This window comes from Massilia sp. CF038, assembly GCF_900129765.1.
Lineage (GTDB): Bacteria > Pseudomonadota > Gammaproteobacteria > Burkholderiales > Burkholderiaceae_D > Telluria_A.
In genome coordinates, this window is record NZ_FQWU01000001.1 from 1,306,705 (window position 1) to 1,537,390 (window position 230,686).

The following is a 230,686-nucleotide window of genomic DNA, read 5'->3' on the forward strand; positions in this document are numbered from 1 at the left end:
ATTCTTTCGCAATCTTCTGCCCGCGCGCTGCACCTGGCAGCCCAGGGCATGCTGCAGCCGCGCCGGCGCAAGGCCGCCAAGGTTGACGTGCTGGAGGCGATCGTCCGTATGGGCGTGCTGCAGATCGATACGATCAGCGTGGTGGCGCGTAGCCCGTACCTGGTGTTATGGAGCCGCCTGGGCGACTACGACCAGGACTGGCTGGGCGAGCATCTGGCCGAAGGCGCGTTGTTCGAATACTGGGCCCACGAAGCCTGTTTCGTGCCGATTGATGATTACCGCCTGCTGCGCCACCGCATGCTCGACCCCAGCGCCATGGGCTGGAAGTACTCGGCCACCTGGATGCGCGAGCGTGCCGCCGAGGTCCAGGCCGTGCTGGCGCATATCCGCCAGCACGGGCCCACCCGTTCGTCCGACTTTGAGCGCACCGACGGGCAAAGCGGCGGCTGGTGGGAGTGGAAGCCCGAAAAGCGTTCGCTGGAAGTGCTGTTTACCTCGGGTGCTCTGATGATCGCGAAGCGTCATAATTTTCAGCGTATCTACGATCTGGCCGAGCGCGTGCACCCCAGCTGGGACGATACCCAGCTGCCGCCAATGGAGGAAACCCGGCGCCATCTGGCCCTGAAAGCGGTGCGCGCCATGGGCCTGGCCAGGGCTGGCTGGGTGCCCGACTATTACCGCACGCGGCGCCCGCATGCGGATCTGGAGGCGCTGGTGGCCGATGGCAGCTTGCTGCGCGCGCGCGTGCAGGGCTGGGACGACGCCGTCTACATCCACGCCGAGCACCAGGCGCTGGCCGAACAGGCCGCCGCCGGCGCGCTGACGCCCACCCTGACGTCGCTGCTGTCGCCGTTCGACCCGATTGTGTGGGACCGGCGCCGCGCGCTGGAACTGTTCAACTTCGATTACCGGCTTGAATGCTACACGCCGGCCCCCAAGCGCCGTTACGGCTATTTTGTGCTACCCATTTTGCGCCGCGGTGTGCTGGTGGGCCGGGTCGACGCCAAGGCGCACCGGCGCGAAGGCGTGTTTGAACTTAAATTGATCGAACTGGAAGCGGGCGTGCGCCTGAGCGAGCGCCTGGTGGCCGACATTGCCCTGGCGGTGCGCCGCTGCGCCAACTGGCATGGCTGCGCGCAGGTGCTGGTCACGCGCGCCGTGCCCGAGTCCCTGGAGGGCTGGCTGGTGGCCGCGCTGGGGCAGGGCGACGCGGAGCAGGCCGCGTGACGCTGGCAGCGGCGCCGCGCGCCGTCGTCGATGCCGCCGGTCAGCCCGTGCTGGGCAAGTTCGCCGGCCTGGCCGGCCAGTTCGACTGGCCAGCCCTGGCGCCGCCGTGGCAGCGCAGTGCTTGGTGGCGCCGCTTTCATCACAAGCGTTGGCACTATGCGGCGCTGGCCTGTGACGAGGTGTTCTGCGCCGTTGCCATCGTCGACCTGGGCTGGACCAGCACCGCCTTTGCTTACGCATTCGAGCGGCCCACGCGCAGCCTGATCGCCAGCTTTGCGCAAGATGGTTTGCCGGGCATGGGCGCGCGCGTGGCCGACCATGCGGCCGGCGAGAGCCGGTTTCGCTTTGGCGCAAGCCGGATCGCCCTGCGCACCGACAGCGCCGGCGTGTATGCGCTGACGCTGCGCTGCAAGGAATTCGAAATCGATGCCAGTTTTGGCGGGCCTGCGCCCCAGTTGCTGGCCGTTGGGACGGTATCGGGCGGCTCGGTGCATGCAACCCAGAAGTCGGGCGGCATGGCCCTTACAGGTGCGCTGCGGGTCGGCAGCCGCCAGATCGCGCTTGACGGCGGGGTCGCCAGCGTCGATTACTCCAACGGTCTGCTGGCCCGCGAGACCGACTGGCGCTGGGCCTGTGGACACAGTCTGGCGCTGGGCTTCAATTTGCAGGCCGGGTACTTTGGCGCGCACGAGAATGCCCTGTGGCTGGACGGCCAGTTGCATGCACTGGGGCCGGCGCGTTTCGAGTTCGATGCACGCGACCCCATGGCGCCCTGGCAGCTCGAGACCGAGGATGGCTTGCTCTCGCTCTTGTTTACGCCGGAAGGCATGCGCCACCAGGACAAGAACCTGATCGTGGCTGCCAGCCATTATGTGCAGCCGATCGGGACCTTCAGCGGCTGGGTGCGCGCCCGTCCCGGCGCCGCGAAAGTGCCTGTCAGTGGCTTGCCGGGAGTGACCGAGGATCACCGCTCGCGCTGGTAAAAATACGGTAGTCTTCCCTCAAGGCTTGCGATAGATCAAACTGGGGTTGTCGGCCTTCTTTACACTAGTCTCTCCGGGTTCATGAAAAAGTTCATAAAGAACAACACCAAACCCGACCATAAAATGACGACTCCGGCCAGGCCCATCCCGCATTGCAGTGCGGGAGGCGTTTGCGCATGCGGGGCACTTTCTGAGGAGAGAGTATGTTAACGGCGACATATACCCTGGTTGCACTGTCTGTCGAGCAAGCCAAGGTTCGGGTGAGTCTGCAATCTCTACAACAACTACTTCAAACCAACTTCATTCACCAGAGCACGCTGACCGCAGGCCAGGTCAATTACGCGTGCGACATCGTCAAACGCCTGTACGAGAGCTGCCACTGGCGCAAGCTCGACATGTTTCTCATCCCCGCCATCCGTCACGCCACCAGCGAGGCCGCCACGCTGCTGCAAGACCTCGACGAACTGGGCCGTGCCGCTGCCGATGCCGTGGGCGTGCTGGCCATCAAGCTGGGCGCCACCGCGGTCGACACGGCCAGCAAGGTGGCGCAGTTCTGCAGTACCGTTGAAGCCTTCTGCAGCGCCACCTTGCGCCGGCTTGAGCTCGAAGAACAACAATTGTTTCCCGTCGCGCGCTCGGTCATTTCCGGCGAAGCCTGGTTTTCAATCGCCAACCAGATGCTCGCGCACGACGCCTACGTGCAGGAATCGCGGCCCGCGCGCGCCTCGGAACCCTACACCGAAGAACCGTACGAGCAGGCCCGCCGGCAAAGGGTGGCAGCGAACCTGGTCAATTGACAGGTAGCGCCGTGTAATACCGGCGGAATCGGCATCTGCGGCGATCGGGCGGCCAGCGCGGGAAAGCGCGCCAGGCTGCCCGTTCTTGCTATGATGGCGGTTTTGAATCGTTGGTGGCGCGTCATGTTCGAATTCCTCTTCAAACGACCGGGTGACAAACCCGCCGACTCCCCGGCAGGACAGACTGCGCCGGCAGATGGCGGCAAGCCAGCTTCCCCAACAGCGGCAGCGCGCGAGCAGCAGGCGCAGCAGGTGGCCGGCCTGCGTGGCGACGAGGCTGGCGCTGCCGACTTCATCCTGCAATGCGATTTTTCCGAACTGCGCCTGGCGGCGGCCGAATTCGTGCACAGCCGGGCCCAGCTCGAACGGGTGCATGCCGGCGTGCGCAATACCGACCGCCGTGTCGCCAAGCTGATGCAGGCGCGGCTGGACGCCATCCGTCACCACGAGGCCGAACTCGAACGCGGCCAGGCCTGCATCGCCCAGGCCGAAACCCTGCTGCGCGACGAGCGTCTGACGCCGAACCTGGTGGCCGATCTGGACCACGCCTGGGCCGTCATCAAGGCACCGGAACTGGCGTCCCAGTTCGAGGCGCTGCGCGCCCAATTGGGCCAGCGGCTCGAAGCGCAGGTGGTGCTGCAGCGCGCCATGATCGACCGGCTGGGGCAGATTCGCGCCCTGGCTGGCAGCGCCTTGCCAGCGGCCGACATCGCCGCCCAGCTGCGCCAGATCGACCAGGAACAGCAGCAAGCCCTGGCCGCGCCCGAACACAGCTCGCTGCCGCGCAGCCTGACCAACGAAGTGGCCAACGAAATGACGCGCGTGTCAGCCTCGCTGGCCGACCTGGAACTGGGCCAGGCTGCCATTGCGCGGCGCGACGCCCTGCTGGCCGAGTGGCAGGGCGTTGCCCCCGAGTCGCTCAATGCCGACCTGCTGAACAAGGCATGGCGCCAGTTGCCGCCTGTGCCCGAGCCGGCGGCGGCCCAGCTGCGCCAGCGCTTCGATGAACTGCTGGCCACCTTGCCGGCCACGGTCGACAAGCCTGCCGCGCCCAAGTCGCGTAGCCATGCAAGCGCACAGGCGCCTGACCAGAGCTTCCTCGACAAGGTCGACGCCATGGAGGCGGCATTGCAGCACGGGTCGCTGGGCGCAGCTGCGGAGCTGGACAAGGAACTCAAGGACAGCAAGGGCGTGCGTCTGGCGCCGGCGCTGGCCGAGCGCCTGGCCCACGCCCGCGCGGAACTCAAGCGCCTGTCGGACTGGGCGCGCTGGGGCGGCAATGTCTCGCGCGAAGAGCTGATCAAGGCGGTAGAACAGCTCAGCACCCAAAGCCTGGCCATGAGCGAACTGGCCAAGAAGGTCGGCAGCATGCGCGAGCGCTGGAAAGCGCTCGACACTTTGTCCGGTGCCGCCCCCAAGAGCCTGTGGGAGCGGTTTGATGCCGCCTGCAGCGCCGCGTATGCCCCGGCCGCAGCCCACTTCAAGCATCTGGCCGAAGAACGCCACGCCAATGCCGCCAAGGCCGAGGTGCTGATCGCCCAGGCCGTGGCCGAAGGCGCCACTTTGGGCGAGGGCGCGGTGGACTGGAAGCAGATGGCCACCAAGGTGCAAGGCTTGCGTCTGGCCTGGAGTCACCTGGGCGCGATTGACCGCAAAGATAAAAAACGCCTGGACCAGGCCTTTACCGATGCCCTGAACGTGCTGCAGGCGCCGCTGGAACAGCAGCGCAAGGGCGAGGTCTCGGTGCGTGAAGACCTGATCGCCAAGGTGGCCGCGCTCAACCCGGGCGACCGCCACACGCTCGATACACTCAAGTCGCTGCAGGAGCAATGGCAGGAACATGCACGTGCCTTGCCGCTGGAACGCAAGTCCGAGCAGGCGCTGTGGCAGCGCTTCCGCGCGGCCTGCGACGCCGTCTTCGCCAAGCGCAAGGAGAGCGCGCACGCGGCAGACGCGGAGCGGCGCGCGCACCAGCACGCGAAAGAAGCGCTGTGCGAACGCCTCGAACAAGCTGCTGCAGCGGCCGACGCCAGCTCCGCCGGCAAGCTGCTGCGCGAAGCGGCCGCCGAATGGCATGCCATCGGCCCCGTCCCGCGTGCCAACGAGGCGCGCGTCGACAAACGCTATCAAAGCGCCGTCGCAGCGCTGCAGCACCACCTCGATACCGCCAAGCGCGATGCTAGCCGCGCCCAGGCCACGGCCTTGCGCGACAAGCTGCACCTGTGCCGGACACTCGAAGCGCAACTGGCCGACGCCTCGGCCGATCCGGCCGCCACCGACTGGAACGGGCGCTGGGCCGCGCTGCCTGCTGTCGGTAGCGATTACGACAAGGCGCTGCATGCGCGCCTGCTGGCAGGCCAGACTGCCATTACAGGCGATCGCCAGGCCTACGCCGCCAAGCTCGAATCGAACCGCGCCGCGTTGATGCACGAAGTGCTGCGTCTCGAAATTGGCGCCGGCATCGACAGCGGCAGCGAGTTTGCGCGCGAGCGTCTCAAACTGCAGGTGGAAACGCTGCAGTCTTCGCTCAAGTCGGGCCAGAAGCCGGCCGGTGCGGCCACCCAGTTCCTGCATCTGTGCGCCTTGCCGGCGCTGGCCGACCAGCGTACCACCAGCCGCATCGAGCACCTGTTTGCACGCGTGACGAAAGACGGCAAATGAGCGTGGTACGGGTCCAGAGCGCCGACTTCGACCTGAACGCCGAACTGGCCGCCTTGCGCGGGCAGGATGCGCGCATTGGCGCCGTGGTCAGCTTTGTTGGCACCGTGCGCGACATGAACGATGGCGCCAGCGTGGCGGCCATGGAGCTGGAACACTACCCGGGCATGACGGAGCAGTCGATCGAGCAGATCGTCGCGCAGGCGCGCACGCGCTGGCCGCTGTTTGGGGCGCTGGTGGTACACCGCGTCGGCCCCCTGGCGCCACTGGACCAGATCGTGCTGGTGGCATGCAGTGCGGCGCACCGCGGCGAAGCTTTCGCGGCCTGCGAGTTCATCATCGATTACCTCAAGACCGAGGCCCCGTTCTGGAAGAAGGAACAAACGCCCGAGGGTGCGCGCTGGGTTGATGCCCGCGTCAGCGACGATCAGGCCTTGCGCAAGTGGGCGGCCCAATGAATTTTGTGGCAGTGGGCCTGGGCGCGGCGCTCGGTGCCTGGCTGCGCTGGGGCCTGGCCTTGTGGCTAGGCGGTGCCCACGCCAAGCTGCAGGCAGGCACGCTGGCGGCCAATCTGGGCGGCGGCTACCTGATCGGGATCGCGCTCGGCTTCTTTGCCAGTTACCCGCATCTGTCGCCCGAATGGCGGCTGTTTGCCATCACCGGGTTTCTGGGTGGGCTGACCACGTTCTCGACGTTTTCGGGCGAGTCGATGGTGCTGCTCCAGCGTGGTGAATATGGCTGGGCGCTGGCGCATTCGGCGCTGCATTTAATCGGTTCAGTTTCCTGTTGTATCGCCGGCTATGCCAGCTGGCGCGCTTTGTCGACGTAAGTCATTTATCTCTGAAGGAGAATCGCATGTCCAAACAACTGTCGCCGCGGCCTACCGCAGCATTCGTCGGCGCGTCCTGGCTGGCCTTGATCGTGGGCGGGGCGACCTTTCTGATCGGTCTGTGGAACGCCCAGATGCAGCTTAACGAGCGGGGTTACTATTTCACGCTGCTGTTGTACGGTCTGTTTTCCGCAGTGTCTCTGCAAAAATCGGTGCGCGACCGGCTGGAAGGCATCAAGGTCACCGGGATTTATTACGGCATGTGCTGGTTCTCGCTGCTGATGGCGGTGCTGCTGCTGACGGTGGGCCTGTTCAACGCCACCATCGCCCCGAGTGAAAAAGGCTTCTTCGCCATGTCATTCTTGCTGAGCCTGTTTGCAGCGGTGGCGGTGCAGAAGAACGTACGTGACATTGCCCAGGCAGATGATGTGGGCGGCAGTTTCGTCAAGGATTGATTTCCCGTCCCGCGCCAGCGGGTACAGCTCAGAATGGCGCCGCTTGGCGCCATTTTCTTTTATATTCTGCCAACAGGCGTCGTTCTTGAAAAAGCGCCAACCATCCCAATCTTGCTTGTAACTTAGAAATTACTCTTTTTGGGAGCTTTACCATGCGCCAAGACAAAATCACCACCAAACTGCAGGAAGCGCTGTCGGATGCGCAAAGCCTGGCAGTCGGTGGCGACAATCAATACATCGAGCCGGTCCATTTGCTGCTGGCCTTGCTCAACCAGGACGATGCCGGCGCCCGCTCGCTGCTGCAGCGGGCCGGTGTGAACGTCGGCGGCCTGACCACCAATCTGAAAAATGCACTTGAACGCCTGCCCAAGGTATCGGGCACGGGCGGCGAAACGCAGGTCAGCCGTGAACTGATGAACGTGCTCAATCTGGCCGACCGCGAAGCGCAAAAACGCAGCGACCAGTTCATCTCCAGCGAAATGGTGCTGCTCGCGCTCACCGACGACAAGTCCGAGGCCGGCAAGCTGGCGCGCGAGCATGGCTTGTCGCGCAAGGCGCTGGAAGCGGCCATTCAGGCGGTGCGCGGTGGCGAATCGGTCAACTCAGCCGAATCCGAAGGCCAGCGCGAGGCGCTTAAAAAATACACGCTGGACCTGACCGAGCGCGCCCGCATGGGCAAGCTTGATCCGGTGATCGGGCGTGACGATGAAATCCGCCGCGCGATCCAGGTGCTGCAGCGCCGTACCAAGAACAACCCGGTCCTCATTGGCGAGCCAGGCGTGGGCAAGACCGCGATTGTGGAAGGCCTGGCGCAGCGCATCGTCAATAATGAAGTGCCTGATTCGCTCAAGGGCAAGCGCGTGCTGTCGCTGGACATGGCCGCGCTGGTGGCAGGCGCCAAATTCCGCGGCGAGTTCGAGGAACGCCTCAAGTCGGTGCTGAAGGAGCTGGCCCAGGATGAAGGCCAGACCATCGTGTTCATCGACGAGATGCACACCATGGTCGGCGCCGGCAAGGCCGACGGCGCCATGGACGCAGGGAACATGCTCAAGCCAGCCCTGGCGCGCGGCGAGCTGCATTGCGTCGGCGCGACCACCCTGGACGAGTACCGCAAGTACATCGAGAAGGATGCAGCGCTGGAGCGGCGCTTCCAGAAAATTCTGGTGGACGAACCCAGCGTGGAGGCGACCATTGCCATCCTGCGCGGGCTGCAAGACAAATACGAACTCCATCACAAGGTGGAAATCACCGACGCTGCCATCATTGCTGCGGCCGAACTGTCGCACCGCTACATTACCGACCGCTTCCTGCCGGACAAGGCCATTGATCTGATCGACGAAGCCGCCTCCAAGATCAAGATCGAGATCGACTCCAAGCCCGAGGTCATGGACAAGCTGGAACGCCGCATCATTCAGCTGAAAATTGAAAAGGAAGCCGTCAAGAAGGAGAAGGACGAAGCCTCGCGCCGCCGCCTGGACCTGATCGACGAGGAAATAGCGCGCCTGGAACGCGAGTACAACGACTTCGAGGAAGTGCTCAAGTCCGAAAAAGCGATGGTGCAGGGGACCACCCACATCAAGGAAGAAATCGAGCGCATTCGCCACGAGATGGAGGAAGCGACCCGCGCTAGCAACTGGCAGAAAGTATCGGAGCTGCAGTACGGCCGCCTGCCCGAGCTGGAAGCGCAGCTTAAAAGCGCCGAGTCTGACGCCGCGCGCCAGGAAAACGCGGCTCAGCCGAAATTGCTGCGCACCCAGGTGGGCGCCGAAGAAATCGCCGAAGTGGTGTCGCGCGCAACCGGCATTCCCGTCTCGCGCATGATGCAGGGTGAGCGTGACAAGCTGCTGCACATCGAGGAAAAGCTGCACGAACGTGTGGTGGGGCAGGACGAGGCGATCGTCGCCGTGGCCGATGCCATCCGCCGTTCGCGCGCCGGTTTGTCGGATCCGAACCGGCCGTATGGTTCATTCATGTTCCTGGGGCCCACCGGCGTCGGCAAGACAGAGCTGTGCAAGGCGCTGGCCAACTTCCTGTTCGATACCGAGGAATCGATGATCCGCATCGACATGAGTGAATTCATGGAGAAGCACTCGGTCGCGCGCCTGATCGGGGCGCCGCCGGGTTACGTGGGCTACGACGAAGGTGGTTACCTCACCGAAGCGGTGCGCCGGAAGCCTTACAGCGTGATTTTGCTCGACGAAGTGGAAAAGGCCCACAGCGATGTGTTCAACGTGCTGCTGCAGGTGCTTGACGATGGCCGCATGACGGACGGGCAGGGGCGCACGGTCGACTTCAAGAATACCGTGATCGTCATGACCTCGAACCTGGGTTCACACAAGATCCAGTCGATGGACAGTGACGATCCGGGCGTGGTCAAGCTGGCCGTGATGGCCGAGGTACGGTCGCATTTCCGGCCCGAGTTCATCAACCGCATCGACGAGATTGTGGTGTTCCATGCGCTCGACGAGAAGAACATCGGCGCCATCGCCAAGATCCAGCTGCAGCATCTGGAGCAGCGCCTGGCCAAGATGGAAATGACGCTCGACATCAACGACGCGGCGCTGCAGAAGATTGCCGAGGCTGGCTACGATCCCGTGTATGGCGCGCGTCCGCTCAAGCGCGCGATTCAGCAGCAGATTGAGAATCCGCTGTCGAAGTTGATCCTCGCGGGCAAGTTCGGACCGAAGGACACCATCCCGGTACGGGTTGAGCATGGCAATCTGGTGTTTGAGACCAAGGCGGGGGCGGTGGAACTCGACAAGGTTTGAGCGTGCTATGGGTCCCCGCCTTCGCGAGGACGATGTGCTGAGTAGCCACACATCGTCCTCGCGCAGGCGGGGACCCATTCCAAGCGTCTGACTACGGCAATGCCCGCATAGCGCTAACGCTCGTCAGCGCGGCTCCCCCAACACCCTGCTCAAATCCGGTATCCGCGGCCCCACCTCCTGAATCGCCGCCGCCAGCCTTTCCCGCGTCACCCCAAACGCCTTGGTCCAGTACACCAGTTCAGCCTCCACCAGCACATTGATACGGTCATAGTCCTGCGGACCCGGTTCCAGTACGCTTTCCGACACAGTATTCTCCCAGCAGCAAAAACCACAGCCTCGCACGACATGCATGTTGGGTCGGTTCGCTGACGCACCCTGTCCGTGCGCGTGCAAATCCGCATAGAATTGTCATTCCCTTATCCTCGCGGAAGCCACCATGACCTTTGCCACCACCGACCTGTGCGACGACCACCCCCAATTGCTTGACGACGGCCGCCTCGCCATTCTCCCTCCCGGGTACAAGCACTACGGCCGCCAGGTCACGTTTTCCGGCCGCGTCACCACCTTGAAGGTATTTGAAGACAACGCACTGGTCCGCTCGACGCTGGAAGCGCCTGGCAATGGCAATGTACTGGTCATCGATGGCGGCGCCAGCATGCGGCGCGCGCTGGTGGGCGGCCAACTGGCGCTGCTGGCCCAGGACAATGGCTGGGCCGGCATTGTGGTCGACGGCTGTGTGCGCGACAGCGATGAAATCAATGCTTGCGAGATCGGCGTGCGTGCCCTTGGCGTGCACCCACAAAAAAGCGCCAAGAAGGGCGTGGGCGAGCGCAACATACGCGTCGCCATTGGCGGTGTGTTCGTGCAGCCGGGCGATTGGCTGTATGCCGATGCGGACGGTGTTTTGATCGCCCAGCAAAAACTGGCTTGAGCGGCGGTCTTTTTCATCAGGCGCAGTCGCCTTTTCACATTATGGGAATGGGCTTGGGCGAACCCATGTATTAGCCTCCCATTTGGAGAAATTCTCTCCCGTATGGCGAAAAATAACGCTCAAGCCTTTGATTTTAATTAAGATATTTTTACTTATGTATCTTATATAAGACCATTGTTGCGTTGCGCAGTTGGGCCTATGATTTAGCCAGGGGATTCACTATCTCAATCAGCAATCACAGGAGACCATCATGGCCACGCGCGAGCAGCAAGCAGCAGTCCTGCAGCAAGACTGGGACACCAATCCACGTTGGAGAGGTGTTGTCCGCAACTACAGCGCCGCCGACGTGGTGCGATTGCGCGGCTCGCTGGCCATTGAACACACGCTGGCCAAGCGCGGTGCCGACAAGCTATGGCATTTGCTCAATAACGAGCCTTACGTCAATGCTCTGGGCGCAATGACGGGCAATCAAGCCATGCAGCAGGTCAAAGCCGGCTTGAAAGCAATTTATCTCTCGGGCTGGCAGGTTGCGGGAGATGCGAATGTGGCCGGCGAAATGTATCCCGACCAGTCGCTGTACCCCGCCAACTCGGTGCCGCTCGTAGTGCGCCGCATCAACAATACCTTCCAGCGCGCTGACCAGATTCAATGGGCCGAAGGCAGGGACGACATTGATTACTTTGCCCCCATCGTGGCCGATGCCGAAGCCGGTTTCGGCGGCGTCCTCAATGCCTATGAATTGATGAAGTCCATGATTGATGCGGGCGCGGCGGGCGTGCACTTTGAAGACCAGCTGGCATCGGTGAAGAAATGCGGCCACATGGGTGGCAAGGTGCTGGTTCCGACGCGCGAAGCAGTGGAAAAGCTGACCGCGGCGCGCCTGGCAGCCGATGTGATGGGCACCCCGACCCTGGTCATTGCCCGCACTGACGCCGAAGCGGCCGACTTGCTGACTTCCGATGTGGACGAGAACGACCGCCCGTTTTGCACGGGCGAACGCACCGTGGAGGGCTTCTACAAGGTGCATCCCGGCATCGAACAAGCGATTGCCCGGGCCGTGGCCTACGCGCCGTTTGCCGATCTGGTCTGGTGCGAAACCGGCAAACCGGACCTCGCGTTTGCCAAACGCTTTGCCGAAGCCGTCCACGCCAAGTTCCCCGGCAAAATGCTCGCTTACAACTGCTCGCCGTCGTTTAACTGGAAAAAGAACCTGGATGACGCCACCATCGCTAAATTCCAGAAGGAATTGGGGGCCATGGGTTACAAATTCCAATTTATTACCCTGGCCGGCTTCCACGCCTTGAATTACGGCATGTTCAACCTGGCCCATGGCTATGCGCGGCGCCAGATGTCCGCCTTCGTGGAACTCCAGGAAGCCGAATTTGCCGCTGCCAGCAAAGGATTCACAGCCGTCAAGCACCAGCGTGAAGTTGGTACGGGCTACTTCGATTCGGTCACCCAGACCATTCAGCAGCATCAAAGTTCAACCACAGCACTCCATGGTTCGACCGAAGATGCGCAATTCTTCGACGAGAAGAAGGTTGCGTAAATAGTATTTACGTTATCCCCTGAAAGCCGTGCCGGCCATAAGCCAGGCACGGCTTTTTTACGTCCGTTCCGCGGAACTAGTGGATAATGATGGTTATAACGCTGTCATCACCTTATTTCATTGGAATTCCCTTATGTTGAGCTATCGCCACGCCTTTCACGCGGGCAATCACGCCGACGTCCTCAAGCATTTCGTGCAAATTCAGTTGCTCGAGTACATGAACCAGAAGGACACGGCCTACACTTATATCGATACCCACTCCGGCGCCGGCGTGTATGCGCTCGATGGCGGTTATGCCTCCAAAAACGCCGAATACGAGACCGGTATCGGTCCCCTGTGGGAGCGTAAGGACTTGCCCAAGGGTCTGGAGCAGTACCTGGCCCTGGTCAAGGAAATGAATCCGAGTGGCAAGATGCGTTATTACCCCGGCTCGCCTTACGTGGCCGACAAGGTGGCGCGCGAGCAAGACCGTCTGCGTCTGTTCGAACTGCACCCGGCCGACAGCAAGATTTTGGCGGACAACTTCCGCAAGGTGGAAGCGCACGCGGCCGAGCAGGGCCAGCGCGCCAGCACGCGCGGCCGTCGTGTTCTGATCGAGCGTGGCGATGGCTTTCATGCGCTGAAAACCTTGCTGCCGCCGCCATCGCGGCGCGCGCTGGTGCTGATCGACCCACCGTACGAGGACAAGCAGGATTACCGCAAGGTGCGCGACGCGCTCGATGAAGCGCTGGGCCGTTTCCCGGCTGGCATGTATGCAGTCTGGTATCCGGTGCTTCAGCGCATGGAATCGCGCCAGTTTGCCGACAAGCTCAAGCGCTTGCCAGCGAAGGAGTGGCTTAACGTCACCCTGACCATCACCACCCCTGGGCCGGATGGCTTTGGCTTGCACAGCAGCGGCATGTTCATTCTCAATCCGCCATACACGCTGGAACCGCTGCTGCGCCAGGTCATGCCGTATCTGGTCCAGGTGCTGGGCAAGGATGCGGGCGCGACCTTCGTGATTGAAAAAGGTACCCAGGTCACCGGCGCAGCTGGCGCGCGCGCTGTCAATGGTGCGCCGCGTATGCCGGTCGGTAATGCCCGCCGTGCCAGCCCCACCTCGGGTACCGGCAGCTTGCGTCTGCCAGGCCAGGCACCGGCCGGTACGCCAGCCGCGGCAGGTCCGCGCCCCGCAGCAGGCACGAGCGGACGCAGTGCGCGGCCAGGTACCACGCGCGCAGCCGGCACCGGCAAGACCGGTCCACGCCGTCCTTGATCATGCATTTACCGAATAGTTACAGCACGTTTCAGGATCGTTTTTCATGCTCACAGAAGTAGTTAGCGAAGTCACGCTGCCGACTGACGACTTTTTCCTTGCCCGTCAACCGATTCTGGGACGCAACCAGCGACTGGTTGCCTATGAGCTCTTGTTCCGTAGCGCAGACGCACCCGAGGCCAATGTGGTCGATCACGCCGCCGCCACAGCCGCGGTGATTTCGCACGCCTCGCAACTGGGCATGCAGCGCGTGGTGGGCGAGCGCCTGGCCTTCGTGAACGTGGACGATATCGTCCTGATGAGCGACTTCGTGCGTTTTCTTCCGCATGACAAGGTGATTCTGGAAATCCTGGAAACCGTCAACGCCACGCCCGAGCTGATTGCCCGCGTGACCGAACTCAAGTCGTTTGGCTTCAAGTTCGCGCTGGACGATGTGGTGGCCCAATCGGAGGACGTGCGCAGGCTCACTTCCCTGGTCGATATCATCAAGATCGATGTGCAGGCAGTGCAGCCCGGTGCGTTGGCGCCGCTGGTGGCGTCGTTCCACGGCCTGGGCAAAAAGCTGCTGGCTGAAAAAGTTGAGACCGTGGACGAATTCGACACCTGCATGGCACTGGGTTTCGAGTATTTCCAGGGCTATTACTTTGCCCGTCCGGCTATCCTGAGCGGCAAGAAAATTGCCCCTTCCGAGCTGGTTATTCTGAACCTGCTGCAATTGCTGCGCAGCGAAGCGGACAACCGCGAGATTGCCATGTCGGTCAAGCGCGATCCGCTCATCAGCCTGAACCTGCTGCGCCTGGTCAACACACCAGCAGCAGGCGCGCGCCGTCACATCGATTCGCTATCCGAAGCGCTGGTGGTGCTGGGGCGCGACCAGTTGCAGCGCTGGCTGCAGATTTTGCTGTATGCCACACCGGGCGTCCAGGTCGAGTTCAATTCGCCGCTGCTGCAAATGGCCACCACGCGCGGCAAGCTGATGGAATTGATGGCGCGCCGCATGCAGAACATGCAGGGGCCGTGCGCCGAGGCCGGCTTCACGGTTGGCATCATGTCGCTGATGGATGCGCTGTTCTCGATGTCGATGGCCGACATTCTCGACAGCGTGGCGGTGGCGCCCGAGGTCAAGGCCGCGCTGCTCGAGCGCGAAGGTCATCTGGGCGAGATGCTCAGGATCGTCGAACTGGTCGAAAACCCGAAGCGCGGCGCACAGCTGGGCAAGTCGCTGAAAGCGATTGGCCTGTCGGTCAAGGAAATGCGCGAGATCGAACTGGAAGCCTTTAGCTGGGTCAACGAAATGGCCCAGGAAGTCGCATGAACATCCACGACGACCATCACGTTGACAAGTGGGAGCAAATCATCCGCCTGGTGTGCGGCGCGTTCCTGGGTCTGGTCGTCGCATTGGTATTCATGTTGCGCGCCGGGCCGTTTCACCCGTTCATGGCAACGCTGATCGTGCTGGGCACGGCGCTGGGCTGCGCGCTGGGCGCGCTGTATGGCGGCGATCGCTTCTGGTACCTCGTGTTCCGCCGCCGCTAAGGCCTCAACCCTGAGCCAGCAGTAAAAACACGGTCGGCTTCTTGTGGAAGTCCGGCGCCTTGCCCGAGGCCAGCTGCGCCTTCCATCTTGCCCCGTTCTGGGTGCGGATGGTTTCACTGGGCAAGCTCAAATCGGTCGCCACGCAAATCAGCGTACCCGGCTGACAGGCGCCCACCAGTGCTTCGAGCATGGCGCCGTTGCGGTAGGGCGTCTCAATCAACAGCTGGGTTTGCTTTTCGGTGCGCGAACGGGCTTCCAGCTCCTTGATGCGCTTGCTGCGCTGGACCGCGTCCGTGGGCAGGTAACCATTGAAGGCAAAGCTCTGCCCGTTCAGGCCGCTTGCCATGACGGCCAGCAGCAGCGAGGAGGGTCCCACCAGCGGCCGGACCGGAATGCCATGCTGGTGCGCCAGGCGGACCAGGTCGGCGCCGGGGTCGGCCACCGCCGGCACGCCTGCTTCCGATACCAGGCCGGCGTCGCGTCCGGCCAGCAAGGGTTCGAGCAAGCCCTGCAGTGCCTGGGCGGGGGTATTCACGTTCAGCTCCGCAATCTCGATTTCCTGCAGCGGGCGCGCCAGCGGATGGCCGATCGCGATCAGCTTCAGAAAGCCGCGCGCGGTCTTGGCATTTTCGGCAACAAAGTAATCAAGCTGGGCCGTAATGGCTTGCACTTGCTCGGGGATGATGTGCGACAAGGCGCCAGGAACGGCGTCGGTGCTGCCCAAGGTATTGGGAATCAGATAAAGGGTACCGGGCATAAACTCTTATGAATGAAAGAAATTGAAACCTGCCTGGCGCAGCATGCTGGTCAGGGCAATCAGGGGCAGGCCGGTCAAGGCAGTAGGGTCGGTGCTGTCGATTTGTTCAAGGATGGCAATACCCAAGCCTTCGTTCTTGGCGCTGCCAGCGCAATCGTAGGGTTGCTCGATGCGCAAGTAGGCGTCCAGTTCGGCATCGGGCAGGTCGCGAAAGGTCACGAAGGTCTGGATATTTTCCAATTGCACCGTGGGCGGGCTGGTGCGGCTATCCCACAAGCATAGTGCCGTGTGAAAGATGACGCGCCGCCCGCGCATGGTTTGCAGCTGGGCCAGGGCATTGGCATGGTTGCCTGGTTTGCCGATCTGGGCGCCATCGAGCGTGGCAACCTGGTCCGACCCGATCACCACGCTGCCAGAGGCACGCGCAGCCACGGCGCCCGCCTTGGCCTGGGCCAGGCGCAGGGCGGTGGCGTCCGGGGTTTCCGCGGGCAGGGGACGTTCGTCGAGGTCGGGCACCATCACCTCGAACGGCAATTGCAGCCGGCCCAGCAGGTCGCGGCGGTAGCTGGAGCTTGATGCAAGAATCAGACGCGGGGGCGGGGAAGTTGGTATCATTGCGGCCCTGAGATGAAAAAACACCGTAAGTCTTTGACTCCACAGCGATAAGCCTGTTATTATCGCAGGTTTTCCGGGGAAAATTCCTGAAATGAGTGCTTTTGTCATCGACGCTTTTGAATTTTGTCGAAGCAACGGCCATCGCGAGGGCGTCACGCCTGTCGCTGAAATGAGCCGGTTAAACAAGGATTGTGCAGACCATTCGGGCGAGATCGCCTGGAGCGTCGACGGCACGACCAGCAAGCAGGGCTATCCGCAAATCACGCTGTCGGTCTCCGGCACCGTGCAACTGGTGTGCCAGCGTTGCCTGACTCCGTATGCTTTTGAAATGGATTCGTCCACCGTGCTGATGCTTGGCAAGGATGACGAACACGCCGACGAGATCGAAGAGATTCTCGACGACGAAAGCATTGACGTGATTGTCGGCAGCCGCAACTGCGACATCCGCGACCTGATCGAGGACGAGGCGCTGCTGGCCTTGCCGCAAGTACCGAAGCATGAGGTTTGCCCGGACAACAAATTGTTGGACGTGCTCAAGAGCGAGAAGCCATCGCCTTTTGCGGTTTTGAAAAAGTAATACCGAATTTGCAGTACGAAAAGAACGTGTCAAACGCGTGCAGTAGTCGAGTATGGCATCGAGCAGTGAAGGTAAGACAGCGTTATACATGTCGGTAAGAAGTATTTGCCGCTGGGATACTCGATTCGCATCTATTTGCCAGTCGAATGTGTTAGAATTTTAGAACTTATGTATTAGGAGTCATCATGGCAGTTCAGCAGAATAAGAAGTCCCCATCCAAGCGCGGTATGCACCGCTCGCACGACTTCCTGGTCGCGCCGCAACTGGGTATCGAGCCAACCACCGGTGAAACGCATCTGCGTCACCACATCAGCCCGAACGGTTTCTACCGTGGTCGTAAAGTACTCAAGACCAAGAACGACGAGTAATCGACGTCTTGCATTGAGTAAGATGAAAGCGGTGCAACGTAATCGACTGCGTCGCGCCGCTTTTTCTTTGTTACCGGCTGCAATTCAACTTTGCACACCGTCATTTCGCATGTCGCAGACTGTGGCTGGCCTTCGCCCGCACGCAGCGCGCATCCTGCCGCCCCGCATCTTGTTCGAGTCGCGGTAAGAATCCCACCAAATGACAATTAAAATATCCATCGACTGCATGGGCGGCGATCACGGCCCCTCAGTTACCATTCCTGCGGCAATTGCTTTTGCCAATCGCGTGCCCGAAGCCGAGTTGATCCTCGTCGGTCTCGAAAACGATTTGCTCGCCGAACTTAAGAAATGCAAGGCCGATCAGCATCCGCGCCTGTCCATCGTGCACGCGTCCGAGACCGTGGCCATGGATGACCCGATCGAAGTCGCCTTGCGGCGTAAAAAAGATTCCTCGATGCGCGTGGCAATCGAGCTGGTCAAGGATGGCAAGGCCCAGGCCTGCGTTTCCGCCGGCAACACCGGCGCCCTGATGGCTGTCTCGCGCTACGTGCTCAAGACCATGGCCGGGGTTGACCGTCCCGCCATCTGTTCCATTTTGCCCAACCAGAACGACGGCCCCACCTACATGCTGGACTTGGGCGCGAACGTCGATTGCGAACCGCATCACCTGCACCAGTTCGCCATCATGGGTTCGGTGCTGGTGTCTGCCATGGAAGGCAAGGAGCGTCCCACCATCGGCCTGCTGAACGTGGGCACCGAAGAAATCAAGGGCAATGAAGTGGTCAAGGCCACCGGCGAACTGCTGCGTGCCGACCACGAAGCGGGCGTGCTCAATTTCTACGGCAACGTGGAAGGCAACGATATCTTCAAGGGCACCACCGACATCATCGTGTGCGACGGCTTTGTCGGCAACGTGACGCTGAAGGCCGTCGAAGGCCTGGGCCGCTTCGTCAAGAGCGCCCTGACCGCCGAATTCAAGCGCACCCCGCTGACCATGCTGGGCGCCTTGATTTCCCGCAGCGCTTTCAAGAACTTCTCGAATCGCTTCAACCCATCGCGTTACAACGGCGCCAGCCTGCTTGGTTTGCGCGGGCTCGTGTTCAAGAGCCATGGCGGGGCCGATTCGTACTCCTTCGAGTGGGCGATCAAACGCGCCTTCGATGCCGCTAAATACAATGTGCAAGAGCATCTTTCGAGCAAGATTGCCGAGTTGATGCCGCGCACGCCTGACCCGGAAGTGACAGGCTCACCAACTTAGTAGGACGGTTCGCAATGACTTTGTACAGCAAAATTATCGGCACCGGCAGCTATCTGCCCAAACAGCGTGTGACCAATGACGATCTGACGGCGCAGCTGGCAGCAAAGGGCATCGAAACTTCGGACGAGTGGATCGTCTCGCGCAGCGGGATCGAAGCGCGCCATTACGCGGCGCTGGACGAGCAATCGTCCGACCTGGCCGTGGCCGCCGGCAAGAAGGCGCTCGAGATGGCTGGCCTGCAAGCCGATCAGATCGACCTGGTGATCGTGGCCAGCTCCACGCCCGACTTCCACGGCAGCTTCCCCAGCACCGCCTGCATCGTCCAGCGCAAGCTGGGCATGCACAACAACAGCGCCGCCTTTGACGTGCAAGCCGTGTGCAGCGGCTTCGTGTATGCCGTCTCGGTGGCCGACGCCTTCATCAAGGCGGGCGCCCACAAGAACGTGATGGTGATTGGCGCCGAAGTCTTTTCCCGCATCCTCAATTTTGAAGACCGCACCACCTGCGTGCTGTTTGGCGATGGCGCCGGCGCCATCATCCTGAGCGCCTCCGACGAGCCGGGCATTCTGGCCACCAAGCTGCATGCCGATGGCCGGCATGCCGATATTCTGTCGATTCCGGGCAACCTGGCCGGTGGCGCGATTGCCGGCAGCGGCTTCCTGTACATGGATGGCCCGGCGGTGTTCAAGCTGGCTGTTTCGGTCCTGGAGCAGGTTGCCAATGAGGCGCTGGAACATGCTGGCATGCAGGCATCCGACATCGACTGGCTGATTCCGCACCAGGCCAATATCCGCATCATGAAAAGCACGGCCAAGAAACTCGACCTGCCGATGGAAAAGATGGTGGTCACGGTCGATCAGCACGGCAATACCTCGGCGGCATCGATTCCGCTGGCGCTGGACATCGCCGTGCGCGACGGCCGCGTCAAGAAGGGCGACAACGTCATGATGGAAGGCGTGGGCGGCGGCTTTACCTGGGGCGCCGTGCTCGTCCGCATGTAAACGACAAAGTTGAAAAGAAATAGAACAAGGAGACTTGCATGAATCAGTTCGCATTTGTATTTCCCGGTCAGGGCTCGCAAGCCATCGGCATGCTCAACGGCTTCGCTGGCAACGCCGTGGTCGAGCAGACCATTGCCGAAGCCAACGAGGCACTCGGCTTTGACCTGGGTAAATTGATTGCCGAAGGTCCCAAGGAGGACATGGACCTGACCACCAACACCCAGCCCATCATGCTGACCGCGTCGGTGGCGGTGTACCGGGCCTGGATTGCAGCCGGCGGCCCGCTGCCACCGGTGGTTGCCGGTCACAGCGTGGGCGAGTATTCGGCCCTGGTCGCTGCCGGTGTGATCGCCTTCAAGGATGCGGTGCCGCTGGTGCGTTTTCGCGCCAAGGTGATGCAGGAAGCCGTGCCGGTTGGCATGGGCGGCATGGCCGTCATCCTGGGTCTGGCGGCCGACGATGTGCGCGCGCTGTGCCTGGAAGCAGCAAGCGCCGAGCCGGGCAGTGTGGTCGAGGCAGTCAACTTCAATGAACCCACCCAGATTGTGATTGCCGGCCACACTGCCGCGGTCGAGCGCGCCTGCGAACTGGCCAAGGCCAAAGGCGCCAAGCGCGCCATGAAGCTGGCGGTATCGGCGCCGTTCCATTCCTCGCTGCTCAAGCCAGCCTCGGACCGCTTGCAGGAATACCTGCAGGGCGTGAGTTTCCATGCGCCTCAGATCGACTTGATCAACAATGTCGATGTGGCTATCCTGAACGATCCGGCTGCCATCAAGGATGCCCTGGTGCGCCAGGCTGCCGGTGCGGTGCGCTGGGTCGAAACCATGCAAAAGCTCGCCGAAGGCGGCACCACCCAGATCATCGAAAGTGCGCCCAGCAAGGTATTGATCGGCATGGCCAAGCGGATTGACCCGCGTCTCGCAGGCGAAGCACTGGTTGACCAGGCTGCGCTCGATCGCGTATTGAGCACGCTCAATCAGGCTTGAACCGCGCGCCACTTGATTGGCGTAGCATCTGAACGTTTGAACAAAAGGACTGCAATGAATCTCGAAAAACAAGTCGCCCTCGTGACCGGCGCCTCGCGCGGTATTGGCAAGGCCATCGCGCTGGAACTGGCGCGCCAGGGTGCGCAAGTGGTCGGCACCGCCACCACCGAAGCAGGCGCTGCCGCCATCAGTGGCTATCTGGCCGAGTTTGGCGGCAAGGGCCTGGTGCTCAATGTCACCGACGGCGCCGCTTGCGTCGCTTGTGTCGAGGAAGTGCAGAAAACCTTTGGCGGCCTGGCCATTCTGGTCAATAACGCCGGCATCACCCAGGACCAGCTGGCCATGCGCATGAAGGACGAGGAATGGGACAACGTCATCGCCACCAATCTGTCGGCCGTGGGCAAACTCTCGCGCGCCGTCCTGCGCGGTATGATGAAGGCCAAGCATGGGCGTATCATTAACATTACTTCGGTGGTGGGGGCGTCCGGCAATCCTGGCCAAATGAATTACGCTGCGGCAAAAGCGGGCGTGGCCGGCATGACGCGCGCGCTGGCCCGGGAAATCGGCAGCCGCAATATCACCGTCAATTGCGTGGCGCCAGGCTTCATTGACACTGACATGACCAAATCCCTGGGCGACGAGCAGCACGCCGCCTTGCTGACGCAAATTCCGCTGGCCCGCCTTGGCGCGCCCGAAGATATTGCCTACGCGGTTGCTTTCCTGGCCGGTCCGCAGGCAGCCTACATCACAGGCACCGAACTGCATGTGAATGGCGGCATGTACATGAATTAAGTTTCGTTGGCCCTAAACAGCTTTTGTGCGCGCCAGGAAGCGAAAATAGGGTCAAATATCACCTGTTAGCAGCACGTTCGGTGGAATTTGCATCACACGCTGAAAATAGTTTTTCAACGCGCAAACCTGCTAAAATGCGCGCACTTTCCGTAACACACACAATGGAGCCATAACATGTCGGATATCGAACAACGCGTTAAAAAAATCGTCGCTGAGCAACTGGGTGTTGCAGAAGTCGACATCAAAATCGAATCCTCGTTCGTTGACGACCTCGGCGCAGATTCCCTCGACACCGTCGAACTGGTGATGGCACTGGAAGACGAATTCGAAATGGAAATCCCGGACGAACAGGCAGAAAAAATCACGACCGTGAAACAGGCAATCGACTACGCGACCGCGCACGTCAAGGCCTAAGTTTTTACAGTTTTCGGGAGAATCGCTTGAGCCGTTCACGCAACCGTCGTGTCGTCATCACCGGTCTCGGCGCTGTTTCACCAATTGGCAATACGATTGCCGAGACGTGGAGCGCCGCCCTGGCCGGCAAGTCGGGCATCGCCAACATCACCAAATTCGACGCTGAGCCGTTCTCGACCCGTTTCGCGGGCGAGGTCAAAGGCTTCAACATCGAAGACTACATCTCGGGCAAAGAAGCGCGCCACATGGATACCTTTATCCATTTTGGCATGGCTGCCGGGATCCAGGCCCTGCAGGACTCGGGTCTGGTGGTGACCGAAGAAAATGCCGACCGGATTGGCGTCATCGTGGGATCGGGCATTGGCGGCTTGCCGCTGATCGAAGAAACCAAAGAGGACTACAGCAAGCGCGGCCCGCGCCGCATTTCGCCGTTCTTCGTGCCTGCCTCGATCATTAACATGATCTCGGGTAATTTGTCGATCAAGTACGGCTTGCGTGGACCGAATCTGGCCATCGTCACGGCCTGCACCACCGGCCTGCACAGCATTGGCGCGGCCGGCCGCCTGATCGAATACGGCGACGCGGACGTGATGATTGCCGGCGGTGCCGAAGCGACCATCTCGCCACTCGGCCTGGGCGGTTTTGCCTCGGCCCGCGCGCTGTCGTCGCGCAACGATGATCCGGCCACCGCCTCCCGTCCCTGGGACCGCGACCGCGACGGCTTCGTGCTGGGCGAGGGCGCTGGTGTCATGGTGCTGGAAGAGTACGAGCATGCCAAGGCGCGCGGCGCCAGGATCTATGCCGAGCTGCTCGGTTTCGGCATGAGTGCCGACGCTTACCACATGACCTCGCCAGTGGAAGATGGCAGTGGCGCCAGCCGCTGCATGCTGTCGGCGCTGAACAATGCCGGCGTCAATCTGGAACAGGTCGACTACGTCAATGCGCACGGCACCTCGACCCCGCTGGGCGATCTGGCCGAAGTGCAGGGCATCAAGAAGACCTTCGGTGAGCATGCGAAAAAGCTGGTGGTCAATTCGACCAAGTCGATGACCGGTCACCTGCTCGGTGGCGCCGGCGGCCTGGAAGCGGTGTTTACCGTGCTGGCGATGCACCATCAGGTGTCGCCACCGACGATCAACATCTTCAACCAGGACCCTGCCTGCGATCTGGATTTCTGTGCCAACACGGCACGTGACATGAAGATCGACGTGGCAGTCAAGAATTCGTTCGGCTTCGGCGGAACGAATGGCACCCTGATTTTCGGCAAAGCCTGATCCTGCCGCTAGCAGAGTGAACCAAAGGCGCCCGCTTCTGTCTTAGGAAGTGGGCGCCAATCGAGCGCTGGCCTCCCTGCCAGTGCCGCATTGCCGGATGCATGCATCTGCGCGCCCGTAGCCCATTTCATTCCCTATGTCCATCGCGGTGTCCGCCGTGCTCAAGCCGTCGCGCCTGTTGCGTCTGCTGATCACTTCCTACGCTGCCTGCTGCCTGGCCGCCGCCTTCCTGCTGGCCGGTCCGCAGGCGGCGCGCTTTCACCTGCCCGGCGTCAGCGCAGCCTTGTGTCTGCTGGCCGCGTGGCGCTCTGTGCGCGGCAAACACCCAACCGCGAGCCGGATTGATATATCTGGACCCGGCGCGATTCGCCTGTTGGTACAACACGGTATGGCCGGCGCGCCTGTCCTGCACACACTGGCCGCTTGCACCGTGTGGCCGGCATTGCTGGTGCTGGTCCTGCGCAATGCCGAGCAGGGCGGCTTGACGGTGGTGCTGGTGTTGCGCGACAGCGTGGCGCCTGCGCAGTTTCGCCAGCTTGCCGTTGCCATCAGAACGATTGCCCTGCGGGATGAATAATTTAAGAAATACAAAATATTTTGAACTTATTGCAAGGGGCCAACTCCAAGAACTATGGATGCCCTGCGCTGCAGCCAAGAGGGCAGGTCAGTGACAACAGAACGCGAGTGTGATCAATTGCTGGTCGAACGCGTCCAGGCTGGCGAGCGCCAGGCCTTCGACCTGTTGGTCGGAAAATACCAGCGCCGTTTGATGCGCCTGGTATCGCGCCTGGTGCACGATCCGGCCGAAGCCGAGGACGTGGTGCAAGAAACATTTATCAAGGCATACCGGGCCTTGCGTCATTTCCGGGGTGATTCGGCGTTTTATACCTGGCTGTACAGGATAGGAATTAATACAGCAAAGAATTTTCTCGTCACACAGGGCCGGCGTGCCCCGACTTCCACCGAAGCCGATGCAGAGCGCGCCGAAGCGTTTGACGATGCGGACAGCTTGCGTGACATAAACACCCCGGAGTCGGTGTTGGCCAGCAAGCAGATCGCCTTTACGGTCAATGCCGCGATGGAAGCGCTGCCGCTGGAACTGCGGACGGCGATTGTCCTGCGCGAAATTGAAGGTTTGAGCTACGAAGAAATATCTGAAGTCATGGCCTGCCCCATTGGCACGGTGCGCAGCCGGATTTTCCGGGCGCGCGAGGTCATTGCCGAGAAGTTGAGACCCTTGCTCGACTTACCGGTTGACAAGCGACGTTAGGTGTAGCGATGATCGTAACACTCGGTTAAATTTGGCCCTCCACCTGCGCTGATGGAACACCCGATGGACACACACAAAAAGATTCGCGAACACATTTCCACCCTCAGCGACGGCGAGCTCTCCAGCGCCGACCTCGAGCTGGCGCTGGCGGCCCTGCAATCAGCGGACGGCCAGCAGGCATGGAACACCTACCACCGCATCGGCGACGTCCTGCGCGCCCAGGCCACAGCCGAGCTGTCCGACGGCTTTGCCGAACGCCTGGCGGCGCGCCTGGCGAGCGAGGCGCCACCGTTGCGGCGCGCGGCCCGCGCGGCAGCGGCAGCGGCACCCGACAAGCGCCGCCTCGATGCTGGTGATGCAGCCGGCATGGCGGCGGCACCGCGCAGCGCCAGCGGGGCCGATGAGGGCAGTGTCGAGGCCCTGGCCGTCACGGCTGCCAAGCCGGCCATTGTGTCGGTCTCCTGATTGCATTGACCAAGGTAAAAAACATGGGGGCGGCACCGCGTCTTGCCAATATGGCTTACCATAAGCGCAAGACCAACTTCCGGATCCCCTGACATGACTTTTCGCTTAGGCCGTACGTTCTTTTGCTCGATGGTGCTGGCCAGTGCCGGTCTGCTTGCACTGCAGGCGCCGCTGCATGCCGCGCCCGTGGCCACGCCGCTGGTGACCGGTCTGCCGGACTTTACCGACGTCATCGACAAAGTCGGCCCCGGCGTGGTCAATATCCGTACCAGCGCCAAGGCCAAGCCCACGCCGGGCGGCCCCACCGAAGAGCAGATCCAGGAATTCTTTCAGCGCCGTTTCGGCATTCCACTGCCGCAAGCCCCACGCGGGCGCCGCGGCCAGCCCCAGGACGAAGAGGTCCAGCGCGGCGTGGGCTCCGGCTTCATTATTTCCAACGACGGCTATGTGCTGACCAATGCCCATGTGGTGGAAGGGGCCGATGAAGTGCTGGTCACCCTGACCGACCGGCGCGAATTCAAGGCCAAGGTACTGGGCGCCGACGCGCGCTCGGACGTGGCGCTGCTCAAGGTGGAGGCCAGCAATCTGCCCCACCTGCAGATTGGCGACTCCGACAAGATCCGGGTGGGCGAGTGGGTGATCGCCATCGGCTCGCCCTTCAACCTCGAGAACACCGTCACGGCCGGCATCATTTCCGCCAAGGCGCGCGACACGGGCGACCTGCTGCCCATGATCCAGAGCGATGTGGCCGTCAATCCCGGCAACTCCGGCGGCCCCCTGATCAATATGTACGGCAAGGTCATTGGCATCAATTCGCAGATTGCCACCTTGTCGGGCGGCTATAACGGCATTTCCTTCGCGGTGCCCATCGACGAAGCCATGCGCGTGTCCGAGCAGCTCAAGCAGAGCGGCAAGGTGACACGGGGCCGGATCGGCGTGCAGATTCTCGAAATCGGCAAGGACCTGGCCGAATCGCTGGGCCTGGGCCAGGCGCGCGGACTGGAAGTGGTGCGGGTCGAGGCGGGCGGTCCGGCCGACAAGGCTGGCATCAAGGTGGGCGACATCATCCTCAAGTTCAATGGCAAGGCCATCGAAAAAAATGGCGATCTGCAGCGCCTGGTGGGCAGTCTGCCGATAGGCAGCACTGGCACGGTCACGCTGTGGCGCCGCGGCGCCCAGCAAGACCTGGCTGTCAAGGTCAGCGACCTTGACGGGCAAGCCAAGGGCAAGGACAAGTCCGACGCGCCCAAGGCGCCCAAGCCGGAACAGGCGGCCAATGCCATCGGCCTGAAGGTCAGCGATCTGACCGAAGCGCAGCGCGAGGAGCTCGGCGTCAAGGGCGGGGTGCTGGTTGAGGCCAGCGAGGGCGCGGCCGCACGGGCTGGCTTGCAGGAAGGCGATGTGATCTTGCAGCTGAACACGGCCGAGGTGAAGGATGCCAAGCAGTTCAATGCCCTGATCAGCCGCCTGGAAGCGAGCAAAACGGTCGCGCTCCTGGTGCGCCGTGACGAGACCACGCGCTATGTCGTGATTCGTCCACGCAAGTAAGTTCCACCTGGCAGCCGGGACACGCCCGGCTGCCAGCTCGTTCACCCGACCATGCCACCGATGCACTTTACCCTCTATTCGCGCAGCTACTGCCATCTGTGCGACGACATGCTGGCCGCCTTGCTGGCCTTGCAAACTGCCACCTTGCGCTTCACTGTCGACGTGGTCGACGTGGATGCCGATCCCGCTCTGGTGGCGCGCTTCGATGAACTGGTGCCAGTCCTGTTTGGCGACCTGGGCCAGCCCGAGCTGTGCCACTATTTCCTCGACGAAGGGGCCGTGCGGGCCTACGTGGGTACGCAGCCTGTGTCTAATTAGCAATGTTTTGGCCGGATTCCGCATAAACCGGGCTTTCTACCCCGAAATCCGGTAAAATGCGGGGTCGGAAAAGCTTCTGTTTTATTCACGCAGTTTCTCCTTCTTGATAAGGCGCTCGCCTGGGGATTGGATGCCCCCCTTGGAGCGCTTTTTTCGTATGGCCCGCGCCTTGCCGCGGAGCCGGGCCCGGCCCGAATGTCGTCCCTCCACCTTGGTTTTGAATTGCTTTAATGAACAACATACGTAATTTCTCCATCATCGCCCACATCGATCACGGTAAATCGACACTGGCCGACCGTATCATCCAGATTTGCGGCGGCCTGTCCGACCGCGACATGGAAGCGCAGGTGCTCGACTCGATGGACCTGGAAAAGGAACGCGGCATTACGATCAAGGCCCAGACGGCGGCATTGCACTACAAGGCGCGCGATGGCCAGGTGTACAACCTGAACCTGATCGACACCCCGGGCCACGTCGACTTCAGCTATGAAGTGTCGCGTTCGCTGTCCGCCTGCGAAGGCGCGCTGCTGGTGGTCGACGCCTCGCAAGGGGTGGAAGCGCAGACCGTGGCCAACTGCTACACCGCGCTTGATCTGGGCGTGGAAGTGGTGCCGGTACTGAACAAGATCGACTTGCCGCACGCCGATCCGGCCAACGCCATTGCCGAAATCGAAGACGTGATCGGGATCGATGCGACCGACGCCGTCAAGTGCTCGGCCAAGAGCGGCCTGGGTGTGGAAGACGTGCTGGAGTCGCTCATTGCCAAGGTGCCACCGCCGAAGGGCGATCCGGACGCGCCGCTGCAGGCGCTGATTGTCGACTCCTGGTTCGACAATTACGTGGGCGTGGTCATGCTGGTGCGCGTGATCAACGGCACCCTCAAGCCCAAAGAAAAAATCATGCTCATGGCCACCGAATCGACCCAGCTGGTCGAATCGGTGGGCGTGTTCAGCCCGAAATCGCAGTCGCTGCCGCAAATTTCCGCCGGCCAGGTGGGCTTTGTGATTGCCGGCATCAAGGAACTCAAGGCCGCCAAGGTGGGCGACACTGTCACCCACGCCCTCAAGCCTGCTGCAGCGCCGCTGCCGGGCTTCAAGGAAGTGCAGCCGCAAGTGTTTGCCGGCCTGTTCCCGACTGACTCGCACCAGTACGATGCGCTGCGCGATTCGCTGGAAAAATTGAAACTGAACGACGCGGCCCTGATGTACGAGCCGGAAGTGTCGCAGGCGCTGGGCTTTGGCTTCCGCTGCGGCTTCCTTGGCCTGCTGCACATGGAAATCGTGCAGGAGCGCCTGGAGCGCGAATTCGACATGGACCTGATCACCACCGCGCCGACCGTGGTGTACGAAGTGATCATGCGCGACGGCTCCATGGTGCGGGTGGATAATCCGTCCAAGATGCCCGACCCGTCCAAGATCGAGGAAGTGCGCGAACCCATCGTCAACGTCAACCTGTACATGCCGCAAGAGTATGTCGGTTCCGTCATTACCCTGTGTATTGGCAAGCGCGGCGTGCAGATGGACATGAGTTACCACGGACGCCAGGTCAAGCTGGTGTACGAAATGCCAATGGCCGAGATCGTGCTCGACTTCTTCGACAAGCTCAAGTCCACTTCGCGCGGGTATGCCTCGATGGATTACGAGTTCAAGGAAAACCGTGCCTCGGATGTGGTCAAGGTCGACATGCTGATCAACAGCGAAAAAGTCGATGCGCTGGCCATCATCGTGCACCGTGCCAACAGCCAGTATCGCGGGCGCCAGGTGGCGGCCAAGATGCGTGAACTGATCCCGCGCCAGATGTTCGATGTGGCCATTCAGGCCGCCATTGGCGCGACCGTGATTTCGCGTGAAAACGTGAAAGCCTTGCGCAAGAACGTGCTGGCCAAGTGCTATGGCGGCGACATCAGCCGTAAAAAGAAACTGCTGGAAAAGCAAAAAGCCGGCAAAAAGCGCATGAAACAAGTGGGCTCGGTCGAGATCCCCCAAGAAGCATTCCTGGCAATCTTACAAGTGGACGATAAATAACCGTGCAAGCAATCTTAAGCAACTTTGCCCTGATTCTGTTTGTCCTGATGGTCCTGACCGGGATCATCTGGTGTCTCGACGTGTTTGTGCTGGCCAAGCAGCGGCGCCGCCTGGCCGACAGCGCGCTGGCCGAATTTGACCAGCGCAGCGCGCGCCTGGTCGCTGACGGCGTCAAGCCGGACAGCAATGTGCATGCGCGCAGCGAGCTCGAGCAGCGCATCCTGCGCCAGCCGGTGTGGATCGAGTATTCGGGCAGCTTCTTCCCCGTCATTGCCCTGGTCTTCATCTTGCGCTCCTTCCTGTACGAGCCATTCAAGATTCCGACCTCATCGATGGTGCCGACCCTGCTGGTAGGCGACCTGATCCTGGTGAATAAATACACCTATGGCATTCGTTTGCCGATTCTCAACGAGAAAATCATTGAGGTGAACGATCCCAAGCGGGGCGACGTGATGGTCTTCAAATATCCAAAAGATATGAGCCAGGATTACATCAAGCGCGTGATCGGGGTGCCAGGTGATAAAATCGTGTATGAAAACAAACGCCTGACGGTCAATGGGAATGTCATTACGTACACACCAATGGATGACTACCTGGACGATGAAGGGGGCTTTTCCTATCACAAGCAATTTGTGGAAAACTTGCCAGAGAAGAAACACCGGATCCTGAACTGGGATGAGCGGCCCATCTTCAACCGCGCATCGGTGGAAAATTTCCCTGGCCACGAGGCGTGCACTTTCTTAGAAGAAAAATTTACCTGTACCGTACCTGCGGGCAATTACTTTATGATGGGGGATAACCGGGACAACAGTCAGGACAGCCGCTATTGGGGATTCGTTCCCGATAAGAATATCGTCGGCAAGGCATTCTTTGTCTGGATGAACCTGGGGAACCCCAAGCGTATTGGTGGCATTGACTAAGACCTAAAGGACATACTATGTACAGCACCAAACCAGTTTCTCTGCAGTCCCAGCGCGGCATCACGATTACCGGCCTGGTGGTCAGCCTGGGCCTGATTCTCTTCGTCGGCCTGTTCGCCATGAAGGTATTCCCGTATGTCCTGGAATACCGCGCAGCGAAAAATGCGATCCAGAGCGTCAAGCATAGCGACGGCACCCCGCAAGTGCAGCGTTACGCCTTTGACAAAACGGCCGACATCAACGGCATCAAGTCGATCAGCGGCAGCGACATCATCATTTACAAGGTCAATGGACAGACGGAAGCGGCGTTCGACTACGAAACCAAGATCGACCTGTTTACCAATGTCTACCTGGGCGTGCGCTGGATGGCCACGACCGACCCAAGCGGCAAAATGCCAGCCCCGAAAACGCCCGAACAACCCTGACAGGCTGTGCAGCCCGCAACCACGACAATGAATCTTCAGTTATTGCAGTCTCGCTTAGGTTACACGTTCCAGGATGCTGGCCTGTTGCAGCAAGCCTTGACGCACCGTAGCCACAGCAGTCTGCACAACGAGCGCCTGGAGTTTTTGGGCGATTCGATTCTGAACTGTGTGGTGGCATCGGTGCTGTACGAACGGTTTGCCGCCATTGACGAGGGCGACCTGTCGCGGCTGCGCGCCAACCTGGTCAAGCAGCAATCCCTGTACGAAATCGCCCAGAAACTGGAACTGTCGCAGTTTTTGCGTCTGGGCGAAGGCGAGCTCAAATCCGGGGGCTTCCGGCGCCCGTCGATTCTGGCGGACACGCTGGAAGCCTTGCTGGGCGCAATCTTTCTTGACGCGGGCTTCAATGCCGCGCGCGACGTGATCCGCGCCTTCTACATTCCCATCCTTGACTCGGTTGACCCGCGCACACTGGGCAAGGATGCCAAGACGCTGCTGCAGGAATTTTTGCAGAGCAAAAAAATCTCGCTGCCGACCTACAACGTGGTGGCCACCCATGGCGCCGCGCACAGCCAGGAATTCGAGATCGAATGCCTGGTGCCCAAGCTGGGCATCCAGGTCTACGGCCGCGGCGGCAGCCGCCGTGCCGGCGAACAGGCTGCGGCCAAGCTGGCCCTTGAGGTCGCCCAGCAGGCGCTGGTCAAGACACCGGGCGCCAGCCGCAAGACCAAGCCGCGCGCGGCCCAGCTCAAGCTGGCCGGCATCGCCACCATCCAGAGTGACGGCGATGGCGAAGGCGAGGGCGCCGTCGCGCTTGCCGCGCCGGTCGCCGCAAGCAAGCCGGCCGACACCAAGGCCCCCAAACAAACGCAACCTGAAACGAAGTCCGCATGAATACCGCCACCACCCAAGACCCTTTCCGCTGTGGCTACATCGCCATCGTCGGCCGCCCCAACGTGGGCAAGTCGACCCTGATGAACCAGCTGATCGGCGCCAAGGTGTCGATTACGTCGCGTAAGGCACAGACCACGCGCCACCGCATCACCGGCATTCAAACCCTGGACGACGCCCAGTTCATTTACGTGGACACGCCGGGATTTCAGACGCGCCATTCGAATGCACTGAACAAGACGCTCAACAAGACCGTCACAAATACCCTCATTTCTGCCGATGTGATCTTGTTTCTGGTCGAGGCCGGTACCTTCGGTCCGGCCGACCAGCAAGTGGTCGATCTGCTGCCCAGCGACGTGCCGGTGGTACTGGTCATCAACAAATCAGACCGCGTGAAAGACAAGGCGGCGCTGATGCCGTTCGCGCAAGAAGTGTCGAGCAAGCATAACTTCGCAGCGATCGTGCCGGTGTCAGCCAAGCTGCGCTTCCAGCTTGACGCCCTGCAAGGCGAGATCAAGCGCTTCCTGCCGGAAAACGAGGCCGTGTTTGGTCCGGACGACATTACCGACCGCAGCGAAAAATTCCTGGCCTCGGAAATCGTGCGCGAGAAACTGTTCCGCCTGGTGGGCGACGAACTGCCCTATACCAGCACGGTGCTGATCGAGCAATTCGAGCAGGAAGGCGATCTGCGCCGCATTTTCGCGGCCATTCTGGTCGAGCGCGATACCCACAAGTCCATGGTCATCGGCAACAAGGGGGCACGTTTGAAAGAAGTGTCGACCCAGTCGCGGCTGGACATGGAAAAGCTGTTTGGCGGCCCCGTGTACCTGGAAATCTGGGTCAAGGTCAAGTCCGGCTGGGCTGACAACGAAGCCGGCCTGCGCGCCTACGGCTACGAGTAAGCGCGGCAGGAGAGCGCCGAGCGCATGAGCAAGCTCGAAGCAGACCCGGCCTCTGCGGCGCCTGTCGCGCCGCCGCCCCGGCGCCCCCGCGCGCCGCAACGTGCCAACGGCCCCACGGGCCGCGTGACGGGCCAGCCCGCCTTCGTGCTGCACAGCTACCCCTACAAGGAAACCAGCCTGATCGTGGACATGTTCACGCGCGATCACGGCCGCGTTGGCCTGGTGGCCAAGGGCGCCAAGCGGCCCCATTCGCAGCTGCGCGGCGTGCTGCAAACCTTCCAGCCCCTGCAGGCGTCGTGGAGCGGCAAAGCCGAACTGCGCACCATGATCGACGCGGAATGGGTGGGTGGCATGCTGCCACTGGAAAAGACTGCGCTACTGTGCGGCTTTTACCTCAACGAGTTGCTGGTCAAGCTGCTGGCGCGCGACGATCCCCATCCCGCCTTGTTTGACCATTACGTCTCGACCCTGAACCAGCTGGCCCACCAGGAACCGGCCCCCATCGTCTTGAGAAAATTCGAACGGGCCTTACTTAAGGAAACAGGGGTGGCGGCCGACCTGACGCGCTGCACCAGCACACGTGCGCCGGTCGACCCCAATGTGGACTACGTGGTCGATCCGGAACGCGGCCCGCGCCTGGTCCGCGCTGCCGACCAGTGGCCCGTGGTCAGTGGCAAAACATTGCAGGATGTCGAGCGCGAAGATTACGCCGACCCTGCCACCGTCGCCCAGAGCAAGCAGCTGATGCGTTTTCTGCTGGCCCACCAACTCGGCGGCGCGCCGCTGAACACGCGCCAGATCCTGATCGACCTGATGCAGTTATAAACGAAAGAATCGCCCCATGAGCTTCCTGCAACCGAACGGCCCTGTCATTGACCTGGGCGTTAACATCGACCACGTGGCGACCTTGCGCAATGCGCGCGGCACCGTGTACCCGGACCCGATTCGCGCCGCGCTGCTGGCCGAGCAGGCCGGCGCCGATGTGATTACCCTGCACCTGCGCGAAGACCGGCGCCACATCAAGGATGCCGACGTGCTGGCGCTGCGTCCGCAACTGATGACGCGCATGAACCTGGAAGCGGCCGTGACTCAGGAGATGATCGACTTCGCCTGCGCGGTCAAACCGCAGGACGTGTGCCTGGTGCCCGAGCGGCGCGAGGAAGTCACCACCGAAGGCGGCCTGGACGTGATCCGCTACTACAAGGAAGTGGAAAAGGCCGTGCGCCAGCTGCAGGCCGAAGGCATCCGCGTGAGCCTGTTCATCGACGCCGATGAAGCCCAGATTGGGGCCGCGGCCGACGTGGGTGCACCCGTGATCGAACTGCATACGGGCCGCTACGCCGAGGCCGAAGGCGCCGCGCTGGCGCAAGAACTGAAACGGATCCGGGCCGGCGCCCGCTTTGGCGTGGGACGCGGCATGAAGGTCAATGCCGGCCACGGTCTGCACTACACCAATGTGCAGGCAGTGGCGGCCATCGCCGACATCGGCGAGCTCAATATCGGCCACGCCATTGTGGCGCACGCCGTGTTTGCCGGCTTCGAAAACGCCGTGCGCGAAATGAAGGCCATCATGGTGGCGGCACGCCTGGGCGCGCGCCCATGATTTATGGGATCGGCACCGATATCGTGCAGATCTCGCGGATTCAGGCGGCGCTGGCGCGCAGCGGCGAGCGCTTTGCCGCCAAAATCCTCGGGCCCGATGAACTGTGTACGTTCAAGGAGCGGCGTGCGCTCAACGAGGCGCGCGCCATGCGCTATCTGGCCACGCGCTTCTCGGCCAAAGAAGCGTTTTCCAAAGCGATCGGCCTGGGGCTGCGCCTGCCCATGCGCTGGCACAGCGCGCAGACCTTGAATGCGCCCAGCGGTCAGCCGCAGATCGTGTGCAGCGGTGCGCTGGACGCGTTCATGCGCGACAATAAACTCAGTGCGCAGGTAAGCATCAGCGATGAAGCTGACTATGGCGTTGCCTTCGTGATTGTGACGCAAGAGGTATAAGGGTATGAGCGAAGGGACAGACAGCAACGCAGAACTCGTCAGCGCCGGGGCCAGTGCGGATGCCCGTGCCCAGGTGCTGGCCACCGTGGCCAAGCTGCCCGGTCTGCCGGGCGTGTACCGCTATTTCGACGCGCAGGACGCGCTGCTGTACGTGGGCAAGGCGCGCGACTTGAAAAAGCGCGTGTCGAGCTACTTCCAGAAGAATTTATCCAGCCCGCGCATCGCCATGATGGTCGAACGCATCGCGCGCCTGGAGACCACGGTCACGCACAGCGAGGCCGAAGCGCTGATCCTGGAAAGTAACCTGATCAAGACGCTCAAGCCGCGTTTCAACATCCTGTTCCGCGACGATAAATCGTATCCCTATCTGAAGATCACGGGCCAGGACGTGCCGCGCATGGCGTACTACCGGGGCGCGGTCGATAAAAAAAGCCAGTACTTCGGCCCTTTCCCCAGCGCCTGGGCGGTCAAGGAATCGATCCAGATCCTGCAAAAAGTATTCATGCTGCGCACCTGCGAAGACAGCGTGTTTTCCAACCGCACCCGGCCCTGTCTGCTGCACCAGATCGGGCGCTGCAGCGCACCTTGCGTGGACCTGGTCAGCAAAGAAGACTACAAGGTCGACGTGGACAACGCGGCCAAGTTCCTGCGCGGACGCCAGAGCGAAGTGATGGCCGACCTGGAAGCGAAAATGCACGCCTACGCGGGCGAGCTCAAATTCGAGCAGGCTGCGGCGGTGCGCAACCAGATCCAGTCGCTCTCGCGCGTGCTGCACCAGCAAAGCATGGACACCGGTGGCGACGCCGATGTCGACATCATTGCCGTGGTGGTGCAGGGCGGGCGTGCCTGCGTCAACCTGGCCATGGTGCGCGGCGGGCGCCACCTGGGCGACCGCGCCTATTTCCCAACCCAGGTCAGCGACGCCCAGGTGTTTGCCGAGGCATCCATCGAGGTGGAAGTGCTGGCCGCCTTCCTGGCGCAGCATTACAGCGAAAAGTTCGTGCCCGGCACCCTGATTCTGAATATCGAATTCGACCAGCCAGCCCTGATGCTGGCACTGACCGAGCAGTGCGGGCACCGCATCAACCTGATCTTCCAGCCGCAGGGGCAGCGCCGCCAGTGGCTGGAAATGGCGCTCAAGGGCGCCGAAATCTCGCTGGCGCGCCTGCTGTCCGAACAAGGCTCGCAGCAGTCGCGCACGCGCGCCCTGGCCGAGGCCTTGTCGATCGAATCGGAAGACCTGGACACGCTGCGCGTGGAATGCTTCGACATCAGCCACACCCAGGGCGAAGCGACGCAAGCGTCGTGCGTGGTGTTCCATCACCACGCCATGCAGAACGGCGAATACCGGCGCTACAACATCAACGGCATCACGCCGGGCGACGATTACGCCGCCATGCGCCAGGTGCTGATGCGCCGCTACGAGAAAGTCGCCGGCGGCGATGGCGTCATGCCCGACGTGGTGCTGATCGACGGCGGCAAAGGCCAGATTGAAATGGCGCGCCAGGTGTTTGCCGAACTCGGTCTCGATATCAGCCTGATCGTGGGCGTGGCCAAAGGGGAGGGGCGCCGGGTCGGGCTCGAGACGCTGCTGTTTGTCGACGGCCGCCCGGCCCAGGAGCTGGGCAAGGAGTCGGCCGCGCTGATGCTGGTGGCACTGATTCGCGACGAGGCACACCGCTTTGCCATTACCGGCATGCGCGCCAAACGGGCCAAGACGCGCCAGACCTCGCGCCTGGAAGAGATCGAAGGTATCGGCGCCAAGCGCCGGCAAAAGCTGCTGGCCCGCTTTGGCGGCTTGCGCGGCGTGGTCGACGCCAGTGTGGAAGACTTGATGTCGGTGGAAGGCATCTCCACCGCGCTGGCCGAAGAGATCTACCGCCAGCTGCATTAACTCTGGCGAACTGGTGCAATATGCATTAGCAAGGTAGACTAGCGGCGCATGTATCCATAACGCTTAACCAAGTCCGCGCCTTTATGCCTTTTAATATCCCGATTCTTCTGACCTGGTTGCGTGTTGCCCTGATTCCCCTGGTGGTGGGCGTGTACTACCTGCCGATCCACTGGCTGCCGCGGCATGACCAGGACCTGGCCGCCACGATTGTGTTTGTGGTCGCCGCCATCACCGACTGGTTCGATGGCTTTCTGGCGCGGCGCTGGAATCAGACCTCTGCCTTTGGCGCGTTTCTCGATCCCGTTGCCGACAAGCTGATGGTCGCTGGCGCGCTGCTGGTGCTGGTGCATTTGCAGCGGGTCGACTACTTCATCGCGTTCATCATCATTGGGCGCGAGATCACCATCTCCGCGCTGCGCGAATGGATGGCCCAGATCGGCGCTTCGCGTTCGGTGGCGGTCAGCTCGATCGGCAAAATCAAGACGGCGGCGCAAATGAGCGCCATCCCCATGCTGCTGTTCGATAACTGGCTGTTTGGCGTGTTCCACACGCGCCGTTTGGGCGACTACCTGATGATTCTGGCAGCCGTGTTGACGGTATGGTCCATGTTTTATTACATGCGCCTGGCCTGGCCGCTGATCAAAGAGAAGGCCGGCGATACTTTGTGAAATTGTCAGGGCCCCTTACCTTGACAAGCCGCTCAGATCGTCTATAATGCCTGCCTGTTGTGACGACGCGGGAGTAGCTCAGTTGGTAGAGCGCAACCTTGCCAAGGTTGAGGTCGAGAGTTCGAGACTCTTCTCCCGCTCCAGAAATTTGGAGCATGTCGTAGGTTATCCTTGGAATGCTGGTCGGTTTCTGCGATAATCGTTGTCTTGCAAAATGCGGGAGTAGCTCAGTTGGTAGAGCGCAACCTTGCCAAGGTTGAGGTCGAGAGTTCGAGACTCTTCTCCCGCTCCAGATTATCTGGGCAGGCAAAAGTGGTAAAAATGTAAGGCTCCAATGCGGGAGTAGCTCAGTTGGTAGAGCGCAACCTTGCCAAGGTTGAGGTCGAGAGTTCGAGACTCTTCTCCCGCTCCAGAATTCAAAAGGGAAGCCTGGCTTCCTTTTTTTTACTCCGCAAGGAGTAGCGCAAGTCCTCTGGCGAGGTAGCAAAGAGGTTATGCAGCGGCCTGCAAAGCCGTTTAGACGGGTTCGATTCCCGTCCTCGCCTCCAGAATAAAAATAGCCCACCGATGCGTGGGCTATTTTTTTGTCTGTAGGGGTTTCAATTTGCTGCTGCCATTCGGGCTGAAGTACGATTGCCGGGACTGACCCCGGTGTTGTTCGGGCTGAAGTACGATTGCCGGGACTGACCCCGGTGTTGCGTTCGGGCTGAAGTACGATTGCCGGGACTGACCCCGGTGTTGCGCAAAGGCGAATTTGGACTCGCAGACTATGTATGGTACGCCGGGTTGAATCCAACGCAGCAATTTGTTGGTAGTTATCGCATCGACATCCTCCCTGTAAGGGATGAGCAGATCAGGTTCGAGCTCAGCAACAATTCGAGCATGAAGTCATTCCTTTATGGGATTGGTCCTGCTTGGGAGCGTGGGACGGCAGCGCCGTTCGGGAACATGCGGCAGACCTATTCTTTGACCGAAGAGGTGAAGCGATGAAACGGTTGATGATACTGGTGGTCCTAGTGGCGGCCGTGACGGGGTGCTCGAAGCAACCTATCACCCCGGTCGGCACGTATTTGCTTGATACCGCAGGGAAGTCAATCACGCTGGCGGTTCAAGGTGATGGTAACTATTCCCTGAAAGTCAGCGAGCCGGGTAGGCAGACCAACGAAATTCGAGGGCATTGGCAAGACGAAGACGGGACAGGAAGTTCGATTTCTTTCTCTGGAATCATTTGGGAAGGAACCGATCCGCGAGCAGGGAATGGCTTCTGGAAAGCGACAATTGAAGGGCCATCGCAAAAGATCTGTCTCGATGGCGAAGGGATAGTCTGTTTTGCGCGAAGTAAATAGCGCCCAGAACGCGCTTGCCGGTACGGGCCATTTCTTGGGTTACGAAACGGATCTGTCATGGAGTTGCCGAGTTCCGTGCCATGGCAGGATGTCTTGCGCGATTTATGAGAACGCCGTGGCATAGCGTGAACCGCACTGCGTGCCCGAATATGGAAGTACAGGGTCTGTGCTGCCGAGTCGAAACAGGCCCGGACATGAAGAGGCGGCCTCTCCAGCAAAAATTTGGCGCTTTTCGCTAGTGAATTTCGAACTCTTACAGAAAATTTCACCGAGTCAGTGAATTCACAGAAAACTGCAATGTCAGCGACTACCCTTGCAAAACTTGCGTACATATTAGTTGCCATAACGCTATTGGGAAACGCTACTAGTAATTAGAGGCTGGAAGCCGCATGAGTAAAATGAGAACCAAGCTCCGCTTGTGGCCGATCGCTGCCGATTGTATTCGAAGGAGCAGGCGCCTCGAAGATTTTATCGACCGTAACCTGCTGATTTTTCTGACAGCACAACGGCTAGCCCAGCCGTTGTGTAGTCACCGCTGTTGCCGGCGTGCTATCTCCATAGGCGGCGCGAACGAACATCTACTTTTGATGTAGGACGTTCTTTTATTGAAGTTATTCGCGAGAGTAAAATGGATTTTGCGAAGTTGAGTTTTGAATTGCACTCCAAGATATGCATGGTCCTTGGGCGACAAGTTCTCGAGTCAGAGAGCAGTGAAGTTGCATCATTCGAAAATTTTTCAGAGAATGATATTAAAGAATTTCGCATGCTAGGTAGAATTAGTGCAGTGTTGGCGATCTCGTTTATTCGTTTTAGATTGGCCCCAAAGTTCGATTTAAATACGGTTACATCCTATTACGCAACCGTCGTCCAGCAACGGTTTTCCTTGAACGAGTGGCGAGCGATGGATTAGGGCACCTCGCAGGTATGTGCGGAGTCATGGGCGCACACCTTCAAGCGTCATCCAGCCGCCGGGTAGGCGACCGCGTCATAATGAATTTATATGGTTTAAGAAGTGTTGTAGCTGCGCGTGGGTAGGCGCATGGGTAAAGGAGTCAATTTTTGTGTCATTCGTCGGGGGGCTAGGCGGAGACGGTCCCCGCCAAACGATTGGTGGAAGCTGTTTTTGACCGAGCTCAAGAGGCTGAAAGTGTGGTGATCGCCTAACTAGATGATTCAAGAGGAGGGGAAACGGCCTGCAAAGCCGTTTAGACGGGTTCGGTTCCCGTCCTCGCCTCCAGAATAAAAATAGCCCACCGATGCATGGGCTATTTTTTTGTCTGTAGCGGTTCAATTTGCCACCGCTCCCATCCGCAATACCTACGCAAATTCCAGACCCAAGGTCTGGCTGTGAGTGAGGTAATAATCGGAGTCAAAATGAAACGGGAAAACGCTGAGTATTTAACAAAGGCTTTTTTGCAGATAAGCGCGGATTTAAATGCGATTACCTACGACTACAGAGAAGATTGCGGTGAAGCAGACCCGGAATATCTAAAGTTCAGGAAAAGTGTTGGTCAAGTACTCGGTACCTTTTACATGGATATTATGATGCGCGTCTTCAAGGATTTCCCGGATTTGGAGCCGGAAGAGCTGCGAGACTGTGACGAGGACGGTGCAGATAGTGAAGACCAGGAGCGAGCTCGTGGTGGGCTTAGTGTCGACGGGCCCAAGGAAATTGATCTGTAACCAGCGCGCAAGGACCACGCATTGGGATACGCACGCCATGTTTGAGCATGTCAAACTTCTGTTTGCCTTGCTGCTTGCCAGCGGCATATTCAGCCAGGCGCACGCTGCCAACGAGGCTCTGGTCGATACCGCCCGCCTCTGGAGCACCGTGAAATATACCCATCCCGCGCTGGCCGATGGCCGGATCGATTGGGATCAGGCCTTGGTCGATGCCATGCCAGCGCTGGCGGGTGCCGACGATCTGCCAGCCTCGACGGCGGCAGTGGCCCGGCTCATGGCGCCACTGGGCGATGCTTCCTTGCGCATCCATGCAGCCGAAGTCCCGGCGCTGCTGAACTGGCCGGCAGGCAGGCCCGATGTGGAATGGTTGCCTGGGGCTGTCGCGCTGCTGCATTTGCATGGGGGGCAGCCGATCGAGCTGGCCCGCTTTGACAAGCTGGGCAGTGCCCGCAAACTCATTCTCGACTTGCGTCCTGCCACCGGCGCGCGCCACAGAGGGTGGGAGCGTTCGCTGCAGGCCCTTTTGTCGCGCTTCATTGATCAAACGGTGGAACTGCCGGCACTGCGCTACCGCCTGGCTTCCGGACCGCGCCCCAGCATCGAAGGCTGGGAGGGTTTGCCTGGCGCGTTCATCACGACCGAGGCGGACCTGCTGGTGCCGATCGCCGGCAGCAAGGCATGTCCGATGGTGGTAATTGTCAACGACAGCGAGCCGGTGCCGAAAGCCATTTTGGCCCTGCAACGGGCGGGACGGGCGCAGATCGTCGCGGAAGGGGCGACCCACATTCGCAGCGGCCCGCTGCAAACGGTGCACATGGGTGGCATGACCGTGGAGTTCAGTGCGGGCGAGCTGGTGTCGCGCGCCGGACGCGTGCGGGTTGCCGCCGATGTCGTGCTGGCACAGGATCGTGGTGTCGGTGCCGCCAGTGGACCGGTGCGGGCAGCGCTGCGTCTGTTGGGCAGCAAGCGGCGCGCCGCTGGCACTGTCAAGAACGAGGCCGCGGCGTTTCCAGTGCGTCGCGACGAACCGGAATATCGCGATATGGCCTATCCTGCCCTGGCCTGGCGGAGGCTGGCAGCGATCAAGCTGTGGGCCGTGATGGATCGGCATTTTCCAGCCAAGCGGTGGATGAGTACGTCTTGGGACGAGGCGCTGGCCACCTGCCTTGAGCGCATGGAAGACGTGCGCGATGCACATGAGTACGGGCGGGCGCTGGAAGACATGGCCGCCAAACTCGACGATAGTCACGTGGGCGTCTACAGCCGGGCACTGAACCTGGGCCGGGGCAAGGGCATCCTGGGTGTGCGCATTGACCATGTCGAGGGCCGCTTTGTGGTTACGGGCTTTGCCGACACGGCGTTAGCGTCTACCGGCACTGTGCATATCGGCGACGAAGTGATGGCAATTGACGGCGAACAATTTGGCGAGCGCGTCTCGCGCCTGGCGCCCCGGATCGCCGCCTCTACGGCGGCAGGCAAGATCCGCAAGACCATCGCACGAGTGCTTCTCGGCCCGATTGATGGCATCGTTTCGCTTGACCTGGCAGGCGCGGATGGTCAAGTGCGGCGACTCACGCTGCGCCGCGGCGCGGCCATGGACGAGGGTCCGCTGCGCACCGCAAGGCCGAGTGTCGAAGTCCTGGATGGCAATGTTGGGTACGTCGACCTGGATCGGCTGATGCCGTCGGAGGTTGACGCCATGTTCGAGACGATCAAGAACACGCGGGCCGTGATCTTTGACATGCGTGGCTATCCTCACGGTGTGGCCCATGCAATCGCGCCGCGCCTGAATGTCCTCGCGGCGGCCACAGGCGCCGTCAGTTTCCAGAATCTCGTGACGGCAATGCCGCTTGGCAAAGGCGTTCAGCTGGCGTTCCCATCTGTATTTGAACCGGCCACGGCACCGCTCTACCGGGGAAAAGTGATCATGCTGATCGACGAACGTACCCAGAGCCAGGCTGAGGACCTGGCTTTGGACTTGGAGGCGGTAGCGCCCATCACATTTGTTGGGACACCGAGCGCAGGGGCCGATGGTGACCTGCGGCAAATTGCCCTGCCTGGCTGGGTGTATGTCTCGTTTTCCGGTTACGAAGTCACCCATGCAGATGGCGCCCAATTGCAGCGTGTCGGCGTGACGCCCCATGTACATGTCGCACCGACCCTGGACGGTATCCGGGCCGGGCGTGACGAAGTGCTGGAGCGGGCGCATGCGATGGGGGAGCAAGCCCGATAGGCGTGACACAAGAATAGCCCACCGATGCGTGGACTATTTTTTTGTGTAGGGTTTCAATTTGTTCCTGCCGTTTGAGCTGAAGGACGATTGCCGGGACTGACCCCGGCATTTTGACCCCGGCATTGTTGAGCTGAAGGACGATTGCCGGGACTGACCCCGGCATTGTTTGCATACTTGCGGAGATGCTTTTTAGGGGAACTGATATGCGAACTAGTCGTCCAGAATGTGCGATCGTGGTCCATGGCGGTGCGGGTGCGGGAAGTGGTTTAAATGATGGTTGTATTGTCGCGGCAGATGCGGCGCGTTGCGACCTGAATGAGGGCGGTGCTGCGTTGAGCGCTGCCGTGGCAGCGGTGGTATCGATGGAAAACGATGGCCGCTTCAATGCAGGCACGGGCGCGGCGCTTGGGCTTGATGGCAAGACGATTGAAATGGACGCGTGCGTGATGGATACGCAGGGCCGCCTCGGTGCGGTGACCTTGCTGCGCGGCGTGAAAAATCCTGTTTTGGTGGCTCGGCAAATTGCAGATACACCACATTGCCTCATTGGTGGGGAAGGTGCGGTACGTTTCGCGCGCGCAATGGGGCATGCGCCATATGACAAGGTCAGCGAGCATGCCCGTCAACAATACCGCGAGATGATGGCAAAGCTGGAAAGTGACGACGCTGCCATGCCCGGTGTAGCAAATGGCGACTTTCTTAAATTCTGGAATTACGCCGATGCGCCAAGGTTTCGTATTCCATCAGCAACCGATACGGTAGGCGCGGTGGTCCGCGACCATGACGGTGGGTTCGCCGTGGCGGGTTCCACAGGCGGCTCCGCGCCCTCATTGCTGGGCCGTGTTGGTGACACTCCACTGGTGGGATGTGGCTTTTACGCAGGCACGTTTGGTGCGGTTGCCGCGACTGGTGTGGGTGAGTATATGATCCGCACTCTACTGGCCGTCCGGGTGTATCACTGGATCAGCGAAGGCGTCAGCGTGGCCGAAGCCCTCGCCCGCGGCATTGCGCTTTTCCCCGCTGATGTTCCAGTCGGATTGATTGCCGTTTCTGCGACCGAGGCCGGGGCATGTGCCAACGCGGACATGCCTCACGCGATCGTCCGTGGCACTGCTGGGTAATTGCATGACTAGTGAGCGAGCAAGCACCCGCCCGTGAATTCATCACGTCGTCCGGCAATTCCTGAATTGCGGGACTCCATTTTCGCTTTCCTCTCTGGTAGCGCAACTTTGCAACCAAGATTCAACAAGTGATGTGACAAATTGTGTTGAAATTCTCCTTCACTACGCTGTCGTGTATTCAGACCGATAGGAAGGACTATTTGCTTGATGGATTCAAAAATTGCTTCGGATGAACGGCTGCACTTCCGCGATCGCCTTCAGGCCGCGTTGCGTGCAGCGAAGGTTCCCGTCAGAGCGTCCACGGTGGCGCAGGAATTCAACTTGCGTGCTGACGGTGCTACGGTCACAACGCATGCCGTACGTAAGTGGCTGGGGGGCGATGCGATTCCCACGCATGAGCGATTAGTGATCCTGGCAAGCTGGCTTGGCGTACATGCCTCATGGCTATTGTATGGCGATGCCGAAAATTCTGATTTCACGGAAAAACAGCCTGTGCCCTCGCTTCGCACGCAAGAGCTGCTCTTGTTGCGCGACTTTAACCATCTGTCACCGATCGGTCAGACGGTCCTGCGTGAAGTGCTCGACATTCTCATGAAAAACCTGTCATCGGATACTGTCTCTCAGGACACTAAGCGACGCGGCAAAAAACCCTGAAGAGATTTTGCGCAGCTGCAATACTACGCACCCGTGTATGCAATCTTCCTGGAGCAAAGGTGGAACATGAAAACGCGAACAAATATGGCACAGGCTCACAGCGTCGAATCTGGAATACAAATGTGCGCGGTGGAAGGGCGCGCGGCAGCGGAAAAGTACTTACTGCATCTCGCCGTTCCTGATCATGTGATTCTTCGGGTGCTTGATACGGCGGCGTTTCGCAGAAAGCCAAGCAGCCCTGCGACCAAAAAAGAGCCCCGATTTCTCGCAAGATGAGCAAATGCATGTCCGTGATTAGTACAGACTGGTCGAGGTAGTCGCGTCAGCCATCAGACCCGCGGCGTCATACCTGGGTAACGTTGGACCGCGCAGCCGCCCGGGCGATTTCAAAGGATGGCCGCATGCTCAAGTAGGCGCGCGGCAGTCACAGGCATTTACTGGTGTTGTTCAGATTCGAGCGCGGCGGACACTTTGTGCTTAGCGAATCCAGCGCCGCACCAGCGGGCCGATCGAGCCACCTTGCGCCAAAATCGAAAACACCACCACCGCGTAGGTCAGCGTGACAATGGTTTGGCGCTCGGGCGAGGCCGGGATCGACGGCGCCAGCGCCCCCGAAACTGATTTACTGCTCAGAGTTATGGTCGACGAGGATGCGCTGTCCACAGGTGAGGTGTCTGCCGCTCCCCCAGCGGTCTGAATCTGCAGCGAGAAACGAATTTGACACTTCGGACACTGTATCCATCCCGGCATGTACGGCGCGGCTGCTCTCTTGCCACTCCGGGTTGGCCGCCGTCCCCGCGTTCTTGAACTCCATGTATCCGTACGTTCCGTCGATTCGACAGAACACGACGACTCGATCGCACTCGTCAACGCTGACTACTTCGTGGTGTATTTTCGTCTCGACAGGTCGATTGTTTAAAGTCATGTGCTGCATCGCACGCGCCAATTTAATCACGACAAAATCGAAACTGCAAAAAAGCGGCGGCGCGATCATTTGACAGCGTGCCCGATAGGACAAGCATCAAGCCTGGCAACTACTGCAGTTTCGCATGGGAAAACTTCGCCTCGTGTCGCGATTGACATGGAACACAACATGCAACATACTAAAATGGAAGCGCTTCCAACAAAAACATAACGGAGATAAAACGATGGTCAGCATGCGGAACAAATATTGCACTAGCAGCTGGGCCGCGCCATTCGCCAGCACCGCGCGAGGTGCGCTGCTGGGCGGTCTGATGGCAACGGCACTATTGGGCGGTTGTGGCGGCGGCAGTCCATCGGGCACTACCCCCGGCCCGGCACCGTCTCCCACGCCCACTCCCACTCCAACTCCCGCTCCAAGCCCGCCCATGTTGAAGTCCGATGGCACAAAGTGGGTTGACGCCGACGGAAAGCAAGTTCTGCTGAAGGGCACCAACCTCGGGAACTGGCTGGTGCAAGAGTTCTGGATGATGGGCCAGGGCGGCAACGGTGTGACCGACCAGTGCACGCTGGAGGCAAAACTGACCGAGCGCTTCGGCTATGAGGAGAAGGAGCGCCTGATCAAACTGTTCCGCGACAGCTGGATGAGCGGGCGCGACTGGGATCAGCTGAAGGCCTTTGGCTTCAACGTGGTGCGCTTGCCCATCTTGTGGAGCGTCATCGAGGACGAGAAGAAGCCAAAGACCTTGCGCGCGGATGCCTGGAAATACATCGACTGGAGTATCGCCGAAGCAAAAAAGCGCGGCATCTACGTCATTCTCGATCTGCACGGCGCCGCAGGCGGACAAACGCCAAACGATCACACAGGATGCGCCGGGCAAAACAAATACTGGACTGATGCGGACGCCCAGGAACGTACGCGCTGGCTGTGGCAACAGATTGCAACCAGGTACAAGGATGAACCGGTGGTCGCGGCCTACGACCCGCTCAACGAGCCGTGGGGTTCGACGCCCGACGCCATGGCCACGCGCGTCGAGGAGCTGTACAAAGTCATTCGGGCCATTGATCCTAAGCACATCGTCCTGCTGCCCAGCCACTATGGCAGCATTGATGCTTACGGCAATCCGACCGACAAGGGGTTCACCAACGTTGCCTTCGAGCTGCATCCGTATCCCGGCTTGTTCGGCGACCGGCCTGGCGACACTCCCTACATGGTACACCGCGACTGGCTGCTGTGCGGACAGACCGGCGCAGCGGGCGTGTGCGCGTACAACAAGCAGCTGAGCGACCTGAAAATTCCCTTGCTCATGGGCGAGTTTCAGCCCTGGCAAGGCGCTGGCGTGGAACTGGGTGGACAAATCGGCAGGGCAACCTACGACACGTTTGCCAGCTACGGTTGGGCATCGACCTCGTGGTCGTACAAAGTGGTCAGCCCAGCAGGCGGGACGGGCAATGGCACGTGGGGAATGGTGACCAATGCGGTGAATGCCAACTTTGACACGGGCGTCGGCCTGGTCGCCAAGGCCAGCACATGGGACTGCGCCGGCTGGGATGCCAGCTTTGCTAACGCCTGCGCGAAAAACGTCACTACCATCAAGGTCGGCGGTAGCGGTCCCAAAACGTACTACTTCATCATCAAGAGCGGCGCCCTGGACGGAAGCGACCCTGATGTGAGCTTCGACAAGATCAGCATCATCGACACCGCTACCAGCGCCGAGGTCATCAAGAATGGCGATTTTGGCTCAAATACCGATTGGACGACACTTGCTATCGATGGCACTCTTTCCCTGAACTTCAACGACAAGACTGCTGGAAAGAGCCCGGCAGGTAGTGATGGTACTGTCCTGCGCATCGCTCGTCCCGCCGGCATCACTGGCGCTATCAATGGTGGCGTTTATCAAGCGATTACGCTGCAAGGCGGCAAAACATACACCTTGAGCGGCGTCTTCAAGGACAACGGCAGCACCAATACCTGGGCCGAGATGTATCTGCTCGACAAGCCACCGCTCCCAGGCAAAGACGTCATCGACATGAACGGCAAAGTGGACTTCACCACCGCAACGGTGGCCGAAATCGAGACGCTGTTCAAGAGCTATGCAACCCAGCCCTACGAAGCGCACCCGGGCTTGGTCAAATGGTTGATCAGCCCAACCGCTCCCGAGGTCTTCAATCTGCCGGCGCGACCTGCCGGTTTGAAGCTGACAGAAGGGGTGGGAGGCAATGTGCTCGCTTGGAACGCCGTACCGGAGGCGAAGGTCATCGGCTACAACGTCTATCGAAGCACCACCATGGGAGGCAACTACGTAAAATTGGCCGACAAGGTTGTTGCGGCCACGTTTACGGATACGACTGCTGCGGTTGACGCCACTTACTTCTACGTTGTGACGGCTGTCGCAGCTGCCAATGAGAGCTTCTACAGTGACGTTGCGAGCACGACCATCAAGTCCGTCGCGGTGCCGGCGACGCTTCAGGCCGAAGCCTTTACCGCCATGAGCGGCATCCAGACGGAGACCTGCAGCGATACTGGTGGCGGCTTGAACCTAGGCCACTTTGATGCTGACGACTACGTTGAATACAAGATCAGTATTGCGACTGCTGGCAACTTCACCATCGACTACCGTGTTGCGAGCGCCAACGGCAGTGCTGGCTTCGAGGTCTGGGTGGATGGTGTGAAAGCTGTCGGTGCGATGGCTGTGCCCAACACGGGTGGCTGGCAGACCTGGGTCACGCAGACCAGTGTTCCCGTCGCCCTGACTACCGGCGAGCACACACTGCGTCTGAAGTCCGTCGGCAAGGAGTGGAATCTGAACTGGCTGAAGGTGAGTGCCCAATAATAATGGCAAAACCGTCCGGGTGCGGCGAGGCGTAGCAGCGGGACGTCAAACTGCTGTGGCTGCTACAACGCCATGCACCGGACGGTACGATGGATTCATTCACGCGAGCCTGCTAACGTTCGCGAATGGTCGCTTGTACGCCTTCGTGCAGCCCCCAGTCGGATTTTTTTGCATCGTCGCGCACTTTCAGATTCCGTCCATTCTAGAGCTTAGTACTACGGTGTTGTCGTGTTCAATTTTACATACAACATCACCAAATGTAGTTTTTGCCGGTAGGAATATGATCCACGCTCCTTTCTCTTTATCAATTACCTTACTACGCACCCAGTGCGTATCGAGGTGATGATTTTCCGCGAGCGATGGAAGGGCTATCACAAGCGTACCCGGCTTGGCGTCGCCGCAGAATCCACGCACGCTCCTCACATCCCACCACGACCAGACGGCGAACGAGCCAATTAGCACGAAGATCACTAATAAAAATTTCAGAAGTTCTTTCAGGTCTTTCATACTATCCAGATAGTGCGACGGTCGTTGAAATGGCGCATTGTGATCGCGATGCTCTCCTATTCGCGCAACTGGATGCTCCCCAAAACACCATGAGCAGAAGTCACCTAGCTTACGTCGGCTTCCTGTCGACTTCCGCCGACTCTCGCCAATCGGCTCACCGAGTTCTGCAAACCCAAGGTGCTAATCCGTGTACCTGTTTTGCCCGATCCAAAAATGAACGACGGCTAGGGCATTTGCTGCGTGGTCGCCCCAATGTATGGTGAACGATTCTTGCCATTGAGAGGCGGCCGCCGCACGGTCACCTGCATCGAACAAGAATAGACCCTTCTTTAGATCGCGCCAAATGTCGGCGAGATCATCTGCAAGATCCCCAAGTGCGGACTCCGCGGCGGGAACTTCCAAAGGATTACAAATCGTTCCGTAGTATCCAACGGGTAGCTGACCGAAACGTTTGAAGGTGACCGTCCAATCGTTCCGTGTGAGCGTACTGTCCACCCATTCGCATTCGCACTCGGGCAAATTCGCTGCCATGGCGTAGAGCGTCGAGAGGTGCCGCCTTGCGAGCAACATTTCGGACTTCGCGGTCGTTGCTGACGCAGCCAACTCAGCCCAATCGCAGAAGCCGCGTACTGCGATAGCGAAATCATCTATAGATGTCATATTTTGCGCGTCACTTTTTCTAGTAAGTACAAGGTCGACTCGTTATAACATGTCGGCTCGTGGCCGCTGTTGGCCCGATGACTGCCGATTGTCGTTGACAGCATGACGGCGCTAGCCGGCGGTTGACGCCCCAAAGCCAACGTTCGGCACATCCAGAAAAACGCACAAATGCGATAGTCCACTATGCTTGTGGCGCCCAGAAACCGCGGACAAACGGACTAAATTGGAGTGCATTCTTGGCGTCGACACCGATGCGTGCCATAACGTCGACAAAGGTAGTCTCAACTGTTTGTGAATTAGAGTCGTCGATCGGACCGAATTGTTTGCCGTCTTGAACGCCGAGGGCATAGACCGAGTCAATGTTTCCCCACGTGTCATAAGCCAGATATAGCCAAGACTTCGCTTGCGCAATTCCAGTCGCAGCGGCGAGGGCGTTAATTTCATCTGCAGAAGGCGTCATTCCTACTAAAGAGGGAAGTCTGATGCCCACCCCGACAAAAGGCGTCGTGATTCGCCGGATAAGGGACTCAGCTGGGAGCGCTGAAGAATTGATGATCTCGCCATCTGATGGGGCGAGGAATCCAGCAAATTGATACGCCATTTACGTTCTCTTTCTGTAGGTGCTTCTGGCAGAGCACGGACATCAGAAATGATTCCGGTGCCATTATTTCTTAAATGCCCGTGTTAACGAGACTTCGTCCGCGATTCCCAAGAAGGGCGCGTTTGTAGTCCATAGAGTCGGTTGGGGGACAGTTCAGTTTGCGCCTTAACGGGGTCGTTCGCACGATCTCAAACGTCAAACCAAAATACCATCCGGGCTTTGTAACAGCGACTCTCAATGAGTTCCATCATGGCTACTGTAGCGTGCACCTCGATGTTTAGCGTCTCTATCTCACTATGCCTGACGCACGCAAGGAATGCCAAGCCGGGTACGCAACGTAGCCATGCATGTGCGGAAAAGGAAGTGCAAGAGCAGCGCGCGGACATGATGTCCGGTGGCGTGAAAAAACCAGCCTCGCTTGTTCGAATAAGTTACCTGGCTTTCGCGGATTTCTATATCGTGTAGTCTCGCCATTCGGGTCTGCGCACCTTTAACCAAATGCAGGCTATTGTACTTGACGAAGTCGGGTGCTTTCCGCTCGCCGAAGTTCTTTTGCAACCGCAAGAACCCATCAATCAGCAAAGGGAGTAGAGCTTGATCCAGCTTGACAGCCACATTGTTTCGGATATCGCCGCGCTTGAAGGGATTTACGGCAAGCCTGCTGCGGCATCGATAAAAAAAGAAGTGGCATACATTCATCCACACTATCGAAAATTCATCGAGGCGGCGCCGTTTGCCCTGCTGGCGACAAGCGGATCGGACGGTCTCGATGTGTCGCCCCGAGGTGACCCCGCCGGCTTTGTCCGGGTCCACGACGAATTGACCTTGCTGCTTCCCGATCGTCGCGGGAACAATCGCATGGATAGCTTGCGCAATGTCCTGCACGATCCCCGGGTCTCGCTGATCTTTTTGATACCAGGGATTGGAGAAACCTTGCGCGTCAACGGTACTGCATCAATTCACGTCGACCCAGGTTTGCTTTCAACTTTCATTATCGATGGCAAATTGCCGCTTTCCGTATTGGTCGTGAAAGTCAACGCGGTGTTTTTCCAGTGCTCGCGTGCGATACTTCGTTCCCATCTGTGGGACCTATCCAAGCACCGGCATCGTGGGGATGTGCCGAGCCCGGGAACAATCTTGGGGGATTTGAGCAGTGGCGAAATTGATGGTCAAAAATATGATGCCGATTTGCCCGGGCGTTTATCAACCACGCTTTATTGATCCCGATAGCGTTCAGAGCGATACCAGCTCACGCAGCCAAAGTTTTGTCTTTCGCAAACTGCGTAGGCGTGCATCCGACGTGCCGCGAGAAGGCGACACTGAACGTGCTCGTCGAACCGTATCCCACCCGCTCCGCAATTTCAGCAACACCCGCGGAATGTCGCCGAAGTAGATCTTTTGCGAGCGCCATCCGCCAACTGAGAAGGTATGCCATCGGCGTCACCCCAACCATGCGTTGGAACCGCGTGAAGAATGTTGAGCGCGATAGCGCCGCTTCCTTAGCCAGATCCACCACGGTCCAGGCGCGTGTCGGGTCCTTGTGCAGCGCGCGTATTGCAGCGGACAAGCGAATATCGGCCAGACCGCGCACCAAACCTGGCGACGCTGCCGTCCCCGATGTCGACCGCAAAGCCTCGATGAGCAGGACCTCCAACAGGTGCGCGAGTACAACCTCACGCGCTGGCCGTTGTTCCAGCGACTCGTCGTTCAACAGTCGGACAAGGAGTGCCAGCCGAGGTTCACCTCGAACATGAACAAGCGCTGGAAGTAAGGAGACCAGCAGTCCACCGTCGGGCGAGCCGAAACTGCAGTGACCGGCCAGAATGCGCAGGTCCGTCGGACCGTCTTGCGTCCCTATGCGGAACAAGCCCTGTCCCAATGCGACTGGCGCTGATTGGATTTCGCTTGCAGGCGGGACAAGACTCGACATGGACACGCCAAAAGCTGCCGGGATCAGGGCAAAGTCGCCCGCCTGGAGCACGATGGGGTCATGCCCGTCAAGGGCGAGGCGACAGCCGCCTTCCAGCACAACGCAGTAGAAGGGCTGTCCGGCATCGGACCGGCGGCTCTGCCATTGGCCTGCGCCCACGATGTGTTTCGAAAAGCGGGCAGTTGGCTGGAGTAGCGCAACCACCTCGGCAAGCGGATCAGTCAATCTGGACTCTCGCTAAAAATAAGTGGACTGAGCAGTGTAGCAAGTAGTGGCAAGGCGGTCTATCGTCATAGCTTGTTCAACTTCACGAATCGCTCATTATGAAAACCATCCTGATTACTGGCAGTTCCTCTGGCTTCGGTCTTGAGACAGCACGCTACTTCCTCGAGCGCGACTGGCGCGTGCTTGCCACCATGCGCACGCCGCAATTGGACCTCCTTCCGCCATCCCGGAACTTGCAAGTACTCCAGCTTGATGTGACTGACTTGCAAAGTGTGCACCGCGCAATCGAAGCGGCGGGTCCAATCGATGTGGTGGTCAATAATGCAGGATTCGGGGCGCCGTCGCCCTTCGAGTTGACCAGTATGGAGGCGGTGCGTGCACTTTTCGAGACCAACACCTTCGGAACCATGGCAGTGACGCAAGCCGTGTTGCCCCAAATGCGTGAGCGCCAGTCAGGCGTGATTATTAACGTGACGTCAAGCGTGACCTACAAGCCACTGCCTTTGGTTGGGGTTTATCGCGCTGCCAAGGCTGCCGTGAACGCATTTTCGGAGTCGCTCGCCAGTGAGGTGGCGCAATTCGGGATCCGTGTGCACATGGTGTTGCCCGGCTCGTCGGGCGAAACACGGTTTCGTGAGACCGCACGCACGCGGCTTCAGGGAATGGATAACGCGATCTACGGCGACTATATGAAGCGCACGATCGCAAGGATGGCGGAATCGACTGGTCCGGGTACGCAGTCTAAAGATGTTGCGGAAGCGGTGTGGCGGGCGGCAAACGATGACTCGGCGCCGCTGCGGATACCAGCGGGCGCGGATGCCCTGCAATGGGCGTCGGAAGCAGGCTGAGCAGTGTCGGGGAACTGGTATAGTTGCTTCAGCCGCTATCCCAAGGGCGAACTCATCACTATGGAGACGGGGATATCATGAAAAATGCCATCATTACGGCGCTGCTCACCGCTACATTGCTACCAGCCATTTCGGCCGTGGCCGCCAGTCCTGCCGACGCTGCCATCGCCATGGTGGAGAAGGGCGCTGCCTACTTGTCAAAGAATGGAAAAGACGCGCTGGTCAAGGAAGTCAATAACAAAAATCCCGAGTTCGTGACCGACACCACCTATCTGACCGTGCGGGCGCTGGACGGCACGCAACTGGCGCATCCGACTAACCCCAAGCTGGTCGGTAAAAACATGGTGGTACTGCCGGACGCCGATGGCAAGCTGTTCCGCAAGGAGATCATCGACCGCGCCAAGAGCGAGGGCAAGGGCTGGGTCGACTACCGCTATAACAACCCGACCAAGAACGAAATTGAAAAGAAGTCGACCTACTTCGTCAAGCAAGGCGACGTGATCCTGGAAGCGGGCATCTACAAGGGGAAATAGACGGTGCGTGATGGGGGAGCATGTGTCAAGCGACGTATTGCTCCCTTTAATTTGCTGCGATCCGGCCCGGCTATTTCTATATTATTATTCGCCCACATCAACAACGTCTGGCCGCTGGCCGGCATCGTACATGCTCACAGCGACCCCATCCGGTGAACTGACCTGCACGCACTGGCCAACAAGTGACTGCAAGATATTCCACACGCGCTTCGACCCGGCGCACTTTTCCCTGCTCCAGTTCGGTAATGCAGGCATCGACTTACCACCAAAAATCGCCACCGCCGTCCCCAAGCGGCAGGCTGAATTTTTCCATGGACGCTTGTGCGCGCAGGCTGCCTTGCGCGACGCCGGGGTGGCGCAAGGGCAAGTCGGCGTTGGCGCCCAGCGCGAGCCACTCTGGCCGCAGGGCATTGCGGGCAGCATTACCCATCACGGCGCCATGGCTGCAGCCGTTGTCCTTCCCGCAGCGCGCTGGGCCGGGGTGGGCATGGATGTGGAAACGGTTGGTTCGGGCCAGCAGTCGGCGGCGCTGCAAGAAACCATCATCATGCCGCGCGAACGCCTTGTGCTCGCCGCTCACGACAGCGCAATGGGCATGGACACGCTGCTGACCCTGGCGTTCTCAGCCAAGGAAAGCTTTTACAAAGGTATCTATGGACTGGTTGGCCGTGTACTGGACTTTGACGTGATCTCGCTGATCGGCATTGAAGCGTCCACCGGCACACTCTGGTTTGAAGTGATGGAAGCGCTCGGCGGACTCTACCAGCCTGGTTACCGCTTCCAGGTGGCGTTTGCCGCCGAGGCGGGGCAAGTGATGACCCTCTTTCGCAGGGCCGCTTAAAAGTTTTGGTTAAAGCCGACAATGAGGCTGCTGGTCGCGTCACCGTTCTCCACAGCCTCACTGAACGACAGCGCCGATGCCTGGCCATTTTTCAGCCGGGCCACACTAGCGTACGCTGCCACCGTCCTTGACAGGTTGTAGACATAGGCCACGCCCATCACAGTAGCCGTGTTGCCCACAACCGGCTTGCGCGACGTTTTCGCATAGTTCAACAGCACCTTGCTGTTGGGCGCAAACTGGTAGCCCATGCCCACGCTGTACTCGACCGTGCGCGCGCCGCTCTGCTTGAAATCGAGGTTTTGCAAGGCGGCAGTAAGCCGCACCTTACCGTTGTCGTAATTAAATCCAGTCAACAGAACGTCAACGTCGGGGTTGGCCAGCGAAAAGCGCTGATCGCGAATCGCTGTCACGCCGACCCGCAAGCCTTTTCTCAGCTCGTAGGTGCCGGACAAAAACACTTGCTCGCCCTCGGGGAAACGCGCTGGATTGTCGTCGCGCTTGGCCACCATCAGCTGCAGGTTCAGTGCATTGTCCGGCATGAACCAGCCTTGCACCGACACCGCCTTCGGAATACTCGAATAGCGCTGGCTGGCCTGGAAGATCGCGTAGGGCGTTCCCCAGAAGGCCGTGCCGAACACGTCGAATTCGTAGCCCATTTGCAGCATGTGCGGGGAAAATTGCCGCCCCAGCGACAGGCGCAGGTTCTTGCGCTGGATGGCCACGCTGGCGACCCGGTTGAACAGATTGTTGGGATCCATGCGCTCGCCCGTATCGGGCAGCAAACCAGCGCCCAGGGTGGTCAGGACGCGGGTCTCGTCGTCGATACGCTCTTCCGCGCGGATCACAAGCCGCGACACGGTTTCGCCGCTGCTATCGAGCTTGGTAACGGACTTGCCGGGCACGCGCGTGTGGTCCACATACAGGTCGACGGCGCCGCTGACCGTCACCGATGCCAGCGCTGGTGCAGCGCAGGCGGCGTACAAACAGGCGCCTCTGGCCAGCGCGCCTAGCATGCCGCCTCCGCCGTCACTGATACGTGCGTGGCCAGATCGGCTTGCAGCGCTTCGAGCCAGAGGTCGTCGCCTGCGGGACCAAGCAGGAAGTGGCCCGCCTCCAGGCTACGCGAGAAAAACTGGCCGCTTTCCCGGCACCATGGCGCAGCATCAGCAGCGGAAATGGCCGGGTCGGCGCTGCCATGGTAGAGATAAATCGGGCAGCGCAACGGCGCTTGCCGGGCCGCTTGCAGATAAGTTTCGCTGGCGCGCAGATCGGCACGAATCACGGGCAGGAACAAGTCCAGAAATTCCTCATTCATGTTCGCTTCCAGACCATCGATCTGGCGCAGCTTGTCCAGCAGATGCTGCTGATCCATGGCGTGCCAGTTCAACACCGGCGCGGCCGTGGTGGGCGCGCGCTGGCTGGCCACGAACAGCGCCTCGACCTGGTGGCCGGCCGCCTCCAGCCGCGCGGCCAGATCGTAGGCCAGCAGCGCGCCGTAACTCAGGCCGGCGATTGCAATCCGCGTGCCTGCCAGTGCGCCAGCGAGCTGCTGCATCACTTCGTCGGTGACCGCGCTGACCTGCTCGTGCGGCAAATCCAGCAGACGGCCTTCACGGCCTGGCAGGATGGGTAACACCACCTTTACCTGGTCGGGCAGGCTGGCGCGCCAGCTGCGATAGCGCCCCATGCCGCCGCCGGCGTGGGGAAAACATATTAAGGACAACGCGGTTGAATCAAGCACTTCGGGATACCTCGATCAAAATTGGAAAAGTACACGCTGCTGGCGTTGTTAGCGGGCCGGGCCCATCCAGCTCATCAGTTCGTCGAGCGCCTGGTAGAAACCGGCAATCTCGGCTGCGTCGTTGTACAGATACGCCGACACGCGCAGCGTCTCGCCGCCGGCCAGTTTGCTCACCAGCGGCTGCGCACACAGGTGGCCGCTGCGCACCATGTAGCCGTACGAGTCGCTCATCATCCTGGCCACTTCGCCGGCCACAATGCCATCGGCCAGGCGCAAGGTGGCAATGCCAATGCGCGCGTCGGTGCTGTGCGGGCCGATCAGACGCAGGTAATCGCGTTCCAGCGCCCCCTGCACCAGTGCGACGCAGTTATCCTGTTCGATGCGGTGGCGCTCCGGCGTATCGGTCGCGCGCAGGTAGCCGATCGCCGCCGCGCAGCCGATGACCGAGGCGATGGCAGGGGTGCCGGCCTCGAATTTGTGCGGTATGCGCCGCTCGACGCTGCCCTCCAGATCGACCCAGTCCACCATGCCGCCGCCAACTGCGAGCGGGCGCAAACCCGCCAGATGCGCGCTACGGCCGAACAGACAGCCAACACCGGTCGGCCCCAGCATTTTGTGCGGTGAAAATGCCATGAAGTCGACGTCCAGCGCAGACACGTCAATACGCTGGTGCGGCAGCGACTGCGCCGCGTCGAGCACGATGACTGCATCGCAGCAGGCGCGCACTTCGGCGATCAGCTCCTGTACCGGGTGGATGGCGCCCGTCACGTTCGAACAGTGCGTCAGGGCCACCACCCTGGGCCGGTCGCGCAGCAGCTGGCGGAAGTGGGCGCGGTCGATTCGCCCTTGCTCGTCCACCTGCGTCAGCGCCAGCCGGCCGGCGCGGCGCCACGGCAGAATCTGCGAATGGTGCGCATCGAAGCAGCCCACAATGTAGGCATCCGGATTGAGCGTCAGGCCGCTGGCGACCAGGTTCAGTGCTTCGGTCGTGTTGCGAGTGAAGACCACTTCGTTGGCGGCCGCCCCGATGTAGGCGGCAATTGCCACGCGCGCAGCCTCGTACGCGTCTGAAGCATCTTCCGACAGGCGGTGCTTGCCGCGATGGATATTGGCGCCGTTGAAGGCGTAGTAGTTGGTGACCGCATCGATCACGGCCTGCGGTTTGAGCGTGGTAGCGCCGTTATCGAGGTAGACGATGCGCTGGCCGTCAATGTCGCGGGCCAGTGCGGGAAAATCTTTGCGGAAGGGGTTCATGCGCGCGTCTCCGCTGAAATATGCGACGTCACGGGCTGGAATTTGCCGCTGCGTTCGCAGGCGATGTAGTTGACTGCCTGTACCTGCAGTGGATTGGGGGCGAGCAGTGCAGTCACGCGTTCCACCATGGCTGCCAGATCTCCGGCCTGCAGCTGCTCGTTGGCGATGTAGCGCAGATTGCAGGCGCCGCTCTTGTCCTGTTCCAGCTTCCAGACATCAATACCTGGGGCGTCGCCCACTGCCGCATCCACCGCGCCGGGCGTGACGATGCGCCCGTCAGCCAGTTCGATCAGGTGTGTCGCGCGCCCTTCGATGCGTACCAGCGGCAAATCGCTGCCGCAGCTGCATTTGCCAGGCAAAGGCGTGAACATGTCGCCGGTGGCGTAGCGGATGCGCGGCACCAGCGCGTCGTCAATGGTGGTGACGATCAGCTGCCCGGCCTGGCCGGGCGCGACGGGATCACCGGCTGCATCGATGAACTCGACGTGAAAGTCGACGTCATTGATATGCCGCTGGCCATGATGGCATTCAAAGCCCAGGTAGCCGATTTCGGACATGCCGATCATGTCACCAATGGGGAAATCGGCGCCCAGGAAGGCTTCGATCTGGCGCCGCGCCACGCGGGTCATGAGCGTGTAGCCGGACACCAGGTGCAGCTTGCGCGGCGAGGCGATGCGGCGGCCCAGCTGCTGTGCGCGCCGGATCAGAAACGCGAAATGGGTCGGGTCCACCACCAGCAAGTCGGGTTCGTGCGCGGCGATTTCGTCCAGGGCCTTGATCACTTGCCACTCTGGGGTGGCCAAGACGTCATGCGCCACGGCCAGCACCAGGGTGCCGTCGGGCAGGGTGCGCTCCTCCATGGTCGAAAAGCCGGTCGCGCATTCAACGTCCGAGCAGTTGGGCGGCGCAAAGCGGCAGGTCTTGGGACGGCTGCCTGGGCGCCACAGCGTATCGAAGCGGCGGTTCACGCCCAGCGCGGTGGCCTGGCGGCGCGACAGGTCGAACGACAGGATCGCACTGTTCAGGCGTTCGCCCGAGGTCCCCGAACTTTGAAAGCGCATCACGTGCGGCGAATTGAGTGTGTAGCCGCGCGCCAGCACGCCGGCCGGGAAATTGCGCCGGTAGTGGGGCTTGGAAGTGGGCGGAATGCGCCGGAAATCGTCCAGGCTGCGGATCTCGTCCACGGCAATGCCGCTCGCTTCCATGTGCTTGCGGAAGAAGACGGTGTGTTCAAACGCGTAGGTGATTTCCTCGCGTACTGCTTCAAATTGCGCGTTATTCATGTCATTGCTACCAGAATCGAGCGCGGGCCGGTGTAAGGGCGGCGGCCGTGCGCAAATTGTTCGTTGTCGACGACGACCACGTCGCCGGCCTGCCAGGGCGTCGCGATCTCCTCGGCCTTGTAGGCGGCGCGGATGTCCGCCAGCTCGTGCGCCGTGAACGGCGTGCCGTCGCCATGCATGGCGTTGCGCGGCAGCTCGTCCTCGGCGAAGTCGGCCCGCAGTTCCTGCTCCACCTCGTGCGGCAGGGAACTGACGTGGAACAGGTGGCCCTGATTGAACCAGACCCGCTCCCCGGTGGCCTGGCACAACAGGCTGGCCTGCACCACATGGCGCGTACGCAATCGTTCGCCGCCCAGCCATTCAGCGGCAATGCCGTGCGCTTTGCAGTAGGCATCGACCTGGCTGCGGTCGCTGGTCTGGAAGACTTCTTGCCAGCTCAGGTCCAGACCCAGTCCGAAATTGCGCACGTACATGACGCCGTCGCGCTCGAAGCGTTCCCGCACGTCCGGCGCAATGCGTGCATACACGCGCGCGCTGTCGGCCAGTGGCGTTTCGCCGCCCGTGACCGAAGGCTGCACGCAGGCCAGGAACAGCAGCGCCGGCCAGGCGTCGGTGTACGACATCTCGTTGTGCATCGGGATGGTCTGGTCGGCCGGGTATTCGGTGGAGGTGAACACGCGCCCGCTTACCTGGGTGCGTGGCGTGGAGCGGTTGTCGTACTCGCGCAGCGCGCCCGCATGCAGCGTGGCCAGCTCGCCCAGCCCTGCGGCATCGAGCGCGCCAAAGCCGCGCAGCAGCACCGCGCCGCGCTCCTTGAGGAGGCGGCCCAGCAAGCCATCGGCACGGCGCAGCCAGTCGCGCGCGTCCATCCCGGGAATGGTTGGCGTGCACAAGGCGATGCGTGAGCCCTCCTGCAGTGCGCTCACGCGCACCAGCTCCCCGCTGCCAACGGCGATGGCCTGGCGCCGTCCGGCAAACGGGGTGGCGCGTGGGGCGGCGACCGAATCGGCGCTCATGCTTGCCCCGCTTTCGCAGCCACGCGCGCGTCAATCAGCTCGGCCAGTTCCGACACGACGGAGCGCTCGAACAGGCTACGCAGCTTCAGATCAATCTGGAAGGCTTTGCGCAGGCGCGCGATCAGCTGCGTCGCCAGCAGCGAGTGTCCGCCGATATCAAAGAAATCATCCTCGGCGCCCACCCGCTTGAGCAGCAGCAGCTCGGCGATGATGCCGGCAAGCGCCGTTTCGGTCGGGGTGCGCGGTTCCACATATGGCTGGCCGCTGTCGCCGACGGCACCGGGTTCGGGCAGCATGGCGGCGTCAATTTTGCCTGCGCTGGTCAGCGGGAAGCGGTCGAGCGCGACAAAATGCGTGGGAATCATGAAGTCCGGCAGATGCTCGGACATGAAGCTGCGCAGCCAGTCTGCATTGCCGCGCGAGCCTTCCGCGTCCACCAGGTAGCCAACGATGTGGGTGGCGCTGCTTTCGCCAGCTTCAATGGCCAGACTGGCGCTCACGCGCGGATGCAGGCGCATCACCGCTTCAATCTCGCCCAGTTCCACACGGAAGCCGCGCACCTTGACCTGGCGGTCGATCCGGCCCAGGAATTCGATGCTGCCATCGGGCAGATGACGCACCCGGTCGCCCGAGCGGTACATGCGCGCACCGGCTGTCTGACTGAACGGATCGGCGAAGAAGCGCTCGGCCTGGCCTTCGCGCTGACTCAGGTAGCCATTGGCCACGGTGGCGCCGCCAATCCACAGTTCACCGGGCACGCCGTAGGGCAGTGGGCGCTGCTGCGGGTCGAGCACATAGGCACGCGCATGGCGCATCGGCCGGCCCAGCGGCACGGTTGACGCCAGCGCCGCCAGGGCGTTCGAACTGGTTTGGCCGCACAGCACGCCCACCGTGGTTTCGGTAGGGCCGTAGTGATTGAAAATCTGGCACTGCCCCGTAAAGCTCTGGAACAGGTTGAACCATCCCCAGCTGAAAGGCTCGCCACCCAGCACCAGGCGCTGGCGCGGCAGGATCTGCTCCGGTGCATCGGCCACGGCAAACACGGACGCCAGGTGCGACGGCGTGATCTTCATCAGGTCGTAACTGGCCTGCGCCAGTTCCGCGGCCAGGGTCTGGGCATCGGCCGCCACGTCCGGCGCGATCACCAGCAGTTCGCCGCCACTGGTCAGGGCAGGGAACAGGGCGGTATTGCCCAGGTCCGTGGCCAGGCTGCCCAGGGCTACCGCATCAATGGCGCCACTCAGGCCCAGTCGCTCGGTGACGTTGTCCAGATAGGCGGCCAGCTGACCGTGGCCCACCACCACGCCTTTTGGCACACCCGTGGAACCGGAGGTGAACAGCACGTACGCTGGGCTGTGGGCCAGCGTCTGCACGCGCGGCGCCGATTCGCTGCGCGTGGCGCACACGCTCAGTGCCGCGTCCAGCACGACCGCATCGACGCCGTCAGGCAGGTCGGATGCCAGCGTGACCACATGGCGCAGTGCTGCTTCGGTGAAAATCTGCGCCTGACGCTTGGCAGGCAAGGCCGGGTCGACCGGCACGTACGCGGCGCCCGCCTTGGCAATGGCCAGCATCGCGACGATGGCAAGATCCGAGCGTTCCAGATGCAGACCGACCAGCGTGCCGGCGCCCACACCGCGCGCGCCCAATTCATGGGCCAGACGGTTGGCCGACTGGTCCAGCTCCCGGTACGTCCAGCGGCGCGTGTTGAAGCGCACAGCACAAGTCTGCGGCGCGCGTGTGGCCACCTGTTCCACCAGCTGGTGCCAGTGCACCTTGGGTGCGTCCGCACCTGGCGTCGGGTTGGTGGCGGCGATCAGCGCCAGACCCGCGGCGTGCGGCAGCATGGCCAGCGTGCCCAGGGCCTGTGCGCTGTCGGCGGCGAACGCGGTCAGCGCAGCCTGCAGGCAGGTCATGAGCGCTTCAGGGCCGCCATCGGCCATGCCTGCGGCCTGGTAGCGCAGTGTCAGATGCAGGGCATCGCCACATGCCACCGCCGTCAGGGCAACCTTGCCGCTGCCGCCAGCGGGCGCTGTTTGCAAAGCTGACAGCGTCAGTGCACCACCGGTCTGCGCCAAGGCCTGCTCAATGAACGCAAAGCCGGGCAACTGGCGCGCACCGGGCGGCAGCGGTTTAACCAGCGCTTCGTCGGTCTGTTCGAGCACGTCCAGCTCCAGATCGATCATGCGCAGCAGTTCGCGCAAGGTGGTAGTGTCGCCCAGCGCAGCGATGGCGGGCATCGCTTGCTCAAACGCGCCAATCGCGTGCTGCAGCTCTTCGAACGGGCGGCGTGTTACAACCGTTTCGATGGCGACGCGTTCAGGCCGGCCGCAGGCATGCCACAGGGCGGCGTTCCATGCGGCCAGCACGACGCTGCGCAGGCTGCCTTGCTCGCGCAGGCGCGGCGTCAGCGCCGCAGGCACGGTCCAGTCCAGCGTGTGCGTGTGCAGGTCGGCGCTGTTCAATTCGAGCGGCAAATGCAGGGCAGGCAGTTCGGCCAGCTGGGTGTCGCGCTCGGCCATCAGCTCTTTCTGGCGCGCGCTTGGGGCACTTTGCTCCGACTGCCATTGTGCAAAGTCGGCATACTGCACGATGTCGTCGCGCTGCCATGGCTGGTCGGCCAGGCGCGAAGCGTAGGCCTGCTGCAGGTCGCGCAGCAGCACCGGCACCGAGACGGTGTCCACGCTCATGCGCGCGGCCGACAAGATCAGCGTGTGGCGCCCGTCGTGCGCGAACAGGGCAACCCGCAGCGGCGCGTCCGCGCCCACGTCGGTGGCGCGTTCGCGTTCGGTCTGCATCCAGGCGGCGGCTGCATCGGCATCGCCGTTCTGCATGTCGATGGCCAGCGCCTGTGGCTCTTCGATCACCATCAGCAAGCTGCCGTTTTCGCCCAATACTGGGCGGTACACGGTGCGCAGGCTTTCATGGGCCTTGATCAGGTCGAACAGGGCGTGACCCAGCAGTACCCGATCGACACTGCCGTCGATGTGCGCAGCCGCCACGGTGCGCGTTGACGCGCCCGCGCGCACCTGGACCAGCAGGCGTTCCTGCTGGCGTGAGAGCCGGAAGCCATCCCATGCTTTCGGCATTACATCTGTTCCATATCGATCCACAGCGGACCCTCCATAAATTTATTCCAGGTTGCACATGCTTCGGGGCCGAGATACTCAGCGGCGAGTTTCCAGAAGCTGCCGTACTCCGCCGGCAGGTTCAATTGCGAGTGGCCGACCTGCGCCGGCAAGTGGGCTAGTACGTCGCCCAGCTTCAGGCGCAGCAGGTCTTCAAATTCGTCGCGCTCCATCGCGATGGGCGCGCCGGTGCGGCGATCCTTCATTTCCGGGTTGCCCTTGGGGCGCATCAGGTTGCGCAAGCTCTTGCCCATCGACGCGTAATTCATCACCGAGAAGTTGAAGATCATCTGTTCGATGCTTGGTCCGACGATGGCCCGCACTTCGATCCGTTTGGCCTCGGGGATAGCCTCGACGTCATCGTTGTGCAAACCCTCGGTGCCGTACACACCGTGAAACAGGCCCGCCAGGCACACGTCAGGCGCGGCCTGCATGTCCTGCAATATCTCGCTGACCCGGATCATGTGTTCGAGCAGCGTCTGGTCCTGGTGCGCCACTTTGTGGGTACCAAGACGGAGCAGATCGCTCCGGTACTTTTCTGTATCAAGCATTCAGGTTTCCTTGGTTGTGGATGGGGATCGGGTGCTTTTGCGCAGCGCGGCGACGCGGGCCAGACCGCCGCCCGCACGCTGGGCCGGCGGCGGCGCGCTGGCCTGGGTCGTCGCGCCCAGCCAGGCGCTCAGGCCGCGCACGGTGGTGTGGCGGAACAGGTCGACCAGCGGCAGCTTGCGCTGTGCCAGCGATTCAAGCGCGCGGTGGGTGGCGATCAGGCGTGCCGAGTCGCCGCCGACGTCGAAGAAGTTGTCGTCCGGGCCGATGTCCTGCCGTCCCAGCACTTCCTGCCACACCGCCAGCACGCGTTTATCCATCAGCGTGATGGGCGCGGCGCTGGTGCTGACCGCTTCGCTCTGGAATTGCGGCTCTGGCAGGCGCGCGCGGTCCACTTTGCCGCTGCTGTTCAAGGGCAGGGCGGCCAGCGGCACAATCGCGCGCGGCAGCATGTATTCAGGCAGGCGGGCGCGCAGCGCCGCCGCCAGGCGCCGCGCCAGGCCTGGCTCGTCCGGTGTGTCCGTCACCACGTAGGCACACAGCCAGCGCGCCTGCCGCTCGCCGCGGATGGCAACGTGAGCAGCGCGCACCCCAACCTGCGCCGCCAGCGCCGTTTCAATCTCGCTGGTCTCGATGCGGTAGCCGCGGATCTTGACCTGGTTGTCCAGACGGCCCAGGAACTCCATGCTGCCATCGGCGAAATAGCGCGCGCGGTCGCCCGTGCGGTACAGCCGTTGACCGGGCGCGCCGAACGGATCGGCAATGAAACGCTGCGCAGTCAGAGCAGGGTCGCCATAGTAGCCATCGGCCAGTACGTCGCCACCGATGTACAGGTCACCAGCCACGCCGACCGGTACTGGTTCCAGCCGGTGGTCCAGGATGTGGTAGCGCGCATTCTGGATCGGGCGGCCGTAGGGAATGCTGGTCTGGCCCGGCTGCACCTGTTCCACCGGGTGCCAGTTGGACCAGATTACCGCTTCGGTCGCGCCGCCCAGGGCCACCACCTCGGCATCGGCGCAGGCGCGGATGCGGTCGGGCAGGGTCACGGGCACCCAGTCCCCGGACAGGAACACCAGCCGCAAGGCCCTGGCACGCTGCCCTTCCAGATACGGGACACATTGGTCCAGCGCGATCGGTGCGGAATCCCAGAACGTGACATCCTCCTCGACCAGGATGCGCGCCAGCGCCTGCGGGTCGCGCACACTGGCCCGCCCGGCGATGCGAATCGTGCCGCCGGCCGCAAGCATGCCAAACATGTCGTACACCGACAGATCGAACGAGACCGAGGTGACAAACAGCAGGCAGTCACCCGGGCCGACCCGGTGGGTTCGGTTGACCCAGTCAATCAGGTTGTGGGCAGGACGGTGGCGCACGGCCACCGCCTTCGGCGTTCCAGTCGAACCGGAGGTGAAGATGATGTACGCCAGCCGCTCAACATCGTCCGCCGGCAACGCACGCTGCGCATGCGGGGCCACCGGCGCGTCAGCCTGGATGGTCGTCAATACGGTATGGGCGGCCAGCGCCCGCGCGCGTTCTGCGAACACGGCGTCGGATACCAGCAAGCGCGCACCGGCCACGTCAAGCATGGCCTGGTGCCGCAGCAGCGGGCTGTCCGGATCGAGCGGCACGTAGACGCAGCCGGCCATCATGATCCCCAGCAGGCTGGCAACCAGGTACGGCTGGCGGTCGCACAGCACGGCCACCCGATTGCCTGGGCGGGCGCCGGCTGCGAGAACGCACTGCGCCATCAGTGCGGCCTGCGCTGCCAGTTCGGCATAGCTCAGCTCACCGGCATCGGTACGAATCGCTACCGCATCCGGCTGGCGCTGCGCGCGCTCGAGGAACATGCCGTGCAGCGTATTAACGCGTGCGTGCGTGACGGCAGTCGCATTCCAGTCATCCAGGATGGTGCGCCGCTCTGTTGGCGTCAGCAGCGGCAGCATGCCGACGGTTAGCCCGGGATCGGCCAGGGCAGCGCGCGCCAGCGTCATCCAGCCTTCGCCAATGCGCCGTGCGCTGGTGCGGTCGAAGCGCTCGCCATCGTACTCGACGACCAGTCGGATGCCATCGTCCGACAGTCGGAAGAACATGCTCAGGTCAAAGCGCGATGCCGGCAGCTCGATGTCGACCGGCTCGCCGTGCGCACTGCCCAGCGTCAGCGCACCCGCTTCCTGCAGAACCGACAGCATCACGTTCGCCACAATGCCGCCATGGCCCATGCGTAGACAGGCGTTGGCACCGACCACGCGGTCAATCGGGGCGCGACTGTGTGCCTGGGCGGCCAGCGCGCGTTCGCGGGCATGGCGCAGCAGTGTCGCAATATCGGACTGCAGATTGACTTGACCGCGCATCAGCACCGTATTGACGAAGCAGCCAATCGCGTCGCTCAGGCCGGGGTGGGGACGGTCGGTCACGGGCACCGCCACGCAGATGTCGTCTTGCCCGCACAGGCGTGCCAGATAGGCCCAGCTCAGAGCCAGCAGCGCGTGGAATGGCGTGACGGCATGCTCTGCGCACACCGCGGTCAGGCGCGCGCGCATGCCAGCGTCGGCACTGACGATCACCTGGCCGCCTTGTCCGCGCGGCTGCGTGGCAGGGGCGCGGTCGGCAGGCAGGGCCAATGGCTGCGGCGGATCGGAAAACTCGGCGGCCCACCAGCGCTGGTCGACTGCCACAGCGGCGCCGTGTTCCGCGCCGTGCAGCCAGCCTGCCGCATCGATGCTGCTGGTCCCGGGCGGCAGCGACTCGCCCCGGTAGGCCGCGGTGACAGCGGCCTGAATCAGTTCGGCCGAGCCATCGGCGGCAATATGATGGGTCACAATCACCAGCAGAGAAGCGCCGCCCGCAACGTTGATGGCCAGGGCGCGCAGCGGTATTTCCCGCTCGAGCTGGAACGGGCGCGCGGCGAACGCGGCGGCCTCGCGGTGTGCGTCTTCTTCGCCATTGAGCGCCAGCGTCTGCAGCACCGTGTCAGGCGCGGCCACCACCTGCTGCGCGATCCCGGCCGGCACCGGCACGCACACCGTGCGCAGCGCAGTGGCATTGCGCAGCACCGCGCACAGGGCCTGGTCGAGCTGGCGCCAGTCGGGCGCTTCGGCAAAGCGCCAGGCATAGGCGATGTTGTAGCGGCAGCCGCCAGGCTGGAGCGACTCCAGCGTCCAGTAGCGTTGCTGGGCCGGCGTGGCGGGCGCCGGTCCGCGCTGGTCCTGACGGTGCTGCAGTGCGGCCGTCCTGGCCGCCGACGGCAGCAGCGCTGCTTGCGCGGCGAGGGTGGGATGGCGCAGCAGCGCCACTGCATCGACCTGGGCGCCGCAGGTGTCGGCAATGCGGCGCGCCAGACGCACCGCCAGGATCGAATGGCCGCCCAGGGCAAAGAAGCTATCCTCAGGATGGACCGGACGCACGCCCAGCAGCTCCTGCCACAGCGCTGCCAGCATCGCCTGTTCGGTGCTCAGCTCTGCGCTCCGCGCATGCGCATGCGACTGGCGCGCCAGCGCACGGATGGCATTGCGGTCAGTCTTGCCGTTCGGTAGCAGCGGCATCTGCGCAAGGATGTGCCAGTCAGTCGGCACCATGTAAGCTGGCAGACGCGACGCCGACCACGCTGCCAGTGCGGCGGCGTTGACGTCGGCGCTGGCTTCGATGGCGCAGCGCAGATACGGCCCGGTCAAGTCGCTGTCCATGCCCACCACGGCAGCTGCTGCCACCGCCGAATGGGCGCGCAGCGTCATCTCAATCTCACCCAGTTCGATGCGAAAGCCGCGCAGCTTGATCTGGTCGTCGCGCCGGCCCAGGAACTCGATACGGCCGTCGGCAAGCTGGCGGCCAAAGTCGCCGGTGCGGTACATCGCCCGTCCCGGGTACTGCGGGTCGGGCAGGAACACGCTGGCACTCAATGCAGCGCGATTCCAGTAGCCGCGGGTCACGCCCGGGCCGCCGACATGGATCTCGCCTTCCTCACCCGGAATCACCGGGGCGCCGCTGGCGTCCAGCAGATACAGGTGACGGCCCAGCAAAGGGCGGCCAACGGTCATGCGCTGTTCATCCGGCGGCACCACGCAGCCGGTCGAGTATGTGGTGTCTTCCGACGGCCCATACAGGTTGTAGACGCGGCAGTCGGGCAGCACGGCATAGATCTGGCGCACCAGATCCAGCGGCAGCGGCTCGCCCGCCAGATTGATCACCTTCAGCTGTTCTGGCAACGCTTGCTGCGCAAGCAGCTCGCGCAGCACCGAAGGCACCGTATTGAGCAGCGTGGCCGCATGGCGGCCAGCGCTGGTGGCAAACGCAAGACCGTTGTCGATGATGTCGATTGTGCCGCCCATCGTCAGGGGGGCAAAAATTTCAAATACCGACAGATCAAAGGTGATGGACGTGGCAGCGACCACACGCGACAGCTCATGCTCGCTGTATTCCGCATGTGCCCACGCCAGCATGCAGTTGACGTTGCGATGCTCGATCATTACCCCCTTCGGCCGTCCGGTGGAGCCGGAGGTGAAGATGACATAGGCCAGGCCGGCCACATTACTCATCTCCGGACCGTCCTCGGTGCTGTAGCCGGCCAGTTCAGCCTCCAGCGCATCGAGACACAATGGGACCGCGTGCCGTAAATCGATCTGCGCGGCCAGCGCCGTGGTCGTAATCACAAAGGGTGCGGCGATATCGTCGAGAATGAAGTTGATGCGCTCGGCCGGGTGCGCCGGATCGAGCGGCACATAGGCGCCGCCTGCCGCCATGACACCCAGCAGGGCCGCTGGCAGATCGATGGTGCGCGGCAGCAGAACGCCGACGGGCGTTTCGCCGCGCACACCCCGCTCGCGCAGCAGGCGTGCCAGGGCATTCACGCGCCTGGCCAGTTCGGCGTAGTTGAGGGCCTGTTCGCCGCAGCGCACGGCCACCCGGGCCGGTGTGCGCTCGGCCTGCTGGAACACGCGGCGGTGCAGGCAAGCCTGTACGATGTCGCTTTCATATGGCATGTTGATCATCCTTGTTTGACTGCCACGCGCCGGGAACGCACCGCGTTCCAGGCCGGCTTGGCCGGGGCGGCATCTTTGCCGTCCCATCGGTTTTCGAGAGTGCGATTGAGCGCGTGCAGCGTGAGATCGGGCTGCGCCGCCACCAGGGTCACCAACTGGACCAGGCAATCGGCCAGGCGCGCAATGGTGGCGCTGGAGAACAGACCGGTGCGGAAGTCAATCCCGCCTTCCATTGCCCCATCCTTGACCACCAGCGAAAGCTTGATGTCATGCACCGACAGCAGGAAATTCGCTTCCAGCAGTTCCGCCTCGATGCCCGGCAGATCCCAGTCGGGCAGCGGGACGTCGTGCAGCACAAACCAGGAGCGGAACAGCGGGGCCGACTCGCCCGTGCGGCGCTGCGGATTGACAGCTTCCACCACCTGGTCGAACGGCACATCCTGATGCGCATAGGCTTCGATGGCGGTGTCACGCACCTGGCTGAGAACCGCGCTGAAGCTCGGGTCGCCCTGGAAGCCGGTGCGGATCGCCAGGCTGTTGACCAGGAAGCCGACCGTGTCAGCCAGCTGCGGGTAGGCGCGGTGCCCGGCCGGCACACCGACAATGATGTCGTCCTGCCGGCACCACCATTGCAGCAGGACGGTCCATGCCGCCAGATAGCCCATGAATACGCTGGCGCCTTGCGTGTTGCAGACCTGGCGGAAGCGCGCGGCGGTGCCGGCATCAATGGCGAACGGTACGCGCTCGCCGCTGATCTCGTCGTCCTCGCTGATTTCGCCCTCGGTTGGCAATGCCAGGACGGGCAATGGCGTGGCAAGCTGGCGCCACCAGTATTCGAGCTGGCCCCTGAACTTGCCGGACGCCGTCTGCGACTGCTCCCACAGCGCCACGTCGGCATAGCGCACCTGCAGCGGCGGCAGTGCCAGCTGGTTGCCGCCGCGGTAAAGCGCACCGACTTCGCGCACCATGATCGCGGTCGACCAGCCGTCCCAGACAATGTGATGAACGGCCACGATCAGCGTGTGTTCGCGCGGGCCGAAACGCAGCAGCCGCACGCGCAGATGGGGCCCCTGGTCCAGCATGAACGGCGTGTTTGCTTCAAAATCGATCGCGTGGCGGGCTGCCTCGCGTGTGTCGTCGGCATCCATGGTCACCAGCTGGAAGTCAATCGGTACACTGCCGTTGCGCACCTGGCAGGGCGTCGTTCCCTCGTCGCGGAATGCCATCGACAGGGCATCGTGACGCTGGGCGAAGGTGGCGAAGGCCTTCTGCAGGGCAGCGGCATCGAGCTCGCCGCGCAGATGGAAGGGCTCGACGATGTTGTAGGTACTGTTTTGCGGCACCATCTGATGATGGAACCACAAGCGGGCCTGGGCTGCCATCATCGGCACCAGCGCGTCCGTGCTGGTGCTCGGACCGGGGCCGGGCAGTGCGGCCAGTGCGCTTTTGCCCCGGCTGTCGTCAATGGCCACGGCCAGTGCCCGCACGTTCGGCGCCAGGAACACGTCGCGCAGCGGGAAGCCCGGCTGCAAGCTGGTGCGAATGCGCGTGACCAGTTCCGTCAGCTGGCGCGAGTCGCCGCCGGTTTCAAAGAAGGTGTCGGTGACGCCAAAGTCGGTATGACCCAGAATCCCGCCCCATAACGCATGCAGCGCTTGCTCGGTGGGGGTTGCGGCCAGCTGGCGTGCAGGCGTGACGCGGCAGTCGTTGGCGGCTGGCAGACGCGCGCGGTCGATCTTGCCATTGGCCGACAACGGCAGTTCGGGCAGCACCAGGATCACTGACGGCACCATGTAGGCCGGCAGCTTGGCCGCCAGTTGCGAGCGGATGGCATCGCCTTCCAGGTCCTTGCCCGGGACAGGGCAGGCATACGCCACCAGGCGGCGTGCACCGTTTTGATCGGGCGCCATTTGCACCGCGCAGCTGGCCACGTCGGCCAGATCGCACGCGACCTTTTCGATTTCGCCAATCTCCACGCGGAAGCCGTTGATCTTGACCTGTGAGTCCTGGCGGCCCAGGAACTCGATCTGGCCATCGGCGCGCCAGCGGCCCATGTCACCCGTGCGGTACAAGCGGCCCTGGCCAGACGGATGCGGCACGAAGCGGTGTGCCGTTTCGTCGGCATTGCCGACGTAGCCGTCCGCCAGCCCGATCCCGCCGATGTACAGTTCACCGGCCACCATATCGGGCCGGGGACGCAGATGCGCGTCGAGCACGTCGAAGGTCTGGTTGGCCAGCGCGCTGCCGTAGGGGATGCTGCGCCAGCCCGGGTCTACCTCGTCAATGACATAGCTGATTGACCAGATCGACGCCTCTGTTGCACCGCCCAGGCTCACCCGCAGCGCACCAGGTGCCACGCGGGCAATGCGCGCGGGCAGCGTGAGCGGAATCCAGTCGCCGCTCATCATCACGACGCGCAAACCGGCCAGCACCGGCGCGCGGGTCAGTTCAACCTGCGACACCAGCAGATCCATTAATGCCGGTACCGAGTTCCACACACTCACGCCTTCCTGGCGCACCAGCTGCTCCCAGCATGCAGGATCGCCCGCCTGGGCTGCGGGCGGCAGCACCAGCGCGGCGCCGGCGGCGAAGGTGCCGAAGATGTCGTACACCGACAGGTCGAAGGACAGCGATGAAATGCCAAATATGCGGTCCCGCGCGGTGACGGCAAAGCGGTTGTTGATGTCCTCGACCGTATTGGCTGCGGCCCGGTGCCGCGTCATCACCCCCTTGGGCACGCCGGTGGTGCCGGACGTGAAAATGATGTATGCCATGGCGTCAGGGTCGACAGCCGGATCGGTCCAGCTGTCTGCGATGGCACCGGGCTGCAGAGCACTGCGATCGAGCGGCAGCGCCTTGCAGTCATCAGGCCACATCAGTTCGGCGGTCAGTTCAGGTGAGGTGACGGCGTGTGCGGCATGCGCAATGCCGAACAAGGTATGCGCGCGTTCGCGCGGCAGCGCAGGATCGACCGGCACGTAGCACATGCCGGCGCGTAGAATGCCCAGCACGGCCACCACCTGTTCCCAGCCCTTGGGCAGGACCACGGCAATGCGGTCGCCAGCCTGTGCCCCTTGCGCCGTCAATGAGGCCGCCACCCAGCGCGCGCCCATGTCCAGCTCGGCATAGTGCAGGCGCACGCCGTCGGCCACCAGGGCCAGCGCGTCTGGTGTGGCCTTGGCCTGGCGCGCAAAGCCTGCATGCAGCAGCACTTCGTCGTGCACACGCCCGGTCTGGTTGGCTGCCTTGCGTGCGCTGCCGATCTGGCGGGCCGCGCGTTGATCACGCCAGGATGTTGACGACCAGGCTTCGGGTTCGCTGGCCAGTCGTTCCAGCAAGCCAATGTACTCGGCAAACATCGCGTCCAGCATGGCAGGATCGAACAGCGCCTGGATCGAGTCCCAGTTGATCATCAGGTCCTGCCCGTCTTCATACAGCTGGCAGTCGAGCCACACTTGCGGGGTCTGTGAAATCCCTTCCACCAGACGGCCCAGCGTACCGACCACCGAACGGTTGGCGGCGGTGGGGAAAATCAGGCTGGTAAAGACATATGGCATGGCCGGCTGCGTGCCACGGCTGGCAGCAATCGCGCGCAGCAGCTTCACACCTGAAAACTGCAGGGCCGCGATATCGTCCCACAAGCGCTGCTGAACGGCCTTGGCGCGCTGCTCGAACGGCAGGTCTGCGCTGCAGTCGACTTCCAGCAGCAGCACCGAGGTGAAGTCGCCCATGACTTCGCCGATCTCTTCGTGCACTGGCAAGCGGCTGAAGGCGGGCAGATTCAGGCAGAAACGCGGGCTTTCGCTCCACGCGGCCAGTGTGTCGGCATAGGCGGCGCACAGCAGGATCGATGGCGTGGTGCCACTGTCGGCGGCGCGCTGGCGCAGGCGCTTCCAGAGGTCCGCGCCAATGCGCGCTTCACGCCGCACAAAGTGAACGTCGGTGAGCGTGTCGGGCGCGCACAATAGGGGTAGGGAAGGCGCATTCGGGAAGTCGTCCGCGCGCGCCAGCCAGTAGTCACGCGCGCGCTGGAACGAGGGGCCGGATTCGAGTGCGATCTCGGCCAGCACGTAGTCGCGGAACGAGACCGGCAACGGCGCGGGATCGTAGTCCGGCTCCAGGTAGCGGCGCTCGAGCTCATGCCAAAAGATCGTGATGCTCCATGCATCGGTGATCAAGAGGTCGAAGCTGATGTGCAGGCGCGCCTGATTGTCGGCCAGCTGCGAGACGCTCACCTCAAACAATGGCCAGCGCTCGCAATCCATGACCTGGTGCGATTTGGTCTGGCGCAGTGCGGCCAGGCGCTGCTCGGCTTGTTCGCTGGCGAGATTGGTGAAGTCGTTGACGGCAATGACGTAGTCGGGCACCTGGGGCAGGATGCGCTGCATGCCTTCCGGCGTAATCACGGCGCGCATCATGGGGTGGCGCGCGATGAGGCCGCGCAGGGCTTTCTGCAGCCGTGCCACGTCCAGCGCCGGGCAATCGAATTCTTCGTAGGCGTGCGCCGCCACCAGGTTGCCGCCGGTGGCGGTATTGCGGCCTACCCAGTAGGCGTGCTGGATGTCGGTCAGCGGGAACGGCTCGAAGGCCTGCTCCCGATGGTGCACAAGTGCCGCTGCAATCGCTGCCTGGCCGGCTTGTTCGGCCGCATCGGCCGCCGCGCTGTGCTGGCCAGGGCCGGCTGCGTCAAGCGCCGCCATCAGCTGGGCGATGGTCGGATGCGACAGGATCATGCGCGGCTGCAGCGAAATGCCGACGCCGCGCGCCTGATGCGCAATCTGGATACTGAGGATGGAATCGCCACCGAGCGCGAAGAAGTTGTCGTTCATGCTCACGGCGTCGACCCCGAGTGCATCGCACCACAGGCGTGCCAGACGCTGGTCCGTGCTCAGCGCCTGGTCCGGCGCCGTGTCAGCCTGCGTCTGGTCTTCGCCCGCGCGCATCTCGACGGCGACGCCCGGTTCGATCCAGTGACGTTTGCGCTCGAACGGATAGGCCGGCAAGGCCACGCGGCGCCCGACAGCGGGAACGCCCGCATCCAGATCCGTGCCGAGGCACCAGAGTTGCGCGCGTACGCGGGCAGCATGCAGTGATGCGTCGAGCGCGACATCTTTCGCGGCCATCAGCGGCACCTGGGCGATATCGGCGCGGCCGCTGGCGATGTCACGCACAGCTGCCGACAACGAACGCCCTGGTCCACATTCAAGGAAGATATGGGCGCCGCTGTCGGCGATGTTGCGCACGCCGTCGGCAAAGCGCACCGTCCCGCGCAGGGAGTCGGCCCAGTATGCGGGCGACGTCGCCTGTTCAGCGCTGATCCATTCGCCCGTGAGGCAGGAGATGAACGGAATCTGCGGTACACGCAGCTGCGCCCGGCCGGCTTCGGCCTGGAAGTCGGGACAGCAGGGCGCCATCATGGCCGAATGGAAGGCGTGCGACGTGGCCAGTGGCTGACACTCGATGCCGCGCGCCGTCAGGCGTGCCTGTACGTCGGCGATCGCGTCATCCGGGCCTGAGAGCACGCAGACCTGCGGCCGATTGATTGCGGCCAGCGCGACTGCATCGCCCAGTTCAGATGCAATATCGGCAAATAAGGCATTCACCGCCAGCATGCTGCCCTTGTCCATTGACTGCATCAGGCGACCGCGCGCGGCGACGAGGCGCAACGCGTCGTCCAGATCCAGAACCGAAGCCAGGCAAGCAGCCACATACTCGCCGATGCTATGGCCGATCATGGCGTCCGGCTGCAGACCCCACGCCATCCATTGGCATGCCAGTGCGTATTCGACCACGAACAAGGCGGGCTGCGTCAGGCGGGTTTCCGCCAGCAGGGCCTGGGCGCGCGGGTAGTCTTCGGCAGTGTCTGGATACAGCAAGGCCAGCAAATCGAGGTCCAGCAACGGGCGCAGAATATCGCAGCAGTGACGTACCTGAGCCGCGTACACGCTGCCCGCCACGTAGTACTCCGCGCCCATGCCAGGATACTGGGTACCCTGACCCGGGAACATGAAGACCGTGCGGGCATGGCTGATGGCGGCCCCGCGCGCCATGTCCGCCGCGCCGCCGTGCTGCAGCAGATGCGCGGCGTGCTCGGTGGACGACGCGACCACGGCCAGGCGCTGGGCGAAATCGCGCCGGCCATGGCGCAGCGTGAAGGCCACGTCGTCCAGCCGCAACTGCGGGGTGCTTGCCAGATGCTCGCCCAGGCGACGGGCGCTTTCCTTGACCGCCGTAGCGTTGAGGGCGGACATGCGCAGCATGAATGGGCCGGCGGGCGCTTCCCGGTTGTCGTCCTGGGCCGGCGCTTCTTCCAGCACGGCGTGCACATTCGAGCCACCGATGCCGAACGAGCTGACGGCAGCGCGTCGCGGCGCCGGGCCGCGTGCCCAATCGATGGCGCGGTTGGCGGGCATGAACCCGGCGCCGCTGAAATCGATGGCCGGATGCGGTGCGTCAAAGTGCAGGGTGGGCGGGATGGTTTCGTGGTGCAAGGCCAGCGCCGCCTTGATCAGGCCAGCCACGCCGGCCGCCGCATCAAGGTGGCCGATATTCGCCTTGACCGCGCCCAGCACGCGCGGCGCAGCGCCGACCGGTGCGCCAAACGCTTGCGCCAGCGCCGCCACTTCGACCGGGTCGCCAAGGGCGGTGCCGGTCCCGTGGGCCTCGACATAGCTCACGCTGTCGGGCGCTGCATTGGCCACTTCCAGGGCGCCGCGGATGACCGCAGCCTGACCGTCGATGCTGGGCGCAGCGTAGCCAACTTTCGCGGCGCCGTCGTTGTTGGTGGCGCTGCCGCGGATGACAGCATAGATGGCGTCGCCATCGGCCTGCGCGTCGGCCAGGCGTTTTAGCACGACGATGCCGGCACCATTGCCGCGTACCGTGCCGCCGGCCTGCGCGCTGAACGGGCGGCAGTGGCCGTCGGGCGAGAGGATGCCGCCTTGCTGGTGCACATAACCCTGGTCCTGCGGGAATTCGAACGAGACGCCACCGGCCAGCGCCATGTCGCACTCGCCGGCAAACAGTGCCATGCCCGCCACGTGCACCGCCAGCAGCGAGGTGGAGCAGGCCGATTGCACCACCATGCTTGGGCCGCGCAAATCGAGCTTGTACGAGATACGGCTGGCCAGATAATCCTTCTCGTTCCCGATCAGGATTTGCAGCGGTGTCGCTTCGGCGCGCACCTTCGGATTGGTCAGCACATTGTTGAGCAGGTATGTATTCGGACCGCAACCCATGTAGACACCCACATTTTGCCCCTGCACGGCGGCGTGGCCGGCGTGTTCAAGCGCTTCGTACGCGCATTCCAGCAGCACGCGATGCTGCGGGTCGGTCAGCGCGGCTTCGCGCGGCGACATGCCGAAGAACGGCGCATCGAAACAGTCTGCCTGATCAAGCAGGAAGGCTGCCGGCACATGGTGGCTCATGCCGTCCGATGGGGGGGCGCTCACCGGCCTGTCGAGCCAGGACACCGCCTCATGCCCGCGCAGGATGTTTTCCCAAAAGGCCGCGGCATTCTGCGCCCCGGGAACGCGGCAGGAGAAGCCGATCACGGCGATATCGATGCCGCCGCTGGCGGCGTTGTCGTCGTAGGAGGTCATGGCAATGCTCTCATCAGTGTCAGGTTGTTCAAATCAGCGGCGTGGCGCAGTGACCAGCGCGACAACGGCGCCAAAGCAGCACAGCGCCACAATGGCGGTCAGGGGAACCGGCGAGCCGTCGGACAGACGCGCTTCAAGCTGGATCATGGCGGCCGTCAGGGCGCTGCTGAGGAACATCAGCATGCCCGATGCCTTGCCTTGCATGCCGGGGATCGCGCTCACGGCGCCCGACTGCACCGTCGGCCCGGTAAAACCGACCACAAAACTGACCACGGCGGCGGGCAGCACGATCGCCGCCACGGTCCAGACGCCGCCCAGCGCCAGGCCCAGCGCCGCTGCACTGGCCACGCACGCCAGCAGCGCCGCCTTGACGACTGCGGGAAAGGCGTCGTCCGGCAGGCGTGCCGACGCGTACGCACCCAGCGCGAACATCAGCGCGCCGAGGATGTAGATCACGCCGATCACGAAGGAAGTCAGCTTGTACTGCGTGGCCAGCAGCAGCGGCGCGGCGGCCAGAAACACGGTGTTGGCCGCCATGAACAGGGCATTGTTGGCGGTGAAGCCGAGGTAGGCGCGCGAGCGCAGCAACTGTCCGCAACCGGCAAACAGACCGTCGCCGTGCGCGCTGTTCGCGGTGTGCGCTTTGCGCGTTTCAGGCAAGTAGCGCAGCGACAGCAGCAGCGTCATGGCGGCCAGCACTGCAGTGGCGACAAAGTTGCCGCGCCAGCCGACCGCATCGCTGATCGCGCCGCCGACTGGCGTCGCCAGCATTGGTGCGATCATCATGGCCGCGACCAGGCGCGACATCACGCGCGCAATCTCCGAACCATGGTAGACGTCGACCACGATGGCCCGGCTGACCACAATGCCGGCCGCGCCGCCAGCTGATTGCAGCACACGCGCCAGCAGCAGCACTTCCATGCTGGGGGCGAACGCGCCAAGCAGGCTGCCGAACGTCAGAAGCGACATGCCGATCAGGATGGTGGGCCGGCGCCCGAACTTGTCGGCCAGCCCGCCGTAGGTGAGCGCTGCCAGCGCAAAGCTGAGCGTGGCCAGCGAGACCGTCAACGCCAGTACGCTCGAACTGGCATGAAAGTCCGCGCTCAAGCCGGGCAGGGCAGGCAGGAAAATCTGAAAGGCGACCGGGCCGATCGCGAACAGGGTCGTCAACAGGGCCACATGCACGGCCGGCGACGGCGCTTCGTGGTCGTAGGCGGGCGCGCTGCCCAGCGTGTTTGATTTGCTCATTTCCATGTTGGTCTGCATCCGGCGCAGGCTAGCGCCAGACTGTCTCCTGGTGGGTTGGGGGAAGTAGGGTCGGAACAGCAGCTTGCTATGCGGTCAGGGCCTGATCCATGTCGAGCGCGGGATGCTGGCCGGCGAAGCCGACCACGCGTGCCGGCACGCCGACCACGGTGGAATGCGCGGGCACCGGGTGCAGCACCACGCTGCCCGCTCCCACCTTGGCCCCAGCGCCCACCTCGATGTTGCCGAGGATTTTTACGCCGGCGCACAACAGGGCGCCCTTTCGGACCTTGGGGTGGCGGTCGCCGCGCTCCTTGCCGGTGCCGCCCAGCGTGACCTCCTGGAGGATCGAAACGTCATCCTCGACCACGCTGGTTTCGCCGATCACCACGCCATTCGCGTGATCGAGAAAAATGCCGCGGCCCAGGCGGGCAGCCGGGTGGATATCGACGTTGTAGACCATGGAGCAGCGCGCCTGCAGCAGCAAGGCGGACGCGTTCTGCTGGTGCAGCCACAAGGCGTGCCCAACACGGTGCGCCTGCAGGGCAGCAAATCCTTTGCGGAAAAAGAACACCTCAAGATACCCTTGGCAAGCAGGGTCACGTGTGTAGAAGGCGTCGAGATCGGCGGCTGCCGCGTCGCCGATCCACGGCGATGCGTACAAAACATTTTGCAACATGGCGGCCATCGACTGTCCGTCACGCATATCGCTGAACAGTTGGTGTGAAAGCAAGGCCGACAAGGCGCCCGTGAAACCGTCCGCTGACCCAAGGATTGCGCGCAGATGGGTGTGGACGGCGCCTTCGTTTTCTTTCAATGCATCGATTTCTTGTTCAATACGCAACCAAACCTTGCGCTGCACACTGCGCATGTCGCCCCTGGAGGGGGCCGTTTCGCTATGGTCCATCACAATCTCATCCCGGTTTTGGCGCAGCCAAAGCAACGTCTTCGCGTTGTCAAAGCTACAAATTTGTGACATCTTCGCGTGTCCTGTTGCACGCTTTATAGGCACAGATCCTAGCCGCGGATTAAATATTGGTCAATGTCTAATATTGTCAACGTTGTAAGCATGCATCGGTTATCGCATAACAATATGCATTTTTCGCATAAGAAATAATGGATGCTGTTTACCTAAAATTGACCGATATTGGATGTTTAATGATGGAAATTGCGAATAGCGATGACGGTATTTACGCGACGTTGCACCCGAGTTCGACACAATTTGAGATCAATATGCTAACGGAATATATTGCAAAAAACTAAGTTATAGTTATTGCAGGAAAAATAATTTCAGCATTTGGAGCGAAATATCTAGCTCCCCCAAGTTTGGGGGTGGACAAATAAAAAATATAATTTAACAAAACTGTTGGATTCGCAGCAGTGTCGAGAAATTGTGGTGGAAGCAAAATGGATTTTGGATAGGGGAAAATAGCGCCTTCATCAGCGCGCGTAGCTTAAGGTCACCCACGTCATGGGTTGCCTGACTGGCATTGACGAGAGTTTGGGTAGGCAGCGGCCCAGGAGACAGGGCTGGGCCTGCCGCAGGCCTTAGGGTTCCCAAGGCAATTGAACTGAACTTAGCGCTTGCGCACCGTGGCAGTCCAAGGATTTCAGTCGAAATTGTGCCGACGCGCAGGTGCGGCACTCGCCACCGGCAGGGCGCTGCCCACACCGGTTGCGCCCGCGCCCCGGCGCCTCCCGCGTGCAAGCGCTGCTACCAACGATGACTGGGAAGCCTCCTGGTCTTGCCTTGCGTGCGGCCTGGATTCACTAGACCGGGTCCAGTTCGCGCACATAGGCATCGGTGGTGATGAGCGCCGGGTTCGCGTCAGCGCTGTGCGTCCCTGGCACGTTCTCCATGCCGCCGATTAGCCAGCGCGAACGGTATGGAACGAGTGCGCGCAGCTGGTTGCCGCGCAAGCCAGACGGCATCGGGATGCGCGTCTGCGTGCCCTTTGCCGTATCCAGACGGAGGAACAAGGGCGCGCTCGTTTCGGAAACGCTTTCGCCATCCGGGTTCTGCGTATAAGCAGTCGCCCCGGCCAGCAGAAACGTATCGGCACTCAGAGGTAGCACATCGAAGAGCACGTCGCCACGGTCAACGTCAACAACTTGGACAGCCAATTGCCGCGAACCTGGGTCGATTCGCGCCAGGTAGCCATCCCATCCGTCGCCACCAGGGGCGCGCGTAGTGCGCACGCGCCCAGCCAGAAGAACCGTATTGGCCGACCACTTGATCGCGTGCAGCTCCGATTTGTCACGGTGATCAATTGCCATGGACTGGGCGCGCTTGCCCTGTTCGTCGAACACGGTCAGCAAGACGCCGTGGATCAGCCCCGCAGGCATGGTCTCCTTAAAATAGTCCGTGTGCGCCGGAAGGAGGTCTGCCCGGTCGCTGAGCAGTACGGCAACGGCCATGCGTCCGGGTGCATCCATCGCCATGTGAATCTGCCAGTGGTTATCCACCCCACCGAAAGGATCAAAGCTGCCGCTGGTCGGGCGCACGCCGTCCAGGTAGATTCCTGGTTCAACCAGTTGACGCCAGCGCTTGGTGAACTGGCCATTGGCGTAGTCGAAGCGGTAGGCCACGACGCTGTTGCTGCCCGAGCGAAGCGCGATGCCAACCCCGCTTCCCGCGGCAGCAATACGGGCGGCATCCAGCGTTTTCAACGGCGACATTGCGGAGCGATCACGAATTTCATCGGGCCGCCCGTAATACGGATCGAGGGTTACCTCCGGATCGACGAAATTTTGCATGGTCAGGGGCGCACCGCTGCTGCTCAGCCGCACCAGCATGATGGCCGTTCCGTTGGCGAGGATGGCGGAGATTTCCCGGCTCGGGTGCAGGGAGAAATCGACCAGCGTCCAGCCCGACGGTGGCCGCCACGAGGTCGGATTGATTCCAGCATGATCGGCAATCTGAAGCTGTCGATCCATCACAACAAAGTCCATGAAGCCATGCGGTTTTTCAGTCATGGCGACCCAGCTATTGTCTTGCGCCTGGATCTTCACCATCGACTGTCCTGCATAGGACAGTGACAGCTTCGGTGGGGGCGCCGGCGCAGGCGGTGGCGGCGGCGGACTGCCCGAGCCGCCGCCACATGCCGCAAGCCAGACGCACAGAAGGACGGTCGCCAGGCGCGCCGGGAGTGCAGTCGAGAAAATGCGTTGAAAATTTGAACCAGCGGATAAAGTCATATCATCGTTTCCTGATGGTTTTCGAACAGACGCGTTGTACGGAGCCGGCAATTATCTGAGAATTTTTCGTTTGTTGCTTGCCGACATACGTCAGCATTTTTCACTTTGGACAGAATAAATGCTGTCGCACAGGCCGGTTCTGTCGTTCGTTTCATTCGGCGACATGCCCAGAGAGGGGCCTGCGGGCGACGCATTTTCGCGCTGGCGAAAAGCGCTTTTCGGGATTTTGTGTTTGCGAAACGATGGGCAGTGCCGACAATGGCGCGATCGCTCTCGGCGACCTGGTCATGTGTACCGGATCAGACTTCCCACTCTTAACGAAAGCACTTCATGCGTCCATTTCATTTCGCCAGCATCGTCCTGCTCTGGTTCTTCTTGCCGGCGCAGTTTGCCTGGGCGGGTACGGCAGACGAGCATTTTTTGCTCAGTTCGGTCCACGTCGAGCGGCTTCACTCTGTCAACGCTGCCTTGAGTCAGATCGATTTCGATGACGGCCCAGAACCGGATCAGAAGGGGAGGAAAAATGGGAAGTTGCCGGTAGAAGCATATATCCGTTCGATTGAGGGCAAGCCTCAGGTGCTGAAGGCCATCAGCCGGGCCGGCCTGACGCCGCGCGAGTTCGGACTTGCCTCGTATGCCTTGCTGCATGCTGCATTGCTGCTTCACGTCGAACGCAACAGCGATCAGCGCACCCGCAGCACCCTGCTGGATGGGCTGACAAAGGAGCAAAAGGCCAATGTGACGCTGTTGCGCCGGCTCGGCCCGTCTGCCTATTAGGAATGGGCATACATATCTGGCCCCGCCCATCGCCTCGCAACAATCTTCCAGGAGACTTGATTGATTTCACTATTGACGACGATGGCCATTTTCTCCCTGTCCATGTCTGCCTCGCCCGGTCCGGTTAACATGGCCATCGTCTCGGCCGGCGCTCATCATGGTGTCCGCAACACGATGCCCTTTGTGAGCGGCGCGGTGATCGGATTCACCTTACTGCTTGTTGCGGTGGGCGTGTCCTTGCACGCGCTGTCCGATGTGTTCTCGGCGGCGATGCCCTTTCTGAGTTTGCTTGGGGGCGTTTTTATTGTGCGTACGGGCTGGAGCATCATGACAGCCGACGCCAGCCTTGGCGCAGTTCGCAATCCGGTGCCGACGTTTTTTCAGGGCTGGCTGCTGCAGTGGACCAACCCGAAAGCATGGATCGCCTGCGCATCCGGCGCGGCACTGTTTTCAGATCCGCACTCGGCCGTTCCTTTCATGCTGTTTGTGGTGATCTACTTCGCCGTGTGCTTTTTGTCGCTGGCCGCCTGGGCAGTTCTGGGGCAGCGCGTATCGTACGTGCTGACCAGCGAGCGACGCGTCAAGCTGTTCAACAGTGTGATGGGGATACTGCTGGTCGGGTGCGCGTTCTATCTGGTCGTTCCCCAGCTGGATGCGCTTTACAAGCTCTCGTCCAGCAGTTGGTGGTGAACATGATTGATGAGCAGATAGGCGAGGCTGGACGCTGACATATTGGCAGGCCACACCGCATGCACCGTCAGCGGTGTGAGTGTCCAGCCGGGCAGGATCTCGACGATGTCGCCGCGCGACAATGCTTGCGCTGCGCGGAAGGTTGGCGGGGCCGACAGGCCCACGCCACACAGGCTGAGCTGATAGGCCGCCTCCACGTTATTGACGCACACGCGGGGCAGATAGCGAATCGTGCATGTGTCGCCATTGGCGTGCGTGAAGGTTCGCAGACTGGGCATCATCGACAAACCAATCCACGGCAAGGTTGCAGCCTGGTCCGGGTGGCGCAGCGAACCTTTGCCCTCGAGCAGCGCGGGGCTGGCCACCACGGTCCGCGCGAACTGAAACACCGGCTTGGCCTTCAAGGTGCTGTCAGGCAGTTCACCGATGCGGAAGGCGACGTCATAGCCGTCACCAACAATGTCCTCGCGCGTGTCGCTGAACGTCATGTCCAATGTGGCCGCCTCGAACTTCTGGGAAAACGCGGCCAGCGCTTGCATGAAGGGGCGACATCCGGACAGGACGGCTGGCACGGCAACGCGCAGCGTTTGGGCGGTTGATACCGTCCGCTGTTTGAATTCCAGCATGCCCTTTTCATACAGTTCGAGCATGGCGCTGGCAGTGGCAAGCAGGCTCGCACCCTCGCTGGTCAAGGTCATGCGGCGCGTGTTGCGATAGAAAAGCGCCGTGTTCAGATTGGCCTCCAGCCGGCTCAAATGGGCGCTGACAGTCGAAACGGACAGATCGAGCGCATTCGCCGCCGCCGTCAGGGAGCCTTGCTCTGCCACTTTGGCAAAGATGATGAGGTAACGGATGTCGTCAATCATTGCAGCACGGGCAGGGGGCAATCAGTCTGTCAAAAAAACATGATACCCCAAGGTCAACGCGGCCGGTTGCAGTCACGACATCAGCGACAGCACGCAGCTTAACTGGCCGGTTTCGACTCCCCCCGTTGGCGCGATTGCCATCGCCAGGTATCAGCGCACATCTGCGCAACGTCACGCGTGGCCCGCCATCCCAGTTCTTGTTCCGATAGCGATGGGTCGGCATAGCATTCCGCAATATCGCCTGGCCGGCGCGGCGCCAGCGTATAGGGTATGGGCTTGCCGCTCGCTTGTTCAAAGGCCCGAATCATTTCAAGCACGCTCGACCCGCGTCCGGTACCAAGGTTATACGTATGCAAACCGGCATGTTCTTCCAGGCGCTTCAAGGTGCGGACGTGCCCCTCGGCCAGATCAACGACGTGAATGTAATCGCGCACGCCGGTGCCATCGACCGTGGGGTAGTCGGCCCCGTAGACCGAGAGTTTTTCACGCCGCCCCTCCGCCACCTGGGCAATGTAGGGCATCAAGTTATTCGGAATGCCGCTCGGCTCTTCCCCGATCAAGCCGCTTTCATGCGCGCCGACTGGGTTGAAATAACGCAGCAGGGCAATGCGCCAGCCTGGGTCGGATGCGAACAGGTCGCGCATGATCTCTTCGATCATCAGCTTGCTGCGGCCGTAAGGATTGGTGGCGCCCAGCGGGAATGCTTCCGTGATGGGCACCGTGTGCGGATCGCCGTACACGGTTGCCGATGAGCTGAACACCATGGTCTTGACGCCGTTTTGGTGCATGGCCGAGAGCAGAGAGACCGTCCCCGACACATTGTTATCGTAGTAGCGCAAGGGCTCGGCCACCGATTCGCCGACCGCTTTCAGGCCGGCAAAGTGCATCACCGCGCCGATCTCGAATTTTTCGAACACGGTATCGAGCGCATGCGTGTCCCGAATGTCGCCCTCGATGAACTGGAGCTCGTTGCCGGTAATCGCCGCCACGCGCTCGCGCACATCGAGCTGGCTGTTTGACAGGTTGTCGAGAACGACAGGCGTGTAGCCTGCCTCCACGAGGGCGATACAGGTGTGCGAGCCAATATAGCCCAAGCCGCCGGTAACCAGAATTTGCATGCTTTCTCCTGTGTGGAATAGACCTTAGCCCAGCGGATTGACGACAAAGGCCGGCATCGCGCTTTTTTCCTTCTCGCTTGCAAGGAACTGGTCCGCTGTGAGCAAGGCTTCATGGATCGTCACATCCATGTCCAGATACCGATAGGTGCCGAGCCGGCCTACAAAGGTGACGTTGGTTTCCTGTTTGGCGATATTGATGTAGCGCTCCAGCTGCTCCTTGTCGCGCGCCATTCGGATCGGGTAGTAGGGGATGTCATTTTCTTCGCACTGGCGGCTGTATTCAGCGTAACAGACCGTGTTTTCATGCTGCTCCCACGGCGAGAAATGCTTGTGTTCCGTGATGCGCGTGTATTCCTCGCCGTCGTCACAGTAGTTGATCACCGCATTGCCCTGGTAGTCGCCCTGGGCCCGGAACATCTTGAAGTCCAGGGTACGGTACGGCAGCCGGCCCAGCGAGTGGTTGAACCAGGCGTCGATCGGGCCACTGTAGAACACGTGGGCGTAGTCTGCTTTGGAGGCCGGTTCAAAACGCGTATTCAAGTGCAGTGTGATGCCTGGCACGTCGAGTATTTTTTCCACCAGCGCCGTGTAGCCATCTTCCGGCATGCCCTGGTATTTATGGTTGAAGTAGTTGTCGTCGTAATTGAAGCGGACTGGCAAGCGTTTCAGGATGCTCGCAGGCAGCTCACTGGGGTCAAGTCCCCACTGCTTGATCGTGTACGTCTTGAAAAACGCTTCATACAGCTCGCGGCCGACGAAGCGCAGGGCCTGGTCTTCGAAGGTGGCGGGATTCTCAATAGTTTTGTCACCCAGTGCGGCGAGGAATTCCTGCGCCTCGGCCGGGCGCATGGTCTTGCCAAAAAACTGGTTGATGGTCAGCAGATTGATGGGCAAGGTGAACACCTGGCCCTTGGTGATGGCCTTGACGCGATTGACAAAGGGCTTGAAGTTGCTGAAGCGATTCACGAAGGCCCAGGCCCGCTCATTGTCTGTATGAAAGATGTGTGGTCCGTAGACGTGAACCATCACGCCGGTTTCCGGGTCGCGCTGGGAATGGCAATTGCCCGCAACGTGAGGGCGGGCGTCGAAGACGTCGAGTTCATAGCCAGCTTGTGCGAGCTGGTTGGCAATAACGGCGCCGGAGAACCCGGCACCGACGATGGCGATTTTCTTTTTCATATGGAGATCCGAACTGGTAGTCAATACATTGGTGGTGAGCGCCGGCGCTTGGAAGCGCAGCGCTCGTCATTAAATGGCCAGGCAGGCGTGGCCTGTTACGGACCGCCGCCATGCTGGTCGCCCGGCAGACGTGCTGCGCAAGAGAAAACGTACTTCGATTGCGTTGCGTACGTTTGGCCTGGGCGCAAAATCGTGCTCGGAAACTGCGGCTGATTGGGCGAGTCGGGGAAATGTTGCGGCTCAAGACAGAGTCCACTGCGGTGGCCGTAGCGGCGTCGCTTGCCACCAAGTGCCCCATCGAGAAAGTTTCCACTGTAAAACTGAACCCCGGGCTCCTGGGTGAAAAGTTCCAGTACCCGGCCGGATGTGGGCTCATGGAGGGTGGCAGCACAAACGAGCTCGTCCGCACCATGGCGCGTCAGGACGAAGTTGTGATCGTAGCCTTGCCCGTTCTTGAGCTGCGCATGTTCCTGGCCAATTCCTTCCCCGATGGAACGGGCCGTGCGGAAGTCGAACGGGGTTCCATCCACCGGCATGGCTATGCCAAGCGGAATCGATTCAGCATCGATGGCGGTAACAAAGTGTGCGTTGATGCGCAACTGGTGCGACAGGATATCGGGCGCACCGGACAAATTGAAGTAGGAGTGCTGCGTCAAATTGATGGGCGTGGGCGCGTCCGTGACCGCACTGAAGCCAAACAGGAGCTCGTTCTCGTCGTTCAGCTCGTAGGTCGCGCGAACCTCTACTGTACCCGGGTAACCCTGCTCCATGTTTTTGCTGCGATAGGTCAGGGCCACGCCCCGGCTGCCTTCGGACGCGAACGGCTCACCCTTCCAGAGGACCTTGTTGAACCCGATGGGCCCGCCGTGCAAATGGTGGGCGCCATCGTTGGGCGCAAGCGCGACGCTGCGGCCGTCCAGACTGAAGCGCGACTGGCAGATGCGGTTCGCGTAGCGTCCGACCAGCGCGCCGAAGTAAGCCGCGTCTTGTTCGTATTGCGCCAAATTGTCATAGCCGAGCACGATGTCGCCCAGTTCCCCGGCGCGGTCGGGCGTATGAATTTCGGTGATGATGCCGCCGAAATCAATCAGCTTGACGACCAGCCCGCTCCGATTGCGCAAGGTGTAGCGGGTCACCTCCCGCCCGTCGGACAGGGCGCCGAACAATTCAGTCTGAATGGGCAAGACGGCTGGCATGCGTGGATTACTTGCCGACAGCCGTGGTCAGTGCGTCGGCATCGGTATGCTTGGCAATGATCTTGTCCATGGCCATGGTGGGCGCATATCCCACGCCACTGGCGGCCGCGCGCGCTTTGCTGGCGGGCACTGCCGATTTTGCCGCCTGACCTTGCTTGATCAGCTGGAACATGCGCTCGGCAGTGCTTTGCCACGAGGTGGCCTTGACGACCGCGCGCATCTGCTCGCGCATGCTGGCCTGACGCTGCGCAGGCATGGCAAGTGACGCTTCGCATGCGTTGACGAACTCCTCAGGCGTGTGGGCAATACTGACGATATGGCCGTAAGGCTTGGTGACGTCAGTGATGTCGGTACTGACGATGGGCAATTCCGCCGCCATGTATTCCAGCACTTTGGTGGGGCTGATAAATTTGGTTGACTCATTGAGTGCGAACGGCATCAGACACACCTGCCATGCGGCCAGGTAGGCAGGCAATTCCTCGTACTTTGCCTGGCCCATGTAGTGAATGTTGGGGTTGGTTGGAAGACTGGCCGGATCGATTTTTACGACCGGGCCCACCATTACCAGCTGCCAGTCCGGACGTGCATTGGCAACGGCGGCCAGCAGATCAACGTCAAAGCGCTCATCAATCACCCCGTAGTAGCCAAGGCGCGGTTGCGCAAGCGATTGTTGCGAGGGATGCCCCTGGGTGCGGTCAAGCGCCTTGGAGAAATGAGCGACATCGACGCTGCTGGGGAAGCAATGGGTATTGGCGTGGCGCGCGCGCTTGGCTTGATACAGGCTGGGTCCGCCAGTGAAGGCGATGTCGGCCGTCTTGAGCAAGGCGCTCTCACGCTCCAGCAATTGTTGAGGCGCGTTTTTGAATGCGGACAATTCATCCATGCAGTCGTAGACGACCAGACTCGGCTGGAACAATTGCAGCAAGGGCAGCGCCATCGGCGTATAGAACCACACGACCGGCTTGGTCGCAGCCGGCACCAGGTCGGCCAGCAGCGGCGTCAGGGCAGCAAACTGTTCGTCATGAAAGCCGTGCGCGTGCACCGCTGTATGCGGCTGGATCACGGTCAGGTTCGGACAGGGATCATAGGTTTTCAGGAAACTCTCACCGTCGTGGAAGATCGGCTCTTCCACCACCAGGATGCGGTAGAACTGTGCCAGTCGCGATAGCAGATGCTGGGGACGCTGATACACAAAGTCCCAGCGCAGGTGACAGAACACCACCATGATGGGCAGGGCGTTGAAATTACTTGCGATAGCATTGCGCGCGGTTTGTTGTAGTTCTTGATTCATGATTTTTCCTTAGGTTATGTTGCGCGTTGCCGCGTTGATTTCTTCGAGGGAGACCTTGGGCGTGCGGTCCGCCTTCAGCAAGCCATTGGCTTCCTGGAAGGTGTCAGCGAACTGGGTGTAGCAAAATCCACTGAACAGCACAGTTGTATTCGCCACCTGCAGCAAGCGCCGGTAGTGGTCGATGAATGCGCTCTGGGAGTCCGCGCGCGAATAGCCCCAGGTGCCCGCTTCCTGGTCGCCGCTGGCGTCATAGGCAATGCCGCCAAACTCCGTGAGCACGATGGGCTGGCCCCGATGGGGAAAGCCATCGAGCGTCAGAATGCGGCCGGCCGGGCGGCGCTGGTCGAACAGGGTGCGTTGCGGCTCCGTGGTTTCGTAGCGCGAGCGCAGCTTCTCGGGATCGGCATCGTAGTCGTGGATGCCCAGAATGTCGGTGGCGGACGCTTCCCAGCCATCGTTGCCAATCACTGGCCGCGTGCTGTCGAGCGTTTTGGTCAGGTGGTACAGCGCTTCGACGGCATTGCGGTGCGCCTGGGTCGAGGTCAGGTTCGGCACGCCCCAGGACTCGTTGAATGGCACCCACACGATGATGCAGGGATGGCTGTAATCGCGGTCAATGGCTTCGGTCCATTCGCGCACGATGCGCGTGATTGCTTTCGGACTGAAACGGTACGCCGATGGCATTTCTTCCCATACCAGCAGGCCCAGCTTGTCAGCCCAGTACAGGTAGCGCGGATCCTCGATTTTCTGATGCTTGCGCACGCCGTTGAAACCCATGGCCTTGGCCAGTTCGACGTCCTTGCGCAAGGCTTCGTCGGACGGCGCCGACATCAGGGTATCGGGCCAGTAGCCCTGGTCCAGCACCAGGCGCAAAGGGTAGGGGCGGCCGTTGAGCATGAAGCGGTCACGCGTAATGGCAACCGAGCGCAGCGCCGTATAGGAGCGCACCGTGTCCAGCACCCGGCCCTGGTGGCGCAAGGTCAGTTCGGCGGTCAGCAGGGTGGGGCGTTCCGGGCTCCATAGCAACTCGTTGCGCGAATCGTCAATGCCCGGGTCGGACAGGGAAATCTTGCGGTTCGCCTCGTGGCCGATCAGCTTGTAGTGGTCGTCGGCCAGCAAACTTTCGCCATGCCAGATCTTGACTTCGACAAACAGGTCGTCCTTGATCTCGCCTGCCGCAAAAATCTCGCAGCCGATCTCGAATACTTCGAAAATCGGCGTCCATTTCAGCTTCTGGATATAGGTGGCCGCCACCCGTTCGACCCACACCGTCTGCCAGATGCCGGTGGTACGTGGGTACCAGATGGAATGCGGGTCGCGCAGCCAGTCCTGCTTGCCGCGCGGCTTGGCCAGGTCATGCGGATCGTCGAGCGCGTGCACCACGATGGTTTGCGGGCCCTGCGCATTGAGTGTATTCGAGATATCGGCCGAAAACGGGGTGTGACCACCTTCGTGCTCTGCCACCAGGTGGCCGTTCACCCAGACCCTGGCCGCGTAGTCGACCGCACCGAGGTGCAGGATCACGCTGCCGTCGCCAGGTGCCACATCGAACTGGCGCCGGTACCAGCAGGCCCGGTGGAACCCCTGGTCGCCAACGCCGCTGGCCGATGATTCGGGCGCAAACGGCACGGTGATGGTGCGGTCCCAGACAATGTCGTCTTCCGGCGTGCGGTAGCGCAGTTCATCGTCAAAGGCGAAATCCCATTGACCGTTGAGGCATTGCCAGTTGTCGCGCACCAGTTGTGGGCGAGGATATTCGAATTGACTCACGTGTTGGCCCCTGTCTGTTCTGTTTGCGGCATCAGCAGGCGTCCCCTGCGGCCGTCAGTGTTGTATTTCGAAAGGACGGACGCGCCTGCGGCTGCTGCAGACCCGCTTTCGCACAAGGCGACGCAGGCGCCGCCAAATCCAGCGCCGGTAAGGCGCGCCCCCAGTACGCCCGGCGCTTCGCGCATGAGCTGGGACAAGACGTCCAGTTCGGGGATGGATACTTCATAGTCGTCGCGCAGGCTGGCGTGCGATTCGTTCATCAATTGGCCAAACTCGGCGCCGCTGCAGCCCGCAGCGGCACGCGCCGTGCGCGCGTTTTCAAAGTAGACATGGCGGGCGCGGCGGCGATACGGCTCGTCGACCTGGTTTAGCAGGTCGGCATGGTGCAGCTCGCGCAGTGACGCCAGGCCCATGGCCCTGGCTGCAGTCTCGCACTCGGCCCGGCGCTCGTTGTACTTGGAAGCGGCCAGGGTGCGCGCCACGCCACTGTCGATCACCAGCACTTCGCAATCGGACGGCAGTGACAGCACCTGGCTTTCCAGTGAATGCGTGTCCAGAAACAGCATGTGCGATGCGTCGCACAGGCTGGACGCCATTTGATCCATGATGCCGCACTGCACCCCGGCGTACACGATCTCGGCCTTTTGCGCCAGCCTGGCAATGTCGATGTCGTTAAGCGGCAGCTTGAGCAGGGTGCGCAGCGCGCGCAGCGTGGCCACTTCCAGCGCAGCGCTGGAAGACAGCCCGGCGCCCACCGGCACTGTGGAGCGCACGTAAATGCGCAGTGGCGGCACCGTGTGGCCGCTTTGCTCCAGCATGCGAATGCAGCCTTCGATATACCGGCCAAATCCGGATGCAAGCCGGCCGCGCTGGCCCAGCACCACGGTGTCGTCCAGGTCTTCCGAGTGGAAATGGAAAGCGTCGTCTCGGCTGGGCGCCACGGCCACGTGCGTGCGCATGGGCGTGGCGATGGGCAGCACGAAGCCGTCGTTGTAATCGGTATGCTCGCCCAGCAGGTTGACGCGGCCTGGCGCGGAGGCCTCTACCGGGGTGCATGAATCAAAAAATTTCTCGAAGTTCATGTTGGTTGATCCAGATCGATTGCGACCATCTGTAGCTCTTTTGCCTTTTCTTCAGGTAGCACGTCCATGGCAAACATGCCGGCGCCGATCTCCGTACCCGCCAGATACTTCAGGCGGTCGCGGGTACGGTAGGGTGGGTAGAACTGGGCGTGCAACTGGGTTTCCGGATGGGGCAGGCCATCGGTCGGGGCCTGGTACCACGCCATCAGGTAAGGGAAGGGGCGCTGCCACAGATGCTCATACTTGAGCAGAACCGCCTGCACTGCCAGCGCCAATCCGGCGCGCTGGGCGTCGCTCAGTGCCGCAAAACTAGCCGCCGGGGTGATCGGCATGACCCACACCTCGTAGGGGTAGCGCGCGCACGCAGGGACAAATGCGACGGCGTGCTCGTTGCTGTAGACCACACGGCGCCCATCCTCCAGTTCGGTGCGCGCCATGTCGCACAGCAGGCTGCTGCCATGTTCGGCGAAATAGCGTGCTTCGTTCTGGAGCATGCGCTCTGGCACGGGTGGGACGAAAGGGTAGGCGTAGATCTGGCCATGCGGGTGGTGCAGGGTGACGCCTACTTCGGCGCCGCGATTTTCAAACGGCAGCACATAACGAATCGCGCCGGTTTCGGCGGCGCGGCGCGTGCGGTCAGCCCACACCTGCAGCAAAAGGTCAATGCGCGCCGCCCCCAGACTGTGCAGCGCGGCCGTGGGTTGCTGGGTGAAGACGACCACTTCGCAGTGGCCGGTGGCCGGCGCAGTATCGATGTGCATTGCAGCAGGCTCGGTCGAGGCGAGCGAGAGTGAAGGAAAACGGTTATCGAACACGGCAACTTCATAATCGCCTTCCGGCAATTCGGTCGGATTGGCTGGATCCGTCGTCACGGCCAGAGGATTGTATTCAGGCGGTGGCAGGAAGGGCCGGTTCTGCCGGAACGACGCATAGGCCACCCACTCGCCGCGCAAGGGGTGCCAGCGCAGGTGCGGGTTGGGATTGGTCGGCTGACTGTCGGGACTGGGGGCGCTGGCTGGTGCGCTGATGGGACGCTGGCTATACAGCGTCAGCTTGCGTCCGTCAGGTTTGGAAAGATCCACGCTATACATAAAAATCGACTCGACATATTTGGTTACATATGCAAAATCGTAGCATCGAATGGATGAGGAAATCGTATCGTGCATGTCGGATATCTGCCGAGATGCGGATAGGACATTGCCTACATTATCTCCATACGATATATGGCTTAGTTCCTTAAGTCATCATGAGATTCCAGAGGCAAACTCGCGCTGCGACCGTGGCAAAATGTGTAAAATCCACCAAGAAATTTTCGACGGAGAGAGTCTATTTATGGATAGAAAGCGTAGCGGGGACGAGGGGGCATCAATCGCATTGTGGGGCGGTCTGGAGTGCACTATTAATCGTGTCGGTGACCGCTTCCATTCCCAGGCCGATCTGAATGGACACGCACAGCGCGCGGAAGATATCGAATGCTTTGCTGCGCTGGGCATTTCCGCGATTCGCTATCCAGTGCTGTGGGAACAAATCGCGCCTGCGGGCATCGAGGCTGCCGACTGGGATGTGACCGACCTGCGCTTGCAGGCGCTGCGCGATCATCAGGTCACGCCCATCCTCGGGCTGGTGCACCATGGCAGCGGTCCGCAGCACACGAATTTAACCGATCCGGCGTTTGCCACCGGCCTAGCCGAATTTGCAGCTGCGGTGGCACGCCGCTATCCCTGGGCTGAGTATTACACGGTGGTCAACGAACCGCTGACCACGGCACGGTTTGCTTGCCTGTACGGGTTTTGGTATCCCCATGCGCGCAGCGATGCGCTGTTTCTGCGCGCGCTACTGGTGCAAAGCAAGGCAACCATCTTGGCCATGCGCGAAATCCGCGCGGTCAATCCATCCGCCAAACTGGTTCAGACGGATGACCTGGGCAAAACCTACGGTACCCGGGCCATGCATGCGACGGTCGAGTTTTATAACGAGCGGCGCTGGCTTGGCTGGGATCTGCTGTGCGGCAGAGTCGACCCATCACACGCGTTGTGGTCTTACTTCATGAAAAACGGCGTCAGTCCCTCCGAGCTTGCCTGGTTCCAGGAGAACGCCTGCCCGCCGGACATTATTGGCGTCAATTATTATGTGACCAGCGAACGCTGGCTTGATCACCGGGTGGACAATTATCCGCCCCAGTTTCGGGGCATGGCAGGCGCGACGCCATGCGCCGACATCGAAGCGGCGCGTGCGCTGGCGGTGCCGTCTGCGGGCATTGGTCCTTTGCTCGACGAAGTGTGGTCGCGCTACGGCATTCCGATCGCGGTCACCGAAGTGCACATCGATGCCACGCGCGAGGACCAGCTGCGCTGGCTGCACGAGATATGGGCAGCATGTGAACATGCCCAGCGAAGAGGGGTGGACCTGCGCGCCGTGACGGTATGGTCACTGCTTGGTGCATTTGACTGGAACAGCCTGGTCACGTTACAGAATGGCTACTACGAACCTGGTCCGTTTGACTTGCGCGGCGGTGTGCCCCGGCCGACCGCGCTCGCCGGCATGATGCGGGACTTGGCCAAGGGCGTGGTGCCCGGCGATCCGGTGTTGCACAGCAAGGGCTGGTGGCGCAGGCCGGAACGCTTCCTGTGCGCGCCTGTGGCCACCTCTGACGCGGTTGCCTCCATTAGCGCGGACTGTCATGTGGTATCGGGCAAGGCGCCGGCGCCCATCCTTATCTCTGGGGCGTCCGGCACGCTGGGGCGCGCGTTTGCCCGCATCTGCCAGTTGCGTCACTTGCCGTATCGGGTACTCTGCCGCGACGAAATGGATATCGCCGACCAGTCGTCTGTGGAAGCGGCAATTGCGCGTTACCAGCCATGGGCGCTGATCAACGCCAGCGGCTATGTGCGGGTCGACGATGCCGAAACTGACGTGGAACGCTGCTTGCGTGAAAACGTGGACGGCCCCGCTGTTTTGGCTGACGCATGCGCGCGCCACGGCGTGCATTTCACCACGTTCTCCAGCGATCTGGTGTTTGACGGTGAGCAGGGAGCGCCCTATGTCGAGTCAGACGCGACCGGCCCGCTGAATGTGTACGGGAAAAGCAAGGCGATGGCCGAACAAGCTGTCATGGAACGGCACGCTGGTGCGCTTATCGTGCGTACCAGCGCCTTTTTTGGACCGTGGGATCAACATAACTTTGTTGCGCATGCGCTTGCCGCGTTGAAGGCTGGCGCGCCGTTTTCCGCGGCTAGCGACGTGATTGTCTCTCCCACCTATGTGCCCGATCTGGTGCATTGCTGTCTGGATTTGGTGATTGATAAAGAGAGCGGCATCTGGCATCTGACCAACGGCAGCGCAGTCACCTGGAGCGGTTTCGCAAGACAGGCAGCCCGGTTGGCAGGAATCAGTGCCGACAGCTTGCAGGAACAGTGTTCGTCCGAGACGGAGCTGCCCGCCCAGCGGCCACGCTACAGTGTGCTGGGAAGCCAGCGCGGGGTGCTGCTTCCCTCGCTGGAGAACGCGTTGATGCGCTTTTTGGCGGAGCGCGAGTGCGATGACAGTGCAGCGTTGGAATTGCCTGCGACAGTAGAACGGTAGGCAAGCCTGCGCACTGGCAGTGGGCGCCTCCGCCTCCATCGTCCTCGCGCAGGCGGGGACCCATACCACGCAAGCAGAACCTCAGCGCGAGCGTGCCATGGGTCCCCGCCTTCGCGAGGACGATGTTTTTAAGTCTCCTGTTCAGGGACAGAGTTGGATCGCGCCACAGTAAGAGTAGGAGGCCATCTCGATCACTTTGCGATGGACCGCAGAATCAGTCCAGCTACATCGTCCTCGCGCAGGCGGGGACCCATACCACGCAAGCAGTACCTTACCGCAAGCATGCCATGGGTCCCCGCCTGCGCGAGGACGATGTTGTTAGGTCTCCTAGCTGGATCGAGCTCCAGTGCAGCCTGGAACACTACCTCGGTCACTTTGCGATGGACCGCAGAATCAGTTCAGCTACATCGTCCTCGCGCAGGCGGGGACCCAATCCACGCAAGCAGTACCTTAGCGCAAGCGTGCCATGGGTCCCCGCCTGCGCGAGGACGATGTTGTTAGGTCTCCTAGCTGGATCGAGCTCCAGTGCAGCCTGGAAGACAACCTCGGTCACTTTGCAATGGACCGCAGAATCAGTTCAGCTACATCGTCCTCGCGCAGGCGGGGACCCATACCACGCAAGCAGTACCTCAGCGCAAGCGTGCCATGGGTCCCCGCCTCCGCGAGGACGATGTTTTGTTAGGTCTCCTAGCTGGATCGAACTCCAGGCCAGCCTGGAAGACCACCTCGATCACTTTGCGATGGACCGCAGAATCAGTTCAGCCTACATCGTCCTCGCGCAGGCGGGGACCCATACCATGCAAGCAGTACCTCAGCGCGAGCATGCCATGGGTCCCCGCCTGCGCGAGGACGATGTTGTTAGGTCTCCTAGCTGGATCGAGCTCAAGGCCAGCCTGGAAGACCACCTCGATCACTTTGCGATGGACCGCAGAATCAGTTCAGCTACATCGTCCTCGCGCAGGCGGGGACCCATACCACGCAAGCAGTACCTTACCGCGAGCATCCCATGGGTCCCCGCCTGCGCGAGGACGATGTTTTGTTAGGTCTCCTAGCTGGATCGAGCTCCAGTGCAGCCTGGAAGACCACCTCGGTCACTTTGCACTCTGCTCACGCTGCTGGTACTGCCCCACCAGATGCCCCTGCGCCAGGACGTGTCCGCGCATGGCGGCGAGCAACTGTGCCTTGTCGGCGCCAAACGGCACATCCAGCAGGCGATCCAGCGCGAATACCTGGAAGTAATAGCGGTGCGGTGCGTCGCCGACCGGCGGCCGCGGTCCGTAATAAGCAATGGATCCGCGGCTGTTTCTTCCTTGCAGCACGCCAGGTGGCTCGGTCAGCCGCGGCTGCTCTTGCAAGCCTTCCGGCAACGCAGTCACGTCCCTGGGAATGTTCCAGGCCAGCCAGTGCACGAAGGGCGTAATGGGTTTGGCGTCCGGGTCTTCGGCAATCACGACGTAGGACTTGGCGCCCTCCACTTTGTTCCATTGCAGCGGTGGCGAAACGCCGTCAGCGTATTCGCTCGTGCGCTTGGGAATTTGGCCGTCGGCCGGAAACGCGGAAGAGGTGACGGCTATTGCCTGACGGGCAGCGTTATCCGGGCGATCTTTAGCCAGCGGCCCGCCGTTTCCTGCCGCAGCCTGCGCTTGCATTGGTCCTGCAGGCGCCGGTCCCAATGCGGCGCGCCCCTTCGCCTCGTTGCCACTGTAGGCAATGCGATAGAGCACGCCGTTGGCGTCGTCGCTCATCAAAAGTGCGCCGTCCTTTGCTTGCGCCAGCCCGACTGGCCGGGCGAAGTGCGTGCGCCCACCGTCGGTAAGAAAGCCGGTGACGAATGGCTCGAATCGCTGCGGCTTGCCATCATTAAAGTGAATGCGCACCAGTTCGTACCCGGAAGGCTTGCTGCGATTCCATGACCCGCGCATGGTCGCGAATGCGTCGCCTTGAAATTGTTGCGGAAAGCCCGTGCCCGTGTAGAACACGAGCTGCATTGGCGCCGCATGCGCCGTGTAACCCAGCGCCATCGCCACGCTTTGCGCCTTCCATTCGGCCTTGCTGATTTCGCCCGGTGGCGTTGTCTGTGGATTGATTTCACCTGCACCGAATACATGCGGCCAGCCGTATTGCTTGCCCAGCTCGAGCTTGTTGAGCTCTTCAGCCTGCACGTCATCGCCGAAGGTGTCGAGACCGTGATCGAGCCCCCACAATTCGCCTGTCACAGGATGCCAGTCAATCCCAATGGTGTTGCGCAGACCGCTGGCAAAGATGGTCCGGCTTTTTCCATCCGGGGAGGCGCGCAGAACTGTTGCATTCTCGGGATTGCTTTCGTTGCAGCCATTGCAGGTGGAGCCCACCGTGATATACAGCATGCCGTCGGGTCCGAAGGCCATTGTGCGGTTGGGATGCTGGCCGGAGTCCGGCAGATCGTCGATGATCATGCTCTGTGGCCCAAGGCGGCCATCGGCCAGAATATCGCTGACGAACACTTCCTTCACGGTGGCCAGGTACATTTTATTGTCCTTGATGGCAAGACCGTGCAAGCCAGCCCGGTTCGCGACGGTGACTGGCGGGCCGTCGGCTTTGCCATCCTGATTGGCATCTTGCAGCAGGATGACGTCGCCCTGATCGCGCCGGCTCACATACACGGTGCCGTTTGGCGCCACGGCAACCATGCGGGCGTTTTTCAGATCCTTGGCGAACACCGTGATCTGAAAACCGGCCGCTACACGCAGCGACTTGATGCGGGCATCGCTTGCAGGCACTTTGTCAGGCTTGACCACCGCGCTCTTGCTCCAGGTTTGGGTGCCATCGCCTTGCTGCGCGAATGCGCCGGATGCCGCGAGGGCGAGGGTCAGAGCCGTCATTTTTTTGAGAGATGTCATGTGGGCCTCGTCGATGAAGAGAGATGGGACCGATCCGGTCAGATGCCACAATTTTGAGCCGCAGCACCGGCCACCTCTGTGCGGGAACGAACCGCCAGTCAAACTCGGCGCTACCGAGTGCCCGCCACGAAGTCATTCACGTAAGTCAGCGGCACCCAGCGGTAGCCCGCGCCTTCAGCACGCAGTCTGCCTACGCCGGGAAACGCGATGTGATCGGCGGCGATGACGTATTTTTCGCGCGCAGCCTCGGCGAAGGCGCGCTTGCGCTGCTCGGCAGCGGCTGTGGCATCGATGTCGAAAACGATTGTGACCGCCGGGTCCGGCACCTGGACTTCTGCAACGTGCAGCAAGTCTCCCCAGAACAATAGTTTTTCGCCTTCACTTTCCAGCGCGTAAAGGCTGTGGCCGGGTGTATGGCCAGGGGCAGGCACGGAGCGGATGCCGGGAAACAAGGTCACCGCCCCACTAAAAGGCTGGATCTGGCCGGCATCGAGATACGGTTTCACCTTGCTGACGGCGTGATCGAAATTTTTTTGCGCCGCGGCGCTGGCCCTGGCGCGCTTGGCCGGGTCGAGCCAGTAGGCTATTTCGCGCTGTTCCAGATGCAGGGTGGCGTTGGGGTAGACCATGCGGGTGCCATCCATCAAGCCGCCGGTATGGTCGGTGTGAATATGGGTGATGAGGATGTCCGTGATCTGTTCTGGTTCAAAACCTGCGGCGCGCAACGCTGCGGGCAGCTTGTCGAGGGTCGGTCCGTACAGTTCGCCGGTGCCGGCATCGACCAGAATCAGGCGGCCGGCCGCCTCGATCAGATAGGCATTGACCGAAATGTTCACCAGCGCACTCTGAAAGTTTTCCGCAAGCCGGGCCGCGACCTGGCCTGGCCGCACGTTGGTCAGCAGGGCCTGCGGCGACAGCGGCAAGGTCCCGTCCGACAACGCCGTGACCCGCACCTTGCCAATCTTGAAGTGATAAAAACCGGCCTGCGCCTTGTCCATGCGTACTGGCGCCGGCGCGGGCGCGTCTGCTGCTTGACCGGGCATGGCCACGCCAAGCGTTGCCAGTAGCAGGAGGGAAGGGAGGAACTTAGTTTTCATGTTGGGCCTTTGATTCTGAGTTGGAGTGGGACAAGTCTATTCTCATCAGATCAAGCGATATAGTCGTGCTATATTGAATTGCCCTCTCTATTTCGTTGATAATATGATTGACAATGTGCTGGATTTGGCTGTGTTTGCCCGGGTCGTCAGTGCCGGCAGCATGAGTGCGGCGGCGCGCGAACTCGACCTGTCGCTGGCCGTCGTCAGCAAGCGCATCGCGCTGCTGGAAGAGCGCGTGGGCGTGCGCCTGATTCACCGCACCACGCGGCGTCAGTCACTGACCCAGGAAGGGCAGCAATTTCATGCCCATTGCGTGCAGATCCTGGCTCGTGTGAGCGAAGCCGAAGCGGCCATGACGCACAGCCGCACCGAGGTGGCCGGGCTGCTTCGACTGAGCGCACCGCGCGCTTTCGGGCGTCACCATCTGGCACCGCTGGTCGCCGCTTTTCGTGAGGCGCATCCCGCAGTCAGTGTGGAAATGATTCTTGATGATGAGGTGGTCGACATCGTCGACGCGGGCATCGACGTGGCGCTGCGCTTTGGCGCGCTGGAAGACTCGACCATGATTGCGCGCTACATTGGCCCCAATTACCGCCTGCTGACCGCGTCGCCCGACTACGTGCGGCGCCATGGCGCACCCGCCAGCCTCGAGCAGTTGCAGGAGCATGCCTGCATCGTCTACAGCGCCCGTGCGCCCCGGCATTGGTTATTCCAGCATGAGGGCAAAGCGCATGAAGCGAGGATCAAGCCCGTGTTCATATGCAACGATGGCGATGCAGCCCAGGAACTGGCGCTGGCGGGAGCGGGCATCCTCTATCGCTCGATCTTTGACGTTGCCGACGCACTCGCGTCCGGCAAACTGGTGAAGCTGCTAGCGCACTACACAACGCCCACCGAACCGCTGCATCTCGTTTATCCTCACGCGCTGCATCTGGCGCCGCGCGTACGCGCATTTGCCGATTTTGCGGTGGTACGATTACGTACTATCTGGACTTGGTAAGCCGACCCAGCTACTTTTCCTTGCCTACTGCGATTCCATGCGAACCGGGGAATAGGAGTTGGTGTGAGACAATTGTTCAATTGAACCCTGGCATCGCGATGCTGCCTGCCCGATCGAAGCATATTCGGGCACGGTTCAATCGCTCAGGCCCTCCCGTCAATCTGATTATTGAACATGCGAATCCGCGCCCGTCTGCTCACGCTTGCCCTCTCCATCTTGATTCCAGCATTTCTGTCGTGTGCAGTGGCGATCTGGTTTGTCTACAGCCAGCAGCAGCAGGCGCAGGAGAAAAGCGTCAGGGCTGCGGTCAAGGCCTTTGCACTGCTGGTAGACCGGAATTTCCGCGCCACCGAAGGTTTGCTGGAAACCCTGGCCAAATCCCCGGATTTGGCCAACGGGCAGATCGACAGCTTCGCCCGGCAGGCCAGGCTGCTGGTACCGGGGAGCGAGCGCGTCATTGTTCTGAGCGAACCCGACGGTCAGCAGCTGGTAAATACGCGCGCATCGGCCGGCGCGCCTCTGCCGCACTCCAACGAAGCACTGCAACAACTGCGGCGGCAGCACCCGAACGCCAGCTTTGTGTCCGGCTTGTTCATTGGCCGCGTGGCGAAAAAAAAGGACGTTGCTGTCGACGTGCCCGTGCTGATCAATGGCGCAGTGAAATACCGCCTGTCGATGGGCATGCAGGCTGCGGAAATGCAGACCTTGATCGCCGAGCAGAACTTTCCCAAGGAATGGCTGATCACCATCGTCGACCAGTATGGCATGGTGGTCGCGCGCAGCGAAAAGGCGGACCAGTATGTTGGCAAACGCGTCAGCGGACCGCTGCTCGCGCGGCTGACCTCGCTGGAAGGGGAAGGCGTCAACCACGGCACCACACTGGATGGCCGCGATGTGGCCGCATTCTTTTATCGTGCAACGGCGTCCGGCTGGACCACGATTTTGTCCATCCCGCGTGAAGAAATCCGCCGCCCGGCCCTGTATGGCGCGACCATTCTCTCAGTCGTCCTGCTTGTGATGCTGGGTGTGGCCGTCGCCCTTGCCGGGTACTTTGCACGCGAAACTGCGGCCCCGATCGAACGCTTGCGTGAGGCCGCCGAGCAGCTCGGCACGGGTGCCGTGGTGGTCCTGCCGGCAGCGGGCCTGACCGAAATCGATGCCGTCGGCGCCGCTTTGATCCGTTCCAGCACCCTGTTACGCGAACACAGCGAGTTGCTGTCGGCCCGCGTGGCAGAGGCGGTGGCTTCGTCGGAAGCGGCCCAGCGCGCACTGCTGCAGTCACAAAAGCTGGAAGCGCTGGGGCGCCTGACCGGGGGCGTCGCGCATGACTTCAATAACATCTTGCAGACCTTGTCGAGCTGCCTGCAACTGCTGCGCCTGACCGAAGACCGCACCAGGATGACCGCCTTGATCACGACTGGGGAAAAGGCGATCCGGCGCGCCACCGAGCTGACCGGCCAGATGCGCTCGTTTGCGCGCGTGCAGGACGTGCGGCTCGAGACGCTGTACGTCGCCGACGCGGTGCACAGCATGGTGCCCTTGTTATCGAGCAGCTTGCAATCGAGCGTCACCTTGCGTGCCGAGGTCAGCGAGCAGGTGTGGCCGGTGACCGTCGACAAACTGCAGTTCGAACTGGCATTGCTCAATATTGTCATCAACGCACGCGATGCCATGCCGCGCGGCGGCGAGATCGTGCTGTCGACCCGCACCCTGCATCTGGCCGCGGCCCAAGGGGAAGTCGGGCCAGGCGACTATGTCGTTGTCAGTATTGCCGATCAAGGCACCGGGATGCCGCCCGAGGTACTGGCAAGGGCGCTCGACCCCTTCTTTACGACCAAGCCGGTCAATCAGGGTACTGGCCTGGGCCTGGCGCAGGCATACGGTTTTGCAAAGCAGTCCAACGGCACGCTGCTGCTGCACAGCGTGGAAGGGCAGGGGACGACCATTGAAATCGTCTTGCCGCGTTCAAATGAAGCGCTGACTGCTGCCGCAGACAGGCCTGCAGCGCAGCCCGTGCGCGCCGCCGGAAATGAGGTGATTTTGTTTGTTGAGGACGACTTGCTGGTGCGCGAGACCGTTGCCACGGGCCTGCGCCACGCGGGACTGGAAGTCATTTGCGTGGAATCGGGCGAGGCTGCCCTGGCCGCGCTGGCTTCCGGGGTCGTCGTCGATGCGGTGTTTTCCGATGTGGTCATGCCGGGCGCGGTCAGCGGCGTTGATCTGGCCCGCATTGTCCTGAACACCTATCCAGGCTTGCCGGTGGTGCTGGCTAGCGGCCACACGGACGTGGCCATTAACTTGCCAGGCGTGAAGTTAATCGGCAAGCCTTATGACGTGATGAGCGTCATCAACTTACTGGCTGGCACGGGTGCCTGACTGGCGTACGCGGGGACATTGTCGAGTACGCTACAATGTTTGACTTTTCCTATGGATCCCAGCATGGACATCATCAAGCGTAATAATGTATCGGTTCGCGGCAATGGCCCCATGACGATGCTGTTTGCGCACGGTTTCGGTTGCGACCAGAATATGTGGCGCCTGCTGGCACCGCACTTCGAGACGCGCTTTCGCACCGTGATGTATGACCTCACCGGGAGCGGCAAGTCCGATCTTGGCGCTTACGACCGCAAGCGCCATCATGGGCTCGAGGGCCACGCCGCCGACATGCTGGAAGTGCTCGATGCGGTCGACGCCGGTCCGACCATTGTGGTGGGCCATTCCGTCAGCGGCATGATCGGCTTGCTGGCCGCAATCGAGCGTGCCGACCGCTTTGCCGCCCAGGTCATGGTCGGGCCCTCGCCGTGCTACTTGAACGATGGCGACTATCAGGGTGGCTTTGGCGACGCGGATATCGAAGAGCTGCTTGCCACCATGGACTTGAATTTTCTGGGCTGGTCCAGCGCCATGGCGCCCACCATCATGGGGGCGCCTGATCAGCCAGCCCTGGCCGAAGAACTGACCAACAGCTTTTGCCGCACCGATCCCGAAATCGCCAAGCATTTTGCCCGCGTGACCTTCACATCGGACCATCGTCACCGCTTGCCGCACTCGCCAGTGCCCTCGCTGATTTTGCAGTGCAGCGACGATATCATCGCGCCGCTCAGTGTCGGGCATTACATGCACAGTCAGATGCCGGGCAGCCAGTTGCGCATTATCGAGAACGTGGGGCATTGCCCCCATCTGAGCGCGCCGTCGGCCAGTGTCGATGCCATCGAAACCTTCCTTGCCACGCTGGGTCATTAACACACGATGAGCGAGCAGCATGACGCGGGAACGCAGCCGGCAGAGTGGCCGTGCGGTCTGTTTTCGACCGATGCGCATGGCAATGTGCTCGACGCCAACGCGACCCTGTGCCGCTGGTTGGGCTACACCAGCAGCGAGGTAGCTGACTTGAAACTGGCGCAACTGCTCACCGTGGGCGGGCGCCTGTTTTTTCAGACCCATCTTGGTCCCTTGCTGGAAATGCAGGGTTCGGTCGCCGAAGTGCAACTGCAGTTGCGCCACCGAAGTGGCCAGCTGCTGCCGGTCCTGACGGCCATTGTTCGCGGCGCTGATGCCCAAGGTGCGCACGTGCACCGTTATGCCGTCATGCTCTCGACCGATCGCCGCAAGTATGAGCAGGAGTTGCTCGATGCGCGGCGGCGCGCCGAGTCCGCGCTCGAAGAACGCCGCCTGGCACTGGACGCGCTGCAGCAGAAGGAAGCCGACCTGCGCAAGGCCAATGCGCACCTGCAGCTGATCGATCAGCGCAAGGATGAGTTTCTTGCTGTACTTGCGCATGAATTGCGCAACCCGCTCACGCCGATCCGCAGCGGGCTCGATCTGTTGAACATGCGCGAGACCGATGATCCGCTCCTGCAGCGCGTGCTTGGCGTGTTCAATCGCCAGGTCACGCTCATGTCGCGCCTGGTGGACGATTTGATGGATGTGTCGCGCATCGGCAAAGGCAAGCTGCACCTGAAGCTGGAACCGGTCACGGTCAGCATCCTGGTGCAGCACGCGGTGGAATTGTCGCTGCCCTTGTTTGCCAAGGCCAGGCAAACCTTGCATACCATGCCAGGGCAGCCTTGCATCGTTCAGGGCGACAGCATGCGCCTGACGCAGGTGATCGGCAACCTGCTCAACAATGCCTCGAAGTACACGCCTGCCGGGGGCAGCGCCTGGATCAGTTACGAGCAGCGCGATGCGGAGGTGCTGATCCGCGTGCGCGACACGGGCATTGGTCTGGAAGAAAAGCAGCTGGAAGACGTATTCAAACTGTATTCGCAGGTCGACAGCGCGCTCGAGCGTGCGCAAGGCGGTGTTGGCATTGGTCTTGGCCTGGTCAAAGGCATTGTCGAACTGCATGGGGGCACAGTCGAGGCGCACAGCGCCGGCCTGGGGCAGGGCAGCGAGTTTGTGGTCCGGTTGCCGCTCGGTGCCCCCGCCGCGTACTAGACCATCTGGCCGTTTAACTGCTCCGGCAGGCTTGCAGCGTTGTAGGAAACCTTTTACTGCCAGTTTTCCATGCAGCGCTAAATTTCCCATGTACTTCAAAGGCTTGCGTTTTGAAAGCCGACTTGTTAACAATGTTGTCCACAGATTCTGTGGATGGGTGCGGACCGTGTCGCAACCCACATCGCCCTCGCGAAGGCGGGGGCCTATAGCACTGGTCCGAATTCGGCGCCATGGTTTGGGCCCCCGCCTGCGCGAGGGCGATGTGGTTTGCCTGTGAGGTTTTTCTATTTGGAATTTCCGCAGGACTCATCCTACGCCGACAGCACAAGGAGGCCGATGTTCAGGTACTTAATGAACAGCTACGATACGGACTCAACTTCACTGGAGGGCAACATGAACATCATCTCAACCGGAAAAACGTGTGGACTCATGCTGGGCGCGCTGCTGGCGCTGAGCGCTTGCCGTAATCACGAGACGACCGAGCCGACGCAAGCCGGCAGCACCGCGACAGTGGTCCCTTCCAACGGCACCAACTCGACTGCAACAACGACGACCATTCCAGCGACACCCGACAATACCACTACTGGCACGACGGGTGCAAACGGCGCGACCGTGAACGGGGCAGTTGGCAGCTCGGGAATGAACGGCGACACCAATAGCGGTAACGCGGTCACGCCTCCTGCAGGTTCGAACATCGGCGGATCGGGGGCGACCACGGGTGGTACCGGCGACGGCAAAGGCCCTGACGGTCGTACCGGCACACCCAATCATTAAGGCGGTTTGCGTCGCCAGATTTGCCTGGCGGCGCCAGTCGTGGGCACCGCGCCACTTTAGGCAAGCGCGGCCATCACAGAGCTGGCAGCGGTGAAAGTGATGCAGAAGCCGGCCAGCAGAGTTTTGTCCCGATAATTGCCCAGCCTGTGCTCGCGCCACGCCGCCCACATGAGGGAGGCAGCCACCGTAGCGAGAATTGCGGCGATTTCGTTCATTGCTTGTTTCCTTTCGTGGGTTTTGCGGTGAATATGCAGCTTTCGATTTGCCGCTTGCTTACGCGGACGCGCTTTCCTCGGCGCGCAAGTGTTGAGCGAGGCCACGCCATGTCGTGGCACCGCGCACTGATGCTGTCGTCAGCGCAGGGCCGATCAGCACATCGCATGCGGCGCGCGCGCCGAGCTTGCGCGGGACATCGCCCAATCCGTAACGTCCGTTGCGAGCGCGGCCCTGCCTTCCCACAACGATCAGATCCGCGCCGATGCGCCGCGCGTTCGCGTTGATCACGGGCACGGGCAGCCCGGAATGGACTGCGGCGACGTAGGGTTGAACGAGGGGGCCCAGGTTTTCTATCCATTTGTCCAGCCTTGCCCATGCCGACTCGCAAGCACGTGCCAGATAAGTGCCAACGATGGACGATGGCACTTCCAGCTCACGCATCAAAGCCGCTTCCGGAAAACTGAATGCATGCATGAAAGTGAAATGGGCCTCTGGCGCCAGTGCCAGCGCCAGACGCGCGGCAGTGTCGCACTCCGCGGAAAAATCGACCGCGACCAGCACCTTCCGGTACACGTCGCGTGGTTCGCAATGTACGAATAGAACGCTGTTTTGACTCTGGCGCAAGATGGCTCGGCTGTGGGATGGGGCCAGCAGCGCTAACAGGGAGTGACGGCGTTGCGGCGCGAGTACCGTCAGTTCGGCACGCTGGGCGCGCGCCGTCTCCGCGACAAGTTCGGCCGCCGTGCTTCGCGCGGTGTGCCATATTGGCGCCAGTACGTTCGCATCGTCGAGCACATCAACAGGCGTGCGCTTGCCGTCGATCCATGCTGATACCGCATGGCCGCGCACTTCGATTTGACTGTACTCCGTGTTGCCCGCGCAGAGACCGAGCGCAGAGCGCTTGATGTTGAGCATGTCGAAGCCATCAAGCTGTAGATCGCCGCTCAACAGTGCTGCGCGCAAAGCAGCGCGCTGCGACAAACAGGCTTCGCTTGTAACCAATAACATTTTCTTTGACTGATTCATGGATGACTCCCTAACCGTTGCCCGCCGTGGCGCCAGCAAGAACTGCGCAGCCAGCGGAAATGGGGCAGCCTGACCGATACGGGCCAACTGCCAATCGCCCAAGTACACGGCCAGCCAGACGTGACGGGGCCTGACGGCGCAGCTGCTGTGCTGGCGCGTACTTTGGTGCGTTAGTGAGGGCTCGGTGAGTGAGTGCGCGAAACGCGCAACGCGCTCACCGAGCCTGATAGAGGCAGGCCAGGTCTCTTTTTGCGCTGTTCAATGGCCCAGTACCTCGAGTGGCGTGCATGGTCTAATCCGCCGTGACGAACAAGGATCCCATGCCAACAAAAGCGGCCAGGAACAGGCTGAATCGGCGTTGCACACGCTTGCGTCGCGCAAGCAGCAGGAGCGTTGCGTGCGCCTTGCTCGAGTAAGGGGCGGGCAGCGCTATGCTGCTGCGAACAGAGTTAGACAGGATTTTCATAAGCACACCGGGTGTCGTCCTTGGAAAGGACGAAATGACACAATGCCTGCATTGCTGCAGGCGCTATTGAACCGTTGTGTTTGCTCGGCTGGCAGTCAAGGCGACTGCCGCCGAGCTCAGGAAAGCCAGGCGAGATTGAATTGGACGAAAAATGCCGTTGTGCCAGGGCGCAGCGAGGCGGAGCGGAGACGGCAGCATGCACCAGGCACCGATGCACTTGGTGCGGCGGCGTGAACTACTCGATCGAGGCTGAGTATATCGGTTGGCATGATGGACGAACTCGCGTTTGGAAAGCATGGATTGACTGGTCAAGTGTACACCAGACGCCCCAAGCGCGCTGTCGGGCGGCTCGCCAATCCGGGAAGACTGCTTTTAGACCCAAGTCCCTTTTTCGACAGATGTGCATTTTTTCAGTAATACCAGTGCCTTGAGGTATTTAATTGGTATTAATTATTGTGCGCTGCAACGTCTGGCTATTCTGCGATTTATACAAACAGCATGAGCTGATTGGTCTGGCCATTTTGGCAATTTGGCAAAACCACTTGACTACCAATTTCCCCGCTCGCATCCTGAACTAAGAGCCAGGCGTTGTGCGACGCCTGGTGGGTATCCAAATAACTAAAAAATGGAGTCGGCCTTGAATCGAACTTTAATCAACACCCTGATCGCTGGACTGATGGGCGGCTCGCTCGTTGCGTGCGGCGGCGGTGCGCCCCCGGCACAGCAAACGACGCTGCTTGCTGCCACGACGGTATGTTACGCGGCCTGGTCGAGCACCACAGCGTACAGCGGCGGTGCAACGGTCAGCTACAACGGCGTCAATTACACAGCCGCGTACTGGACGCAGGGCGACAACCCATCGACGAGTAATGGTCCTGCAGGCAGCGGCAAGCCGTGGACGACGAGCAGTTCGTGCGGCGCCACGCCAACACCGACGCCAACACCGACACCGACACCGACGCCGACGCCGACACCGACACCAACACCAACACCAACACCAACGCCCACACCGACGCCGACTCCGAGCACCTGTACAGTATGGGCCGAAGGCAAGTCCTACACCGTCGGTCAGCTGGTAAGCTACCTGGGTGTGACCTACAAGGCACTGTCGACCCATACTGCCTACGTTGGCACCAACTGGAACCCGAAGGACACACCAACCTTGTGGGCGGCTGGCGGCACCTGCGGTACCACCCCGACACCAACACCGACGCCGACGCCGACGCCGACGCCGACGCCGACACCGACGCCAACACCGACGCCAACGCCAACGCCAACGCCAACGCCAACACCAACACCGACGCCAACAGGCTTGAAGAAACAAGTGTTAGTCGGCTACATGCACGCAAGCTTTGCCAACGGTTCGGGCTACATCCGCATGGCAGATGTGTCGAACGATTGGGACATCATCCAGCTGTCCTTTGCCGAGCCGGATTCTGCTACCTCGGGCAATCTGCATTTCAACCGTTGCCCGGTGTCAGAATGCGCGAACGTGGAAAGCGATGCGGACTTCCTCGCAGCGATCAAGGCCAAGCAAGCGGCAGGCAAGAAAGTGCTGATTTCGATCGGCGGCGCCAATGGTCAAGTATCGCTGACGTCCACCGCTGCGCGTGACGCATTTGTCACGTCGATGTCGGCCATTATCGACCGCTGGGGGCTCGATGGTCTCGATATCGACTTCGAGGGCCATTCCATTTATTTGAACAATGGCGACAGGGATTTCAAGAACCCGACCACGCCGGTCGTGGTCAACTTGATTTCGGCACTGAAAACCTTGAAAGCAAAATACGGCAGCAAGTTCATTCTGACCATGGCGCCGGAAACCTTGCTGCTTCACGGTGGACGGATGTTCTATGGTTCCGGCGCATGGGGCGGTGCGGATACGCGAAATGGGGTCTATCTGCCAGTGATCCACGCGGTGCGTGATTTCCTGACCATTGTCCATGCACAGCACTACAATTCCGGCCCGGTCGCTGGCGCGAATGGCACTTACTACAATGCCGGTACGATCGATTTCAACGTGGCTTTGTCGGACATGATGATCACCGGCTTCCCGATTGAGGGTAACGCTGCCAACTTCTTCCCGGGTTTGCGTCCGGACCAGGTTGGTATTGGCCTGCCCGCCAACGCGCAAGCGGCAGGCAGCGGCCAGATGTCCACAGCCGATACCCAAAAGGCGTTTGATTGCCTTACCAAAGGTAGTAATTGTGGAAGTTACCGGCCGGCAAACACTTACCCGACCTTCCGTGGCTTGATGACCTGGTCGGTGAACTGGGATAAATTTAATAACTATGAGTTCTCCAAGGCACATGCGGCTTACTTCAAGTCGCTGGGCAATTAAGCAACATCCGCCTTGCTGGTTGAGGCGGGCCTTGTAAGTACGCAAACGCCGCTGGTTTCGTGAGGAACCAGCGGCGTTTCTTCTGATTGGTCAGCTATGTTCGATTGCGAACGGAACTGTTGGACGCCCTGTGGCACAGTTGACCTTGCCGCCACCAGACGCCATCGTCACCTCATGTAACGATGGAGAAGCGGCCTCTCCACAGGACACAACCATGCAACGAATCACTCTGCTCATTACTTCCTTCGCAGCGAGGCTGTCGCGGCGTCCCCAAACGGCACCGCTGGCTGCCGTGGCCAAGACTGTCAGTCCGCAAACGACAGCGCAGCTACGCACTGGGAGCAAGCGTGGCACCGCCACGGCATTTGTGCCGTTTCGGGTGCGACAGGCGCGCATGAACGGGTTCAGTGCAAGTATTGATCGCATGCAAAGTCCTTCCAACCTGATGTAACGCTGGGGGCGTGTAATCGGAGTCTTACGCCAGCAGGGCACGCGTGCCGATGCCAGAAGCAGGCGCTGCCGTTAATAATGAGGCACGATTCATTATTCATCGGCCATATTCCATGTCGCACACGCTTTCATCTATCAGCCCAGCCGAAAGGCCAACTTTAATTTCGAGCACCAGCACGCCAGCAAGCGCGAAGTCGCTCTACATGGCGCTGCTGGACAACCCCGCGGCAAGCGCAGATGCGGCGCCAGCCTTCCTGCGCGAGCAGATTCGCGCTGCGTCTGTGCTGCCAGCCGATCTGCCAGATGACTTCAGCGCGCTCGAGGCATGGAGCCGCGAACATGTTGCAGCCGTCGGCGATGCGTATGCCGCCTATCTTGCCGAACGAAAGGCAGGTCGGCCGCGCCGCTATTTCGCCACGCGCTCGCATGCCTTGCACTTCATCCGTACCGTCGCGCCGACCAAGCTGGTCGATGGCGCATGGCTATATGGGGTGCTGCCGCACTGGGATAATCTGGCTTATCGCGGCCTGATTCGCACTTATCTTGAAGAACTCGGCGACGGTGTGCCGGCGCAGAACCACGTCGCGCTTTATCAAAAAACTGCTGGCTGCGCATGATTGCGACGAGATCGATAGCCTGGACGAAGAACACTTCGTACAGGGTGCCATCCAACTGGCACTGGCGCACAACGCCGACGATTTTCTGCCCGAGATCATTGGATACAACCTCGGCTACGAACAGTTGCCCCTGCATTTACTCATCAGCGGCTATGAGCTGAATGAACTGGGAATCGACCCCTACTATTTCACCTTGCATGTAACGATCGACAATGCCGATAACGGCCATGCGCGCAAAGCCATTGCCGCCATCCCCCAACTGGCACCGTCAATTGCGGACAGCGGCGAGTACACCAGGCGCATTCTGGATGGCTACCGTCTCAATGAACTGGGCGCGAGCACCTTGTCGGTGATTGCCGATTTCGATCTGGAGAGCGAACTTCTGTCGATCCTGGCCGCCAAGAGCGCATTCGGGAAGAATATGCATTCGGATTATTGCCGCGTCGCGGGCAGGTCAATCAATGACTGGCTGTCCCAAGCGGCTGACATTCCGGACTTTTTAGCGGCACTGGTAAAGGAAGGCTGGATACGGCGCGGTGAACCTGCAGCCAACAGTCGCTTCTGGCAACTCATGCAAGGTCCACGCGCCGCCATGTTCGGCGTGTTCAGTGCCTACGAACTGCAGGTGCTCGAAGACTGGATCACGCTCCCGGCAGGGCCGGCTAGAGTGATGCCACATCGCGCGCAAATGCGCATGCTGGACCGGCTTGCAAACGACGCACCGTCCCGGCCCACCACGCCGCGCAAACTGATCCGGCAGCACGGCGCGGAGTCGGCTTCCGAGTCCAATGCCTTACGCCTGCTCGAAGAGCGTATTGGCGCAGCGCCAGACAAGACGGCAGCGATGCAAGAGCTGGTACCCTTGCTGGCGCCCCATCTGCATTTCGCCCCATTGGGATTAATGGCAACGCGCCTTTATTCGCGACTGCTGGATGCTTGAATGTTGCCAGATGGGCGCACGGTCGCGATGCGCTCATTAATGGGAATATTGGTCGCCTCCAACCCTGGCGTCTGTCCGCGCAAATCGAATTCCAGCATGGCGTCTGGACCAAATACCAGGCAATGGGTCGACCCGCCAAAGTGAAACATGCCCAGCTGTTCTCCTTTTTGCAGATGCTGGCCTTCGACCACGGTCACGTCACAGGTGGATACTTCCGCCATGCCAACGGCAACAAAGCACATTAATCCAATGCCTGGGTGGTCGGCTTGAATAAAAATCAGCGCGCGGGTCGCCACCTGGGTGATGTAAGCCTGTGATTGGCGGGGCGAGCATGGATCAAAGCCTTCTTCCTGACACTGCGCGTAATAACTGCCGTCAATCACGCGTGTTCGTACGACGCGTCCGGTGACGGGACTATGCCAGCGGTGATAGCTGAACGAACTCAGAAATGCCTGATATACGGTGCCACCATCAAACCGCTGCGCCAGATCGTCGCCGGCCAGCATGTGGTGCAAGGAATAGGGCTGCGCTTTGATCCAGAATCGATCGTGAAGCCGTACATCACGCGCCAGACGGAAGGGCGCCGCTTCGCAGGCATTCACGATCACCGTATCGTCGCCCGGTGCGCTGACCGGTCGCCGCCCGGAACGGAAGCGGCGCGTGAAAAAATCGTCCCATGAACGGAAGCCGCGGTAAGGTTGACCGGGTTCGCATTCGAACTCCTCGTCAAAGTCGGGCATATGCGCCAGCGCGTCCGTGCCAAACCAGCCTAAGTGCGGATCGTTGCTCAGGGCAGGCAATGACGCTGGCGATTTCAGAAAATCGCCCCATGCATTCAAGATCCGTTTGAGGTGAACATTCACGGTCAGGTGCAAAAAGAATGCGTGACCGCCTGGCGTGGCCATGGACCAGTCGAAGATGGCGTTGATCGGCAGACCAGTAATGCCGGTCTGGTTGAACGTCGGCGGCGTGCGCAGTACACGGTCAATCATTTGCAGGGCATGGCCCATATTGCGCAATTGCGGCTGCCCGGTGGGATCGTGCTCAAAGGCGGGCGTTCGCGGCAGTTGTTCGAACAACTGGTTTGCCAACGCAAACAAGGCAGGATCATCGACGATCGCATTCTGAAAGTCTTGCAGGAGGGGATGCAGGGGCCTTGGCATGCTAGCGGCGGCATTCAATTGTGCCATCCATGCTGAAAAGTGCGCTTCATCGGTGTCGCCCCACTCGCCAATACAGAACGGAAGAGGGGCGGTGTCTGGTTTGTTCAATTGCGTCTCGCAAATCTGGTGTGGGGGGATGAACTGAGAGTAGCGGTGCTCAGCATTTCTATCTGTTCAATATCCTACACAGTGACAATAAAAGTGATGGGGATGGCCCGCCATGCGTTTTACCTAGCCGTGACATAATCCCTTTTTCTTCCACTCACGAAGGTAAGGCGTGAGCAAACTCTTTTCGTCCTACAAAATCGGACCGCTGGAACTGAGCAACCGCATCATCATTGCGCCCATGTGCCAGTACTCGGCCGAGGAGGGCAGTGCCACCGATTGGCATCTGATCCACCTTGGCAATCTGGCTCTCTCCGGCGCGGGCCTGCTGATTCTGGAAGCGACTGCCGTCTCGCCCGAAGCGCGTATTTCACCAGCGGACCTAGGGCTGTATTCCGACGCCAACGAAGAGGCGCTGGCCCGCATGCTTGCCACCATTCGTCGTCATTCAGATATCCCGGTCGGCATGCAGATTTCCCACGCAGGGCGCAAGGCGTCGACTGCACCGCCCTGGGATGGTGGGGGGCAGGTGGGGCTGGAATCGGGCGGCTGGCAGACCGAGGGGCCCTCGGCGCTGCCGTACGCGGGGACTGACCGGCCTCCCATCCAACTGGACACAGCCGGCCTGGCCCGTGTGCGCGATGCGTTCGCGCACACCGCGCGCCGCGCTGCCCGGCTGGGGCTGGACATGCTCGAACTGCATGCCGCGCATGGCTATTTACTGCACCAATTCCTTTCACCGCTGTCGAACCAGCGCGACGACCAGTACGGCGGTTCGCTGGAAAACCGCATGCGCTTCCCGCTCGAAGTGTTCGATGCCGTGCGCGCTGCATTTCCTTCAGACCGGCCTGTTGGCGTGCGCATTTCCGCCACCGACTGGGTCGAGGGGGGCTGGGACGTGGACCAGAGCGTTGCGTTCTCCCACGCCTTGGCTGCACGCGGCAGCGCCTACGTGCACGTTTCAAGCGGTGGCCTGTCGGCGCAACAGAAAATTGAAGTGGGCCCAGGCTACCAGCTCGCGTTTGCGCGCGAAATCAAACGGCAAGTGGCAGTGCCAGTCATCGGCGTCGGCATGATCACCACGCCGGAGCAGGCTGAAAGCGCCATCCGCGATGGCAGTGCCGATCTGGTGGCGCTGGCGCGCGGCATCTTGTACGATCCGCGCTGGCCATGGCATGCAGCGGCTGCGCTGGGCGCGCAAGTGAAGGCGCCAAAGCAGTATTGGCGGTCGCAGCCCGCGGCATATAAAGGACTGTTCCAGACCGACAAGTGACGGACGTCATTTCCGTGAGCGGGCTGGCGAATTGGTCGTTACAAAGCAGTTCAGGCTTGCTTTCGACGCGGAGTGGCGCTGGACGACTTTGGGACCGGTTATTCGTCGCTGTCGCAACTGAAGCGCTTCGATATCGATTTTGTGAAGATCGACCAGTCGTTCGTGGCCATCCTGGAGACGATACGGGCGATCTGGCGCTGTGCGAAGCAATCATCGTGATGGCGCACAAGCTGGGTTTGAAGGTGGTGGCAAAAGGCGTGGAGACCAAGGTGCAGCGCGCGCTGCTGGTCGATGCCGGCTGCGATTATGCGCAGGGTTTCATGTTCGCGCGGCCCATGCCGGCGGCGGAATTCGAAGCCATGGCCACGGCGGCCCGGCCGGCCTTGCCGCATTAAAGCGACGCGTAAAAGCACATCGCCCTCGCGAAGGCGGGCTCGCATGCGAGCCCCCTATACCACGTGACCGAATCCGGACAAGTGGTATGGGCCCCCGCCTGCGCGAGGGCGATGTTGGCGGACGACTCAGGTTTTCATGTCGCGGCGAATGCGTTGCTCGCACTCGTGACCGGCCTTGTACTCTGCATATGCGGTCGCAAAGTCGTTCAAGGCGGCTGCATATTCTGCAGCCGCAAAATGCTGCTGAATCAGCATGTCGGAGAAACCATCCGCAATGGCAATTGCCTGTGCTTGTTTTACGGTCCGTAAAGCCAGCTCAGTTTTCCCCGTCCGCGCATGCACCTGCGCTTCGGCCGCCAGTAGATGCGCTTCGCACCAGCGGAAGTTGACCTGGCGTGCATGCGCCAGTCCCGCGTTCAGGTAGGCCAGCGCGCGCTCGAGCGCATCTTCGCTCAAGGCAATCTTGCCCAGGTAGAGGTTTGATTCCGCCAGGTAGTCAAACAACTGGTGTTCCGAGCAAATCCTGAAGGCCTCGTGCAGCAGGGCAGAGGCTTCGGCAGTCCGGTCCCGTTCGATCAAACTGACCGCGATATTGATTTTGACCTTGGCGTCCAGATGCGGATCTCCCACCTCGGCCGTGCGTGCCTGCGCTTGCTCCAGCGTTGCGTCGCAGGCGGCGTAGTCGCCAGCGTCCTTGAAAGCCTGGGCCAGACCGATCTTGGCCAGGATCCAGGTTTCTGCTTCGCCACCCGTGCGGTCGACGACATCAATGGCGCTGTTCCAGAACTGAATGGCGCGGCGGTAATCGCCACTGGAGTAGTAACTGCGCGCCAGACGCTCCAGGATCTTGGCTTCGTACAGCGGCAGGCAAGAGCCCTGCGCCGCTTCCTGGGCGGCAAACAGGGAGTCGCGGGCCTCGGCCGACTTGCCGAGATGATCCATGATCTTGCCGTAACGTTCGGCCGCGCGCACATAGATGGGCGGCTCCCATAAATAGGACTCGACAAACACTTGCTTGCAAAGCGTCAGTGCCTGTTCCGGGGCGGTATGCATGGTCGCGTCGATTTGGTCGAATACCGCTTCCCAATGTAAGGCAAGTTCCTGCCGGGAATTCATGGGCCACTTTCAACAGATGATTACACGGTCGCACAAAGTGCGATGCGCCATTTTACGATGTCCTGATAGCAGGCGGGACTGAAATCCGTTGCTACTTTGTCACATTGATCGGTATGACAACGATTTCTTTCGCGCCAAAAGGAAAAAGCAGGGCAATCCGCGGGCGCCGATCCCGGGCATATCGTGCAATGAGTTTTCACGATGTGAATACTTGTGCCTCTTTCTGCGATAAAATATCGATTCAGCGGTCGTTTGACCGGAACAAGAGATGTCGACCTGAACCGCAAGACGGGCAGGCGTACTTATTTCCACTATCGCGAATTACCCGTTCGCCAGAACCGAGCAAAAGCCCATGAGCAGTGATCAAACCATTATCTACACGCTGACCGACGAAGCGCCGCTGCTGGCGACTTACGCCTTCCTGCCAGTTGTGACCGCCTTCGCCAAGCCAGCCGGCATCAAGATCGAAGGCAGCGACATTTCCGTCGCCGCGCGTATTCTGGCTGCCTTCCCTGAGCACCTCAGCGCCGAGCAGCGCGTGACGGATTCGATGATTGAACTGGGCAAGCTGACGCTGCGCCCTGAAGCCAACATCATCAAGCTGCCGAACATCAGCGCGTCGGTATCGCAACTGCGCGCCGCGATCAAGGAACTGCAAGACAAGGGTTACAAGATTCCTGACTATCCGGAAGACCCAAAAACCGAAGAAGAAAAAGCGATCAAGACGCGTTACGGCAGCTGCATTGGTTCGAGCGTCAATCCCGTTCTGCGTGAAGGCAACTCCGACCGCCGCGCACCGCGCGCCGTGAAAGAGGCAGCCCGCAAGAGCCCGCACTCGATGGGTGAATGGTCGCAGGCATCGCGCACCCACGTGTCGCACATGACCAGCGGCGACTTCTACCACGGCGAAAAGTCGATGACCATCAAGGGCGCGCGCGACGTGAAGATGGAATTGATCACCGCAAGCGGCAAAACCATTGTCCTGAAGCCGAAGGTCTCGCTGCTGGACGGCGAAATCATCGATTCGATGTTCATGAGCCGCAAGGCACTGCTGGCCTTCTACGAAGCCCAGATCGAAGACGCGCACAAGACCGGCGTGCTGTTCTCGCTGCACGTGAAAGCGACCATGATGAAGGTGTCGCACCCGATCGTGTTTGGCCACTGCGTGCGCATGTTCTACAAGGAAGCGTTCGAGAAGCACCAGGCCCTGTTCGAAAGCCTGGACGTCAACGTGAATAACGGTATGGCTGACCTGTACAGCAAAATTGCCGACTTGCCGACCTCGCAGCGCGAAGAAGTCATCCGCGACCTGCATGCCTGCCAGGAAAACCGTCCGGCACTGGCCATGGTCGATTCGGCCAAGGGCATCACCAACTTCCATTCGCCAAACGACGTCATCGTTGACGCCTCGATGCCTGCCATGATCCGCGCTGGCGGCAAGATGTACGGCGCCGACGGCCGCCTCAAGGAAGTCAAGGCAGTCATCCCTGAAAGCACCTTCGCCCGCATCTACCAGGAAATCATCAATTTCTGCAAATGGCATGGCGCCTTCGACCCGCGCACCATGGGCACAGTGCCAAACGTGGGCCTGATGGCCCAGAAGGCAGAAGAATACGGTTCGCACGACAAGACCTTCGAGATCACCGAGGGCGGTATTGCCAACATCACCGACCTGGCCACTGGCGAAGTGCTGCTGACCCAGACCGTAGAGCAGGGCGATATCTGGCGCATGTGCCAGGTGAAAGATGCGCCGATCCGCGACTGGGTCAAGCTGGCCGTGACGCGCGCACGCAACTCGGGCATGCCTGCCGTGTTCTGGCTCGACCCGTACCGTCCGCACGAAAACGAGCTGATCAAGAAGGTGGAAACCTACCTGAAGGACCACGACACCAGCGGTCTGGAAATTCGCATCATGTCGCAAGTGCGCGCCATGCGCTACACGCTTGAGCGCGTCAGCCGTGGCCTGGACACCATTTCGGTTACCGGCAACATCCTGCGCGACTATCTGACCGATCTGTTCCCGATCCTGGAGCTGGGCACCAGCGCCAAGATGCTGTCGATCGTGCCATTGATGGCTGGCGGCGGCATGTACGAGACCGGTGCTGGCGGTTCGGCACCGAAACACGTGCAGCAGCTGGTGGAAGAGAACCACCTGCGTTGGGATTCGCTGGGCGAATTCCTGGCGCTGGCAGTGAGCTTCGAGGACATGGGCCTCAAGACCGGCAACCAGAAGGCCAAGATCCTGGCCACGACCCTGGACGCCGCGACCGGCAAGCTGTTGAACAACCGCAAGTCGCCATCGCCAAAGACCGGCGAGCTCGACAACCGTGGCAGCCAGTTCTATCTGTCCCTGTACTGGGCGCAGGAACTGGCCGCGCAAAAGGACGACGCCGAACTGGCGGCCCACTTCGCGCCGCTGGCCAAGTCGCTGGCCGACAACGAAGAAAAGATCGTTGCCGAATTGCTGGCAGTGCAGGGCCAGGCTGCTGACATTGGCGGTTACTACAAGCTGGACGAGGCCAAGGTATCGGCCGTGATGCGTCCAAGCGCGACCTTTAACGCTGCCTTGCAGGCCTTGCACGCCTAAAAGCTGAACGCGGGTGCTGCTTGCCCGCTGGCCGCATCCGAAATAGCCGACGTTACCGTCGGCTATTTTTTTGTCCCGCGATGTCGACCCGCCTGCATCGCAGGGTGCTGCCATTTTTCAATGCAGCAATCGTTTTCCTATGTACTTCAAGCACTTGCGTTCGCAAATGAGACTTGTTAACAGTGTTGTCCACAGAAACTGTGGGCAGATTCGGCGAACCTGGGCAGGCTGTTGTTCACCTTGCTTTTTGATAAATAATTACTCCTACTTCATTAAAATTGCTTGTTTTAGTGCTATGCTATGCGCCCTTGTGACACGCGCGCGCCGCTCGCGGCACACTCGCAGCGCGCGGTCCCGAGTCACCCTTCAGGTCATCATGCAAGACATTCACATCGCCGCAGCCCCGTACTTCTGGGTGCTGCAAGCCGTTTGCGCTCTCCATCGAAAACCGTTCTCCGCTGCGCTGGCGCGCCAGCAGCTGGCCGCACCGTACAAGATCGCCTCGTTTGCTGTTGCGGCCGAAGCCTATGGCCTGGACGCGAACTTGCGCTCTTGTAAGCCAACGCAGTTGCATCGTGAATCCTTTCCGCTGGTGGCCTGGCTGGCGCCCAAGCCGGAAACGGCAGCGAACCCCGATGCGCCCAGCGCGGTCCCTGCCTTGATCTTGCAAGCCGAAGGTCCCAGCGTGCTGGTCGTTGAATCCGACGACAGCGCACCACTGACGCTGACCCTGGAACAATTTTCTCAGCGCTATCTCGGACAGGTCACGCGCGTGGTGCCGCGCCCCGACCCTGCTGCCGATCCCGACACGGATAGCGCCGCGCATGCCGCGCGCAAGTTCGGCTTTGCCTGGTTCGTGCCAGAACTGCTCAAGCACAAGCGCCTGTGGCAGGAAATTCTGCTCGCTTCGCTGGTGATCCAGTTAATCGCCCTGGCCACACCACTGTTCACGCAAGCCATTATCGACAAGGTGGTGGTGCACCGCACCGAAAGCACCCTGGTCGTGATCGCCATCGGGATGGCGCTGTTCATGCTGTTTTCAGCCGGCCTGTCGTGGCTGCGCCAGTATCTCGTGCTGCACACCGGCAACCGGGTCGATGCGGTGCTGGGCGCCTCGGTCTTCGAGCGCTTGTTCAAATTACCACCCATGTATTTTCAGCACCGGCCCACCGGCGTCATTGCCGCCCGCCTGCACGGAGTGGAAACGATTCGCGAATTCATCGCCAGCGCTGCCGTGACGCTGATCCTTGACTTCCCCTTCCTGCTGATATTCGTCGGCATCATGTTTTATTACAGCGTCACGCTGACGCTGATTGTGCTTGCCATCCTCGGTTTGATCATCGCGCTCAGTTTGCTGGTGGCGCCGTTGTTCCAGGCCCGGCTGCAAGAGCAATTCATGATGGGGGCGCGCAATCAGGCCTTCCTGACCGAGTACGTGGTGGGCCTGGAAACAGTCAAGTCGCTGCAGCTGGAACCGCAACTGAACAGCCGCTACAGTGGCTATCTGGCCAGCTACCTGCAAGCCGGCTTTGCGACCAAGCAGCTGGCCAACACCTACAACACCACGTCGAACCTGCTGGAGCAGTTGATGAGCCTGCTGATTCTGGGGATCGGCGCCTACACCGTCATGCATGACGCAAGCTTCACCATCGGTATGCTGGTGGCGTTCCAGATGTTTTCGGGACGGCTGTCGCAGCCCATGCTGCGCCTGGTGGGCTTGTGGCAGCAGTTTCAGCAAGCCAGCCTGGCGGTGGCGCGCCTGGGCGACCTGATGAATGCGCCGCTTGAGCCGTACTCGCTCATTCCAGCCCGTGCCACTGCGCGCAAAGGCTTGATGCAAATCGAAGGTCTGGCCTTCAAATACGGGGAACACTTGCCGCTGGTGTACGAAGATCTGTCGCTGACGATCCAGCCGGGCCAGACCATTGGCATCATGGGCCCCAGCGGCTGCGGCAAAAGTACCTTGGCCAAATTGCTGCAGGGTTTTTACCAGCCCAATGCAGGACGCATTTTGCTCGATGGGGTCGACATCCGCTATTTGTCCGCCAACGAGCTGCGCAGCTATTTTGGCGTCGTGCCCCAGGAGACCATGCTGTTTTCGGGCACCATTTACGACAACCTGCAAATGGCCAGCCCCGACGCCAGCTTTGAACAGATCGTCGCGGCGTGCAAGATGGCCGAGATCCATACCGCGATCGAAGCCCAGCCCAAGGGGTATCAGACTGAAATCGGCGAACGGGGCGCGGGGTTGTCGGGCGGGCAAAAGCAGCGCATTGCGATTGCGCGCGCACTGCTCAAGCGCCCCAGCATTCTGGTGTTCGACGAAGCCACAAGCGCCCTCGATGGGCCCACGGCTGAACAGTTTGCCCACACCATCAATAGTCTGAAGGGAAAGGTCACCATGTTGTTCATTACCCATGGCTTGCCCAAAGGCTTGCAGGTCGACGCGGTGTTCCGTTTGACGGCCAAGGGCGCGCAGCAACTGGCGCAAGCGGGCGCCGCCCGCGTTGCCGCGCCGGGCGTTAGCGCCGAGGGTGGCGCGTGAACGGCCCCTTGCCCATTGCCGGCGCGCCGGCGCCACTGCGTCCGCCGAGCCGCTGGCACGATCCGCTTGGCTTGATCCAGACGCAAGCCCCGAGTGTCGTGGGCCGCATTGTCCTGTGGTCGGTGGCCGTGCTGGTGCTGCTGCTGATCGTCTGGGCCTGGCTCGGACAGCTTGACATCATCGCATCGGCCGAAGGCAAGCTGGTGCCGCGTACTTTGCTCAAGGTGGTGCAGCCGGCGGAACCGGGCGTGGTCACGCAACTGCTGGTGGACGAAGGGGACCGGGTCAAAGCAGGGCAGGTACTGGCCATGCTGGATACCACCGTCGCCCGTGCTGAACAGGCAGGCGTGAGCTCCGACCTGGCGTTGCAGCAGCTGCAGGCGCGCCGCATCGAAGCCGAGCTGGCCGGCCGTCCCATGCTGTCGCAGGCAGGCGACGATGTGCTGCGCACTGCCCAGGTACAAGGCCAATATCAGGCGCACCGCAAGGCCTTTACCGACAGCCTGGCGCAAGAGCAATCCTTGCTGGCCAAGGCAAGGCACGAGCATAAAAGTGCCGCGCAAATCCTGAGCAAGCTCGAACAGACCCTGCCCATCTATGACCGCGCCGCTGCCTCGTACGCCAAGCTGGAAAAGGAAGGCTTTTACGGTGGCCTGGCCACTGCGGACAAGCAGCGTGAGGCGCTGGAAAAGGCACGCGACCTGGATGCGCAACGCTCGACCCTGGCTGCCCTGAGCGCCACCATCAGCGCCCAGGAAATGCGGATCAGCCAGATCCAGAGCAATTACCGATCGGAGCTGGAAAAAGAGCTGGCCGAGGTGCGCCTGCGTATCAGTCAGTTGCAGCCCACGCTCGACAAGTCCGCCTACAAGACCGGCTTGATGGCGCTGCGGGCACCGCAGGATGGCGTGGTCAAGGATCTGGCGACCACCACGGTGGGCGCGGTGGTGCAGCCTGGCAGCGTGGTGCTGACGATCGTGCCGGAAGGTGAGCCGCTATATGCCGACGTGGCGCTGAAAAACGAAGACGTGGGCTTTGTGCATGAAGGCCAGAGCGCACAGGTAAAGTTGATCGCCTATCCTTTCCAGCGTCACGGCATGTTGACTGGCAAGGTCATCCGGATCAGCGCAGACGCGGTCGAACCTGCGCCGGGCAGCCGCGCAGCTGAGTCCAGTAGCGCCAGCGCGCCGCAGGGCGCCAGCTACAAGGCGCGCGTGCGCCTGGACCAGCAAGTGCTCAATGATGCACATGGCAACCGGCTGGCCATCACGCCAGGCATGCAGGTGGTCGCGGAAATCAACCAGGGCCAGCGCAGCGTACTGGAATATTTGCTGTCGCCCGTCAGAAAAACTGTGCACGAGGCAGCGCGCGAACGCTGATACGTTCAGGTAGGGCCGCTGCCAGTTTTCCGTGCACGGACATTAATCCTTTGTACTTCAAGGCCTTGCGCGCTGAAACCGGACTTGTTAACAGTGTTGTCCACAGAATCTGTGGGCAGTTTGGCGTCCGCCCCAGCCGGCTTTGATTGCGCGGGGCCGGCTTTCATGGTCAGATGCTTGTCTGACCCACGTGACAAGGCTAGCCATGCACCGACTGTTTCTTTTGCTCGTTTTCGCCGCGGCGCCACTGCAGGCGCAAACTGCCGGCCCCGCCGATCCACCATTGATTGAACGCGCCGTGCGCGACTATATCGAGTCACAGCACTTGGCCGATCCGGCCCGTATGGAACGCGCTCTCGATCCCCGGCTGGCCAAGCGCACCTACTGGCGGAAGGCCGATGGGACAGAATTCATCATGCAAACGGACTTTGCGGCCATGCTCAAGGTGGCTGGAACGTACAACCAGGACGGCAGCAAATTCCCCGCGCAGCCACGGGTCGACATCCGGATTCTCGATGTGGATCAGCGCGTTGCCACCGTCAAGCTGAGCGCAGACGAGTGGATCGACTACATGCATCTGTACAAGAATCAGAAAGGCGAGTGGAAGATCATTAACGTGCTGTGGCAGTACCACGATACGGCACGCCAGGCCAGCAAGAAGTAGTGCTCGGGCCTAGAAGCCTTCTGCCGCCAGCAACTCAAGCGACCAGTCCCTGGCGCTTTCGTAGTCGAGAAACAGCCCGCGGGGTGGGCTGCCGTCGTAAATACGTGCGTACATCGGCTCAAACAGGGCGCGGCCTTCCACATCGGCGGCGGCCACCACCGGGTTGCCAATGCAGCGCATGTGGGCCGTGGTGTAGACGATGACTTCGGCCAGCCGGTCCAGCGCCTCGGGCGGGCACAGAAGCGAGCCAGTCACAATCGTCATGTGGACGTGCGGACCCGTGGCCGCCAATTGCTTGACCATCGGATGGGCTGCCTTCATCCATGTATTGACGAGCTCAAGGTTCCACGGGCCGACCAGTTCCGACACCAGGATGCGGCCTTCCAGGCGTAGCTTGTACTCCCCGTGTGGAATGAACTTCAGTATTGGCATTGGGACGGCAGTTGGTTTGCGAAATTGTTCGTGACAATTATCGCAGGTCTTGGCAACACGCCGTTTACCGTAGCTGCTGCCACTCGTTACCAGGCCGGTCGGCCCGGAATTGCAGCAGTTGGCCTTTTTCCATTTCGGTGACATACACGGTGCGGCCATCGGGCCCGCCAAAGGCAAGGTTGCTCGGCTTGCTGCCGGGCAGGGCGATTTCGCGCAGCACGCGCCCCTTGGGGGAGAGCTTGACCACCGTGCCTTTGCCATGCCGGGTCACGTACAGGTTGCCGTCCACGTCGGTGCGCATGCCGTCCAGACCAAAATCGGCAAAGCGCGCAAACACCCGTTTGCCCGACAGGCTGCCATCAGAATCAATGGCAAACGCCCAGATGATGCGCTGCACGCTCTCACCCACATACAGGGTGCGCCCGTCAGGGCTCACTTCAATCCCGTTGGCCGTTCCCATGCCGGTCGCGACCACGCGCGCTTTTCCGGCCGTATCGATGCGCCACACCTGGCCGCCATTGTTCTTCCAGTCGGGGTCACTTGCGTACAGCACGCCGTCGGCGGTGATCGCCAGATCGTTTGGCTGGTACATGGCCTCATCATGGGCGAACACGGTCACCGCGCGCGTGGCCGGATCGATGCGTAAAATACTGTGGCCCACGTAGTCGGCCACGTAGAGCGTACCGTCCTTGCCAATGCGGATGCCGTTGCCCACGGCGTTTCCGGGCAAGGTGACAAACAGCTCCGGCGTGCCTTGGGCGACCACGCCGATAGTCTGTTGACGCGCGAAATTGACAGCGTAGAGGCGTCCGGCTGCGTCAACCGCCGGACCTTCAATGCCGGACGTGAAACTGTGGGGCGCAGTCAGGGCCGTCACAGTAAATTCGCGGGCCGGTTTGTCCTGCGCGTAGCTGCTTGATGCCAGCAGTGCCGCCAGCACCGGCATCATTGAAATCCATGTCTTCATTTGAGTGCGCCAAGAGGAGTCTGGCACCGATTGTAGCGCATCAATTGAGCGGCGATGTTCCAGCCGTGCTGTGCTTGATCCTACTTCACGCGCCGTTTTTCGAGCTTGCGCGCCAGCGTACGGCGGTGCATGCCGAGCTGGCGCGCCGCTTCTGAAATATTGAAGTTGTTCTCCGCCAGCACAGCGTGGATGTGTTCCCACTCCAGCGTTTTAATGGAGCTGGGTCGCTCGGTCTGTCCCAGCTCGGTGCTGCCGTCGACGTGACTGAAGGCCGCTTCGATGTCATCGCTGTTGGCTGGCTTGGCCAGATACTGACGGGCACCGAGCTTGATTGCGTCCACCGCCGTGCCAATGCTGGCAAAGCCGGTCAGCACCACGATCGACATGGCGGGATCGTGCGCGTGCAGCAGCTGCACGCAGGCCAGCCCCGACTGGGCACCCGCCAGCTTCAGGTCGACCACGGCGAATTCGGGTGAATTGGTCTGCAAAACGGTGCACGCCTGCTCGTAGCTGGCCGCATGCAGCACGCGATAACCGCGCCGTTCGAATGAGCGGCCCAGGGTACGGGCAAAGGCGGCGTCGTCTTCGATGATCAGCAGTTCGCGTTCATCCGACATCGTCGTCTCCGATCTCGACGGCGATGGCAGCCAGCGGCAGGCTGACACGCACAGCGGCGCCGCCCTCGGCCAAATTGCGCGCCTCGACCGTGCCGCCCAGCGTGCGAGCCACATTCACCACCAGGAACAGGCCCAGGCCGCCCCCGGGGCGCCCTTTGGTGGACTGGTAAGGCGTGCCGAAGTGCGCCAGCATGTCGGGGGCAAAGCCGGGGCCGCGGTCACGCACTTCAAGCGTCACGATGCCATCGGTTTCGGTGGCGACCACACTGATCCACTGGGGCGAGGCTTCCAGTGCGTTTTCCAGCACATTCCAGATCATCTGCTTGAAGGTGGAATCCGACACCACGGCCACGTCGCGCCCGATCCGGTTTTCGTAGTGGAAGGTGCCGATGTGGCGGCCGTCGCGCCATTCGGCCACCAGCTGGTCGAGGAAGTATTTGATGCTGGTGCGCCCCGATGCTTCGCCGCGTGCTTCGCCGGCGGACATGAGGATGCCGCTGACGATGGTTTTGCAGCGCGCAAGCTGGGCCTGCATTTCACCTATCTCAGCCAGCAGCTCGGGGTTGTTGGTGAATTCGGGCATGCGGCGCCAGTCGCCCAGAATGACGGCCATGGTCGACAGCGGGGTACCAAGTTCGTGGGCCGCGCCGGAGGCCAGCAGACCCATACGCACGATGTGTTCTTCTTCCACCGCGCGCTGGCGCAGCGTGGCCAGCTGGGCGTCGCCGGCGCGCAGGTTGCGGCTGATGCGGGTGATGAAAATGGCCAGCAGCACCGCATTGAGCACCACGCTGATCAAAATCCCCTGAATATACAAACTGCTCAGGCCGTTCTGGTAGTCCTGCGGCAGCGCCAGCGGCTCGGCAAACAGCGCCAGGATTGCCAGGCACAGGCCGACAATGCCGACCACAATCCAGGTGGTCCAGCGTCTGAGCAAAATCGCGCTCAGGATTACCTGCAGCAGGTACAGGAAGACAAAAGGGTTGCTCATGCCGCCGCTCAGGTACAACTGGGCCGTCAGGCTGGCCACATCCATCAGCAGGGCCAGAAACACCTGGCCGTTGGTGACGGTGCGCTCTTCCTGCCAGCGCAAATGGCTGAACAAATTAAAGGCGATCAGGCAGGCCAGCACTTGCAGCATGGGCGCCAGCGGCAATTGCACCCCAAAGCCGAGGGTAACCGTGGCGATCGTGGTGATCTGGCCGGCCACCGCAATCCAGCGCAGCTCGATCAGATACTGCATGTTGCGGTAGCCCGCGGCGTGGCGCGCGGTTGCGGTGGGCCGCGGCGCCTGCTGCCAGGCGGCCTGTCCGATGGTTCGTTGCATGGTTCTGCCCTTCAGCTGGTCGACGGTTGGCCGGTGCGCGCGACCAGCACGCAGCCGCCGGCCGCCATCAAGCTTAATGCAAACCAGGTGATTGCGTACACCAGATGATTGTTATTGAATGCGATAACGGTCAAGCCGCCCACCGGCGCGCCGGTGGCCGCACCAGGCGTCGCATCCTGGTCGAGGAAGTAGGGGGCCACAGGGCCCAGGCCGCGGGCGGCGGCAATGGCTTGCACATTGCGGGTGTACCAGCGCTGGGTGCCAGGATCGTTTTCGCGCAGCAGGGGCTTGTCGCGCTCACTCATGCGCAGCAGGCCGGTAATGCTGGTGTGCCCAGGGCCGGCAGGCGGCGCAGCGCGCCCTGGCACATAGCCCCGGTTGACCAGAACGGTGCTGCCATCATCGCTGCGAAACGGGGTCAGTACCCAGTAGCCGGGGCCCAGTACGGTGGAAGCCTGCACCAGCGTGGCGTCATCGTCCTGAAAGCGGCCGCTCAGGCGCAGGTGGCGGTATTCATCCTGGTCCCGCCGCAGGCGCGGCCAGCTGGTGGGCGGGGGCGCGGCAGCCGGCGCAGCGTGGACCCGCGCGTCAACCTGGGCAATCAGGGCTTGCTTCCACTGCAGGCGCTGCACTTGCCAGACGCCCAGTGCGAGCAACAGTGCGCTGAGCACGGCCAGGCACAGTACCACGCTCCAGCGCGCCCGGCGCGACCGCGTCATGGGGTGTCGGCATGCATGGTGTGGTTCATCATGCCTGGCATCATGTTGTGGTTGAGGTGGTACATCACCCAGATCGATCCGCTCAGCATGATCACCAGCAGCATGAAGGTAAACAGCAGGGCCAGCAAGGACCAGCCGCCTTCGGCCTTGGTGTTCATGTGCAGGAAGTACACCATGTGCACGACGATCTGTACGGCGGCTAGGGCCAGCAGCACGAAGCCGGTCATGCTGGAGCTGGTGATCACCTTGCCCATCACCAGCCAGAATGGAATGGCGGTCAGGACCACGGCCAGCACGAAGCCGATCACATAGCCGCGCAGGGTGGAGTGGGGGCCGCTGTCGTGGTCATCGTGGTGGTCATGATCGTGGCCGCTTGGCGTGTGCGAAGGTGCGCTCATGGCAGCACTCCCATCAGGTAGACAAAGGTGAAGACGCCGATCCAGACGACGTCGAGGAAGTGCCAGAACATCGACAGGCACATCAGGCGGCGGCGGTTTTCCGGCGTCAGCCCATGCTTGCCCAGCTGGACCATCAGCGTCACCAGCCAGATGATGCCCGAGGCGACGTGCAGGCCGTGCGTGCCCACCAGCGTGAAGAAGGCAGTCAGGAAGCCGCTGCGCTGCGGGCCGGCGCCTTCGCCGATCAGGTGCGCGAACTCGTACAGTTCCAGGCCGATGAAGCCGGCGCCCAGCAAACCGGTGATGCCCAGCCAGATCAGGGTGGCGCGCAGGCGCCGCCGCTGCATTTCGAGCATGGCAAAGCCGAAGGTGATCGACGAGAGCAGCAGCAGCGAGGTGTTGAGCGCCACCAGCGGCAGATCGAACAGTTCTGCGCCGGTGGGGCCGCCCGCGTAGTTGCGCCCCAGGACAGCGTAAGTCGCGAACAGCGCGGCAAACACCAGGCAATCGCTCATCAGGTAAATCCAGAAACCGAGCAGGGTGCCGTTTTCAGGATGGTGTTCGCGCACGTAAAAACGGGCGCTTGGGTCGGTGGCGGGGAGCGTAATATCAGACATGGCTATCCAGCATCAGGGAGCGACTGTGTTCGGTCCGGGCGACCTGCTCGGCCGGAATGAAGTAGTCGCGTTTGTAATTGAAAGTGTGAACGATGATCGCGGCCAGCAGGGCAACTGCACCCACGCCGGCGATGAGCCACATGTGCCAGATCAGGGCGAAGCCCACCAGGCCGCTGAGCATGGCGATGACGAAGCCGGCACCGGTATTTTTTGGCATATGGATCGGCATGAAGTTCTCGCGCGGACGGGCATACGCGTTCGCTTTCATGTCGGCCCAGGTATCGTTGTCATACACCTGGGGCGTGAAGGCAAAGTTGTAGTCCGGCGGCGGCGACGAGGTCGACCACTCGAGCGTGCGGCCATTCCAAGGGTCGCCCGTCACATCGCGCAGGGCGGCGCGGTTGCGGTAGCTGACCACGAACTGGATCAGCATCGAAGCAATCCCCAGCGCGACCAGCACGGCGCCAATGGCGGCCACCACAAACCAGATCTGTAGTGAGGGGTCGTCAAAGTGGCTGACACGGCGCGTCACGCCCATCAGGCCAAGTACATACAGCGGCATGAAGGCCAGGTAGAAGCCGACCACCCAGAACCAGAACGAGCATTTGCCCCAGAATTCATCGAGCTTGTAGCCGAAGGCTTTCGGGAACCAGTAGTTAATGCCAGCGAAGACGCCAAACACCACGCCACCAATGATCACGTTGTGGAAGTGCGCAATCAGGAACAGGCTGTTATGCAGCACGAAGTCAGCCGCCGGCACCGCCAGCAGCACGCCGGTCATGCCACCGATAACGAAGGTGATCATGAAAGCGATGGTCCACAGCATGGGCAGCTCGAAGCGGATGCGGCCACGGTACATGGTAAACAGCCAGTTGAAGATCTTGGCCCCGGTCGGGATCGAGATGATCATGGTGGTAATACCAAAGAACGAGTTGACCGAGGCGCCAGAACCCATGGTGAAGAAGTGGTGCAGCCAGACCAGGTAGGACAAAATGGTAATGACTACGGTGGCATACACCATCGAGGTGTAGCCGAACAGGCGCTTGCCCGAGAAGGTCGACACCACTTCCGAGAACACGCCAAACACCGGCAGGATCAGGATATACACCTCGGGGTGGCCCCAGATCCAGATCAGGTTCACATACATCATGGCGTTGCCGCCCAAATCGTTGGTGAAGAAGTGGGTGCCGGCCATGCGGTCGAGCGAGAGCATGCCCAGAACCGCGGTCAGTACCGGGAAGGCGGCCACGATCAGCACGTTGGTGCACAGTGAGGTCCAGGTAAATACAGGCATCTTCATCAGCGTCATGCCGGGCGCGCGCATTTTGACGATGGTGGCGATCAGGTTGATCCCGGATAGCAGCGTGCCTACCCCGGCGATCTGCAAGGACCAGATGTAGTAATCCACGCCCGGATCGGGGCTGGCCATGATGCCCGACAGGGGCGGGTAGGCCAGCCAGCCGGTGCGGGCGAATTCACCCACGAACAGCGACACCATGGTCAGGCCGCCGCCGGCTGCCGTCATCCAGAACGAGAAGTTGTTCAGGAAGGGGAAGGCGACGTCGCGCGCACCGATCTGCAGCGGCACCACGTAGTTCATCAAGCCAGTCACGAGCGGCATGGCCACGAAGAAGATCATGATCACGCCGTGCGCGGTAAAGATCTGGTCATAGTGGTGGGGCGGCAGGAAGCCGGCGTTGTCGCCAAAGGCCATGGCTTGCTGGGCGCGCATCATCAGGGCGTCGGCAAAGCCGCGCAGCAGCATGACGATACCGAAGATGATGTACATGATGCCGATTTTTTTGTGGTCGATACTGGTGATCCAGTTGCGCCACAGCGGGCCCCATTGCTTGAAATAGGTGAGGGCGCCCAGCATGGCTGCGCCGCCAAGCGCCACCATGATGAAGGTCGCGATCAGGATCGGCTCGTGGAGGGGAATCGCTTCCCAGGACAGCCGCCCCAGCAGCGGCATCGATTGATCAATATTGTTTTGCATTGTTCGCCTCTACGGATACGGTTGGCTTGACACAGAAGCTGTCAATGCCCGATTGCGCCAGCTGGCCTGGTGGCGTTGCAACGTTGAGCTGGCCCATCATCTGGCTCATGCACATGGTGCCCGGCTCGACGCAGCGCTCGACAATGGCGTCAAACAGGCCGATTTCGGCTGTGCTGAAGTGGCGCACTGCGTCTTTGATGCTGGGTTTTTCCAGTTGCAGGTAAGTGGCGCGGTCCAGCGCGCCGCCGCCGGCCTTGACCGAGCGGACCCATTCTTCAAAGCCTGCCGCATCTTTGCCATGGAACTTGAAGCGCATGTCCGAGAAGCCTGCGCCGCTGTAGTTGGCGGAAAAGCCCTCGTACACGCCATGCTTGTTGATGACGGCATTGAGCGTGGTCTGCATGCCCGGCATGGCGTAAATCTGACCAGCCAGTGCGGGCACATAGAAGGAATTCATCACGGTCGAGGCGGACAGCTTGAACTGCACCGGCACGTCGACCGGCGCCACCAGTTCATTGACGGTGGCGATGCCTTGTTCCGGATAGATGAACAGCCATTTCCAGTCCATGGCGACCACTTCCACCACCAGCGGCTTGACGTTGGGGGCCAGCGGACGGGCCGCATCGATCCGGCTCAGGGGGCGGTAGGGGTCAAGGACGTGGGTACTGATCCAGGTGATCAGGCCCAGCGCAATAATGATCAGGAGCGGTGCGCCCCAGATGACCAGTTCGAGGCGGGTGGAGTGGTCCCAGTCGGGTGCGTAAGTGGCCGAAGTGTTGCTTGCGCGATAACGCCACGCAAACACAATGGTCAGGATGATGACCGGCACAATGATCAGCAACATCAGCACGGTCGACACAACAATCAGTTGTGCCTGCTGAGCGGCGATGTCGCCGGACGGCTTCATCACCACCGTATTGCAGGCGGTAAGCAGCGCTAGGGGCGAGAGCAATATTGCACGGCGTACAAGAGGGGCAATCATGCGGTTCTATGTTCTGGTGAGTCGAGCTTCGTACTCTACAGATTGGAACCATGCCCGGCGATTGGACAAATTGTCCCACCCCCTGCGCACGCCTTGGGCAGCGATGGACAAACCGTCCCCCTCTGGTGCATGATGAGCTCGGGCCTGCCATCACGGCCAGCCTACCTAGAACAAGCAGGAGACAAAGCGCATGTCCACCACCCATACCGCCCCGTACGGCGCCGACGCCGGCGCCCTCAGCGCCGACGCGCGCCGCATCAACGCCGACCATTCGGCCATTTCGCCTGGCGAAATCGCCATTGGCGTGGTGATCGGGCGCGCCTCCGAGTATTTTGACTTCTTCGTGTTTGCCATCGCCTCGGTGCTGGTGTTCCCGTCGGCGTTTTTCCCGTTTGCCGACCGGCTCACGGGCACCCTGTACGCCTTCGTCATTTTTTCGTTCGCCTTCGTCGCGCGCCCCATCGGTACCGCGCTGTCGATGGCGATTCAGCGCCGCTACGGGCGCGAAGTCAAGCTGACCACGGCGCTGTTCCTGCTGGGCGTGTCCACAGCCGGCATCGCGTTCCTGCCTACTTATGCCCAGCTGGGCAGCAAGGCCATCGTTCTGCTGGCCATTTTGCGGGTGGGACAGGGCCTGGCCCTGGGTGGATCCTGGGATGGCTTGCCCTCGCTGCTGGCCCTGAATGCACCGGCCAACCGGCGCGGCTGGTACGCCATGCTCGGTCAATTGGGCGCACCGGTCGGTTTCGTCATCGCGGCCGGCGTATTCTGGTTCCTGCTGTCGAATGTCACCAGTGCCGACTTCCTTGACTGGGGCTGGCGCTATCCCTTCTATGTGGCGTTTGCCATCAACGTGGTGGCCTTGTTTGCCCGTCTGCGGCTCATTTCCACCAATGAGTACGCGCATTTACTCGAAGACCGCGAGCTGCAGCCCACGCCGTTTGGCGAAATGTCGCGCAACCAGGGCCGCAATGTATTTATTGGCGCGCTGGCAGCGCTGGCCAGCTACGCCCTGTTCCACCTGGTGACGGTGTTCCCGCTTTCCTGGATCATGCTGTATTCCTCACGTCCGGTTACCGGATTCCTGGTCATTCAGATGTTTGGCGTGGGCCTGATGGCGATCGGCGTAGTTGCGTCGGGCTGGATCGCCGACCGCATTGGCCGCCGCACCACGCTGGGTACCCTGGCGGTGCTGATTGCCGTCTTCAGCTTCTTTGTGCCGGCCCTGATGGGCGGAGGCGAGCGAGGTCAGGACTGGTTCCTGCTGATCGGCTTTACGCTTCTGGGCCTGTCGTATGGTCAGGCTGCCGGCGCCGTGACCGCCAATTTCCCGGCCCGCTACCGCTACACGGGCGCGGCCATCACGTCCGACCTGGCCTGGCTGGTGGGCGCCGGCTTTGCGCCACTGGTGGCCCTGGCTCTCGCGGCCAAATTCGGGCTGGTGTACGTAGGACTGTATCTGTTGTCGGGTGCGGTGTGTTCGCTGGCCGCGCTTAGCCTGAACCGGGCGCTTGATATTCGCGATTAAGTGCCGGTCAGAGGCGGTTTGTCAGGGAAATGATTGCAAAATGCGGTAGCATTGAGGCAATTTAATTCCCTGGCGTCTGCGCCAGCAAGGAACTCTGACATTGGAATCCCACAGTTTGCCTCCTGCCGCGCGCGACGCCAGCGCCCTGCACCCTTTACCCTATCACGCCACCATTGCCGACTACCTGCAGCGCCACGAGCCTGACGTGTGGCGCTGGGCTGCGGCGCGCGCCACCGTGGACGAGCAGCGCGAATCGCTACGCACCATGCTGCTGCGCGATACGTACCGGATCGACGCCCAGGCCCACGCCGAGGTGCATATGGCCCTGGCGACGGCCATGCAGCGCTTGCAGATCGAGGCGCCTGCTACCTTGTACCAGTCGGCCGGGCAGGAGATGAATGCCTCGCTCGTGTACGTGCCGGGCGAAATCCACATCGTGTTGCATGGCCCGCTGCTGGAGCGGATGTCGGCGCCCGAACTGCTGGCCGTGTTTGGCCACGAACTGTCCCATTATTTGCTGTGGTCGTGCGACGAAAGCCGCCACCTGGTCACTGACCGCATTCTGGGCGATACGGTGCGTACGCCCACGTCCACCCGCAGCCAGGAAGAAACCTACCGCCGCTACAGTCTGCACACCGAATTGTTTGCCGACCGTGGCAGTGCGGTGGCAGCCGGCAGCGTGGGCGCCGCCGTTGCCGCCCTGGTCAAGGTGCAAACCGGGATTGCGGCAGTCGATCCTGACGCGTATCTGCGCCAGGCAGCCGAAGTGGACGCCAAGGAGGCGGGCGCCAGCGCCCAGTTCAGCCATCCTGAAACCTTTATTCGTGCCCGCGCCCTGGCGCTGTGGTGGGACCAGTCCGACCAGCTGGACGCCTGGCTCGAACAGCGCCTGCACGGCATGCTGTCGCTTGAACGGCTGGACCTGCAAGGCCAGTTGCGCCTGCAGGCGATGACACGCGGCTTTGTGGCCCATTTCCTGGATGCGAACGCATTTGCATCAGATGCCGTCATGGCCCAGGTGCGCATGCTGTTTCCCGACTGGCGTGAGGATGAAGCAGCGCTGGCGCCGCAAGCCTTCGATGCGGCGCAGGTCGACGACAGCGTGCGCCATTATTTGAATGCACTCATGCTCGACCTGGCCCTGGCCGACCCTGATCAGCAGGATGCAGCGCTGCTGCGTGCAGGCCGCATTGCCCAGGCGATGGGCAGTTACGACGCGCTCCTCAAGAACCTGCAGCGTGACGCCGGTTTTGGCAGGCGTGAGCTCGATCGCTACAAACGCCAGTTGGCCAAGGAGGTGCAGCCATGAGTGGTCCCGAAGCGCACACCCTGGACACATTGATTGCCGCCCAGGCGGGACAACCCCTGTCTACCGACGATGTGCTGATGCTGCTGTTGCCCCTGTTTAGTCAGGTGGCGGCCCTGCATGCCGAAGGCAAGGTCGCCGCCCTGGATGCGGACGCCGTACTGGTGGGCGACGAGGGCGGTCTGGTTCTGCGCTCGCCCCTGGGGCAGGCGCCGCGCATGCAGATCGACGCGCTGCACCAGGTGCAGCCGAATCCCGCATCGGGACTCAACATTATCGGCGCGCTGCGCCGCGAACAGGAAGACAGCGGGCGCGAGAACGTGTCCGATCTGGCCCTGCAATTCGACGCCAATGCACCGATTGTGCGCCCCGTCTACCTGCCCGGGTCGATGACCTGGGAGCAAAGCCTTGGCCACCATGACGAGATCACCGACGTCTTCTCGCTCGGGATGATCCTGGCCAGCCTGGCGTGCGGCCTGGATTTTACGGACGAAGCAGACCTGCAATCGTTCGTGACCCATCGGCGCAACCTGTTTGAACTGGTGGATCGGCTGAACCCGATCGTGGCGGCCATCATCGTCGACATGACCGAGATTAACCGGCACCAGCGGGCCACCGACGTGGCCGCCCTGTGCACCCAGCTGCGCAACTGGCGCGAGCAACCCATGGCATTGGATGTGGACCGGGCACTGTCCGGCGCCAAAGGAGCCGCGCCGCGCCGCATGGCCGTGCTGGCGCACTTGCGCGACCGCCTGTTCGATCTGTCGCGCCGCAACCGCCTTCTGTACTTCCGTCCGAGCGCTTCCACGGTCAACCTGACCGTGGCCAGCGTGCCGCTGATGCTGCAGATTGACAGCGTGCGGGCAGAGCAGATCTGTACCTGGGGTGGGCCGTTCGCGCAAGCGCTCCTGTCAGGCAAACCGGTGGCCTTGCAAAGCTGGCTGCGGTTTGACGACCAGCCTTACCTGCCGCCGGCGCTGGACCAGCTGATCAGCGAAACCCGGCGCGACCGCGCAGAATTCGGCTTCAGTAATCTGCGGGTGGTGGTGGCATTCCTGCGCTGGCACAATCTGAAGGAGACGCCTGAAGAACGGATCGTCACGCCGCTCCTGTGGCTGCCGCTGGAACTGGCCAAGCGCAAAGGCGTGCGCGACCAGTATCTGGTGCAGTGCGCCGGCAGCGAAGCTGAGTTCAATCCCGTGCTGCGGCACCAGCTGCAGCAGCTGTACGATATCGAGCTGCCAGAGACGGTCGACCTGGAGACGACCACCATCGCCGCGATTCATGCCGACATTCTGGCGCAGATCCGCCGCACCGAGCCGGCTGTTGAACTGCGCCTGGTCGACAAGGTGGCAATCAAGATGGTGCGCCAGAAAGCCATGCAGCGCATGCAGCAATACCAGCGCCGCCGTCCTGGTACGGCGCGCCGCGCCAGTGCGGGCTGGCTGCCGCCCTATAGTTATGCGCGCGACGATTACCGCCCACTGGGCCGCGCCCTGTTCGAGCATTATGTGCGTCCGGCGGAACTGCCGCAGCGCTTTGAAGCGGGCGCCGCGCCCGGTCCGAGTACGCGCCAGCCGCAGATGGTCGAGGCGGTGGAGGAGCGCGAAGGCTATGTCCTGCAGGAGTCCGAAGGCCACCGCTACGCCTGGGACCTGGACCTGACCCAGGTCACACTGGCCAACTTTAATTACAAAAAAATGTCGCTGGTACGCGACTATGCGCAGTTGCTCGATGGCGCAAGCGCCAATCCCGCCTTTGACCGCGTGTTTTCGATCGAGCCACGCGCTGTTGAAACGAATACGCCACCGCCGTTGCCGGCAGCGGAACAATGGAGCGTGGTGGCATCCGACGCCACCCAGCAGACCGCAGTAGCGCTGGCGCGCAGTGGCCGCAGCTTCATCATCCAGGGTCCACCTGGCACTGGCAAGTCGCAGACCATTACCAATCTGATTGCCGACTACGCCGGGCGCGGCAAGCGCGTGCTGTTCGTGTGCGAAAAGCGCGCCGCGCTGGATGTGGTGTTCCACCGCCTGAAGCACAGCGGTCTGGAAGCGCTGTGCTGCCTGATTCACGATTCGCAGACCGACAAAAAAGCGTTCATCGCCGACTTGAAGGCATGCTACGAGCGCTGGATCGGCCAGACCGACGAAGGCGCGACGCTGGCGGCCCAGCGCGATGCGCTGGTCGAGCGGGTCGATGCGCACCAGCGCTTGCTCGATACCTTCGAAGCGGCGATGGGTGGCGTGACGGCAGAGTTAGGGATGCCGGTCCGCGCACTGCTGCGCCGCCTGGCTGCCTTGCCTGCCGCGCCACAGGCCGGACCGGCCCTGCGCGAGCAGCTACCGTCATACGCGGCCTGGCTGCAGCAGGGCGACCTGCCCGAACGCGTGCACCGGACCATGCGCGAGCGCTTCGGTCTGGACAGCCTGGCAGCCCATCCGTTCAGCCGCCTGGGCCGAACCTTGCTCCTCGACGAGCACGCCTACAGCCGCACCGGCCAGTTATGCGAGACACTGGAAGCCGTCTTCGATACCCTGGATCCGCTGCTCGACAGTCAGGCTGCGTTGATCAATGCCGACGACCAGCTGGCGCCTGCCGCCGCCATCGCCGCAGATTGCCAATGGCTGCTTGACAGTGGCCTGGTCAGCCACCTGAACCTGCTCGACACAGGTAGTACTGCCCATGCGGCGTTGCGTACGGCGCGCCAGGATCTGGCCGCACGCGCTGCCGCCTTGGCAGGCACCCAAGCGGCAACTGGCAATTGGCGCGACAAACTAAGCCCGGACGACACCGACAGTGCGCTGACCCAGGTACGCGCCATGGAGCCGTCCATTATGCGCTGGCTCAACCCGGCATGGTGGCGCTTGCGCGCTGAGCTCAAACGCCGCTACGACTTTGCGCAGCACGCTATCCATCCCGGTTACACCAAAGTACTGGCCGCACTGGCCGACGAGCACGCGGCCGCGCGCGCGCTGGAAGCTGCCGACAGCGGCTACCGCGTCCAGTACGGGGTCGAACGCATGCAAGCGTTTATGCAGCATTTCGATACGCTGGAAAAGCGTCTGCAGCAGAACGACGGACCGCACCGCCTCATTACGCAGCTGCGCGCCTTGGCCGATCCAGTCAGCCCGGCGCGCATGGCTGCACGCTCGCATGCGGCGCTGGCGCAGCTGGTGCAGCATGCCGCTGCGCTGCGGCTCGAACGCGACACTACCCTCGGCCAGGTGAGCGAACTGGCACGCGATTTGCGCGAGTCACTCGACGAACTGCCAGATCTGCTGCCGCTGCTGCGCGCCGTCGACGGTGCCGATCCTGCGTGCGCTTTTGTGATGCAGCGCATCGATCAGGCACCTTTAGCCTGCGAAGCGTTGATCGCTGATGAAACCTTGAGCCGCCTGGAACGCGGCAATCCTGTACTGGCCAGTTTTGGTGGCGCGGCACTGGCGCAGACTGCCCGCATTGTGGCGCAGGGGCAGCGCGATTTGCTGGCCCTTAATGCGCAACTGGTGGGCGCCAAACGGCATACCCTGTTTGCCGACCATGTGCATACCTCGTCGCTGGCGGCGGGGCAGCTCGACGCCGACGGCAAGAATTTCAAGAAGTCGTATGCGACCGGACGGCGCGAGCTTGAGCATGAATTCGGCAAGAGCATGCGTCACCGTTCGATCCGCGATCTGAGCGATGATGAAACGGGGATGGTCGTCAACGACCTGAAGCCGGTGTGGCTGATGAGCCCATTGTCCGTTTCCGATACCTTGCCGCTGTCGGCCGACTTGTTCGACGTGGTTATCTTCGACGAAGCCAGCCAGATTCCGACCGAAGAAGCCGTCCCGGCCCTGAGCCGGGCGCGCCAGGTGATTGTGGTGGGCGACGAAATGCAGCTGCCGCCGACCAGTTTCTTCAGTGCCGGCGCGGGCGAGGCCGACAACGAGATCGTGGTGCAGGAGGAGGGCGAGAGCATCGCCATCAGCCTCGACTCGGACAGCCTGCTGAATCAGGCGGCGCGCAATCTGCCGGCCACCATGCTGGCCTGGCACTACCGAAGCCGTCACGAAGCGCTGATCAGCTTCTCCAATGCGGCCTTCTATGACGGTCGCCTGGTCACCATTCCCGACCGCGCGCTGGAACAGCAGCGCGACCAGACCTTGCTGGTGCGGTCCGACCAGCATGGTGTGGGCGAACTTGCCAGCGCCGCCGTGATGGCGCAGCCGATCAGCTTCCATCGCATTGCCGATGGCGTGTATGTGGAGCGGCGCAATGCGCCTGAAGCGCGCTACATCGCCGAAATGGTGCGCGACCTGCTGCGCCGCGACACGGGCATGAGCCTGGGCGTCGTGGCGTTCTCGGAAGCCCAGCAAAGCGCCATCGAAGCGGCGCTTGAAGCGCTGGCCGAGGAAGATGCCGACTTTGCCACCAATCTGGCGCGCGAATACGTGCGCGAGGACGAGGACCAGTTCAACGGTCTGTTTGTCAAAAACCTCGAGAACGTGCAGGGCGACGAGCGCGACGTAATCATCCTCAGTATCTGCTACGCGCCTGGGCCGGAGGGCAAGATGCTGATGAACTTTGGGCCGATCAATCAGCGCGGCGGCGAAAAGCGCCTCAACGTGATCTTCAGTCGTGCAAGGCACCGCATGGCGGTGGTGTCGACCATTCAGGCCGAGGCCATCACCAACGTCCACAACGACGGCGCAGCTGCCTTGCGCAGCTTCCTGCAGTTTGCCCAGGCAGGTGCTGCGGGCAAGTTCGAGCAGGCCCAGGCCGTGCTGGGCGCCATGAACCACGGCGCACGCAACGCCTTTGCCCGCGCCACGGCGGCGGACAGCATCCGCGATGCCATCGCAGACGCGCTGCGCGCACGTGGCCACGACGTGCATGTCGACGTGGGCCGCTCGCAGTTCCGCTGCGACCTTGCCATCGTCGCCAAAGACCGTCAGACCTATGCGCTGGCTATCCTGCTCGACAAAGCGGATAGCGCTGCGGTCGATACGGTGGAGCGCTATGTGTTCCGTCCAGGCGTGCTGCGCAGCTTTGGCTGGCAGGTGCTGGATATTCCGGGCAAGGATTGGCGCGCTGATCCCGGCGCCGTCCTGCTGCGCATTGAAAGCATGCTCACGTCGGGCGAAGATCGGGCGCTGGCCCAGGAGATTGTCACACTGGTGCAGCATGTGCCTCGGATTGCGAAGCCGGTGCCGGAAACAGCATCGGTGCCGGCCGCTGAGCCGGATCCTGCAGCATCTGATGCGCCGCCCTCAGGCGCGGCGCCAGATGCGGCGGCATCACTGCGTTTCGAGCAGGGAACTTCCCGTAAATTCTGGCGCGCCAGCGTGAGCGCTTGCGACCTGCGCGTGACGTACGGCCGTATCGGTACGGCTGGCCAGGAGATCGTGAAGCAGTTCGAGAGCGCAGAACGAGCGCGCCGCGAAATGGACAAGCTGGTCGCCGAGAAGCTGCGCAAGGGGTACGTTGAAGAATGAGGCATGTTGGCAAAAACCTGTGGCTGTTGACCGTACATCGTCCTCGCGGAGGCGGGGACCCATACCACATCGCCGGAGTTGTTGAGATGGTATAGGCCCCCGCCTCCGCGAGGGCGACGTTGTGGATATATTGTGATCACAGGGAGTCAATCGAGTGCTTCAAGCGCGCCAAGTACGGCCCCAAGTCCGTCAACTGCGCATCAATACCGTCCAGTCCCGCACCAATGGTCTGTTCCAGCTGCGCTGCCATGGCCGCGAGATCGGCAGCGCCAATATTGGCGGCCAGGCCGCTCAAGTGGTGCGCCAGCCTGAGTGCGCGTTCGCGCTGGCCGGCAGCCAGCGCATCACGGACTGTCTGCTCGAACCCTACGCGCAATTGGGCAAACTGCTGCAGCAGCTTGCGATAGGCGATGTCATTGCCATGCAAGCGTTCCAGCGCGTAGTCGACATCGACTCCTGCATCGCGCAGTGCCTTGAAGCTCGCCAGCGGCGCACACGGATCCGAAATCGTCTTGGGCACCCACTGCGCCAGCATCATCACCAGTTCTTCCTGGTGAATCGGCTTGGAGATATGTTCGTTCATGCCAGCGGCCAGGCAGCGTTCGCGGTCGCCGCTCATGGCGTTCGCCGTCATCGCCAGAATGGGAAGCGATGCCAGATGCGGCTGGGCGCGGATGCGCGCCGTCGCTTCGAAGCCATCCATGACCGGCATCTGGCAATCCATCAGCACCGCGTCGAAACGCTGCTGCGCCAGCAGTTCCAGCGCCACCTGGCCGTTGCCCGCCACCTGCACCGACAAGCCGGCAGTGGTGAGAATTTCGAGCGCGAGTTCCTGGTTCACCTCATTGTCTTCGACCAGCAGTACGCTCGCCCCGCGCAGCACCTGCATTGCCGCACCGAGACGGCGCTGCGGCAGGGGACGCGGCAATGTCGCGCGGCCCTGGTGCAGCCCGCTGACGATGGCGTCCAGCACCGACGATGGTGTGACCGGCTTCTCCAGCACTCCCAATTGCGCCAGATCCGCCGACTGCGCCAGCAAGTCGTCGCGGTTGTAGGCGGTGACCATGACAATCGACAGGGTCCGCGCGATGGCCGGGTTGGCACGGATGGCGCGGATCGCTTCCAGCCCGTCCATGGTGGGCATGATCCAGTCCATCAGCACCAGTTGATACGGGTCGCCCGCCGTTTGCGCTTCGGCCAGTTCGGTGATTGCGGCCTGCGCCGAGGTGGCGCATACGGTCCGCATGCGCAGCGAAGCCAGTATATTCTGCATGATTTCACGCGCGGCGGCGTTGTCGTCGACCACCAGTACCTTGAGCGCCGCGACTTCGGCACGGGCGTCTGGTGCTGGCGCAAGCGTACCTTCGTGCCGCCCCAGACGCGCGGTGAAGCTGAAGGTCGTCGCACCCGGCTCGCTGCTGGCCAGCCACAGGCGGCCATCCATCATTTCCACCAGCTTGCGGGAGATCGACAGGCCCAAACCCGTGCCGCCGTGGGTGCGCGTGGTCGAACTGTCGGCCTGGTGGAAGGCCTGGAACAGCTGGTTCGCTTGCTCGGCCGTGATGCCGATACCCGAGTCGCGCACATCAAAGCGCAGGCATACGCGGCCGCTCTCGGCCGCTTCCTGGCGCACCGCGACAATGATTTCGCCCTGTTCGGTAAACTTGATGGCGTTGTTGACCAGGTTGAGCAGCACTTGACCCAGGCGCAGTGGGTCACCCAGCATTTCCAAAGGCACGTCAGGGGCCACATCGAACAGCAGCTCCAGGCCCTTTTCCTGTGCCCTGTAGACCGTCATGCCGGCCAGGTGATCAAGCACCTGGCGCAGCACGATGGGCCGCTGCTCGAAGCGCAGCTTGCCTGCTTCGATCTTGGAAAAATCCAGAATGTCGTTGATGATGCCCAGCAGACTGTGGGCGGCGCGGTCGACCTTGTCGAGGTAGTTGCGCTGGCGTGCATCGAGCTCGGTGTTGAGCGCCAGACGGGTCATGCCGATCACGGCATTCATGGGGGTGCGGATCTCGTGGCTCATGTTGGCCAAAAATTCGCTCTTGCTGCGCGTGGCCGTTTCGGCCAGTTCCTGTGCTTTGACGGTGGCGGCCATGGCGGCGCGCTGGTCGGTCACGTCAATGCCAAAGCTCATCAGGGCGATGTCGCCGCCTTCGTCGCCCAGCACGGTATTTTGCCAGGCAATGCAGCGCTGGGCGCCCGAGGCCGTGGTGATCAGTTGTTCATCAATCAGGTACAGACCGTCCCAGCCTTCATCTGCAGGCCAGCGGCCCGACAGTTCGGGACCGAACAGCGGCAAGTCACGCCACACCTTGCCCAGCACCGCATCCGGCGCGTAGCCGGTGACGGCGCTGGCGGTGTGATTGAAGATCAGGACTTTGCCGGTCTTGTCCATGCCGACGATGATCACGTTGGCGCTTTCGATCAGGCGTTCGGTCAGCTCCTTGGCCTGACGCAGTGATTGTTCAGCTGCGTCGCGCTGGTCTTTGCTGCGGGTCAGGCTCGCGCTCATGCCGTCGAGCGCATCGAGCAGCAGGCCTGGTTCGTCGGCGAAGCGCGCGTGCCCGCGCGCGCTCAAGTCACCCGCTGCCACGCGCTGCGCCAGCGCCAGCGCTTCGTCAAGCGGTCCGGTAATACTGCGCCGTATCATGACCACCGCCGCAACGCTTGCCAGCAATGACAGCAGCAGGACGACGCGCAAGCGCGCGGTGTCGGCGTCAATGCGGGCGGCAGTGATGCTTTCGGTGCGTGATGCCACGATGGCGGCGCGCGCCACCAGCGCATCGATGGCCAGCCGATGCTGCTCGTATTCGGCTGCCATGCGTGTCTGGACGGCGTCGACCTCGTTCCGGCTGGCGCCACCCAGGGCTGGCAGCATGCGATCGAACGCGAGTGCGTAAAATCGCTGCGCGGGTTGCTCGGTTGCGTCCACCAGGTGCGCCAGATCGGCGTCCAGGCGCCGGGTGCGCCAGTGTCGCAGGCGCGCCGCGTGCTGATCACGCAGTATGCCCAGCCGCACTTCCAGGGCGCCGATGCGGCGCGCACTGGTCCCAGGCGCCGCCATTTCCAGACACACCAGCCACGATTCCATGATGTTCAGTGGCGGCGGTACGGCGTCGGCAATCAGGTCCTTGGCGCCGATGATTTCACGGTACACCGGCCCATTCACCTTGAGCTGGTCAAGCGTGCGAAACGACCAGCTGCCGTAGATGATGAAGCCGAGCGCGACGACGGCGATCAGCAGAAACAAGCGATACGACAGGTTCAGGGAGCGCAGCAGCTTCATGGAAGGGGTGGGCCAGATGAGGGAGGAACGGATATCAGGTCGGGTGCGCTGCATGGGCAGCGCACGGTAAGGCAGGTGCCGCTGCCATTGCTGCTTGCATGCACGGTGCCGCCCAGGACGTTGGTAACGAGGTTATGGACTATATACAGGCCCAGGCCCGTGCTGCGGCCCATGCGGGTCGTAAAAAACGGCTCAAATACACGCCCCAGGACTGGCGCGGCGATGCCCTTGCCATCGTCGCTGAGCGTCAGGGTTAAATGGTCAGCGTCCATATCGGCTTCCACGCGCAGACAACCGCCGTCGGACACACCATGCACCAGCGCGTTATCAAGCCACTGCAGCAGCACCTGCTCGAGCGCCAGTGGATAGGATTCCAGCACAATGGCCGGTGCCTGCTTGACCTCCAGCCGCACGCCTGCGGCCACCAGGCGTGTGCGCTGGGTCTCAAGTGTCTGCCCCAGCAAGTCGGCCAGGGCAAAGCGGCGCCGCACCGCGCCGCTCTGGTCTGCAGCGACTTGTTTGAACAGGTCGACCAGCCGCGCTGAAGTGGCCAGGTTCCGCTGCAGCAGGCCGCTGGCGACGGCGGCATCGGACAAAAACAGGTCCAGGTCGCTGCGCCGCAGTCCGCCGCTGACGGCGCCATTGAGCGCGGCCACCCGGGCGTCAAGTGCAGTCGAGGCCATGATGCAGTTGCCAATCGGCGTATTGAGTTCATGCGCGATCCCGGCCACCATCGCCCCCAGGGAAGCGAGCCGCTCGGCGCGGCGCAGTTCGTCGCGGGTGCTGTGCAGCTGCGCCATGGCTGCGTTCAGGTCCGCATTGGCTTGTGCCAGGGCGCGCTGGCTGCGTGCCAGTTTCAGGTGCGCCGCCGTGCGGGCCAGCACTTCCTCGGCCTGGTAGGGTTTGCCGATAAAGTCGATCGCACCAGCGGCAAAGCCGCGCACCTTGTCGTTGGCATCGGACATGGCCGACAGGAAGATGACGGGGATATCGCACAGGGCCGGATTGGCTTTCAGACTGCGGCACACTTCGAAGCCGTCAATGCCGGGCATGCGCACATCGAGCAGGATCAGTTCCGGTGCGCGTGCCTGTACGCTCCACAGGGCCAGCTCGCCGTCTGGTGCCTGGCGCACGGTGTAGCCGGCGCCGGATAACAGGTCGCCAAGCAGTTTGAGCGAGGCTGGCGTGTCTTCCACCACCAGCACTTCGCCCATGCTGCCGGTGCGGTCCATCATTGCGCTTGCCCGGCAAGGCTATGTTCGAGCAGCGCGCACAGGGCAGGGTAGCGGTGCGCGGCCAGCATGGTGTCGATGGCAGCTGCTGCCTCCCCATGCACCAGGCGCACGCTGGCCATGATCGCGTCGACCCGGCGCATGTCAAGCTGCTGCAAGGCGTCGCGCAATTGCACGCGTGTCTCCTCCGACAGGTCGGTCAGGCGATCCATGCTGGGCGACGCCGCTATTGCCGGGATGGCTGGCGCAGGCAATGCGGCGGGGCTGGCCGCAGCCGCGTGTGCGTCGGCCGCCACTTCGATTGCAAAGCTGAATTCCGAGCCCTGGCCGGGCCGCGACTGCACCAGCAGTTCGCTGCCAAGCAGACGCACGAACTGGCGCGAGATGGTCAGTCCCAGGCCGGTTCCCGCCTGGCTTTTGGGCGTGTCGGCCTGAATGAAGGGGTCGAAGATGCGTGCCACGTCGGCGCTGTCGATGCCCATGCCGGTATCGCCCACCACGAACGACAGCCGCTGCGTGGTCTCGGACAGTGGCGACGCCGTCACCGTCAGCCAGACCTGGCCGGCATCGGTGAATTTGACCGCGTTCGAGACGAGATTGAGCAGAATTTGCCGCAGTTTGCCGCCGTCGGTGACAATCTGCCCGACAGGTGGACAGGAGACGGTCAGCGTCAGGCCCTTCTGGCGCGCAGCCAGGCCCACCATGTCTTCCACTTCGCGCAGCAGAGCGGGCAGGTCGACGCTGCTGTGCGACAGGCGCAGCTGCCCTGCCTCGATCCGCGACAGCTCCAGAATGTCGTTGATGAGCGACAGCAGATGGTGGCCGGCGCGGTTGATGATATTCAGGTTGTGCTTTTCTTCGTCAAACAGGCTGGTGGAATCGGCCATGATGTGGGAAAAGCCGATAATTGAATTGAGCGGCGTACGCAGCTCGTGACTCATGTTAGCCAAAAACACGCTCTTGGCGCGATTGGCCGCCTGTGCATCCTGCACCGCCAATGACAGGGCGGCAGTCCGTTCGGCCACTTGGGATTCCAGCACCGCGCCGCGATCGAGCAGCTCCTGTTCGGCGCGTTTGCGGTCGCTGATGTCGACGTAGCCGCCGCGCAGCAGGGCGTCGCCAAACGAGGGCAGGGCCACCACGCTCACTTCGCACGGGAAGACGCGGCCGTCGGCAGCGCGCACCATGCGCTCGAACACCAGCTCTTCGCCGGCCAGGCTGCGCTCGGCATTGCGCTGCAGCGTTTCCCCTGGCGGCAAGCCGTCGGGCTGGTTCTCAAGGTAGTAGCGTTCGGGCCCGCCTTCGAGCAGCACGGCGCGGCTGGCGCCGAACAGCCGTTCAGCCTTGCTGTTGGCATCGACCCAGCGTTTTTTGCGCACGTCGTAGACCACGATCGCTTCTGGCGACTGTTCCACCAGCACGCGAAAGCGGCGCTCCGCCACGCGCAGACGGCGGCGCTGGAATAATAGCGTGGCGGACAGCAGCGATAGCAGGGCGATCACGGCCGCACCGCCAAGCACCAGCTGGCGGTGCTCGGCCCAGACCGAGGGCGGCCGGTTCAGGAAGACCGTGTCATGGGGCAGCAAGCCGGGGTCGATTTGCCAGCGCTGGATCTGACGCCAGTCATACATGTTTGTAATGGCGAACGGGACTTCGGTGACGCCGGGCCGCACGGCCCGGGTCCCGGCCAGAATACCAAGCATGTAGGCCACGCCGTCGGTGGCAGTGTGTTCGACGTCGCGCACGGCGCCGCCCAGTGGCCCATTCCCCATGCCAGTGCTGAACAAGGTGAACACCGGTGCTTTGGCCAGGCGGGCGATGCGCATCGCCTGGTCGTAGGCTGGCACGTTCTGGCCCAGCACATCGCGGCTGACGGGGCCCAGCAACACGACCGAATGGGGCGGCGCCCCGGCCACATGCGCCACCATACCTTCGGCCGACAGGGCATCGGTGTATTCCACTTCCAGCTTCAGGCCCATCTCGGCAATGACAGAGGCAATCAGCTGCTTGCCCTGCTGGTCGGCCGGGCCGGCACCGACGGTGACGATCACGCGCTCGGTGGCGGGGAACAGGCGCAGCGCCTGTTCCAGGGTGCGCCGCTCGCTTTCGTGCACCCGCGGCAAAATCAAGGCATGCTGCCCCAGCTTATGCAGCGGCGGCGCCGTCACATCCACCGCAAATACAGGCACCCCCGGTGCCAGATCGCGCAGTTCATCGAGGGTGAAGTCGAGTGCGGGCTGGCGCAAGGCGATGATCAAGTCGATGGGCTGGCCCTTGTACAGTTCCAGCAATTGCTCGCGCAGGCGCGGCCGGTACTGCGGTGCGTCGGCGCGGTACAGGTTCAGGTACTCGACCATCACATTGTCGCGGACGAGGCCACCGCGGTCGAACTGGTCGACCATGGTGCGCACCACCGCGTCCACGCCGGGACGGCCGTACGACGGCGACGCGAGCAGCAGCACCCGTTTGCCCGCCAGCGCTGGCGAAGGGGGCGCCGGCGCCGCCGCCCAAACGGGACTGGCCAACAGCCAGGCAAAGGCGATGAGCACGACGCTGATGCGAATCAAGGCCGGGGCTAGCTCAAAGACGCGCTGCAGTTGTTCGACTAGACCCACATCGCCCTCGCGCAGGCGGGGGCCTATGCCACGCTGCCGCATTCGGATGGGTGGAATAGGCCCCCGCCTGCGCGAGGGCGATGTAGTGCGGTGACTCGTGCTTGTGGCGATCCGCTTCACGGGTGGGCCGTCAGCAAAGGCAGGCTGAAACTGACAACGGCGCCGCCATCGGGATGGTCGCTGGCCCAGGCTTGTCCGCCGGCGGCAGTAATGATGCCGTGCGAAATCGACAAGCCCAGTCCCATGCCGTTTGGCTTGGTGCTGTAAAACGATTCGAAGGCACGTTCGTGATTGCCGCCAAAGCCGCAGCCATGGTCGCGCACCTGTACCTGCACTTCCTGGGTGCCCAGCAAGCTGGCGCCAATGTGCAGCACGCGCGGCGGCGCGCTGTGCTGCATCGCATCCATTCCGTTGAGCAGGAGATTGACCATGACTTGCTGCAGCTGAACCGGGTCGGCCGCCACCGGCAGCGCGAGCGCGGTGTGCTCGTGTTGCAGCGTGATCTGTCGGCCGCGTGCTTCGGCCGCCAACAGGTCCACCGTGGCGCCGACCAGCGTACCAAGATCAAGCTCGACAGCGACAGCGTCGGATTTGCGCAAGGTGGCCCGCATGCGCTGGATCAGGTCGCTCGCGCGCAAGTCGTCGCGCCGGATATCTGCCAGGATTTCCGCCACTTCATCGAGGGGCGGTGGCGTCATGCGCAGAAACAGTTCGGCTGCTTCCGCATTGCTCAGAATCGCGGCGAGCGGCTGGTTCAACTCGTGCACCAGGGCCGCGCTGCACACGCTGGCACTGGCATTGCGGTTCATGTGGGCAATCTCGGCCAGGCGCTGCTGCGCTTCGCGCTCGGCAAGGTCGCGCTGCTGGCGTTCGCTCATCAACGCCAGCTCGGCGCGTGCCAATTCGCCCGCCTTGGTCTCGACCAGTTGCTGCAGGTTGTCGTTCTGCCACGCCAGCAACTTTTGCAGGCGCGCCAGCTTGAGCTGGGCCGCCACACGCGCTTTAACTTCAAGGAAATTGTACGGTTTGGAGATAAAGTCGACGCCTCCGGATTCAAAGCCGCGCAGCTTGTCGTCGGTGTCATCAAAGGCCGACAGGAAAATCACTGGCACATCGCGCAAGGCGGCGTGCTGCTTGAGGGCGCGGCAAACCTGGTAGCCATCCATGCCGGGCATGCGCACATCGAGCAAAATCAGTTCAGGAGAACGTGCCTTGGCACTCCACAGGGCCAGTTCACCATCGGGCGCTTCGCGCACCCGGTAGCCGGCCTTTTCCAGCAGGGAGGTCAACAGACGCAGCGAGGCGGGCGTATCCTCCACCACGAGGATGTCGCCGCCGTCGTCGAGCGGGTGCGGCACGTCAGGCATCATCGGCGCGGGGCCTCCGGTGTGGTTGTTTGTTCCATACCAATTGTCACAGATCATAAACGACAACGGCATGGAACTCAATCCGGACCGTCCCGCTTAAAAACTGGTCCAGTCGCCACCGCTGGCAGCCTGGGCCAGGCGGGCAGGGCGTGGTGCCGGCAAGCGCTTGGCTGGGGCCTTGGCGGCGGGCTTTGCTGCCGGGCTTGGTGCTGCGGCTGCCACGGCGAAGCCTTGCTGGGCGTTGCCAGGCAAAACGAAAATACTGACGGTGCGCGCCAGCGCCGCCGCCTGCTCCTGCAAGCTGGCAGCCGCGGCGGCCGATTCTTCGACCAGCGCCGCGTTCTGCTGGGTTACCTCATCCATTTGCACCACGGCCTGGTTGATCTGCTCGATGCCGGCGCTTTGCTCTTCGCTGGCGGCCGCAATTTCGCTCATGATGTCAGACACCTGGCGTACCGACACCATCACTTTTTCGATCGTCGCGCCGGCGTCGTTCACCAGCACGCCACCGGTGTTGGCCTTTTCCACCGAGTCGTTGATCAGGACCTTGATTTCTTTGGCGGCGTTGGCCGAGCGCTGGGCCAGGCTGCGCACTTCGGTCGCCACGACGGCAAAGCCGCGTCCTTGTTCGCCGGCGCGGGCTGCTTCCACGGCGGCATTCAGCGCCAGGATATTGGTCTGGAAGGCGATTCCGTCGATCACGGCGATAATCTCGTTCATCTTGCGCGAGCTTTCCTTGATCAGGCCCATGGTCTCGATCACCTTGCCCACGGCGGCGCCGCCTTCCGTGGCGTGCGCCGTGGCGCTGCCCACCAGGGCGTTGGCGCTGCGGGCATTGTCGGCATTTTGCTTGACGGTCGAGGTAAGTTCTTCCATCGACGAAGCGGTTTCCTCCAGGCTGGCAGCCTGTTGTTCGGTGCGCGAGGACAGGTCCAGGTTGCCTGCGGCGATTTCGCTGGACGCCGTGGCAATGGTGTCACTGCTGTTGCGCACCTCGCCCACGGTGGCGGTCAACGCTTTGACCATGTCACGCAGTGCGCCCAGCATGCGACCCAGTTCATTGGTTGAATCGACGCGAATGTCCTGGGCCAGATTGCCCGCAGCGATCTGGTCAGCGACCTTGATGGCCACGCCCAGCGGCACGGTGATCGACACGATCAGCCACATGCCGCCTGCCGCGCCCAGCAGCATGGCCAGCACGATGGCGCCAATGGCGACCGCGCGGAAGCTCTGGAAGTGCTCCTGGGACGAGAGGTATTCCTCTTTGCCGACGTCCTGCTGCAGTTCGATCAAGGCGCTCATCGGCACCCGCGCTTCGCTATACAGATGATCCATGGTGCCATGTACCATTTTGGTGGCGGCAGCCAGATCGCCGGCCCGCACTGCAGCGATGGTGGGGCGCACGCCGTCTTTCAGGAAGGCGATACGTTTGGCCGTGAAATCGGCCGCCAGATTCTTTTCTTTATCCGTCAAGAAGGTCGCGTTGTAGGCCGCAACGACCTTGTCGCCCGCCTCGATGTCCTTTTCCAGGGAATCCATCTGCGCCGCGTTTTTGGCCGGATCGTCCGTCAATGCCTTGGCCAGCATCAGCTGGTGGCGATTGACCAGCCGAATCACGCGGTCCAGGTCGCCCATGGCCACCAGCCGGTCTTCATAGACGGTTTTGAGCGAGGCGTTGACCGAACTGAGGGCATTCAGCCCGCCCACGCCGATCAGCAGGCTGCACGACAGCAGGAAGCCGATGATGGCAATCAGGCGGGTTTTGATGGCAATATTCTTTAACATGGTGTTCTCCTGATGGAAAGCGAAGGGCAAAGTGAGGGTTTAATGGAGGGGAAGGCCGGCGGTGGCGCTGCGGATGGCTGCCACCAGCAGGGCTGAACTGACCGGTTTGCACAAAAAGCTGCTGCAGCCAAGCCGGGTCGCGCGCTGGCGCGCTTCCGGATGGTCGCGTCCGGTAATGAAGATGACGGGGGTGCGGTCACCCTGGTGGACCAGCATTTCCTGCAATGCCAGCCCGGACATGCCGTCGAGGTCAATGTCCAGCAGCAGGCAGTCGAAGGTGGCGCCCGGCGCCAGTGTCAGCAGTTGTTCCGCCGAGACAAAGGCATCGACCGCGTAGCCGTGCGCACGCAGCAGCCGCGCCAGTGCGCGGTTGGTGGGCAGGTCGTTTTCGACCAGAGCAATGCGGTGCGGGGAAGATGACATTTTTGACCTGAGGCAACAGTTCCGATAACGAACTGTATGCGCCTGCAAGCCTTTTGTAACTGGTACTTTGGTACAGGTCCTCAGGCGGCTTTGAGCACACCAAGGCGTGACGCGGCCATCACCAGCTCCGCCAGGGAGTCAACTTGCATTTTTTCCATCACGCTGCGCCGGTGTTCCTTGACGGTGCGTTCCGTATTGCCAAGCTGGTCGGCAATCTGTTTGTTGAGCAGGCCTTGCACGACCAGGGCGAATACCTGCTGCTCGCGCGGGGTCAGCTGCGCCATGCGCGCCTGCATGGCTTGCAGCTCGCCGATGGACTGCGCGTCGAGACGGCAACGGGCCACGGCGCGTTCGACCGCTTCAAACAGCTGTTCGCTGGCGACCGGTTTGGCCAGAAAGTCCTCGGCCTCGGCCTTGATGGCGCGCACGCTCATGGCGATGTTGGCGCCGCCACTTAAAAAGACGATCGGCAGGCGGTGGTGGATGCCGACCAGGTAATCCTGCAACTGCAGGCCCGACAGCCCGGGCATGTGGACATCCAGCAGAATGGCACCGGGGCCCGGGGCGGGCGGCGCGGCCAGGAAGCTCGCTGCCGAGGCGTGCTGGGCAACCGCATAGCCCGCCGCGCTCAGCAGCCGGCCCAGGGCCGTGCGCAAGGCATCGTCATCGTCGACGATATGAATTGTCACGCCGCTGAGGGTTGTGTCCATAACGACACATTCTGCCCGCTAAGGCAGGCTTAGGCAAGCGCGCAGGCCGGGGCCGGTGTCGCCTGGCAAACGCGGTCGCGTCCGCTTTCCTTGGCGCGGTAGAGGGCGCTGTCGGCGCGCGCAATCAGGGCCGCCATTTCAAACCCAGGCTGCTGCGGCATGATGGCCAGGCCGGCGCTGACGCTGGCGCCATCGCCCAGACCATCGATACTGGCGCTGTTGCGGTGAAAGTGCGCCCGGACGCGTTCGGCCAGGGCCAGGGCCGCGGCCGGTGCGGGATTGTCGAGGACGATGCAAAATTCTTCGCCACCCCAGCGGCAAGCGGCGGCATTAGGCAGTTTGACCGAGGCCAGCACCTGACCCATCACCACCAGCACCTTGTCGCCCATCTCGTGACCGTGGGTGTCGTTGATGGCCTTGAAATAATCAATGTCGAGCAGCAGCACACCCAGTGTCTGCCCGCCGTCTGGCCCGCGTGCCAGCAGCGGATCGAGATGCTGGCGCAGGCCGCGCCGGTTCAGCAAGCCCGTGAGCGCGTCGCGCCCGGCCATGGCGCGTACTTCACCCACCAGGCGCAGCATGATCAGCAGGAACAGGGCCCAGTTGCCAATCAGGGTATTGAGAATGGCGCCGGCAGCGCTGACCAGATTGGCCAGCGGCAGCTGGGGCGCACCGTACGACACCGGCGCGGCGCTGCCGACAATCAGAATGCCCTGGACCAGGCCCGCGCAAGCCTGCAGGGCCACCGTGGCAGCTGCGACCTGAAAAACGCGCCGGGCCAGCTTTTCCTGGCTGGTCCAGAGGATCCAGGCAGTCCAGGCATTGACCACGGTTTGATGGGTCGACAGCGCGCCAATGCGCCAGGCCGTGTCGGGTACCAGCAAAGTGAATACGATCGTGACCACCACCACAATGGCCGACAGCAGCCACAGCGCGCGCATGGCGCCGGGCCGGCCGCAGAACTGCATGGTGCCGGCCAAAATGCACACCTGGCCAACAGCGACCGGGATGTTAAACAGCAGCGAGGCCACGCGCCAGTCTTCGATCAGGCGCGGGCCGTCGACCATGGTGGCCAGGCCAATGCAGCAGCAGCCGATCGCCCACAGCAGCACACCCGGCATTTGCCGCGCTACCCGGTACAAGGTGGCAAACATGGCGCCAGCCGTCAGCGAGGCCAGGCCCAGCACGGTGAGCAAGGTTGGTTCGTCGAAATTCATGGCGTCTCCAGCAAAGTTGGGGTGCTTGCCGCGCTGGCCATGCGCAGGGCTTCTTCAAAGCGCGCCACGGGCACGGGCTTGCCGAACAAATAGCCCTGGTAGACATGGCAGCCGGCGGCCGCCAGCGCATCGCGCTGCGCCACCGTTTCCACCCCCTCGGCAATGACTTCCATGCCCAGGCTCTGGCCCAGCGCGACGATGGTGCGCACAATGGCCATGTCGCTTGGGGCTGGCAGTTCGCGCACAAAGGTCTGGTCGATCTTGAGCTGGTTCAGGGGCAGGCGTTTCAGGTAGGACAGCGAGGAATAGCCGGTACCGAAATCGTCGAGCGAAATACCGATGCCAGCCTGCTTGAGGGCGTTGATGGTTTCGATGACCAGGTCGGTGTGCTCGAGCAGCATGCCTTCGGTCAGTTCCAGTTTCAGACGGGCGGGATGGGCGCCGCTGCGCGCCAGCACCGCCAGCACCTGGTCGACAAAATCGGGCTGGCTGAACTGGCTGGCGCTGACGTTGACAGCCAGGCTGAGCTTGCCTGCGACAGGGTCGTCAGTCCACGCCGCCAGCTGAGCACATGCTGTCTCCAGCACCCAGTGGCCCAGCGGCAGAATCAGGCCGCTGGACTCGGCCAGCGGAATGAATTCGCCGGGCGAGACCATGCCGCGTTTCGGATGCTGCCAGCGCACCAGCACTTCCGCACCGCGCACCTGCCCATGCGAATCGATCTGCACCTGGTAGTGCAGCAGGAATTGCTGCTGCTCGAGCGCCAGGCGCAAATCCTGCTCCAGGGCCAGACGTGCGGCCACGGCCGCCTGCGTGGCCGGGTCGAAAAAGCGCACGGTGTTACGCCCGGCTGCCTTGGCCTGGTACATGGCCGTGTCGGCACGCTGCACCAGTTCATCAACGCTGTGCAGCTGGCCACGAAACAGGGAAATCCCAATGCTGGGTGAACTGAGATAGGGGAAGGCCTCGATTTCGTAGGTGCCAGCCAATGCGGCGCGCACCGTTTCCGCCCGGGCGGCCACCTGGCGCTGAGCCTCGGCCGGATCGGACGAGAGCCCGGTGGCCAGCACGGCAAACTCGTCGCCGCCCATGCGGGCTACCTGGTCCGCGCCATTCAGGCAGGCGTGCAAACGCTGGGCCACGGCCTTGAGCAGCAAGTCGCCCCGCTCGTGGCCCTGGGTGTCGTTCAAGACCTTGAAATGGTCCAGGTCAATCAGCAGCAAGGCGCCGTGCTGCATGCCGGGGACGCTGGCGTCCATCGCAGCGGCAACGCGCTCCAGCAGCAGGCGCCGGTTGGGAAGGCCAGTCAATTCGTCGAACCAGGCCAGGCGGCTGATCTCGTCCTGCGCGCGCTGGCGTTCCAGATCGGCGATCTGACGGGCGTCGCGCAGCGAGGCGTGCCCCTCTTCGATTGCCTGCAGGTCGCGTGCGCGCCGCCGGGCTGCCTGGCCGGCGACCGCCAAAAAGCCCAGCGACAGCATGATGAACGCGGCCGTCAGGCCAGCGATGATCCCTACCTGGCGCATCCAGCCGGCCATGGCGTGCTGGTTCGATTCGCCGACCCATACATAGAAACCGTATTTGCTGCTGCGCTCGTAGGAAAAGGTGGTGGTCGCACCACTTTGGGCCGAGCGGCTGGTGGTGTAGGTGCCGCGCGCGGCATCGCGCTTGAGTGCCTGCTGCAGTTCCGGCGACAGGCGGCTGTCGCCAACGGCCAGCTTCAGCGTGCCAGCCTGACCGCTGCGCCAGGCAATGGCCTTGAAGTGGGCATCGCGCAGCACAATGCTGGCACCGGGCTGGAGTTCGATTTTTTCCAGCATGGTGCCGAGCTGGGTGGTATCGAGCGCGCCCGTGACCACGCCGCCAAAGCGGCCGTCGGGCAGATCGAGACGGCGCGCGAACGGCCAGATCCAGCGCTGGCTCAGACGCCCCAATACGGGTTCGTTCATATAGAGCGCACGCTGGGGACGCACGGCAAGCGCTGCGAAGTAGCTGCGCTGGGACAGATTCAGCGGCGGAAAGACGGGCAACTGGCCAAAAATGACGTCACCGCGCGCATTGCTGGCCACGAGGGTCGGCACCACGTGCAGGCGTTCCTGCTGGCGCAGCATGAACTGGTTGACAGCGCGCGCGTCGATGGTGCCGCTGGCACGCTGGCGCGCGATTTCGTCGCTGGTGGCCAACAGCGACAGGTCGATTGAGTCGACCACCCCATCGATGGTCAGCACAACCGAGCCGGCCAGATTGCGCGTGGTGACCGCTACCCGTTCCTCGGCGTAGCGGCGCAGATAGAGCAGGGTAAGCACCGACGTGACGATAATCGCCACGATGGCCGTGCAAATGGCCAGGCATAGCAGGCGCCGCACATGGCTGGCGCGCGCTGTGCCCTGGGTAGCGTCAGAGCCGCCGGTGGCCATCGCAGCGTCGTTCATCAAGCCGCCAGACTGTCCAGGTCCACCGCATCGGCGCCGGCTACGGGCTGGGCAATGTCAACCAGGATCAGCATGCGCTGGTCCAGCGTCCCGATGCCGGTCACGAACTCGGCATAGCTGCCGGCGCTGATCGCCGGCACGGGCTTGATCTGATCGGGCGTGAGCGCAAGTACTTCGGACACGCTGTCGACGACCACGCCAATCTGCGCGCCGTTGACCACCAGGATGACCACCACTGTGAACTGGTCATACACCGGGTCGGGCAGTTTGAACTTGATGCGCAGGTCAATGATGGGCACGATCACGCCGCGCAGGTGAATCACGCCTTTGACGTGATCGGGGCAATTGGCGATGCTGGTCACGGCGGTGTAGGGGCGCAGTTCCTGCACTTGCTGGATGTCGACACCGTATTCTTCGGCGCCAAGCCGAAAACTCAGAAATTCGAGAATGGTATCGGCGGTTTGGGTAGTCGTTTGCATGCGGGCCTTTCGTTGCCGTGCGTGGAAGATGATTGCACTGTAGGCACAAACGAGGCGGGCGTATATTGTCCTTTGGTGCAAGGAGGGGCAGGAGGCTTATCAAGTTGATATGGTTACCGCGCCGGGGAAAAATGGTTGGCAAAGTTGTCGGGCAAAGATATGATGATCATCATATTTTACTATTCGCACTAAGGAAGTCGACATGAAAGCACTGGTTTTGGAACGTTACGCGGGCGCCGGCGGGATTGAATTCGCCGACATTGCCGGACCACGCATTGAACCGAACGAGATTTTGGTGCAGGTGCATGCGGCTGGCCTCAATCCGATCGACTACATGATCGCGAAAGGTGATTTCAAGCCCATCATCAAACTGGGCTTGCCTGCCACCTTGGGCAGCGATCTGGCCGGCGTGGTCACATCGGTCGGCAGTGCGGTCACCCGCTTCAAGGTAGGCGACGCGGTGTATGCCAGTACCTTTGACCTGGGCTTTGGTGCGCTGGCAGAGTATGTCGCCGTGCCCGAACACGCAGCGGCGCTCAAGCCGGCCAAGCTCGATTTCGTGCAAGCCGCCTCCATCCCGATGGTTGGCCTGACGTCATGGCAGGCGTTGAAGGAGCGCGCGCAGGTCAAGCCTGGCCAGAAAGTCTTCATCCCCGCGGGTTCGGGTGGTATAGGAACGTTTGCCATTCAGCTTGCGAAGCATCTGGGTGCGACGGTTGGCACCACCACCAGCACGGCCAATCTGGCGCTGGTGCGCAGCCTGGGCGCAGACGAGGTGGTCGACTACAAGAGCCAGGCCTTTGAAGATGTGCTGAGCGGGTACGACGTGGTGCTTGGCACGGTCAAGGGTGACGGGCTGGAAAAAGCGCTCCGGATCGTTAAGGCCGGGAGCGCGGTCGTGTCGTTGATCGGCCCGCCGACTGCCGCCTTTGCGCGGGCGCGCGGGATGAACGTCGTCTTGCGGTTTGTGTTTGGCCTATTGAGCCGCAAGATCATCGGCCGGGCCAGAGCGCGCGATGCCTCGTATTCGTTCCTGTTTGTGCGCGCTGATGGCAGTCAGCTGGCTCACATCGCCACTCTGATTGAAGCGTCGCATATCCGTCCGGTTGTTGACCGAGTATTCCCGTTCGCGCAAGCGAAGGAGGCGATTGCGTATCTGGAGGGCGGGCGTGCCAAGGGAAAGGTCGTGGTGCAAATGCTTGCGCCATGAGCGGCGCAAGGAATTGGTCATGGCTGTTTTGCAGCCCGAACCAACGCAAGAAAATGCGGCAGGATGGGGGACGCATTTGAACTGGCAAAAGCCACAGCGAGTCCCACGCGCAGCGGGCGGCCGTCTTCCTTGAGAGGGCGGAATACGACACCGTTGCGTTTGATTGCTTGCAGGGATGCGGGTATCAGCGCGACGCCCTTGTTCTCCGCGATCAAGCCCAGAAGAATGTGATGGTCGGCCGGTTCCGCAAGCTTGTGCGGTTTGAAGTTGATGCGGTCGAAATGCGATTCACAGTAGTCGTAATAACCGGGATTGAGGCGCCGCTCGAACCAGAACAGGGCTTCATCGTGCAGAGCGTCGAAGCCAACCTTGCGTTTTTTTGCCAGGGGATGCTGCGCGGGCAAAGCGACTACCAAGGGCTCTTCCAGAATCGTTTCCACCGTCAGCCCCTGGGCATCGGTATGCAAGCCGATGAAGGCGGCATCCATCGCGCCGTTTTTGATGTCGCGTACCAGACTGATCGAATGTTTGCCTTTGATACCGAAGCGCCACTGCGGGAACTGCAGGCGCAGCGCTTCGAACACGTCGGGCATCACGCTGCGGTCGAACACTGTCGTGTAGCCCACCACAAACTGGCCGCCCGCTGCGCCCTTGGCATGTTGGGCCACCGCGACCGCCTTTTCGGCCTGGGCCAAAGTGCGCCGGACTTCAGGCAGGAAGGCAGCACCCGCTTCGGTCAGTGTCACCCCGGCCTTGTGGCGTGTGAATAGCTGGACGCCCAGCTGTTCTTCCAGTTGCCGGATTTGCCTGCTTAACGGCGGCTGGGAGATATGCAGGCGCAGTGCCGCGCGTCCAAAGTGACGTTCTTCACATACCGCCACAAAGTAGCGGAACTGGCGCAAATCGATCGATTCGTTCATACCGAAAAGGTATCACAAAAATGGTATTGGAAACGTGCGCCGCCGCCCGCTACATTGGCCGCTCCACATGCTGAAAGGATCAAACATGGACAACGAACGCTACCTGCGGGGCTGGGCCAAGCTCAAGGAAGTCGATGGCAAGGCAGGCGAAAACGTCATCGACAGCCTGCGTGATATCGCGCCCGACTTTGCGCGGATGATTATTGAATTTCCCTTCGGGGATATCTATTCGCGCCCGGGGCTGGACCTGAAGACACGCGAACTGGCGGTTGTGGCGGCGCTGACGGCGCTGGGCAACGCTGCGCCGCAATTGAAGGTGCACATTCACGGCGCGCGCAACGTCGGTTGCTCGGAACAGGAAATCGTGGAAGTGATCATGCAGATGGCCGTGTATGCCGGCTTTCCTGCTGCCCTCAACGGCCTGTTTGCGGCAAAGGACGTGTTCGCAACGTAGAGTATGCGGTTTGCTCAGCCGGGTGCTGCGTAACGCTCACGCAGGACATTCTTTTGCACCTTACCCATGGTGTTGCGCGGCAGTTCAGGCACAACGTGGCAGCGCTTGGGGATCTTGAAGTTGGCCAGCATGGCCTTGAGCGACGACAGGATGGCGGCAGGGTCGGGCTGCGCGCCCGGCTTGGGAACGATGATGGCCACGCCGACTTCGCCAAAATCGGCATCCGGCACCCCCACGACGGCACTTTCGGCCACGCCGGGGAGGTTATTGATATAGCCTTCAATCTCGGCGGGGTACACGTTGTAGCCACCGCTGATAATCAAATCCTTGCTACGCCCGACAATGGTGACGTAGCCGTCGGCATCGACCTTGCCCACATCGCCGGTCTTGAAATAGCCGTCTGCCGTGAATTCCTCCTTGGTCTTTTCGGGCATCTGCCAGTAGCCGCTGAATACATTCGGCCCCTTGACTTCGATGCCGCCAATCGCACCTGGCGGAAGCGAAATGCCGCGTTCATCGCTGACGCGCAGCGAGACGCCGGGCAGAGGGAGACCAACCGTGCCGCCACGCCGCTCGCCCCCGCTGTATGGATTCGACGTCAGCATGACCGTTTCGCTCATGCCGTAGCGCTCCAGGATGGTGTGGCCGGTGCGCTCTGTCCACTGGCGGAAGGTTTCCAGCAGCAGCGGTGCCGATCCCGAAATGAACAGGCGCATGTTGCGCGCCGCCGTGGTGTCGAGACCAGGTTCGGCAAGCAGGCGCACATACAAGGTCGGCACGCCCATGAAAACGGTTGCCTCAGGCAGTCGGGCCAGCACGCCCTTGGGATCGAATTTGGCAAACCAGATCATCTTGCTGCCGTTGAGCAGCGCGCCGTGCACCGCCACGAACAGACCATGAATATGGAAGATCGGCAGGGCGTGGATCAGCACGTCGCCGCGCTGCCAGCCCCAGTAGTGTTTCAGTACGCGCGCATTGCTCAACATGTTGCCGTGGGTGAGCATTGCCCCCTTGCTGCGCCCGGTGGTGCCGCTGGTGTACAGAATGACGGCCAGGTCGTCGCTCTTGCGCGCCGCTGCCGTGTGCTGGTCGGCGCATTGTGCTGCCTGGTCCAACAGCGTTCCGCTGCGCTTGTCATCCAGGGTGAATACATGCTCCGCGCCATGCTGGCGGGCGATCCGGCTGATCCAATCCAGATTGGCGCTGCTGCAGACGACGACGGCGGGCGTGGCGTCGCTGAGGAAGTGTTCCATTTCGGTCTGGCGGTAGGCCGTATTGAGCGGCAGGAAAACATAGCCCGCGCGCAGGGTCGCGAGGTACAGCATCAAGGCTTCCACCGATTTCTCGGCCTGCATGGCGATGCGCGCGCCTGGGGCCAATGCAAGCGATTCAAGCAGCACAGCCATCATTGCCGTGCCACGCTCCAGATCGCGCCACGAATAGCACAGGCCATCATCGGTTTCGATGGCGACGCTATCCAGGTCGGCAGGAAAGCTGGCACGCAAGGCTGCAAACAGGTTGTCGTTCATTCGTCACTCCAGGGGCGCGTGATGCGGATTGGTAAGCGGCGGCCACAATTGGGCTGCCGTGGAGCGGGTATCTTAATCGAATGCGCCCGCCTGTGCTTACAGGGTTTTACGCATCAGATCGAGGAACCCTTTGAGCACCGGCGAAGCATTATCGCGGCGCCAGGCCAACCCCGTCTCTACCTGCGGCGTGGCGTGCGCCAGCGGATAATATTGCACACCCGGGCGGCGCAAATTGCTGACGGACTGCGGTACCAGTGCGATCCCCATGCCAGCCGATACAAGGCTGACGATGGTTTGCATCTGGATCGCTTCCTGGCCAATCACGGGCGTGATGCCGGCGCTGCGGAACACGGCCAGAATGGCATCGTACAGGCCGGGCGAGATGGCGCGCGGGAAGATGATCAGCGGTAGCGCCAGCAAGGTGCGCAGGTCCGCTTCGCGCTTGCCGCGCAGTGCGCGCAGTCCGGCGGGCGCGGCCAGGATCAGCGGCTCGCTCAGCACCGGCAGGTAGTCCAGCGCGGCCCTGGCCTTGTCCGGCAGCGGCGGGATCAACAGGCCAGCGTCGATGCGGCCGTTAAGCAGTTCGTCGAGCTGCAGATCCGAGGTCGCTTCCTGAAGCGTGATCTGCACATGCGGGTAGGCCGCCCGGTAAGCGCGCAGGAAGGGCGGCAACACGCTGTAGTCGGCCGACGATACAAAAGCCAGGGCCAGCTTGCCTGACTCGCCCAATGCCGCCCGTTGCGCCAGCGCCGGCAGTTCCCCGGCCTGGGTCAACAGGCGGCGCGCCTCCGGCAGCAATGCCGCGCCGGCCGCAGTGAGTGCAACGCCGCGTCGGTTGCGGTCGAACAGCGCTGCGCCCAGCAGTTCCTCGAGCGCGAAGATGGTTTGCGACAGCGGCGGCTGGGTCATCTGCAGACGGGCGGCAGCCCGGCCAAAATGGAGCTCTTCGGCGACGGTGACAAAGTAGCGCAACTGGCGCAGTTCGATGTGAGATGACATGGCTCTGTGATATGCATGGAGTATTACAGACCATTAAATCATATATTGGACAACTGGTGGCCAAGGAGGCACACTGATGGCTCCATTTTTATGCTGCTGCAGGAGACACCATGCCAACTTACCGTTCACGCACCACCACCCACGGCCGTAATATGGCAGGCGCGCGCGCCTTGTGGCGCGCCACTGGCATGAAGGATGGTGACTTTGACAAGCCAATCGTCGCGGTCGTCAATTCGTTCACGCAGTTCGTACCCGGCCATGTCCACCTGAAGGACCTGGGCCAGCTGGTCGCGCGCGAGATCGAGGCAGCTGGCGGTGTGGCCAAGGAATTCAACACCATCGCCGTCGATGACGGCATTGCGATGGGCCACGGCGGCATGCTGTATTCGCTGCCTTCGCGCGACCTGATCGCCGATTCGGTCGAGTACATGGTCAACGCGCATTGCGCGGATGCGATGGTGTGCATCTCCAACTGCGACAAAATCACGCCGGGCATGCTGATGGCTGCCATGCGTCTGAATATACCGGTGGTGTTTGTATCGGGCGGGCCGATGGAGGCGGGCAAGGTGCTCAAAGTGGTCGACGGCCAGAAGAAAATCATCAAGCTTGATCTGGTGGACGCCATGATCAAGGCCGGCGACAGCACCGTGAGTGATGCCGACGTGGCCGAGATCGAGCGTTCCGCCTGTCCGACCTGCGGTTCCTGCTCGGGCATGTTTACCGCCAATTCCATGAACTGCCTGACCGAGGCGCTGGGCCTGTCCCTGCCGGGCAATGGCACCATTCTGGCAACGCATTCGGACCGCAAGGAGCTGTTCCTGCGCGCCGGGCGCCTGGTGGTGGAATTGGCCAAGCGCTATTACGAACAGGATGATGCGACTGTCCTGCCGCGCAATATCGCCACCAAGGCCGCGTTTGAAAACGCGATGGCGCTGGACGTGTCGATGGGCGGTTCCACCAACACGGTGCTGCACTTGCTCGCTGCCGCGCACGAAGCAGGGGTCGAGTTCAAGATGGCAGATATCGACCGCATTTCGCGCAAGGTGCCTTGCCTGTGCAAGGTGGCGCCCATGACCGACAAGTATCACATCGAAGACGTGCACCGCGCTGGCGGCATTACCGCCATTCTGGGCGAACTGGCGCGCGCCGGCCTGCTCGACACTTCGGTCTACAGCGTGCATGCGCCGACCCTGGGCGAGGCGATTGAGCGCAATGACATTACCCGCAGCGACGATCCGGCGGTGCACCAGCTGTTCCGCGCCGCGCCAGGTGGCGTGCCGACCCAGACGGCGTTTTCGCAGTCGGAGCGTTTTCAGGCGCTCGACCTCGATCGCAGCACCGGCTGCATTCGCGACAAGGCACACGCCTATTCGCAGGATGGCGGGCTGGCCGTCCTGTACGGTAACCTGGCCGAAAACGGCTGCATCGTCAAGACTGCCGGCGTGGACGAAAGCATCCTGAAATTCAGCGGCAAGGCGCGCGTGTTTGAAAGCCAGGACGCGGCGGTCGAAGCCATTCTGGGCGACACCGTGCACGAAGGCGATGTCGTCATCATCCGCTACGAAGGCCCCAAAGGCGGACCGGGCATGCAGGAAATGCTGTACCCCACCTCGTACATCAAATCCAAAGGCCTGGGCAAGGCGTGTGCGTTGTTTACCGACGGGCGCTTCTCGGGTGGTTCGTCCGGCCTGGTGATTGGCCACGCCTCGCCGGAGGCAGCTGAAGGCGGCGCCATCGGCCTGGTGGAAGAGGGCGACATGATCGATATCGATATCCCGGAGCGCACCGTCAATCTGCGCGTCAGCACCGAAGAGCTGGCCCACCGGCGCGCCGCCATGCAGGCGCGCGGGGACAAGGCCTGGCAGCCGCTGGACCGTGAACGCTACGTTTCGCAGGCGCTGCAGGCGTACGCGGCGCTGACCACTTCGGCGGACCGCGGCGCGGTGCGTGATCTGGCCCAGCTCAAGCGCTAAGGTAAATTGCATTAAATCTTATTCAAATGGCATTTTGATGGCCTTTCTGGTTTAGTATTGCCCAGTTGCAGCAGTCTTCTTTTCGCAACTGTTTCGGCATGCGCTTTCCCGTGAAGTCATCAAAACCCACTTGAGGAGATTCAGATGCAATTAGCGAGGCGGTTGGCGGCAGAAAGTCTGGGCACGTTCTGGCTGGTGCTCGGCGGTTGCGGCAGTGCTGTACTGGCGGCCGGGTTTCCCGGTCTGGGAATCGGATTTCACGGCGTCGCGCTGGCCTTCGGTCTGACGGTGCTGACGATGGCGTTTGCCATCGGCCATATCTCGGGCTGCCATCTGAATCCTGCGGTGACCCTGGGTTTGTGCACGGCCGGGCGTTTCCCAAAAGGCGAGGTGCTGCCTTACTGGCTGGCGCAAGTCGCGGGGGCCTGCATTGCCGCTGGCGTGCTGTACCTGATCGCGAGCGGTAAGCCGGGTTTTGACGTGGGTGGCGTTGCCGCCAATGGCTACGCCGATCTGTCGCCTGGCAAATACACCATTGTGGCCGCGCTGGTGTGCGAGATCGTGATGACCTTTGTGTTCCTGATGGTGATTCTGGGCGCCACCGATGGGCGCGCGCCCGCTGGCTTCGCCCCGATTGCGATTGGCTTATGCCTGACGCTGATTCACCTGATCAGCATTCCGGTGACGAACACCTCGGTCAATCCGGCGCGCAGCACCAGTCAGGCCCTGTTTGCGGGTGGCGAGTATGTGATGCAGCTGTGGCTGTTCTGGCTGGCGCCGCTCATTGGCGCCGCACTCGCTGGTCTGGCCTATCCCGCTTTGTTCGAACAAAAGCGCTGACGCGGGCAGGCGGCAAGCAAAACAGGCTCCTTCGGGAGCCTTTTTCATGTCCGCCGCCACCCCATCGCCCTCGCGAAGGCGGGGGCCTATAGCACGTGTACTACTTCGGTTAAGTGGCATAGGCCCCCGCCTTCGCGAGGGCGATGTGGTGGGGATTGACCCGGAATTGTCCCGATAATGCCGCGTTCGATTGAATTTCATGGGCCTCGGCTACACTATAATCGCAATTACACGGTTCACAAGCGGGTCAAAAATGCCGGAAAACATCTACGCCTCCGAAGCCGGCCGCTACCGCAGCGGCACTGCCGCGCGCCTGGCCGGCCTGTCAGTCGAAACCTTGCGCGTGTGGGAGCGCCGCTACGGCATTTCCAATGCGGTCCGATCCGAGCACGGCCAGCGCCTGTATTCGGACGCGCAAGTGGCGCGCCTGCGCTTGATGAAACAGCTGGTCGACCAGGGCCACGCCATTGGCGCGCTCGCGCACCTGCCGCCGGATCAACTGAGCACATTGCCCACGCGTCCCGATCCGGCCGCCCCAGCGCGCCCGGTGCGCGTGGCGCTGGTCGGCCTGCCGCTGGCGCAGCGGGTGGCAGGGCAAGAGGTACCTGGGCTCGAGGTGGTGGCCGAATGCGCCGATCTGGATACGGCCGCAGCGGCGTTTGCCCATGTCGACATGGACGTGCTGCTGCTGGAAGTGGCCGAACTGGACGAGCGCGCCATGCCTGCCATCGCAGCTTTGCGCCAGCAGTGCGACGCTGCGGTCGTGGTGCTGTACCGCTTTTGCGCCAGTGCCGTGATTCGGCAGCTGCGCACGCTCGGCTGTCTGGTGGCGCGTGCGCCGGGTGACGCCGCCGAAATCGTTTTGCTGTGCCAGACGGCGTTGCCGGTCCAGGCCAGACGGCCGCCAGCGCCACCCGTGGCGCCGGCACCAGCGCGACGCTTTGACGATCATTCCCTGGCTGTCCTCAGCGCCGCCCGCAACAGCATTCATTGCGACTGTCCGCGCCACCTGTCCGAGATCCTGCTTTTACTGAACAGTTTCGAACGTTACAGCAGCCAGTGCGCGCAGCGCACCCCGGAAGACGCCGTGCTGCATGAAGAACTCAAGCAGACCGCCGGCGCCGCCCGGGTCTTGCTGGAAGACGCGTTGGAACGGCTGGCGCGTGCGGACGGTTTGCCGCTGCCGCCTGGCTTATAAGGTTTTACATTTGTTTGTGCATCATGATTGAACCATTGCATATTGCTGTTGTTGGTGCCGGCATTGCCGGCCTGTCGTGCGCCACCGCGTTGCAGCACGCGGGCTACCGTGTCAGCGTGTTCGACAAAAGCCGTGGCCCCGGTGGGCGCATGAGCACCCGCCGTGGCGACAGCTGGCAGTGCGACCACGGCGCACGTTTCTTTACCGCTGACGACCCCGGTTTTCGGGCTGAGGTGGCGCGCTGGGAGCGGGCCGGCGTGGCCGCGCCCTGGTATCCGGAACTGCGCCAGATTGATGCCGCCGGCCGGGTGACCCGTGGCGACGCTGCCGAGCGTTTTGTCGGCACACCCGGCATGTCGGCGCCGGCCCGCATGCTGGCCTCGTCGCTGGCGCTGTACAGCGGCCAGACGGTCAGCGCGGTGCAGCGCGACGGCACCAGCTGGCGCTTGCTGGGGCAGGGCGAGGCGCTGTCGGGCTGCCGTTTTGACGCGCTGGTCATTGCGTTGCCAGCGCCGCAAGCCGCACAGCTGCTGCATGCAGTCGCACCGCGGCAAGGCGCACTGGCGGCCAGTGTGACTATGGCGCCGTGCTGGGCTCTGATGCTGCAATATGCGCAGCCGCAGGCGCTTGGCTTCGACGCGGCGCAGCTGGCAGCCGGTGCGCTGTGCTGGGCAGCGCGCGACAGTGCCAAGCCGGGCCGCAGCGGGAGCGAGAGCTGGGTCCTGCACGCCAGCGCGGCCTGGAGCACGGCACATATCGACGCCGATCCCGTTACTGTGGCAGCGCAGCTGCTGCCAGCTTTTGCCGAGTTGGGCGCCGCCGCGCCTGTGCAGTGGCAGGCCCACCGCTGGCTCTACGCGACCCCGGCAACGCCGCGCGCGGAGGTATTTGACTGGGACCCGAAGCTCGCGCTGGGCTTGTGTGGCGACTGGCTCGGTGGCGTCAACGTGGAAGCTGCCTGGCTGAGCGGGCGCCGGCTCGCGCACGAAATTTCCTTGCGCTAAAATCGCAGCGGTAGACCTTGATGCGAAAGATGAAGCGCCATGAAAGTATTGGGTATCAGCGGCAGCCTGCGCAAGGCGTCGATCAATTCGGCCTTGCTGCGCGCCGCGCAGGCGCTGGCCCCCGAAGGCATGACGCTCACGATCTTTGATGGTGTAGGCGCCTTGCCCTTGTTTAATCCGGATCTGGAAGTCAACATGCCCGATCCGGTCCGGGCGCTGCATGCGGCGGTAGCGCAGGCTGATGCGCTGCTCATCGCCAGTCCGGAGTATGGGCATGGCGTCACCGCGGTCATCAAGAACGCGCTTGACTGGCTGGTCAGTTTCGAACCGGCAGCCGGCAAGCGCGTGGCACTGTTGAACGCGGCCCCACGCGCCCATCATGCCGATCTGGCCCTGCGCGAGATCTTGCGCACGATGGCGCTGGACATCGTGGAGCCAGCCTCGGGCATTCTTACGGTGATGCGCACCGATGACGAGCGCGCCATGATCGCCGACCCGATCCTGGCAGCTGCGATCCGGCGGCATCTGGCCGCACTGGCCGGCACCGCCGCCGGGAGCGTGATTTAGTGGCATACTGCCAAGCCAGCGAATCCGCATCGGGGAATGAAGTGCAAAAATTATTGTCAGATCTGAGCCGTCTGTATCTGTTGCCAGGTACGCTGTCGCTCGATGCGTTCCAACAGCATATGGCCGATCAGGCCGGCGCACCTGTCCCGTTGGCGGCAGCCGATGGCAGTGCGCGTGCGCTGGTCATTCCGTTTCGCAAGGCCCCTGGCAGCAGCGATGCACGCCACTGGACGCTGCTGTGCGAGGTGGCGAATGCCTTGCAAACGGCGCTTGGCCTGCCGGCGCCCGCCGTCAGCATTTCCGGCACCGATGGGTTTGACCTGTGGCTGTCGTTCGAGACTGCGCAGCCGCATACGCTGCTGCAAGAATTACTGATGCTGCTGCAGGCGGCTTATTGTCCCGAGTTGCAACTGACGCCGCAGCAGGTTGGGACAGCGGCCGCGCTGCCGCCCTGCATGGACGCGGCGACCGGGAAATGGTCCGCCTTTATCCATCCTGACCTGGGCGCCTCGTTCGCGGATGAACCCTGGCTTGAAGTGGCGCCGCCCATGGCCGGGCAATCAGCCTTGCTGCAGCATTGTGGCAGCATCAGCCCGGCTGCTTTGCGCGAAGCATTGCAGAGCCTGCGCAAAGGGGACGCCCCGCCCACGCCGCTGCAGGCGGTCGGTGCGCCCGGCTTGCTGCTGGCCGATGCGACGCTGGAAGACATCGTGCAGCATCTGCATTCGAAAAACATTGAGCCGACCTTTCGGCACCTGCTACGCTAAAGGCGGCCCATCATGACAGTCGCACTTTACGACGCCTCCGTTCCTGTTTTTCTGCGTTATCTGGGGCAGCTTGCCCAGTTGCTGCGGCTGGCCCAGCGCCACGATAACGCGGCCAGCCTGCTCGACGCGCGGCTGGCGCCGGACATGCATTCATTTGCGTCGCAAGTGGCGATCGCAGCCAGTTTTCCGCTGCGTGTCTGCTTGCCGCTTGCGGGACGTGCTGTGCCTTCCGATGGCCCCACGCCTGCTTCGTTCGAGGTACTGCACGAACGCGTGGCCCAGGCTGCCGCCGCGCTGGCGCTGTTGCCGCGCTCGGATTTCGACGGGGCCGATCAGCGTGTGATCGAAAGCCGGGCCGGTGAGGCGCTGGTCAGCCTGCCAGGTCCTGCCTTCCTGTTCCAGTACGCGCTGCCGAACTTCTTTTTTCACCTGACCGCGGCCTACGCCATCCTGCGCCATCACGGTGTTGCACTGGGCAAGGAAGATTTTGATGGCTGGCATGTGTACCCAAGGGTATCAGCCTGAACAGACGTGCTTAACCTATCCATTCATCAATTTTAGTTGCACATTTGGCACGCGGAGGCGAAAATGGCGGCGCTATTTTCCTTCGACTGCCAAATTAATGAAACTGATCACCAAATCACTCTGCATCATCGCGCCGATTCTTCTGTCGGGCTGCTTTACCATCAAGCTCGATAACGTGGTCCGCGATACGGCCGATGTGAGCAAGAGCGCCTATCAGTCTCTGGCGGCCAAGTGGGACGCGAAAAAGAAGGCCAAGACGGCGACCGTGATCAGCCACTCCTATATTGGTAACAACAATCAGACCGTCACGGAAGTCAAGCAGCTGTGCGAAACCGAGGCTGCGCAGAAATTGCGCACCATGAGCGGTCTTGAGGAAGTGCGCTACACCGTCATCGAAAACGAGATTGTGACGATCAATGGCGCCGTTGCCGCCAATTGCAAACTGGGCATGGACAAGTAAACGCGCAGGTCGGAATTCACCCGGGTAAATAATTGTTTTAACAATGTTGGACAAAATGGCATTCTTGCCATAGCATGCCAGCAAGCAATTATTACCTTAAGGAATTTGATGCGTTTGCAATTGAGAACAGTAGTAACTTCCGTGGCCACTCTTGGCCTGAGTGCAGCCCTGAGCGCTTGCGGTGGCGGCTCGGGCGGCGGCGTCACGGCCCCGGCGGCACCGGCGCCGGTCACCACGGCACCTGCGACACCTGGCACCCCGGGCACGCCAGTGACGCCCGAGACCCCGGTCACGCCAGGCACGCCCGGCACACCCGTCACACCCGTCACACCTGGCACGCCGCAGTCCGCGCTGCTGGTCTCCAAGCTCGAATTTGCGCAAACCCACGTGATGCCCGAGGCAGGCCTGGCATGGACCACCAGCAAGGACAGGCAATCGCTGCACCTGGTGGGCGGCCGTGAAGCCCTGTTGATGGTCGTGTTGGGCCAGGCCGATGCCCAGCAGCCGCAGGTGCAAGCGTGGAAGCAGGATGTCCTGCTGGGCAGCATGGCCCTGTCGGCCCCGTCCAGTTTGCCGCTCACCGAAGCTGGCGGCACGCGCTACGCGCAGGACCGCTGGTCAGCCACGCTGCCCGGTGCCTGGCTGGTGCCTGGTGTAGCGCTCAAATTCGTGGCCACCAATTACGCTGCCAGCGCGGCGCGCCAGCCGCTGGTCGGCGCCAACAGCGATGTGGCCCTGCATTTCCTGCCCGTGTATCTGTTTGGCGCCAACGACAGCAATACCTTCCCGTTTGCCACCACCAAGTCGCCCAGTGCGGCGCGCCTGAACGAACTGTTTGCCAAGTGGCCCGTCACCAGCTTGAACGTGGACACCATCGGGCGCCTGGACTGGCCCAGCCTGGTGATCGAACCGCGTGCCAATGCCGCGGGCGTCATGCAGCCGGCGCATGTGCTGACCTCGATGGATCAGCAGCGTGATGGCTTTGCCGCCATGTCCGGATTGCTCGACATGATCGGCAAATTCCGTTCGGCCAATGGCGAAGGCAGTACCAACAACCTGTACTACGCGCCCATGCTGCCGATCGATACCGGCAGTGGCAAGTACCACGCGCCGGGCGGCGGTCTGGCAATCGTGGGCGGCGGCGCCGGTGTGGGCGAATACGCTTCCGGCGGGATTCTGATTCATGAACTGGGCCATGCCCTGAGCCTCGGCCATGCCGGCGAAGCGTTTGACAGCGGCTATTACCCGTACACAGCCGGCACCGTCAAAGGCTCGACATGGGGCTATGATCTGGCGCGCAAACTGTTCCTCAATGTGCTGGTGCCGGTGGGTGCCAGCAGTTACAACGGCTGCGCCAGCTCGCACCAGGTCGATGGCAGCGGCCGCTGTTTCAAGCAGGATCCAATGCAGGGCGGCTCGGGCGACCAGTTGAGCGGCGACGCGTACACCATGTTTGCTGACTTCTCGGTGGGCAAGATTCAGAACTGGTTCGAAGGCGATACCACGGTCGACAACAGCGGCAACCACGTGTTCAACGGTGGGCGCATTTTCGTCGATGCCAAGTCGGCGACCGGCTATAGCCGCTGGGACGGTATCGCTGGTATGCGTGTGCCGGTCGCGGCCAACAGCACCACCAACCGCGGGCTGTACGGGGTGCTGAACCAGGGCTTGCCAGTCAAGACCGGGGTACCCGTGTATGCGATTGGCATTACCATGAGCTACGCCGGCTCGACCGGCGCGACCCAGATTTACCCGCCGCTTGCGCGCACAGGCAACCTGATCGCCCAGTTCGATCCCACCAGCGCTCAGGATCTGCAAGCCATTACTGCCAACACGGGAACCTATCCCTGGTATTGCCATGCCAGCGGCTGCGACTACACCTTGCGTGTGCGCTACGCCGACGGCAGCACCATTCACCGCGTGCTGTCGGGCGGCTTCCGCGAATGGTTCAAGCCAAGCGACCCGGTCCCGGCAGCAGCAAGCGATCCACTCAAGGGCGCCAGCTTCACGCGCTGGGTCGTGAATGTGCCGGGTGGTCAGGCGATCAGCAAGATCGAATTGCTCGACACACCCATGGTGTGGAAGGGCATGCCCGTCACTCCTGCGGTATTGGCAAGCCGCTAGCGGCATCACCCTCGGCCGATGCCACGAAGTAGTCGATAAAGGCGCGGATCTTGAGCGCCATGTGGCGGCCCGGGGTGTACACCATATGCACGGCGCCGGTGTAGGGCGCCTCGATGTCCCAGTCCGCCAGCACTTGTTCTACCCGGCCCAGCGCCAGCGCATCCTGGGCAGCAAACGCCGGCACCAGGCAAATCCCGCCGCCGGCGCTGGCCAGCGCTACCATGGCAGCACTGTTGTTGACGGTGGCGCGGCCGCTCACGTCCACCGCAAGCTGCTTCCCCTTGGCGCTGAAGGTCCAGCGTTTGCCGAAACGGCCGTAGCCGAGGTGGCAGCATGTGTGCGCCGCCAGTTCGCCCGGTGTGAGGGGCGTGCCGTGCTGGCGCAGGTAAGCCGGGGCGGCCACCAGCACATAGCGAAACCGGCACAGGGGCCGCGACGCCAGACCCGGCGCCAGCGTCGGCGCAATGCGTATTGCCAGATCCACCCCATCTTCAATCAGATCGATCTGCCGGTCAGTCAGCGTCAGGCGTACCTCGACGTCGGGACAGGCATCCAGAAAACCCGGCAGCCTGGGCGCCAGCCAGGTCTGTCCGAACACAATCGGTGCGCTGACCCGCAGCACGCCGCGCGGGCCGGCACTGTAACTGCCGGCCAAGGCCTGTGCTTCGCGCGCGCTGGCCAGCATGCGCACGCTGGCCTCGTAGACCTGCTGGCCCAGCTCGGTCAGTGACAGAGCGCGGGTGGTGCGCGTCAACAGCCTGGCTCCCAGGTGTTCTTCCAGCCTTGCCACCTGGCGGCTGACCGCCGACGTTGTGGTGCCGGCCTGCCTGGCTGCGGCGGAAAAGCTGCCGCTGTCGACAACCTGGGCGAAGACGGCCATTTCATTCAGCATATCCATGGGTATTTTTGCCATCAGTTCAACAATCTTTTGCCTGCAAGGTGGATTGTGCTCATGCAAGCACCAGTCGATACTATGCCTGTCAATCAGGAGGGCATCAATATGGAACACTTCATTTATCGCACCGCCAATGGCCGCCTGGTGCGTGAGGCGCAGCTTGTACAGCCCCTGCCGGCGGGATATGTGCGGCTGCGCATCGGCGCCATCGCGCTCAATTTCCGCGACCTGTACATTGTGCGCGGCAACGCTTCCCGGCCGCGCGTGGACGGCTGCATTCCTTTCACCGACGCGGCCGGCACGATCGACGCGGTGGGGGCTGGCGTCACCCGCTTCACGCCCGGCGCGCGCGCCTCTACCACGGTACTGCCCGCCTGGATCGATGGTCCGCTGTCGGCCGCCGCCTTTTCGGCCGGCGCGCCCGGTGTGTTCGCCAGCAGCATTGATGTGCACGAAAGTACCCTGGTGCCTTCGCCGGACTACCTGAGCGACGCGCAGGCCGCGACCTTGCCGGTGGCTGCGCTAACGGCCTGGCATGCGGTCGTTGAATTGGGCGCACTGCGTGCGGGGGACACGGTCGTGGTGCAAACGACAGGCGGCGTGGCACTGTTTGCCATTCAGTTTGCCGTGGCGCTGGGCGCGAGAGTGATCGTGGTCGGGCGTTCGCCGGAAAAGCTGGAGAAAGCGCATGCGCTGGGCGCTGCCGCCACCATCAATACCAGCCAGACGCCCGACTGGGAGCAGGCTGTGCTGGCGCTGACCGCAGGTGCCGGTGCCAGGCTGGTGCTGGATATGGGGCTGGACGATTCGCTGCGCCGCTCGGTACGGGCCGCGGCCTTCGAAGGCACCGTGGCCGTGATTGGCGTGGTCCAGCAGCAAAGCAATTTGCTCGATATTTACCCGGTGATGAACAAGAACCTGCGCTTGCGTGGCGTTGAAACGGGCTCGCGCAGCATGTTCGAACGCATGGCCAGCTTTCTGCAGGCGCAGCGCATCGTGCCGGTCATTGCTGCGCAGTTTGCCGCAGACCAGGCTGAGCAGGCGCTGGACTGTCTAAGTGAAAGCCCGTTCGGCAAAGTGGTGCTGAGGATGTGAGGGGCGGGGTTGAACTGTGCGGGCGGGGGCGAGTCTGAGCTAATGGTCAAGGTCAGTTCCATCCAACTTAGCCGGAGAGCACCTCATGAACAACAACAAGGCGTTGAATCGCATTGTCTGCCGCCTTTGGGCGGCCTTCGGTCTGGGCGCGCTGGCATTGCAAGCTGCGGCGGCGCCGGTGGTGTATCTGGCGGGCGACTCCACTGTCATGAGCTATGGCAGCGGCAATGCACCACAGCAGGGCTGGGGCGGCCGTCTGTCCGCCTTGTTTGGGGCCGGGGTCAGCTTCAGCAATCGCGCCATCGGCGGGCGCAGCAGCAAAAGCTTTGTTGATGAAGGGCGCCTGGCCGCCATTGTGACGGCCATCCGGCCCGGTGACTATCTGTTCGTCCAGTTCGGTCATAACGACGATTACAGCGACCCGCGCCTGCATACCGATCCCTTCACCACCTACAAAACCTATCTGGGCAAGTATGTCGACCAAGCCCGTGGCGCCGGCGCCGTACCGGTGCTGGTCACCCCCATGGCGCGGCGCCATATCGATGGTGCTGGCCGGTTCATCAACGATTTCGTCGACCGCGTAAGCGCCATCCGGCAGCTGGCAGCGGAAAAGCAGGTGGCGCTGATCGATCTGAACGACAAGAGCCTGGCCTTTTACCGCCAAATTGGCGTGGCTGCCACGACCGATGTCTTTCTGTGGCTGGCGCCAGGCGCGTATGCCAAATTTCCCAACGGCGTGCACGACATTACCCACTTCCAGGAGTACGGCGCAGCGCAGCTGGCCCGCTTCGTCAGCGAAGGCATCGAAGAAAACCGGCTCGGCATCCGCAGCCTGATCGGGGCGGTGGCGTATCCGGCCGAGGCGGGCTTGCTGGCGGGGGCGGGCACCGTGCGCGAGCGGGCTTATGCGGGCTGGCAGGGTAGCGGCTATGTCAATTTTCCGCGCAGCGGTGGCAGCTTGACGATGTCGAATGTGAACGGCAAAAGTGGGGGTATGCGGACCTTGCGCATTCGCTTTGCCAACGGCAGCGCCAGCGCCCGAAGCGGGCAGCTGGTGGTCAATGGCAGCACCAGCAATATCAGCTTTCGTCCCAGCGGGGGCTGGACCACCTGGGTCACGCAGGATGTGCCGGTGGCGCTCGTCAGCGGCACGGGCAATGCCATCAGCCTCAAGTCGACCGGTGCCGATCTGGCCAATGTCGATACGCTGACCGTGCTGTAGGCTGGCGTGGGAACGGCGGCCTTATATTGTGCAAATTAATTTGAACATTTGGGCCAGTGGCGCGATACTGCATTGCATCCCATGCTAGATAAGGACCGATCATGCGCATCCCCTCGCTTGCTTCCCTCATGCTCCTGCTGGCCGTTGCGGGCAACGCGGCCGCCATGGGCGCGCCACCCGATCGCGGGCCTGGCAAACAGACCACGTCGCCCCCGGGCCCACCAAGCGAGCAGCGCGCGGCCCCAGGCAAGGGCAGCATGGATGCCATGTCCGACGCCCGCCAGCAGCAGTTGAAAGCGAACCAGGACCGCCGTGCAAAGGCGCAGGAGACCCTGTCAAATCTGCAGAAAAAGAGCGCTGAGACGGGGAAAAGCACGGTCGATAACATGAAATAGCGGGCAGGGCGTTGCTGCGAAGCCGTTCTTTTGGGCACAGACAGTGCACTTGGCGTGCGAGGTCGTGTAAGCTGAGGCCGCCCAACAGGGCAATGTGCTTCCGTAAACATAGCCAACCCCATTCATGCAAAGCTTGCCCCCCTTTCCGCGCCTGAGCGCCAATTCCGTTGTTTCTGCCACCTGCATCCTGGCGCTGCTGCATTTCGGGCGCGATTTTCTCGAGCCACTGGCGCTGGCGCTGATCCTCAGTCTGGTCATCGCGCCTCTGATCCGCATGCTCAGCCGCACGGGACTGCCGCATTTGCCGGCCACGCTGATTTCGGTGCTGATCGGCGCGGTGGGGATTGTCGGCATCAGCGTCGTCATCGGCGCGCAGCTGGTGGCGGTGACGGCTGATTTGCCGCAGTACAGCGTGGCGATACAGTCCAAGCTGGAAAAAGTGAGGGAATTGACTGAGCGGCCGTTCGCCCGTATCGAGGCCGACCTCAAAGCCGTGGTGCCCGGCGCCACACGCGGCAGCCTGGTGATCAACAGCGCGGGCACCAAACTGGTGGCGGGGCAGGTGCGCCCGGTACCGGTGGAGATTCACGTGCCCCAGGCCACCGCCACCGATACGCTCACGCGGCTGCTGTCGGTGGTGTCGGGCCCGATTGGCGAGGCGGGGCTGGTGCTGGTGCTGATGGTGTTCATTTTGCTGGAACACGAGTCACTGCGCGACCGCATCGTACGCCTGACCGGGAACGCCGAAGTGGGGCGCACCATGCGCGCGCTGGGTGACGCTACCGACGGCGTGTCGCGCTTCTTCTTTTCCCAGTTCGTGGTCAACCTGGTGTTTGGCACGGTGATCGGCGGCGGCCTGTGGCTGGCCGGCGTGCCGCACGCCGCCTTGTTTGGCGCCTTGAGCGGTCTGCTGCGCTTTGTGCCCTATCTGGGCGCGCTGGTCGCAGGGGCCGTAATCGCCCTGTTTGTGGCAGCCATTGACGACGGCTGGTCGGTGGCCATCTTCTGCGTGGCCATGTACACGGCGCTGGAACTGCTGGTGGCCAATGTGGTCGAGCCCAAGGTGTACGGGCACAGTTCCGGCCTGTCGCCCCTGGCGGTGATTGTCTCTGCGCTGTTCTGGGGGGCGCTATGGGGACCGGTCGGGCTGCTCATTTCCACGCCGCTGACGCTGTGTCTTGTTGTGACGGGGCGCCACGTACAGGCATTGGAACCAATCTCGATTCTGCTGTCCGATATGCCGATCGTGAATGCGGCCCAGCGCTTCTACCACCGTATTTTGCTGGGCGAGTCGGAGCTGATCATTCGCGACGCGCTGGTCTACCTGAAGCAGTTCAGCTTTGCCTCTTACTGCGACAACGTCCTGCTGCCAGGATTGGCGCTGGGGGTGGATGAATTCGACGCCGGTAAAATCGAAAAATCACAGCAGAACAATATCCGTTCCAGTATCGCGGCGCTGGCCGCGACCATCATCCCGGCGGCAGGCGCGCCCTTGCGTCGGCCGTTGCGCAAGGCGGCTGCGGGCACTGAAGGCAACGTCGGTGCGCACCTGCGCAAACTGCGTCAGGCCCACCTGGAACGCTGGCAGGGTTCACTTGATGTGCCGGCCCGTTCGATCGTGCTGTGCGCCGGGCTACCCACCGAACGCGATGAACTGCTCAATGAACTGTTTGTGCTGGCCCTGCGCGAAGCGGGCATTGATGCGCGCAGCGCCTCGCCGGACAACCGCGACGACAAGCCGGACGGCGCCAACGATCTGGTGGCGATGGTATTCCTCAGTTATCCGCTGGCCGAGTCACTGGCAGCATGGCAGGAGATGGCGCAGCATTTGCGCGCCAATCTGCCCAATGCCATGCTGATCACCATGCGCCTGCTGGGTGAAGGCGAAGACGCGAAAGAAGCGGTCGTCGCAAAAAGCGTCGACACGGTGCTGCATTCGTTTGAAGAGGGTGTCGAATTCGTGCTGCCGGACCGCACCGGCTAACTACAGAACGTAGAACAGGATCGTGAAGTAGTGCAGGGCGCTGCCGCCAATGACGAACAAATGCCAGATCCCGTGGGCGTGGCGTAGCCGGTCATCAAGCACGTAGAACACGATGCCGACGGTGTACACCACGCCGCCGGCGGCCAGCCACGCGAAGCCGGCCGTGCCCAATGCTGCGTGCAGGGGAATCAGGGCCGCCAGTGCCGCCCAGCCCATGACCAGGTAAATCGCCAGCGATAACTTGCGCGCGCCGCCATTGGGCCGCATTTCCTGCAGCACGCCCAGGATGGCCAGGCCCCACACCACGGCCAGCAGCGGCCAGCCCCAGGTCTCGCGCAGGGAGACCAGACAAAATGGGGTATAGCTGCCTGCGATGAGCAGGTAAATTCCATGATGATCCAGCTTTTGCAGCAGCTGCTTGGCCGGACCGCGCACGCTGTGATACAGGGTGGATGCGCTGTACAGCAAAATCAAGGTGGCACCGTACACGGCAACGCTGGTGATGGCCCAGGCGTCGCCTGCGGTGGCGGCTGTGACCAGCAAGACCACCGTACCTGCGACGGCCAGCAAGGCGCCGACCAGGTGGGTCCATGCGTTCAGTTTTTCTCCGTGATACATCGATGCTCCCAATTGAATAGCGGGACCATTGTAGTCGATGACGTCGCGCCCGACTCCTTACCTGGCGGCCGGGGCGACAGGCTCGATCAGTACCAGCTTGCCCGTCTTCGGATCGCGGAACACTTCGCCAACCCGGTCGTAGCCGTTGCCGTTGTGGGCTGTGCCGCTGGCCGGCTGGGTGATTTCCTGGCCTTTTTCGACCGGCTTGGGTGCCTTCAGCGCGCTCTGGGTGCCGGCGGCGAGGGCTGCGATCAGACCGCAGGCAAATACCAGCATGACGTCCACCAGGTTGACCAGGCTGGCGCGCGGATCTTCATCACTGTCGTCGAAACGCGCATCCAGGCGTGAATACAGGCGCAGTGTCTTGCGGCTTGGCGGGGTGCTCACGCTGCCGCCTCCATCGCTTCGAGTGTCTCTTCGTACCAGCGGCGGCGCAGTTTGCCGATCACCAGGCCGCCAATGCCGGCCACCAGGCCAAGCACGGTGGCGTCAAAGGCGACGGTGACGGCGCTGGCCAGTTGGGCCGGATCGCCTTTGCCAAGAGCGGCCAGGCCGGGCCCGAGCGGAATGATGGTGGCCATCAGGCCCAGCATCGGCGGGATCCGCGCCAGCAGGTCGGCGCGTTCGAGCCGGTGGCGCGCGATTGCCTGCACCTTGGCCATGTCGCCGGTGCTGCGCAGACGGGCCAGGCCGAACCAGCGCTCGCCGGCGGCGATACCTGCTTCAATAACGGCGATGGCGCAGGCCAGCAACAGCGCTGCCAGTGCTGGTGTAAGTAGCCAGGTCACTGCATCGTGCAGCCAGCTGAAAGAAAAAGCACTCATGAAAACTCCTGTTTTTGAAATTGGGGGACGTGCTGGCCCCGCCATAGTCCCAGCGCAAACAGCGCCAGGGATGCCGCGAGCAGCGAAAGAATGGTGACAGTGCGGCTGACGACGTCGACCGGGGCGACGGCCGTCTCGGTCAGCTCGTAGTAGCGTGGTGCCGGCGCTGCTGCGGCCCCGCCTGGCGCGGCGGGACTGTGCTCCGACGCAGCCGGTCTTTGACCGGCAGGCTGCTGGCGCTGGCCTGCTGCTGCGCTGTCGGCAGGCAGCGTTTCACCACGCGCCTTGGCCAGCGTCACGCCCAATGCTCTGGCGTCGGCCGCCTCCAGTTGCGGCGCCAGCCACTGCCACATCGGGTGGTCGGGCGCCGCGTGTCCGCTGCCTGGCAGACCGTTCCTGGCCACCAGCTGCGCCAGCTCGCCGCCCATTTTCTTGATGGTGGCAGCGTCTGTCTTCCAGTAGCCTTTTTCGGCAGCGACCATGAAAATGGCCAGCATGTGCGCCTTGACGTGAGCGTTATGATCCTTGCCCAGAAATTGGGGCAGGCCCAGTTGCTGGGAGTCGTCGAAGTACACGGCCTTGACTTCATCCCAGGCCCAGTTCTTGACCAGGTCTGGCCGCGTGACCTGCCAGCCCCACAAGTTCTCCAGGAATTCCTGTCCCATGGTGCGCGCGCCTGCGTAGCCGTGACCCATCAGGGGTTTGAGCCAGGCTGGATTGAGAAAGCGTCCGCGCAGTTCGCCCAGCAGGGCGGTGGTGAGCGGCTCCACATCGGCCCGGCCAGGCTCGGCGTGCTGCAGGATCAGCGCCTCGGGCGGGTGGCCGGTACGTCCCTCGATTGCCAGCGACAGGCCGCCCAGGTAGTCGAAGGCGTCGTTGTTGTCGAGCAGGCCGTACAGATTGCTGGCACGGCCGTGATAAGTGCGGGCGATGCCATCGAGCGCGCTGTCAAAGGCCGCGTGGTTCGCTTCACCGCTTTCGTCCAGGCCGTAGGCGTGCCCCATGCGATTGCGGTAGGCGCGCCCGATCTCGTCGCGCTCGCGCCATGCGCCCGAGCGCTCGGTCAACCGGTTCACCCCAGTGCCATACGCGCCCGGGGCATCACCAAAGATGCGCTGGGCGGCGGCGCGGCCCGCATCCACGCTGGCCATGCCGCCATCCTGCAACGCGCGCTGGCGCACCAGCCACTCGCGCGCAACGCGGTTGTCGGCCGGCGCTTCGCTGCCCCACGCGGCGGTGGGCACGGGGGCCAGGGCCGCGCTCAAGGCGTCTTTCAGTTCAGGGTGCTGCGCGGTTAGCGTGTTGGCCGACGCCGCCAGCGACAGGCGTCCTGCACGGTCGATCAGGTTGATCAGGTTGGGGTACAGATCGCGGAACAATCCGGAGGTGGTAACCAGCACATCGCGCCGGACGGCGCCCGGCTTGAGCCGCACGTCGGTAACGATGCCGCGCGCATTCCAGACCGGTTCCGCACCCATCAGCGACAGGGCAAAGGCCACCATCACGCCTTCGTCGCGCACCGCGTCGGACGCCCACAAAATAATGCCCTCGCTGCCTTGGCCCGATTTGTCGCGCGCGGCTGCCTTTAGCGCCATTTTTTCACCGAGCCCGTAGCCCAGCCGGGTGGGCAGAATATCGCCGTCGACAGCGTGGAAATTGCGGCCCGTGGGCAGCGCGTCTGGCGAGCGCAATGGATCGTTGCCCTTGCCCGGTGCGACATAGCGGCCATCGAGTCCGGCCAGCAGACCCAGCATCTCCAGACGGGGCGAATCGGCCAGCTTGCGGCTGACCGCGGGGTCGTCGATGCCGCCTTTTTTCATCGAGCCAAGCATCAGATCAAGCGAGGCCTGATTCCAGGGCCGGCCAAAAATGTGCAGACCAAAGGGCATGAATTTTTCCTGCAGCTTGGTCAGGTAGTGGCCCACTTCGTGCGCCAGCAAGTCATCGTCTGCCGCTTCAAAGCCAATGCCGCGCACTTCCAGCACGTCCGCCATCGACGCTTCCAGCTCGGCTTTCAGGTTCAGTGCCACGACCTGTTCGCGCATGCCCTGCGCGGCCTGCGCCTTGAGCGACTCGGACGACGCCGATTCAAAGCTTTCCACTGCCTGGCGCAAGGTCAGCAGCTGGTCGTACAGCGGGGTGGTGGCGAGTGGCGGCGTGAGGTGGTCGACAATCACCGCCAAGCCGCGCCGCTTGGCCTGCGTGCCTTCACCGACGCCGTCCACGATATAGGGATAGACGCCGGGCAGGTCGGCGGCAATCAGGCTGGGATAGTCGTCCGCGCTCAGCCCAACGGCTTTGCCGGGCAAAAACTCATAAGTCGAATGGCGGCCCACGTGCACCATGGCGTCGGCCTTGAAACGGTCGCGCAGCCAATGGTAGTAGGCCAGGTACTGGTGCGGCGGGGTGACGCTGGTATTGGCGTGCAGGAGTTCTTCGTCCACTTCCCAGCCGCGCGGCGGCTGCGGGCCAATGAACACATTGCCAAACACCAGACCAGGCACCAGCAGCTTGCCGCTGTCGACCATGATTTTTCCGGGCGCCGGGCCCCAGCCTTTCAAACCCTCGATGCCGTAGCCGGTGATGCGGTCCTTGGTGGCGCCCAATGTGGCGCAGCGGCGCGTCGGCTGGTCTGCCAGGCAGGCCTGGTAGCCTGCCTCCAGTGCGCGCAGGTCGGCAATGGCTTCCAGGCGGCGCGGGTGGGCGGCGCCTTCCACCAGGTGGTGCAGTTCCTTGAGAATGGCGTTGGCGCGTTTGCGTCCGACCGCGCGTTCGTTGGCCGCTTCCGCTTCCAGTACCTCGGCATGCAGGCGGCCCAGCGGTCCGCTGGTCATTTCGCCCTGAATGCGCGGCGCCAGCGTGGCGAACCAGCGTGCGTAATCTGCAGCGCTGACCGAATTGACCGAGCCGCTCAGTTCGCGCAGGGCGGCCCTGTCTTCGGGCAGATTGACCCCGTGCGCCATGATCCGGTCGAGCAGGGCTTCGGGGGAGGCCGGCAGTTCGCCGACCGTGTAGCCAGCCGCCTTCATCGCATGCAGCATGTCGAACAGCGTGGCTGGCACGTCCAGATTGTCGGCGCCAATGTTCTGGCGGCCGGGCGGGTGGTTGTAGTAGATGACGGCCACGCGCTTGTCCGCATTGGCCTTGGCGCGCAATGCCAGCCAGCGCTGCACGCGCGCGGACAGGCGTGCCACTTCCGCATCCAGCGTGACCGGCAGGCGGTTCTCGATCCCCGTCTGGCGATCCGCTCTGGCCGCGCCGAGCGCGGCGACCACGATGGGTTGCCCGATGCCTTGCAGTTCCGGCAGCGCGACCCGGTACTGCACCGAATCGGGTGGCAAGCCGTCGGGCGACAGGCGCCACTGGGTGGCACTGCGCTCGCTCAGGCGGATCGCCTTGAAGACAGGTACATCGAGCTGCTTGAAGGCGTCGGTCACGGCCTCTCGCCCTTCCGCCGCGCCCACCACAAAGTCCTGCAGGATCACCAGCGCCGCCGTTTTGGCTGGCGCAATCAGCGCTGGCAAGCGTTCCAGCGCCTGGCGCGACGCGCCGCCCCAGCGCGTGAGCACCTGCACGCAGGGCTGGCCGCGCTGCTCGATGGCGCGGCAAATGTCCGCTGGTGCTGTGCCGTCCATGTTGGCCAGGTCCAGCACCACCACGGTGGGGACGGCCTTCAGGCCCAGTTGCGCCGCATTGCCCCAGGCGGCATCGTCGCTCAATTCCTTCTGGCCCACGCGCAGGCGCAAGGTAGCTTCCGGCTGCACCGGTGCCATGGGCTGGCGCGGATCGAGCCGGTGCGCCAGCAAAGCCTGGGTATTGTCGACACCACCAGCTTGCCAGATGCGGCGCGCCGCAAGCCAGTGGCTGGCCGTCGGCCGGGCCTGGGCGGCGCGCAGGGCATCTTCCGAAGGCTGTTCGGCAGCCAGCTGGCGCAGCGTTTCGGCCGGGAAGTCCTCCAGGCTGCCATCGGCATCGCGGCTCATCAGGTTCAGGCTCGCTTCCCCATTCATGGCCAGGATGGGCGTCTGCCGGCGCGCGTGCCGCGCGAGCGCATCTTTCAGCTTGCGCGCCGGGTCGCCAAACACCGAGACTGCCAGCACGCTGTCGGCCTGACCGATCCACTGGCCCAGCTGGCGGTCGCTGGCAGCCATCAACTGTGCCGGCGTGCGCAGAACGATGCGGTCGCCCGGATGGCTGGCCAGATGCCGGTGCGCCGCTTCGATCGTGACCGGGGCCGCGCGTTCGGTCACCACCCCAAACAGGGTGGCGGCGTGTATCTGCGGCAGGCTGACCGTCAGCAGGCAGGCCAGGAGTACGCGCTTCAAAACGCAACTCTCAGGTTCACACGCAAGGTACGCGGTTCGAGCGGATGGATCAGGCGGCCGTCAATACCGCCGTTGCACTCGCCATTGGCCTGTTCGTTACGGGTACAGGCGCCACCCCAGTATTCGATGTCGTTGGCCTTGCGGTCGAACAGGTTCAGGATGTCGGCGCTGAACTGCACTCTGGGCGCGATTCGATAGCCCAGCTTCAGGTTGGCCGTGTAGAAGGGGGACGACTTGTGTGCGCCGGTTTCTTCCAGCGCATAAGCGCCCAGGTAGCGCATACGCAGCCCGCCGAACCAGGGACCGCCATAATCGACCCCGATGCCCAGCGATGCCGTCAGCGGGATCGCATTCGGAATGTCGGTGCCGCCACCCTCGACTGCTTGTTTGAAGCGGGCCTGCGACCAGGCGATGTCGCCATCGATGATCAGCCAGGCGTTCGGAGCGTAGTAGTTGGACCATTCGATGCCGTGGCGCGTTGATGCACCGCGCGCCTCGGTCACGCCCTCGTCACCCACGAACACCAGCTCGGAACCCAAGTCCATGTGCCACACCGACAAGCTGCTGCTCCATCCTGGCAGCACGGTGGTGCGCAAGCCCGCTTCGGCGCCACGCGCCTTGGAGAACAAGCCCAGTTTTTCAGTGCTGCTGCCGTCGGCCGGGTTCATGACGGAGGTGGCGCCGCGCACGTCGTTGCTATGGAAACCCGTGCCCCAGTTGGCATACAGCTCGGTTCTGGCCTGTGGTCCGAAGGGGCCAAACACCACGCCCAGCTTGGGGCTGGCCTGACCGGCATGGACGCTGCCGCCATTGGTGAGATTGAATTGGCCAGCGGCTGCCGTCACATCGGCATGGATGCGGTCATAGCGCAGGCCCGCGGTGGTGCGCAGCCATGGACGCCACTGGGTGCGCGCCTGGATGAACAGGCCGGCTGCGGTGTCCGTGATGCGGTCCTGGCGCACGGTGTTGGTGCGAACGCGTGCCACAGTGTCGTACAGGCCGACGCTGTCAATCCGGTCCTGGCGCAATTGCAGGCCAAGCGTCAGTTCGGTGTCGTCCAGGTACCAGGCCTGGCTGACCTGTCCGCCCCAGGTAAGGCGCTGGTCTTCCTGTTCGTGCTGGTCGCCCTGCGGCCCGTTCATGAAGCCCGATGGCGCCGAGAACAGGTTCAGACCGTAGTCAATAACGTAGGCGCTGGCCTTGCTGGCACCGAGCGCGTTCGAGCGTTCCCACTCGCCGGACAGGCTGTAGCGATGAGTCACGCCACCATCGTGGCCGGACAAGGCACCGAAGCGGCCAATCTCGCCCCGCTCGATGGCGCGTTCGGGCACGTGTTCGGTCGCATCCCACTCGGACTTGTACGCCAGGGCGCTGATCGCATAGCCGTTGTGCGCGGTGCCGCTCGACAGGCGCAGCACGGCATTGGTCTTGCGCAGGTGCTCGGGCTGGTCCCATGGCCCATTGTTGCGGGCCGCTTCGAATGCCCCCAGCAGCTGCATGCCGTCGATGCTGCCGCTGCCAGCAGCGAGCACGCGTCGAAAGCCATGCGGTCCGGCCGTCAGGTCGGCAAACGGTGCCGGCAACTGGCGCTGGTAATCGATCCGCGCCGACCCGGTGGTGGTGAAGTCCCCGTCATCGGCCGCGTACACGCCTTTTCGATACCTGACGTTTGCCACCAGTTCGGGAATCAGGAAGTTCAGATCCATGTAGCCCTGGCCGTGACCGTGGCTTGCCACATTGACCGGCATGCCCATTAAGCTGGTAGCAAAGTCGCTGCCATGATCAAGGTTGAAACCGCGCAGGAAGTACTGATTGGCCTTGCCGTCGCCCGAGTGCTGGGTGACGATCATGCCGGGCACGGCCTCCATCACTTCGGAGGCGCGCAGCAAGGGACGGGTGGCCAGCTGTTTCGCCGTGATGGCGCCTTCGGTGGCCGAGTCGGCAGTGCCGACCATGCCGGCGCGCGCGCCGGTGACGACCACTTCCTGCATGACAGGTACGCCAGTGGCGAAGGCATAGGCCGATACGGCCCAAAGGGAGGCGGGCAGCCAGTATTGAAGCACTTGCATTCGATCTTCTTCACGATGACGCCGTCACCGCATGCAAATCGAACGTGGGCAAGCGTGGCGCGCACAAGCGCCAGGCGAAGCCTCAGTCAACGGACAAGGAAGTAACGGCAAAAACAGACAAAACCGATCCCCGGGTTTTGCACTATCAAGCGTGAAGGCCGGTCTTCTGGCTTGCCTTCATCCTCTTTTGTCCTTGCCTTCCCGTGCGCTGCACAGTGGCGTATGAACAAAATCGTCAGGCATACAGCAGCGGGGGCTGCGCCGGACTGGCAGGAGATGGAGATCTCCTGCGGCACCGGCTTCCCGTTTCACCCTCCAGCCGACAAGCGGGAGGGCACCATTCACGTAGTGGCGGGATTCTACCGTGAATGGCGGACGGGATCAATCGGGCTTAACGCAGCTGGGTGTAATTGACCGGCACCCATTCGTAGCCTTTGCCGGCGCTGCGCAGGTGGCCCATGCCCGGGAACGAAATATGCGACGCGCCAATCATCGTGCCTTCCTTGGCTGCCTGGGCAAACACCTTGGCACGTGCTGCCGATGCGGCTTTGGCGTCACTGTCGAACTGGATCGTCACGCCCGGCTTGCCCATCTGGACGGCCGGAACGTGAATCAGATCGCCGATCAGCAGCAGCGTTTTGCCTTCGCTGGTCACGGTATAGGCGGTGTGGCCTGGCGTGTGGCCATAGCTTGGGGTGGCCACAATGCCGGGTACCAGTTCAGTCTTGCCGTCGAATGGCTTGAACTTGTCGCCGCTCTGGTAAGGCTTGATGGCGCCCATCGCACCCTGGAAGAAGCCCTTCGATGCGGCTGGCGCAGCGTCCAGATTGGCCTGGCTGAGCCAGAAGTCGGCGTCACGCTTGTCGGCGCGGACCACGGCGTTGGGGAAGGCCGCCGCAGCGCCCTGGGCCAGGCCACCTACATGGTCCGGGTGCATGTGGGTGATGTAGATCTCGTCGATTTGCGCCGCGTCGTATCCGGAGGCCTTCAGGTTGGCCAGCAGCTTGCCCAGGGTCGGGCCAAACAGGCTGGCCGCACCGGTATCGACCAGCACCAGTTTGCTGCCGGTGTTGATCAGGAAGGTATTGACGGAGGTTTCCAGCGGCGCCTTGAGGAAGACCTTGGACAGTGCCTCGGTGGTCTTGGCTGGTTTTTCGGCCAGCAACTGGTCGACCGGCAGGTCGACCGTGCCATCGCTCAGGGCGGTCACTTCGAAGTTACCCAGCATGATGCGGTGGAAACCGGGGGCGTTGGTCTTGGCCAGTGGCGCCGCGGCGCTGGCCGGATGGCCGGCACTGATGGCGAATGCCGATGCGATCAGGCTTGCCTGCACGAGTTGCTTGAGTTTTGCTTGCGTCATGTGTCTTCCTTTTTTGCCCTTGGGCTTGTTGTTCATGCAATCGATTGTATTTTCTTGCGCAAACCAGCACAATCTTTTTAATTACAAACTTGTTTTGCGTAAAACGCAAAGATGGACGGACCATGATCGACGCAATGAAGGTGTTTCTGGCGGCGGCGGAGGCGGGCAGTCTGTCCCAGGTCGCCCGTGAGCGCAGCGTGGCGGTTTCCTCCATCGCGCGCAAGATCGACGCACTGGAGCAGGAGCTGGGCGTCAAGCTGCTCAGCCGCAGTTCGCGCCAATTGCTGCTGACCGATGCCGGCGAAGCCTTTGTACCGCGTGCCCGCGCCATCGTGTCGGAGCTGAACGACGCGCGTCACGCCATCGCCGAAATGTCGGCCGATCCGCGCGGCCAGCTGACCGTCACGGCGCCAGCGGCATTTGGCCGGCGCCACGTTGTGCGCGCGGTCAGCAGCTTCCTGGCGCAGTATCCGGCCATTGAGATCGTGCTGCATTTGAGCGACCAGCTGCTTGACCTGAGCGCGCAACGGGTCGACGTGGCCATCCGCATGGGCGTGCTGCCCGACAGCGATCTGGTTGCCACGGAGCTGGCGCCGGTACAAAGGCTGGTCTGCGCCAGTCCGGCTTACCTTGCAAAGCATGGTCGCCCGCAGACCCTGCAGGACCTGCTGCAGCATAACTGCCTGACGCTGGCGTCGATGCCCATACCGGCAGGCTGGTGGACTTTTGCCGGCATCCATGGCGAGCTGCCGCTGCCCGTGAAGGGCAACCTGCGCACCGACGACACCGAGGCCATGCTGCGCGCGGCCCGCGAAGGGCTGGGCATCGTGCACCTGGCCACCTGGATGGTCAGCGACGACATTATCGCTGGCCGCCTGGTGCCGCTGTTCGAGCCGGCGCTGGCTTCCAGGGGCCCGCGCTTGCCTGCCATTCACGCGTTGCGCTTGCCGGGACGCTCACATGCGGCCAAGGCGCAGCTGTTCATCGCGCATCTGCGGCGCGAATTTGGAGAGCCGGCGTATTGGGACGTGGCGCTGCGTGCAATGCCACCCGCGGGCTAGATCCGTCCTTTAAAACGCGAAACAGCTACAGCCCAGTGCACCCCAGAATCCGCCGTGATTTGCCACCGGCACTGTGGACTTGCGCGCCACGTCGTGCGCATGCACATGCACCGCGCAAGCGCCCTGGCACTGGTGGGGCAGCGCTGTGGCAGTGCGCGGCGCACTGTGGCGCCAGTGGCCACTGACGTTCTTTACCGGAGACCATTCGGGCAGCACCGGCAAGGGTGGCGGCGCGTGCGGTGTGAATTCGGCCTGCGCATGGACCACTTTGCCGTCTACCACCGTCAGCACCGATTCGATGGCCTTGATATCGTCTTCGGGCACGCTGAAAAAGTCAGCCGACAGCACGGCCAGATCGGCCAGCATGCCTTCCTGGATGCGGCCTTTTTTGCCCTGGTCGCTGGAGAACCACGCACTGCCACTGGTCCACAGCTCCAGCGCCGTGTCGCGTGACAGCTGCGCCGCGCTATCGTACAAGCGCAGGCCGCCCACAGTGCGGCCCGACACCATCCAGTACAGCGCGGTCCAGGGGTTGTAGCTTGCCACGCGGGTGGCATCGGTCCCGGCACCGACCGGAATGCCGGCGCCCAGCATGCGCGCGATGGGCGGCGTGGCCTTGGCCGCTTCGGCGCCGTAACGTTCGACAAAGTACTCGCCCTGGAATGCCATGCGGTGCTGGATGGCGATGCCGCCGCCCAGCGCGCGCACGCGGTCGATATTTTTTGGCGAGATGGTTTCGGCATGGTCGAACATCCAGCGCAGACCGTCGAAGGGGATCTCGCGGTTGACCTTTTCGAAGACGCCCAGCATGCGCTCGATCGATTCATCGTAGGTGGCGTGCAGGCGGAAGGGCCAGCGTTTGCTGACCAAATGGCGCACCACCTTTTCCAGCTCGTCTTCCATGCCGGCGGCCAGTTCCGGGCGCGGCTCGAGGAAATCTTCAAAGTCGGCCGCCGAAAACACCAGCATTTCACCGGCGCCGTTGTGCCGGTAAAAATCGTCGCCATGGCCCGGGGCCAGCATGTCGGTCCAGCGCTCGAAGTCGCCCAGTTCCTTGCCCTTGTTCTGGGTGAACAGGTTATACGCAATGCGTACCGTGAGCTGCTGATCGCGTGCCAGCTGGTCGATGACGGCGTAGTCCTCGGGGAAGTTTTGAAAGCCGCCACCGGCATCGATGGCGCTGGTCACGCCGAGGCGATTGAGTTCGCGCATGAACTGGCGCGTGGAGTTCACTTGCAGCTCGCGCGGCAGGGCCGGGCCCTTGGCCAGCGTGGCGTACAGGATCATGGCGTTGGGCCGTGCGATCAGCATGCCGGTCGGATTGCCGCTCGCGTCGCGCACAATTTCGCCGCCCGGGGGATTGGGCGTGTCCTTGTCGTAGCCGACCGCGCGCAAGGCGGCGCGGTTGAGCAGGGCACGGTCGTACAGATGCAGTACAAACACCGGGGTGTCGGGGGCGGCGGCGTTGATCTCGTCAATGGTTGGCATGCGCTTTTCAGCGAACTGGAACTCGGTCCAGCCGCCCACCACGCGCACCCATTGTGGATTGGGGGTGCGCTGCGCCTGCTCCTTCAGCATGCGCAGGGCGTCGGCCAGCGATGGCACGCCTTCCCAGCGCAGCTCCAGGTTGTAATTGAGCCCGCCGCGAATCAAATGGATGTGTGAATCGTTCAGGCCGGGGATGACGGTGCGGCCATTCAGGTCGATGACCACGCTGGCCGGGCCGCGATGGCGCATCGCATCCTCCAGGTCGCCCACGGCCAGAAAGCGGCCATCCTGGATGGCGACGGCGCTGGCCTGCGGGTTCTGCCGGTCGACCGTGTGAAAGCAACCGTTGATCAGAATAAGAGGGTCGTGTGGCATTGCAGGCTCCGGTGAATGGCATGCGCAGATGATAAAGGCAATCGCGCACTTCTGCTTATCGGCGGTTGCCGCAAGGTCGCGCCAAAGCCGCTATCATGCACAAGTGCCTCGCATTTGAGGCGGCCATTCGAGGGCGATTGTATGAACGACGCAATGCGGCTGCGTGCGCAGGCAGTGGGACTGGGATTTTTGGCCGGCTATGTCGATACGCTGGGTTTTCTGGCGCTGTTTGGTTTATTTACCGCTCACGTCACCGGTAACTTCATTTTGATCGGTGCGGCGCTGGCCGATCCGGCGCAAATGTCAGTACTGCTCAAGTTTCTCGCTTTCCCCGCCTTCATCGCCGGCGTGGTGCTGGCACGCTTGCTGGTACTGGTGAGCGAGCGGCGCCAGTTGCCCGCGCTGCGCCTTGCCTATCTGCTGCAGCTGGTGCTGCTGACCGGTTTCATGGTGTTCGGGATGATCGCGGCACCTGTTGGGGCGACCGCAGGGCCGGCCGCCATGGCAGCGGGCCTGCTGGGCGCCGCTGCCATGGGCGTGCACAGCGCTGCCAGCCGTCTGTTGCTGGGCAATCTGGCACCGACATCGATGATGACCGGGAACGTCACCCAGATCGTGATTGACCTGGTCGACTGCCTGCGGGGCGTGCGCGACCCCGGCCTGTCGCTGCGGCTTGCCAAATTCATCTGGCCGCTGCTGGCTTTCGCCACAGGCTGCGTGTGCGCCGCCTTTGCCTACGTGGCCGCAGGGTTTGCGGCGCTGATGCTGCCGCTGGCGATTCTGGTCGCGCTGATGGTGATTGAGCGCCCGGCCGCGCCTGCATCAATCGCGGCGCACACGCCATAAGCTGGTGGGCAGCGCCGCTGGCGCATCGGGCCGGAACAGGGCCGAATCCTGGATGCGCGACGTGGTCACGTAAAGGGTACCGTCCGGGCCCTGGCTGAAGGTGTCGGGCCAGCGCAGGGTGGGTCCTGCACCAGAATCGTGGCCGGTGCCGCGGGCCCCACATTCAGGTCACGCACGCGGATGGCGTTCTCCTCCAGCGCCGTAATGAACATTTGCTGGCTGCCGCGCGCGATCAGCAAACCATCGGCCACACCATTTTTGCCGTAGTTCTCGACCGCGGCTGCTACCTCCGCGTTGCCGAGAGCAGGGTCATTCAAGTAGCGGGTGCCAATGCGGTACAGGGTGCGCCCCTTGAGCGCTTGCCAGTATAAATAGCTGCCATCGTCGGACAAGGCGATGCCGTCGGACGCGAACTCCGGGCCGCGCCGATCCGGGCGGCGCAGCGGCCTGCCGTCGGTATGGACCACGACGCCGCGTTCCTGCTGCGTTGATGGATGTCCGTCGAGCAGGCGGCGTGCGTTGCCCGTGGCCAGATCGACCACGACAATGGCGCCGCGCACGCCGGCATCGGTCAGGTAGGCGAAGCGGCCGTCGGGGGCAATGCGCACATCGTTCAGATACGAACCTTGCAGCGCCACGCTTTCGTCAAAGCGGATGACTTGTGTGACCTGGTTGCTGGCCAGGTCGACGCGCACCAGTTTCGGCCCGCCCGGTACGATCACGCTGGCCGCGGGTGCGGCCGGATCGACTACCCACAGATTGCCCCGCCGGTCAGCCACCACGCTTTGCACGCACACCCAGTACTGGTCCGGTGCCAGTTCGTCCTTGCGCACATTGCGCCATGCGTTCCAGCGCGCGTCCGGGTAAGGGCGCAAGGACCCGTCGGGCATCAACTCGGCGACCGAGACCGCGGTGTCTTCGGTCCAGCGCGGGAAATTGACAAAGATGCGGCCTTGTTCGCTGACCGTCACGCCCGTGACCTGGTGCGCGAAATCGGCGACTTTTTCAATCCGGCCGGGTTGCGGGTGGGCCGGCGGGCTGCCGGCGCAAGCCAGCAAGCTGGCGAAACTGAGGGCAAAGATTGCTGATCGAAAAGGTGATTGCATGGCAGACCTCGGGAGTGAGCGAACTCATCCATGGTAGGTCCGCCACGCTGGTGTGGCTTTGCGCCATGCTCAAATCAGACCGCCTTCATGCCCACGCGGCGCAGCGGCTGCTCCGATTCCACCACCACGTGCGATTGCGCCGTGGAAGTGGAAATGCCCAGCCGTTCCAAGGCCGCCATGGCTTCCAGCAGGACTGCTTGCTGGGTATCCATGAACAAGGCGTATCCGGAATCGAGAACGTAATACACGATGTCGAATTCGACGGCGGACTGGTTGAAGTTTTTCAGGTGCGCGCGATCGAATTTCACTTGGGTCTGCGCTTCCACGATGCGGCGCATTTCCGGCGGCACTTTTGCGGCCAGGGCAGCGGGTGTGGCCGGGCTGGCAAAGAGCGAGAACTGCACGCGCCGGCGCGACATCCGTTTGAAATTGCGCACTGTGCTCTTGAGCAGCTCGGTGTTCGAGATGACGACTTGCTCGCCACTGTCCGAACGTACGCGTGTGGTCTTCAAGCCGACATGCTCCACCGTGCCCGAAAAGCCGGTCACGCTGATCGAGTCGCCTACCTCAAATGGTTTGTCGACAGCAATTGCCAGCGAGGCGAACAGGTCGCCCAAAATGTTTTGCACTGCAAGCGCAATGGCAATGCCGCCGATGCCAAGACTGGCAATGAATGTCGAAACATTGATGCCCAGATTGGCCAGCAGGGCAAGCGAGAAAATGATCCATACAGCCGTTTGCAAGGCCCAGATGATCAGCGTGTGGGCAACCGTTTCCGATTCACCACGCGTGGACGCATGGCGCGCAAAGTAGGACTTGGTAGCAACGGCAATCCCGCGGTGCAAGTACAGTGCAATCTGCACGCCCAGGCCAATGAACCAGAGGTGCTTGACGCGTTCGTTCCATGGCGCCGGCAAATCGAGCAACGCCAGGCCGATCAGCAGTGACGTGGCCGCCAGTGCAATGGTGCTGGTGGAGCCCAAGGTCTTCTTGAGAATTTGCGCCCACGCGTGACCGGCCTGGTCCTCGCTCAGCTGGCACAGCTTGCGCCGGATGAATACGAGGCAGAGTTTCAGGAGGATAAAGCTGGCAATGGCGGCGCCCAGAGCAAGGGCGGCATTGGCAAGGTCGATATTGACTGGAGGAAGGTAAGTGCGGATGGGAAGGCGTGCAAGCATCGTGGCATTCCTGTCTGGTGAAAGGGCCGAGGATCGCACGGACAGCGAGGCTGATCAGTTCGCTATTTCACACTGGGGGTAAGTGCCTCTGCGCAAAAATCGGTCAAGAGCTGGTTGATATCCTCAGCCTGTTCCAGCTGCAACCAATGCCCGACGGCACCGTCTATGCGGTGATAACGGAAGGGCGCCGCCATGTACGCAGCTGAGTCGCGCATCTGGTTTTCGGTCAGGGCCGGGTCGTGCGCGCTCCAGATGCCAAGCACGGGAACGTGGATCTTGTCGTAGGAAGGATCGGCGGCCAGGTGGCGGTTGGCGCGATAGTAATTGAGTGCAGCTGTGAGGCGGCCGGGCCGGGCGAAGTTGGCGCGCCAGTCGGCCAGTTGCTCCGCATCGGCCGCTTGCGGTTTGAGTGCCATGAGATTTCCAAACTGCAGCAGCGATTCGGCAATGCCCGGCAATTGAAACAGTGCGGCATACCAGGCTTTACACTTCTGGCCGATACCCGCATTCGCGTAGGCGGCAGGGTGCCCGACCGAAAGCGCAGCAAAGCGCTGGATGCGTTCGGGTGCATGCATGCAGAGATACCAGCCGATCAGCGAGCCCCAGTCGTGGCCGATCAAGCAGGCTTGTTCGACGTCCAGGGCATCCATCAAGCCAATGATGTCGTCACGCAAAGTCGCGATGCCGTAGTCCTGAGTGGCGGGCGGCGCCTCGCTGGCGCCGTAGCCGCGCAAATCGGGGGCGATGACGCGGTAGCCAGCGTCGGACAGTGCGTCGATTTGCTCGCGCCATACAGTATGGGTGTCGGGGAAACCGTGCAACAGCAGAACAGGCGGTCCTTCGCCCGCGATGGCCACGTTGAGTTCAATGCCATTGGTCTTGATTTTCTGTTGCCGCATCCTCGGATCCTTTAGGGCTTGCGCGTGCCGCTGCAATGGTATGCATAATAGCTTGTCGGGATAAATTGCGGCACGCGAGAGGCCATGTCGCTGTCGAGTACAATCGGCAATGATCGGCCAGAAGCCGACGGTCGCCCCATCCGTTCCACTCAACAGTAATACAACAATCAAGACATGACCGACGAAAACATTGCCGCAGCCCTAGACACGATTGAACGTTCTATTTCGGTTGAAACTGCGATCGCCAGATTCCGAGCGTACGGGGAAGTTGCGCTCTACGCGAATAAGAATGGCTACCTAGTTCTTGCTGCTCAGATGCTCAGGTGCGCTTTGGGGAGGACTTCCGATGCCGATGTAAGCCAACTCTTCACAGGCGAAAGCGACTTTAGTATCGACCACTTCGCTTCAAGCGAAGAGCAACTCGACTTCTTTTCCAAATAAGTGGCAACTACAAAATCCGGCCACCAGCGGACCTACAAATTCGAATTTTCGTACAAAGGCATGACGGGTTCAACATGCATGAAACAAACTCAGTGGCTGAGGCGATTGCCAAAGACGCTTTATCCGCTGTTGAATTCCATCCGCTGCATATTGAGGCAATCGGTTGGGCACATTGCGTGAGCGATGTATTCGCACAACCGAAGAACTTCATTGACCGTGCCCGTATTTCCGAGGAAAAAAGGAAATCTATTCACGAAGCTCTGGATGGCGTCTCAACTGTTCTGCTGGTAAGCTACTGGACCGCGGACAAGAAACCAGAGCCCCTCGCAGGATTCGGAACGCTATATGCGTTTCTCGTTCACCCTGAAACTTTTGAAGTCCTTCTAGCCGAGGTAAGCACATGGCGCTCGTAATTCATCGGAGTGAGGGGCGCGAACAATCGGCCAACAGCGGTCGTTCGGCGGGCGCGGCAAGGAGAGATATGGCGAGTTCATATATATTAAAGCGTATAGCGTGGGGCCAAGCAATTGAAGTTTTCGACAATTGGGCGCTGTGCGCCTAAACCCGAGGAATAAGCATGCATGGGAACGTACATCAGCATCAGGGGATGGATCGAATGCCGCCAAGAGCAAATCACGCAGATCAGGGAAATTATTGCATCGTTTGTCAGCAAAGCTGAACGGTACAGATTTGACGCCCAGGGCGCTGCTATGTACAACCAGGGTTGGGTCATTCCCGAGACGCATATCAACTGGACACACTACATCTTTTATGGAGCTGACATACGGATCCAACGTCTCGACTACGTTCGAGACCAGCTCAAGACACTCTCACATGAAGTGGTCTGGACAGATGAAGATGAAACAGGCTACCTTGCCGGCATCTTCCATGCCGACCATGAGGAAGGAACGGAGCACTACGTCTGGACGCTGGAAAATGGCCAATTTCACGAAGTGGCCACCTTTACCAGCCCACCCGATGATTGAACGGCCGCCGCCCGGCATTGCAGGTTCATCGGTGGCAAACGAGCATGGCGAACAACATGCAAGTAGACATTGCATCCGGTCAGAAGCGGATAGGAAAATATGAGTGACCTGCAGATAACGATCGATCTCTCCTACGCCAAGAACGCCTTGTTTATCCGCCAGTCTGTTGCAGTTGCGTTTGGCGTTCCTATTGATCGAGAGCTGACATGGGATTTCCTTCGAGATCGAATCGGCAGCACTGACACTCATGCAATGCCCAACGACGTCACTGTTCGGGGTTTACCGAATCTCTCTGGGGCGTTAGGGGAGGAAAGCCAAATGTTTCTAGGTCTTCTTCGGACGCTTGGAGCTGTCCACGGGACCAAAGTTATGTTTGTAATTCACGATTGAACTCTTGATGAGAGCATCGGAAGTGGTAGTGTGCATTGAGCATCCCAACGGGCCGTCGGTGGCCAGCTCAGTAGGCGCTGCCGCCGAAGACAATCGGCAGCATCCGGCCAGGAGCGGCCATTGCGGCCAGCTCGGCCACTCGAACGGAGCAGAAACAGATGAATTTTGATGAAGTCGAATACTCGTTCTTGGTCGCAAGTGAAGTTCACCTGCGGGATGGCCTCGGCTTTGAAGTTTATCGACATGGTGCCGAGAAGGAAATCGTGCTTGAAATATTCCGCGACGATAGCAAACTTCAATACGTTGTCTCGCAGTTCGTACCGAACCTTCCGCTCTCGCTCATTGAGTATGTTGCCAAGGTGGCGCGCAACGAGCTTGGCGGATTTGCGGCCGAAGTCGGTCAACAGCAGTCGTTCGAACCACCCAAGTAGAGATTATTTATACCGATGACGACCCGCGCGGAAGCATTAGGACGCATTGTCCGGACATGGAAAGACGAGCAACGGATACTCTGGTCATACGTTCCAGAGTTGCCGTCACAACCTGCCCGCGACGCTACGCCTTGGTTGACTATCTTGCGGTGGGAGTACGATGGATCAGCCCATGAGGGAATGCCGACCGCCGAAGCGAATCAGCACATGCTGATGCTTGAGGCGGCTCTGGGCAAGATCGAGCGTCCGGAGTTTTGCGTTGAAGCCTACCGTCGAATCGGTGCCGGCATAAGAGAATTCTATTTTTATATCGCTGACCGCGACAAGTTCCTTGATGAGTTTAATAATTGCCTTGCAGAAGATCCACGATATCCAATTACCCTGAAGTTCTACAAGGACGAGGAGTGGTCGGAACTTCGAGATTTGATTAGCGACTTCAAGGACGTCACGTAAGCCGAGCGGACTATCGGGCCCATATCGCGACGCACCGCAGCGCTCCGGTACAATCGGCAGAGATCGGCCAGAAGCCGACAGTCGCGCAGGCGAATCGCGTCTGCCAACTTGAACCTTGTACATGACATGAATAACGAAGATTTATATGGACTGATTGTGAGTGCCTTTGCCAAATTCCTTGCTGCGGATTTGTCAGTCAGTCGTGCTCGGTACGGTCTGTTCGGAACCTGGGTCGCCACTGAAGATGACGCACCAGTACCTAGCTCCGAGTCACAATTGGATCGAGCGTTTGCGTCTTGCAGCGTCTGGTTAAAAAAGTTCCCGAAGTCTCCGAACCCGTACGCTGATCTCGTAAATTTCTATGAATCCGGCGCGAGCCTAGGCCGTTGGGAAAACAATATCCTCGATATTTATGGCCCTGACGGCGAAAAGTTGTGGGGCGTCCCTCTACGCTCGCTGATCGAGTCCGAAAGCAATTTGCGGTAGAGGTGTATATATTTTATCGCGGCTGATGCACCCCGCAAAAAATGAGCAACCTGAAACTGGCAAGTTTGGGTGCCTGCGGCCGACGCGGCACTGCGCCGCAACCGTCGAGTACAATCGGCAGGGACCGGCCACGAACGGGCGAATGGAGATCCGAGCGACGTGGCGGGTACGCTGATTTATAACCATGGCGGCAACATGAAATGTCTCAACTGCGGGAATTCCAGCTTTGATAGACCAGTGGACAAATCGAGCCTGGAGATTTGGCACTGCAAAGAGTGTGGTAATGAGTGCGCCGTACATTGCAACTACATCCCGGATCTGTCGGGGATGCCAATGAGTGATCTCTTCATTGGGACAGCCTTTATCAATCCTGGACCTGACGCCCGGAAGGCTCTAATGAAGTTGAAGAGGGTACTTGCGTTTGCCGAGCGATTTGAGCCTGCGCGACTAGAAGCCCAATACAGGGCAGGCAAGCATGAATGGGATCTCGGCGAGTTCTTGGAATTCGAAGTCGCGAAAGCATCCGCGATGTGCCAAGGTGCCGGCGTTCCAGTTACGTTTGAAAATGTTCGCTCAACACCTTATGCGACTACGGTTGGCGAAGCGCACTGATCTGTCAATGTCCGCTTTGGGGCGTAAGCGGACGCTGCAGTAGAATGGTCGGCTTCCGGCCAGGAGCGGACAGTCAGAAAGTGCATATCGATGAAGTACAAATTAATACGTTCGATGGCTCACAATTGGTCTCACTCGTTCATGAGCAACATGAATTACCTTGATGATGGCTTCGTGTACGAGGACATGTACGCAATGGCACGAGAACGGCATGGGTCGAAGGTAATCATCAGGTGGATTCCAGCGACAAGCGAGGAGTTAATCGGTTTCCCTTCACGGGTAATAAAATCCGTGATGGCCTACCGAGCTGGATTGGAAGAGCATCTGAGGCGTCATAGCATTGATGCTGCAGCACTTATTGAATTCCGAACTGAGGTGTATGTGGCAGAAAATTTCCAGATGTATGTCCGGGCATTTGTTGTCGATGATCGGAAACGAGAGCACATCTCGTTTATCTGGAGTTAGGCGATGTGGTCGCGTCGAGTCGGTGTTGGGCTAGTGCGAACGGACACAATCCGGCCACAAGCGGACAATAGCACTCACAGGATGCTCACGATTTTGAAACAGGATCACATGAAATTTCTGTACTCGAAGCTGTAAGCTGGACGATTACCGCTTTGTTCATTGCACTGTATATCTATGGATTCATCCAGTTTCCCAGCGCCCCGATAAGCCCATGCGGTCTCGAGCATTGCGGAAAGTTTGGTTCCAAGGTCACGCGTGAAGATTATGAGGCGTTTATAGTTTGGGAACGTGGCCTGTTGATTGGCGCGTTCCTTGTGGCCTCATATGCATGGACGGGATGGCTCCTGAAGAAATTTCAAAAGGTATGAAATTCCACTCAGTAACGGCCGCTTCGGGACGGAAGCGGACGCTGCAGTAAAATGGTCGGCTTCCGGCCACAAGCGGTCGTTATCAAGGAGTCCCATAATGCTTATCGAAGTAGAATGCCGCGCGTTTGCCGAGCAGTATTTGCTTCGGTTAGCACAGGAGTGCGGAGAAGAGTTAGTGTTGATGCCCTCTTCATTTGAGACATCCGCCACTTTTGCTTTTTTCTATAACACGAAAGAATTCCTCGCTACCGGTAACTACATCTATGCGCTAGCAGGAAATGCACCGCTCATGGTAAGCAAGTTAACTGGGGAGATGAAAGTAGCAGGAACTGCTCTACCCATCGAGGACTATGTTCGCGAGTTCGAGGCCATGCGTGGCAGGTCGGCTTTGGGCGCTAGCGGCCTCTGCAGTATGATGGCGGCTCACGGCCAAAACCATATGGATCAACTTGGCGTTTGATCAGGCGCGCTAGAATACGCGGATCACTCTGTCATTTTGTCTTCAATTCGTATGGATTCGGCGCAAAAATACGCATATCGCTACTTAATTTATGAAGCGACCCTTCGCATACGCCCTATCGCGCATGTGGGGGCCGAATGGTGGGAACGCTGGAACCTAGTGTACTGGCTTCGGCAGCGAAAGCAAATTCGTGGCACAGGTCAAGTCGCAGACTGGCTGCACAACCTTGCGCTGTTTTCCGCAATTGACTTTGATGGTTTTGATGAAGACGCGTTTTGGTCAGGGCTTGAGTGGCTGCGAAGCGCTTTTCCCACATATGGATTCGGGCATTACCGCGACATTTTTTTGTATGCCATTTTCGAGTTCAATGAAGGACGCTGGCCGACACTTGAAGAGCAATTTGCGATCACGAAGCAAAGCGCCAAAAACGAATAGATGGCCCAAACCAGTACTGCCATTTCGTCGGCAGCAGACGGCCAGAAGCCGTCATTGCCGGCGGAGAGCAGCGGAGAATTCGCCCAAGGAGGGAACTTTATGAGATATGACCTCGGGTAAACCTTCGTTTTACGATCTATAGCACGTTAGGCATTTAATGACGCAGTTCCTCCACAACTTTGTATGCTTCGACTGCCAAATCTCTTTTAAGCGGCCGGCGACAAGCAACTCCGCAACGGGAAGCGCGCATCTGCCGGAGTCAGAACTCGCTCACAACTGTCCGAACTGCGGTCACAAAATGGCATTCATGGGCCGCAACTTTGCCACTCCGTCGAAGGCCGATAACTCTGCATGGCTCGCCGCAAAGTGCCTATGGGAAGCGGGCTTTCGCTATTCGGGTAGCGGCTATCACTCCGATCCGCGACTTCCAAGAACAAAACAAGAGGCGGCCGCCTTTGTCGAACAGAACCCTAAGCACGCTCAAAGAATTGGGCAACCAAGCAACTGGAGCAAATATGCCTGACCCGGCTTTCAACACTGCCTCGACAGTGCACAAACGGCCAAAAGCGGTCGGATGCGTTCGGCGATATATTGATGGAGGATTCGACTTTTGAAGATTTCGCTTCAAGTGCAGGTAGAGCGCTTCGTTGATGACCATCAGCCTGGCGTTGTAGCCTGCGTGCTTATCGACGCGGATGGAAAATGCCACGAGTTCATCGAAAAAGGACCAGTGGTTAGCGACACAGATCTTTGGTCTGACAGCGTGTACCCTCAGGCAGGATTCTTGGGTTGCAGCGTTGAGAGGGAATGGACGGACAGCGCAGGTAGGAGCTTGGTTCGTGTAAGCACTGAAAAGCCTTGGGGAATCGAATCTGTGGCCGGTGAGACGGTCTTCACGGTCGACAAGAGGCAAATCGTCCGTGCCTGAGCGTCGGCTGCCACCCAGAACCACGCAACGAAACTAGTTGATCATGCAAAACGACCCAAGTGAAATTTGCCGACGTTTCGACAAGGTATACTTGCCGCCTGACGCCGAGCAGAAGGTAGGAATTGCGCTAGGTTCACTCGGTAATGTGCCACTTCACGCTGTGCGGATTCACCCTGAAAACGGTACAAGCGGCTGGTATATTTATGGCGGTGAGCATTCGACGGATGCCGACTTTTATCAGCCCCTTCACGTTGCCCATTTAGCTGAAAGCTGCCCGGACATTGTCCCTTACTTGGCTTTGCCACCAGGTTGGCGCGTATTGCTTGCGCCGGACTATGAAGACGTTTGGTTCGACAGTGAGTTGCTGAAAAGTGTAACAGATGGGTCGTAACGGCCACCAGCGGACATCGGGGCCAGGTGCAATGAAACGCACCCACGAATGCAACGGAGTCTAGTCATGGCATATTTTCGATACTCGCGATCGCAATTTAGGAAGAGCTGGCGCAAACAAGAATGAACAATCGAGTTGACTTTGAGGGTATGTTTCATTTGTTGCCTGTCCATGGAACGGTAAGGTCCGGTTACCGTCCGCAGCATCTGTTGCATGAGAATTACCAAAGCAGCGGCAATCACATTTATCCGGAGCGGGAATGTGTAGAGCCAGGAGAGACCGCGCCTGTGCAGGTGTGCTTGATTTCGCCAGAGATCTATCCTGGCTGCATTTGGGAGGGGCGCGTTTTATCGATATTTGAAGGTTCACGTCTTGTTGGGACACTGAGAGTAGTCCGAATCATGAACGAAATTTTGCGTGTAGCCCCTGAGCAGTACAAGCCCTTATGGGAAGAGCCGCCGCACTTGATTGAGAATAGGTAAACCAGTCCGTGAGCATTGCCGCAGCAGGCATCTGGCACACAATTAGGCCGAGTGCGGCCAGAAGCGGCCCTTGAAAACGTAAGGCTTTATGAAATTTGTGGATTTTGCGGAGCTAAACGGTCACTCCATCGCGAGATGGGTTGGGACTGAAATGGCGCTTTCTGAAGGAGACCTGGGAAGCGGCCCGGTACTTTGGGAGCATGCGAGCGTCCCTTACCTACAGCTTATAAGCGTTGATGTTCAGCTGAGTGACGGTTCAATCTATCGGATGCTTTCGAATGCTGATGACGGGAGCGGTTATTATGGACTGTACCTAGTAAGTCGAGATGCCATTGATAAGCCATCCAGACCGGAAATCGGGAGCATCTATCGCACACGAGATTTAAGTGAACTGCCCATTGGCGCAGCGGCGGTAGCAATTACCGAAATTGATGGCCCCAACGCGGTCCCGAGGGTCGAAATTGTGGTTGGCGGCCACGCAGTATCATTTTGGTCGGCCGAGGTGTACGAACGCGACGTGGGACACTTTGAAGTTGTTGGAAAGGACGAGTCTATCCTCATTCAAGTCGACGGAGCTCGGCCTCGAAGTGCAACCACCGACCACTTACGTCTTTGAGAGTACGGCCAGCAGCCGCCGAGGGCGGCACCGCACCGCAACGGTCGAGTACAATCGGCAGCGACCGGCCAAGATCTGACATTGGGATAATGCGAGAGGTGTGAGAAACAGCCTTGCCTCATCCCGCACCAGCCGCACCTCTGGACAGGTCTGCTTCCGTTGCCAGTGATGGCTTTCCTCAGTTCCCTTCTGCCTGGATCACGACCATGAAAAATCAATACCGTGTCACAAAATATGCCCCATCGCTGAGAGATGCGACAGGTGCATACGCAGGCGAAGATTGGACTTCGCAATCTGATATTGGACGAGTATTTGACGGTGGGATGCTGTCTGAAGCGGAGTATCTGAAGGTTGAAAACAGCTACCTGTCTGCTATGGAAAATTCCCTGGATGAGGCAGGCATCGAGTCTTTAGAGCTGAAGGGGCTGGAACGTCACGGCGCCGCCGGAGGGGGCTTCCTGCGCGGAGGGAACCTATCTATTGCTCAAAGCCTCGAATTCGCACGTTTGGCGCTGCGAGAAGAGGTATGGGGAAGACTCGTCGCGCCAGGTAGGGCATACGTCCATTTTGGCTATGACTACTACATGTACATCGGAGTACCCTCGAAATGCGAACGTTCGATTGCCATCGCACGCGATCTAGGTCTGTTTGTCGAACATTTTCGCTCGCCTTATCTTCGCCAAGCCGCATTCAAAGAGGTTGCCCGCTGACCCACTGAATGTTCGCATTCTGGCGACGAGTCCGACACGGGACGACTGGCGGCTTTGGGGCGCGATCGGCCTGATGGTTTGAGACCGGGTGCTGTCGAGTACAATCGGCAACTGCCGGCCAGAAGCAGCCTCTCATCGTCATACCTTAGGGAGTATTGCCAAATGGAATCGTACAGAAAAGAAATAAATTAGTCGGATTTTCGATATCTTTCGTGTAAGTGGTTTTTACAATGGAGTGATACCCCGATGCGCCACCCCAAGTCGCCACAAGCGGCCCTTGCCCTTGCCACAAACCGCAGCGCGCCGCCCGCGCCGGCCGGACAGACCTTTGCCATACGCAATGGCCAGGTTGTCCGCACGCCGCCGGTCTACCGGCCTAATGCGCCAGTCACAGCGCGCACGGCACAGGCGAAGATGGTTTTCGTCACACCGCCAGTTGGACCTAGAACAATCCAGCCGATGATGGCCATGCGCGCCGAGCCAACGGCGTCTGGCGGACATGCGCTTTCACAGGTCCACAACGTCGTCGACTTTATGTCCTTTCGCACTCTCGGTGACCTGTGGTGGTACAAGCGTGCGGCAAACCGTCAAGGCAGCAAAAAATACGATTCGGCTGGTGTCATGAGTGGCCATCGTATCGTGACCGGCGGCGCCGCCGCAATCGCGACCCGCCTAGCCATTGGCGGCGCAGCAACGGTCGGCGTACTGACCGCCGCGCCCGTTCTGAGCACGATCGCAGGCGGCACCGTGATTGCTGTCGGCGTGGCATCGTTGGCAAGAGCGGCAGTGACAAGCGTGCAGGACAAGGCAGTTGGCTATCTGGCCGAGCAAGATGGTAACGAAAATGGTTGGGGGCGCCGGCTATGGAACAAGGCATACGGTGAAAGAATCCTCACAACGGGCTGGCAAGTCATTAGAGGCGCAGCGAAACGCAAGGGTGCCAATGGCGTCATGGGCGTGAGCGCCAGCGCAGTCTCGGGAAACGATCGTTTCGTGCAAGGCAAAAAAGCACACAGTGAGTGGCTGCACATGTTGGGTCGGCAGTTGGGTGGTGGATCGGCCCACGACAATTTTGTTGCTGGAACATTCCATGCTAATACCGAGATGATTCCCATCGAAGACGCGGCGCGCGCTGCGGCCGACCGTGGCGAGACTGTGCATTACAAGGTGACCGTGTTCGTTGATGCGAGAACCCGCAACGCCAACCGCATCAATGTGCGTGTAAACCTGGGCACGGTGGATCGGATCAACTACAACATCGATGCCCAGCGTGGCACTTTCTCAAAACTGGAATATGCGGCGTTGGAGAAGTTTGCAAATGCAATGCTTGGGAATTAGGCCCGTGCTCGATGCCAGCGAAACTGCAGACACCCACGCGGTCTTCAATGGCGCGCTGCTTCACCGGCTATTCCTTTAATCAACAGGACGGCTTGGGGGCCACGCGCCTCAGCCACCGACTATTCTTCACGTCAAAGTCGACTGTTCAGATGCCCCCACAGTCCGCTTTGGGGCGTAAGCGGACGCTGCAGTAGAATGCTCGGCTTCTGGCCAGAAGCCGTCATTCAGTCCGCAATAAAACCCCACCGGTCCAAAATGGTAGACCCTAAAATCAAGCTCTACGACGCCGTTCGGATTAAAGGCCTAAGCCAGCCTCATGTCTTCGAATCCGACTGTTTTAACATGCGCCAGCCACGCGTTGGTGATGTGGCATACGTCATCGAAATTTATGAAGGCCCACCTGGGTACGAGTTGGAGTGCAGCGGCGAGAATGGGATTACCGAGTGGCTGCTAGCGTTTTCGCCGGAAGAGGTTGAGCTGGAGAAGGTAGCTGGGTCTGCAAATGGTTGAGGAACTCGTGTTAAACGTCGTGTCGTTCGAGAGCTATCGACTTGGCAACGTCATCAATGCGATCGAACGCGCATCAGTATTCGGAGAAGATGGTGTCGTGTACATTGGGTAGCTGTGCATGCTCAACAAATCATTCCAGCGGACGGCTTCGGCGCCGCTGAACAAGCGCATTGAAGTCGTGTTCGTCTTCTCGTCAATGTCCGCTATGGGGTGCGGCTACTCGTGCTGCAAGCGCAGCACCACCACGCCCGCCACGGCCGTAAATGCCGTCACCACGCCGACCACAATCCAGAACCCGTGCGGGTGAGCCGCGAGCGGCAATCCGCCCACATTCATGCCGAGCAGACCAGCAATCATATTGATCGGCAGCGCCAGTACCGTGACAATGGTCAGCACGAACAGGCTGCGTCCATTGGCTTCGTTGACGCGCGCGGCAATTTCTTCCTGCAGCAGCTTGATGCGTTCCTGCAGGGCGCTCATGTCGCTCAACACGACTGCAAACTCCTCGGTGGCCTGGCGCAGTTCTTCGATGTCGTGTTCGCCGATCCAGCGGGGAGGGCGTTGCAGCAAGCGAAACAGGGCAGCCGGCTCCGGCGCCAGCAGCCGCTGCAGGCGAACCAGCACCCGCCGCATGGTGCCGAGGTCCTCACGTTTGTGGCGCAGTCGGCCCGCCAGGAGCGAATCCTCAATGCCATCGACGCGGGCAATAGAGTCCCGCACGATCTTCACCAGTACATCGGCTTGGTCGCGCAGCAGGTGTTCCAGCAGTTGCACTGGCGAGTGGATCGTGGCGCCCCGTTGCACCGCCTGATGCAGTCGCTCGATCGAGCGCAAAGGCGTGCGGCGCGCGCTGATAACCATTTGCGGCGCCAGCGTCAGCCACAAGGTGGAAGTGTCGGATGCTTCAAACGCGAAGTCGTGCGACACATCGTTGATGACGGCGATCAGGGTGTCGTCCGCCACCTCGATGCGGGTCGAGCGCGAGCCCTGGTGCAAGGCTTCGTAGAATTCATCGGCCAGGGTTGCGTGCGTACGCATCCATTTTTCGCTGGCTGCATTCGATAGATTGAAGTGCAGCCAGACGAACTGGCCATCATGCTGGTCAGGCTCGTCCAGCCACGACAGGGCGCGCCGCGCGTCGAGCGCCTGGGCAGTGCCGGCTTCGCGGTCGAACAGGTAGCCCCACACCAGGCCGCTGGCGTCCGAGCCGTAGTGCAGGTCGTTGGCCGCCATGCGCCGCTCCTTTGCTTATTTGAAGGCCTTGACGGCAGCGCGGCCCACCGCCGGGTCGTCGGTAAAGAAGCCGTCGATGCCCGCTTTCAGGTAGGCGTTGATCTCCGCCACGGCGTCGCCGCGCTGGCTTGGCGAGTTGACGTCGGGCTTGCGCAGGCTCACCGGCAGGAAGGGGTTTTCCGGCCGCAGGGTCCAGGTATGCACTTTCAGGCCGGCAGCCTTGGCGTCGGCCACAAAGCGGGTCGGCTGGCCCAGTTCGTTGGCTGCGGTGCGCGGAATGATCACTTCCTTGTAGGGCGAGACCACATCGGCGTACAGGGCGATTTCCTTCAGGCCGGCCGGGGTGACCAGGTCGGCATAGCTGCGCTTGTTGCCAGCGGCGATGAAATCATAAGGCGCGTTGCGTGGTACGCCGTTCGGCGCCGGCGGATTGGCCGGGTTGTCGATCAACTGCACGATGCGCATCTCGGTCATGCCGCGCAGCTCTTTCAGATTGGCCGTTTCGAACGATTGGATGAAGACGGCTGCGTCCTTGCCGCGGTAGCCATTGGCCGCCAGCTGATCGACCAGGCGCTTTTCCAGCGGCAGACCAATGGACTTGAAGTAGCTCGGGTGTTTGGTTTCTGGGTAGATGCCAATCACCTTGTTGCGCGACGTACTTTCCTTTTTGACCAGGTCGATCACTTCCTGCAGGGTCGGGATCTCGAATTGGCCATCGTAGGCCACGTTGGCGGGGCGGTTGAGCGGAATGCGCTCCTTGGCGCGCAGCGTTTTCAGCTCGGCCAGGGTAAAGTCTTCGGTGAACCAGCCCGTGACCGGGATGCCGTCGATGGTCTTGGTCGTTTTGCGGCTGGCAAACTGCGTGGCGCTGGCCGCATTGGTCGTGCCGCCAATTTCATTCTCGTGGCGTGCGACCAGAACGCCATCCTTGGTCGCCACCAGGTCGGGTTCGACAATGTCGGCGCCGTCGACGATGGCTTGCTGATACGACGCCAGCGTGTGTTCGGGCCGTAGCGCCGAAGCGCCGCGGTGGCCGGTCACCGCTGGTGTGGGTGGCCAGTTCGGCCCCGGGTTTTGCAGGTCGGGCTGATCACCGCCGCAGCCGCCAAGCAGGGCGGCGCACAGCGCTGCGGCAAGGGCAGGGAGGCGGGGCAAGGATAAATGCGCGGGACGGGTCGAGTTCACATGGGCTCCGGTGTAAGCATTGCAAGATTGCAGTTTCAAGAAGCCGCTGAGACTAACAAGCTTGCGTGACAGGAGCATGACGGCGCAACAGACGATTGATCGGGCCGGCGCTATGCCTCATACTTGAAAAAAACGATTCAACCAGCGTTCGCGCGCACCACCACGCACCCATAATGAAAAAATGCTTCACGCTGCTGGCGTCGTTGCTGCTCTCCTGCGGCATGCTGCCGGCAATGGCCGCCGACATCCCGGTCACCATCTACGCCGATGCCGGCTACCAACCATACTCTTACGCTGACGGCAATGGCGAGGCCGCAGGGCTGTATGCCGAGATTGTCAAAGTCGCGTTTGCACGCATGAAGGGCTACCGCATTGCCATCAAGCCGGTACCCTGGAAGCGCGGCATGGCCATGCTGAAGAACGGCACCGCGTTCGCGCTGTATCCGCCTTATATGAACTTGAAGGATGAACCCTTCACCTGGCCTTACTCGCTGCCTCTGTTTGAAGAAATCGTCGTGGCTGTATGTACGAAAGATGTCGCCGCCCGGCCGCGCCCGCGCTGGCCGGAAGATTTTTATGGCCTGCGCATTGGTAATAATGCGGGGTTCCTGGTGGGCGGCGATGCATTCAACGCGGCCGTCAAGAGTGGCAAGATCACTTTGGAAGAAGCAGCCGACACCCGTACCAATATCCTCAAACTGGGCATGAAACGGATCGACTGCTATATCAATGACCGTATTTCGATTCGCCTTACCCAGAATCAGCTGATCCGCGAAGGCAGGCTGCCGGGTGGACCGGCCGGCTACGAGGCCGCGGTCATCGCGCGCGAGCAGGGCTTTCTTGGTTTTACCGACCGTGACGAGGGGCGATTTGCCCACAAGACTGATTTCCTCAAGCAGTTCGATGCCATCATTTACGATATGCGGCGCACAGGCGAAATCGAGAAGATTGCCCATAATTTCTTCAAAGGGAAGTGAGGATGATCCGCTGTAAAGAGATATGTCATCGTACAAGCTGGCTGGCGCTATAATTGGTCTATGACGACTAATACCGCCCCCTCCATGATTTTGCCGCGCAAGAAACACCGCAACCTTGCCCAGGGTGTCATCGAGCTGATCAACGCCGACATCCAGTCCGGCGCGCTGAAGCCTGGCGACAAGCTGCCCACCGAATCGGCCATCATGGAGCGCCACGGCGTGAGCCGCACGGTGGTGCGCGAAGCGATTTCGCACTTGCAGGCCAGTGGCCAGGTCGAAACCCGGCACGGCATCGGCACCTTTGTGCTGGAAGCGGCGCCGCCGAATGTGAGTCTGCTGACCGAAACCATCGTCACATTGCGCGACGTGCTGGCCATTCTGGAGCTGCGCATTTGTCTGGAAACTGAAGCGGCTTCGCTGGCAGCCATGCGCCGCACCGACGCCCAGGCGGCGCAGCTGGGCGCCTTGCTGGAGCTGATGCGGCGTGGCGCGGAAGAGGGCGGTGGCGCGGTGGCCGATGACGTGCAGTTTCACTTGCTGATCGCCCAGTCGACTGGGAACAAATATTTTGTCGAAATCCTCACCCAGCTTGGTTCGGCGATCATCCCCCGGGCGCGCGTGAATGCCGCCCAGCTCGGCAACGCTGAACCTGGTCTATACCTGGAACGGGTGCACCGCGAACACGAAGATATCTGGCGCGCCATCGCCCGCCAGGATGCCGAAGGCGCGCGCGCGGCCATGCGTACCCACCTGAGCAACAGCCGCGAACGTCTGCGTCAGGCCCAGGAGGCGCTGAGCAGTCCGCACTAAAAAACAACGTTGAACAGGTCGAAAGAAGTCGCTTGTTCTGTTTTATCTTATGTTGTACGATGACGTACGACTTGATAATCAAGAACACCCACCACCTGCCCCTGGAGTCTCCATGCTTCCTCAAGAACTGAAACAAACCCTGTCCGCCGGCCTGCTGTCGTTCCCGATCACCGACTTTGACGCCAATGGCGACTTCCGCGCGTCGACCTACGCCGAGCGTCTGGAATGGCTGGCCCCGTACGGCGCGAGTGCGCTGTTCGCTGCTGGCGGCACCGGTGAGTTCTTCTCGCTGACCCAGTCCGAGTACAGCCAGGTAATCAAGGTGGCAGTCGACACCTGCAAGGGCAAAGTGCCACTGCTGGCCGGCGCGGGCGGCCCGACCCGTTCGGCCATCGCGTTTGGCCAGGAAGCCCAGCGCCTTGGCGCCCAGGGCGTGCTGCTGCTGCCGCACTATCTGACCGAAGCAAGCCAGGACGGTCTGGTGGCGCACGTGGAGCAGTTCTGCAAGTCGCTCGATATTGGCGTGGTGGTGTACAACCGCGGCCAGTGCCGCCTGACCCCGGATTCGCTGGAAAAGCTGGCCGACCGCTGCCCGAACCTGATCGGCTTCAAAGACGGTATTGGCGACGTCGAGCTGATGGTATCGATCTGGCGCCGCATGGGCGACCGCTTCAGCTATCTGGGCGGCCTGCCAACGGCGGAGGTATTTGCTGCTGCTTACAAGGCGATGGGCGTGCCGGTGTACTCGTCGGCGGTATTTAACTTCATGCCGAAACTGGCGATGGACTTCTACCACGCCGTGGCGGCCGATGACCATGCCACCATCAATCGCCTGATCGATGATTTCTTCCTGCCTTACCTGGACATTCGTAACCGCAAGGCGGGCTACTCGGTCAGTATCGTCAAAGCCGGTGCGCGCCTGGTCGGTCATGACGGCGGCCCGGTGCGCGCACCGCTGACCGACCTGACCGAAGCCGAATGCGAGATGCTGCAACGCCTGATCGCCAAACAAGGTGCCCAATGATGGCGCTTGACGGCAGCATGGTCATTGGCGCGGACATCGTGCGCGGCGCAGCCGGCACGGTGCGCGCCATCGACCCGGCCACCGGGGCCCAGCTGGAGCCGGCCTTTGGCCTGGCCGCAGCCCAGGATGTGGACCGCGCCTGTACGCTGGCCGAAGAAGCGTTCGACAGCTACCGCGCCACCACGCTGGAACAGCGCGCGCTGTTCCTGGAAACGATCGCGCAGAACATTCTCGATCTGGGCCCGGCTCTGATCGAGCGCGCCATGCAGGAAACCGGCCTGCCGCAGGCACGCCTGGAAGGCGAGCGCGGACGCACGGTAGGGCAGTTGCGCCTGTTCGCCAAAGTGGTCCGCGACGGCCACTTCCTCAGTGCCACCATCGACAGCGCGCTGCCCGACCGGGTGCCGCCGCGCCCCGATCTGCGCTTGCGCAAAATCGCCGTGGGCCCGGTCGCCGTCTTCGGCGCCAGTAATTTCCCGCTCGCGTTTTCGGTCGGCGGTGGCGATACCGCCTCGGCTCTGGCAGCGGGCTGCCCGGTCGTGGTCAAGGCGCATAACGCGCACCTGGGCACGTCCGAGCTGGTTGGCCGCGCCATTGCCGCTGCTGTCGCCACCTGCGCCTTGCCGCAAGGCGTGTTCTCGATGGTGATCGGCGAAGGCCGCAGCGTGGGCCAGCAGCTGGTGGGCCATCCTGCCATCACGGCAGTAGGCTTTACCGGTTCACGCCAGGGCGGCCTGGCACTGGTGCGCGTGGCCAACGGCCGCGACGAACCGATTCCCGTGTACGCCGAAATGAGCAGCGTGAATCCCGTGTTCATGCTGCCGCAGGCGCTGGCGCACGACAACGGCGCGCTGGCGCAAGGCTTTGTCGATTCGCTCACGCTGGGCGCGGGCCAGTTCTGCACCAATCCCGGGCTGGTGATTGCCATTGGCGGCAGCGATGCTGATCGCTTTTTCACGGCTGCCGCCACGGCGCTGCAAGCCAAGCCTGGCGCGACCATGCTGACCCCGGGTATCCATGAAGCCTATACCGGCGGCGTGGCAAAGCTGGCTGGCATCGAGGGCGTCGAACGCCTGGCTGAAGGCCAGCCTGGCAGCAGCGGCTGCGCAGCGCGCGCCGCCCTGTATGCCTGCGATGCCGCCACCTACCTGCGCACCCCGGCGCTGGAAGATGAAGTCTTCGGTCCTGCTTCGCTGCTGGTACGCTGCCGCGACGAGGCAGAAATGGTCGCACTGGCGCGTCGCCTGGAAGGGCAGCTTACCGCCACAGTCCACGCACTGGCAGGCGACAATGCGCTGGCTGCCGCGCTGCTGCCGGTACTGGAGCGCAAAGCCGGCCGCATTCTGTTCAATGGTTACCCGACCGGTGTTGAAGTGGCACACGCCATGGTGCACGGCGGCCCGTTCCCGGCCACCTCGGACACGCGCAGCACCTCTGTTGGCGCCAGCGCGATTGACCGCTTCCTGCGGCCGGTGTGCTACCAGAACCTGCCGGCTGTGCTGCTGCCTGCCGACCTGCAGGACGCCAATCCGCTGGGACTGGCGCGCTTGAAAGACGGGGTACTGATCACCGCCTGACGCCACCGCGCCTTGAGTTCGCACTTTAAAAATCATAACGATAAAGACGAGACAAAATGAAGCAGCAAGGAATAGGCAGTTACCGATGGACGATTTGCGCGTTGCTGTTTTTCGCGACAACCGTCAATTACCTGGACCGGCAGGTTCTCAGCCTGCTGGCGCCGGACCTGTCGAAGCAATTCGGCTGGTCCAACACCGACTACGCCAACATCACCGCGGTGTTCCAGTTTTCATATGCCATCTCGATGCTGTTTGCCGGCCGCGTGGTCGACCGGCTCGGTACCAAGGCGGCCTTCCTGCTTGCTATTTTTGTCTGGTCCATCGGCGCCGTGATGCATGCATTTGCGATCGGTCTGGGAAATGGCCTGGCGTCGCTGATGAGCACCCTCGGCCTGGCTGCCGTGCCAGTGTCGATCGGCGGCTTCATGATCGCACGCGCTGTACTGGCGATTGGCGAGTCGGGCAACTTCCCGGCGGCGATCAAGGCCACGGCCGAATACTTTCCTAAAAAAGAGCGCGCGTTTGCGACCGGGATTTTCAATTCCGGCGCCAACGTGGGCGCCGTGCTGGCGCCCATCAGCGTGCCGCTGATTGCCGCAACCTGGGGCTGGCAGGCGGCCTTCGTGATCATTGGCGCGATTGGTTTTATCTGGATGGGCCTGTGGCAGGTGTTCTACGAACGCCCGGAAGTGCAAAAGCGCTTGAGCAAGGCGGAACTGCATTACATTACCCTGGACGACGCCGAGACGCCAGCGCCTGTGGGCGAACCTGCTGGCCGCCCCCTGACCTGGATCGAGCTGCTTGGCTACCGCCAGACCTGGGCCTTCGCCTTCGGTAAATTCATGACCGATGGCGTATGGTGGTTCTTCCTGTTTTGGCTGCCGAAATACCTGGCCGCGCAATACGGGATGACAACCGGCGACATTCAAATTCCGCTGGCGATCCTGTACAGCATGACCATGATTGGCAGTGTCGGTGGCGGCTACTTCCCCACCTATTTCATGAACAAGGGCCAGTCGCCGTATGACGGCCGCATGAAAGCCATGTTCGTCATCGCGCTGTTCCCGCTGGTGGTGCTGCTGGCGCAACCGCTTGGCTACATCAGCTTCTGGGTACCGGTCCTGCTGGTCGGTATTGGCACCGCGGCGCACCAGGCCTGGTCGGCCAATCTGTTCACCACCGTATCCGACATGTTCCCGAAACGTTCGGTGGCCTCGGTGGTTGGCATCGGTGGCATGGCTGGCGGCATCGGCGGCGTGATCATCACCAAAGTGGGCGGCTGGCTGTTCGACTACTACGGCGCCCAGGGCCACATTTCGACCGGCTACACGATCATGTTTACCGGCTGCGCGCTGGCCTACCTGGTGGCGTGGGGTGTCATGAAAACACTGGTGCCGCGCTACCAGGTCATTCGCGAGCCGTCGGCATGAGCAAGACCGTTCCTGTCGAACGCATCGGCGCGCAGCGCTGCGCGGTAGGGGAAAGTCCGCTCTGGAGTGCCAGCGAGGGGGCGTGGTACTGGGTCGATATCGTGGCGCGCACCATCTGGCGCTTCGATCCCCAAAGCGGCGCAATCGAAAACTGGCACACCAGCGAGATGGTCGCCTGCCTTGCCACGCGCAGCGATAGCGGTTTTATTGCAGGGATGGAGTCGGGCTTGTTCGCCATCGATCTTGATGCGCCGGTGCGCGAGCACTGCCTGGCCACGCCGCTTGGCCTGGGACCGGGCATGCGCTTTAACGATGGCCGCTGCGACCGCCAGGGCCGCTTCTGGAGCGGGACCATGGCAATGGACATGGCGCTCGCGCGGCGCGACGGCCGGCTGTACCGCTATGGCGGCGACGGCACGCTGGCTGGCCCATTCGTGTCCGGCATGCTGGTGCCGAACGGGCTGGCTTTTTCTCCGGACGGCCGCACCATGTACCTGTCGGATTCGCATCCGCATTCGCAGCAGGTCTGGGCTTTCGACTACGACCCCGATAACGGCGTGCCTTCAAGGCAGCGCCTCTTCATCGACATGCTGCCGCATCCGGGCCGCCCCGACGGCGCGGCCATCGATACCGACGGCTGTTACTGGATTTGCGGGAACGACGCCGGCTGCGTGCTGCGTTTTACGCCGGACGGAAAGCTCGACCGGCGGATCGATCTGCCCATGCTCAAGCCGTCGATGTGCAGCTTCGGCGGCGCCGATCTGGCCACCCTGGTCGTCACCTCGATCGGCGCCGGCCAGCCGGACGGCGACACCTGGGCGGGCGCCACCATCATGTTGCGCCCCGGCGTGCAGGGTATTGCCGAAACGCCGTTCAACGATCAGGCCGCCTAGAAGGGTGGTCTGATTTTGCCAGGTTTGCGTCTATAGGATCGCGCTATCTGGACAGACCGAACAATCAATATTGGACCAGCCAATAAAATAGTGGTCAGACCAATTGTTGTTTTTTGGTGCGATTGGTCCAAGAATTTACGATAGCGATCGAAGTGCATAATCGGCTTAAGAATCAATTAGTTAAGTTCGCATATCAGCATCTTGTTCAAGATTTTTTAAGTAGAAAAAGCAGTACGGGTTGATTTCAACTTCCGAAGATTGGGAAAACAGCACTAAAATAAAGTTGCATTAGTTGAAGGACGTTGTGGGGTCGTATCTCCTCAGGGGCCTTTCCAGAAAAATTACTAAAGAGACAAGGATTCAAACCATGCGCATTTCCAAAGGAAAGCGGGCAGCCATCGGCAAATTCGCCCGCCTCGCCGGCACCACTTCGGCTTCGGCCCTGGCCATCAGCGGCGCTTACGCACAGACCACGCCACCGGCAGCGGACGAACCGGCAGTGGTGGTTGTGACCGGCCTGCGTGCATCGCTCGAAAGCGCGTTGAACAAGAAGCGCGAAGAAAACGGCATGGTCGACATGATCAAGGCCGAAGACATGGGCAAATTCCCCGATACCAATCTGGCCGACTCGTTGCAGCGGGTGCCCGGCGTGGTGATTGACCGTGACGCCGGCGAGGGCCGCAGCATCACCGTGCGCGGGCTGGGACAGGACTTCACGCGTGTGCGCATCAACGGTATTGAAGGTCTGGCCACCACTGGTGGCACCGACAGCTCCGGCGGCGCCAACCGTTCGCGCGGCTTCGACTTCAACGTGTTTGCTTCTGAACTGTTCAACTCTCTGACGGTGCGCAAGAGCTCCTCCGCCGACGTTGACGAAGGTTCGCTCGGCGCCACAGTCGATCTGCAGACTACCCGTCCATTCGACCTGAAAGGCTTCAACGCCAGCATTTCCGCCAAGGGCCGCTACAACGACCTGTCGGAAAAAACCAATCCGCGCGTCGCCTTCCTGCTGTCCAACACCAACGCCGACCGTACTTTCGGGGTGCTGGTATCGGGTGCCTACTCCAAGCGCCAGGTGCTGGAAGAGGGCTTCAGCACGGTGCGCTGGGATAATGGTCCATCGTCGGGCGGCTGGTGCGCCCCGGTTGGTGTAACCCCTGCCAACCCGACCAATTCGACCGCGACCACCTGCGGCCCTGCAGCCCAGGGCGTGCAACGCATTAGCGGAACACCTGAACACATTGCAGCCTACAACGCCGCCAGCAGCGCCAATAACTTCACGCCCCGTCTGCCGCGCTATGGTCGCCTGACCCACGATCAGGACCGTCTGGGCCTGACTGGTTCGGTGCAGTGGAAGCCAATGCCAGGCACCAAGCTGACCCTGGACATGATGTACGCGAAGATGGAAGCGACCCGTCAGGAAGACTTCCTGCAGGCGATCTCGTTCAGCCGCAATGCAGGGCAGGGCGGCAAGCCGCAAACCAGCGTGCTGGCGACCGAGTACGCGCCCAACGGCGCGCTGCTGTACGGTTCGTACAATGGCGTCGACATTCGCTCGGAGTCGCGTTACGACGTTCTGAGTACGGTCTTCACGCAGCCAACGCTCACGATCGAGCACGACTTCACCCGTGAACTGCGTCTGAACACGCGTATTGGCCGCGCAGAATCGAAGTTCAAAAATCCGATCCAGACCACCACCACGCTCGATGCTTCGAACGTTAATGGCTACACCATCGACTTCCGCGCCAACGACCGTCTGCCTTCGATCACCTTCCCGTTTGACGTCAACCAGGCTGGCGGCGCACTCGGTTTGAATACGATTCCAGTGGCCACCTCGGGCACCCAGGCATCGTCGCTGACCAATGGCACCGCGAGCGAAATCCGCATGCGTCCGCAAGGCGCGACCAACCGCAACGACGTGCTGCATGCCGATCTGACCTGGGATGTGGTGCCTGACCGCTTCACTCTCAAAGGTGGCGTCGACATCAAGAAGTTCACTTTCGATTCCTACGAATCGCGCCGCGTGAACCAGAACGACAGCATCTTCGCACCACCGGCCGGTACCACCGTTGCCAGCCTGACGACCAACCTGACCGACTTTGGCAAGGGCCAGGGTCTGCCTGCCGGTACGCCGACGGCATGGGTGATTCCGAACCTGAACGCGATCGCACAGGCTTACGACATCTACTGCAACTGCATCAAGAGCGGCCCTGCGGGCGGTCCTGGCGACTTCACCCTGTCGTCGATCACCAATGGCAATGCACGCGGTAACAACCGCTCGGTGACGGAGAAGGATAACGGCGCCTTCCTGATGGGCGAGTTCTCGAACGAGCTGGCTGGCTTCCCGATCCGCGGTAACGTCGGTGTGCGCTATGTGCAGACCGGCCTGACCGCAAGCGGCTACCAGGCGACCGGCGGCGGCACGCTGGTCACCGTGGAAAACGATTACAGCGACGTGCTGCCATCGTTTAACCTGGCCACCAACGTCACCGATAACTTCCTGGTGCGTCTGGCCGCGGCCAAGGTCATGTCGCGTCCGCAGCTGGGCAACCTGACCCCTGGCGGCACCATTGCCACCACCGGCACGCTGTCGATCACGAGTGGCAATCCGACCCTCAAGCCGTTCCGCGCCAAAGCCTTCGACGCCAGCTTCGAGTGGTACTTCGGTAAGAACGCCTTCCTGGGCCTGGGTCTGTTCCAGAAAAATATCGACACCTACATCCAGAGCATCCGTACCAATATCGCGTTCAAGGATACCGGTCTGCCGCAGTCTCTGTTGCCGAGCAATTTCACCGGTGACGAAGTATTCCAGGTGACCGCGCCGATCAACACCGATGGCGGCAAGCTGCAAGGCTTCGAGTTGAATTACCAGCAGCCATTCACCTTCCTGCCAGGCCGCGGCAAGAACTTCGGCACGCTGCTGAACTACACCTACGTCAAGTCGAAGATCGAATACGTGGTCTCGCCAACCAGCACTGCGACGATTACCGACGACTTGCTGAACCTGTCGCCAAAATCGTGGAACGCGACCTTCTACTACGATGATGGTGCCTTCAGCGCACGCTTGTCGGGCACCAAGCGCTCGTCGTTCCTGACCCGCGTACCGGGCCAGAACAACAACGATGTCGAGGGCAAGAACGGTACCTTCAACGTCGACATGTCGATTTCGTACAAAGTCAACGACAAGCTGGAAGTCACCCTGGAAGGCGTCAATTTGACCAACGAAGTCAATGACCAGTTCATTAGCCGTCAGCGCAATAGCGTGGTGGTGAATAACGTGACCGGCCGTGAAGTGCTGTTCGGAGCGCGCTACAAGTTCTGATCTGGCGACCTGGTTCAGACAAAAGCCCCTGGTTCTCGCGAACCAGGGGCTTTTTTAGTTGTGAGGACCAGCAGTGGAAGGCGAAGAATAAAATATCCAGGAACCACATCGTCCTCGCGAAGGCGGGGACCCATACCATGCTGACCAACTTCGGTAGCGTGGAATAGGTCCCCGCCTTCGCGAGGACGATGTGGTGGTTATGCGGAGAGGGTGGTGGTGATCGTCTCGCTACTACCGGCATTCGCGAGCCAGGTCGGCGCAATAGCTCGGTAGTGGAGAGGTGGCCAACATCGTCCTCGCGAAGTCGTGATTAAGCGGAGAGGGTAGTGGTGATTGTCTTGCCGGCGATGGTGACGTTTTTCAGTGCCAGCGATTTGACGTGATGCAGGAACCATGGCTGCGCCGCATTGCGCGGGGTGCCGAAGTCGCAGTCGGTGACGGTGATGTTCGATAGAGGCATAATCGACGTGCCAGCAGTACCATTGAAACTGGCCGCCACTGGCCCCAGCAGCACCATCGCCTGATAGCACGAGAAGCCATTCGCCGTATTTCCAACCTTGAGCCCCGATATGTGCACATCCGATACGCTCGGTGGGCGCGTGCGCACGCTGTCATCGGCCGGTGCATAGTCGCAATCGATGGTGATCACCGCACCTGCCGTCGACGCGACGCTGTTAGGCGCAATGCTGGAGCCGGGCAGCGGCGGGTAAAACTTGGGGTTTGTGGCCACGCCATTTGGCATGCTCACATTGCGCACATACAGGTGGCGCAAAAAGCCGCCCCGGTTCATGTTCGTCTTGAGCCGGATCGCTGTGTTGAGCGGATCGCTGGCCCAGTTGATGTTGCGGAACTCAAGGTTCTGGGCGTAGATGTTTTCGATCCCGCCCGCCATTTCGCTACCCAGCGTAACGGCGCCGTGGCCGCTGTTCATCACACAATTCTGGATCACGATATTGCGCGTGGCTCCATGCTGCGTATCGCGGTTTTTGCCGGATTTGATTGCGATGCAATCGTCGCCGGTGTTGAAGGTGCAGTCGTCCACCAGCACGGTGTCGCAAGCCTCGGGGTCGAAGCCGTCGCTGTTGGGGCCCATGCTGTCCATGTTCACTTTGCTGATCTGGACTTTGCGGCAGTTGACGGGGTGGTGCAGCCAGAATGGCGAGGCGTGTACCTGGTAACCCTGCAGCAGTACATTGGTGCAGCCGATCAGTTCAATCATGCAGGGGCGCAGATAGTGGCCATGGCCAAACACCCGCTTGGCTACCGGCACGCCAGCCTCCGACAACGCGGGCAGGTAGCGCGAATCGCTGCGCCAGCGCTCGCCGGCACCCTGGATCAGCGCGCGCTGCGCGGGGTCCAGGCCGCCCGGCAGTTCGACCGGGTTATTCGGATTGACGGCAATCTCGGTCGCGGTTGCGCCCATGCGGTGACGGCCTTTCCAGTCCCACCAGCAGTCCTTGCCCGCGCCGAAGGGCAAGCCGCCCTGGCCATCGAGAATACTGGTCCAGTCAGCCCCGGTGAGAGCGATGTTGTCCTGGCCGTGGGCGTACACCATGGACGAAAAATTCAGACAGTCGTTGCCCTGCCAGCGTGACAGCACCAGCTTGCCGTTGGCGCCGCAGTCATACTCGCCGTGGCGCGCATAGTCGGCCGGGTTGGCGCTGAAGTAGATGTGGGCGCCGGCAGCCAGGTGCACATGGACGTTTGAACGCAGCACGATCGGTCCGGCGCAATGCCAGTTCCCCGCCGGGATCAGGACGCGGCCGCCGCCGGCCTTGTGGCAGGCCGCGATGGCTGCGGCAATCGCGCCATGGCAGTCAGGCGATCCCGGTTCCGGGGTATCGAGCATGCCGACGGTTTCATCGTTCAGATTGCCCTTGATGCTCGTCAGGCGCGCAGGTTTGGCGCCGAAGGCGGTAATGGGGAAGTCTTCCTTGCGAAAGGAGAGTGGCTTGGCAAAGCTGTCGACGATGGCCTGTGCGCGCTGCCAGGGATCGGATGCTTGCGCGATGGCCGGTACTCCTGTGGCGAGCAGACCGGCCGCCGAGCTGGCGCGCAGCAGGGTGCGCCGGCCGGGATTGGCAGGTGCGCTCATTTGCTGTCCTTGGCGGCTAAAGTGACGCGTACCGGATTGGCAGCGCGGGCAGCGACGCTCGCAGCCAGGTCTTTCCACGCTTGTTGGGTGGTGATTCGGCCAGCACGGTCCCAGGCTGCACCGACGTAGTAGCGCAGCGGTTTGCCGGAACTGACCTGTGCCAGAACCAGGTGGTTGAGCGGATCGTCGGTGAAATCGAGCGCGCCTGGCAGCACGATAGCGGTGCCAAAGGCGCCGTTGCTGGTCTGCTCGACCCACTGCAGCAAGCTGCCCTGGGATTTTTCGCGCGTGAGCGCAATGGTCGGCGTCTGCTTCTTGTCGGTCGGTGCCTTGTTCAGGCCAATGGCGACTGTCAGCGGCGTGCCGCCGTCATAGGTGAAGGTGCTGTCGATCTGGTCGAACTGATGCCCGGCATCGACGGTAAAGCGCTTGACTTCCGACACACTGGTGCCAGCGGCATTCCAGCTGTTGTAGGTCAGTTCGAAGACGGCGCGCACGGGGCCATTGGCCAGCACTTTCCAGGATGCGTAATTGTGGCTGACGTAAAGCTGTTTGCCGTCCCACACGCCGGTGCCGCCGCAACCGCGCGACTGGCCGACGTTGAACATGTCCATGCCTTCGCCTTCGTCCTTATGGTAGTGGTCATGGCCTTTGTTGTACCAGCGGTCGACGATGGGGTAATTCACGCGCTTGAACCAGATGTCGATGCCGCTGCTGGCCAGGACTTCCTTGCCCGAGCCGGGCAGGGCGGGCGCGCCCAGGGCGGTGCCGTAGGTGCGGTGCGCTACCAGGTCGTTTTCCCACGCGAAGTCGTCCAGGCGCTCCTGCACGTAGCGCGCGTTGACCGCGGTGGGGAACACGGGTGCAAGTTCGTCGGTTTTTTCGACCGTGAAGGTGGCGCTCTTTTCGCCTGGTGCAAAGCTGTACTGGAAAATCAGTTCGCCATAAGCGGCGCCGACATTTTGCGGATCCTTGGCCAGTGGCGCCACGTTGGTTACCTGATGCGGCAGCACGCGGCCATTCTTGTCGCGCACGGCCAGGCGCTGAATCAGCGCGCCGGGCAGGGCGCGATTGACCTCGCTCCAGGCAACGGTAATGGTTTCGGATGGGCGCGCGATCGTCAGGTCATGACTGGCGCTCAGGCGCAACTGGTCAGCCGCCTGGGCCAGTGGGGTGGCAAACAGCGCAGCAACGGAAATGCGGAGCAGGGTCGATTTCATCTGGGTCTCCCGGGGTCAGTGGTGTTCGCGGTAGTCGGTCTTGCCACCCTTTGGCAGGTAGTGATAGGTGCGCACCTTGAATTCGATCTCGAAGGCCGGGTTCTGCAGCATCTTGATGATTTCTGCGCCTGCCAGCAGGGTCGGGCCGTAGCCGTGCAGCGCGTGCACGCTGGTTGGGCGGTTGTAGTAATAAGGCATGTCACTGGCGAAGGTGGTGCCGACCACGGTGCCTTCGACCTGGCCCTTGGCATTGATCTGGGCCGACAGGCCGTTCCAGCCCGCCTGCGCGATGGAGCCATAGGTGGTCGGGCTGATCCAGCCCTGGTTGATGGCGCGCGCAAAGCCGTAGGTGAACATGGCGCTGGCCGAGGTCTCCAGATAGGAATCGGTGCGGTCAATCATCTGGTGCCACAAGCCGGTGCCCGACTGCAGTTCGCCCACGCCGCGCAAGGTCAGGCGCAACTGGGCCAGCACTTTCTTGTAGCCTGGGTGGTCCTTTGGTAGCACATCAAGCAGGTCGCACATAGCCATTACGGCCCAGCCGTTGGCGCGCGCCCAGTAAAAGCGCGGTGCATCCGGGTTGTTGGCATTCCAGCCGTGGGTATACAGGTTGTTCTGCTTGTTGAACATGTAGGTCGACATCTGCAGCACGTTCTTGACGGCGTCATCGTAGTAGGCGCGCTTGCCGCTCATGCGGCCCAGTTCGGCCAGCGCGGGCACTCCCATGTACATGTCGTCGGCCCAGAGCGAAATGGCTTGCGGACGCTTGCGCGCCAGGGTGCCGTCCGCCAGGCGGAACTGCTTGTTGGCGACCCAGTCGCCGCACACGGCGATCTGGGCGGCCATGTCCGGCCCGATTTTGGCTACACGGGCGCGCATTAATGCGGCGCAGATGGAGCCGGCATCATCGAGCGCGCGCGGATCGAGAAAACGTGAGAAGCTGTTGGCGCGTTCCAGGTGAAACTGCGCTTCCTGCGCGCGGAAGTAGGGCAGCTTGTCGGCAAAAAAAGCAAGGTGACGGCGCGTCATGTCGGTAAAGGTCTTGTCGCCGGTGGCTTGTTCGGCGCGGATCAGGCCCGCATGCACGATGCCCATTTCGTAGACCTGCAGGCCGTAGTCGCCGCTGCTTGGTTCGACAATGGCGTCGGCGTTCGGGACGCTGAAGTCCGTAATCTCGGCGCCGGTCTTCTTGTTGATCACGCGCGAAGGCGTGGTTGAATCGAGATACGCGCGAATGCGGTGCAGGGCGGCGGCAATTTCGGCCACATCCGGCTTTTTATAGGGGGCTGGGTAAGTACCTTCGCCCAAATCGTTGAGATTCTTGTTGTCGGGGTTGCGGTAAGGGCCTTCGGCCTGGGCCGCGCTGCCAAACAGGGCGCAGGTGGCAAGGGCAAGCAGCAATTTGGTCGGTGTTTTCACGGTGGTCTCGAGTTATCGTTGGTTGTCGTGGAACGTGGCTGCTATCTATTATGTGCCTTACCGCGGTCCTGTGTTGGGCCAAATACACGTTTTGGTCGGTCCATTCTAATTTGGTTGGACCAAATTGGCAAGGTGGACTAGCCAATCAAGAATGTTATATGGCATACTCGATGCATACAGAGGAAACCAGATGACCACCACAAACGAACGCGCCCGCTTTATCCGGATGCATGATAACGACAACGTCGCCATCGTCGTCAACGACGGCGGGCTTGCGGCCGGCGCCGTGTTCGAAGATGGCCTTGCGCTGATCGAAAACGTCCCGCAGGGCCACAAGGTCGCGCTGACCGATCTGGCCGAGGGCGATGCGGTCATCCGCTATAACGTCACCATCGGGTACGCCAGTTGCGCCCTGCCGAAGGGCAGCTGGATTTCGGAGAAGGTGCTGCGCATGCCGCCGGCCCGTGGGCTTGACGATCTGCCGGTGGGTACTCGTCTGGTGGCGCCAGCGGCGCCCCTTGAAGGTTACACCTTCGAAGGCTACCGCAACGCCGACGGCAGCGTCGGCACCCGCAATATCCTGGCCATTACCACGACCGTGCAGTGCGTGTCGGGCGTGGTCGATTTTGCCGTGCGCCGTATCAAGGATGAACTGCTGCCGCGTTACCCCAATGTGGACGACGTCGTGGGCCTGGAGCACAGCTACGGCTGCGGCGTGGCGATCGATGCCCCTGGCGCCGAGGTGCCGATCCGCACGCTGCGCAATATCAGCAAGAACCCCAATTTTGGCGGCGCGGTGATGGTCGTCAGCCTGGGCTGCGAGAAGCTGCCGCCTACGCGCCTGTTCCCAAAAGGCTCGATCCCGATCGGCCCGGCACCGACGGCCGACGCAAGTGGCCTGGCCGTGGTCTGTCTGCAGGATCAACAGCACGTGGGCTTCGATTCAATGATCCAGTCAATCTTGACGACCGCGGAGCGCCACCTGCAAGTGCTGGACGCGCGCCGCCGCGAAACCTGTCCCGCTTCGGAGCTGGTGGTCGGCGTACAGTGCGGTGGCAGCGACGCTTTCTCGGGCGTGACCGCCAATCCGGCCGTCGGCTTTGCGACCGATCTGCTGGTGCGCGCCGGGGCGACGGTGATGTTCTCCGAAGTGACCGAAGTGCGCGACGGGATCGACCAGCTGACTGCGCGCGCAGCCGACGCCGACGTGGCAGCGGCCATGGTGCGCGAGATGCAGTGGTACGACGATTACCTGGTGCGCGGCGGGGTGGACCGCAGCGCCAACACCACGCCTGGCAACAAGGCTGGCGGCTTGTCCAATATCGTTGAAAAGGCGATGGGCTCGATCGTCAAATCCGGTTCGTCGCCAATTGTGGGCGTGCTTTCCCCCGGCGAAAAGCTGACCCGCAAAGGGCTGATCTACGCGGCCACGCCGGCCAGCGACTTCATTTGCGGCACCCTCCAGCTGGCAGCCGGCATGAACATTCATGTGTTCACGACGGGCCGCGGCACGCCGTATGGTCTGGCGGCGGTCCCGGTGATCAAGGTCGCCACGCGGGACGATCTGGCGCGTCGCTGGCACGACCTGATGGACATCAACGCCGGGCGCATCGCCAGCGGCAGCGCCACCATCGAAGACGTGGGCTGGGAGATGTTCAAGCTGATGCTGGACGTCGCCAGTGGCCGCAAAACCTGGGCCGAACACCATAAATTGCATAATGCGCTGACGCTGTTCAATCCTGCGCCAGTGACCTGACATCGAAACAAGGAACCGACATGACTCAGATTACACCTTTCAAACGCATCCTCATGACGGGCGCCGCGGGCGGCCTTGGCAAGGTGCTGCGTGACCGCATCAAGCCCTGGGCCACGATTGTGCGCCTGTCCGACCTGGCCGACATGGGCGAAGCGCGCGATGGCGAAGAAGTCGTGCGCTGCGACCTGTCTGACAAGGCCGCGGTACTCGCGCTGATGGAGGGCGTGGACGCGGTGCTGCACTTTGGCGGCATTTCGACCGAAGCGCATTTTGACGACATCATGCAAGCCAACATCCTTGGTGTCGCCAATCTGTACGAGGCAATCCACAAGGCTGGCGTCAAGCGCGTGGTGTTTGCCAGTTCGAACCACGCAGTTGGCTACTACAAGACCACCGATATGGTCGATGCCAGCATGCCGACCCGGCCTGACAGCATGTACGGCGTGAGCAAATGCTTCGGCGAGTCGCTGTCGCGCTACTACTATGACCGTTTCGGGATCGAGACTGTGTGCCTGCGCATTGGGTCGAGCTTCCCGGCGCCAATCAACAAGCGCATGATGACCACCTATTTCAGCTACGACGATCTGGTTGAATGTCTGCGCTGCTGCCTGTTTGCGCCGCGTGTCGGTCACACCATCGCCTTTGGCGTGTCCGATAACGACGGCAAGTGGTGGGACAACCGTTTCGCCGCACACCTGGGCTTCAAGGCCAAGGACAGCTCCACCAAGTTCAACGATTTGTTCCCGGATACGTCCGAATTCCCGGCAGCCGATGACATCACCACCATCTACCAGGGCGGCAAGTTCCTGCTGGATGGACCGAAGTACCGCTAGGCCTGCCGTGCAGCAGATCGCGCTGCGCAACGCGCACCTGAAGGCGCTGGTGCTGCCGTCGATTGGCGGTGGCCTGGCACGCCTTGATGCGCTGATCGATGGCCAATTTCTGCCTGTGCTGCGCGGTCTGGATGACTTGCGCGGCGCGCCGCTGCCAACACCGTCGCAACTGGCCTGCTTTCCCCTGGTGCCCTGGTCGAACCGTATTGGCAGCGGCGGCTTTGTGTTCGATGGCCGTACCATCGCGCTGGCGCCAAACCGGCCGGGCGAGGCCTATCCCATCCACGGTGAAGGATTCCAGCACAGCTGGACGGTCACAGAACGCGACGACAGCTTTGTGCAACTGCAGCTCGACCGCAGCAGCGGCAAGCCGTTCGCGTACCGTGCCCATTTGCGCTACATCTTGCGCGGCAAGACACTGGAAGTGGAACTGGCCGTACGAAATTGCGGCGCCGCGGTTCTGCCATTTGGTCTGGGCCTGCATCCGTGGTTGCCACGGACGGCTGGCGTGACCTTGCGCGCGCGCGCCTGTTCCGCATGGGCGCGTGGCGACGATGGCTTGCCAACGGACCGCATCGCCATTCCCGAAGACTGGAATTTCGACATGCCGCGCCGCCTGCCGGAGCGCGCGATCGACAATATCTTCAGCGGCTGGGATGGGGAAGCGCGTATCGTCTGGCCCGAAAGCAGTATGCAGCTGCGGATTCGCACCCACATGGCGTACTACATCGTGTACACCCGGCCTGGCGCTGATTTTTTCTGCTTCGAGCCGGTTGACCATATGATCAATGCCCACAACATGCCGGGTGGGCCGGTACGGAACGGCCTGACCCTGCTCGCGCCGGGTCAATCGCTCACGCGCAAAGTGCGCTTCACCGCAGGAGTGGCAGAGTGAGACTGGCGCTGCTGCTGGCACTGTCGCTGTGCGGCTGCGCTGGTGGTGGGGACTACACACCCGAGACCACCTTCGCCAAGCTGCATGCGCAATATCCTTTCATCCGCATCGCCAGCCGGGACCTGCCCGAGAACGTCAGGGTCGAGCGGGATCTGGTGTATGCACGCTCGCTCAAGCTTGACTTGTATCGGCCCGCCGGCAGCAACGCGGCGCCACTGGTCGTGCTGGTCCATGGCGGTGGCTGGCGCAATGGCCGGCGCGAGAATCTGGCCGCGCTCGCAATCGGACTGGCACAGCGCGGTTATGCTGCGGCCACGGTCAGTTATCGCTTGTCCGGGGAGGCGCGCTATCCGGCCGCCGTGGATGACGTGCGCGCCGCGCTCGGCTGGCTGCGTACCAACGCCGCTGTGCATGGGATCGATGCCGCGCGCGTCGCCCTGGCCGGTGGTTCCGCGGGCGGTCAGATTGCGAGCCTGGTCGGTGTGACTGGCAGCGGCGTTCAAGCGATCGTCAATATTGACGGTCTGTCCGATTTTACGTCCGAGCAGGCCAGGCTGCATGAAGACGACCCAAGCAAAAAGCCGTCGTCGGCAGGTGCCTGGTTTGGCGGACGCTATGCGGAGAAGAGCGCATTGTGGCGTGAAGCATCGCCCATTTTCTATGTGTCACCCGCGACGCCGCCTGTGCTGTTCATTGGCAGCGCACAACCACGCTTTTCGGTGGGACGTGACGAGATGGTCGCATCGTTGCGCAACAACGGCGTGGCCAGTGAAGTGCTTGTGCTGCCGGGTACACCGCATTCATTCTGGCTGTTCGATCCGTGGCTGACACCGACCGTGCAGGCCATCGATCGTTTCCTGACCATCCACCTTCGCAAGTGAGCGGCTAAGGCTGCGGATTCCATCCGCGGCCACCATCGTAGGCCGAAAAGATAGCTGCGCGGCTGTCATATTCGCCTTCTACCTCGTCCGCGTTGAGCAGGCGCCCCTGCTTGCGGTGGTGCAGGTCGAGCGCTTTTCCGGCCAGGTTGCGGCTGCCGAACTCGCGCCAGCCTCCCATCTTGCTATCCGGTGCGGGATGCGGCGCGGGCTCACGCGCCGCGCCGCTGCCAGCCCAGCCATCGGCGGAGATGTGCGCATCCATGCTGCAGTTGATGAAGGCAACGTTGTCCCATGTGCTGGCGGTTCCAGGGCTGCGCGCCAGGTAGGTACTGCCTGGCTCGACATCGTTGCCCGCCGGTCCGGCGCCGTGTGTCAGTGTGCTGTCCAGGAAGACAAAGCCTTTGTCAGCCGCGCTCACGGTACGGGCCTGCACGATGTAGCCGCCCCTGGCCGCACCGCTGCTGTCGCCAACAGAGCGGATCTCGCTCTGCTCGAACAGGGCGACCCGGTTCGCGCCCCAGATAAAATCCACATTGCCTGCAACGAGCGCGCGGTAGAACCACGCGTAGCCTTTGAGCTGCAAGGTGTCCTGTTCACTGATGAAGCTCGCGTTACGGGCGATCAGACGGCCCGTGTCGCTGTCAAACAGTACGGTCTCGGCCTGGCCCGATGGGCTGTAGCGGCGCTGCGTATCATTGCGCAGGGTGAGGTTCTCAAGCGCGAGCAAGTCCGCATATTCGGCCAGAAGCAATGCCCGTCCGGCGCCAGCGTTCATCGATTCGTTGTTGAGCGTGTGGATCAGAACCCCGTCGCGGCTTTCGCCGCGGATGGTCAGGTTGTCCTTGTGGCGCAAGTACAGTCGTTCGTCGTAAGTGCCGTTGCGGACGCTGATCCACGCTGGCGCAGCGCGCGGCAGATGCGTCATTACATGGTTCAGTGCACCTTGAACAGTGCGAAAGTCCGCAGGTCCATCATCGTCGACAGTCAGCGTTGCACCACTGGGACGGGCTTTTCGAGTGTGGAATGACCAGCTCCCGCCGCCGCCGTCGAACATGCCTGCGCCGACCGCCACCACGTATTCGGTGTCGTATTCCAGTACCCCCGCGTGCGGTTTGACGCGTACCTCCTTGCCATCAATGTGCACTGGATTGCCGCGCAGGTAGCGTGGGTTGGCAGCAGTGCCGATATTGGCTACTTCGTCCACGGCGCGTAACACGTCCACCAGAGCGCCATCGCGTTTTCGGAAGATACGAATCGAGTCCGTCGTTCGAAGCGACGGGGCTTGTGCAAATCGCAGTCGAAGCAAGGTATCGACCGGCACGTCGCGCTTGCCCGCGGGTGGTTCGACGCTGGCCTTCATGCTGGCAGCCGGCTTCACAAAACGCGGTCCGACCTGCAGTGTCAGCGTGCGGCCGGCACCGGCACCGGCAAGTTCGATTTGCGCATTGCCCACCTGGCGCGCTCTGATCACGATACCGCTGGCGTCGCGCTCGACGGTGGCCACCGCAGGGTCGCTCGACGTTGCGGTGTAGGGCAGGGCAGTTGCGCCATCCGGCCCCACGGCACTGACGGGCAGGCGCAGCGGCGCGTCGCCAGCCTGCGCGAACATGAGTGGCGCTGTGCCTGCCAGGCTGATTCTGGCCGGTTTGTCGGACGCCGGACCAACGGCCATGCTGTCAAGGGCGAAGGCATTGTCCTTGCTGTAGAAGGCAGCCGTGCCGCGCTGCTGCGGCGGCGCCGGGTCGATTGCGCTGGTCACCTTTTCGCCATCGACGTACGCCGTCATCAGCGCGCCGCTGACCTCGAAGCGCAGACGGTACCAGTCAAAGGTGCTCACTTGTGCGCGGCGTACCTGCTTGATGCGGGTGAGTACACCGCCGCGCATCTGCACGATTTCGATGCGCAGCACGCCATTTTCAGCCACCAGCCCCGCGCCGCGCCAGTTGTTGTCGTCCTGGCGTTCCGTCACATACATCTGGCCCGCAGGCTGAAAGGCACGCAGGCGCGCCTCGATGTAAAAGTCGTTTGCGGGCAGTGCCAGCATCGCGCCGGCGGCGACACCGGTGATGGCGCTGTCGGCCTGCTGGTCAATATGCCAGTTGCCGGCCCCCGCAAGCGCCTTTACGTGCGCACCAACCTGCGCGGCCGGCAACAGCTCGAACGGGTAGGGTACCTGCCAGGCAGGCGCGGACGGATGGGTGCAGCCGGCCAGCGCGGCGCCATTCAGGATCGAACCGCGATCGGTGAACGAGGAGTCGAGGTTCCAGCTGTGGACCACGTCGGTGCAGCTCCGCGCGCCGGTGATGTCATAAGCGTTGGCGTCGCCAATGACGTCTGCCTGCTTGCCCATGCCGATGCTGTATTCGTGACGGTAGACGGGGTGGTGCCGGTCACCGGTATGGTAATTGTTGTACAGGTGGACCTGGCCATAGCGTACGCGTGGCGCGCGCGCCGACACGTTCTCGAACAGATTGTGGTGAAAGGTGACGCGCAGTTTGCCTGCGTCGCCAGTGGCTTTGTCGCTGGAGCCGACCAGTGCATTTTTTTCGTGCAGGGCAAAGCGGTTGTACGACACGGTGACCAGATCGGCGCCCTGGTTGATGTCAAGCGCGCCGTCGTGGCACTGTTTGAGCATGCCGTTTTCAGTTGGCGCGCGCTCGTCGCCCGCTGGCGCGTCAGTGAAGCTGTTATGGTCGATCCAGACATTGGTCGACGCCGACACGGTGATCGCGTCGAACAGCGAGTTCCAGTTTCCCCTGGCACCGTCCTGCGGATCCCACACCGGTCCCACATCACAGGGATTGCGGAAATTCAGGTTGCGGATGATGACGTTGTGCGCCTTGGCCACCACGACGTTGGCGTTGATCAGGCCCGCGCCGCTGCCAATGCCGGCCAGGGTGCGGTTGCTGCCAAGCCGAATGACGCCACGCCGGGCCTGGTCTGCGCTGCTGGAAAACGGGCGGCCGTCGCGCAGGTCGATCACGCCCACGATCTGGATCACGCGGGCGTCGCCGTCCAGCGCGGCACGCAACTGTGCCGGGGTAGACACGATGACGGCCGTCGCGCTCCCGCCGCCGCTGGTGCCGCCTTGCTGACCGGCCCAGCCATCGGCGAGTTGCGCGTGTGCCGCCGTGCAAAGTGACAGGGCCAGAAGCCAGCCGGCGCGCTTCATTGTGCGCGCAGCGACGCTGCCAGTTCGGGCCGCACGCGTATTAGTTCGGCAGCGACCATCGCTGAAAACAGTGCAGCGCCTTTGGCGCCAAGGTGGGTGCGGTCAAACACGCTTTTTGGTGTGGCATTCGGTTCGGCCGCCGCTGCTGACGGCGCGGTTTGCGGGGTGCCCGCGGGAGGCGGCGGCGCAGCGGCCAGCGTGTCGGCTTCGGCGCTGCCCATTGCTTGCACGGCTGCTGCACTCACGGCGTTCAGGTCCAGCAGATCGAACTTGCCTTCCTTTGCCACGCGCCGCATTGCGGCAGACCATGGCGCCAGATCGTCATGCAGCCAGGCGCCCTGGAACGAGCGCCGGGTCAGCGGGGTGACCAGCACTGGTATGCCGCCCAGCGCGCGCACTTCTTCGCCGTAGCGCGCCATGTTGTGCGGGTATTGGGTGACCAGGTCGGTCGAGCGGCCGGGTTTGCCCGGCTGGTCGTTATGACCAAACTGGATCAGGACATAGCTGGCACGGTAGGCCACGCCGTCACCCAGCAGGGTTTGCACCTCATCCCAGCGGCCTTCCGCCCTGAAACTGCCGGAACTGCGCCCGCCGCGTGCGAGATTAATGCAGGTGACCGCAGGATCGAAGCGGGCGCACAGTGCGTCGCCATAGCCGGTGCGGGTAGCCATGGTGGAATCGCCCACCAGGATGACGCGAACTGGCGCGGCATGCGCCGCCGAAATGCTGCAGACGAATGACAGCAGAAGTGCGAGACGGTGCATGTGGTCCCCAGAATGGATCGGTCAGGATTGACAGACCAATTCTAATTTGGTTGGACCACTTTTGCAATCTGGACGAGCCGCTGCGCTCCCAGGGTCGGCTTAGCCGCGCGAGAACGTGCGGGTGACGCGTTCCAGGTGAGCGCGCATGGCCTGGCGTGCGCCAGCCACATCATGCGAGGCGATCGCTTCGAGGATGGCGCGATGGTCGTGCAGGGTCTGCTTGCGCAGTTCTTCAGTCTGGAAATGTTCTTTGAGCTTGTGCCACAGTGTGCCACGCTGGTTCCACAGGTATTCCACCACGCCGACCAACGCGCTGTTGCCGGTGGCCCGGGCGATGGCCAGGTGGAAGTTACGGTCTGCCATTTCGTTGGCGCCACGGTCGTCGTGATCGCGTTCCATCTCCAGCACGGCGCGAAGAATGGCGTCGATGGCCGAATCGGTGGCCATTTTGGCGGCGATGGCGGCCACTTCGGCTTCGATCATGCGGCGCGCGGCCAGCACTTCAAATGGACCGGGGCCGACCTCGAGCACGTCGGACTCGGCCGCGGCCTGCTCGCTGACATAGACGCCTGAACCGCCCCGCACTTCAATGATGCCGCCCAGTTCAAGAGCAATGAGTGCTTCGCGCAAGGAGGTGCGGCTGACGCTGAGCTTGGCCGCAAGGTCGCGCTCGGAAGGCAGCCGTTCTCCGGGTTTGATGTTTTCCTGCTCGATGAGTTCCTGGATCCGGCTGGCGACGACTCGATACAGGCGTGGCTCAGCCTGATTGGCGTCTTGAAGGGCAGCGGTCTTTTTCATCGGGGAGGGTGTCCGGGGCAGCGTGGAGGTGAGCGCTGATTTTAGGTTGGTCTGTCCAATCTTGCAAGGTGGACGAGCCAAGCCATTTTCCCCGGATACCGCAGTCCCTGTTTCAGCGCCAGCCAGCCACCAGTTTCAATGCGGACCGCTTGACCATTTGACGCACTGGCAGGCCAGCAAATCGGTGCGTGCGCGGTGCGGCACGCTGGTCGTGATACAGGTGGTGCGCTTCCAGCACGGCTTCCACGTTGTCCCAGAACCGGTGCTGGTTGCCGACGCTGCCGTCGTACTGGATCTGCATGGCCCCGGTGGCGACGCTGACGTCGACCGCTTCAATGCCATCGAGCCCGCGTAGCGCGTCCGACACCATGGCCAGCCGCGCCGGATTATTTTGAAGCAGGGCAAAGCGCAATTCCAGACGGACCGGCAGGACGAGGGCTTGGGCGTGCATGGCGTTACCTCAGAACGGTTGGGGCGGCCGGATTGACCGCACCAGGGGGAAGCGCGGACACGCGCGTGGCAGCCGGTTCGCTGTGGGGCGCAGGCGGCGGTGGTGGTGGATAGAAGAAGGTGCCCCACACGATCGCGAGGACAACACTTCCAAAGGCAAATGACTTTTCGGGCATGGTGGTTACCTGGGTAAATGGAACTCGGACGCTGCTTGTACGTACGAATTCTAGAAGCTGTACATGACGGCCTGATGACGCTTTGATGCGAATGTGGCCGACGTTCGACAGGCTATACAAAAATATGCGTGGTAAATACTCACATAGTCACTTTTCTGATAAAAACGATAATTTTGTTGTTGTGACACGACAAGTCAATGGCTGACCGATAGTTTTTATCGGTAAGCAATCGGTAATCACAAGCTCTCTATGATCCGCGATGTTTCCAAAATGAATTAATTTAAGGGAGTCGCGTGATGGGTTCAGGTCGTGGGGAAGTCTGGTCATTGAATATGAAGTCTGCGGTGCCGTTGGCACTACTTACCGCCGCGTTACTTTCGGCCTGTGGCGGCAGTGGTGGCGGCAAGGCGCCGTCGCCGGCGCCGGCGCCGTCGCCCACCTCGTCCGTGCCGACGCCCACCCCCACCCCCACGCCCACCCCAGTGCCGGACACGCCGCCAGGGCAAAGTCCGATCCCGGAGCCGGCCCCCAACATTGGCAGCGCGACGGTGATGTTCGTCACCAGCGTGCCCGGCACCGGCTTCATGCATCAACTCAACACCTTCGCCAACCATGGCACCAGCATTGCTGATGTGGTCGGCGGTGGCGATCTGTATTTGCGCTATTCGGACGGGGTGCTGCGCAACCTGACCCAGGAAGCCGGCTGGGGCGTGGCCTCTGGCGGCATCCAGGGCGGCGCCAAAGCCATTGCGGTGCGCCAGCCAACCGTGCACTGGAGCGGCACCAAGGCCATCTTTTCGATGCTGGTGGGCGGGCCGACTAAGCAATACGAGGTCGTTTCGCGCACCTGGCAAATGTACGAGGTGAGCAATCTGGGACGGGGGCAGACGGCTGTCATCACCAAGGTGCCCAACCAGCCGGCCTACAACAATACCTCGCCGATTTACGGCAGCGACGACCAGATCATCTTCACCTCGGATGCGCCGCTGTATGGCATGACCCACACCTATCCGCAGCTGGACGAATACGAGAACGTGGCCACCAACACCGGCATCTGGAAGCTCAACACGAATACCGCCGCGCTGACCATGATCCAGCACGCGCCCAGTGGCGTGTTCGATCTGTATCTCGACAGCTATGGGCGGGTGTTGTTTACCAAGTGGGATCACTTGAAGCGCGACCAGCAGGCCGACATCGACCGTTACGGCGGCGGCAGCTACAAGCCCTACGACATTGCCGACGAAAGCCCGGCCGCAGCCAAAGTGGTCTCGCCCAAGTTCGACGGCAATGGCAAACCGATTGCCGACGCCACCGGCCTGCTGTACGACGTCTTCCCCGAAGCGCGCCATGCCCAGGATCCGACGCGCGACCCGAACGAGCAGCTGCACGACTTCAACCAGTTCATGATGTGGCAGGTGAACGAGGATGGTTCGGAAGAAGAGACCATGAACCACGTCGGGCGCCAGGAATTTGGCGGCGCCTACCTGGAAGGGATCTTCAAGGATGACGCCAACCTGTCCTACCTGATGTCGAAGTTCAGCGCCAACGCTGCCATGCGCGATACCGTGACGGCCGATTCGGGCTTCTTCCAGCTGCGCGAAGATGCGCGCCGGCCCGGCACCTACTACGGCACCTACGCCAAGGAATTCGGTCGCCAGGCCTCGGGCCGCATCATCGAGTTTTCCATGAAGCCGGGTGTCAATCCCGAAACCGTGGTGATGAAGGACTACACCAATGCCACGCTGGACAACGACCCGGAAGGCAAGAACCCGAAAACCGCAAGCATGACAGGGCACTACCGCAACCCGCTGATTCTGGCCAATGGGGCAATGCTCGCTTCACACACGAGCGAATATCGCCTCAATGCCGAAACTTCGACCGACCCCCTGAAACTGGCGCCACGCTATGTATTCCGGCTGCGCTCGATGGTGAAAAATCCGGGCGGATCGGACTACATCGCGGGCGATCCGCTGACCGGCGGCATCGTCAAGGACATCCGTTTCTGGACCGATGACGCCACGCCGCACCGCTACAACGGTCTGCTGAACGAGACCGACGTGGTGGAAGTGGTGGCCCGTGCGCGGCCGCCCAAGGTGGGCATGCAGACCGAAGCCATCGAAAAACAGGTGCTCACGGAAGAGGGCGTGGACGAAGCGGCCCTGCGCGCCTGGCTGACCAAGAACAACCTGGCGCTGGTGGTGAGCCGCAATGTCACACAGCGCGACCGCGCCGACATCGCACAACCGTACAACCTGCGCGTCGCTGCAGCGGGTGGCGTGGTCAGTACGCCGACGGCAGGCAAAGTGTACGACGTGCTGCACATGCAGTTCTTCCAGGGCGATCTGACGCGCGGCTACAGCACCAATCCGGGCCGCAGGGTGTACGCCAAGCCAATCCACAACGCCCCCATGCAACCAAATCTGATGGCGCAGAACTTGCCCAATCCGGGCGGGCCACCTGGCAGCGTGAAGATTGCCAACGATGGTTCAATGGCCGCGTTTGTGCCGGCCGGCCGCGCGCTGAGCTGGCAAATGACCAGCCCAAGCGGCAAGCCGGTGGTGCGCGAGCGGATCTGGGCCAGTTTCGCGCCCGGAGAAATCCGCACCTGCTCCAGCTGCCACGGAATCAACAGCAAGACCCTGAATGACCTGGGCAATCCCATCAACAAGCCGCAAGCCTTGCGCGACTTGATGACGCACTGGAAAAAGCAACCATAGTGTGGATGCATGCGGCGCACGCATGCGCCGCATGTTGCATGATTGGGACGGTCGTTGCGCTTGAATTCGTTCGTAGGCACAATAGGCCAGCCGGCATTGCCGCCTGTCATCTTGTCTGCCACCGTACGGGGGAAACATGTTCAAGAACTTGCTCATCAAGTGGAAACTTGCGGTGCTGATGGCGGTGATGTTGACCGCGCTTGTGGTCATCGGCCTCAGCGGCTACCTTGGCATCAACCACGTCAGCGCGGCGGTCGATGAAATTGGCGTGGTGCGGCTGCCGTCCATTCAGGGCTTGCTGGTCATTAGTGAAGGGCAGACGGCGGTTGCCGCAGGTGACCTGACTGCAGCCATTGCGGAAAACGATTACGAGACGCCGGGCCGGTTCGACGAAGCGCTGCGCCAGCGCACCCGCGGCTGGGCGTCGATTGAACAAGGTTGGAAGCAGTACGAACCGCTGCCGCAAACGGCTGAAGAAGCAACAATGTGGAAGCAGTTCGTGCTCGACTGGAATGCCTGGAAAGCCGTCGAAGCCAGGGTGGGCGCGGCCATGGCGGCCATGGTGAAAAACAATGACGAAGCGACGCAGAAGGCCTTGTTCGTCACCTTCTATAAAGAATACAACGCATCGCGGCCACTGTTCCTCAAGGCCGAGGCGGGGCTGGACCAGATCAAGAAACTCAATGACGACATCGCCGTTGGCCAGGTCAAGTCCAGTGTCGAGACGGCCACGGCAGCACGGCGAACCATGCTGATCTCGGCCCTGCTGGCGGCCATTGTTGCCATCGCGGTGGCCGTGTATATCTCGGACAGTATCAGCGGCCCGATCCGGCAAGCGGTGACGGTGGCGCAAACGGTCGCTGGCGGCGACCTGACCAGTCGCATCGAGGTGGACCGCAGCGACGAAACCGGCCAGCTGCTCACCGCCTTGCAAGCCATGAATGGCAATCTGGTCAAGATCGTCGGACAGGTACGCACCGGCACCAATACCATTGCGCTAGCCTCGGCGGAAATTTCGACCGGTAACTTCGACCTGTCGGCGCGCACGGAAGAACAAGCCAGTTCGCTTGAAGAGACCGCTGCATCGATGGAGGAACTGACCTCGACTGTGCGCCAGAACATGGAAAATGCACAGCAGGCCAACCAGCTGGCGCAATCGGCCTCCGTCGTGGCCGTCAAAGGCGGCACCGTGGTGAGCCAGGTGGTCGACACGATGAGCGCGATTAACGCCTCATCCAACAAGATTGTGGACATCATTGGTGTGATCGACGGCATTGCCTTCCAGACCAATATCCTGGCCCTGAATGCCGCGGTGGAAGCTGCACGCGCGGGCGACCAGGGACGCGGCTTTGCGGTGGTGGCAGCGGAGGTGCGCAGCCTGGCGCAGCGCTCGGCAGCGGCCGCCAAGGAAGTCAAGAAGCTGATCGACGATTCGGTCAGCCAGGTTGATGCAGGCAGCCGCCTGGTGAATGACGCCGGCGCCACCATGGGCGACATTGTGACCAGCATTCAGCGCGTGACCGACATCATGGGCGAGATCAGCATGGCCACGCGCGAGCAGAGCAGCGGCATTGATCAGATCAATACCGCGGTCACCCAGATGGACCAGGTGACTCAGCAGAATGCGGCGCTGGTGGAAGAGGCGGCCGCGGCGGCAGCATCGCTGCAGGAGCAGGCAGCCAATCTGGCGGGCGTGGTCAGTACCTTCCGGCTTGACCAGGAAGTGAGCGCGCCACCGCCGCCCCGTGCGCGTCCGCTGGCGCCGGCTGCGACACGGCCAGTCAGAAAAGCCCTGGTGGCGGCCACCGACGACTGGGAAACCTTCTAGTCGCCCAGCTTCAACTGCCAGTAACCGACATCGATCCAGCGATCAAATTTGCGGCCCACTTCGGTAAAGTGGGCCGCTTTCACGTAGCCCATCGCTTCGTGCAGAGCCACGCTCGGTTCGTTGGGCAGTGCAATCCCGCCGATCACCAAATGCACGCCCGCTGTGCGCAAGCGTTCGATCAGCACCCGGTAGAGCG

Annotated in this window: 188 protein-coding genes, 4 tRNA genes, 1 pseudogene and 1 riboswitch (2 of these 194 running past the window's edge); of the genes and pseudogenes, 116 read left to right on the forward strand and 77 right to left on the reverse strand. The window is 61.8% G+C overall.

The genetic code is table 11. The features are described 5' to 3' along the window. The 8 genes from BUC24_RS06070 to clpB all read left to right on the forward strand — a co-directional run. On the forward strand, window positions 1-1,227 hold the 3' portion of the coding sequence (locus tag BUC24_RS06070; protein WP_073213190.1) for a winged helix-turn-helix domain-containing protein. Its footprint begins 12 nt before the window's first position; 1,227 of the gene's 1,239 nt are visible here — the last part of the coding sequence; the start codon falls outside the window, past its left edge; it ends in the stop codon at window positions 1,225-1,227. Next, window positions 1,224-2,210: a DUF2804 domain-containing protein gene (locus BUC24_RS06075; protein ID WP_073213191.1), complete on the forward strand. Its 987-nt coding sequence runs from the start codon at window positions 1,224-1,226 to the stop codon at window positions 2,208-2,210. The genes BUC24_RS06070 and BUC24_RS06075 overlap by 4 nt, the downstream gene beginning before the upstream one ends. Window positions 2,211-2,413: 203 nt before the next feature. Beyond that, window positions 2,414-3,007, forward strand: coding sequence for a hypothetical protein (locus tag BUC24_RS06080; protein ID WP_073213192.1), 594 nt, complete (start codon window positions 2,414-2,416; stop codon window positions 3,005-3,007). A gap of 123 nt (window positions 3,008-3,130) precedes the next feature. Further along, complete coding sequence (locus BUC24_RS06085; RefSeq protein ID WP_073213193.1) at window positions 3,131-5,668, forward strand: DUF349 domain-containing protein; 2,538 nt, start codon at window positions 3,131-3,133, stop codon at window positions 5,666-5,668. Next, window positions 5,665-6,123 (forward strand): molybdopterin synthase catalytic subunit MoaE, encoded by a 459-nt coding sequence (gene moaE / locus BUC24_RS06090; RefSeq protein ID WP_073213194.1) that lies wholly within the window; start codon window positions 5,665-5,667, stop codon window positions 6,121-6,123. The genes BUC24_RS06085 and moaE overlap by 4 nt, the downstream gene beginning before the upstream one ends. Further along, window positions 6,120-6,494 carry a fluoride efflux transporter CrcB gene (crcB, locus tag BUC24_RS06095; RefSeq protein WP_073213195.1) on the forward strand — a complete coding sequence of 125 codons (375 nt, stop codon included), beginning with the start codon at window positions 6,120-6,122 and terminating at the stop codon, window positions 6,492-6,494. The genes moaE and crcB overlap by 4 nt, the downstream gene beginning before the upstream one ends. Window positions 6,495-6,520: 26 nt before the next feature. Next, a complete protein-coding gene (gene yiaA, locus BUC24_RS06100; protein WP_073213196.1) occupies window positions 6,521-6,949 on the forward strand; it encodes an inner membrane protein YiaA in 429 nt (142 codons plus the stop codon). A gap of 152 nt (window positions 6,950-7,101) precedes the next feature. After that, window positions 7,102-9,717: an ATP-dependent chaperone ClpB gene (gene clpB, locus BUC24_RS06105; RefSeq protein ID WP_073213197.1), complete on the forward strand. Its 2,616-nt coding sequence runs from the start codon at window positions 7,102-7,104 to the stop codon at window positions 9,715-9,717. 123 nt (window positions 9,718-9,840) lie between these two features. On the opposite strand, the gene BUC24_RS06110 is transcribed toward clpB, so the two are convergent. Then, on the reverse strand, window positions 9,841-10,023 hold the full coding sequence (locus BUC24_RS06110; protein ID WP_073213198.1) for a DUF3606 domain-containing protein: 183 nt from the start codon (window positions 10,021-10,023) through the stop codon (window positions 9,841-9,843). A gap of 130 nt (window positions 10,024-10,153) precedes the next feature. On the opposite strand from BUC24_RS06110, the gene rraA reads away from it, so the two are divergent. The 5 genes from rraA to BUC24_RS06135 all read left to right on the forward strand — a co-directional run bounded on the left by rraA (window position 10,154) and on the right by BUC24_RS06135 (window position 14,988). After that, window positions 10,154-10,648 (forward strand): ribonuclease E activity regulator RraA, encoded by a 495-nt coding sequence (gene rraA / locus BUC24_RS06115; RefSeq protein WP_073213199.1) that lies wholly within the window; start codon window positions 10,154-10,156, stop codon window positions 10,646-10,648. A 250-nt stretch (window positions 10,649-10,898) separates the two neighbouring features. Further along, complete coding sequence (gene aceA / locus BUC24_RS06120) at window positions 10,899-12,197, forward strand: isocitrate lyase (RefSeq protein ID WP_073213200.1); 1,299 nt, start codon at window positions 10,899-10,901, stop codon at window positions 12,195-12,197. Between the two features lie 133 nt (window positions 12,198-12,330). Further along, window positions 12,331-13,452, forward strand: a complete 1,122-nt coding sequence (locus tag BUC24_RS06125; RefSeq protein ID WP_073213201.1) for a 23S rRNA (adenine(2030)-N(6))-methyltransferase RlmJ — start codon at window positions 12,331-12,333, stop codon at window positions 13,450-13,452. Window positions 13,453-13,498: 46 nt separating this feature from the next. Further along, window positions 13,499-14,767, forward strand: coding sequence for an EAL and HDOD domain-containing protein (locus tag BUC24_RS06130; RefSeq protein ID WP_073213202.1), 1,269 nt, complete (start codon window positions 13,499-13,501; stop codon window positions 14,765-14,767). Beyond that, window positions 14,764-14,988, forward strand: coding sequence for a hypothetical protein (locus BUC24_RS06135; RefSeq protein WP_073213203.1), 225 nt, complete (start codon window positions 14,764-14,766; stop codon window positions 14,986-14,988). Before BUC24_RS06130 ends, BUC24_RS06135 begins: the two co-directional genes overlap by 4 nt. A 4-nt stretch (window positions 14,989-14,992) precedes the next feature. Here BUC24_RS06135 and BUC24_RS06140 read toward each other — a convergent pair whose 3' ends face one another. Next, entirely contained in the window at window positions 14,993-15,745 is a 753-nt protein-coding gene (locus BUC24_RS06140; protein WP_073213204.1) for an SAM-dependent methyltransferase, read from the reverse strand. A 6-nt stretch (window positions 15,746-15,751) separates the two neighbouring features. Then, window positions 15,752-16,360, reverse strand: coding sequence for a Maf-like protein (locus BUC24_RS06145; protein ID WP_073213205.1), 609 nt, complete (start codon window positions 16,358-16,360; stop codon window positions 15,752-15,754). Window positions 16,361-16,451: 91 nt separating this feature from the next. Here BUC24_RS06145 and BUC24_RS06150 point away from each other — a divergent pair, with 91 nt between their 5' ends. From BUC24_RS06150 to BUC24_RS06315, 32 genes are all read left to right on the forward strand, one after another. Beyond that, window positions 16,452-16,937: a YceD family protein gene (locus BUC24_RS06150; RefSeq protein ID WP_083598728.1), complete on the forward strand. Its 486-nt coding sequence runs from the start codon at window positions 16,452-16,454 to the stop codon at window positions 16,935-16,937. A gap of 185 nt (window positions 16,938-17,122) precedes the next feature. After that, window positions 17,123-17,305 (forward strand): 50S ribosomal protein L32, encoded by a 183-nt coding sequence (gene rpmF, locus BUC24_RS06155; protein WP_008449924.1) that lies wholly within the window; start codon window positions 17,123-17,125, stop codon window positions 17,303-17,305. Between the two features lie 199 nt (window positions 17,306-17,504). After that, the gene (gene plsX, locus BUC24_RS06160; RefSeq protein ID WP_073213207.1) at window positions 17,505-18,563 is read left to right on the forward strand and encodes a phosphate acyltransferase PlsX; all 1,059 of its coding nucleotides are present in this window, start codon (window positions 17,505-17,507) and stop codon (window positions 18,561-18,563) included. 14 nt (window positions 18,564-18,577) lie between these two features. Beyond that, window positions 18,578-19,564: a beta-ketoacyl-ACP synthase III gene (locus BUC24_RS06165; RefSeq protein WP_073213208.1), complete on the forward strand. Its 987-nt coding sequence runs from the start codon at window positions 18,578-18,580 to the stop codon at window positions 19,562-19,564. Window positions 19,565-19,602: 38 nt separating this feature from the next. After that, on the forward strand, window positions 19,603-20,550 hold the full coding sequence (gene fabD / locus BUC24_RS06170) for an ACP S-malonyltransferase (protein WP_073213209.1): 948 nt from the start codon (window positions 19,603-19,605) through the stop codon (window positions 20,548-20,550). 54 nt (window positions 20,551-20,604) lie between these two features. After that, window positions 20,605-21,342 carry a 3-oxoacyl-ACP reductase FabG gene (fabG, locus tag BUC24_RS06175; protein WP_073213210.1) on the forward strand — a complete coding sequence of 246 codons (738 nt, stop codon included), beginning with the start codon at window positions 20,605-20,607 and terminating at the stop codon, window positions 21,340-21,342. 174 nt (window positions 21,343-21,516) lie between these two features. Then, window positions 21,517-21,756 (forward strand): acyl carrier protein, encoded by a 240-nt coding sequence (acpP, locus tag BUC24_RS06180; RefSeq protein WP_018059410.1) that lies wholly within the window; start codon window positions 21,517-21,519, stop codon window positions 21,754-21,756. 26 nt (window positions 21,757-21,782) lie between these two features. Then, the gene (gene fabF, locus BUC24_RS06185; protein WP_073213211.1) at window positions 21,783-23,030 is read left to right on the forward strand and encodes a beta-ketoacyl-ACP synthase II; all 1,248 of its coding nucleotides are present in this window, start codon (window positions 21,783-21,785) and stop codon (window positions 23,028-23,030) included. A gap of 136 nt (window positions 23,031-23,166) precedes the next feature. After that, window positions 23,167-23,607: a protein YgfX gene (locus tag BUC24_RS06190; RefSeq protein ID WP_073213212.1), complete on the forward strand. Its 441-nt coding sequence runs from the start codon at window positions 23,167-23,169 to the stop codon at window positions 23,605-23,607. Window positions 23,608-23,661: 54 nt separating this feature from the next. Continuing rightward, window positions 23,662-24,300 (forward strand): RNA polymerase sigma factor RpoE, encoded by a 639-nt coding sequence (rpoE, locus tag BUC24_RS06195; RefSeq protein WP_178372483.1) that lies wholly within the window; start codon window positions 23,662-23,664, stop codon window positions 24,298-24,300. A gap of 63 nt (window positions 24,301-24,363) precedes the next feature. Continuing rightward, complete coding sequence (locus BUC24_RS06200; RefSeq protein WP_073213213.1) at window positions 24,364-24,765, forward strand: sigma-E factor negative regulatory protein; 402 nt, start codon at window positions 24,364-24,366, stop codon at window positions 24,763-24,765. A 93-nt stretch (window positions 24,766-24,858) separates the two neighbouring features. Further along, the gene (locus BUC24_RS06205) at window positions 24,859-26,313 is read left to right on the forward strand and encodes a DegQ family serine endoprotease (RefSeq protein ID WP_073213214.1); all 1,455 of its coding nucleotides are present in this window, start codon (window positions 24,859-24,861) and stop codon (window positions 26,311-26,313) included. 60 nt (window positions 26,314-26,373) lie between these two features. Beyond that, a complete protein-coding gene (locus tag BUC24_RS06210; protein ID WP_073213215.1) occupies window positions 26,374-26,631 on the forward strand; it encodes a glutaredoxin family protein in 258 nt (85 codons plus the stop codon). Between the two features lie 230 nt (window positions 26,632-26,861). After that, on the forward strand, window positions 26,862-28,655 hold the full coding sequence (gene lepA, locus BUC24_RS06215) for a translation elongation factor 4 (RefSeq protein WP_073213216.1): 1,794 nt from the start codon (window positions 26,862-26,864) through the stop codon (window positions 28,653-28,655). Further along, window positions 28,652-29,575, forward strand: a complete 924-nt coding sequence (gene lepB, locus BUC24_RS06220) for a signal peptidase I (RefSeq protein WP_073213217.1) — start codon at window positions 28,652-28,654, stop codon at window positions 29,573-29,575. Before lepA ends, lepB begins: the two co-directional genes overlap by 4 nt. Window positions 29,576-29,592: 17 nt before the next feature. After that, entirely contained in the window at window positions 29,593-30,000 is a 408-nt protein-coding gene (locus BUC24_RS06225) for a DUF4845 domain-containing protein (RefSeq protein WP_073213218.1), read from the forward strand. 27 nt (window positions 30,001-30,027) lie between these two features. Continuing rightward, entirely contained in the window at window positions 30,028-30,894 is an 867-nt protein-coding gene (gene rnc, locus BUC24_RS06230; protein WP_073213219.1) for a ribonuclease III, read from the forward strand. Continuing rightward, window positions 30,891-31,793: a GTPase Era gene (gene era, locus BUC24_RS06235; RefSeq protein WP_073213220.1), complete on the forward strand. Its 903-nt coding sequence runs from the start codon at window positions 30,891-30,893 to the stop codon at window positions 31,791-31,793. Before rnc ends, era begins: the two co-directional genes overlap by 4 nt. 24 nt (window positions 31,794-31,817) lie before the next feature. Continuing rightward, on the forward strand, window positions 31,818-32,618 hold the full coding sequence (gene recO / locus BUC24_RS06240; protein WP_073213221.1) for a DNA repair protein RecO: 801 nt from the start codon (window positions 31,818-31,820) through the stop codon (window positions 32,616-32,618). A 16-nt stretch (window positions 32,619-32,634) separates the two neighbouring features. Further along, entirely contained in the window at window positions 32,635-33,396 is a 762-nt protein-coding gene (gene pdxJ, locus BUC24_RS06245) for a pyridoxine 5'-phosphate synthase (protein WP_073213222.1), read from the forward strand. Further along, entirely contained in the window at window positions 33,393-33,788 is a 396-nt protein-coding gene (gene acpS / locus BUC24_RS06250) for a holo-ACP synthase (protein ID WP_073213223.1), read from the forward strand. The genes pdxJ and acpS overlap by 4 nt, the downstream gene beginning before the upstream one ends. A 4-nt stretch (window positions 33,789-33,792) precedes the next feature. Further along, on the forward strand, window positions 33,793-35,682 hold the full coding sequence (uvrC, locus tag BUC24_RS06255) for an excinuclease ABC subunit UvrC (RefSeq protein ID WP_073213224.1): 1,890 nt from the start codon (window positions 33,793-33,795) through the stop codon (window positions 35,680-35,682). 83 nt (window positions 35,683-35,765) lie between these two features. Further along, window positions 35,766-36,350: a CDP-diacylglycerol--glycerol-3-phosphate 3-phosphatidyltransferase gene (gene pgsA / locus BUC24_RS06260; protein ID WP_073213225.1), complete on the forward strand. Its 585-nt coding sequence runs from the start codon at window positions 35,766-35,768 to the stop codon at window positions 36,348-36,350. A gap of 67 nt (window positions 36,351-36,417) precedes the next feature. After that, a tRNA-Gly gene (locus BUC24_RS06265) sits at window positions 36,418-36,493 on the forward strand. Window positions 36,494-36,566: 73 nt separating this feature from the next. Beyond that, a tRNA-Gly gene (locus BUC24_RS06270) sits at window positions 36,567-36,642 on the forward strand. A gap of 44 nt (window positions 36,643-36,686) precedes the next feature. After that, a tRNA-Gly gene (locus tag BUC24_RS06275) sits at window positions 36,687-36,762 on the forward strand. 62 nt (window positions 36,763-36,824) lie between these two features. Continuing rightward, a tRNA-Cys gene (locus BUC24_RS06280) sits at window positions 36,825-36,898 on the forward strand. A gap of 438 nt (window positions 36,899-37,336) precedes the next feature. Beyond that, on the forward strand, window positions 37,337-37,696 hold the full coding sequence (locus BUC24_RS06290; RefSeq protein WP_143167401.1) for a hypothetical protein: 360 nt from the start codon (window positions 37,337-37,339) through the stop codon (window positions 37,694-37,696). 1,374 nt (window positions 37,697-39,070) lie between these two features. Continuing rightward, the gene (locus BUC24_RS06300; RefSeq protein ID WP_073213229.1) at window positions 39,071-39,379 is read left to right on the forward strand and encodes a hypothetical protein; all 309 of its coding nucleotides are present in this window, start codon (window positions 39,071-39,073) and stop codon (window positions 39,377-39,379) included. 37 nt (window positions 39,380-39,416) lie between these two features. Beyond that, entirely contained in the window at window positions 39,417-41,612 is a 2,196-nt protein-coding gene (locus BUC24_RS06305) for a S41 family peptidase (protein WP_073213230.1), read from the forward strand. Window positions 41,613-41,815: 203 nt separating this feature from the next. Continuing rightward, on the forward strand, window positions 41,816-42,733 hold the full coding sequence (locus BUC24_RS06310; RefSeq protein ID WP_073214850.1) for an isoaspartyl peptidase/L-asparaginase: 918 nt from the start codon (window positions 41,816-41,818) through the stop codon (window positions 42,731-42,733). Between the two features lie 204 nt (window positions 42,734-42,937). After that, entirely contained in the window at window positions 42,938-43,387 is a 450-nt protein-coding gene (locus BUC24_RS06315; protein WP_143167402.1) for a hypothetical protein, read from the forward strand. A 477-nt stretch (window positions 43,388-43,864) separates the two neighbouring features. On the opposite strand, the gene BUC24_RS26580 is transcribed toward BUC24_RS06315, so the two are convergent. Continuing rightward, window positions 43,865-44,050, reverse strand: a complete 186-nt coding sequence (locus BUC24_RS26580; protein ID WP_143167403.1) for a hypothetical protein — start codon at window positions 44,048-44,050, stop codon at window positions 43,865-43,867. 686 nt (window positions 44,051-44,736) lie between these two features. Here BUC24_RS26580 and BUC24_RS06325 point away from each other — a divergent pair. Further along, window positions 44,737-47,142: a cellulase family glycosylhydrolase gene (locus BUC24_RS06325; RefSeq protein ID WP_073213233.1), complete on the forward strand. Its 2,406-nt coding sequence runs from the start codon at window positions 44,737-44,739 to the stop codon at window positions 47,140-47,142. A gap of 186 nt (window positions 47,143-47,328) precedes the next feature. On the opposite strand, the gene BUC24_RS06330 is transcribed toward BUC24_RS06325, so the two are convergent. From BUC24_RS06330 to BUC24_RS06340, 3 genes are all read right to left on the reverse strand, one after another. Next, window positions 47,329-47,649 carry a hypothetical protein gene (locus tag BUC24_RS06330; RefSeq protein WP_073213234.1) on the reverse strand — a complete coding sequence of 107 codons (321 nt, stop codon included), beginning with the start codon at window positions 47,647-47,649 and terminating at the stop codon, window positions 47,329-47,331. Window positions 47,650-47,829: 180 nt separating this feature from the next. Continuing rightward, on the reverse strand, window positions 47,830-48,309 hold the full coding sequence (locus tag BUC24_RS06335; protein WP_073213235.1) for a DUF5063 domain-containing protein: 480 nt from the start codon (window positions 48,307-48,309) through the stop codon (window positions 47,830-47,832). A gap of 181 nt (window positions 48,310-48,490) precedes the next feature. Further along, entirely contained in the window at window positions 48,491-48,910 is a 420-nt protein-coding gene (locus BUC24_RS06340) for a hypothetical protein (protein WP_073213236.1), read from the reverse strand. A gap of 597 nt (window positions 48,911-49,507) precedes the next feature. On the opposite strand from BUC24_RS06340, the gene BUC24_RS06345 reads away from it, so the two are divergent. Continuing rightward, window positions 49,508-50,131: a pyridoxamine 5'-phosphate oxidase family protein gene (locus BUC24_RS06345; RefSeq protein ID WP_073214853.1), complete on the forward strand. Its 624-nt coding sequence runs from the start codon at window positions 49,508-49,510 to the stop codon at window positions 50,129-50,131. A gap of 28 nt (window positions 50,132-50,159) precedes the next feature. Here BUC24_RS06345 and BUC24_RS06350 read toward each other — a convergent pair whose 3' ends face one another. After that, window positions 50,160-51,065, reverse strand: coding sequence for an AraC family transcriptional regulator (locus BUC24_RS06350; protein WP_073213237.1), 906 nt, complete (start codon window positions 51,063-51,065; stop codon window positions 50,160-50,162). Between the two features lie 98 nt (window positions 51,066-51,163). Between BUC24_RS06350 and BUC24_RS06355 the strand changes: the two genes are divergently transcribed. The 3 genes from BUC24_RS06355 (at window position 51,164) to BUC24_RS06365 (ending at window position 53,287) form a co-directional block, all read left to right on the forward strand. Beyond that, entirely contained in the window at window positions 51,164-51,913 is a 750-nt protein-coding gene (locus tag BUC24_RS06355; RefSeq protein ID WP_073213238.1) for an SDR family oxidoreductase, read from the forward strand. A gap of 77 nt (window positions 51,914-51,990) precedes the next feature. Then, on the forward strand, window positions 51,991-52,446 hold the full coding sequence (locus BUC24_RS06360; RefSeq protein ID WP_073213239.1) for a cache domain-containing protein: 456 nt from the start codon (window positions 51,991-51,993) through the stop codon (window positions 52,444-52,446). Between the two features lie 130 nt (window positions 52,447-52,576). Further along, entirely contained in the window at window positions 52,577-53,287 is a 711-nt protein-coding gene (locus BUC24_RS06365) for a 4'-phosphopantetheinyl transferase family protein (RefSeq protein ID WP_073213240.1), read from the forward strand. Here the strand turns inward: BUC24_RS06365 and BUC24_RS06370 are convergent. The 12 genes from BUC24_RS06370 to BUC24_RS06425 form a co-directional block, all read right to left on the reverse strand. After that, the gene (locus BUC24_RS06370; protein WP_083598730.1) at window positions 53,284-54,300 is read right to left on the reverse strand and encodes a porin; all 1,017 of its coding nucleotides are present in this window, start codon (window positions 54,298-54,300) and stop codon (window positions 53,284-53,286) included. The genes BUC24_RS06365 and BUC24_RS06370 overlap by 4 nt on opposite strands. After that, window positions 54,294-55,028 carry a thioesterase II family protein gene (locus tag BUC24_RS06375; RefSeq protein WP_267873469.1) on the reverse strand — a complete coding sequence of 245 codons (735 nt, stop codon included), beginning with the start codon at window positions 55,026-55,028 and terminating at the stop codon, window positions 54,294-54,296. The genes BUC24_RS06370 and BUC24_RS06375 overlap by 7 nt, the downstream gene beginning before the upstream one ends. Before the next feature lie 48 nt (window positions 55,029-55,076). Continuing rightward, window positions 55,077-56,282 (reverse strand): aminotransferase class V-fold PLP-dependent enzyme, encoded by a 1,206-nt coding sequence (locus BUC24_RS06380; protein ID WP_073213243.1) that lies wholly within the window; start codon window positions 56,280-56,282, stop codon window positions 55,077-55,079. Further along, window positions 56,279-57,565 carry a phenylacetate--CoA ligase family protein gene (locus BUC24_RS06385; protein WP_073213244.1) on the reverse strand — a complete coding sequence of 429 codons (1,287 nt, stop codon included), beginning with the start codon at window positions 57,563-57,565 and terminating at the stop codon, window positions 56,279-56,281. The genes BUC24_RS06380 and BUC24_RS06385 overlap by 4 nt, the downstream gene beginning before the upstream one ends. Then, on the reverse strand, window positions 57,562-58,581 hold the full coding sequence (locus BUC24_RS06390) for a TauD/TfdA family dioxygenase (protein ID WP_073213245.1): 1,020 nt from the start codon (window positions 58,579-58,581) through the stop codon (window positions 57,562-57,564). Before BUC24_RS06390 ends, BUC24_RS06385 begins: the two co-directional genes overlap by 4 nt. Further along, a complete protein-coding gene (locus BUC24_RS06395) occupies window positions 58,578-61,670 on the reverse strand; it encodes a non-ribosomal peptide synthetase (RefSeq protein WP_083598731.1) in 3,093 nt (1,030 codons plus the stop codon). Before BUC24_RS06395 ends, BUC24_RS06390 begins: the two co-directional genes overlap by 4 nt. Continuing rightward, window positions 61,670-62,260, reverse strand: a complete 591-nt coding sequence (locus BUC24_RS06400; RefSeq protein ID WP_073213247.1) for a DUF6817 domain-containing protein — start codon at window positions 62,258-62,260, stop codon at window positions 61,670-61,672. The genes BUC24_RS06395 and BUC24_RS06400 overlap by 1 nt, the downstream gene beginning before the upstream one ends. Further along, window positions 62,261-67,234, reverse strand: a complete 4,974-nt coding sequence (locus tag BUC24_RS06405) for a non-ribosomal peptide synthetase (protein WP_178372484.1) — start codon at window positions 67,232-67,234, stop codon at window positions 62,261-62,263. A 5-nt stretch (window positions 67,235-67,239) separates the two neighbouring features. Then, window positions 67,240-74,835: a hybrid non-ribosomal peptide synthetase/type I polyketide synthase gene (locus BUC24_RS06410; protein WP_073213249.1), complete on the reverse strand. Its 7,596-nt coding sequence runs from the start codon at window positions 74,833-74,835 to the stop codon at window positions 67,240-67,242. A 33-nt stretch (window positions 74,836-74,868) separates the two neighbouring features. Next, the gene (locus BUC24_RS06415; protein WP_178372485.1) at window positions 74,869-76,083 is read right to left on the reverse strand and encodes an MFS transporter; all 1,215 of its coding nucleotides are present in this window, start codon (window positions 76,081-76,083) and stop codon (window positions 74,869-74,871) included. Window positions 76,084-76,168: 85 nt separating this feature from the next. Further along, on the reverse strand, window positions 76,169-76,987 hold the full coding sequence (cysE, locus tag BUC24_RS06420) for a serine O-acetyltransferase (protein ID WP_218606481.1): 819 nt from the start codon (window positions 76,985-76,987) through the stop codon (window positions 76,169-76,171). 863 nt (window positions 76,988-77,850) lie between these two features. After that, window positions 77,851-79,095 carry a hypothetical protein gene (locus BUC24_RS06425; protein WP_178372486.1) on the reverse strand — a complete coding sequence of 415 codons (1,245 nt, stop codon included), beginning with the start codon at window positions 79,093-79,095 and terminating at the stop codon, window positions 77,851-77,853. Window positions 79,096-79,608: 513 nt separating this feature from the next. On the opposite strand from BUC24_RS06425, the gene BUC24_RS06430 reads away from it, so the two are divergent. After that, the gene (locus BUC24_RS06430) at window positions 79,609-80,055 is read left to right on the forward strand and encodes a hypothetical protein (protein ID WP_073213252.1); all 447 of its coding nucleotides are present in this window, start codon (window positions 79,609-79,611) and stop codon (window positions 80,053-80,055) included. 81 nt (window positions 80,056-80,136) lie between these two features. After that, complete coding sequence (locus BUC24_RS06435; protein WP_073213253.1) at window positions 80,137-80,745, forward strand: LysE family translocator; 609 nt, start codon at window positions 80,137-80,139, stop codon at window positions 80,743-80,745. Here BUC24_RS06435 and BUC24_RS06440 read toward each other — a convergent pair. The 8 genes from BUC24_RS06440 to galT form a co-directional block, all read right to left on the reverse strand. Then, on the reverse strand, window positions 80,715-81,611 hold the full coding sequence (locus BUC24_RS06440) for a LysR family transcriptional regulator (protein ID WP_073213254.1): 897 nt from the start codon (window positions 81,609-81,611) through the stop codon (window positions 80,715-80,717). The two genes, BUC24_RS06435 and BUC24_RS06440, sit on opposite strands and share 31 nt — an antisense overlap. A 98-nt stretch (window positions 81,612-81,709) precedes the next feature. Then, window positions 81,710-82,729: a UDP-glucose 4-epimerase GalE gene (gene galE / locus BUC24_RS06445; protein WP_073213255.1), complete on the reverse strand. Its 1,020-nt coding sequence runs from the start codon at window positions 82,727-82,729 to the stop codon at window positions 81,710-81,712. A 24-nt stretch (window positions 82,730-82,753) separates the two neighbouring features. After that, complete coding sequence (glf, locus tag BUC24_RS06450) at window positions 82,754-83,908, reverse strand: UDP-galactopyranose mutase (protein ID WP_073213256.1); 1,155 nt, start codon at window positions 83,906-83,908, stop codon at window positions 82,754-82,756. Window positions 83,909-84,003: 95 nt separating this feature from the next. After that, window positions 84,004-85,074: an aldose epimerase family protein gene (locus tag BUC24_RS06455; RefSeq protein ID WP_229448055.1), complete on the reverse strand. Its 1,071-nt coding sequence runs from the start codon at window positions 85,072-85,074 to the stop codon at window positions 84,004-84,006. 37 nt (window positions 85,075-85,111) lie between these two features. Then, window positions 85,112-86,395 carry a glycosyltransferase gene (locus BUC24_RS06460; protein ID WP_073213258.1) on the reverse strand — a complete coding sequence of 428 codons (1,284 nt, stop codon included), beginning with the start codon at window positions 86,393-86,395 and terminating at the stop codon, window positions 85,112-85,114. A 9-nt stretch (window positions 86,396-86,404) separates the two neighbouring features. Then, the gene (locus tag BUC24_RS06465; RefSeq protein ID WP_073213259.1) at window positions 86,405-88,165 is read right to left on the reverse strand and encodes a glycoside hydrolase family 2 protein; all 1,761 of its coding nucleotides are present in this window, start codon (window positions 88,163-88,165) and stop codon (window positions 86,405-86,407) included. Beyond that, on the reverse strand, window positions 88,162-89,247 hold the full coding sequence (gene galK / locus BUC24_RS06470) for a galactokinase (protein WP_073213260.1): 1,086 nt from the start codon (window positions 89,245-89,247) through the stop codon (window positions 88,162-88,164). The genes BUC24_RS06465 and galK overlap by 4 nt, the downstream gene beginning before the upstream one ends. Beyond that, a complete protein-coding gene (galT, locus tag BUC24_RS06475) occupies window positions 89,244-90,338 on the reverse strand; it encodes a galactose-1-phosphate uridylyltransferase (protein WP_073213261.1) in 1,095 nt (364 codons plus the stop codon). The genes galK and galT overlap by 4 nt, the downstream gene beginning before the upstream one ends. A 49-nt stretch (window positions 90,339-90,387) precedes the next feature. Here galT and BUC24_RS06480 point away from each other — a divergent pair, with 49 nt between their 5' ends. After that, on the forward strand, window positions 90,388-92,829 hold the full coding sequence (locus BUC24_RS06480) for a family 1 glycosylhydrolase (RefSeq protein WP_229448057.1): 2,442 nt from the start codon (window positions 90,388-90,390) through the stop codon (window positions 92,827-92,829). Between the two features lie 1,091 nt (window positions 92,830-93,920). On the opposite strand, the gene BUC24_RS06500 is transcribed toward BUC24_RS06480, so the two are convergent. Next, the gene (locus BUC24_RS06500; protein ID WP_073213266.1) at window positions 93,921-95,708 is read right to left on the reverse strand and encodes a YbhB/YbcL family Raf kinase inhibitor-like protein; all 1,788 of its coding nucleotides are present in this window, start codon (window positions 95,706-95,708) and stop codon (window positions 93,921-93,923) included. 110 nt (window positions 95,709-95,818) lie between these two features. After that, entirely contained in the window at window positions 95,819-96,805 is a 987-nt protein-coding gene (locus tag BUC24_RS06505) for an MBL fold metallo-hydrolase (RefSeq protein ID WP_073213267.1), read from the reverse strand. A 103-nt stretch (window positions 96,806-96,908) separates the two neighbouring features. On the opposite strand from BUC24_RS06505, the gene BUC24_RS06510 reads away from it, so the two are divergent. The 5 genes from BUC24_RS06510 (at window position 96,909) to BUC24_RS06530 (ending at window position 103,016) form a co-directional block, all read left to right on the forward strand. Continuing rightward, window positions 96,909-97,805, forward strand: a complete 897-nt coding sequence (locus BUC24_RS06510) for a LysR family transcriptional regulator (protein ID WP_073213268.1) — start codon at window positions 96,909-96,911, stop codon at window positions 97,803-97,805. Window positions 97,806-97,979: 174 nt separating this feature from the next. Further along, entirely contained in the window at window positions 97,980-100,181 is a 2,202-nt protein-coding gene (locus BUC24_RS06515; protein ID WP_073213269.1) for a hybrid sensor histidine kinase/response regulator, read from the forward strand. Between the two features lie 63 nt (window positions 100,182-100,244). Next, complete coding sequence (locus BUC24_RS06520; RefSeq protein WP_073214859.1) at window positions 100,245-101,048, forward strand: alpha/beta fold hydrolase; 804 nt, start codon at window positions 100,245-100,247, stop codon at window positions 101,046-101,048. 6 nt (window positions 101,049-101,054) lie between these two features. After that, window positions 101,055-102,242: a PAS domain-containing sensor histidine kinase gene (locus tag BUC24_RS06525; RefSeq protein WP_073213270.1), complete on the forward strand. Its 1,188-nt coding sequence runs from the start codon at window positions 101,055-101,057 to the stop codon at window positions 102,240-102,242. Window positions 102,243-102,635: 393 nt separating this feature from the next. Then, window positions 102,636-103,016, forward strand: a complete 381-nt coding sequence (locus BUC24_RS06530) for a hypothetical protein (protein WP_143167405.1) — start codon at window positions 102,636-102,638, stop codon at window positions 103,014-103,016. A 56-nt stretch (window positions 103,017-103,072) separates the two neighbouring features. Here the strand turns inward: BUC24_RS06530 and BUC24_RS26875 are convergent, their stop codons facing one another. Beyond that, on the reverse strand, window positions 103,073-103,231 hold the full coding sequence (locus BUC24_RS26875; protein WP_178372487.1) for a hypothetical protein: 159 nt from the start codon (window positions 103,229-103,231) through the stop codon (window positions 103,073-103,075). 58 nt (window positions 103,232-103,289) lie between these two features. After that, a complete protein-coding gene (locus BUC24_RS06535) occupies window positions 103,290-104,258 on the reverse strand; it encodes a universal stress protein (RefSeq protein WP_083598733.1) in 969 nt (322 codons plus the stop codon). 1,103 nt (window positions 104,259-105,361) lie between these two features. Between BUC24_RS06535 and BUC24_RS27485 the strand changes: the two genes are divergently transcribed. The 4 genes from BUC24_RS27485 (at window position 105,362) to BUC24_RS06560 (ending at window position 109,072) form a co-directional block, all read left to right on the forward strand. Beyond that, the gene (locus BUC24_RS27485; protein WP_178372488.1) at window positions 105,362-107,065 is read left to right on the forward strand and encodes a chitinase; all 1,704 of its coding nucleotides are present in this window, start codon (window positions 105,362-105,364) and stop codon (window positions 107,063-107,065) included. Between the two features lie 214 nt (window positions 107,066-107,279). Then, window positions 107,280-107,516, forward strand: a complete 237-nt coding sequence (locus tag BUC24_RS26590; protein ID WP_143167406.1) for a hypothetical protein — start codon at window positions 107,280-107,282, stop codon at window positions 107,514-107,516. A gap of 202 nt (window positions 107,517-107,718) precedes the next feature. Further along, window positions 107,719-108,132: an iron-containing redox enzyme family protein gene (locus BUC24_RS27450; protein ID WP_267873470.1), complete on the forward strand. Its 414-nt coding sequence runs from the start codon at window positions 107,719-107,721 to the stop codon at window positions 108,130-108,132. After that, window positions 108,059-109,072: an iron-containing redox enzyme family protein gene (locus BUC24_RS06560; protein ID WP_267873471.1), complete on the forward strand. Its 1,014-nt coding sequence runs from the start codon at window positions 108,059-108,061 to the stop codon at window positions 109,070-109,072. Before BUC24_RS27450 ends, BUC24_RS06560 begins: the two co-directional genes overlap by 74 nt. Here the strand turns inward: BUC24_RS06560 and BUC24_RS06565 are convergent. Next, on the reverse strand, window positions 109,048-110,262 hold the full coding sequence (locus tag BUC24_RS06565) for a phosphatidylserine decarboxylase family protein (protein WP_143167474.1): 1,215 nt from the start codon (window positions 110,260-110,262) through the stop codon (window positions 109,048-109,050). The genes BUC24_RS06560 and BUC24_RS06565 overlap by 25 nt on opposite strands. 250 nt (window positions 110,263-110,512) lie before the next feature. Between BUC24_RS06565 and BUC24_RS06570 the strand changes: the two genes are divergently transcribed. Together BUC24_RS06570 and BUC24_RS06575 are read left to right on the forward strand one after the other, a co-directional pair. Further along, complete coding sequence (locus BUC24_RS06570; RefSeq protein ID WP_073213274.1) at window positions 110,513-111,613, forward strand: NADH:flavin oxidoreductase/NADH oxidase; 1,101 nt, start codon at window positions 110,513-110,515, stop codon at window positions 111,611-111,613. 72 nt (window positions 111,614-111,685) lie between these two features. After that, window positions 111,686-112,008, forward strand: a pseudogene (locus tag BUC24_RS06575) (EAL domain-containing protein); the annotation flags it as partial. A 126-nt stretch (window positions 112,009-112,134) separates the two neighbouring features. Here BUC24_RS06575 and BUC24_RS06580 read toward each other — a convergent pair. Then, window positions 112,135-113,124 carry a tetratricopeptide repeat protein gene (locus BUC24_RS06580; protein WP_073213276.1) on the reverse strand — a complete coding sequence of 330 codons (990 nt, stop codon included), beginning with the start codon at window positions 113,122-113,124 and terminating at the stop codon, window positions 112,135-112,137. 352 nt (window positions 113,125-113,476) lie between these two features. On the opposite strand from BUC24_RS06580, the gene BUC24_RS06585 reads away from it, so the two are divergent. The 4 genes from BUC24_RS06585 (at window position 113,477) to BUC24_RS06600 (ending at window position 120,299) form a co-directional block, all read left to right on the forward strand. Next, window positions 113,477-115,711 (forward strand): NADP-dependent isocitrate dehydrogenase, encoded by a 2,235-nt coding sequence (locus tag BUC24_RS06585; protein ID WP_073213277.1) that lies wholly within the window; start codon window positions 113,477-113,479, stop codon window positions 115,709-115,711. Between the two features lie 376 nt (window positions 115,712-116,087). Next, window positions 116,088-118,256 carry a peptidase domain-containing ABC transporter gene (locus tag BUC24_RS06590; RefSeq protein ID WP_073213278.1) on the forward strand — a complete coding sequence of 723 codons (2,169 nt, stop codon included), beginning with the start codon at window positions 116,088-116,090 and terminating at the stop codon, window positions 118,254-118,256. Further along, window positions 118,253-119,635 (forward strand): HlyD family type I secretion periplasmic adaptor subunit, encoded by a 1,383-nt coding sequence (locus BUC24_RS06595; protein ID WP_083598734.1) that lies wholly within the window; start codon window positions 118,253-118,255, stop codon window positions 119,633-119,635. Before BUC24_RS06590 ends, BUC24_RS06595 begins: the two co-directional genes overlap by 4 nt. Window positions 119,636-119,840: 205 nt before the next feature. Then, window positions 119,841-120,299, forward strand: a complete 459-nt coding sequence (locus BUC24_RS06600; RefSeq protein ID WP_073213279.1) for a nuclear transport factor 2 family protein — start codon at window positions 119,841-119,843, stop codon at window positions 120,297-120,299. 9 nt (window positions 120,300-120,308) lie between these two features. On the opposite strand, the gene BUC24_RS06605 is transcribed toward BUC24_RS06600, so the two are convergent. The 9 genes from BUC24_RS06605 to cyoA all read right to left on the reverse strand — a co-directional run bounded on the left by BUC24_RS06605 (window position 120,309) and on the right by cyoA (window position 128,354). Next, window positions 120,309-120,731, reverse strand: coding sequence for a hypothetical protein (locus BUC24_RS06605; RefSeq protein WP_073213280.1), 423 nt, complete (start codon window positions 120,729-120,731; stop codon window positions 120,309-120,311). Window positions 120,732-120,795: 64 nt separating this feature from the next. Then, window positions 120,796-121,698 carry an SMP-30/gluconolactonase/LRE family protein gene (locus BUC24_RS06610; protein WP_083598735.1) on the reverse strand — a complete coding sequence of 301 codons (903 nt, stop codon included), beginning with the start codon at window positions 121,696-121,698 and terminating at the stop codon, window positions 120,796-120,798. Window positions 121,699-121,778: 80 nt separating this feature from the next. Then, window positions 121,779-122,315, reverse strand: a complete 537-nt coding sequence (locus BUC24_RS06615; RefSeq protein WP_073213282.1) for a response regulator transcription factor — start codon at window positions 122,313-122,315, stop codon at window positions 121,779-121,781. Beyond that, complete coding sequence (locus tag BUC24_RS06620) at window positions 122,305-123,642, reverse strand: ATP-binding protein (protein ID WP_073213283.1); 1,338 nt, start codon at window positions 123,640-123,642, stop codon at window positions 122,305-122,307. Before BUC24_RS06620 ends, BUC24_RS06615 begins: the two co-directional genes overlap by 11 nt. A gap of 11 nt (window positions 123,643-123,653) precedes the next feature. Beyond that, window positions 123,654-124,361 (reverse strand): SURF1 family protein, encoded by a 708-nt coding sequence (locus BUC24_RS06625; protein ID WP_073213284.1) that lies wholly within the window; start codon window positions 124,359-124,361, stop codon window positions 123,654-123,656. Further along, window positions 124,358-124,759 carry a cytochrome o ubiquinol oxidase subunit IV gene (cyoD, locus tag BUC24_RS06630; protein WP_073213285.1) on the reverse strand — a complete coding sequence of 134 codons (402 nt, stop codon included), beginning with the start codon at window positions 124,757-124,759 and terminating at the stop codon, window positions 124,358-124,360. The genes BUC24_RS06625 and cyoD overlap by 4 nt, the downstream gene beginning before the upstream one ends. Beyond that, window positions 124,756-125,376, reverse strand: a complete 621-nt coding sequence (cyoC, locus tag BUC24_RS06635) for a cytochrome o ubiquinol oxidase subunit III (RefSeq protein WP_073213286.1) — start codon at window positions 125,374-125,376, stop codon at window positions 124,756-124,758. Before cyoC ends, cyoD begins: the two co-directional genes overlap by 4 nt. Continuing rightward, window positions 125,369-127,372: a cytochrome o ubiquinol oxidase subunit I gene (cyoB, locus tag BUC24_RS06640; RefSeq protein WP_073213287.1), complete on the reverse strand. Its 2,004-nt coding sequence runs from the start codon at window positions 127,370-127,372 to the stop codon at window positions 125,369-125,371. The genes cyoC and cyoB overlap by 8 nt, the downstream gene beginning before the upstream one ends. Next, the gene (gene cyoA, locus BUC24_RS06645; RefSeq protein WP_073213288.1) at window positions 127,356-128,354 is read right to left on the reverse strand and encodes a ubiquinol oxidase subunit II; all 999 of its coding nucleotides are present in this window, start codon (window positions 128,352-128,354) and stop codon (window positions 127,356-127,358) included. Before cyoA ends, cyoB begins: the two co-directional genes overlap by 17 nt. Window positions 128,355-128,544: 190 nt before the next feature. On the opposite strand from cyoA, the gene BUC24_RS06650 reads away from it, so the two are divergent. The 3 genes from BUC24_RS06650 to BUC24_RS06660 all read left to right on the forward strand — a co-directional run bounded on the left by BUC24_RS06650 (window position 128,545) and on the right by BUC24_RS06660 (window position 136,668). Continuing rightward, window positions 128,545-129,882, forward strand: a complete 1,338-nt coding sequence (locus BUC24_RS06650; RefSeq protein ID WP_073213289.1) for an MFS transporter — start codon at window positions 128,545-128,547, stop codon at window positions 129,880-129,882. Window positions 129,883-129,982: 100 nt separating this feature from the next. Continuing rightward, the gene (locus BUC24_RS06655) at window positions 129,983-131,191 is read left to right on the forward strand and encodes a M48 family metalloprotease (RefSeq protein ID WP_073213290.1); all 1,209 of its coding nucleotides are present in this window, start codon (window positions 129,983-129,985) and stop codon (window positions 131,189-131,191) included. Continuing rightward, a complete protein-coding gene (locus BUC24_RS06660) occupies window positions 131,188-136,668 on the forward strand; it encodes an AAA domain-containing protein (RefSeq protein ID WP_073213291.1) in 5,481 nt (1,826 codons plus the stop codon). Before BUC24_RS06655 ends, BUC24_RS06660 begins: the two co-directional genes overlap by 4 nt. A 136-nt stretch (window positions 136,669-136,804) precedes the next feature. On the opposite strand, the gene BUC24_RS06665 is transcribed toward BUC24_RS06660, so the two are convergent. From BUC24_RS06665 to BUC24_RS06710, 10 genes are all read right to left on the reverse strand, one after another. After that, window positions 136,805-140,017: a hybrid sensor histidine kinase/response regulator gene (locus BUC24_RS06665; protein ID WP_083598736.1), complete on the reverse strand. Its 3,213-nt coding sequence runs from the start codon at window positions 140,015-140,017 to the stop codon at window positions 136,805-136,807. Continuing rightward, window positions 139,960-141,198 (reverse strand): sensor histidine kinase, encoded by a 1,239-nt coding sequence (locus BUC24_RS06670; RefSeq protein WP_083598737.1) that lies wholly within the window; start codon window positions 141,196-141,198, stop codon window positions 139,960-139,962. Before BUC24_RS06670 ends, BUC24_RS06665 begins: the two co-directional genes overlap by 58 nt. After that, a complete protein-coding gene (locus BUC24_RS06675) occupies window positions 141,195-143,810 on the reverse strand; it encodes a sensor histidine kinase (RefSeq protein ID WP_178372489.1) in 2,616 nt (871 codons plus the stop codon). Before BUC24_RS06675 ends, BUC24_RS06670 begins: the two co-directional genes overlap by 4 nt. Window positions 143,811-143,926: 116 nt before the next feature. Then, complete coding sequence (locus tag BUC24_RS06680) at window positions 143,927-145,180, reverse strand: hybrid sensor histidine kinase/response regulator (RefSeq protein WP_073213294.1); 1,254 nt, start codon at window positions 145,178-145,180, stop codon at window positions 143,927-143,929. A 93-nt stretch (window positions 145,181-145,273) separates the two neighbouring features. Continuing rightward, window positions 145,274-146,962, reverse strand: coding sequence for a methyl-accepting chemotaxis protein (locus BUC24_RS27490; RefSeq protein ID WP_073213295.1), 1,689 nt, complete (start codon window positions 146,960-146,962; stop codon window positions 145,274-145,276). Window positions 146,963-147,001: 39 nt separating this feature from the next. Continuing rightward, a complete protein-coding gene (locus BUC24_RS06690; RefSeq protein ID WP_073213296.1) occupies window positions 147,002-147,385 on the reverse strand; it encodes a response regulator in 384 nt (127 codons plus the stop codon). Between the two features lie 80 nt (window positions 147,386-147,465). Continuing rightward, on the reverse strand, window positions 147,466-148,095 hold the full coding sequence (locus BUC24_RS06695; RefSeq protein WP_073213297.1) for a response regulator transcription factor: 630 nt from the start codon (window positions 148,093-148,095) through the stop codon (window positions 147,466-147,468). 29 nt (window positions 148,096-148,124) lie between these two features. Beyond that, entirely contained in the window at window positions 148,125-149,312 is a 1,188-nt protein-coding gene (locus tag BUC24_RS06700; protein ID WP_073213298.1) for a GGDEF domain-containing protein, read from the reverse strand. Further along, a complete protein-coding gene (locus BUC24_RS06705) occupies window positions 149,309-151,744 on the reverse strand; it encodes a bifunctional diguanylate cyclase/phosphodiesterase (protein ID WP_073213299.1) in 2,436 nt (811 codons plus the stop codon). Before BUC24_RS06705 ends, BUC24_RS06700 begins: the two co-directional genes overlap by 4 nt. Next, complete coding sequence (locus BUC24_RS06710) at window positions 151,744-152,223, reverse strand: chemotaxis protein CheW (RefSeq protein WP_073213300.1); 480 nt, start codon at window positions 152,221-152,223, stop codon at window positions 151,744-151,746. The genes BUC24_RS06705 and BUC24_RS06710 overlap by 1 nt, the downstream gene beginning before the upstream one ends. Window positions 152,224-152,425: 202 nt before the next feature. Between BUC24_RS06710 and BUC24_RS06715 the strand changes: the two genes are divergently transcribed. Then, window positions 152,426-153,433, forward strand: coding sequence for an NADP-dependent oxidoreductase (locus tag BUC24_RS06715; RefSeq protein WP_073213301.1), 1,008 nt, complete (start codon window positions 152,426-152,428; stop codon window positions 153,431-153,433). A gap of 17 nt (window positions 153,434-153,450) precedes the next feature. Here BUC24_RS06715 and BUC24_RS06720 read toward each other — a convergent pair whose 3' ends face one another. Further along, a complete protein-coding gene (locus BUC24_RS06720) occupies window positions 153,451-154,353 on the reverse strand; it encodes a LysR family transcriptional regulator (protein WP_073213302.1) in 903 nt (300 codons plus the stop codon). 85 nt (window positions 154,354-154,438) lie between these two features. On the opposite strand from BUC24_RS06720, the gene BUC24_RS06725 reads away from it, so the two are divergent. Then, on the forward strand, window positions 154,439-154,807 hold the full coding sequence (locus BUC24_RS06725) for a carboxymuconolactone decarboxylase family protein (RefSeq protein WP_073214871.1): 369 nt from the start codon (window positions 154,439-154,441) through the stop codon (window positions 154,805-154,807). A gap of 14 nt (window positions 154,808-154,821) precedes the next feature. Here BUC24_RS06725 and BUC24_RS06730 read toward each other — a convergent pair whose 3' ends face one another. Then, window positions 154,822-156,336, reverse strand: coding sequence for a malonate--CoA ligase (locus BUC24_RS06730; protein WP_073213303.1), 1,515 nt, complete (start codon window positions 156,334-156,336; stop codon window positions 154,822-154,824). A 96-nt stretch (window positions 156,337-156,432) separates the two neighbouring features. Next, window positions 156,433-157,335, reverse strand: a complete 903-nt coding sequence (locus tag BUC24_RS06735) for a LysR family transcriptional regulator (protein WP_073213304.1) — start codon at window positions 157,333-157,335, stop codon at window positions 156,433-156,435. Between the two features lie 110 nt (window positions 157,336-157,445). On the opposite strand from BUC24_RS06735, the gene ilvD reads away from it, so the two are divergent. The 9 genes from ilvD to BUC24_RS06780 all read left to right on the forward strand — a co-directional run bounded on the left by ilvD (window position 157,446) and on the right by BUC24_RS06780 (window position 166,793). Then, the gene (gene ilvD / locus BUC24_RS06740) at window positions 157,446-159,308 is read left to right on the forward strand and encodes a dihydroxy-acid dehydratase (protein WP_073213305.1); all 1,863 of its coding nucleotides are present in this window, start codon (window positions 157,446-157,448) and stop codon (window positions 159,306-159,308) included. A gap of 144 nt (window positions 159,309-159,452) precedes the next feature. Then, the gene (gene aqpZ / locus BUC24_RS06745) at window positions 159,453-160,148 is read left to right on the forward strand and encodes an aquaporin Z (RefSeq protein WP_073213306.1); all 696 of its coding nucleotides are present in this window, start codon (window positions 159,453-159,455) and stop codon (window positions 160,146-160,148) included. A 253-nt stretch (window positions 160,149-160,401) separates the two neighbouring features. Continuing rightward, window positions 160,402-161,346: a MerR family transcriptional regulator gene (locus tag BUC24_RS06750; RefSeq protein ID WP_073213307.1), complete on the forward strand. Its 945-nt coding sequence runs from the start codon at window positions 160,402-160,404 to the stop codon at window positions 161,344-161,346. 23 nt (window positions 161,347-161,369) lie between these two features. After that, window positions 161,370-162,350 (forward strand): NAD(P)/FAD-dependent oxidoreductase, encoded by a 981-nt coding sequence (locus BUC24_RS06755; RefSeq protein ID WP_073213308.1) that lies wholly within the window; start codon window positions 161,370-161,372, stop codon window positions 162,348-162,350. Window positions 162,351-162,389: 39 nt separating this feature from the next. Then, window positions 162,390-162,917, forward strand: a complete 528-nt coding sequence (locus BUC24_RS06760) for an NADPH-dependent FMN reductase (protein ID WP_073213309.1) — start codon at window positions 162,390-162,392, stop codon at window positions 162,915-162,917. Window positions 162,918-162,958: 41 nt separating this feature from the next. After that, window positions 162,959-163,684 carry a hypothetical protein gene (locus tag BUC24_RS06765; RefSeq protein ID WP_073214874.1) on the forward strand — a complete coding sequence of 242 codons (726 nt, stop codon included), beginning with the start codon at window positions 162,959-162,961 and terminating at the stop codon, window positions 163,682-163,684. Window positions 163,685-163,696: 12 nt separating this feature from the next. Further along, a complete protein-coding gene (locus tag BUC24_RS06770; RefSeq protein WP_073213310.1) occupies window positions 163,697-164,209 on the forward strand; it encodes a DUF1993 domain-containing protein in 513 nt (170 codons plus the stop codon). Between the two features lie 97 nt (window positions 164,210-164,306). Beyond that, entirely contained in the window at window positions 164,307-164,669 is a 363-nt protein-coding gene (locus tag BUC24_RS06775) for a hypothetical protein (protein ID WP_073213311.1), read from the forward strand. A gap of 141 nt (window positions 164,670-164,810) precedes the next feature. Continuing rightward, entirely contained in the window at window positions 164,811-166,793 is a 1,983-nt protein-coding gene (locus BUC24_RS06780; RefSeq protein WP_178372490.1) for a M66 family metalloprotease, read from the forward strand. Here the strand turns inward: BUC24_RS06780 and BUC24_RS06785 are convergent. Then, window positions 166,765-167,691, reverse strand: coding sequence for a LysR family transcriptional regulator (locus BUC24_RS06785; RefSeq protein WP_229448058.1), 927 nt, complete (start codon window positions 167,689-167,691; stop codon window positions 166,765-166,767). The two genes, BUC24_RS06780 and BUC24_RS06785, sit on opposite strands and share 29 nt — an antisense overlap. Before the next feature lie 54 nt (window positions 167,692-167,745). Here BUC24_RS06785 and BUC24_RS06790 point away from each other — a divergent pair, with 54 nt between their 5' ends. The 4 genes from BUC24_RS06790 (at window position 167,746) to BUC24_RS06805 (ending at window position 172,384) form a co-directional block, all read left to right on the forward strand. Then, entirely contained in the window at window positions 167,746-168,783 is a 1,038-nt protein-coding gene (locus tag BUC24_RS06790) for a zinc-dependent alcohol dehydrogenase family protein (RefSeq protein ID WP_083598740.1), read from the forward strand. An 85-nt stretch (window positions 168,784-168,868) separates the two neighbouring features. Further along, the gene (locus BUC24_RS26885; protein ID WP_073213313.1) at window positions 168,869-170,005 is read left to right on the forward strand and encodes a GDSL-type esterase/lipase family protein; all 1,137 of its coding nucleotides are present in this window, start codon (window positions 168,869-168,871) and stop codon (window positions 170,003-170,005) included. A 101-nt stretch (window positions 170,006-170,106) separates the two neighbouring features. Beyond that, entirely contained in the window at window positions 170,107-170,400 is a 294-nt protein-coding gene (locus BUC24_RS06800) for a hypothetical protein (RefSeq protein WP_143167408.1), read from the forward strand. Window positions 170,401-170,524: 124 nt separating this feature from the next. Further along, window positions 170,525-172,384 carry an AI-2E family transporter gene (locus tag BUC24_RS06805; protein ID WP_073213315.1) on the forward strand — a complete coding sequence of 620 codons (1,860 nt, stop codon included), beginning with the start codon at window positions 170,525-170,527 and terminating at the stop codon, window positions 172,382-172,384. Here the strand turns inward: BUC24_RS06805 and BUC24_RS06810 are convergent, their stop codons facing one another. The 6 genes from BUC24_RS06810 to BUC24_RS06835 form a co-directional block, all read right to left on the reverse strand. Continuing rightward, window positions 172,385-173,002 carry a PAQR family membrane homeostasis protein TrhA gene (locus BUC24_RS06810; protein ID WP_073213316.1) on the reverse strand — a complete coding sequence of 206 codons (618 nt, stop codon included), beginning with the start codon at window positions 173,000-173,002 and terminating at the stop codon, window positions 172,385-172,387. A gap of 57 nt (window positions 173,003-173,059) precedes the next feature. Further along, on the reverse strand, window positions 173,060-173,389 hold the full coding sequence (locus BUC24_RS06815; protein ID WP_229448059.1) for a DUF2149 domain-containing protein: 330 nt from the start codon (window positions 173,387-173,389) through the stop codon (window positions 173,060-173,062). Beyond that, a complete protein-coding gene (locus BUC24_RS06820) occupies window positions 173,386-173,826 on the reverse strand; it encodes a MotA/TolQ/ExbB proton channel family protein (RefSeq protein WP_073213317.1) in 441 nt (146 codons plus the stop codon). The genes BUC24_RS06815 and BUC24_RS06820 overlap by 4 nt, the downstream gene beginning before the upstream one ends. Beyond that, entirely contained in the window at window positions 173,823-178,151 is a 4,329-nt protein-coding gene (locus tag BUC24_RS06825; protein ID WP_073213318.1) for a cobaltochelatase subunit CobN, read from the reverse strand. Before BUC24_RS06825 ends, BUC24_RS06820 begins: the two co-directional genes overlap by 4 nt. After that, a complete protein-coding gene (locus tag BUC24_RS06830; RefSeq protein ID WP_073213319.1) occupies window positions 178,148-180,220 on the reverse strand; it encodes a TonB-dependent receptor in 2,073 nt (690 codons plus the stop codon). The genes BUC24_RS06825 and BUC24_RS06830 overlap by 4 nt, the downstream gene beginning before the upstream one ends. A 138-nt stretch (window positions 180,221-180,358) precedes the next feature. Then, a riboswitch (cobalamin riboswitch) is annotated at window positions 180,359-180,577 on the reverse strand. Between the two features lie 34 nt (window positions 180,578-180,611). Beyond that, window positions 180,612-181,580 carry an MBL fold metallo-hydrolase gene (locus tag BUC24_RS06835; RefSeq protein WP_073213320.1) on the reverse strand — a complete coding sequence of 323 codons (969 nt, stop codon included), beginning with the start codon at window positions 181,578-181,580 and terminating at the stop codon, window positions 180,612-180,614. A 122-nt stretch (window positions 181,581-181,702) separates the two neighbouring features. On the opposite strand from BUC24_RS06835, the gene BUC24_RS06840 reads away from it, so the two are divergent. Then, window positions 181,703-182,641, forward strand: coding sequence for a LysR family transcriptional regulator (locus tag BUC24_RS06840; RefSeq protein ID WP_083598741.1), 939 nt, complete (start codon window positions 181,703-181,705; stop codon window positions 182,639-182,641). Between the two features lie 9 nt (window positions 182,642-182,650). Here the strand turns inward: BUC24_RS06840 and BUC24_RS06845 are convergent, their stop codons facing one another. Then, on the reverse strand, window positions 182,651-184,504 hold the full coding sequence (locus BUC24_RS06845) for an amidohydrolase (protein WP_073213321.1): 1,854 nt from the start codon (window positions 184,502-184,504) through the stop codon (window positions 182,651-182,653). A gap of 141 nt (window positions 184,505-184,645) precedes the next feature. Here BUC24_RS06845 and BUC24_RS06850 point away from each other — a divergent pair, with 141 nt between their 5' ends. Next, window positions 184,646-185,350, forward strand: coding sequence for a YoaK family protein (locus tag BUC24_RS06850; RefSeq protein ID WP_073213322.1), 705 nt, complete (start codon window positions 184,646-184,648; stop codon window positions 185,348-185,350). Window positions 185,351-185,415: 65 nt separating this feature from the next. On the opposite strand, the gene BUC24_RS06855 is transcribed toward BUC24_RS06850, so the two are convergent. From BUC24_RS06855 to BUC24_RS06865, 3 genes are all read right to left on the reverse strand, one after another. Next, a complete protein-coding gene (locus tag BUC24_RS06855; RefSeq protein WP_229448067.1) occupies window positions 185,416-186,456 on the reverse strand; it encodes an SMP-30/gluconolactonase/LRE family protein in 1,041 nt (346 codons plus the stop codon). Between the two features lie 74 nt (window positions 186,457-186,530). Continuing rightward, on the reverse strand, window positions 186,531-187,634 hold the full coding sequence (locus BUC24_RS06860; RefSeq protein ID WP_073213323.1) for a mechanosensitive ion channel family protein: 1,104 nt from the start codon (window positions 187,632-187,634) through the stop codon (window positions 186,531-186,533). 62 nt (window positions 187,635-187,696) lie between these two features. Next, on the reverse strand, window positions 187,697-188,533 hold the full coding sequence (locus BUC24_RS06865; RefSeq protein ID WP_073213324.1) for an alpha/beta fold hydrolase: 837 nt from the start codon (window positions 188,531-188,533) through the stop codon (window positions 187,697-187,699). Between the two features lie 174 nt (window positions 188,534-188,707). Here BUC24_RS06865 and BUC24_RS06870 point away from each other — a divergent pair, with 174 nt between their 5' ends. The 15 genes from BUC24_RS06870 to BUC24_RS26890 all read left to right on the forward strand — a co-directional run bounded on the left by BUC24_RS06870 (window position 188,708) and on the right by BUC24_RS26890 (window position 199,035). After that, window positions 188,708-188,974 (forward strand): hypothetical protein, encoded by a 267-nt coding sequence (locus BUC24_RS06870; RefSeq protein ID WP_073213325.1) that lies wholly within the window; start codon window positions 188,708-188,710, stop codon window positions 188,972-188,974. Between the two features lie 74 nt (window positions 188,975-189,048). Beyond that, entirely contained in the window at window positions 189,049-189,387 is a 339-nt protein-coding gene (locus BUC24_RS06875) for a hypothetical protein (protein ID WP_143167409.1), read from the forward strand. Between the two features lie 168 nt (window positions 189,388-189,555). Further along, on the forward strand, window positions 189,556-189,960 hold the full coding sequence (locus BUC24_RS06880; RefSeq protein ID WP_073213327.1) for a hypothetical protein: 405 nt from the start codon (window positions 189,556-189,558) through the stop codon (window positions 189,958-189,960). 99 nt (window positions 189,961-190,059) lie between these two features. Further along, entirely contained in the window at window positions 190,060-190,350 is a 291-nt protein-coding gene (locus tag BUC24_RS06885; protein ID WP_073213328.1) for a hypothetical protein, read from the forward strand. A gap of 158 nt (window positions 190,351-190,508) precedes the next feature. Beyond that, a complete protein-coding gene (locus tag BUC24_RS06890) occupies window positions 190,509-190,781 on the forward strand; it encodes a hypothetical protein (RefSeq protein WP_073213329.1) in 273 nt (90 codons plus the stop codon). A gap of 15 nt (window positions 190,782-190,796) precedes the next feature. After that, window positions 190,797-191,234 carry a DUF695 domain-containing protein gene (locus BUC24_RS06895; RefSeq protein WP_083598742.1) on the forward strand — a complete coding sequence of 146 codons (438 nt, stop codon included), beginning with the start codon at window positions 190,797-190,799 and terminating at the stop codon, window positions 191,232-191,234. Between the two features lie 126 nt (window positions 191,235-191,360). After that, on the forward strand, window positions 191,361-191,720 hold the full coding sequence (locus BUC24_RS06900; protein ID WP_073213330.1) for a hypothetical protein: 360 nt from the start codon (window positions 191,361-191,363) through the stop codon (window positions 191,718-191,720). Window positions 191,721-192,053: 333 nt separating this feature from the next. Next, a complete protein-coding gene (locus BUC24_RS06905) occupies window positions 192,054-192,332 on the forward strand; it encodes a hypothetical protein (protein WP_073213331.1) in 279 nt (92 codons plus the stop codon). A gap of 930 nt (window positions 192,333-193,262) precedes the next feature. After that, window positions 193,263-193,625 (forward strand): YrhB domain-containing protein, encoded by a 363-nt coding sequence (locus BUC24_RS06915; protein WP_073213333.1) that lies wholly within the window; start codon window positions 193,263-193,265, stop codon window positions 193,623-193,625. Window positions 193,626-193,676: 51 nt separating this feature from the next. Continuing rightward, the gene (locus BUC24_RS06920; RefSeq protein ID WP_143167410.1) at window positions 193,677-194,060 is read left to right on the forward strand and encodes a hypothetical protein; all 384 of its coding nucleotides are present in this window, start codon (window positions 193,677-193,679) and stop codon (window positions 194,058-194,060) included. Between the two features lie 971 nt (window positions 194,061-195,031). Then, the gene (locus BUC24_RS06930) at window positions 195,032-195,379 is read left to right on the forward strand and encodes an immunity protein Imm33 domain-containing protein (protein WP_073214895.1); all 348 of its coding nucleotides are present in this window, start codon (window positions 195,032-195,034) and stop codon (window positions 195,377-195,379) included. A 570-nt stretch (window positions 195,380-195,949) separates the two neighbouring features. Continuing rightward, a complete protein-coding gene (locus BUC24_RS06935; protein WP_073213335.1) occupies window positions 195,950-196,477 on the forward strand; it encodes a hypothetical protein in 528 nt (175 codons plus the stop codon). 206 nt (window positions 196,478-196,683) lie between these two features. After that, entirely contained in the window at window positions 196,684-197,187 is a 504-nt protein-coding gene (locus tag BUC24_RS06940; RefSeq protein ID WP_073213336.1) for a hypothetical protein, read from the forward strand. A 246-nt stretch (window positions 197,188-197,433) separates the two neighbouring features. Then, a complete protein-coding gene (locus BUC24_RS06945) occupies window positions 197,434-198,525 on the forward strand; it encodes a DNA/RNA non-specific endonuclease (RefSeq protein ID WP_143167411.1) in 1,092 nt (363 codons plus the stop codon). Window positions 198,526-198,720: 195 nt separating this feature from the next. Next, window positions 198,721-199,035 (forward strand): hypothetical protein, encoded by a 315-nt coding sequence (locus tag BUC24_RS26890; protein ID WP_083598745.1) that lies wholly within the window; start codon window positions 198,721-198,723, stop codon window positions 199,033-199,035. A gap of 216 nt (window positions 199,036-199,251) precedes the next feature. Here BUC24_RS26890 and BUC24_RS06955 read toward each other — a convergent pair whose 3' ends face one another. Further along, on the reverse strand, window positions 199,252-200,268 hold the full coding sequence (locus BUC24_RS06955; RefSeq protein WP_073213338.1) for a transporter: 1,017 nt from the start codon (window positions 200,266-200,268) through the stop codon (window positions 199,252-199,254). A gap of 15 nt (window positions 200,269-200,283) precedes the next feature. Next, window positions 200,284-201,423, reverse strand: coding sequence for a glycerophosphodiester phosphodiesterase (locus tag BUC24_RS06960; protein ID WP_073214902.1), 1,140 nt, complete (start codon window positions 201,421-201,423; stop codon window positions 200,284-200,286). A 203-nt stretch (window positions 201,424-201,626) separates the two neighbouring features. Here BUC24_RS06960 and BUC24_RS06965 point away from each other — a divergent pair, with 203 nt between their 5' ends. The 7 genes from BUC24_RS06965 (at window position 201,627) to BUC24_RS06995 (ending at window position 211,486) form a co-directional block, all read left to right on the forward strand. Continuing rightward, window positions 201,627-202,430 (forward strand): substrate-binding periplasmic protein, encoded by an 804-nt coding sequence (locus BUC24_RS06965; protein ID WP_073213339.1) that lies wholly within the window; start codon window positions 201,627-201,629, stop codon window positions 202,428-202,430. A 60-nt stretch (window positions 202,431-202,490) separates the two neighbouring features. After that, window positions 202,491-203,240 (forward strand): FadR/GntR family transcriptional regulator, encoded by a 750-nt coding sequence (locus tag BUC24_RS06970; protein WP_073213340.1) that lies wholly within the window; start codon window positions 202,491-202,493, stop codon window positions 203,238-203,240. 112 nt (window positions 203,241-203,352) lie between these two features. After that, window positions 203,353-204,264, forward strand: a complete 912-nt coding sequence (gene kdgD / locus BUC24_RS06975) for a 5-dehydro-4-deoxyglucarate dehydratase (protein WP_073213341.1) — start codon at window positions 203,353-203,355, stop codon at window positions 204,262-204,264. Continuing rightward, the gene (locus tag BUC24_RS06980) at window positions 204,264-205,841 is read left to right on the forward strand and encodes an aldehyde dehydrogenase (NADP(+)) (protein WP_073214906.1); all 1,578 of its coding nucleotides are present in this window, start codon (window positions 204,264-204,266) and stop codon (window positions 205,839-205,841) included. The genes kdgD and BUC24_RS06980 overlap by 1 nt, the downstream gene beginning before the upstream one ends. 56 nt (window positions 205,842-205,897) lie before the next feature. Further along, window positions 205,898-207,271, forward strand: a complete 1,374-nt coding sequence (locus BUC24_RS06985; protein WP_073213342.1) for an MFS transporter — start codon at window positions 205,898-205,900, stop codon at window positions 207,269-207,271. After that, window positions 207,268-208,164, forward strand: coding sequence for an SMP-30/gluconolactonase/LRE family protein (locus tag BUC24_RS06990; RefSeq protein WP_073213343.1), 897 nt, complete (start codon window positions 207,268-207,270; stop codon window positions 208,162-208,164). Before BUC24_RS06985 ends, BUC24_RS06990 begins: the two co-directional genes overlap by 4 nt. A 367-nt stretch (window positions 208,165-208,531) precedes the next feature. Next, window positions 208,532-211,486 (forward strand): TonB-dependent receptor, encoded by a 2,955-nt coding sequence (locus BUC24_RS06995; protein ID WP_083598747.1) that lies wholly within the window; start codon window positions 208,532-208,534, stop codon window positions 211,484-211,486. Between the two features lie 310 nt (window positions 211,487-211,796). Here BUC24_RS06995 and BUC24_RS07000 read toward each other — a convergent pair whose 3' ends face one another. Genes BUC24_RS07000 through BUC24_RS07010 form a run of 3 tightly spaced genes read right to left on the reverse strand, consistent with a single transcriptional unit; the run spans window position 211,797 to window position 216,220 of the window. Continuing rightward, on the reverse strand, window positions 211,797-213,581 hold the full coding sequence (locus tag BUC24_RS07000; RefSeq protein ID WP_073213344.1) for a glycoside hydrolase family 28 protein: 1,785 nt from the start codon (window positions 213,579-213,581) through the stop codon (window positions 211,797-211,799). Next, complete coding sequence (locus BUC24_RS07005) at window positions 213,578-214,801, reverse strand: DUF4861 family protein (protein ID WP_073213345.1); 1,224 nt, start codon at window positions 214,799-214,801, stop codon at window positions 213,578-213,580. Before BUC24_RS07005 ends, BUC24_RS07000 begins: the two co-directional genes overlap by 4 nt. A gap of 15 nt (window positions 214,802-214,816) precedes the next feature. Beyond that, entirely contained in the window at window positions 214,817-216,220 is a 1,404-nt protein-coding gene (locus BUC24_RS07010; RefSeq protein ID WP_073213346.1) for a glycoside hydrolase family 88/105 protein, read from the reverse strand. A gap of 190 nt (window positions 216,221-216,410) precedes the next feature. Here BUC24_RS07010 and garD point away from each other — a divergent pair, with 190 nt between their 5' ends. The 4 genes from garD to BUC24_RS07030 are packed head-to-tail and all read left to right on the forward strand — an operon-like array spanning window position 216,411 to window position 220,585. Then, complete coding sequence (gene garD, locus BUC24_RS07015; protein ID WP_073213347.1) at window positions 216,411-217,976, forward strand: galactarate dehydratase; 1,566 nt, start codon at window positions 216,411-216,413, stop codon at window positions 217,974-217,976. A gap of 20 nt (window positions 217,977-217,996) precedes the next feature. Further along, window positions 217,997-218,809, forward strand: a complete 813-nt coding sequence (locus BUC24_RS07020; RefSeq protein ID WP_073213348.1) for an NAD-dependent epimerase/dehydratase family protein — start codon at window positions 217,997-217,999, stop codon at window positions 218,807-218,809. Between the two features lie 7 nt (window positions 218,810-218,816). Next, on the forward strand, window positions 218,817-219,704 hold the full coding sequence (locus BUC24_RS07025; protein ID WP_178372491.1) for an aldose 1-epimerase: 888 nt from the start codon (window positions 218,817-218,819) through the stop codon (window positions 219,702-219,704). After that, a complete protein-coding gene (locus tag BUC24_RS07030) occupies window positions 219,701-220,585 on the forward strand; it encodes an alpha/beta hydrolase (protein WP_229448069.1) in 885 nt (294 codons plus the stop codon). The genes BUC24_RS07025 and BUC24_RS07030 overlap by 4 nt, the downstream gene beginning before the upstream one ends. Window positions 220,586-220,589: 4 nt before the next feature. Here the strand turns inward: BUC24_RS07030 and BUC24_RS07035 are convergent, their stop codons facing one another. The 4 genes from BUC24_RS07035 to BUC24_RS07050 form a co-directional block, all read right to left on the reverse strand. After that, window positions 220,590-223,757: a pectinesterase family protein gene (locus BUC24_RS07035; RefSeq protein ID WP_073213350.1), complete on the reverse strand. Its 3,168-nt coding sequence runs from the start codon at window positions 223,755-223,757 to the stop codon at window positions 220,590-220,592. After that, window positions 223,754-224,521 carry a rhamnogalacturonan acetylesterase gene (locus BUC24_RS07040; protein ID WP_073213351.1) on the reverse strand — a complete coding sequence of 256 codons (768 nt, stop codon included), beginning with the start codon at window positions 224,519-224,521 and terminating at the stop codon, window positions 223,754-223,756. Before BUC24_RS07040 ends, BUC24_RS07035 begins: the two co-directional genes overlap by 4 nt. 99 nt (window positions 224,522-224,620) lie before the next feature. Beyond that, on the reverse strand, window positions 224,621-225,319 hold the full coding sequence (locus BUC24_RS07045; protein WP_073213352.1) for a FadR/GntR family transcriptional regulator: 699 nt from the start codon (window positions 225,317-225,319) through the stop codon (window positions 224,621-224,623). A gap of 112 nt (window positions 225,320-225,431) precedes the next feature. After that, window positions 225,432-225,770 (reverse strand): heavy-metal-associated domain-containing protein, encoded by a 339-nt coding sequence (locus BUC24_RS07050; RefSeq protein WP_073213353.1) that lies wholly within the window; start codon window positions 225,768-225,770, stop codon window positions 225,432-225,434. A gap of 525 nt (window positions 225,771-226,295) precedes the next feature. Between BUC24_RS07050 and BUC24_RS07060 the strand changes: the two genes are divergently transcribed. Both BUC24_RS07060 and BUC24_RS07065 read left to right on the forward strand, forming a co-directional pair. Continuing rightward, window positions 226,296-228,662: an HzsA-related protein gene (locus tag BUC24_RS07060; protein WP_178372492.1), complete on the forward strand. Its 2,367-nt coding sequence runs from the start codon at window positions 226,296-226,298 to the stop codon at window positions 228,660-228,662. A 136-nt stretch (window positions 228,663-228,798) separates the two neighbouring features. Beyond that, window positions 228,799-230,490, forward strand: a complete 1,692-nt coding sequence (locus BUC24_RS07065; RefSeq protein ID WP_073213356.1) for a methyl-accepting chemotaxis protein — start codon at window positions 228,799-228,801, stop codon at window positions 230,488-230,490. Here BUC24_RS07065 and BUC24_RS07070 read toward each other — a convergent pair. Continuing rightward, window positions 230,487-230,686: the 3' portion of an arsinothricin resistance N-acetyltransferase ArsN1 family B gene (locus tag BUC24_RS07070; protein ID WP_073213357.1), read on the reverse strand. It continues 295 nt past the right edge of the window; only the last 200 of its 495 coding nucleotides appear in the window; its start codon lies beyond the right edge, outside the window — the gene reads right to left on this strand; its stop codon occupies window positions 230,487-230,489. The two genes, BUC24_RS07065 and BUC24_RS07070, sit on opposite strands and share 4 nt — an antisense overlap.

Coding starts and splice junctions, on each gene's coding strand:
- BUC24_RS06080 (WP_073213192.1), top strand. CDS start 2,414: ATGTTAACGGCGACATATACCCTGGTTGCACTGTCTGTCGAGCAAGCC.
- BUC24_RS06085 (WP_073213193.1), top strand. CDS start 3,131: ATGTTCGAATTCCTCTTCAAACGACCGGGTGACAAACCCGCCGACTCC.
- moaE (WP_073213194.1), top strand. CDS start 5,665: ATGAGCGTGGTACGGGTCCAGAGCGCCGACTTCGACCTGAACGCCGAA.
- crcB (WP_073213195.1), top strand. CDS start 6,120: ATGAATTTTGTGGCAGTGGGCCTGGGCGCGGCGCTCGGTGCCTGGCTG.
- yiaA (WP_073213196.1), top strand. CDS start 6,521: ATGTCCAAACAACTGTCGCCGCGGCCTACCGCAGCATTCGTCGGCGCG.
- clpB (WP_073213197.1), top strand. CDS start 7,102: ATGCGCCAAGACAAAATCACCACCAAACTGCAGGAAGCGCTGTCGGAT.
- rraA (WP_073213199.1), top strand. CDS start 10,154: ATGACCTTTGCCACCACCGACCTGTGCGACGACCACCCCCAATTGCTT.
- aceA (WP_073213200.1), top strand. CDS start 10,899: ATGGCCACGCGCGAGCAGCAAGCAGCAGTCCTGCAGCAAGACTGGGAC.
- BUC24_RS06125 (WP_073213201.1), top strand. CDS start 12,331: ATGTTGAGCTATCGCCACGCCTTTCACGCGGGCAATCACGCCGACGTC.
- BUC24_RS06130 (WP_073213202.1), top strand. CDS start 13,499: ATGCTCACAGAAGTAGTTAGCGAAGTCACGCTGCCGACTGACGACTTT.
- BUC24_RS06135 (WP_073213203.1), top strand. CDS start 14,764: ATGAACATCCACGACGACCATCACGTTGACAAGTGGGAGCAAATCATC.
- BUC24_RS06140 (WP_073213204.1), bottom strand. CDS start 15,745: ATGCCCGGTACCCTTTATCTGATTCCCAATACCTTGGGCAGCACCGAC.
- BUC24_RS06145 (WP_073213205.1), bottom strand. CDS start 16,360: ATGATACCAACTTCCCCGCCCCCGCGTCTGATTCTTGCATCAAGCTCC.
- BUC24_RS06150 (WP_083598728.1), top strand. CDS start 16,452: ATGAGTGCTTTTGTCATCGACGCTTTTGAATTTTGTCGAAGCAACGGC.
- rpmF (WP_008449924.1), top strand. CDS start 17,123: ATGGCAGTTCAGCAGAATAAGAAGTCCCCATCCAAGCGCGGTATGCAC.
- plsX (WP_073213207.1), top strand. CDS start 17,505: ATGACAATTAAAATATCCATCGACTGCATGGGCGGCGATCACGGCCCC.
- BUC24_RS06165 (WP_073213208.1), top strand. CDS start 18,578: ATGACTTTGTACAGCAAAATTATCGGCACCGGCAGCTATCTGCCCAAA.
- fabD (WP_073213209.1), top strand. CDS start 19,603: ATGAATCAGTTCGCATTTGTATTTCCCGGTCAGGGCTCGCAAGCCATC.
- fabG (WP_073213210.1), top strand. CDS start 20,605: ATGAATCTCGAAAAACAAGTCGCCCTCGTGACCGGCGCCTCGCGCGGT.
- acpP (WP_018059410.1), top strand. CDS start 21,517: ATGTCGGATATCGAACAACGCGTTAAAAAAATCGTCGCTGAGCAACTG.
- BUC24_RS06190 (WP_073213212.1), top strand. CDS start 23,167: ATGTCCATCGCGGTGTCCGCCGTGCTCAAGCCGTCGCGCCTGTTGCGT.
- rpoE (WP_178372483.1), top strand. CDS start 23,662: ATGGATGCCCTGCGCTGCAGCCAAGAGGGCAGGTCAGTGACAACAGAA.
- BUC24_RS06200 (WP_073213213.1), top strand. CDS start 24,364: ATGGACACACACAAAAAGATTCGCGAACACATTTCCACCCTCAGCGAC.
- BUC24_RS06205 (WP_073213214.1), top strand. CDS start 24,859: ATGACTTTTCGCTTAGGCCGTACGTTCTTTTGCTCGATGGTGCTGGCC.
- BUC24_RS06210 (WP_073213215.1), top strand. CDS start 26,374: ATGCACTTTACCCTCTATTCGCGCAGCTACTGCCATCTGTGCGACGAC.
- lepA (WP_073213216.1), top strand. CDS start 26,862: ATGAACAACATACGTAATTTCTCCATCATCGCCCACATCGATCACGGT.
- BUC24_RS06225 (WP_073213218.1), top strand. CDS start 29,593: ATGTACAGCACCAAACCAGTTTCTCTGCAGTCCCAGCGCGGCATCACG.
- rnc (WP_073213219.1), top strand. CDS start 30,028: ATGAATCTTCAGTTATTGCAGTCTCGCTTAGGTTACACGTTCCAGGAT.
- era (WP_073213220.1), top strand. CDS start 30,891: ATGAATACCGCCACCACCCAAGACCCTTTCCGCTGTGGCTACATCGCC.
- recO (WP_073213221.1), top strand. CDS start 31,818: ATGAGCAAGCTCGAAGCAGACCCGGCCTCTGCGGCGCCTGTCGCGCCG.
- pdxJ (WP_073213222.1), top strand. CDS start 32,635: ATGAGCTTCCTGCAACCGAACGGCCCTGTCATTGACCTGGGCGTTAAC.
- acpS (WP_073213223.1), top strand. CDS start 33,393: ATGATTTATGGGATCGGCACCGATATCGTGCAGATCTCGCGGATTCAG.
- uvrC (WP_073213224.1), top strand. CDS start 33,793: ATGAGCGAAGGGACAGACAGCAACGCAGAACTCGTCAGCGCCGGGGCC.
- pgsA (WP_073213225.1), top strand. CDS start 35,766: ATGCCTTTTAATATCCCGATTCTTCTGACCTGGTTGCGTGTTGCCCTG.
- BUC24_RS06290 (WP_143167401.1), top strand. CDS start 37,337: ATGAAACGGTTGATGATACTGGTGGTCCTAGTGGCGGCCGTGACGGGG.
- BUC24_RS06300 (WP_073213229.1), top strand. CDS start 39,071: ATGAAACGGGAAAACGCTGAGTATTTAACAAAGGCTTTTTTGCAGATA.
- BUC24_RS06305 (WP_073213230.1), top strand. CDS start 39,417: ATGTTTGAGCATGTCAAACTTCTGTTTGCCTTGCTGCTTGCCAGCGGC.
- BUC24_RS06310 (WP_073214850.1), top strand. CDS start 41,816: ATGCGAACTAGTCGTCCAGAATGTGCGATCGTGGTCCATGGCGGTGCG.
- BUC24_RS06325 (WP_073213233.1), top strand. CDS start 44,737: ATGTTGAAGTCCGATGGCACAAAGTGGGTTGACGCCGACGGAAAGCAA.
- BUC24_RS06330 (WP_073213234.1), bottom strand. CDS start 47,649: ATGAAAGACCTGAAAGAACTTCTGAAATTTTTATTAGTGATCTTCGTG.
- BUC24_RS06335 (WP_073213235.1), bottom strand. CDS start 48,309: ATGACATCTATAGATGATTTCGCTATCGCAGTACGCGGCTTCTGCGAT.
- BUC24_RS06340 (WP_073213236.1), bottom strand. CDS start 48,910: ATGGCGTATCAATTTGCTGGATTCCTCGCCCCATCAGATGGCGAGATC.
- BUC24_RS06355 (WP_073213238.1), top strand. CDS start 51,164: ATGAAAACCATCCTGATTACTGGCAGTTCCTCTGGCTTCGGTCTTGAG.
- BUC24_RS06360 (WP_073213239.1), top strand. CDS start 51,991: ATGAAAAATGCCATCATTACGGCGCTGCTCACCGCTACATTGCTACCA.
- BUC24_RS06365 (WP_073213240.1), top strand. CDS start 52,577: ATGCTCACAGCGACCCCATCCGGTGAACTGACCTGCACGCACTGGCCA.
- BUC24_RS06370 (WP_083598730.1), bottom strand. CDS start 54,300: ATGCTAGGCGCGCTGGCCAGAGGCGCCTGTTTGTACGCCGCCTGCGCT.
- BUC24_RS06380 (WP_073213243.1), bottom strand. CDS start 56,282: ATGAACCCCTTCCGCAAAGATTTTCCCGCACTGGCCCGCGACATTGAC.
- BUC24_RS06385 (WP_073213244.1), bottom strand. CDS start 57,565: ATGAATAACGCGCAATTTGAAGCAGTACGCGAGGAAATCACCTACGCG.
- BUC24_RS06390 (WP_073213245.1), bottom strand. CDS start 58,581: ATGAGCGCCGATTCGGTCGCCGCCCCACGCGCCACCCCGTTTGCCGGA.
- BUC24_RS06395 (WP_083598731.1), bottom strand. CDS start 61,670: ATGCCGAAAGCATGGGATGGCTTCCGGCTCTCACGCCAGCAGGAACGC.
- BUC24_RS06400 (WP_073213247.1), bottom strand. CDS start 62,260: ATGCTTGATACAGAAAAGTACCGGAGCGATCTGCTCCGTCTTGGTACC.
- BUC24_RS06405 (WP_178372484.1), bottom strand. CDS start 67,234: ATGCCATATGAAAGCGACATCGTACAGGCTTGCCTGCACCGCCGCGTG.
- BUC24_RS06410 (WP_073213249.1), bottom strand. CDS start 74,835: ATGACCTCCTACGACGACAACGCCGCCAGCGGCGGCATCGATATCGCC.
- BUC24_RS06415 (WP_178372485.1), bottom strand. CDS start 76,083: ATGAGCAAATCAAACACGCTGGGCAGCGCGCCCGCCTACGACCACGAA.
- cysE (WP_218606481.1), bottom strand. CDS start 76,987: ATGGACCATAGCGAAACGGCCCCCTCCAGGGGCGACATGCGCAGTGTG.
- BUC24_RS06425 (WP_178372486.1), bottom strand. CDS start 79,095: ATGGTGAAGATCCAGGCGCAAGACAATAGCTGGGTCGCCATGACTGAA.
- BUC24_RS06430 (WP_073213252.1), top strand. CDS start 79,609: ATGCGTCCATTTCATTTCGCCAGCATCGTCCTGCTCTGGTTCTTCTTG.
- BUC24_RS06435 (WP_073213253.1), top strand. CDS start 80,137: ATGGCCATTTTCTCCCTGTCCATGTCTGCCTCGCCCGGTCCGGTTAAC.
- BUC24_RS06440 (WP_073213254.1), bottom strand. CDS start 81,611: ATGATTGACGACATCCGTTACCTCATCATCTTTGCCAAAGTGGCAGAG.
- galE (WP_073213255.1), bottom strand. CDS start 82,729: ATGCAAATTCTGGTTACCGGCGGCTTGGGCTATATTGGCTCGCACACC.
- glf (WP_073213256.1), bottom strand. CDS start 83,908: ATGAAAAAGAAAATCGCCATCGTCGGTGCCGGGTTCTCCGGCGCCGTT.
- BUC24_RS06460 (WP_073213258.1), bottom strand. CDS start 86,395: ATGAATCAAGAACTACAACAAACCGCGCGCAATGCTATCGCAAGTAAT.
- galK (WP_073213260.1), bottom strand. CDS start 89,247: ATGAACTTCGAGAAATTTTTTGATTCATGCACCCCGGTAGAGGCCTCC.
- galT (WP_073213261.1), bottom strand. CDS start 90,338: ATGTATAGCGTGGATCTTTCCAAACCTGACGGACGCAAGCTGACGCTG.
- BUC24_RS06480 (WP_229448057.1), top strand. CDS start 90,388: ATGGATGAGGAAATCGTATCGTGCATGTCGGATATCTGCCGAGATGCG.
- BUC24_RS06500 (WP_073213266.1), bottom strand. CDS start 95,708: ATGACATCTCTCAAAAAAATGACGGCTCTGACCCTCGCCCTCGCGGCA.
- BUC24_RS06505 (WP_073213267.1), bottom strand. CDS start 96,805: ATGAAAACTAAGTTCCTCCCTTCCCTCCTGCTACTGGCAACGCTTGGC.
- BUC24_RS06510 (WP_073213268.1), top strand. CDS start 96,909: ATGATTGACAATGTGCTGGATTTGGCTGTGTTTGCCCGGGTCGTCAGT.
- BUC24_RS06515 (WP_073213269.1), top strand. CDS start 97,980: ATGCGAATCCGCGCCCGTCTGCTCACGCTTGCCCTCTCCATCTTGATT.
- BUC24_RS06520 (WP_073214859.1), top strand. CDS start 100,245: ATGGACATCATCAAGCGTAATAATGTATCGGTTCGCGGCAATGGCCCC.
- BUC24_RS06525 (WP_073213270.1), top strand. CDS start 101,055: ATGAGCGAGCAGCATGACGCGGGAACGCAGCCGGCAGAGTGGCCGTGC.
- BUC24_RS06530 (WP_143167405.1), top strand. CDS start 102,636: ATGAACATCATCTCAACCGGAAAAACGTGTGGACTCATGCTGGGCGCG.
- BUC24_RS26875 (WP_178372487.1), bottom strand. CDS start 103,231: ATGAACGAAATCGCCGCAATTCTCGCTACGGTGGCTGCCTCCCTCATG.
- BUC24_RS06535 (WP_083598733.1), bottom strand. CDS start 104,258: ATGAATCAGTCAAAGAAAATGTTATTGGTTACAAGCGAAGCCTGTTTG.
- BUC24_RS26590 (WP_143167406.1), top strand. CDS start 107,280: ATGCAACGAATCACTCTGCTCATTACTTCCTTCGCAGCGAGGCTGTCG.
- BUC24_RS27450 (WP_267873470.1), top strand. CDS start 107,719: ATGGCGCTGCTGGACAACCCCGCGGCAAGCGCAGATGCGGCGCCAGCC.
- BUC24_RS06565 (WP_143167474.1), bottom strand. CDS start 110,262: ATGGCACAATTGAATGCCGCCGCTAGCATGCCAAGGCCCCTGCATCCC.
- BUC24_RS06580 (WP_073213276.1), bottom strand. CDS start 113,124: ATGAATTCCCGGCAGGAACTTGCCTTACATTGGGAAGCGGTATTCGAC.
- BUC24_RS06585 (WP_073213277.1), top strand. CDS start 113,477: ATGAGCAGTGATCAAACCATTATCTACACGCTGACCGACGAAGCGCCG.
- BUC24_RS06590 (WP_073213278.1), top strand. CDS start 116,088: ATGCAAGACATTCACATCGCCGCAGCCCCGTACTTCTGGGTGCTGCAA.
- BUC24_RS06600 (WP_073213279.1), top strand. CDS start 119,841: ATGCACCGACTGTTTCTTTTGCTCGTTTTCGCCGCGGCGCCACTGCAG.
- BUC24_RS06605 (WP_073213280.1), bottom strand. CDS start 120,731: ATGCCAATACTGAAGTTCATTCCACACGGGGAGTACAAGCTACGCCTG.
- BUC24_RS06610 (WP_083598735.1), bottom strand. CDS start 121,698: ATGAAGACATGGATTTCAATGATGCCGGTGCTGGCGGCACTGCTGGCA.
- BUC24_RS06615 (WP_073213282.1), bottom strand. CDS start 122,315: ATGTCGGATGAACGCGAACTGCTGATCATCGAAGACGACGCCGCCTTT.
- BUC24_RS06620 (WP_073213283.1), bottom strand. CDS start 123,642: ATGCAACGAACCATCGGACAGGCCGCCTGGCAGCAGGCGCCGCGGCCC.
- BUC24_RS06625 (WP_073213284.1), bottom strand. CDS start 124,361: ATGACGCGGTCGCGCCGGGCGCGCTGGAGCGTGGTACTGTGCCTGGCC.
- cyoD (WP_073213285.1), bottom strand. CDS start 124,759: ATGAGCGCACCTTCGCACACGCCAAGCGGCCACGATCATGACCACCAC.
- cyoC (WP_073213286.1), bottom strand. CDS start 125,376: ATGTCTGATATTACGCTCCCCGCCACCGACCCAAGCGCCCGTTTTTAC.
- cyoB (WP_073213287.1), bottom strand. CDS start 127,372: ATGCAAAACAATATTGATCAATCGATGCCGCTGCTGGGGCGGCTGTCC.
- cyoA (WP_073213288.1), bottom strand. CDS start 128,354: ATGATTGCCCCTCTTGTACGCCGTGCAATATTGCTCTCGCCCCTAGCG.
- BUC24_RS06650 (WP_073213289.1), top strand. CDS start 128,545: ATGTCCACCACCCATACCGCCCCGTACGGCGCCGACGCCGGCGCCCTC.
- BUC24_RS06660 (WP_073213291.1), top strand. CDS start 131,188: ATGAGTGGTCCCGAAGCGCACACCCTGGACACATTGATTGCCGCCCAG.
- BUC24_RS06665 (WP_083598736.1), bottom strand. CDS start 140,017: ATGCAGCGCACCCGACCTGATATCCGTTCCTCCCTCATCTGGCCCACC.
- BUC24_RS06670 (WP_083598737.1), bottom strand. CDS start 141,198: ATGATGGACCGCACCGGCAGCATGGGCGAAGTGCTGGTGGTGGAAGAC.
- BUC24_RS06680 (WP_073213294.1), bottom strand. CDS start 145,180: ATGATGCCTGACGTGCCGCACCCGCTCGACGACGGCGGCGACATCCTC.
- BUC24_RS27490 (WP_073213295.1), bottom strand. CDS start 146,962: ATGTTAAAGAATATTGCCATCAAAACCCGCCTGATTGCCATCATCGGC.
- BUC24_RS06690 (WP_073213296.1), bottom strand. CDS start 147,385: ATGTCATCTTCCCCGCACCGCATTGCTCTGGTCGAAAACGACCTGCCC.
- BUC24_RS06695 (WP_073213297.1), bottom strand. CDS start 148,095: ATGGACACAACCCTCAGCGGCGTGACAATTCATATCGTCGACGATGAC.
- BUC24_RS06700 (WP_073213298.1), bottom strand. CDS start 149,312: ATGAATTTCGACGAACCAACCTTGCTCACCGTGCTGGGCCTGGCCTCG.
- BUC24_RS06705 (WP_073213299.1), bottom strand. CDS start 151,744: ATGAACGACGCTGCGATGGCCACCGGCGGCTCTGACGCTACCCAGGGC.
- BUC24_RS06710 (WP_073213300.1), bottom strand. CDS start 152,223: ATGCAAACGACTACCCAAACCGCCGATACCATTCTCGAATTTCTGAGT.
- BUC24_RS06715 (WP_073213301.1), top strand. CDS start 152,426: ATGAAAGCACTGGTTTTGGAACGTTACGCGGGCGCCGGCGGGATTGAA.
- BUC24_RS06720 (WP_073213302.1), bottom strand. CDS start 154,353: ATGAACGAATCGATCGATTTGCGCCAGTTCCGCTACTTTGTGGCGGTA.
- BUC24_RS06725 (WP_073214871.1), top strand. CDS start 154,439: ATGGACAACGAACGCTACCTGCGGGGCTGGGCCAAGCTCAAGGAAGTC.
- BUC24_RS06730 (WP_073213303.1), bottom strand. CDS start 156,336: ATGAACGACAACCTGTTTGCAGCCTTGCGTGCCAGCTTTCCTGCCGAC.
- BUC24_RS06735 (WP_073213304.1), bottom strand. CDS start 157,335: ATGTCATCTCACATCGAACTGCGCCAGTTGCGCTACTTTGTCACCGTC.
- ilvD (WP_073213305.1), top strand. CDS start 157,446: ATGCCAACTTACCGTTCACGCACCACCACCCACGGCCGTAATATGGCA.
- aqpZ (WP_073213306.1), top strand. CDS start 159,453: ATGCAATTAGCGAGGCGGTTGGCGGCAGAAAGTCTGGGCACGTTCTGG.
- BUC24_RS06750 (WP_073213307.1), top strand. CDS start 160,402: ATGCCGGAAAACATCTACGCCTCCGAAGCCGGCCGCTACCGCAGCGGC.
- BUC24_RS06755 (WP_073213308.1), top strand. CDS start 161,370: ATGATTGAACCATTGCATATTGCTGTTGTTGGTGCCGGCATTGCCGGC.
- BUC24_RS06760 (WP_073213309.1), top strand. CDS start 162,390: ATGAAAGTATTGGGTATCAGCGGCAGCCTGCGCAAGGCGTCGATCAAT.
- BUC24_RS06770 (WP_073213310.1), top strand. CDS start 163,697: ATGACAGTCGCACTTTACGACGCCTCCGTTCCTGTTTTTCTGCGTTAT.
- BUC24_RS06775 (WP_073213311.1), top strand. CDS start 164,307: ATGAAACTGATCACCAAATCACTCTGCATCATCGCGCCGATTCTTCTG.
- BUC24_RS06785 (WP_229448058.1), bottom strand. CDS start 167,691: ATGGATATGCTGAATGAAATGGCCGTCTTCGCCCAGGTTGTCGACAGC.
- BUC24_RS06790 (WP_083598740.1), top strand. CDS start 167,746: ATGCAAGCACCAGTCGATACTATGCCTGTCAATCAGGAGGGCATCAAT.
- BUC24_RS26885 (WP_073213313.1), top strand. CDS start 168,869: ATGAACAACAACAAGGCGTTGAATCGCATTGTCTGCCGCCTTTGGGCG.
- BUC24_RS06800 (WP_143167408.1), top strand. CDS start 170,107: ATGCGCATCCCCTCGCTTGCTTCCCTCATGCTCCTGCTGGCCGTTGCG.
- BUC24_RS06805 (WP_073213315.1), top strand. CDS start 170,525: ATGCAAAGCTTGCCCCCCTTTCCGCGCCTGAGCGCCAATTCCGTTGTT.
- BUC24_RS06810 (WP_073213316.1), bottom strand. CDS start 173,002: ATGTATCACGGAGAAAAACTGAACGCATGGACCCACCTGGTCGGCGCC.
- BUC24_RS06820 (WP_073213317.1), bottom strand. CDS start 173,826: ATGAGTGCTTTTTCTTTCAGCTGGCTGCACGATGCAGTGACCTGGCTA.
- BUC24_RS06830 (WP_073213319.1), bottom strand. CDS start 180,220: ATGCAAGTGCTTCAATACTGGCTGCCCGCCTCCCTTTGGGCCGTATCG.
- BUC24_RS06835 (WP_073213320.1), bottom strand. CDS start 181,580: ATGACGCAAGCAAAACTCAAGCAACTCGTGCAGGCAAGCCTGATCGCA.
- BUC24_RS06840 (WP_083598741.1), top strand. CDS start 181,703: ATGATCGACGCAATGAAGGTGTTTCTGGCGGCGGCGGAGGCGGGCAGT.
- BUC24_RS06845 (WP_073213321.1), bottom strand. CDS start 184,504: ATGCCACACGACCCTCTTATTCTGATCAACGGTTGCTTTCACACGGTC.
- BUC24_RS06850 (WP_073213322.1), top strand. CDS start 184,646: ATGAACGACGCAATGCGGCTGCGTGCGCAGGCAGTGGGACTGGGATTT.
- BUC24_RS06855 (WP_229448067.1), bottom strand. CDS start 186,456: ATGCAATCACCTTTTCGATCAGCAATCTTTGCCCTCAGTTTCGCCAGC.
- BUC24_RS06860 (WP_073213323.1), bottom strand. CDS start 187,634: ATGCTTGCACGCCTTCCCATCCGCACTTACCTTCCTCCAGTCAATATC.
- BUC24_RS06865 (WP_073213324.1), bottom strand. CDS start 188,533: ATGCGGCAACAGAAAATCAAGACCAATGGCATTGAACTCAACGTGGCC.
- BUC24_RS06870 (WP_073213325.1), top strand. CDS start 188,708: ATGACCGACGAAAACATTGCCGCAGCCCTAGACACGATTGAACGTTCT.
- BUC24_RS06875 (WP_143167409.1), top strand. CDS start 189,049: ATGCATGAAACAAACTCAGTGGCTGAGGCGATTGCCAAAGACGCTTTA.
- BUC24_RS06880 (WP_073213327.1), top strand. CDS start 189,556: ATGGGAACGTACATCAGCATCAGGGGATGGATCGAATGCCGCCAAGAG.
- BUC24_RS06885 (WP_073213328.1), top strand. CDS start 190,060: ATGAGTGACCTGCAGATAACGATCGATCTCTCCTACGCCAAGAACGCC.
- BUC24_RS06890 (WP_073213329.1), top strand. CDS start 190,509: ATGAATTTTGATGAAGTCGAATACTCGTTCTTGGTCGCAAGTGAAGTT.
- BUC24_RS06895 (WP_083598742.1), top strand. CDS start 190,797: ATGACGACCCGCGCGGAAGCATTAGGACGCATTGTCCGGACATGGAAA.
- BUC24_RS06900 (WP_073213330.1), top strand. CDS start 191,361: ATGAATAACGAAGATTTATATGGACTGATTGTGAGTGCCTTTGCCAAA.
- BUC24_RS06905 (WP_073213331.1), top strand. CDS start 192,054: ATGAGTGATCTCTTCATTGGGACAGCCTTTATCAATCCTGGACCTGAC.
- BUC24_RS06915 (WP_073213333.1), top strand. CDS start 193,263: ATGCTTATCGAAGTAGAATGCCGCGCGTTTGCCGAGCAGTATTTGCTT.
- BUC24_RS06920 (WP_143167410.1), top strand. CDS start 193,677: ATGGATTCGGCGCAAAAATACGCATATCGCTACTTAATTTATGAAGCG.
- BUC24_RS06930 (WP_073214895.1), top strand. CDS start 195,032: ATGCAAAACGACCCAAGTGAAATTTGCCGACGTTTCGACAAGGTATAC.
- BUC24_RS06935 (WP_073213335.1), top strand. CDS start 195,950: ATGAAATTTGTGGATTTTGCGGAGCTAAACGGTCACTCCATCGCGAGA.
- BUC24_RS06940 (WP_073213336.1), top strand. CDS start 196,684: ATGAAAAATCAATACCGTGTCACAAAATATGCCCCATCGCTGAGAGAT.
- BUC24_RS06945 (WP_143167411.1), top strand. CDS start 197,434: ATGCGCCACCCCAAGTCGCCACAAGCGGCCCTTGCCCTTGCCACAAAC.
- BUC24_RS26890 (WP_083598745.1), top strand. CDS start 198,721: ATGCTCGGCTTCTGGCCAGAAGCCGTCATTCAGTCCGCAATAAAACCC.
- BUC24_RS06955 (WP_073213338.1), bottom strand. CDS start 200,268: ATGGCGGCCAACGACCTGCACTACGGCTCGGACGCCAGCGGCCTGGTG.
- BUC24_RS06965 (WP_073213339.1), top strand. CDS start 201,627: ATGAAAAAATGCTTCACGCTGCTGGCGTCGTTGCTGCTCTCCTGCGGC.
- BUC24_RS06970 (WP_073213340.1), top strand. CDS start 202,491: ATGACGACTAATACCGCCCCCTCCATGATTTTGCCGCGCAAGAAACAC.
- kdgD (WP_073213341.1), top strand. CDS start 203,353: ATGCTTCCTCAAGAACTGAAACAAACCCTGTCCGCCGGCCTGCTGTCG.
- BUC24_RS06980 (WP_073214906.1), top strand. CDS start 204,264: ATGGCGCTTGACGGCAGCATGGTCATTGGCGCGGACATCGTGCGCGGC.
- BUC24_RS06985 (WP_073213342.1), top strand. CDS start 205,898: ATGAAGCAGCAAGGAATAGGCAGTTACCGATGGACGATTTGCGCGTTG.
- BUC24_RS06990 (WP_073213343.1), top strand. CDS start 207,268: ATGAGCAAGACCGTTCCTGTCGAACGCATCGGCGCGCAGCGCTGCGCG.
- BUC24_RS06995 (WP_083598747.1), top strand. CDS start 208,532: ATGCGCATTTCCAAAGGAAAGCGGGCAGCCATCGGCAAATTCGCCCGC.
- BUC24_RS07000 (WP_073213344.1), bottom strand. CDS start 213,581: ATGAGCGCACCTGCCAATCCCGGCCGGCGCACCCTGCTGCGCGCCAGC.
- BUC24_RS07005 (WP_073213345.1), bottom strand. CDS start 214,801: ATGAAATCGACCCTGCTCCGCATTTCCGTTGCTGCGCTGTTTGCCACC.
- garD (WP_073213347.1), top strand. CDS start 216,411: ATGACCACCACAAACGAACGCGCCCGCTTTATCCGGATGCATGATAAC.
- BUC24_RS07020 (WP_073213348.1), top strand. CDS start 217,997: ATGACTCAGATTACACCTTTCAAACGCATCCTCATGACGGGCGCCGCG.
- BUC24_RS07035 (WP_073213350.1), bottom strand. CDS start 223,757: ATGAAGCGCGCCGGCTGGCTTCTGGCCCTGTCACTTTGCACGGCGGCA.
- BUC24_RS07040 (WP_073213351.1), bottom strand. CDS start 224,521: ATGCACCGTCTCGCACTTCTGCTGTCATTCGTCTGCAGCATTTCGGCG.
- BUC24_RS07045 (WP_073213352.1), bottom strand. CDS start 225,319: ATGAAAAAGACCGCTGCCCTTCAAGACGCCAATCAGGCTGAGCCACGC.
- BUC24_RS07050 (WP_073213353.1), bottom strand. CDS start 225,770: ATGCACGCCCAAGCCCTCGTCCTGCCGGTCCGTCTGGAATTGCGCTTT.
- BUC24_RS07065 (WP_073213356.1), top strand. CDS start 228,799: ATGTTCAAGAACTTGCTCATCAAGTGGAAACTTGCGGTGCTGATGGCG.